Source organism: Atopobium sp. oral taxon 199 str. F0494 (assembly GCF_000411555.1).
In the GTDB taxonomy this organism is placed as follows: Bacteria; Actinomycetota; Coriobacteriia; order Coriobacteriales; family Atopobiaceae; genus Lancefieldella.
The window spans coordinates 692,058-922,743 of record NZ_KE150486.1 but is presented as its reverse complement, the minus strand read 5'-3'; the positions used below and the strand labels follow the sequence as shown (position 1 = coordinate 922,743).

Annotated in this window: 210 protein-coding genes, 3 tRNA genes, 1 pseudogene and 1 riboswitch (2 of these 215 only partly in view); of the genes and pseudogenes, 158 read left to right on the top strand and 56 right to left on the bottom strand. The window is 51.8% G+C overall.

What is annotated here, in order from left to right:
* Positions 1-1,107, top strand: partial view of an acyltransferase family protein gene (locus tag HMPREF1527_RS04160; protein ID WP_016477453.1) — the 3' portion only. Its footprint begins 702 nt before the window's first position; only the last 1,107 of its 1,809 coding nucleotides appear in the window; its start codon lies off the left edge, out of view; the stop codon is at positions 1,105-1,107.
* Between the two features lie 32 nt (positions 1,108-1,139).
* Positions 1,140-2,306, top strand: a complete 1,167-nt coding sequence (locus tag HMPREF1527_RS04155; protein WP_016477452.1) for a glycerate kinase — start codon at positions 1,140-1,142, stop codon at positions 2,304-2,306.
* Between the two features lie 85 nt (positions 2,307-2,391).
* Here HMPREF1527_RS04155 and HMPREF1527_RS04150 read toward each other — a convergent pair whose 3' ends face one another.
* The 5 genes from HMPREF1527_RS04150 to HMPREF1527_RS04130 are packed head-to-tail and all read right to left on the bottom strand — an operon-like array spanning position 2,392 to position 9,107.
* The gene (locus HMPREF1527_RS04150; RefSeq protein ID WP_016477451.1) at positions 2,392-2,580 is read right to left on the bottom strand and encodes a hypothetical protein; all 189 of its coding nucleotides are present in this window, start codon (positions 2,578-2,580) and stop codon (positions 2,392-2,394) included.
* Entirely contained in the window at positions 2,573-4,408 is a 1,836-nt protein-coding gene (locus HMPREF1527_RS04145) for an ABC transporter ATP-binding protein (protein ID WP_016477450.1), read from the bottom strand. The genes HMPREF1527_RS04150 and HMPREF1527_RS04145 overlap by 8 nt, the downstream gene beginning before the upstream one ends.
* Entirely contained in the window at positions 4,402-7,740 is a 3,339-nt protein-coding gene (locus HMPREF1527_RS04140) for an energy-coupling factor transporter ATPase (protein WP_016477449.1), read from the bottom strand. The genes HMPREF1527_RS04145 and HMPREF1527_RS04140 overlap by 7 nt, the downstream gene beginning before the upstream one ends.
* Complete coding sequence (locus tag HMPREF1527_RS04135; RefSeq protein WP_016477448.1) at positions 7,737-8,489, bottom strand: energy-coupling factor transporter transmembrane component T; 753 nt, start codon at positions 8,487-8,489, stop codon at positions 7,737-7,739. The genes HMPREF1527_RS04140 and HMPREF1527_RS04135 overlap by 4 nt, the downstream gene beginning before the upstream one ends.
* The gene (locus HMPREF1527_RS04130; protein ID WP_016477447.1) at positions 8,490-9,107 is read right to left on the bottom strand and encodes an MptD family putative ECF transporter S component; all 618 of its coding nucleotides are present in this window, start codon (positions 9,105-9,107) and stop codon (positions 8,490-8,492) included.
* A gap of 246 nt (positions 9,108-9,353) precedes the next feature.
* On the opposite strand from HMPREF1527_RS04130, the gene HMPREF1527_RS04125 reads away from it, so the two are divergent.
* The 16 genes from HMPREF1527_RS04125 (at position 9,354) to HMPREF1527_RS04050 (ending at position 24,441) form a co-directional block, all read left to right on the top strand.
* A complete protein-coding gene (locus HMPREF1527_RS04125; RefSeq protein ID WP_016477446.1) occupies positions 9,354-11,294 on the top strand; it encodes a transcription antiterminator in 1,941 nt (646 codons plus the stop codon).
* Between the two features lie 6 nt (positions 11,295-11,300).
* Entirely contained in the window at positions 11,301-11,666 is a 366-nt protein-coding gene (locus HMPREF1527_RS04120) for a PTS lactose/cellobiose transporter subunit IIA (protein ID WP_016477445.1), read from the top strand.
* Positions 11,667-11,681: 15 nt separating this feature from the next.
* Positions 11,682-12,017, top strand: coding sequence for a PTS sugar transporter subunit IIB (locus HMPREF1527_RS04115; protein WP_016477444.1), 336 nt, complete (start codon positions 11,682-11,684; stop codon positions 12,015-12,017).
* Between the two features lie 66 nt (positions 12,018-12,083).
* Positions 12,084-13,454 (top strand): PTS sugar transporter subunit IIC, encoded by a 1,371-nt coding sequence (locus HMPREF1527_RS04110; RefSeq protein WP_035433681.1) that lies wholly within the window; start codon positions 12,084-12,086, stop codon positions 13,452-13,454.
* 109 nt (positions 13,455-13,563) lie between these two features.
* Positions 13,564-14,652: a DUF871 domain-containing protein gene (locus tag HMPREF1527_RS04105; RefSeq protein WP_016477442.1), complete on the top strand. Its 1,089-nt coding sequence runs from the start codon at positions 13,564-13,566 to the stop codon at positions 14,650-14,652.
* Between the two features lie 164 nt (positions 14,653-14,816).
* Positions 14,817-15,878 (top strand): iron ABC transporter permease, encoded by a 1,062-nt coding sequence (locus HMPREF1527_RS04100; protein WP_016477441.1) that lies wholly within the window; start codon positions 14,817-14,819, stop codon positions 15,876-15,878.
* Positions 15,878-16,693, top strand: a complete 816-nt coding sequence (locus HMPREF1527_RS04095) for an ABC transporter ATP-binding protein (protein ID WP_016477440.1) — start codon at positions 15,878-15,880, stop codon at positions 16,691-16,693. The genes HMPREF1527_RS04100 and HMPREF1527_RS04095 overlap by 1 nt, the downstream gene beginning before the upstream one ends.
* Positions 16,694-16,748: 55 nt before the next feature.
* Entirely contained in the window at positions 16,749-17,888 is a 1,140-nt protein-coding gene (locus tag HMPREF1527_RS04090; protein ID WP_016477439.1) for an ABC transporter substrate-binding protein, read from the top strand.
* 68 nt (positions 17,889-17,956) lie between these two features.
* Complete coding sequence (locus HMPREF1527_RS04085; protein WP_016477438.1) at positions 17,957-18,382, top strand: molybdopterin-binding protein; 426 nt, start codon at positions 17,957-17,959, stop codon at positions 18,380-18,382.
* 162 nt (positions 18,383-18,544) lie between these two features.
* Positions 18,545-19,039: an S-ribosylhomocysteine lyase gene (locus HMPREF1527_RS04080; protein WP_016477437.1), complete on the top strand. Its 495-nt coding sequence runs from the start codon at positions 18,545-18,547 to the stop codon at positions 19,037-19,039.
* Between the two features lie 12 nt (positions 19,040-19,051).
* Positions 19,052-19,309 (top strand): hypothetical protein, encoded by a 258-nt coding sequence (locus tag HMPREF1527_RS04075; RefSeq protein ID WP_016477436.1) that lies wholly within the window; start codon positions 19,052-19,054, stop codon positions 19,307-19,309.
* A gap of 42 nt (positions 19,310-19,351) precedes the next feature.
* Positions 19,352-20,500 (top strand): fosmidomycin resistance protein, encoded by a 1,149-nt coding sequence (locus HMPREF1527_RS04070; protein WP_232209526.1) that lies wholly within the window; start codon positions 19,352-19,354, stop codon positions 20,498-20,500.
* Positions 20,469-20,867 carry a hypothetical protein gene (locus tag HMPREF1527_RS04065; RefSeq protein WP_016477434.1) on the top strand — a complete coding sequence of 133 codons (399 nt, stop codon included), beginning with the start codon at positions 20,469-20,471 and terminating at the stop codon, positions 20,865-20,867. Before HMPREF1527_RS04070 ends, HMPREF1527_RS04065 begins: the two co-directional genes overlap by 32 nt.
* Positions 20,868-20,877: 10 nt before the next feature.
* A complete protein-coding gene (locus HMPREF1527_RS04060; RefSeq protein WP_016477433.1) occupies positions 20,878-21,696 on the top strand; it encodes an oxidoreductase in 819 nt (272 codons plus the stop codon).
* A gap of 157 nt (positions 21,697-21,853) precedes the next feature.
* Positions 21,854-23,101 (top strand): amidohydrolase family protein, encoded by a 1,248-nt coding sequence (locus HMPREF1527_RS04055; RefSeq protein ID WP_016477432.1) that lies wholly within the window; start codon positions 21,854-21,856, stop codon positions 23,099-23,101.
* A 203-nt stretch (positions 23,102-23,304) separates the two neighbouring features.
* Positions 23,305-24,441 carry a GTP-binding protein gene (locus tag HMPREF1527_RS04050; RefSeq protein WP_016477431.1) on the top strand — a complete coding sequence of 379 codons (1,137 nt, stop codon included), beginning with the start codon at positions 23,305-23,307 and terminating at the stop codon, positions 24,439-24,441.
* Positions 24,442-24,468: 27 nt separating this feature from the next.
* Here HMPREF1527_RS04050 and HMPREF1527_RS04045 read toward each other — a convergent pair whose 3' ends face one another.
* From HMPREF1527_RS04045 to HMPREF1527_RS04025, 5 genes are all read right to left on the bottom strand, one after another.
* Positions 24,469-25,227 carry an ABC transporter ATP-binding protein gene (locus HMPREF1527_RS04045; protein ID WP_016477430.1) on the bottom strand — a complete coding sequence of 253 codons (759 nt, stop codon included), beginning with the start codon at positions 25,225-25,227 and terminating at the stop codon, positions 24,469-24,471.
* A gap of 12 nt (positions 25,228-25,239) precedes the next feature.
* Positions 25,240-26,775, bottom strand: a complete 1,536-nt coding sequence (locus HMPREF1527_RS04040) for a glycine betaine ABC transporter substrate-binding protein (RefSeq protein ID WP_035433963.1) — start codon at positions 26,773-26,775, stop codon at positions 25,240-25,242.
* Between the two features lie 97 nt (positions 26,776-26,872).
* Entirely contained in the window at positions 26,873-27,691 is an 819-nt protein-coding gene (locus HMPREF1527_RS04035; RefSeq protein WP_016477428.1) for a metal ABC transporter permease, read from the bottom strand.
* Positions 27,684-28,436, bottom strand: a complete 753-nt coding sequence (locus tag HMPREF1527_RS04030; protein ID WP_016477427.1) for a metal ABC transporter ATP-binding protein — start codon at positions 28,434-28,436, stop codon at positions 27,684-27,686. Before HMPREF1527_RS04030 ends, HMPREF1527_RS04035 begins: the two co-directional genes overlap by 8 nt.
* 1 nt (position 28,437) lies before the next feature.
* Positions 28,438-29,403, bottom strand: a complete 966-nt coding sequence (locus HMPREF1527_RS04025; RefSeq protein ID WP_016477426.1) for a metal ABC transporter substrate-binding protein — start codon at positions 29,401-29,403, stop codon at positions 28,438-28,440.
* Between the two features lie 159 nt (positions 29,404-29,562).
* Here HMPREF1527_RS04025 and HMPREF1527_RS04020 point away from each other — a divergent pair, with 159 nt between their 5' ends.
* The 14 genes and pseudogenes from HMPREF1527_RS04020 to HMPREF1527_RS03955 all read left to right on the top strand — a co-directional run bounded on the left by HMPREF1527_RS04020 (position 29,563) and on the right by HMPREF1527_RS03955 (position 44,659).
* On the top strand, positions 29,563-30,513 hold the full coding sequence (locus HMPREF1527_RS04020) for an NAD-dependent deacylase (RefSeq protein ID WP_016477425.1): 951 nt from the start codon (positions 29,563-29,565) through the stop codon (positions 30,511-30,513).
* A gap of 201 nt (positions 30,514-30,714) precedes the next feature.
* Positions 30,715-31,467 (top strand): SDR family NAD(P)-dependent oxidoreductase, encoded by a 753-nt coding sequence (locus HMPREF1527_RS04015; RefSeq protein WP_016477424.1) that lies wholly within the window; start codon positions 30,715-30,717, stop codon positions 31,465-31,467.
* 30 nt (positions 31,468-31,497) lie between these two features.
* On the top strand, positions 31,498-32,472 hold the full coding sequence (locus HMPREF1527_RS04010) for a 2-keto-3-deoxygluconate permease (protein ID WP_016477423.1): 975 nt from the start codon (positions 31,498-31,500) through the stop codon (positions 32,470-32,472).
* A 145-nt stretch (positions 32,473-32,617) separates the two neighbouring features.
* The gene (locus HMPREF1527_RS04005) at positions 32,618-33,544 is read left to right on the top strand and encodes a transketolase (RefSeq protein WP_016477422.1); all 927 of its coding nucleotides are present in this window, start codon (positions 32,618-32,620) and stop codon (positions 33,542-33,544) included.
* Positions 33,537-34,463: a transketolase family protein gene (locus HMPREF1527_RS04000; protein ID WP_016477421.1), complete on the top strand. Its 927-nt coding sequence runs from the start codon at positions 33,537-33,539 to the stop codon at positions 34,461-34,463. Before HMPREF1527_RS04005 ends, HMPREF1527_RS04000 begins: the two co-directional genes overlap by 8 nt.
* Positions 34,464-34,658: 195 nt before the next feature.
* A complete protein-coding gene (locus tag HMPREF1527_RS03995) occupies positions 34,659-36,080 on the top strand; it encodes a uracil-xanthine permease family protein (protein ID WP_016477420.1) in 1,422 nt (473 codons plus the stop codon).
* Between the two features lie 137 nt (positions 36,081-36,217).
* On the top strand, positions 36,218-37,444 hold the full coding sequence (gene dpaL / locus HMPREF1527_RS03990; protein WP_016477419.1) for a diaminopropionate ammonia-lyase: 1,227 nt from the start codon (positions 36,218-36,220) through the stop codon (positions 37,442-37,444).
* A 243-nt stretch (positions 37,445-37,687) separates the two neighbouring features.
* On the top strand, positions 37,688-39,070 hold the full coding sequence (locus HMPREF1527_RS03985; protein WP_016477418.1) for a YgeY family selenium metabolism-linked hydrolase: 1,383 nt from the start codon (positions 37,688-37,690) through the stop codon (positions 39,068-39,070).
* A 171-nt stretch (positions 39,071-39,241) separates the two neighbouring features.
* Positions 39,242-40,444: a knotted carbamoyltransferase YgeW gene (ygeW, locus tag HMPREF1527_RS03980; RefSeq protein WP_016477417.1), complete on the top strand. Its 1,203-nt coding sequence runs from the start codon at positions 39,242-39,244 to the stop codon at positions 40,442-40,444.
* Between the two features lie 168 nt (positions 40,445-40,612).
* Positions 40,613-41,554, top strand: a complete 942-nt coding sequence (gene arcC, locus HMPREF1527_RS03975) for a carbamate kinase (protein WP_016477416.1) — start codon at positions 40,613-40,615, stop codon at positions 41,552-41,554.
* 118 nt (positions 41,555-41,672) lie between these two features.
* Positions 41,673-42,338, top strand: a complete 666-nt coding sequence (locus HMPREF1527_RS03970) for an NTP transferase domain-containing protein (RefSeq protein ID WP_016477415.1) — start codon at positions 41,673-41,675, stop codon at positions 42,336-42,338.
* The gene (gene hydA / locus HMPREF1527_RS03965; protein WP_016477414.1) at positions 42,338-43,693 is read left to right on the top strand and encodes a dihydropyrimidinase; all 1,356 of its coding nucleotides are present in this window, start codon (positions 42,338-42,340) and stop codon (positions 43,691-43,693) included. Before HMPREF1527_RS03970 ends, hydA begins: the two co-directional genes overlap by 1 nt.
* Before the next feature lie 15 nt (positions 43,694-43,708).
* Positions 43,709-44,149, top strand: a pseudogene (locus HMPREF1527_RS08010) (GNAT family N-acetyltransferase).
* A gap of 129 nt (positions 44,150-44,278) precedes the next feature.
* Positions 44,279-44,659 (top strand): RidA family protein, encoded by a 381-nt coding sequence (locus tag HMPREF1527_RS03955; protein WP_016477411.1) that lies wholly within the window; start codon positions 44,279-44,281, stop codon positions 44,657-44,659.
* Positions 44,660-45,134: 475 nt separating this feature from the next.
* Here the strand turns inward: HMPREF1527_RS03955 and HMPREF1527_RS03950 are convergent, their stop codons facing one another.
* Both HMPREF1527_RS03950 and HMPREF1527_RS03945 read right to left on the bottom strand, forming a co-directional pair.
* Complete coding sequence (locus tag HMPREF1527_RS03950; RefSeq protein WP_016477410.1) at positions 45,135-45,503, bottom strand: hypothetical protein; 369 nt, start codon at positions 45,501-45,503, stop codon at positions 45,135-45,137.
* A gap of 63 nt (positions 45,504-45,566) precedes the next feature.
* Entirely contained in the window at positions 45,567-46,109 is a 543-nt protein-coding gene (locus HMPREF1527_RS03945; protein ID WP_016477409.1) for a GNAT family N-acetyltransferase, read from the bottom strand.
* A gap of 231 nt (positions 46,110-46,340) precedes the next feature.
* On the opposite strand from HMPREF1527_RS03945, the gene HMPREF1527_RS03940 reads away from it, so the two are divergent.
* The 3 genes from HMPREF1527_RS03940 (at position 46,341) to HMPREF1527_RS03925 (ending at position 49,734) form a co-directional block, all read left to right on the top strand.
* A complete protein-coding gene (locus tag HMPREF1527_RS03940; protein ID WP_016477408.1) occupies positions 46,341-47,021 on the top strand; it encodes a hypothetical protein in 681 nt (226 codons plus the stop codon).
* A gap of 785 nt (positions 47,022-47,806) precedes the next feature.
* The gene (locus HMPREF1527_RS07560) at positions 47,807-49,093 is read left to right on the top strand and encodes an N-acetylmuramoyl-L-alanine amidase family protein (protein WP_016477406.1); all 1,287 of its coding nucleotides are present in this window, start codon (positions 47,807-47,809) and stop codon (positions 49,091-49,093) included.
* On the top strand, positions 49,093-49,734 hold the full coding sequence (locus HMPREF1527_RS03925; RefSeq protein WP_016477405.1) for a hypothetical protein: 642 nt from the start codon (positions 49,093-49,095) through the stop codon (positions 49,732-49,734). The genes HMPREF1527_RS07560 and HMPREF1527_RS03925 overlap by 1 nt, the downstream gene beginning before the upstream one ends.
* A gap of 106 nt (positions 49,735-49,840) precedes the next feature.
* On the opposite strand, the gene HMPREF1527_RS03920 is transcribed toward HMPREF1527_RS03925, so the two are convergent.
* Together HMPREF1527_RS03920 and HMPREF1527_RS03915 are read right to left on the bottom strand one after the other, a co-directional pair.
* A complete protein-coding gene (locus tag HMPREF1527_RS03920; protein ID WP_016477404.1) occupies positions 49,841-50,671 on the bottom strand; it encodes a DUF1700 domain-containing protein in 831 nt (276 codons plus the stop codon).
* A complete protein-coding gene (locus HMPREF1527_RS03915) occupies positions 50,668-50,982 on the bottom strand; it encodes a PadR family transcriptional regulator (protein ID WP_016477403.1) in 315 nt (104 codons plus the stop codon). Before HMPREF1527_RS03915 ends, HMPREF1527_RS03920 begins: the two co-directional genes overlap by 4 nt.
* A gap of 188 nt (positions 50,983-51,170) precedes the next feature.
* Between HMPREF1527_RS03915 and HMPREF1527_RS03910 the strand changes: the two genes are divergently transcribed.
* Positions 51,171-51,803: a hypothetical protein gene (locus HMPREF1527_RS03910; RefSeq protein ID WP_016477402.1), complete on the top strand. Its 633-nt coding sequence runs from the start codon at positions 51,171-51,173 to the stop codon at positions 51,801-51,803.
* Here HMPREF1527_RS03910 and yqeC read toward each other — a convergent pair.
* Entirely contained in the window at positions 51,769-52,473 is a 705-nt protein-coding gene (yqeC, locus tag HMPREF1527_RS03905) for a selenium cofactor biosynthesis protein YqeC (protein WP_016477401.1), read from the bottom strand. The genes HMPREF1527_RS03910 and yqeC overlap by 35 nt on opposite strands.
* A gap of 112 nt (positions 52,474-52,585) precedes the next feature.
* On the opposite strand from yqeC, the gene yedF reads away from it, so the two are divergent.
* The 14 genes from yedF (at position 52,586) to HMPREF1527_RS03835 (ending at position 64,016) form a co-directional block, all read left to right on the top strand.
* Positions 52,586-53,197 carry a sulfurtransferase-like selenium metabolism protein YedF gene (gene yedF / locus HMPREF1527_RS03900; protein ID WP_016477400.1) on the top strand — a complete coding sequence of 204 codons (612 nt, stop codon included), beginning with the start codon at positions 52,586-52,588 and terminating at the stop codon, positions 53,195-53,197.
* A gap of 12 nt (positions 53,198-53,209) precedes the next feature.
* Positions 53,210-54,403 (top strand): aminotransferase class V-fold PLP-dependent enzyme, encoded by a 1,194-nt coding sequence (locus HMPREF1527_RS03895; RefSeq protein WP_016477399.1) that lies wholly within the window; start codon positions 53,210-53,212, stop codon positions 54,401-54,403.
* Entirely contained in the window at positions 54,390-54,629 is a 240-nt protein-coding gene (locus tag HMPREF1527_RS03890) for a DUF3343 domain-containing protein (protein ID WP_016477398.1), read from the top strand. The genes HMPREF1527_RS03895 and HMPREF1527_RS03890 overlap by 14 nt, the downstream gene beginning before the upstream one ends.
* A gap of 21 nt (positions 54,630-54,650) precedes the next feature.
* Complete coding sequence (gene yqeB, locus HMPREF1527_RS03885; RefSeq protein WP_232209524.1) at positions 54,651-55,484, top strand: selenium-dependent molybdenum cofactor biosynthesis protein YqeB; 834 nt, start codon at positions 54,651-54,653, stop codon at positions 55,482-55,484.
* A 6-nt stretch (positions 55,485-55,490) separates the two neighbouring features.
* The gene (gene selD, locus HMPREF1527_RS03880; protein WP_255344828.1) at positions 55,491-56,567 is read left to right on the top strand and encodes a selenide, water dikinase SelD; all 1,077 of its coding nucleotides are present in this window, start codon (positions 55,491-55,493) and stop codon (positions 56,565-56,567) included.
* Positions 56,568-56,626: 59 nt separating this feature from the next.
* Entirely contained in the window at positions 56,627-57,661 is a 1,035-nt protein-coding gene (locus HMPREF1527_RS03875) for an XdhC family protein (RefSeq protein WP_016477395.1), read from the top strand.
* Positions 57,662-57,831: 170 nt separating this feature from the next.
* Positions 57,832-58,704, top strand: coding sequence for a molybdate ABC transporter substrate-binding protein (gene modA / locus HMPREF1527_RS03870; protein ID WP_016477394.1), 873 nt, complete (start codon positions 57,832-57,834; stop codon positions 58,702-58,704).
* A 33-nt stretch (positions 58,705-58,737) separates the two neighbouring features.
* Positions 58,738-59,433 carry a molybdate ABC transporter permease subunit gene (modB, locus tag HMPREF1527_RS03865; RefSeq protein WP_016477393.1) on the top strand — a complete coding sequence of 232 codons (696 nt, stop codon included), beginning with the start codon at positions 58,738-58,740 and terminating at the stop codon, positions 59,431-59,433.
* Positions 59,433-60,518, top strand: coding sequence for a sulfate/molybdate ABC transporter ATP-binding protein (locus HMPREF1527_RS03860; RefSeq protein WP_016477392.1), 1,086 nt, complete (start codon positions 59,433-59,435; stop codon positions 60,516-60,518). The genes modB and HMPREF1527_RS03860 overlap by 1 nt, the downstream gene beginning before the upstream one ends.
* Positions 60,466-61,458, top strand: a complete 993-nt coding sequence (gene moaA / locus HMPREF1527_RS03855; protein ID WP_369745252.1) for a GTP 3',8-cyclase MoaA — start codon at positions 60,466-60,468, stop codon at positions 61,456-61,458. Before HMPREF1527_RS03860 ends, moaA begins: the two co-directional genes overlap by 53 nt.
* Position 61,459: 1 nt before the next feature.
* Positions 61,460-61,951, top strand: a complete 492-nt coding sequence (gene moaC / locus HMPREF1527_RS03850) for a cyclic pyranopterin monophosphate synthase MoaC (protein ID WP_016477390.1) — start codon at positions 61,460-61,462, stop codon at positions 61,949-61,951.
* Positions 61,948-62,421: an MOSC domain-containing protein gene (locus HMPREF1527_RS03845; RefSeq protein WP_016477389.1), complete on the top strand. Its 474-nt coding sequence runs from the start codon at positions 61,948-61,950 to the stop codon at positions 62,419-62,421. Before moaC ends, HMPREF1527_RS03845 begins: the two co-directional genes overlap by 4 nt.
* Positions 62,422-63,456 (top strand): molybdopterin-binding protein, encoded by a 1,035-nt coding sequence (locus tag HMPREF1527_RS03840; protein WP_016477388.1) that lies wholly within the window; start codon positions 62,422-62,424, stop codon positions 63,454-63,456.
* Between the two features lie 2 nt (positions 63,457-63,458).
* The gene (locus tag HMPREF1527_RS03835) at positions 63,459-64,016 is read left to right on the top strand and encodes a molybdenum cofactor biosynthesis protein B (protein ID WP_016477387.1); all 558 of its coding nucleotides are present in this window, start codon (positions 63,459-63,461) and stop codon (positions 64,014-64,016) included.
* An 8-nt stretch (positions 64,017-64,024) separates the two neighbouring features.
* Here the strand turns inward: HMPREF1527_RS03835 and HMPREF1527_RS03830 are convergent, their stop codons facing one another.
* Both HMPREF1527_RS03830 and HMPREF1527_RS03825 read right to left on the bottom strand, forming a co-directional pair.
* Positions 64,025-64,951, bottom strand: coding sequence for a DMT family transporter (locus tag HMPREF1527_RS03830; RefSeq protein ID WP_016477386.1), 927 nt, complete (start codon positions 64,949-64,951; stop codon positions 64,025-64,027).
* On the bottom strand, positions 64,948-66,015 hold the full coding sequence (locus HMPREF1527_RS03825; protein ID WP_016477385.1) for an asparaginase: 1,068 nt from the start codon (positions 66,013-66,015) through the stop codon (positions 64,948-64,950). The genes HMPREF1527_RS03830 and HMPREF1527_RS03825 overlap by 4 nt, the downstream gene beginning before the upstream one ends.
* Positions 66,016-66,219: 204 nt before the next feature.
* On the opposite strand from HMPREF1527_RS03825, the gene HMPREF1527_RS03820 reads away from it, so the two are divergent.
* Positions 66,220-66,684: a hypothetical protein gene (locus HMPREF1527_RS03820; RefSeq protein ID WP_016477384.1), complete on the top strand. Its 465-nt coding sequence runs from the start codon at positions 66,220-66,222 to the stop codon at positions 66,682-66,684.
* A gap of 24 nt (positions 66,685-66,708) precedes the next feature.
* On the opposite strand, the gene HMPREF1527_RS03815 is transcribed toward HMPREF1527_RS03820, so the two are convergent.
* Both HMPREF1527_RS03815 and HMPREF1527_RS03810 read right to left on the bottom strand, forming a co-directional pair.
* The gene (locus HMPREF1527_RS03815) at positions 66,709-67,593 is read right to left on the bottom strand and encodes a glycoside hydrolase family 25 protein (protein WP_016477383.1); all 885 of its coding nucleotides are present in this window, start codon (positions 67,591-67,593) and stop codon (positions 66,709-66,711) included.
* The gene (locus HMPREF1527_RS03810; RefSeq protein ID WP_016477382.1) at positions 67,590-69,071 is read right to left on the bottom strand and encodes a DUF1846 domain-containing protein; all 1,482 of its coding nucleotides are present in this window, start codon (positions 69,069-69,071) and stop codon (positions 67,590-67,592) included. Before HMPREF1527_RS03810 ends, HMPREF1527_RS03815 begins: the two co-directional genes overlap by 4 nt.
* A gap of 126 nt (positions 69,072-69,197) precedes the next feature.
* Between HMPREF1527_RS03810 and HMPREF1527_RS03805 the strand changes: the two genes are divergently transcribed.
* The gene (locus tag HMPREF1527_RS03805; RefSeq protein ID WP_016477381.1) at positions 69,198-69,650 is read left to right on the top strand and encodes a hypothetical protein; all 453 of its coding nucleotides are present in this window, start codon (positions 69,198-69,200) and stop codon (positions 69,648-69,650) included.
* A gap of 10 nt (positions 69,651-69,660) precedes the next feature.
* Here HMPREF1527_RS03805 and pth2 read toward each other — a convergent pair whose 3' ends face one another.
* On the bottom strand, positions 69,661-70,101 hold the full coding sequence (gene pth2 / locus HMPREF1527_RS03800) for an aminoacyl-tRNA hydrolase (RefSeq protein ID WP_016477380.1): 441 nt from the start codon (positions 70,099-70,101) through the stop codon (positions 69,661-69,663).
* A 363-nt stretch (positions 70,102-70,464) separates the two neighbouring features.
* On the opposite strand from pth2, the gene HMPREF1527_RS03795 reads away from it, so the two are divergent.
* Complete coding sequence (locus HMPREF1527_RS03795; RefSeq protein WP_016477379.1) at positions 70,465-71,010, top strand: A24 family peptidase; 546 nt, start codon at positions 70,465-70,467, stop codon at positions 71,008-71,010.
* Between the two features lie 359 nt (positions 71,011-71,369).
* On the opposite strand, the gene glpK is transcribed toward HMPREF1527_RS03795, so the two are convergent.
* Together glpK and HMPREF1527_RS03785 are read right to left on the bottom strand one after the other, a co-directional pair.
* Positions 71,370-72,878, bottom strand: a complete 1,509-nt coding sequence (gene glpK, locus HMPREF1527_RS03790; protein ID WP_016477378.1) for a glycerol kinase GlpK — start codon at positions 72,876-72,878, stop codon at positions 71,370-71,372.
* Positions 72,853-73,815: an alpha/beta fold hydrolase gene (locus HMPREF1527_RS03785; RefSeq protein ID WP_016477377.1), complete on the bottom strand. Its 963-nt coding sequence runs from the start codon at positions 73,813-73,815 to the stop codon at positions 72,853-72,855. Before HMPREF1527_RS03785 ends, glpK begins: the two co-directional genes overlap by 26 nt.
* A gap of 379 nt (positions 73,816-74,194) precedes the next feature.
* Here HMPREF1527_RS03785 and HMPREF1527_RS03780 point away from each other — a divergent pair, with 379 nt between their 5' ends.
* From HMPREF1527_RS03780 to HMPREF1527_RS03750, 7 genes are all read left to right on the top strand, one after another.
* On the top strand, positions 74,195-74,602 hold the full coding sequence (locus HMPREF1527_RS03780) for a helix-turn-helix transcriptional regulator (protein WP_016477376.1): 408 nt from the start codon (positions 74,195-74,197) through the stop codon (positions 74,600-74,602).
* Positions 74,603-74,700: 98 nt separating this feature from the next.
* On the top strand, positions 74,701-74,952 hold the full coding sequence (locus HMPREF1527_RS03775) for a hypothetical protein (RefSeq protein WP_016477375.1): 252 nt from the start codon (positions 74,701-74,703) through the stop codon (positions 74,950-74,952).
* Positions 74,953-75,152: 200 nt separating this feature from the next.
* The gene (locus tag HMPREF1527_RS03770) at positions 75,153-75,776 is read left to right on the top strand and encodes a TetR/AcrR family transcriptional regulator (protein WP_016477374.1); all 624 of its coding nucleotides are present in this window, start codon (positions 75,153-75,155) and stop codon (positions 75,774-75,776) included.
* 92 nt (positions 75,777-75,868) lie between these two features.
* Positions 75,869-76,348 (top strand): hypothetical protein, encoded by a 480-nt coding sequence (locus HMPREF1527_RS03765; protein ID WP_016477373.1) that lies wholly within the window; start codon positions 75,869-75,871, stop codon positions 76,346-76,348.
* A gap of 102 nt (positions 76,349-76,450) precedes the next feature.
* The gene (locus HMPREF1527_RS03760) at positions 76,451-77,008 is read left to right on the top strand and encodes a hypothetical protein (RefSeq protein WP_016477372.1); all 558 of its coding nucleotides are present in this window, start codon (positions 76,451-76,453) and stop codon (positions 77,006-77,008) included.
* Positions 76,989-77,639 (top strand): lipocalin family protein, encoded by a 651-nt coding sequence (locus HMPREF1527_RS03755; RefSeq protein WP_016477371.1) that lies wholly within the window; start codon positions 76,989-76,991, stop codon positions 77,637-77,639. The genes HMPREF1527_RS03760 and HMPREF1527_RS03755 overlap by 20 nt, the downstream gene beginning before the upstream one ends.
* A 9-nt stretch (positions 77,640-77,648) precedes the next feature.
* Complete coding sequence (locus HMPREF1527_RS03750; protein WP_016477370.1) at positions 77,649-78,641, top strand: type I phosphomannose isomerase catalytic subunit; 993 nt, start codon at positions 77,649-77,651, stop codon at positions 78,639-78,641.
* Positions 78,642-78,797: 156 nt separating this feature from the next.
* Here the strand turns inward: HMPREF1527_RS03750 and mscL are convergent, their stop codons facing one another.
* Complete coding sequence (mscL, locus tag HMPREF1527_RS03745) at positions 78,798-79,226, bottom strand: large conductance mechanosensitive channel protein MscL (protein WP_016477369.1); 429 nt, start codon at positions 79,224-79,226, stop codon at positions 78,798-78,800.
* Between the two features lie 102 nt (positions 79,227-79,328).
* Positions 79,329-80,882, bottom strand: a complete 1,554-nt coding sequence (locus HMPREF1527_RS03740) for a carboxypeptidase M32 (protein WP_016477368.1) — start codon at positions 80,880-80,882, stop codon at positions 79,329-79,331.
* Positions 80,883-81,103: 221 nt separating this feature from the next.
* On the opposite strand from HMPREF1527_RS03740, the gene HMPREF1527_RS03735 reads away from it, so the two are divergent.
* The 6 genes from HMPREF1527_RS03735 (at position 81,104) to HMPREF1527_RS03710 (ending at position 88,247) form a co-directional block, all read left to right on the top strand.
* A complete protein-coding gene (locus HMPREF1527_RS03735; protein ID WP_016477367.1) occupies positions 81,104-82,435 on the top strand; it encodes a PLP-dependent aminotransferase family protein in 1,332 nt (443 codons plus the stop codon).
* A gap of 2 nt (positions 82,436-82,437) precedes the next feature.
* Complete coding sequence (locus HMPREF1527_RS03730) at positions 82,438-83,439, top strand: D-alanine--D-alanine ligase (RefSeq protein WP_016477366.1); 1,002 nt, start codon at positions 82,438-82,440, stop codon at positions 83,437-83,439.
* A 14-nt stretch (positions 83,440-83,453) separates the two neighbouring features.
* On the top strand, positions 83,454-84,428 hold the full coding sequence (locus tag HMPREF1527_RS03725) for an ROK family protein (RefSeq protein WP_051113114.1): 975 nt from the start codon (positions 83,454-83,456) through the stop codon (positions 84,426-84,428).
* Between the two features lie 287 nt (positions 84,429-84,715).
* Positions 84,716-86,248 carry a PTS fructose transporter subunit IIC gene (locus tag HMPREF1527_RS03720; RefSeq protein WP_016477364.1) on the top strand — a complete coding sequence of 511 codons (1,533 nt, stop codon included), beginning with the start codon at positions 84,716-84,718 and terminating at the stop codon, positions 86,246-86,248.
* Between the two features lie 149 nt (positions 86,249-86,397).
* A complete protein-coding gene (locus HMPREF1527_RS03715; protein WP_016477363.1) occupies positions 86,398-87,315 on the top strand; it encodes a 1-phosphofructokinase family hexose kinase in 918 nt (305 codons plus the stop codon).
* 131 nt (positions 87,316-87,446) lie between these two features.
* Complete coding sequence (locus HMPREF1527_RS03710) at positions 87,447-88,247, top strand: YebC/PmpR family DNA-binding transcriptional regulator (protein WP_016477362.1); 801 nt, start codon at positions 87,447-87,449, stop codon at positions 88,245-88,247.
* Between the two features lie 583 nt (positions 88,248-88,830).
* Here HMPREF1527_RS03710 and HMPREF1527_RS03705 read toward each other — a convergent pair.
* Entirely contained in the window at positions 88,831-90,390 is a 1,560-nt protein-coding gene (locus tag HMPREF1527_RS03705; protein ID WP_016477360.1) for a Mur ligase family protein, read from the bottom strand.
* A gap of 160 nt (positions 90,391-90,550) precedes the next feature.
* Between HMPREF1527_RS03705 and HMPREF1527_RS03700 the strand changes: the two genes are divergently transcribed.
* The 10 genes from HMPREF1527_RS03700 to HMPREF1527_RS03655 all read left to right on the top strand — a co-directional run bounded on the left by HMPREF1527_RS03700 (position 90,551) and on the right by HMPREF1527_RS03655 (position 99,400).
* Positions 90,551-90,626: transfer RNA gene (locus HMPREF1527_RS03700), tRNA-Val, on the top strand.
* Between the two features lie 73 nt (positions 90,627-90,699).
* On the top strand, positions 90,700-91,428 hold the full coding sequence (rph, locus tag HMPREF1527_RS03695; protein WP_016477359.1) for a ribonuclease PH: 729 nt from the start codon (positions 90,700-90,702) through the stop codon (positions 91,426-91,428).
* Between the two features lie 121 nt (positions 91,429-91,549).
* Positions 91,550-92,212, top strand: coding sequence for an RdgB/HAM1 family non-canonical purine NTP pyrophosphatase (rdgB, locus tag HMPREF1527_RS03690; RefSeq protein ID WP_016477358.1), 663 nt, complete (start codon positions 91,550-91,552; stop codon positions 92,210-92,212).
* Positions 92,213-92,271: 59 nt separating this feature from the next.
* Positions 92,272-93,006, top strand: a complete 735-nt coding sequence (gene nagB / locus HMPREF1527_RS03685) for a glucosamine-6-phosphate deaminase (RefSeq protein ID WP_016477357.1) — start codon at positions 92,272-92,274, stop codon at positions 93,004-93,006.
* Between the two features lie 159 nt (positions 93,007-93,165).
* Positions 93,166-93,456, top strand: a complete 291-nt coding sequence (locus HMPREF1527_RS03680) for a Veg family protein (protein ID WP_016477356.1) — start codon at positions 93,166-93,168, stop codon at positions 93,454-93,456.
* 17 nt (positions 93,457-93,473) lie between these two features.
* Positions 93,474-94,367 (top strand): 4-(cytidine 5'-diphospho)-2-C-methyl-D-erythritol kinase, encoded by an 894-nt coding sequence (locus tag HMPREF1527_RS03675; protein WP_016477355.1) that lies wholly within the window; start codon positions 93,474-93,476, stop codon positions 94,365-94,367.
* Between the two features lie 24 nt (positions 94,368-94,391).
* Positions 94,392-94,468 (top strand) — tRNA-Pro (locus tag HMPREF1527_RS03670).
* Between the two features lie 498 nt (positions 94,469-94,966).
* Positions 94,967-96,727 (top strand): ABC transporter ATP-binding protein, encoded by a 1,761-nt coding sequence (locus tag HMPREF1527_RS03665; protein WP_051113113.1) that lies wholly within the window; start codon positions 94,967-94,969, stop codon positions 96,725-96,727.
* Positions 96,728-98,656 (top strand): ABC transporter ATP-binding protein, encoded by a 1,929-nt coding sequence (locus tag HMPREF1527_RS07915; RefSeq protein ID WP_016477353.1) that lies wholly within the window; start codon positions 96,728-96,730, stop codon positions 98,654-98,656.
* A gap of 423 nt (positions 98,657-99,079) precedes the next feature.
* Entirely contained in the window at positions 99,080-99,400 is a 321-nt protein-coding gene (locus HMPREF1527_RS03655; RefSeq protein ID WP_016477352.1) for a rhodanese-like domain-containing protein, read from the top strand.
* An 8-nt stretch (positions 99,401-99,408) separates the two neighbouring features.
* On the opposite strand, the gene HMPREF1527_RS03650 is transcribed toward HMPREF1527_RS03655, so the two are convergent.
* From HMPREF1527_RS03650 to HMPREF1527_RS03635, 4 genes are all read right to left on the bottom strand, one after another.
* Positions 99,409-103,230, bottom strand: a complete 3,822-nt coding sequence (locus tag HMPREF1527_RS03650; RefSeq protein ID WP_016477351.1) for a phosphoribosylformylglycinamidine synthase — start codon at positions 103,228-103,230, stop codon at positions 99,409-99,411.
* A 153-nt stretch (positions 103,231-103,383) separates the two neighbouring features.
* On the bottom strand, positions 103,384-104,184 hold the full coding sequence (locus HMPREF1527_RS03645) for an energy-coupling factor transporter transmembrane protein EcfT (protein ID WP_016477350.1): 801 nt from the start codon (positions 104,182-104,184) through the stop codon (positions 103,384-103,386).
* Complete coding sequence (locus HMPREF1527_RS03640) at positions 104,184-106,166, bottom strand: ABC transporter ATP-binding protein (protein WP_016477349.1); 1,983 nt, start codon at positions 106,164-106,166, stop codon at positions 104,184-104,186. The genes HMPREF1527_RS03645 and HMPREF1527_RS03640 overlap by 1 nt, the downstream gene beginning before the upstream one ends.
* An 11-nt stretch (positions 106,167-106,177) precedes the next feature.
* A complete protein-coding gene (locus HMPREF1527_RS03635) occupies positions 106,178-106,825 on the bottom strand; it encodes an ECF transporter S component (RefSeq protein WP_016477348.1) in 648 nt (215 codons plus the stop codon).
* Between the two features lie 5 nt (positions 106,826-106,830).
* Positions 106,831-106,984, bottom strand: a riboswitch (FMN riboswitch).
* A 239-nt stretch (positions 106,985-107,223) separates the two neighbouring features.
* Between HMPREF1527_RS03635 and HMPREF1527_RS03630 the strand changes: the two genes are divergently transcribed.
* The 3 genes from HMPREF1527_RS03630 (at position 107,224) to murB (ending at position 111,224) form a co-directional block, all read left to right on the top strand.
* Positions 107,224-107,664, top strand: a complete 441-nt coding sequence (locus tag HMPREF1527_RS03630; RefSeq protein WP_016477347.1) for a hypothetical protein — start codon at positions 107,224-107,226, stop codon at positions 107,662-107,664.
* Between the two features lie 286 nt (positions 107,665-107,950).
* Positions 107,951-110,140 carry a Cna B-type domain-containing protein gene (locus HMPREF1527_RS03625; RefSeq protein WP_016477346.1) on the top strand — a complete coding sequence of 730 codons (2,190 nt, stop codon included), beginning with the start codon at positions 107,951-107,953 and terminating at the stop codon, positions 110,138-110,140.
* A 157-nt stretch (positions 110,141-110,297) separates the two neighbouring features.
* The gene (gene murB, locus HMPREF1527_RS03620) at positions 110,298-111,224 is read left to right on the top strand and encodes a UDP-N-acetylmuramate dehydrogenase (RefSeq protein WP_016477345.1); all 927 of its coding nucleotides are present in this window, start codon (positions 110,298-110,300) and stop codon (positions 111,222-111,224) included.
* Positions 111,225-111,504: 280 nt separating this feature from the next.
* Here murB and HMPREF1527_RS03615 read toward each other — a convergent pair whose 3' ends face one another.
* From HMPREF1527_RS03615 to pyrE, 8 genes are all read right to left on the bottom strand, one after another.
* Positions 111,505-112,776: a diphosphate--fructose-6-phosphate 1-phosphotransferase gene (locus tag HMPREF1527_RS03615; RefSeq protein WP_016477344.1), complete on the bottom strand. Its 1,272-nt coding sequence runs from the start codon at positions 112,774-112,776 to the stop codon at positions 111,505-111,507.
* 474 nt (positions 112,777-113,250) lie between these two features.
* Positions 113,251-114,495: a 6-phosphofructokinase gene (locus HMPREF1527_RS03610; RefSeq protein ID WP_016477343.1), complete on the bottom strand. Its 1,245-nt coding sequence runs from the start codon at positions 114,493-114,495 to the stop codon at positions 113,251-113,253.
* A gap of 91 nt (positions 114,496-114,586) precedes the next feature.
* The gene (locus tag HMPREF1527_RS03605; protein ID WP_016477342.1) at positions 114,587-115,057 is read right to left on the bottom strand and encodes a GNAT family N-acetyltransferase; all 471 of its coding nucleotides are present in this window, start codon (positions 115,055-115,057) and stop codon (positions 114,587-114,589) included.
* A gap of 131 nt (positions 115,058-115,188) precedes the next feature.
* On the bottom strand, positions 115,189-116,478 hold the full coding sequence (gene eno, locus HMPREF1527_RS03600; protein ID WP_016477341.1) for a phosphopyruvate hydratase: 1,290 nt from the start codon (positions 116,476-116,478) through the stop codon (positions 115,189-115,191).
* Between the two features lie 124 nt (positions 116,479-116,602).
* Positions 116,603-116,977: a cupin domain-containing protein gene (locus tag HMPREF1527_RS03595; RefSeq protein WP_016477340.1), complete on the bottom strand. Its 375-nt coding sequence runs from the start codon at positions 116,975-116,977 to the stop codon at positions 116,603-116,605.
* 207 nt (positions 116,978-117,184) lie between these two features.
* Positions 117,185-119,464 carry an ATP-binding domain-containing protein gene (locus tag HMPREF1527_RS03590; RefSeq protein ID WP_016477339.1) on the bottom strand — a complete coding sequence of 760 codons (2,280 nt, stop codon included), beginning with the start codon at positions 119,462-119,464 and terminating at the stop codon, positions 117,185-117,187.
* Between the two features lie 110 nt (positions 119,465-119,574).
* On the bottom strand, positions 119,575-120,159 hold the full coding sequence (gene yihA, locus HMPREF1527_RS03585; RefSeq protein WP_016477338.1) for a ribosome biogenesis GTP-binding protein YihA/YsxC: 585 nt from the start codon (positions 120,157-120,159) through the stop codon (positions 119,575-119,577).
* Between the two features lie 50 nt (positions 120,160-120,209).
* Positions 120,210-120,890 (bottom strand): orotate phosphoribosyltransferase, encoded by a 681-nt coding sequence (gene pyrE / locus HMPREF1527_RS03580; protein WP_016477337.1) that lies wholly within the window; start codon positions 120,888-120,890, stop codon positions 120,210-120,212.
* Positions 120,891-121,139: 249 nt separating this feature from the next.
* Here pyrE and asnS point away from each other — a divergent pair, with 249 nt between their 5' ends.
* Both asnS and HMPREF1527_RS03570 read left to right on the top strand, forming a co-directional pair.
* Positions 121,140-122,543 (top strand): asparagine--tRNA ligase, encoded by a 1,404-nt coding sequence (gene asnS / locus HMPREF1527_RS03575; protein ID WP_016477336.1) that lies wholly within the window; start codon positions 121,140-121,142, stop codon positions 122,541-122,543.
* Positions 122,544-122,556: 13 nt separating this feature from the next.
* Positions 122,557-123,837: an O-acetylhomoserine aminocarboxypropyltransferase/cysteine synthase family protein gene (locus HMPREF1527_RS03570; protein ID WP_016477335.1), complete on the top strand. Its 1,281-nt coding sequence runs from the start codon at positions 122,557-122,559 to the stop codon at positions 123,835-123,837.
* 69 nt (positions 123,838-123,906) lie between these two features.
* On the opposite strand, the gene HMPREF1527_RS03565 is transcribed toward HMPREF1527_RS03570, so the two are convergent.
* The gene (locus HMPREF1527_RS03565) at positions 123,907-125,121 is read right to left on the bottom strand and encodes an ATP-binding protein (protein ID WP_016477334.1); all 1,215 of its coding nucleotides are present in this window, start codon (positions 125,119-125,121) and stop codon (positions 123,907-123,909) included.
* Between the two features lie 319 nt (positions 125,122-125,440).
* On the opposite strand from HMPREF1527_RS03565, the gene HMPREF1527_RS03560 reads away from it, so the two are divergent.
* The 6 genes from HMPREF1527_RS03560 (at position 125,441) to HMPREF1527_RS07980 (ending at position 131,090) form a co-directional block, all read left to right on the top strand.
* Positions 125,441-126,421: a hypothetical protein gene (locus HMPREF1527_RS03560; protein WP_016477333.1), complete on the top strand. Its 981-nt coding sequence runs from the start codon at positions 125,441-125,443 to the stop codon at positions 126,419-126,421.
* A 124-nt stretch (positions 126,422-126,545) separates the two neighbouring features.
* Positions 126,546-127,478, top strand: coding sequence for a PTS mannose/fructose/sorbose transporter subunit IIAB (locus HMPREF1527_RS07610; RefSeq protein ID WP_016477332.1), 933 nt, complete (start codon positions 126,546-126,548; stop codon positions 127,476-127,478).
* Positions 127,479-127,505: 27 nt separating this feature from the next.
* A complete protein-coding gene (locus HMPREF1527_RS03550) occupies positions 127,506-128,303 on the top strand; it encodes a PTS sugar transporter subunit IIC (RefSeq protein WP_016477331.1) in 798 nt (265 codons plus the stop codon).
* Positions 128,304-128,311: 8 nt separating this feature from the next.
* Positions 128,312-129,139, top strand: a complete 828-nt coding sequence (locus HMPREF1527_RS03545) for a PTS system mannose/fructose/sorbose family transporter subunit IID (protein ID WP_016477330.1) — start codon at positions 128,312-128,314, stop codon at positions 129,137-129,139.
* A gap of 43 nt (positions 129,140-129,182) precedes the next feature.
* The gene (locus tag HMPREF1527_RS03540; RefSeq protein WP_016477329.1) at positions 129,183-130,166 is read left to right on the top strand and encodes an SIS domain-containing protein; all 984 of its coding nucleotides are present in this window, start codon (positions 129,183-129,185) and stop codon (positions 130,164-130,166) included.
* A 201-nt stretch (positions 130,167-130,367) separates the two neighbouring features.
* Entirely contained in the window at positions 130,368-131,090 is a 723-nt protein-coding gene (locus tag HMPREF1527_RS07980) for a GntR family transcriptional regulator (RefSeq protein ID WP_016477328.1), read from the top strand.
* Positions 131,091-131,142: 52 nt separating this feature from the next.
* Here the strand turns inward: HMPREF1527_RS07980 and HMPREF1527_RS03530 are convergent, their stop codons facing one another.
* Positions 131,143-131,571, bottom strand: a complete 429-nt coding sequence (locus HMPREF1527_RS03530; protein ID WP_016477327.1) for a peptidylprolyl isomerase — start codon at positions 131,569-131,571, stop codon at positions 131,143-131,145.
* 200 nt (positions 131,572-131,771) lie between these two features.
* Here HMPREF1527_RS03530 and murI point away from each other — a divergent pair, with 200 nt between their 5' ends.
* Complete coding sequence (gene murI / locus HMPREF1527_RS03525; RefSeq protein ID WP_016477326.1) at positions 131,772-132,617, top strand: glutamate racemase; 846 nt, start codon at positions 131,772-131,774, stop codon at positions 132,615-132,617.
* Between the two features lie 15 nt (positions 132,618-132,632).
* Here the strand turns inward: murI and HMPREF1527_RS03520 are convergent, their stop codons facing one another.
* Positions 132,633-132,992: a DUF488 domain-containing protein gene (locus HMPREF1527_RS03520; protein ID WP_016477325.1), complete on the bottom strand. Its 360-nt coding sequence runs from the start codon at positions 132,990-132,992 to the stop codon at positions 132,633-132,635.
* Positions 132,993-133,246: 254 nt separating this feature from the next.
* Here HMPREF1527_RS03520 and HMPREF1527_RS03515 point away from each other — a divergent pair, with 254 nt between their 5' ends.
* A complete protein-coding gene (locus HMPREF1527_RS03515; protein ID WP_016477324.1) occupies positions 133,247-134,314 on the top strand; it encodes a branched-chain amino acid aminotransferase in 1,068 nt (355 codons plus the stop codon).
* Positions 134,315-134,410: 96 nt separating this feature from the next.
* Here the strand turns inward: HMPREF1527_RS03515 and HMPREF1527_RS03510 are convergent, their stop codons facing one another.
* Together HMPREF1527_RS03510 and HMPREF1527_RS03505 are read right to left on the bottom strand one after the other, a co-directional pair.
* A complete protein-coding gene (locus HMPREF1527_RS03510) occupies positions 134,411-135,262 on the bottom strand; it encodes a class II fructose-bisphosphate aldolase (RefSeq protein WP_016477323.1) in 852 nt (283 codons plus the stop codon).
* 69 nt (positions 135,263-135,331) lie between these two features.
* A complete protein-coding gene (locus HMPREF1527_RS03505) occupies positions 135,332-136,267 on the bottom strand; it encodes a 1-phosphofructokinase family hexose kinase (protein ID WP_016477322.1) in 936 nt (311 codons plus the stop codon).
* 349 nt (positions 136,268-136,616) lie between these two features.
* On the opposite strand from HMPREF1527_RS03505, the gene HMPREF1527_RS03500 reads away from it, so the two are divergent.
* The 10 genes from HMPREF1527_RS03500 (at position 136,617) to HMPREF1527_RS03455 (ending at position 144,395) form a co-directional block, all read left to right on the top strand.
* Entirely contained in the window at positions 136,617-137,141 is a 525-nt protein-coding gene (locus HMPREF1527_RS03500) for a PTS sugar transporter subunit IIA (protein ID WP_016477321.1), read from the top strand.
* A gap of 9 nt (positions 137,142-137,150) precedes the next feature.
* Entirely contained in the window at positions 137,151-137,432 is a 282-nt protein-coding gene (gene yajC / locus HMPREF1527_RS03495; RefSeq protein WP_016477320.1) for a preprotein translocase subunit YajC, read from the top strand.
* A gap of 97 nt (positions 137,433-137,529) precedes the next feature.
* Positions 137,530-138,012 carry a PTS N-acetylgalactosamine transporter subunit IIB gene (agaV, locus tag HMPREF1527_RS03490; RefSeq protein WP_016477319.1) on the top strand — a complete coding sequence of 161 codons (483 nt, stop codon included), beginning with the start codon at positions 137,530-137,532 and terminating at the stop codon, positions 138,010-138,012.
* A gap of 78 nt (positions 138,013-138,090) precedes the next feature.
* A complete protein-coding gene (locus tag HMPREF1527_RS03485; protein WP_016477318.1) occupies positions 138,091-138,894 on the top strand; it encodes a PTS sugar transporter subunit IIC in 804 nt (267 codons plus the stop codon).
* Complete coding sequence (locus HMPREF1527_RS03480; RefSeq protein ID WP_016477317.1) at positions 138,884-139,957, top strand: PTS system mannose/fructose/sorbose family transporter subunit IID; 1,074 nt, start codon at positions 138,884-138,886, stop codon at positions 139,955-139,957. Before HMPREF1527_RS03485 ends, HMPREF1527_RS03480 begins: the two co-directional genes overlap by 11 nt.
* A 100-nt stretch (positions 139,958-140,057) precedes the next feature.
* On the top strand, positions 140,058-140,786 hold the full coding sequence (locus tag HMPREF1527_RS03475; protein WP_016477316.1) for a GntR family transcriptional regulator: 729 nt from the start codon (positions 140,058-140,060) through the stop codon (positions 140,784-140,786).
* Between the two features lie 15 nt (positions 140,787-140,801).
* The gene (locus HMPREF1527_RS03470; protein WP_016477315.1) at positions 140,802-141,974 is read left to right on the top strand and encodes an SIS domain-containing protein; all 1,173 of its coding nucleotides are present in this window, start codon (positions 140,802-140,804) and stop codon (positions 141,972-141,974) included.
* A 31-nt stretch (positions 141,975-142,005) separates the two neighbouring features.
* Positions 142,006-143,178 (top strand): N-acetylglucosamine-6-phosphate deacetylase, encoded by a 1,173-nt coding sequence (nagA, locus tag HMPREF1527_RS03465; RefSeq protein WP_016477314.1) that lies wholly within the window; start codon positions 142,006-142,008, stop codon positions 143,176-143,178.
* Positions 143,179-143,317: 139 nt separating this feature from the next.
* Positions 143,318-143,761 carry a DUF3290 family protein gene (locus HMPREF1527_RS03460; RefSeq protein WP_016477313.1) on the top strand — a complete coding sequence of 148 codons (444 nt, stop codon included), beginning with the start codon at positions 143,318-143,320 and terminating at the stop codon, positions 143,759-143,761.
* A 4-nt stretch (positions 143,762-143,765) separates the two neighbouring features.
* Positions 143,766-144,395, top strand: a complete 630-nt coding sequence (locus tag HMPREF1527_RS03455) for a DUF421 domain-containing protein (protein ID WP_016477312.1) — start codon at positions 143,766-143,768, stop codon at positions 144,393-144,395.
* A gap of 70 nt (positions 144,396-144,465) precedes the next feature.
* On the opposite strand, the gene HMPREF1527_RS03450 is transcribed toward HMPREF1527_RS03455, so the two are convergent.
* Entirely contained in the window at positions 144,466-145,326 is an 861-nt protein-coding gene (locus HMPREF1527_RS03450) for a DegV family protein (protein WP_016477311.1), read from the bottom strand.
* A 214-nt stretch (positions 145,327-145,540) separates the two neighbouring features.
* On the opposite strand from HMPREF1527_RS03450, the gene nhaA reads away from it, so the two are divergent.
* Positions 145,541-146,917: a Na+/H+ antiporter NhaA gene (gene nhaA, locus HMPREF1527_RS03445; RefSeq protein ID WP_016477310.1), complete on the top strand. Its 1,377-nt coding sequence runs from the start codon at positions 145,541-145,543 to the stop codon at positions 146,915-146,917.
* A gap of 2 nt (positions 146,918-146,919) precedes the next feature.
* On the opposite strand, the gene HMPREF1527_RS03440 is transcribed toward nhaA, so the two are convergent.
* On the bottom strand, positions 146,920-147,180 hold the full coding sequence (locus HMPREF1527_RS03440) for a hypothetical protein (RefSeq protein ID WP_016477309.1): 261 nt from the start codon (positions 147,178-147,180) through the stop codon (positions 146,920-146,922).
* Between the two features lie 111 nt (positions 147,181-147,291).
* Between HMPREF1527_RS03440 and HMPREF1527_RS03435 the strand changes: the two genes are divergently transcribed.
* The 17 genes from HMPREF1527_RS03435 to HMPREF1527_RS03355 all read left to right on the top strand — a co-directional run bounded on the left by HMPREF1527_RS03435 (position 147,292) and on the right by HMPREF1527_RS03355 (position 165,500).
* The gene (locus HMPREF1527_RS03435) at positions 147,292-148,686 is read left to right on the top strand and encodes an aminotransferase class I/II-fold pyridoxal phosphate-dependent enzyme (protein WP_016477308.1); all 1,395 of its coding nucleotides are present in this window, start codon (positions 147,292-147,294) and stop codon (positions 148,684-148,686) included.
* Positions 148,687-148,814: 128 nt separating this feature from the next.
* Positions 148,815-149,582, top strand: coding sequence for a lipopolysaccharide assembly protein LapB (locus tag HMPREF1527_RS03430; RefSeq protein WP_016477307.1), 768 nt, complete (start codon positions 148,815-148,817; stop codon positions 149,580-149,582).
* Positions 149,583-149,676: 94 nt separating this feature from the next.
* Positions 149,677-150,003 (top strand): STAS domain-containing protein, encoded by a 327-nt coding sequence (locus HMPREF1527_RS03425; RefSeq protein ID WP_016477306.1) that lies wholly within the window; start codon positions 149,677-149,679, stop codon positions 150,001-150,003.
* An 18-nt stretch (positions 150,004-150,021) separates the two neighbouring features.
* Positions 150,022-150,684: a twin-arginine translocase TatA/TatE family subunit gene (locus tag HMPREF1527_RS03420; protein WP_016477305.1), complete on the top strand. Its 663-nt coding sequence runs from the start codon at positions 150,022-150,024 to the stop codon at positions 150,682-150,684.
* A gap of 17 nt (positions 150,685-150,701) precedes the next feature.
* A complete protein-coding gene (gene tatC, locus HMPREF1527_RS03415; RefSeq protein WP_016477304.1) occupies positions 150,702-151,478 on the top strand; it encodes a twin-arginine translocase subunit TatC in 777 nt (258 codons plus the stop codon).
* Between the two features lie 74 nt (positions 151,479-151,552).
* Complete coding sequence (locus tag HMPREF1527_RS03410; protein ID WP_016477303.1) at positions 151,553-154,090, top strand: DNA topoisomerase I; 2,538 nt, start codon at positions 151,553-151,555, stop codon at positions 154,088-154,090.
* A gap of 161 nt (positions 154,091-154,251) precedes the next feature.
* Positions 154,252-154,908: a dTMP kinase gene (tmk, locus tag HMPREF1527_RS03405; RefSeq protein WP_016477302.1), complete on the top strand. Its 657-nt coding sequence runs from the start codon at positions 154,252-154,254 to the stop codon at positions 154,906-154,908.
* A complete protein-coding gene (locus HMPREF1527_RS03400) occupies positions 154,898-156,052 on the top strand; it encodes a DNA polymerase III subunit delta' C-terminal domain-containing protein (protein ID WP_016477301.1) in 1,155 nt (384 codons plus the stop codon). Before tmk ends, HMPREF1527_RS03400 begins: the two co-directional genes overlap by 11 nt.
* Complete coding sequence (gene ricT, locus HMPREF1527_RS03395) at positions 156,031-157,515, top strand: regulatory iron-sulfur-containing complex subunit RicT (RefSeq protein WP_016477300.1); 1,485 nt, start codon at positions 156,031-156,033, stop codon at positions 157,513-157,515. Before HMPREF1527_RS03400 ends, ricT begins: the two co-directional genes overlap by 22 nt.
* A complete protein-coding gene (locus tag HMPREF1527_RS03390; RefSeq protein ID WP_016477299.1) occupies positions 157,508-157,927 on the top strand; it encodes a 6-carboxytetrahydropterin synthase in 420 nt (139 codons plus the stop codon). The genes ricT and HMPREF1527_RS03390 overlap by 8 nt, the downstream gene beginning before the upstream one ends.
* A gap of 111 nt (positions 157,928-158,038) precedes the next feature.
* Entirely contained in the window at positions 158,039-159,085 is a 1,047-nt protein-coding gene (locus HMPREF1527_RS03385) for a glycoside hydrolase family 5 protein (protein ID WP_016477298.1), read from the top strand.
* The gene (gene rsmI / locus HMPREF1527_RS03380; RefSeq protein ID WP_016477297.1) at positions 159,085-159,990 is read left to right on the top strand and encodes a 16S rRNA (cytidine(1402)-2'-O)-methyltransferase; all 906 of its coding nucleotides are present in this window, start codon (positions 159,085-159,087) and stop codon (positions 159,988-159,990) included. The genes HMPREF1527_RS03385 and rsmI overlap by 1 nt, the downstream gene beginning before the upstream one ends.
* Before the next feature lie 76 nt (positions 159,991-160,066).
* Positions 160,067-161,680, top strand: coding sequence for a methionine--tRNA ligase (metG, locus tag HMPREF1527_RS03375; protein WP_016477296.1), 1,614 nt, complete (start codon positions 160,067-160,069; stop codon positions 161,678-161,680).
* A gap of 10 nt (positions 161,681-161,690) precedes the next feature.
* Positions 161,691-162,713, top strand: coding sequence for a 16S rRNA (adenine(1518)-N(6)/adenine(1519)-N(6))-dimethyltransferase RsmA (rsmA, locus tag HMPREF1527_RS03370; RefSeq protein ID WP_016477295.1), 1,023 nt, complete (start codon positions 161,691-161,693; stop codon positions 162,711-162,713).
* Positions 162,706-163,746, top strand: coding sequence for a TatD family hydrolase (locus HMPREF1527_RS03365; RefSeq protein WP_016477294.1), 1,041 nt, complete (start codon positions 162,706-162,708; stop codon positions 163,744-163,746). The genes rsmA and HMPREF1527_RS03365 overlap by 8 nt, the downstream gene beginning before the upstream one ends.
* On the top strand, positions 163,746-164,414 hold the full coding sequence (locus HMPREF1527_RS03360) for a response regulator transcription factor (RefSeq protein ID WP_035433668.1): 669 nt from the start codon (positions 163,746-163,748) through the stop codon (positions 164,412-164,414). Before HMPREF1527_RS03365 ends, HMPREF1527_RS03360 begins: the two co-directional genes overlap by 1 nt.
* Positions 164,415-164,453: 39 nt before the next feature.
* Positions 164,454-165,500 (top strand): HAMP domain-containing sensor histidine kinase, encoded by a 1,047-nt coding sequence (locus tag HMPREF1527_RS03355; protein WP_016477292.1) that lies wholly within the window; start codon positions 164,454-164,456, stop codon positions 165,498-165,500.
* Positions 165,501-165,542: 42 nt separating this feature from the next.
* Here the strand turns inward: HMPREF1527_RS03355 and HMPREF1527_RS07555 are convergent, their stop codons facing one another.
* Entirely contained in the window at positions 165,543-166,598 is a 1,056-nt protein-coding gene (locus tag HMPREF1527_RS07555) for a GNAT family N-acetyltransferase (protein ID WP_016477291.1), read from the bottom strand.
* 335 nt (positions 166,599-166,933) lie between these two features.
* Here HMPREF1527_RS07555 and HMPREF1527_RS03345 point away from each other — a divergent pair, with 335 nt between their 5' ends.
* The 12 genes from HMPREF1527_RS03345 (at position 166,934) to HMPREF1527_RS03290 (ending at position 181,965) form a co-directional block, all read left to right on the top strand.
* Positions 166,934-167,737: an ABC transporter ATP-binding protein gene (locus tag HMPREF1527_RS03345; protein ID WP_051113110.1), complete on the top strand. Its 804-nt coding sequence runs from the start codon at positions 166,934-166,936 to the stop codon at positions 167,735-167,737.
* On the top strand, positions 167,727-169,826 hold the full coding sequence (locus HMPREF1527_RS03340) for an FtsX-like permease family protein (RefSeq protein ID WP_016477289.1): 2,100 nt from the start codon (positions 167,727-167,729) through the stop codon (positions 169,824-169,826). The genes HMPREF1527_RS03345 and HMPREF1527_RS03340 overlap by 11 nt, the downstream gene beginning before the upstream one ends.
* Positions 169,827-169,973: 147 nt before the next feature.
* Entirely contained in the window at positions 169,974-170,537 is a 564-nt protein-coding gene (locus HMPREF1527_RS03335) for a PTS glucose transporter subunit IIA (protein WP_016477288.1), read from the top strand.
* Positions 170,538-170,571: 34 nt separating this feature from the next.
* Complete coding sequence (locus HMPREF1527_RS03330; RefSeq protein WP_016477287.1) at positions 170,572-171,666, top strand: nucleoid-associated protein; 1,095 nt, start codon at positions 170,572-170,574, stop codon at positions 171,664-171,666.
* A 151-nt stretch (positions 171,667-171,817) separates the two neighbouring features.
* Entirely contained in the window at positions 171,818-173,077 is a 1,260-nt protein-coding gene (locus HMPREF1527_RS03325; RefSeq protein WP_016477286.1) for a CHAP domain-containing protein, read from the top strand.
* 166 nt (positions 173,078-173,243) lie between these two features.
* Positions 173,244-174,332 (top strand): metal ABC transporter substrate-binding protein, encoded by a 1,089-nt coding sequence (locus tag HMPREF1527_RS03320; RefSeq protein ID WP_016477285.1) that lies wholly within the window; start codon positions 173,244-173,246, stop codon positions 174,330-174,332.
* Positions 174,333-174,339: 7 nt separating this feature from the next.
* Positions 174,340-175,170: a metal ABC transporter ATP-binding protein gene (locus tag HMPREF1527_RS03315; RefSeq protein ID WP_156825451.1), complete on the top strand. Its 831-nt coding sequence runs from the start codon at positions 174,340-174,342 to the stop codon at positions 175,168-175,170.
* Complete coding sequence (locus tag HMPREF1527_RS03310; RefSeq protein WP_016477283.1) at positions 175,163-175,975, top strand: metal ABC transporter permease; 813 nt, start codon at positions 175,163-175,165, stop codon at positions 175,973-175,975. Before HMPREF1527_RS03315 ends, HMPREF1527_RS03310 begins: the two co-directional genes overlap by 8 nt.
* Positions 175,976-176,320: 345 nt before the next feature.
* A complete protein-coding gene (gene pheS / locus HMPREF1527_RS03305; RefSeq protein WP_016477282.1) occupies positions 176,321-177,388 on the top strand; it encodes a phenylalanine--tRNA ligase subunit alpha in 1,068 nt (355 codons plus the stop codon).
* Positions 177,389-177,476: 88 nt separating this feature from the next.
* Positions 177,477-179,954 carry a phenylalanine--tRNA ligase subunit beta gene (gene pheT / locus HMPREF1527_RS03300; protein ID WP_016477281.1) on the top strand — a complete coding sequence of 826 codons (2,478 nt, stop codon included), beginning with the start codon at positions 177,477-177,479 and terminating at the stop codon, positions 179,952-179,954.
* The gene (locus tag HMPREF1527_RS03295; RefSeq protein ID WP_016477280.1) at positions 179,955-180,623 is read left to right on the top strand and encodes a hypothetical protein; all 669 of its coding nucleotides are present in this window, start codon (positions 179,955-179,957) and stop codon (positions 180,621-180,623) included.
* Positions 180,624-180,738: 115 nt separating this feature from the next.
* A complete protein-coding gene (locus HMPREF1527_RS03290) occupies positions 180,739-181,965 on the top strand; it encodes an iron-containing alcohol dehydrogenase family protein (protein WP_016477279.1) in 1,227 nt (408 codons plus the stop codon).
* A gap of 137 nt (positions 181,966-182,102) precedes the next feature.
* Here the strand turns inward: HMPREF1527_RS03290 and pyk are convergent, their stop codons facing one another.
* Complete coding sequence (gene pyk / locus HMPREF1527_RS03285; RefSeq protein WP_016477278.1) at positions 182,103-183,548, bottom strand: pyruvate kinase; 1,446 nt, start codon at positions 183,546-183,548, stop codon at positions 182,103-182,105.
* Between the two features lie 62 nt (positions 183,549-183,610).
* Positions 183,611-184,615, bottom strand: coding sequence for a 2-hydroxyacid dehydrogenase (locus HMPREF1527_RS03280; protein ID WP_016477277.1), 1,005 nt, complete (start codon positions 184,613-184,615; stop codon positions 183,611-183,613).
* Positions 184,616-184,925: 310 nt separating this feature from the next.
* On the opposite strand from HMPREF1527_RS03280, the gene HMPREF1527_RS03275 reads away from it, so the two are divergent.
* The 14 genes from HMPREF1527_RS03275 to HMPREF1527_RS03200 all read left to right on the top strand — a co-directional run bounded on the left by HMPREF1527_RS03275 (position 184,926) and on the right by HMPREF1527_RS03200 (position 201,213).
* Positions 184,926-187,601 carry a cation-translocating P-type ATPase gene (locus HMPREF1527_RS03275; RefSeq protein WP_016477276.1) on the top strand — a complete coding sequence of 892 codons (2,676 nt, stop codon included), beginning with the start codon at positions 184,926-184,928 and terminating at the stop codon, positions 187,599-187,601.
* A 29-nt stretch (positions 187,602-187,630) separates the two neighbouring features.
* Positions 187,631-188,815 (top strand): ribosome small subunit-dependent GTPase A, encoded by a 1,185-nt coding sequence (locus HMPREF1527_RS03270; protein WP_016477275.1) that lies wholly within the window; start codon positions 187,631-187,633, stop codon positions 188,813-188,815.
* Between the two features lie 240 nt (positions 188,816-189,055).
* Positions 189,056-189,874: a Flp pilus assembly protein CpaB gene (locus HMPREF1527_RS03265; RefSeq protein ID WP_016477274.1), complete on the top strand. Its 819-nt coding sequence runs from the start codon at positions 189,056-189,058 to the stop codon at positions 189,872-189,874.
* Positions 189,874-191,178: a P-loop NTPase gene (locus tag HMPREF1527_RS03260; protein ID WP_016477273.1), complete on the top strand. Its 1,305-nt coding sequence runs from the start codon at positions 189,874-189,876 to the stop codon at positions 191,176-191,178. The genes HMPREF1527_RS03265 and HMPREF1527_RS03260 overlap by 1 nt, the downstream gene beginning before the upstream one ends.
* Positions 191,178-192,515: a CpaF family protein gene (locus HMPREF1527_RS03255; protein ID WP_016477272.1), complete on the top strand. Its 1,338-nt coding sequence runs from the start codon at positions 191,178-191,180 to the stop codon at positions 192,513-192,515. Before HMPREF1527_RS03260 ends, HMPREF1527_RS03255 begins: the two co-directional genes overlap by 1 nt.
* A complete protein-coding gene (locus HMPREF1527_RS03250; RefSeq protein WP_016477271.1) occupies positions 192,479-193,414 on the top strand; it encodes a type II secretion system F family protein in 936 nt (311 codons plus the stop codon). Before HMPREF1527_RS03255 ends, HMPREF1527_RS03250 begins: the two co-directional genes overlap by 37 nt.
* A complete protein-coding gene (locus tag HMPREF1527_RS03245; RefSeq protein ID WP_156825450.1) occupies positions 193,414-194,079 on the top strand; it encodes a type II secretion system F family protein in 666 nt (221 codons plus the stop codon). The genes HMPREF1527_RS03250 and HMPREF1527_RS03245 overlap by 1 nt, the downstream gene beginning before the upstream one ends.
* A gap of 22 nt (positions 194,080-194,101) precedes the next feature.
* A complete protein-coding gene (locus HMPREF1527_RS03240; protein ID WP_016477269.1) occupies positions 194,102-194,299 on the top strand; it encodes a class III signal peptide-containing protein in 198 nt (65 codons plus the stop codon).
* Between the two features lie 433 nt (positions 194,300-194,732).
* Positions 194,733-194,975 (top strand): TadE/TadG family type IV pilus assembly protein, encoded by a 243-nt coding sequence (locus HMPREF1527_RS03230; protein WP_016477267.1) that lies wholly within the window; start codon positions 194,733-194,735, stop codon positions 194,973-194,975.
* On the top strand, positions 194,959-195,507 hold the full coding sequence (locus tag HMPREF1527_RS03225; RefSeq protein ID WP_016477266.1) for a TadE/TadG family type IV pilus assembly protein: 549 nt from the start codon (positions 194,959-194,961) through the stop codon (positions 195,505-195,507). Before HMPREF1527_RS03230 ends, HMPREF1527_RS03225 begins: the two co-directional genes overlap by 17 nt.
* On the top strand, positions 195,479-197,539 hold the full coding sequence (locus HMPREF1527_RS03220; RefSeq protein WP_016477265.1) for a hypothetical protein: 2,061 nt from the start codon (positions 195,479-195,481) through the stop codon (positions 197,537-197,539). Before HMPREF1527_RS03225 ends, HMPREF1527_RS03220 begins: the two co-directional genes overlap by 29 nt.
* The gene (locus HMPREF1527_RS03215; protein WP_016477264.1) at positions 197,536-198,000 is read left to right on the top strand and encodes a hypothetical protein; all 465 of its coding nucleotides are present in this window, start codon (positions 197,536-197,538) and stop codon (positions 197,998-198,000) included. Before HMPREF1527_RS03220 ends, HMPREF1527_RS03215 begins: the two co-directional genes overlap by 4 nt.
* Positions 198,001-198,786: 786 nt before the next feature.
* Positions 198,787-200,793 carry a DUF2207 domain-containing protein gene (locus HMPREF1527_RS03205; RefSeq protein WP_016477262.1) on the top strand — a complete coding sequence of 669 codons (2,007 nt, stop codon included), beginning with the start codon at positions 198,787-198,789 and terminating at the stop codon, positions 200,791-200,793.
* A gap of 174 nt (positions 200,794-200,967) precedes the next feature.
* Positions 200,968-201,213, top strand: a complete 246-nt coding sequence (locus HMPREF1527_RS03200) for a helix-turn-helix domain-containing protein (protein WP_016477261.1) — start codon at positions 200,968-200,970, stop codon at positions 201,211-201,213.
* A 178-nt stretch (positions 201,214-201,391) separates the two neighbouring features.
* On the opposite strand, the gene HMPREF1527_RS03195 is transcribed toward HMPREF1527_RS03200, so the two are convergent.
* Both HMPREF1527_RS03195 and HMPREF1527_RS03190 read right to left on the bottom strand, forming a co-directional pair.
* A tRNA-Phe gene (locus HMPREF1527_RS03195) sits at positions 201,392-201,467 on the bottom strand.
* A 212-nt stretch (positions 201,468-201,679) separates the two neighbouring features.
* On the bottom strand, positions 201,680-201,928 hold the full coding sequence (locus HMPREF1527_RS03190) for a hypothetical protein (RefSeq protein WP_016477260.1): 249 nt from the start codon (positions 201,926-201,928) through the stop codon (positions 201,680-201,682).
* A 253-nt stretch (positions 201,929-202,181) separates the two neighbouring features.
* Here HMPREF1527_RS03190 and HMPREF1527_RS03185 point away from each other — a divergent pair, with 253 nt between their 5' ends.
* The 5 genes from HMPREF1527_RS03185 to HMPREF1527_RS03165 all read left to right on the top strand — a co-directional run bounded on the left by HMPREF1527_RS03185 (position 202,182) and on the right by HMPREF1527_RS03165 (position 206,889).
* The gene (locus tag HMPREF1527_RS03185; protein WP_016477259.1) at positions 202,182-204,134 is read left to right on the top strand and encodes a subtype A tannase; all 1,953 of its coding nucleotides are present in this window, start codon (positions 202,182-202,184) and stop codon (positions 204,132-204,134) included.
* A 91-nt stretch (positions 204,135-204,225) separates the two neighbouring features.
* The gene (locus tag HMPREF1527_RS03180) at positions 204,226-204,927 is read left to right on the top strand and encodes a peptidylprolyl isomerase (protein WP_016477258.1); all 702 of its coding nucleotides are present in this window, start codon (positions 204,226-204,228) and stop codon (positions 204,925-204,927) included.
* A gap of 93 nt (positions 204,928-205,020) precedes the next feature.
* Positions 205,021-205,521 (top strand): CarD family transcriptional regulator, encoded by a 501-nt coding sequence (locus tag HMPREF1527_RS03175; protein WP_016477257.1) that lies wholly within the window; start codon positions 205,021-205,023, stop codon positions 205,519-205,521.
* A gap of 161 nt (positions 205,522-205,682) precedes the next feature.
* Entirely contained in the window at positions 205,683-205,976 is a 294-nt protein-coding gene (locus tag HMPREF1527_RS03170; RefSeq protein WP_016477256.1) for an ACT domain-containing protein, read from the top strand.
* Positions 205,977-205,995: 19 nt separating this feature from the next.
* Positions 205,996-206,889: a Cof-type HAD-IIB family hydrolase gene (locus HMPREF1527_RS03165; protein ID WP_016477255.1), complete on the top strand. Its 894-nt coding sequence runs from the start codon at positions 205,996-205,998 to the stop codon at positions 206,887-206,889.
* Between the two features lie 24 nt (positions 206,890-206,913).
* Here the strand turns inward: HMPREF1527_RS03165 and HMPREF1527_RS03160 are convergent, their stop codons facing one another.
* Complete coding sequence (locus HMPREF1527_RS03160; RefSeq protein ID WP_016477254.1) at positions 206,914-209,211, bottom strand: KUP/HAK/KT family potassium transporter; 2,298 nt, start codon at positions 209,209-209,211, stop codon at positions 206,914-206,916.
* A 134-nt stretch (positions 209,212-209,345) separates the two neighbouring features.
* A complete protein-coding gene (locus HMPREF1527_RS03155) occupies positions 209,346-211,541 on the bottom strand; it encodes a class I SAM-dependent methyltransferase (RefSeq protein WP_016477253.1) in 2,196 nt (731 codons plus the stop codon).
* Between the two features lie 246 nt (positions 211,542-211,787).
* On the opposite strand from HMPREF1527_RS03155, the gene HMPREF1527_RS03150 reads away from it, so the two are divergent.
* Positions 211,788-213,509, top strand: a complete 1,722-nt coding sequence (locus HMPREF1527_RS03150) for a phospho-sugar mutase (protein WP_016477252.1) — start codon at positions 211,788-211,790, stop codon at positions 213,507-213,509.
* Between the two features lie 21 nt (positions 213,510-213,530).
* Here the strand turns inward: HMPREF1527_RS03150 and HMPREF1527_RS03145 are convergent, their stop codons facing one another.
* Positions 213,531-214,586: a hypothetical protein gene (locus HMPREF1527_RS03145; RefSeq protein WP_016477251.1), complete on the bottom strand. Its 1,056-nt coding sequence runs from the start codon at positions 214,584-214,586 to the stop codon at positions 213,531-213,533.
* Between the two features lie 240 nt (positions 214,587-214,826).
* Between HMPREF1527_RS03145 and HMPREF1527_RS03140 the strand changes: the two genes are divergently transcribed.
* Positions 214,827-215,261 carry an arginine repressor gene (locus HMPREF1527_RS03140; protein WP_016477250.1) on the top strand — a complete coding sequence of 145 codons (435 nt, stop codon included), beginning with the start codon at positions 214,827-214,829 and terminating at the stop codon, positions 215,259-215,261.
* Positions 215,262-215,436: 175 nt separating this feature from the next.
* Here HMPREF1527_RS03140 and HMPREF1527_RS03135 read toward each other — a convergent pair whose 3' ends face one another.
* Positions 215,437-217,596, bottom strand: coding sequence for a transglycosylase domain-containing protein (locus HMPREF1527_RS03135; RefSeq protein WP_016477249.1), 2,160 nt, complete (start codon positions 217,594-217,596; stop codon positions 215,437-215,439).
* Between the two features lie 163 nt (positions 217,597-217,759).
* Here HMPREF1527_RS03135 and tyrS point away from each other — a divergent pair, with 163 nt between their 5' ends.
* From tyrS to HMPREF1527_RS03095, 8 genes are all read left to right on the top strand, one after another.
* The gene (gene tyrS / locus HMPREF1527_RS03130; protein ID WP_016477248.1) at positions 217,760-218,971 is read left to right on the top strand and encodes a tyrosine--tRNA ligase; all 1,212 of its coding nucleotides are present in this window, start codon (positions 217,760-217,762) and stop codon (positions 218,969-218,971) included.
* Positions 218,972-218,980: 9 nt separating this feature from the next.
* Positions 218,981-221,149 (top strand): DUF6541 family protein, encoded by a 2,169-nt coding sequence (locus HMPREF1527_RS03125; protein WP_016477247.1) that lies wholly within the window; start codon positions 218,981-218,983, stop codon positions 221,147-221,149.
* Between the two features lie 39 nt (positions 221,150-221,188).
* A complete protein-coding gene (gene rfbA, locus HMPREF1527_RS03120) occupies positions 221,189-222,091 on the top strand; it encodes a glucose-1-phosphate thymidylyltransferase RfbA (RefSeq protein ID WP_016477246.1) in 903 nt (300 codons plus the stop codon).
* Between the two features lies 1 nt (position 222,092).
* Positions 222,093-222,992: a dTDP-4-dehydrorhamnose reductase gene (rfbD, locus tag HMPREF1527_RS03115; RefSeq protein WP_016477245.1), complete on the top strand. Its 900-nt coding sequence runs from the start codon at positions 222,093-222,095 to the stop codon at positions 222,990-222,992.
* Between the two features lies 1 nt (position 222,993).
* On the top strand, positions 222,994-224,061 hold the full coding sequence (gene rfbB / locus HMPREF1527_RS03110) for a dTDP-glucose 4,6-dehydratase (protein ID WP_016477244.1): 1,068 nt from the start codon (positions 222,994-222,996) through the stop codon (positions 224,059-224,061).
* Positions 224,061-224,906, top strand: a complete 846-nt coding sequence (locus HMPREF1527_RS03105) for a phosphorylcholine transferase LicD (RefSeq protein WP_016477243.1) — start codon at positions 224,061-224,063, stop codon at positions 224,904-224,906. Before rfbB ends, HMPREF1527_RS03105 begins: the two co-directional genes overlap by 1 nt.
* Positions 224,907-225,084: 178 nt before the next feature.
* Positions 225,085-226,875 carry an NTP transferase domain-containing protein gene (locus HMPREF1527_RS03100; protein ID WP_016477242.1) on the top strand — a complete coding sequence of 597 codons (1,791 nt, stop codon included), beginning with the start codon at positions 225,085-225,087 and terminating at the stop codon, positions 226,873-226,875.
* Positions 226,876-226,904: 29 nt separating this feature from the next.
* Positions 226,905-227,852, top strand: coding sequence for a DMT family transporter (locus HMPREF1527_RS03095; RefSeq protein WP_016477241.1), 948 nt, complete (start codon positions 226,905-226,907; stop codon positions 227,850-227,852).
* Positions 227,853-227,869: 17 nt separating this feature from the next.
* Here HMPREF1527_RS03095 and HMPREF1527_RS03090 read toward each other — a convergent pair whose 3' ends face one another.
* The 3 genes from HMPREF1527_RS03090 to HMPREF1527_RS03080 all read right to left on the bottom strand — a co-directional run.
* Positions 227,870-229,213 (bottom strand): Gfo/Idh/MocA family oxidoreductase, encoded by a 1,344-nt coding sequence (locus tag HMPREF1527_RS03090; RefSeq protein ID WP_016477240.1) that lies wholly within the window; start codon positions 229,211-229,213, stop codon positions 227,870-227,872.
* 3 nt (positions 229,214-229,216) lie between these two features.
* On the bottom strand, positions 229,217-230,302 hold the full coding sequence (locus HMPREF1527_RS03085; RefSeq protein ID WP_016477239.1) for an alanine--glyoxylate aminotransferase family protein: 1,086 nt from the start codon (positions 230,300-230,302) through the stop codon (positions 229,217-229,219).
* A 148-nt stretch (positions 230,303-230,450) separates the two neighbouring features.
* On the bottom strand, positions 230,451-230,686 hold the end of the coding sequence (locus tag HMPREF1527_RS03080) for a glycosyltransferase (protein WP_016477238.1). The gene runs 556 nt beyond the window's last position; 236 of the gene's 792 nt are visible here — the last part of the coding sequence; its start codon lies beyond the right edge, outside the window; the stop codon is at positions 230,451-230,453.

Below are 230,686 nucleotides of genomic sequence, written 5' to 3'. Positions count from 1 at the left end.
AAACAGGCACTTCTCGCCGCAGCTATCAGCGCGGTAGTACTGTTTGTTCTGGGAGTATTGCTTACGTTTGATGACATCCATACCTACCGATTCGGTTTTCTGCTGGCGTCTTTGGCGGCCGCGACAATGGTCTTGGCAACGCGTGTGCTGCATGAAAAAACCCCTCAAGTTAAAGAGCCAAAGATTGTCTCGTATTTTGCGGATACCAGCTATGGCGTATATCTGTTTCACTGGCCACTCTTTAACTTGCTATCAGAGAAGTTTGACCCCGGCACGTCCGCAGCTATAACTGTGGCGTTGTCGCTGGCGCTTGCGAGCCTGTCGTTTTATGTCATTGAACCGCTTCTGGCCGGTCGCACGTCGTGCGTTTTGGGTCGTACCATCACACTTAAACAGGCCTTGAAACCGCTGAGCGCTGTTGGCGGCCTCTTGTTGGCGGCGACGCTCTATACCTCGGTGACGGCTCCGACAATCAGTTCGTTTCAGCTGAGCAATCTGAGCAATGGCGCTATTCAGGCGGACAACCACATGTCTGTGACGAGAAAGATGGCCGACAGTGCTCAGGCCAGCAACTATAACGTGACTCCCGGTGTGACGTATATTGGCGACTCGGTATCTCTGCGCGCCATTTCATATCTGCAAAAGGCGTTTCCGGAAGCTCAGATTGACGCGACGGTCAGCCGCAATGTGAGCATGGGCGCCGATGTGCTTGAGACCGATATCGCCAACAACGCCGTTATGCAGGATATCGTTGTCGCGTTGGGCACCAACCCTGTCGGCGGGACGGAAGCTATTGACCGTATCGTTGAGATGCTGCCAAAAGGGCACCGCCTCATTTTCGTAACGCCGCACGACGGTCGCCATAACGATCCTTCCTCGGGCGCGGCGGCCATTCGCGCCTATGAGCTGCAGCTCGCCGAGAAGTACGACTATATCTACATCGCTGACTGGCATCAAACGGCCGTTGATCACCCGGAGCTCTGGCCTGGTACTGATAATGTTCACTTTGGCAGCGATTCAGACACCATCAACGCGGGCGGTGAACTTTTTGCCACAACCGTTGCTGACGCGATTGCCAAAGCGGATCAGGGTCCTGTGAAACCGTAGCGGCTTTCGCAGCGGTTTCTTGCGAGGTTTCTATGAGAACGCCTTTCAAAAGACAACTCTCCATTCTTTTAGCCGCTGATTCCTTCAAAGGTGCGGCTTCAAGCGCTGAAATTGAAGACTATCTTGAAGTGGGCATCCTGCGCGCTTTTCCCGATGCGCGTATACGAAAGGTTCCTATTGCCGATGGTGGTGAGGGTACGCTCGATGCCTTTATCGCACAAGGCGGCGGACGGCGTGAAACCATATATGTGGAGAATCCCTTTGGCAAACGCATAGCCGCGCGCTTCGGAGTGCTTTCAGATGACTCCGCTGTGATTGAAATGGCTGAAGCCGCAGGTATCGGGTTTTCTGATCGCAGCTGTGAGGCTGCGCTGCGGGCATCGACATATGGGGTAGGACAACTGCTTCATGCCGTACTTGAACAGGGAATACGTCGTGTGTATATAGGCCTTGGTGGAAGTGCGACTACTGACGGTGGAGCTGGTCTGGCAGAAGCGCTCGGGATACAGCTTCTGGATTCCCACGGCAAGACGGTTTCCCGTGGTCTTCAGGGCTTACGGGAAGTTGTCTCTGTTGATAAAAGTCTTTTGGATCAGCGCCTGCAAGAGAGTGAAATTATTGCTCTCAGCGACGTTGACACTCCGCTTACCGGTACCTGCGGAGCTGTGTATGTCTTTGGACCTCAAAAGGGTCTTTTGGACGCCCGCCTATGCGAATTTGACGCCTGGATGCAGCGCTATGCCAATGTTGTTTTTGCAGATACGGGATATGACGCAAGTCTTGTGGCAGGTGCAGGAGCGGCAGGCGGTCTTGGTTTTGGGCTTCTTTCATTTTGCGGAGCAACGATAACGTCTGGGGTTGAAGCGCTTCTCGACAGGGTTCACTTTAATGAATTGCTCCGTGAGACCGATCTGGTCATTACGGGAGAGGGCCGCATGGATAACCAAACGGCGCATGGAAAGGCTCCTGTGGGGATTGCGCGGCGGGCGGCTTTACAAGGCGTGCCGACCTATGCCGTTGTTGGATCTTGCACGGAAGATCTGTCAGAAGTACATAGAGCCGGCATCCAGCGGGTCTTTGCGTCAGCCCCTTCTGATCTCTCGCTGGAAGAGTGCATGCGCCGTACATCGGAAGACGTTGCCGCCGCTGCCGAACGTGCCGTGCGATTTTTTATACAAGATCAGCAGAGTTTCAAATAAATTGCACGCGTAGAGCATGGTGTGTAGAGCACGGTTACGGGCGGATACGCTGTCGTGCGAGTATGCGTGCGGTTAGTCCTTGTCGCTAGTCCTTGTCGTGGGCAAACGACATAATGATATTACCGCCGATTAAAAGCACCAGACCAAGGGAAGTCAGCGCTGTTCGCAGCGGATCTGCGATGAAATCGGAAGGCAGATAGAGGCCGCCTATCAGCAAAAAGATGCTGAAGAGAGCCGCAAGCAGGCCGAACATTTTTTGAGTGGCCTCATTCATCTGCCGTCTCCTGTGCTACCTGGCCCTTTATAGGTTTTTCTGCAGGTTCCCACGTTTCATACATTTGTGTTGAGGACGTATGCCATTCGTGCGATTGAATGTCCACCTGCACCATATGGCAATACGCGCCATTTCGCGCCATCAGCTCATCGTGAGATCCACATTCGATGATTCTGCCGTCGTCGATGACCGCAATCTTGTCGGCGTTGCGAATAGTAGGGAGTTTATGGGCAATTACCAGAGTCGTTTTATTGCGGCACAGCTCTGTCATGGCCTGTTGGATATAGCGCTCATTGTCGGCATCGATGCTGGCAGTCGCTTCATCGAGCACAATAATGGGCGCGTCCTTGAGAATTGCGCGTGCAAGAGAGATACGCTGCGCCTCGCCGCCCGAGAGCGTGGCACCGCCTTCGCCAATCATGGTGTCAAAACCGTACGGCATGCGCATAATAAACTCGTAGCAGCAGGCTTTACGTGCTGCTTCAAACACCTCTTCGCGGGTTGCATTCGGCTTTCCCATGGCAATATTGTTGTATACCGTGTCCTGGAACAAATAGACATGTTGAAACACCATGCTGATATGATCCATGAGCACCGCCATCGGCAGCTGACGAACATCAATACCTCGCAGCAGCACACTTCCTTTGGAGATGTCCCAGAAACGGGCTAAAAGATTGACGATAGTGGTTTTGCCGCTTCCTGATTGTCCCACCAAAGCAATCATTTGCCCGCGGTCAGCAGAGAAAGAGATATCGGTAAGCACGACCTTCTCGCCGTAGGCAAAAGAAACATGGGAAAATTCGATTTCGTGTTTGATAGCACCTTCGACATCGTCTGCCTGGGGAACACAGCTGGTGCCTGTGTCGCTCAACTCTTCCTGGGAAAACAGGGCTTCAATGCGGTCGAGAGCGCTTTCCATAATGATAAGGCGTGTACTCTGCTGGTAAAGGTCTCTGAGCGGTCCAAAGAGCTGGAACAAAAAGAGGGTAATGCCGACAAAGGTACCAAGTGCCAAGGTGCCTTGTTCGAATTGCCAGACAGCGAGCGCGAGCGCCGCTGCGGAACCCAGACCATATACTATGAGGAGCGCTATTTCAAAAGGAGATTGCTCGTAAGCAAATTGCAGGCTGGTGTCGCGCATATCGGAGAAACTTTTACGCAAGTCGCACGCGCTTTCTCCGGTCAAATTGTAGCTCTTGACAACGGCAAGACCCTCCGTATATTCCAGCACAGCATCAGTTACCTGCTCGATAGTCTGCTGGCGGACATTTGAGTTCCGTCTCGCTTGCGCGAGCATTGGCTGTGCAATCAGGATGGCGAGAAGTTCAACCGCCAGTACGGCGATTCCTATCAGGGGGTTCATCGCTAAAAGAAATGCGGTCAGGATAACCTGAGCAAAAACGTCGCTGACAACGTTTGCAACAATTGACATGCTCTGCTCTTCGATGTAGACCATATCGGCCGAAAGAATCGAGCTGATGCGTCCGATGTTGCCGGCGGTGAAAAATCCCATAGGGAGGCGCCGCAGATGATAACCGAGCTCTACGCGTTTCTCGGCAAAAATCTCATAACCTGTTCCTGATTGCATGCGATCAGACAGGTAGTGGAAGATAGATTGAAGTGCCAGAAGCACCAGCATTCCCGCTGCTAAAAAACAACAGGTCAAAGGGGTTGCTCTGTCGTCAAGCAGCAGGTTTAGTGAAATGATCGCCAGCATGAGTGGCATATTTGCGCAAAACGATTTCAGAAATGTGAAGCCATACGCGAGTCTGATGCGTCGCGCATACGAGCCTGAAAAAACAAGAATGCGGTGGACAAGCCTTAGCATGACGCCTCCTTGGTGCCTTTGACTATCTCTTGCGGCATTTCTCGGAGCGTCCAGCCAGAAGTTTCTTCGGCGGCATTCCATAGCGTGCGGTATTCCGGGCAGGATGAAATGAGTTCATCCTGCGTTCCCTCTGCGAGAACATGTCCATGATGCAGCATGATGATCTTATCGGCATGCGCTATAGAGCGAAGTTTATGAGCAATGACGATTACTGTTTTGCCGACAATGATTTCACTGATAGCACGGTTCATCTTTCGTTCGTTTTCAGGGTCGATAAAGGCGGTGGCTTCGTCGAGCACTACGATGGGAGCGTCTTTTAGAATGGCTCGTGCAAATGAGATACGCTGGCGCTGGCCGCCCGACAGCTTCAGGCCGGCTGTGCCAACGTTGGTATCATAGCCATCTTCAAGCGTTCTGATGAACTCATCGCACTGCGCTTTTCGAGCGGCTTCATATACCTCTTCATCGGTTGCTTCGGGTCGGCCAACACGAATGTTTTCCAAGATGCTTCTATTAAACAGGAACAAATCTTGGGAGACGTAGGATATCTGATTGTTAAGCGTCTGTTGCGACAGACTCTCAAGGCGTTGTCCTCCTATAGAGATGCTGCCGCTTGCAACGTCATAATGGTGAGCCAAAAGACGGGCAACAGTACTTTTGCCACTGCCGCTTTCTCCCACCAAAGCAGTCATCTGATTTTCTCTGGCGGTAAATGAAACTCCCTTGAGTACTTCGCTGTCGCTGTAGGCAAAGTGCACATTCTCAAATGAGACATCATAGCTATAACCTGTGAAATTCTCGTTTCCCGTTTTGAGCGGGGTCTGATCTAAGGCCTTTTCAAGCGCCTGAATCTTAAAGCCCACCTGAGGAATTGCTCCGATAAATGTCATACAATGCAGCAGAAGTGGTCCTATGCCAAAGCTGAGGCAAAGAACCAGTATGCATTTTGAGAGTGTTATATGGCCGAGAAGTACCATCAGTACTCCAAACGGCAGCGTGTACAGCACGATATTTGAAAACAGACTGCCGTACAGAGCCATCCAAGGCCAACAAATCTTATACCAGCCCAAGGCTTGATCGCGATAAGACGCCACGGAACGTTCGAATCTCTCACCCGAATCTTTTTGGCGATTAAATATGCGTACAACTTCCATGCCGTGTACGTATTCAATGATGGTATTGTTGAGACGTTTGGCAGCGGAAAAATAGCTGCCCATTTTATCGATACCCACGTTGTACATCTGTTGGGAGACAATGACACCGAACATCACCACGAGAACGGTGAGAAGGGCCATCTGCCAGTCGATGGCGCAAATTGTCAGGAGCACGACCGCAACAACGGAGATATTTGCCGCTCCTTCGGGAATTATATGCGCCAGAAGAAGCTCAATCGATTCAACGTCATCGGTGAACAGCTTTTTGATAGCGCCGGCTCCCATGTCCTGCACTGTGCCGATAGATTGCGTTTCCAATCGCTCTTGCAGGAATTCTCTGAGATTTTTTAGGGTATTGAATGCAGCCTTATGCGAGAAGATCAGGCCTGTTGTATAAAGTATCGCATGTATACACTCGCATAGGGCAACGGCTGCGATAGCAGGAACGGCTGTTGCAACAGTAATGCTTTCACCGGCAAGAGCTGAGGCAATAAGGTTGTAGATGAACAGATAGGGAACAACGCTTGTTACCGCACCGATGACCATAAAAAGGGCCGCTAGGGCGATACCTTTTTTCTGCTCTCCCGCATACTGCAGGATTTTGCCTATAGCTCTGGTATGACTCCGTCTTTTGCTGGTGCTTTTGCTGCTGGGGGAGAGAAAATAACTGCGCACACGCACGACGCCTTCATGGTCAAGCGGATAGAACGCTATAGCGCGTCCATCGCGTATGTGCAGCACATGTGTGCAGCATTGCAAAATCAGTTCGGGATCATGCGTGATGATAACTGAGCATTGGACTTGACCGTGCATGTCTCGTAGAAGGTCTCCGAAACGTTCCATACCGCGGCGATCGAGGCCGCTTGTAGGCTCATCATAGAACAGAATGTCTTTGCCTGCGCAAAGCGCTGACGCGATAGCTACACGTTGCTTTTGTCCTCCGGAAAGTGATGCGGGGTGACGGTTTTTGTAGGCAAGCACACCCAGGCTGTCAAGAATGCGGTCGGCCTCTTCTTCTGAGACGTGCGCGTTGAGACTGACTTCTTCGGTCACGTCTTCTGCAAATAGTTGGCGGTTGACATCCTGCATGACCATAAAGCTTCTCTTGGAGCGAGCCTTTGCTGTTTCAAAAATGCCGTTAAAGGCAACCGTTCCGCTGGAGGGAGTGACGCCGCAAAGTGATTCTGCCAAGGTGCTTTTGCCGCAGCCATTGTCGCCAATCACGGCAACTACGCTATGCAGAGGGAATGAAATGCGGTTGATATCTAGGATACGTGCGCCGCCGCGGTTGCAGGTAAGGTCAATCGCTTCAAGAGCCGGGCGCTTCTCGGCAGCCTCGTCGGCGGTTGTTGTGGCAGTTGATATGCCCGCAGTCGTCTCGGTGCGTGCTATGGCAAACTGGCGTTCATTGGCTTGCGCCTTGGTGAGTCGACGCAAATCGGTGCAGCGCAGACCCAGTTCTGAGAGTTGATCATCATCAAGCAAGCGCATTTCGTGCGCCGAGAAGGTCTTTTCAATACGCCCGTTTTTGACATAGATAAACTGATCTGCCAGATCCATGAGGTAGTGCAGGCGATGTTCGGACAAGACGATAGTCTTTCCCTCTTCTTTCATCTTTGCCAAGATGTCGTGCAAGCGATGTATAGCCTTTTTGTCAAGGTTTGATGACGGTTCGTCCATGACGTATATGCGTGGATCAGAAGCATAGACTGAACCGCAGGCAATCTGCTGTTTTTCTCCTCCAGAGAGCTCAAAGATGTTGCGGTTCATGAGAGCATCAAGTTGCATGTCGGCGCATGTCTTGGCGAGCCTGCGTCGTATTTCATCACGAGGCAGCGCTTGGTTTTCACAGCCGAATACCAATTCACCGGTAGTATCTACATTAAAGAACTGACTTTTAGGATTCTGAAAGACGCTGCCGATATAGGCGGCAGTATCGTGAAGCTCTGCGGTAGTGACGCAGATATCGTCTACAGAGACGGTGCCCTCCATCTCTCCTTCATAGAAATTGGGGGCGAGGCCATTGATAAGACGCGTAAGAGTGGTTTTTCCGCATCCGGATTCGCCGACGAATACCGTGAACGTTCCGTCACCAATGGTCAAATTGATATGATTGACGCCGTCACCGGTACCGTTTTCACCACCGTAATGGAAACTGACATCTTCAAAGCGAATCATAGGACACTCATTCCTGATATTCGGGAATAGAGTATCCAGGCCGCGGTGGTACAGAAAATAATAATGGCAATAACATCGGCAAGGTGAAGTTGTACTTTTTCAAATGAGGTGCGCTCGCGTTTGCTGTCCATGCCCCGAGCCAGCGAAGCTGCGGCTAGTTCTTCCATGACACCGACGGAAGAAAAAAGCAGCGGAACGAGAATATATTCGATGGTTTGAAACGGTCGACGGAAGATGGTTCCCGGGGTCATCGAGATGCCGCGGAATGCCATTGCTTTGCGGACGCCGCTCCATTCATTCTGTACGGTTGGAATAAAGCGAAACATGACTGCCAAAGGAATAACAATGGTCATAGGCAGGTGCATGGCCTGGAATGCCGAGAGAAACTGGCTTATGCGTGTGGTGCGCACAAGCAGGAGGAAAGAGACAAGGATAGGGAAGAAGAATATAAAAAGCGATATAAATCCCAGGCACAACGAAGTTATCGCTTCAGCACCCTGTTGTTCCGGCGCCTCGACACAATAACGGATAAACAAAATGACAAGAAGGCTTGCAAAACACTTGAGTGCCAATGCTCGCTTTCCGTTCAAAGCCAGCATAGCGCATTGCAGAAAACCGATTACCAAGATGGGAACAGTGCCGTGTACCGAGAGACTTAACAGACAGCTGACAAAAAAGACCAGCAGCTTTGTACGCGGATCAAATCGAACGATCGCTTCTGAGTCATCGCCGTAAAGTTCAAAGTCCACTTAGATAATCCCGGCTTTGTCAAAATGCTTTTTTACGAGCTTGCTTGCGATGAGCGCGCCAATAGCTCCACCGGCAAGCGCAAGAGCGATGGTGAACACAAAGAAGCCAGGTCCAAAAAGACTGGCGTATACTTGCGCGCGAGCTTCACCGTAATAGCTCTTTGTGACTTCAAGAGAATCCTGAAGATTAAAGACAAAGCTCAAAAACGGTGCGGCCATAGTGAGGTTAAAGAATACGTACGAGAGCATGTACATTTTTTTCGAGGTGTATTTTCCGAGATAGATGATAAGTTCAGCGAGGAGTGAGGCACCGATGACTACTGCCAGTGAATACCACGTTAGGTGCCCGGTTGCCAGAAGAAAAAGAATTCCTAGGATAAGTGCAGCACCAAATTTGCGAATCTTCATGACATAGAGCATATAGACTGTGCCGGCGACGGCGCCAACGGTGAGTGGTGCTATAAAGTACAGAATGGGAAGAATCATACCGGAACCCATGACAACTATGAGCATAACCATGATGTAGAGAGCGCAGAATGCACCTGCATAGATGAGATCTTTTGTATTGAGCTTTTTACTGCTTTTACCGGCGCTCTGAACATGAACCTTATTTTCCACGACAGCTCCTTTTTTGCTGTAAACACCTACCCTGCACTTTGCTGAGTAAGAGTTTACATTAGCTAACTAATATAATTAAACAATAGATATTCAACGGAGACCTGTCAACGTTCAAAATGCAGCCTATTGTCATGGCGCATGATTGTATAGTTTTCCGAGAAGTATGCTTCCTTATCCCGCTGGCAGTTTTGGAAATGGAATCTGCTCTCTCTCATTTCTATACTGAGAGAAAAAGGAGGATATGCCGTGGACGATAAGGTCGCACGACTTATAAGGTATATGGAAAAGCATGGCAGCGCCGCTGCTCTACAGCTATCCGAACATCTTGGTGTGAGCAAACGCACCGTTCGCTCCTATATCAAACGTGCAAATTCTTCGATGAACGGTAGTGCCTGCATTGTGACGGATCGTTGCCAGGGATATCGTTTTGTTGTTAATAATACCCAGGCATTTTCTCGCTTTGTAGATGACTGTACGGCTCATGCAGGCGCAACTATGCCGCAAACGTCTAACGAGCGCGTAGCGTATCTCGTCAACGATTTACTTAACCGCAGTGAATGGATTACAGTCGATGAACTTGCAGCTCTCCTCTTCGTTTCAAGAAAAACTATCTCATCCGATCTTAAGCGAGTTGAGAAGGTCTTCGAAAGGTTTCACCTATCTTTAGAAAGGCGCTCTCATTACGGTATACATGCTGAAGGAGCGGAGATGGACCGCCGCCTGTGTCTTGCAAGTCTTGCTGTTGATGATGAAGAGGGGCATCTTCATCTTGGAAGCGATGAAGATGATAGGATGATTGCTGAAATCTCTTCTTGCGTAGCGAAAATTATAGAAGAAAGGCAGCTCCGACTTACTGCTTTTGCCCAGCAAAATCTTGTCATTCATATTGTGATTGCCATCAAGCGAATCCGCCAAAAGTGCTATGTGCCTATGGGTACCGATTCTATGAAAGAAATTTATTCAACCTATGAGTTTGCTGCTGCTCAGTATCTAATTGATTGTTTATCGGAGATTTTCGATGTTGCTTTTCCTCGACAAGAAGTTGCTTACATCGCAATCCATTTGGCGTCAAAGAAAACGCTTGCGCGGATTGCAGAGACTGGCAATCTTGTTGTTTCGGATGACATTTGGTCGGCTATTACCGAAATGCTGGAGCTTATTTGGGAAAATTTCCGTTTTGACTTTCGGAATGATTTGGAGTTGCGTATAAATTTAGCGCGCCATATCGTACCGCTTGCTGTTCGTCTCCGCTATCGTATGCCGGTGGAAAACCCGCTGTTAGTGGATATCAAGAGACGTATGCCGCTTGCATACCTTATGGCAGTTGAGTCATCGGGTGTCCTTGCTAAAAAATTCAAGGCCCCTCTTTCTGAAGAGGAAATAGGTTATATTGCCCTTGCCTTTGCTCTTGCGCTTGAACGTCAAAAGACAGAACTTCCCAAAAAGAGCGTCCTTACTGTCTGTGCTTCTGGAATGGGGACTTCCCGGCTGCTTGCCATACGTGTGAGGGAAGAATTCGGACCCTATATCGGGTCAGTTGAGTCGTGCGATCTTGCTGGTCTCAGCAAAGTCGATTTTTCGAAGGTTGACTACGTTTTTTCAACGGTTCCCATTGTGCAAAAACTTCCTGTGCCAGTCTGTCAGTCAGGGTTTCTTCTTGACGATATTGATATGAGCAGCGTGCGCCGTATGTTGAGGAATCAGAGTGATTATTGGGGATTGACGAATTGTTTTTTCGAAGATCTATTCTTTCCGCACCTTACGTTTACCACAAAAGACAAGATTATTGAATTTCTCTGTCGAGAGATTGAGAAGCACGAAGAGTTTGCAAAGAAAGATTCTAGGAAGAGCTTTGCGGAACTAGTCCGTGAACGAGAACGCCTTGCAAGGACTGCATTCGGTAACAATGTGGCTCTTCCACATCCGGTCCGCCCGGTGGGAGAGCGGACTGTTGTGGCGATAGGACTTCTTGAAAAAGCTATCGACTGGAGTGGTACGTCAGTAAGGGCGGTGTTTCTCATTTCTATCTCACGTCATGATGATGAAGCGGCGAGGGAGTTCAATCAGGGAATGGCATCATTGCTTATGAATGAAGAAGTAATCGCGTCATTGCTTGAAAAACAGAATTTCTCGGACTTTATCAGGCAGATAGTACCATCCACAACAGTTTTGGAAAAGGAGGACTAGCGGCTTATGAACGAAAAGGATGTTGAGGCAATTGTATCGAACCTTGTAGTACACGGCGGCGATGCAAAGAGTTTGGCGATTGAAGCTATTAAAGCTGCTCGTCAAGGTGATTTCGAGCACGCTGATAGTTTGATGCAGCAGAGTACTGATGCCCTTAACAGTGCGCATGAGTTTCAGATGAGACAGATTCAGCAGGAAGTAGTCGGTGAAAAGAACGAAATGGTTTCGCTTTTGATGGTGCACGGGCAAGACCATCTGATGAATGCGATTACCGTTCACGATCTGGCCGACCAAACCATTGCTCTGTGTAAACAACTTGCCGCTGGTGGTTTTCTTAACAGCTCAGGATCTGCAAATAGCGTTTTAGCCTAGAAGAAAGGACAAAGCATGAAGAAGGTTGATTTGTTTTGCAGCGCAGGTATGTCAACGAGCATGCTTGCAAAAAAGATGCAGGAGGTAGCCGATGCTCACAATATCCCGGTAAAAGTTGAAGCGTTTTCATCGGGTTCGATCGACAACCTTGTGGAGCAAGATACTCCCGACTGCATTTTGTTGGGGCCACAAGTGCGGTTCATCTTTGACGCAGTCAACGAGAAATATGGCTCCCGTATTCCTGTGGGTGTCATTGATTCTGCCGATTATGGTTCTCTCAATGGAGAGCGTGTGCTCAAAATGGCAATTGCTCTTCTTAAAAGTGGCAGTACAATACCGAAAAAAGAGTGACCGTAAAACAATTAACCGATTTCATTGTTGATATATAGCAGATGGGAGTTGATTGTTGTGACAAGTATGGAAAAGTTTGAAAAGAAATTGATGCCTTTGGCAGAAGTAGTTAGCAAAAACAAGTACCTTTTAACCATGCGTGACTCATTTGCGATGATTATGCCACTTCTCATTATCGGCTCGATATTCACGCTTATTGCCAATTTCCCGATTGCTCCTTGGATGGAGTTCCTTAAAAATACAACGATTGGCGATAAAACCTTAGCCTCCCTTATTTCCATTCCGGCAGGCTGTACAGTTTCGTTTCTTGCACTCTTCTTAGCCTTTGCTATTGGATATAACTTTGCACCTCATATAGGAATTACAGACCGAGCTTCTGCAGGTTTTGTTTCCTTAGTTAGCTGGCTTATTTTGATGCCCCAATTCACCGAGTTCACTCCTGAGGGAGCAACTGAAGCCATCAAAGTGGCAAGTGTTCCGCTTGGTTGGGTTGGAGCAAAAGGTGTCTTTATTGCCATTGTCGTTGCTTTCTGTTCAGTTAAGATTTTTGGTTTTGCCTTAAATAAGAATTGGACCATTAAGATGCCGGAGGGCGTACCCCCGACGGTAGCTCGTGCATTTTCAGCTCTCATTCCCATGACACTGTCTTTTACGATTATTTGGGCAGTAGCTGTTCTTTTTGTTCTGACTCCTTTTGATAATGCGTTCAATTTTGTATACAAAATTCTGCAGATGCCACTTCAGACACTCGGTGGGACTGTGATTGCGCAGACAGTTGTGTATATATTTGCTCATATTCTTTGGTTCTTTGGCATTCACGGTACAAACGTTACCGACTCTGTGTATGCGCCTATTCTCACAGCACTTTCTGCTGAAAACCAAGCTGCTCTTGCGGTGGGTCAGGCTCTTCCGAATATTATTAACCTGCAATTTCAAAATCTGTTTGCAACATTTGGAGGAGGTGGCTCAACACTGTCGCTCCTCATCATCGCTATCCTTACAGCTCGTTCTGAGCGCATAAAGAAACTTTCAAATCTATCGATTCTTCCGGGTATCTTTGGCATTAATGAACCGGTTATTTTTGGGCTTCCTATTATCCTGAACCCAATTCTTTTTATCCCATTCCTATTAGTGCCTACGGTCAATATCATTTCAACATGGGCGGTCATGAAGATCGGTTTGGTGCCGCTCTGTAATGGCGTTATGCTGCCGTGGACTACTCCTCCGGTCATCTCTGGATTCCTGGTAAGTGGATGGCAGGGCGCTGTGTGGCAGATAGTTCTCATTGTCATTGGTTGTCTTATTTACTTCCCCTTTGTCAAAGCACTTGACGACCAGTATTTGAAGGAAGATGCCGAAGCTAAAGCCAAGCAAGAGAACGCTAATTTTACCTCTATGGATCTTGATTCCATTGATCTTGATGCGATTGAATTGTAGTCCGTTGTCCTGTAGTGATCTTGTCGTCGGCAGGAATGTTTCTGCCGACGACCTTATATCTGGTAACCTCAGTACGATATCTTTTATTGCAAGATGAAGGAGCAATTAGATGCATCGTCTTGGAATCTCAGTTTATCCTGAGCACTCAACTCCTGAAGCTGATGAAGCGTATATGAAGCTTGCTGCCGAGTATGGTTTCTCGCGTATTTTTACCTGTCTGCTCTCAGTCAAAAAAACGCGTGAAGAAACGCTCGAAGAATTTAGCGCATTTATGAGAAAAGCGCATGAATATGGATTTAAGGTTGCCGTTGATACCAATCCTCTTGTCTTTGAGCATCTTGGGGCCTCAGCAATGGAGATAAAACCCTTTGCTGATATGGGTGTAGATATCATCCGACTCGACGGACATTTGGGAGATAGAGAGGATATTGCCCTGACTCGAAATCCGTATGGAATATCAATTGAGTTCAACGCAAGTTCCACGCTTGCTTTGGACGTTCTTATCGAGCGCGGTGCTTCTCGTCACAATATGTGCGTATGCCATAATTTCTATCCTGAGAGATATACTGGCCTCAGTGAGCAACGCTTCATCGAATTCTCAAAGCGATATTTTGATTTGGGACTTCCGTCTGCAGCCTTTGTTTCAAGTAGACACACAGAGACGTTTGGACCATGGCCTGTCTATAACGGTCTTCCTACCTGTGAAGCTGATCGCATCCGTCCCATTGACCTGCAGGCCCGTCACCTCATAGCTACCGGGATGATCGACGACGTAATCATCGGTAACTGTTTTGCTTCTCTTGAAGAGATTAAAGCGCTCGCTGCAATGGACGTTACAAAAACGACGTTTCATATCAAATTCAATGAAGGCACAACAGATGTCGAAAAGAATCTCCTCTGGCAGTTTGTCCATGTGACACGCGGCGATGCATCGGAGTATTTTCTCCGCTCATCGGTTCCCAGAATGTATGGATATTCCACTCCCATTCCGCCGCGTCAGATAAGAGGTGGTATTCACAGGGGAGATGTTCTTGTCGTTAACAGTAACCTTGAACATTATCTTGGCGAGATCGAAGTTGCCTTGCGAGACTTTGAAGATGACGGCACGCGTAACATTGTGGCCCGGATACCTTTGGAAGAGCAATTCCTTCTCGATTACGTTAAGCCCGAATATCCGTTCGGATTTATTCGAGAATAACTTTGTTCGGAAAGATGCGCTGTTTGAGCTTCTTAGAGATAATCGGTGTCTCTTTATGTGCATGCGTATTTTGCGAACCTACGTTAGGGGCGTTTAAGCTAAAATAACAAGCAGACTAGGCGTTACAGTCACAAGGATAGGTTCTGTCAACAGGAGAAAAAGCGATGGCTGCTCTGAAAAACGTGCAGCAGAAGCATGGCTATGAAGCTCATCATGTTCGAAATATCATTTTGAGCATAGGCTGTGTTGCGCTTCTGTGCATGTTATTTATTCTGGGTTTGTCCGTGGGACGTATGAGCATTGCCCCGGGAGACGTAGCGGGCATTTTGTCTCAGAAGTTTTTTGGAACCGGGGGCTCATGGTCTCAGGCAGCAACTAATGTAGTTATAGATATTCGGCTTCCACGCGTGGTTGCTGCGCTTTTAGTGGGAGCGGCGCTTTCTATTTCCGGTGCGTCATATCAGGGACTTTTTAAGAACCCCATGGTATCACCTGATATTCTTGGTGCCAGTGCGGGAGCTTCATTTGGTGCGGCGCTGGCGCTGCTTTTCAATGGTTCAAATAGGGTGGTGCAACTTTGCGCCTTTGGTATGGGATTTATCGCGGTGATGTTGACCTACCTGAGCGCGCGTCGCATTGGACGGGGTTCCAATCAGATTTTGCTGCTTGTGCTCTGTGGTCTCATCGTAGGTACTCTTTTTCAGGCCTTTGTTTCCGTTATCAAGTACACCGCCGATCCCATGTCAAAGCTGCCGGAAATTACCTATTGGCTGATGGGCAGCATCGCCAAAGTGACATGGAATGACCTTGCAATCTATATGATTCCCTTTGTGGTGGGCGCGCTGCCAATTCTGGCGTTGCGCTGGAGACTCAATATCTTGTCCTTCGGCGATACGGAAGCCGAGTCCCTTGGCATCAATGTCAGCCTTATGCGCGGTATCTATATTTTCTGCGCGACGCTTCTAACTTCAGCGGTCGTTTCAATTGCAGGAGTTGTGGGCTGGGTTGGTCTTATCATTCCTCATCTCGTCCGCTTTATCTTTGGTCCTGATAACCGTGTGGTGCTTCCACTGTCGTTAGTTGTTGGGGCCGCTTTTATGATTCTTGTGGATATGGCGTGTCGTACGCTTTTGGCTTCTGAAATTCCCTTAGGCATTCTGACGTCTATCATCGGTGCCCCATTCTTCTTTGCAATCCTCCTTCAGACGCAAAGGGGGCAACGCTGATGAGCGAGAAGAACGTGTTGTTGCAAGCAACCAATATCACCTGCGGATACGATGGCAAATCTATACTTGAGGCGGTAAATCTTGATGTTTCCGCAGGAGATATTACATGTTTGCTGGGACCGAACGGTGTCGGGAAGACCACACTGTTCAAAGCGCTTCTTGGTTTTTTGCCCTTGATGAGCGGAAAAGTCGAAATTGCCGGCCGCAATCGAGTGGAACTAAATCGCCGCAAGCAGGCAAAGCTTCTCGCGTATGCCCCGCAGATTCATGTGCCGCCGTTTTCGTTTTCTGTGCTTGATGTGGTGTTGACGGGTCGAGCGCCTCATTTGGGCGTATTTGCGTCTCCCACCAAGGATGACTACACATTGGCTGATCGCGTGTTGGAGGAGCTTGAGATTACAAAACTCCGGGACCGTATTTATACCGAACTTTCAGGCGGAGAAGCGCAGATGGTACTTATCGCCCGCGCTTTGATGCAGGATACTTCGCTGCTCATTCTTGATGAGCCGACTGCCGCGCTCGACTTTGGCAATCAGGTGCATGTGCTGCGCCGTATAAAAGCTTTGGCGGAAGATGGTCGCGGTATTGTTATGACGACACACAATCCCGATCATGCCTTTCTTGTGGGCACGAAAGCGGTGTTGCTTTCTCATGCAAAGGAAGTGAAGTCAGGAACGGTTGAGGACGTGGTTACCGAGAAGAACCTTGAGGCGGCGTATGGCATTGACGTGCATGTCGTTGAGGCTCAAGACGAGACGGGAATGACGATTAAAACATGTGTCCCATCGCTGGCAGAGCATGCCGACGTGGTATAGCGCTCAGGTGCAGAAAAGCGGGCAGACAGGTTAGGTTCAAATGAAAGGAAAACACATGGAATCCAGAGAGCACAACGAGAACATTGACTACAACAAGGGTGCAAATCTTTCGTCAGTAAGCAGACGTGATTTCCTCAAGTATGCGGGTATGGCAAGTATGCTTGGTCTTACCGGCAGCGGCCTTGCTGCTTGCAGTGGCACCAAGACCGAGGATACGAGCAAGAAGGAAGAGTCTCAGCAACCGAGTACACAGACGGTTACCGACATGAATGGCACTGAGGTTGAAGTGCCCGTGAATCCCACCAAGTATGCTGACAGCTGGTATGCGCACAATGAGATTACCATCATGCTTACCGGAGCTGAGGGTCTTGTAGCGACTCATTGTGATAAGAAAAGCTTCCCGTGGATGTATAAGGTTTGTCCGAATATGGAGAAGGCTACGGTTACCTTTGGAAAAGACTTTAACTTCGAAGAACTTGCAAAGCTTGAGCCGCAAGTCATCTTTGATTCCAATGAGAATCTTCGAGACAAGGCAAAAGAGCTTGGTATTCCTTTGGTCAACTGCTCCTTTAATACGTACGACACCATGCAGAAATCTATCGAACTGACCGGTAAGGTTTACGGTGGCAAGGCTGTTGATATTGCCAAGAAATACAATGAGGAACTTTCCTCTACGGTTGCATTCGTTAAAGAGAAAACTGACAACCTTGGCGAGAATGACCGTCCGAGCGTCATGCACGGCACTTCCGTGTACACGTTTACCCTCGACGGCAAAGATACCATCATTGATACCTGGATTGAGACGGCCGGTGGCAAGAATGCCGTTACCGAAAGCACCAAAGGTAATGCGCAGCAGAAATTCTCGCTTGAGCAGATTATTGCCTGGAACCCTGAGGTTATCATTACCGGTAAGGCTGAAGAAGTCGACCAGATTTTGGCTGATCCCGCTTGGGCTTCCATTTCAGCAGTTAAGGATAAGAAAGTCTATGTAAACCCCAAGGGCGTCTTTGGCTGGGATCGCTATGGCGTTGAGGAACTGCTGCAGATTCAGTGGGTCTCCGCATTGCTGCATCCGGACCTCTTCCCCGATCTTGATATCCGCGCTAAGGTCAACGATTTCTATAAGACCTACCTGAATTATGAACTTACAGAAAACGAAATCGACCTTATCCTTGCCGCCAAGAATCCTGAATAAGGATGGGTAGGATGCGATTACTTGGGTATAGTAATACGGTCTGTAAACGTTTGATGTAAGGACAGGATATGCGTATTTCCGCACGTAATCAATTTAAAGGTACTATTGTTAAAGTTATCGAAGGTGCTGTCAACGGCGTTGTCGTAATCTCTTTGGGCAACGAAGAGGTCAAGGCCGACATTACCAGAGAATCTATCAAGGAGCTTAGCCTGACTGAAGGTAAGGCCGCATATGCCATTATCAAAGCTACCAATGTTATGTTCGCTTCGGGCTCTGAACGTATTGCCAACATTTCCGCTCGCAATCAGTTTCCCGGCACTATCATCAAGGTGACCGAAGGTGCTGTTAATGGTCATGTCTCCCTTGAGACAGCCGATGGTATTGTGATTTCCGGCTCCATTACCAATGAGGCCATTGAATCGCTTGGTCTTAAGGTGGGAGATCCTGCTCTTGCTGTTATCAAGGCAACCGATGTAATGGTTGGTATTGAGTAGTAATTGCTCTCGCGAACGTTGTATCTGCCGAGAAGTGCCTCCATTCAGGTGCTTCTCGGCAGAGTCTTTTTAGATTGTGTGTCGGTCTTATATGGTCGGTCTGAGTTCGTTTATGATTATAGGAAGCAGCGCGCGATTAATGAGAGGCGCGAAGGAGGTCGCATGGAACGTATTGCAAGCTTTTCCGTTGATCATAGGGTTCTTGAGCCAGGCGTATACGTGTCACGTCGTGATGTTGACGAGAAGAGCGGCGCGGTAGTAACTACCTTTGATTTGCGCCTTACGGCTCCGAACCGTGAGCCTGTCATGGATACCGCTGCGGTGCATGCTCTTGAGCATCTTGGAGCGACGTTTTTGCGCAATGACCCCGCGTGGTCTTCTCGCGTTATTTATTTTGGACCCATGGGATGCCGTACAGGTTTTTACCTCGTCGTATTCGGTGAGGCAGAACCGGCTGATATAGCCGACCTGGTCAAGCGCCTCTTTGAGTTTGCCCGTGATTATGAGGGTGAGATTCCCGGTGCACGTCCTGAAGAATGCGGGAATTGGCATGATGCCGACCTTGTGCAGGCACAGTGGTGGGCGCGTCGGTATCTGGATAAAACGCTGTATTGTCTCGATGACGCCCATACGCATTATCCGACGTTGTTGAGTTGAGTGGAGGCTGATATGTCCCGGCGTAAGATTTTTTCAACATCGGTATTACTTTCAACATCACTGTTACTTATGGCATGTCTTATGCTCTTTCCCCTTACTGTTTATGCGGATGCGATACCCGCGCCCAAGTTGGAGTCTCCTACCCATAGGGTTATCGAGACGATTGCGCAAACAAACGGCACTGGTAACGCACTTGCCGTTATAGTGCCGGTGCTTATTCTCGCATTTGCAATCATTGCGGTTATTGCCATCATAAAAAGTAAAAAATAGCGCGCGTATGTGTTGGGGGTGATACGGATGAGTGCAGCGGACGTGGCACACACGATGTCTTATACGACGCATGAAGGAGAGGTTTCTGTTCCCGAACCGTCGGCAGTAGGGTCGATGGTTTTTACCTATGCCATCTGCCATTTTGTTGTGGATCTTGCCTGTGTATCCACGATGCTCGGAGCAGTGAGTTCAACGCTGGATCTTGCCGGCACATCCAATCAGCCAAGTCCGTTTGCGGTGTTTTTCGCAATTCTCTTATACGACATGTTTGCCTTTGCACTGCAGCTTCCCATAGGTGCGCTTCTTGACCGTGTCGACAAGAACCAGCGCGCAGCATTGGTTTCTTTTGCTCTTATTGCGTTTGGTATCGTTGTCTCTCTGGTTCCTTTAGGAGTTTGTGCCTGGATTGCGGTATGTTTCTTGTCCATAGGGAATGCGGCATTTCACTGCGCCGGCGGCATTGACGTACTGAATGTTTCCGAGAAGCGCACGGCGCCGTCCGGTATTTTCATTTCAACCGGAGCGGCAGGAGTTTTTCTGTCAACACTCTTGTTCCAAAGAAACAAACTCCTGGTTGCGTTTACATTATTGACGTTACTTTTGATTTGCGCCGCTCTGGTTTTTGCCCTATGGCGTATGAACGTAAAGCATTGGCAAAAGCACAATTTGCCTTTTATGATGCCAACATTTACGCGCGCTCGGACGATGGCGGTAGTTCTTTTGGCAACAACCGTACTTCTCCGTAGTTATGCAGGTATGGTGATGACGTTTCCGTGGAAGGCAGATCCACTTCTTGCGGCCTTTGCGGTAGGGGGCGTTGTCGTTGGAAAAGCCTGCGGTGGTGTGGTCGCCGACAAATACGGACTGCGTTTGACGTCTGCCGTCTCTCTTGCAACTTCGATGCTCTTGTTTTTGTTTGCGTGGGAATATCCGGTAGCGGGGCTTCTCGCGGTGTTTTTATTTAACTTTACGATGCCGATTACGCTGTCCGTCCTTGCCCGACTTTTACCTTGCGCCAGGGGTACGGCCTTTGGCATTGCTTCGTTTTCGTTGGCGGTAGGCTCACTGCCGGCGCTTTTGGGGTTTGCCCCGTCAAGTCCGTTTGTGCTTGTAGCGCTGGCAGCCGTATCGCTCGCGTTACTTCTTGGAGGGCTTTACTGTGCCAATCAGGCTGATGCTTGTGGAGTGTAGCGTCGGCCTCATCCAAGAGATGCTTTTTGTTTTTGTCCGGAGCTTGACGGTAACGATTGCCGTCGAGCTTATTGTTGCTGCGTTTCTGTTTCATATCCGGGACGTGCGGCGCCTGTTGGTTGTGACTCTTGCTCAAGTGGCAACGAATCCGCTTGTGGTGTACCTGTCCCTTCTTGCGGCAGATCTTACGCAAGATTTTGTGCTTTATTATATTGCGGTGGGTTTCTTGGAGTTGAGCGCAATCGTTGTCGAGAGTATTCTCTATCGGATAACATACCGCTTTGAACATCCGGTAGAACTTTCGCTGGTGGCCAACACGTGCTCCTTTGCCAGTGGTTTTTTGTTGCATACGGTTTTTAGTCTTTAAGGTGATACGCATGGATCCAAAAGTCATTCTCATAACGGGGGCCAGCGGCGGCATGGGCTACAGAGCTGCGGAAGCTCTTGCCAAGCAGGGACATATTGTTTATGGCGCCGCTCGACGTGTCGAGAAAATCGCGCCGTTGATTTCATGTGGCGTTCACCCGCTGCACCTGGATATCACCGATGCGCATTCCTGCACTGCCACGGTTAAGCGGATAGTCAGTGAGCAGGGACGTATTGACGTATTGATAAACAATGCAGGCTATGGGTCGTTTGGAGCCATTGAAGATGTGACTTCTGACGAAGCGCACCACCAATTTGAGGTTAATGTCTTCGGCTTGGCTGAGCTTACCAAAAGGGTTCTTCCGTATATGCGCATGAAGGGACGTGGTCGGATCATCAATATCGGCTCGGTGGGAGGCCGCCTGGTGAGCTATCTTGGTGGCTGGTACCATGCGACAAAATACTCCGTAGAGGCGCTTTCTGATGCCCTACGTATGGAGCTGAGTGATTTTGGTATTGACGTGGTTCTTATTGAGCCGGGTTTCATAAAAACCAACTGGCCCTATATCGCGGCCGACCACCTGGAGGCATCTTCTCGCGGTAGCGTATATGAACACCGGGCCATCGAAACTGCTCGCAGCATTCGGGGAATTTATAACGGACCGATTGCGAGCAGACCGAGTGTGGTGGTAAAGGCCATCCTTAAAGCGGTAAACGTGCGCAGACCGAAAACTCGCTATCTTGCGGGAGCAGGAGCGCATGCCGGGGTTTTCTGGCATGCGGTGCTTCCTACGCGCGCATTCGATTTCATCATCAAACGCACGATGTAGCATCTCTCGCGCATCCGTTTGTAGACGGTTTTGCTCCATTTACCGCTTACTTAAGAAGGATTCTTGTCTATAAGTTTACCTAGTCTTACTATCCAGATAAGTCTATGGTTTCTGCGCAAAAGTTGAGCAGACAAAGTGGAAAAAGGATGTGAGACGTATGAGTAAGCACGCTTTTGTGGGTGGTAAGCTTATTGACGGAACCGGTGCTGCTCCTGTTGAAGATTCCGTTGTCCTTGTCGATGACAAAACGATTGCCTACGCGGGTACTCGCACTGAAGTTCCTGAGGGCTATGAAATCTATGACGCAACCGGTCATACGGTTATGCCGGGTTTAATCGATTCTCACCTGCACTTTTCAGGTAACCTTACCGACAATGATAATGACTGGGTTATTGAGTCTGTGGCTCAGAAGCAGGCATGCGCGGTGAAGCAGGCATATGATGCTCTCACGCATGGCTTGACTACCGTTGTTGAGATTGGCCGTAACGGTATTGCTATCCGTGATTTGGTCAACATGGGCGTTATGACAGGTCCGCGCATCTTTGCAACCGGTCTTGGCTTCTGCCGCGTTGCCGGTCACGGCGACTCTCACCATCTGCCGCTGCAGATTTCCAAAGACGGTCATCCGTGGGGCGACCAGGTCGATGGCCCGTGGGAGCTTCGGAAGGCAATCCGTCGTCGTCTGCGCGAGAATCCCGATGGTATCAAAATCTGGGCTACCGGTGGCGGTATCTGGCGTTGGGACTCTGATCGTCTGCAGCTCTTCTCGACAGAAGAAATCAAGGCCATTGCCGATGAGTGCAAGCTGGTAGGAATTCCTCTGTATGCACACTCATACAATAACTTTGACGCCGCATACGATTGCGTGCGCTTTGGCTGCACGCAGCTTATCCACGGCTTTGAGCTTGACGAGCGCACTATGAAACTCATGGCTGAACAGGGGACATTCTTTACGCCTACCATCGGCTTCTTGCCCACATGGTATTCCACCTATCCGCCTGACTGGACTCCTGAGCTTGACGCATTCCCGGGCGAGACGGTTGTCGAGAAGGGCCTCGCGCGCACCTACGAGAACCTTCGTAAGGCGTATGAGCTGGGCATTACCATCACCATCGGCTCCGACTCCTTCAGCTTTGTGACGCCGTACGGCTATGTCACCATTGATGAGATGTATGACTTTGTCGACAAGGTTGGCGTTTCCATTCTTGATACCATTTCCGCTGCAACCTACAACGGCGCCAAGATGCTCGGTAAAGAGAACGAGTTCGGTGCTGTTAAGGAAGGTCTCTCTGCTGACCTTCTGGTTGTTAAGGGCGATGTCGTCTCTAACATTCATGACCTTACGCCTGAAAACATGGATGTGATTATGAAGGAAGGCACCATTATTGAGCGTGGCAGCTTCTAGGAGTTATGCGAGAAAACGCGAGAAGCACGAGAAGCAGCGCGAGAAACGCTGTGAGAAGCGCTGTGAGGTGCTGCGAAGAACGTGGAGGTGCTGTGAGAAGCGCTGTGAAAAGCGCCAGGTGTCAGACATGGTATTGTGATGTGTACGCGAGGACCCCGACTTTCGGGTCGGGGTCCTCTGTATGACAGTGACGGGAGTTTGTGATGGTCGAGCCCAAGGAAGTCAAAATCGCCTTGCTTACCGGATATCTCGGTGCAGGGAAAACAACCATTTTGAACCAGATCCTCTCCAATACGCAGGATATTCGCGCTGCCGTTATTGTGAATGACATCGGTGAAATTAATGTGGACGCGGGTTTGATTCGAGATGGCGGATATGCAAAAGAGGGCGATGTCATTCCTCTGACAAATGGCTGTCTTTGCTGCACGCTTTCAAATGATCTTGCCTTGCAGCTTGGCGATTTGGCTGATACTGGGGAGTTCGATTACATCATTATCGAGGCGTCGGGTATTTGCGAACCCATTCCCATTACCTATACCATCTCGGCATTTTGCAATCAGAGCCAGCATACGGCTAAGCACTCCCATCTGAGTCTTGATAATATCGTTGCCGTAGTCGACTGTGCTCGCATGTATGATGAGTTCAACGGTGGAAAAGCTCTTCTCGCCGATGACATAGAAGAGGACGATATTGAGAATCTTTTGATTCAACAGATTGAGTTTTGCTCGACACTCATCCTGAACAAGACTGATCTTGTGACCAAGGGACAGTTGTCGGAACTCAGGGCTTTGGTGCGAGGTTTGCAGAGAGATGCTGTCATTGTTGAAGTTCAAAACGGCGACATCGCTATGAGCGAACTTATCAATACCAGTCGCTTTGATTTTGATAAAGCGTATGCCTCAGCAACATGGATGGACGCGATGGAACATCCGGAAGAGCATGAAGATCCAGAGGTGCTTGAATACGAGATTACAACCTTTGTATACAAGCGCCGCAAGCCCTTTGACTTGGATAAGCTCAACAAGTTTGTATCCGAATGGCCCAAGAGCATCATTCGCGTGAAGGGGTCGCTTTGGGCGGCGCAAGATCCCGATATGAGTTACGTCTTTGAGCAGGCCGGCAAGCAGGTGCAATTCTACGAGAACGGCCTTTTCTACGACTCTATGCCGCCTGAGGCGCGTGAAACATTGCTTGACGAGAAGCCCGAGCTGCGTGAAGAATGGGACCCCGAACTAGGGGATCGCCAAACAAAGCTCTGCTTTATTGGACGACACATGGATCATGAAGCGCTGAAAGTTGGCCTCGATGCCTGCTTGACTGAATATATGCCTGATGTATAAACGGTGCTCCAGCGTAGTCGAATACAATCAATCGTTTTCAAGAGACAGATCCTGGTAGACGCCGCGTTTTACCAATTGCCTGACAAAGTCTGTCGCAGGGTTGTGGAAGATCTCGTGAGGCGTTCCATATTGCTGAATTTTTCCTGCATCCATAACCAATACCTTTGTACCCAGCTTGAGCGCTTCGGAAATATCATGGGTGACAAAGAGAACGGTGATATGCGTTTCATTGTGGATACGCTTAATTTCCTCCTGGAGTTGATCACGAGTAATTTCATCAACCGCGCCAAAAGGCTCGTCCATAAGTAGGATGCTGGGCGATGCTGCAAGAGAACGGGCAATACCTACGCGCTGCGCCTGACCACCGGAGAGTTCGGCAGGATAATGGTTCTTAAATTCTTCGTCAAGACCTACGATTTGCATCCATTTGGCGACGGCATCTTTGGTTCGCTTGGTATCTTTTTTATTCAGGAGATTCGGTACATAGGCAATATTTTGTTCAACGGTCATATGGGGGAACAAAACGCTGCCTTGAATGGCGTAGCCAATATTTCTCCTGAGTTCAATGAGGTTTTTCTCGTGAATGTCTTCTCCGTTAACAAGGACGTTTCCGCTGGTAGGCATAGTAAGGCCATTGACCATTTTGAGAAGCGTTGTCTTGCCACAACCTGAAGATCCGATGAACGTGACGAATTCCCCTTGCCCGATTGTGAGGGAAAGATTGTTGATGATGATTTTTTCACCATAGGTCTTATGGATGTTTTTGAATTCAATTGCGGCTATCATGGGTGTCACCTCCTAAATGAGACCTTTGGATATCAGGTATTCATGAGCTACGTCTTTGGGTTCTTTGCCATTGGTTTCAACTTCGTAATTCATGCGAGCCATATCCTCGTTGGTGATGGTATTGGTAAGGCTATCGAGAAGAGCCTTGAGCTCAGGATATTTTTGCAAAACCTCATCTCTGACCACATTGCCCGCCTGGTATGAGGCGAAGAAGTGACGGTCATCTTTCAAGAGGACAATATTTGCAGTATTGAGCTTGCCGTCAGTGGTAAAGACTATCATGGCGTCGATTTTTCCCTGGCTCATGGCTTCATACTTAAGACCGATGTCTAAATCAACGGTATTTTTGAAAGTCATTCCGTATGTCGAGCAAAGGGCGGCATATCCGTCTTCACGTTCAAAGAAATCATATTCTCCGCCAAAGGTCAGTTGGTTGGAGATGCGTGCAAGATCAGAGTAGGTTTGCAGATTATACTTTTCTGCGATGTCTTTTCTGACTGCAAGGCCAAAGGTATTTTCAAATCCATACATGCCCAGCCAGTGCATATTGTATTTCTGTTGGTATTCGCTTTGAAGTTGTGAGAACTTGTCGTTGGAATAGAAATCAGTGTTTTTCAAGACTAGGTTCCATCCGGTGCCCGTGTATTCCGGATAAATGTCAAACGAACCTTTCTCCATGCCAGGATGAATGTTTGAGGTGCCGCCGCCAACTCCCTGCGTGAGGTTGACTTTGAGGTCTGTTTTGCTTTCAATGAGTTCCTTGAGAGCCTCGCCAAGTATGTATTGCTCGGTCATCGGTTTGGTTGCAATATTGATAGTTTCTTTCTGACCAAAAGGCAAAAATAGCGCTATAGCAGCGAGGGCAGTAAGAATAACGCCTATAATACCGGCAATTTTATTGCGTTGACGCGCTCGAGCGCTTCTAAGTCTCATGCGCTTCTCGATACATCCCAGTAAGAAATCAACAATTAAGGCGAGAAAAGCAATAAGGAGACTTCCATCCATGGTCATAGCTGAGTTATTAGTGGTAATGCCTCTATAAATGGCAACACCTAAGCCTCCCGCGCCGATAAAGGATGCAATGCCACCCAGTGCAATGGTCATGACAGTCATGCTGCGAATACCTGACATGATGATAGGAAGCGCCAGAGGGATTTTGACCTTGACAAGTGTCTGCAACGTAGTGCTGCCCATGCCCTCGGCGGCTTCAATGAGTAACGGATCAATGTTGGTAAGTCCGGTGTGCGTGTTGATAACCATGGGGAGCAGTGCATATACGGTCAGGGCAATAATGGCGGTTGCATTGCCAATCCCTGAAAACGGAATTAAAAAACCAAGCATAGAGATGGATGGAATGGTATAGAGAAAGTTGATGACAGCAAGTGTAAGCTTTGCGGTTCTTTGAAAGCGGCTTATAAGAATACCGGTCACACCACCGACGATGATGGCAATGACGACTGCTGTGAAGGAGATCTGAATGTGCTCGAGGAGTAGTCGGCTGAAAAAATCCCAGCGAGAGACAAGAAGTGCCCACATGTCTTGTAGCATGTTCACATCAGTCTCCAAATCAAAGAACCTGGTTTACAAACGATGTAAACCAGGTTGAAGTTTTATCGTGGTATGTCCTTACCCGGATCGGAACTTTCTAAACACGGTCCAAAGAAGGCAGACTTCTGATAACAAAAATAATGCAGAAGATAATTCCAAGAGTAAGACCAATCATGCCGCCGGACGAAGCGTCAAAATAATAGCTGCCAGTAATGCCAATAAGCACGCTCACGATAGCGATGAGCGGGGAGATCCAAAGCATGTGGCGCATACGATTCGTAAGAAGCCGAGCACACGCCCCCGGAACAATTAAAAGCGAAACGGACAGAATGACGCCTACCGCCTGCAGTGATATGACGATAGCCAAGGCAAGGGCAATAAGCAAAAGTGACGTCAGCCATCGTACGGAAAGGCCAATTGCCTGCGCATGGGTAGGATCGAATGCGAGGAGCGTGAGGTCTCTGTTTTTAAGCACAAGGATAAGCGCGATCGGGAGACCAATGAGAAGTACCTGCAGCATGTCGGGAACAGTGACTCCCAGCAAGTTGCCAAAGAGAATATGCGAAAGGTTGATTTGACTGGGTACTTTGGATATCAAGACAGTACCAAGGGCGAAAAATGTGGTGAACACGATGCCGATGGCTGTATCGGGTTTGACAATCTGACTCTTTTTGACCTGTCCAACGAGTACTACCGTAATGAGTGCGAACACCAGTGCGCCCACGAGATACGGCAGCCCTACAAGATGGGAGATAACGACGCCGGGAAGGATGGAGTGTGAGATGGCGTCGCCCATAAGCGACCAGCCCATATGCGTAATCCAACAACTCAAAAGGCCGCATACGAGTGCGGTAGCAAGGCCTGTTACCAAGGCACGCTGCATAAACGCGTATTTGAGAATCTCGATCTCAGGCATGGGGCACCTCCTCAATGTGTCCGTGTTCGCTGAGCCCTAAGCTGGCGAGAAGCTCAGTGCTGCTCAAAACATCTGCCGCGAGGCCCTGGGCGGTTATCGTCTTGTTGATAACTAAGCAATCCTGAAAATTCTCTCGGGCCGAATGGATGTCGTGAATGGAGACGAGCAGTGTGCGTCCCTCCTCTGCAAGAACGCGGAGCTGCTGAGTGATGATTGCTTCAGACTTTGCATCGACTCCGGCGAACGGTTCGTCCAGCAGGAGCAACTCAGCTTTTTGGGCAATACCACGCGCTACAAAAACACGCTTGCGCTGGCCGCCGGAAAGCTGTGAAAGTGGTCTGTCTATCAATTCCAAAAGTCCTACTCGATCCAAAGCTTGGGCTACAAGCTTGCGATCTTCTTGCGAGGGAACGCGGAACCAGCCCTGATGGCAGTACCGCCCCTGCATGACGACATCTTCTACCAGCAGCGGGAAGGAACCGTCAATGGCCTCTGTCTGCGGAACGTAACCTATGAGTCCCTGGCGTCTTGCCTCACGAAAGGGCTGCCCCTTCCACGTGATGGATCCGTTGAACGGAATGAGTTCCATCAAGGCTTTGAACAACGTTGATTTGCCGGCTCCGTTGACGCCCACAAGAGCACAGAGTCTGCCGCTTTTGAGGGTGAAGGTAATATCGTGGATGACGGGCGTTTTATCTTGAGTCCCTTCATACCAGGCGGATACGCCCGAAACATTGAGTGACATGTTAATTCGCGCTCTTTCCTGTAAGTCCTTCGACAATAACGTCTGCATCGTGCTTAAGAAGATCAAGATAGGTGGGTACGGGTCCCGTTGTCTCGGAAAGCGAGTCTACATAGAGCATGTGAGCTTCGTCCGTCTTGAGGATAGCTCCTGTTTCGTCAGCGACTTGCTGCATGGCTTTAGGACTGACGGTCGATTCGCAGAAGACAGCACGAACCTGCTGCTTCTTTACCTCTTCAACCACCTTTGCAATCTGCTGTGGAGTACCTTCTTCGGAAGCGTTGACCGGCCAAAGGTAAATCTCGTTTAACCCGGTGTCACGGCAGAGATAGGAAAAGGCGCCTTCGCACGTTACCAACGTCCGCTGATTTTGGGGTAGGGAAGAGAGCTCTTCTGTGAGATCCGAGGAAATCTTCTGAAGCTTGTCTTTATACGTTTCGCCGTTTTTTGTAAAGTCGTCCGCATGATCAGGCACTAAAGCACTAAGGCCTTTCACGATGTTGTCGACGTAAATCTGTCCATTTGCAGGAGACATCCATGCGTGTGGATTTGCTTCTCCCGCGTACTCTCCCTCAGCGATGTTCATAGGAGTAATCCCCTGGCTCAAATCTACGCGTTCTGCGTTTGAATCGGCGACAAAGCGCTCAAACCAGCGTTCAAGTCCAAGACCGTTATTGAGAATCAGATTGGCTTTCTGTGCGAGCTTCAGGTCTTCAGGAGTCGGTTCGTAATCGTGGATTTCCGCTCCCGCCTTCGTGATGGACTGTACGTCGCAAACGTCTCCGGCAATATTTGCGGCAATGTCCTGGATGACCGTAAACGTGGTCAGTACAAGTGGCTTTTCAGTCTCTTTCGGGTCGGAAGAGGAAGGGTTCTTGCCCGTACAGCCTGCAAGAGACGTAACAGCTAAGGTGCCGAGAAGGGCCATGGCTTGGCGTCTCGTAAAGGATGGCGTTGAAAAACGGTACATGTAAAACCTCTTTTCGATGTGTGTTCTAATCAGCGTCATTCTAATCCATAGAGTTAGCCTTGTCTAACTATTTCTTATTCAAAATAAAAAATGCCTGAATGAAGGGCATATTGGTATATGCTTGATTGCAGAGACAGGCATGAGAGTTCGGGAGCCATCATGGGCGCTAGAGCCGAAGGATATGGTATGGGCGATACAACGAATATACCTGGTACAGCTGAACAGCAAGGCGTAACCGATGCTATACGGCAGCTTAAACAATGGATCGATGGGTCATCTCACCTTGTCTTTTTCGGAGGAGCTGGCGTTTCCACAGAAAGCGGCATTCCCGATTTCAGGGGGAAAGACGGTTTGTATAGCCGAGGCGGTATTAAAGTTGGTTCCATGACTGTCGGCTGCAACGCTTCAAGCGAAGATGCCTCTCATGATGTCGGTAATAACATCGGCAACGATGTCGGTAGCAACGCCGGTAACGATGCTCTTGTTGACCCGGAATTTGAGTCTTGGGGACGTATGGAAACGGAGTCTGACATTACACTTGAAGAGATTTTCTCGCTTGATATTTTTGAAGACTTCCCCGAAGCGTATTACACCTATTTCAGAAATTCTCACCACCTTGGCGAGGCAAAGCCCAATGTTACCCATCGTAAGCTGGCCCAATGGGAGCGCGAAGGCAAGCTGAAAGCAGTAATAACGCAAAATATTGATGGACTGCACCAGGCTGCTGGCAGCGAGAATGTATTTGAGTTACATGGCAATGAAACGCGCTTTTATTGTTCTGATTGCGGACACGCCTATACGCTCGATGAGATAGAGGCGTCAGCTTCAATGGTTCCGCTGTGCGCGTGCGGAGGAACTATCAGGCCGGATATTGTGTTTTACGGTGAGGGCTTGAACATGGATGTTTTTTATAGAGCTCTTGCCGCTCTTGCGGCCGCTGACGTGCTGATCGTTGCGGGAAGTTCGTTGGTGGTGTATCCGGCTGCCGGACTTTTAGACTACTATACGGGCCACAAGATGGTCATCATCAACGACATGCCAACTCCCTATGATGGGCGAGCTGACCTCGTGATCCATAGCCGCATCGGAGAAGTTTTTTCGCAACTATAGCAATGTCAGAGATTCAAAAAAATAAGTATTTGTGCTTTTATACCTCAGTAGTTTCAACTAATATAGGTGCCGTCATTGTAGCGGTTCTTTAGGCTTCTAATCACTTCTTAACGCAAGTTAAAAAATGACTGAAAGGTTGCGGGATCGCACAGGTTCTGTGACCGTATATCAGTCACAGTCAAAAGTTAAGGAGTGGGACATATGGCGTTTGATTTCACAGGCAAAATTGCTTTGGTTACCGGCGGATCCGCGGGGATTGGTGCGGAAATTTCGAAGGGTATCGTCGCAGGTGGAGGCCACGTCGTAGTATGCGCACGCAATGAAGAAGTGGGCAAGCAGTTTGTTCAGGAGCTTGGCGAGGGAAACTACTTCTACAAGATGGACATCTCTGATGCCGAGGGCGTTAAAGCTGCTATCGCAAAGATTCTTGAAGAGGTCGGCGACGTTTCTATTCTTATCAACAACGCGGGTCGGATCAGTTCTGTTCAGTTTGATCAGGTCGATGATACGGAATGGAACAACACTATCAACACGAACCTTACCGGCACCTATAATGTGACGCATGCGCTTTGGCAGCACTTTAAGAATCGTGGCGGCGCTCGTATCGTCAACGTTTCCTCTGTTGCGGGCAAAATCGGCGGCGGGTTGCTTGGTACAGTTGCCTACGCTTCTTCTAAAGCGGGAGTGAATGGCTTTACCAAGGCGATTGCCAAAGAGGGCGGCAAGTTTGGTATTTCTTGCAATGCCGTCTGCCCTTCCTTTACTATTACCGAGATGACAGATGCGCTTTCAAACGATCCCGAGAAGTACAAAAAAGTCGTTGGCATTATTCCTTTAGGGCGTCCCGCTCAGGCATCTGAGCCGGCGCAGATGGTTCTTTTCTTCGCATCCGACCTTGCGAGCTTCGTCAACGGAGAAGTTGGCGACTGCGATGGCGGAATCGTGATGGACTAGGTGAGATTTGTGACCACTAAGGAATCAACTATGAAAGAACCGATTTCTATTCAGCACCCTTTTAAAGCTCTTGGCAGGCTTCCGGGCGCAAATATTCTTGTCCCCTTGCTGCTGGGCTGTTTTATTAATACTGTGTTTCCTGAGGTGCTTCCCACGTTAGGGAGCTTTACTAAAGCTATGAGCGTTTCGGGAACAGGAGCGCTGGTTGGCGCCTTCATGCTGTGCGTTGGCACAACTATTTCTTTCAAGAGTGCGCCGAAAGCGGCTCTGCGTGGCGCCATCATTATTATTTCAAAGGTTATTTTCTGCGTCGCCCTTGCGATGGCTGTTCTGTTCCTTATGGGCGACAATCTTTTCGGTCTGTCAGCCATGGTTATTCTCGCGGCATGCTCCGGTGCCAACAACGCGATGTATTCAGGTTTGATGGCCGACTACGGCAATGAGTATGAGCAGGGAGCCGTTGCAATCACCACGTTGATTGTTGGTCCTCCCGTTACCATGATCGCCCTTGGCGCCGCCGGTCAGGCTCCTATTGGCTGGTCGCTTTTGGGCGCCGTGCTTCCAATTATCGTCGGCATTATCTTCGGTAACTGTTTCCCGAGCTTGAAGAAGATGTTTTCTTCCGCGCTTCCAGGAATCATCGTGATGACGTTTTTCGCTATGGGTACTACGATGAAGTTCGATCAGCTGATCGCTGCCGGACCGTCCGGAATTCTTTTGGGCATTATTTGCTCCTGCCTCGGCGGGTTTATTAACTTCTTTGTTGATCGCGCGACCGGAGGAACAGGGGTTGCCGGCGTTGGCATTTCAAGCTGCGCGGGTGCGAATGCCTTGACTCCCGCGGCAATGGCTGAAGCCAACCCGGCTGTTTATGGCGGCGCCGTTCTTGCGGCGGCAACGGCTCAGGTTGCGGCAGCCGTTATCGTGACTGCGATTTTGACTCCGCTCATTACGGCGTACGTGTTCGATCATTACGCCAACAGCAACGAGAAAAAGGTGAAGTAACCACAAAGGTTGAGTAACCACCGGCGCCGCATAAGAGTTTTCTTATGCGGCGCATCTTTAAGCGCTGAAACGCAATGTATGTGTCGCATCTAGACGGTATGCTTGTTACAATACACTCGTTTATGGATACCGTCAGGAGGTAAGGATGCCAACACCAGGCCTTCCAGAGCGCGATCTCACCGATTTGGAGATTCAGCTTGCGGCTAATTCGATGCGACGCAATATCATCACGATGCTTGAAAAAAGCAAATCGGGTCATCCCGGCGGTTCGCTTAGTTCGACAGACATGGTGGCTACGTTATTCTTTTCAGGTGCTATGAAATACAATCACAACAATTCCGAAGACCATACTCAGGACCGGTTCTTCCTCTCCAAAGGACACGCCGCGCCGGTTATTTATGCGGCATACTACCTGCTTGGATGGCTGCATGACGATGATATGATGACGCTTCGTCAGTTAGGCAGCCGCTTGCAGGGACATCCCGATAGCCACGCGTGCCCCGGTTTTGAGGTGTGTTCTGGCTCGCTTGGACAGGGGCTTTCGGTGGCTTCCGGCTGCGCTTTGGGCTTGCAACTTGCCTCGCTTGAGAGTGGTGAGCGTGCGCCCAAGGTATTTGTGCTGCTTGGTGATGGCGAACTTCAGGAAGGCTCCAACTGGGAGTCGATCATGTTCGCGGCGCACCATAAGCTTGACAACCTCATTGCTCTTATCGATTTCAATAACCTGCAGATAGACGGCCATGTGACTGAGGTTTGTTCTTTAGGTGACCTTGGCGAGAAGTTCCGCGCGTTCGGGTGGAATGTTATCCGCGTCAATGGCCATGACGTCTTGGAAGTTCGCAAAGCGCTTCTCGCCGCGCGAGACGGCAGGGAAGCGGGAAACACCGCGCCTACGGCTATTATTTGCACAACTGTCAAAGGCAAGGGCGTCTCATTTATGGAGGATAAGGTCAACTGGCATGGCAACGCTCCCAGCGAGGCGCAGGCTGAGCAGGCGCGAGAAGAGCTTGACGCCGCGAGAGAGCTGCTGTTGATTCAGGCTGAAGACACAAAGGAGGATGCCGATGTCTAGGGCAACTCGTGAAGCATATGGCGAGACGCTGGTTGAGCTGGTCCGCGAAGGACACAATATTATGGCGGTTGACGCTGACCTTGCCGGTTCTACGAAGCTCGCTGACTTTCAAAAGGCGTTTCCCAAGCGTTTTGTCGACGTTGGCATCGCCGAACAAGATATGGTCGGTGTAGCGGCCGGTCTTTCGCTGACAGGGCATACAGTATTTACCGGCTCGTTTGCAATGTTTGCTACCGGACGAGCCTATGATCAGATTCGCAATACCGTGTGCGATTCCGGTCTTAACGTCAAGATTTGTCCCACACATGCGGGCATTACCGTAGGAGAGGATGGTGCCACCCATCAATCGCTTGAGGACATTGGCATGATGCGTGCCCTTCCTCAAATGCGCGTACTGGTCCCTGCGGATTATTGGTCCGCGAAGGCCGCGCTGCGTTTGGCGGCTGAAGCTGACGGTCCATTTTACGTACGTATGGGTCGCCATAAGGTGCCCGAGGTATATGACGAGACATTCAAAGGCGGCGTGCCGTACGCCACTGTGTTGCGAGAAGGAACGGATGTTACCCTGGCGGCATGCGGCGTTGAAGTAGCGCAGTCGCTGGCTGCGGCGGAAATTTTGGCCCAGGAGGGTATTTCTGCTGAGATTATCGATGTGTTTTCAATCAAACCACTGGACGAAGAGGCCATTCTCGCTTCTGCCGCAAAGACGCGCCGTGTGGTGAGCGTTGAGGAGCATAGCGTGGCAACGGGTTTGGGAGCCGCGGTGGCGCAGTTGCTTTCCGAAAAACTTCCAACGCCGATGCGCTTTGCCGGTATGCGGACGTTTGGCACATCGGCGCCGGGAGACGTGCTGCTTTCGCATTTCCACCTTGACGCAGAAGGCATTGCGGGGCGTGTGAGGGAGTTTGTACTCGCGTAAGCAGGCACACAAGTCGTAGCAGAAAACAGATAGAACGCAGGCCTCGTATGGAATACCGCTCATACGTTGATTGCTACCGTTTACAGAATTCCGTAGATTTTTTCTCATTTCAAACTATTTGTAAGGTTTTCTAACTATTATTTTGAATAGAGAAGGAATTGCGATACGGTGCGCAATTCCAAGGAGGGGAACGGTATGAGTACGTCAGAAGCTACGGCAGAAACGGCTTCGCCGGAGTCTGTCGAACACGATTTGTCAGCAGTACTTTTTAAGCGAAACGGCTTTCCGCCGATACAAGATCTCATACCGACGTCGCTGCAACATGTATTAGCGTCGTTTGCCGGCGTTATTACCCCGGCAATGATGATTGCGACCGCATGCGGCTTTACGCCTGATCAGGAAACGGCCATTATCCAAGTGGCTCTTGTTCTTTCCGGCATTGACATCCTCTTGCAGCAGTTCCCGCTTTTTGGGCGTATCGGCGCGGGGCTGCCTATTTTGACCGGTGTTTCATTTGCTTTTTTGCCGGCGTTTCAGGCGGTTGGTCTCCAGTTTGATTTTCCGACACTTCTTGGCGCCGAGCTGGTGGGCGGTATTGTCGCCATACTCTTTGGCATGTTCTACTCCAAGGTAAAGAGGCTGTTTCCGCCGCTGGTAACCGGTACTGTTATCTTTACTATCGGCGTTTCGCTCTATCCGACGGCCATTAAGTACATGGCAGGCGGCGCCGGTTCGGCGAATTTCGGCGGCATCAGCAACTGGACCGTTGGCCTGCTTACCTTCGCGGTGGTCTTTGCGTTGGCGAACTTCGGTAAGGGCGTCCTTAAACTTGGCTCAATTTTCTTCAGCATCATTATTGGCGTTATCGTGTCTATTCCTTTTGGCATGGTGGACACCTCTGAAGTTGCTGCAGCCTCGTGGTTCTCGCTGCCGCAGTTTATGCCGTACCACATCACCTTTAACCCGGCTGCCTGCATTACGCTGGGCGTAGTATACGTTATGGTCAACGTGCAGCTGATTGGCGACCTTTCTGCGGCATCCGCAGGCAGCATGGACCGCATGCCGACTGAGCGCGAAATTGGCGGCGCCATCAAGGCGCAGGGTGTGGTCAGCATCATATCGTCATTTTTCGGAGGTCTTCCGACGTCAGCTTTTGGACAAAACGTCGGTATCATCGTTTCAAATCGCGTTATCAATCGCTGGGTCTTCGGCGGAGCCGCTTTTGTATTTCTCGCAGCCGGTCTCTGTCCAAAACTCTCAGCGACGCTTCTTATGATTCCGCAGCCGGTCATCGGCGGCGCAACCATCAGCGTTTTCGGAACCATCACCTTAAACGGTATTCGAATCCTCGTTAAAGACGGTCTGACTCCACGCGCCTGCACGGTTTTTGGCATCTCGGTGGCGTTCGGCCTCGGCATTGCGCAGGTTGCAGGGTCTCTGACCGGTCCCGGTATGCCCGCGTGGGTAAATACTATTTTCGGAACCTCAGCCATTACACCCTGCGCCATTATGGCCATTATTCTGAACAGCGTATTGCCGCCTGAGGATAAGGAAGCTCCTGACGAGAAGAACCTCCGTCCGCTTGCGTACAATGATACGGAGGATGAACAGGCGTGACAGGGTTTCTCGCCTCAGTGTTTCAGCGTGTTGTTCGTTGCATTTTAGCAGGTAAAAGATGATTATCAGATAGTCGAAAGCAGACTGCAAGAGCGATAGTACAAACAGATGTGAGAACGTAGAAAGGGGTCAGTGCAATGCAGCCGGAGATGAAGTGGGTACTCAATACGATGCCTCAGAGCGAGGACAAAAACCTCAAGGTGATGTCCCTTGAAAACGTTAAAAAAGCTCGGGCGTTTCACAAGAGTTTTCCGCAGTATTCTGTGACGCCGCTTGCCGATCTTGAGGGCATGGCCGCCGACCTTGGGCTTGGGGGTTTGTTTATTAAGGACGAGTCGTATCGCTTTGGGCTTAATGCCTTCAAAGTGCTTGGTGGCTCCTTTGCTATGGCTCGCTATATCGCCGATGAAACGGGCAAAGATGTCGCGGATTGCGATTTTGAGTATCTGACGTCTGAGCAGCTTCAGAAAGATTTCGGTCAGGCAACCTTCTTTACAGCGACTGATGGTAACCATGGACGCGGCGTTGCCTGGGCTGCTCATCGCTTGGGTCAGAAAGCCGTGGTGCACATGCCCAAGGGTTCCACCAAGACTCGCTTTGACAACATCGCCAAAGAAGGTGCTCAGGTCACTATTGAGGAGCTTAACTACGACGACTGCGTTCGTCTTGCCGCAAAGGAAGCGGACGAAACCGAGCATGCGGTTATCGTGCAAGATACTGCTTGGGAAGGTTACGAGAAGATTCCGTCTTGGATTATGCAGGGATACGGCACTATGGCGAACGAGGCGGCGGAGCAGCTGCGCGAGCTTGAAGTAAACCGCCCAACGCACGTTTTTGTACAGGCAGGCGTAGGATCTCTCGCAAGTGCTATGGTCGGTTACTTTACCAACCTCTTTCCTTCAAATCCGCCCAAGTTCATCATTATGGAAGCTGGCGCGGCTGACTGTCTCTATCGAGGAGCGCTTGCAGGTGATGGCGATCCTCGCATTGTTGGAGGCGATCTTCAGACTATCATGGCAGGCCTCGCCTGCGGTGAGCCTAATACTATTGGCTGGGATATTCTGCGCAACCATGCTTCTGCATTCATTTCATGTCCGGACTGGGTGTCCGCCAAAGGCATGCGTATGCTCGCGGCGCCCGTAAAAGGTGACCCTGCGGTGGTATCCGGCGAGTCTGGTGCTGTGGGTATGGGCGTTATCTCTACGCTTATGACCGACCCGGCATACGCAAAGCTTCGTGATGCCCTTGACCTTGGCAACGATTCAAAAGTCCTCCTGTTTTCCACCGAAGGCGATACCGATCCCATTCGTTATCGCGAGATTGTTTGGGACGGCGCCTGGCAGTCTATCGATGACGTGCAATAACCTTTGTCAAAATCCTGTTCCACTTGCCGCTTAAAAAAGACCCGTTTGCCGAGAAAATAAAAAGATCGACGGCAACTCTTGCAATGTCTGCTGCGAGTGGTTTAATAGGAGTATCAAACAAAAAGTTTGGTAATCAGAAAAAAGGTTTGACTGAGTTTGTCTGACAGGTTCGATTTTGAAACTGATGTGGGTATTGAGGCGAGTGAATATTTCCGGCTTCACTCCAACGATAAGGAGGATCTGATGAAAGAGTTGGATTACGGTGCAATCAAGGCGGCAGCAAACGATTACTCCAAGGATATGACGGCCTTTTTGCGCGCTATGATTTCTCATCCAAGCGAATCCTGCGAAGAAGGCGAAGTTGTTGCCTGCATTAAGGCGGAGATGGAGAAGCTCGGCTTTGACGAGGTCAAGGTTGATGGCCTTGGCAACGTTATGGGCTTTATGGGCGAGGGCGACAAAATCATCTGCATCGATGGCCATATTGACACGGTTGGTATTGGCAATCGTGACAACTGGAACTTCGATCCCTATGAGGGCTTTGAGGACGATCAGCTCATTGGTGGCCGCGGTGGCTCTGACCAAGAGGGTGGCGTGTGCGCAGGAGTGTACGCTGCAAAAATCATGAAGGATATGAACCTCATTCCTGAGGGCTATAAGGTTATGGTTGTCGGCACCGTCCAGGAAGAGGACTGCGACGGCATGTGCTGGCAGTACATCTACAATGTCGACAAGATTAAGCCTGAGTTTGTTATTTCAACCGAGCCCACCGACGGTGGTATTTATCGTGGTCATCGTGGCCGCATGGAGATCCGCGTTGACGTTAAGGGTATTTCTTGCCACGGTTCTGCACCTGAGCGTGGTGACAATGCCATCTACAAGATGGCCGACATCATTAACGACGTTCGTGCACTTAACAACAACGGTGCCGAGGAATCCACTGCCATTCGCGGTCTTGCAAAGATGCTTGATCCTAAGTACAACCCAGATCACTACGAGGATGCTCGTTTCCTCGGTCGCGGCACCTGCACCGTTTCCCAGATCTACTTCACCAGCCCTTCTCGCTGCGCCGTTGCAGACTCCTGCGCCATCTCCATTGATCGCCGCATGACTGCTGGTGAGACCTACAAGAGCTGCCTCAAGGAGATTGAGGAGCTTCCTTCCGTTAAGAAGTATGGCGACGACGTCAAGGTCTCTATGTACATGTATGACCGTCCTTCTTGGACCGGCGAGGTCTATGAGACAGAGGCATACTTCCCAACGTGGATTAACAAAGAGTCTGCGCCACACGTCAAAGCACTTGTTGACGCGCACAAGGCACTCTTTGGTGATGAGCGTATTGGTTGCGAGAAGTCCATGGCAACCCGCACCGGTCGTCCTCTGTGCGACAAGTGGACGTTCTCCACAAACTGCGTTTCCATCCAGGGTCGCTATGGCATTCCGTGTGTTGGCTTTGGACCGGGCGCTGAGTCTCAGGCACACGCTCCCAACGAGATTACGTTCAAGCAGGATCTTCCTACCTGCGCGGCTCTCTATGTTGCAGCTCTGAATCTCTACGATGGTTCTGCCGTTACCGGCGATGCCACTGAGTTCCGCGCCAGTTTGACCGACAACGATATCAAGTAAGCTACCCCCTCATACACATCGGCGGCTCCGACCCACTCCTCACATATATAGGGGCCGCCCGATGTAGAGTTTTCCGGCGAGAAGGACTCGGATTTCAAAGCACGTACTTCTCGCCGTTTGTTCAGGTAGACGTCCCTTATGGGACTGGTAATTTCAACGAGAGGATTGACTATGGCCGACACCATCCAGCCGTATCTTGATGAGCTTGCAAAGCTTGACTTTTCCAAGATGTACAACGAGGACTTCCTTTTGACGTGGGAGAAGTCAACCGATGAGCTGAGGGCACTCTATGCAGTTGCCGATGCACTGCGCAATCTTCGCGAGCGCAATATTTCCACCCGCCTCTTTGAGTCCGGTCTTGCCGTTTCGCTCTTCCGCGACAATTCAACCCGCACACGTTTTTCCTATGCGTCGGGCTCTAACCTTCTTGGTCTCCAGCTGATGGATTTGGATGAGGGCAAGTCTCAGATTGCTCACGGTGAGACCGTCCGCGAGACTGCGACGATGATTTCCTTCATGGCCGATGTTATTGGCATCCGTGACGATAAGTTCATCGGCAAGGGCGACGCCTATATGCGCGAGGTATCTGCCTCCGTCAAGCAGGCTTTTGAAGATGGCGTTTTGGATCACCGTCCAACGCTGGTATCCCTTCAGTCCGATATGGACCACCCCACTCAGTCCACGGCTGATATCCTCTACCTCATCAACGAGTTTGGCGGCCTTGAGAATCTTCGTGGTAAGAAAGTTGCCGTTACGTGGGCATATTCGCCTTCCTACGGCAAGCCGCTCTCTTGCCCGCAGTCTCTCATCACCCTTCTTCCTCGCTTTGGTATGGACGTTACCTTGGCACACCCCGAGGGTTACGACCTCATGCCAGAGCTTGTGGATGTGGCCGGTAAGTTTGCTGCCGAGTCCGGGGCAACCTTTACAAAGACGTACAACATGGCAGAGGCCTTTGAGGGCGCTGACATTGTCATTCCTAAGAGCTGGGCTCCGTATGCCGCCATGGAGAAGCGTACCAATCTCTACGCCGCCGGCGATGACGCGGGTATTGATGCTCTGGAGAAGGAGCTTCTCGCTGAAAATGCCACTCACAAGGATTGGTGCTGCACGGCCGATCTTATGGCAAAGACGGCTCATGGTATGGATACCATCTATATGCACCCGCTGCCTGCAGACATCAACGGTGTTTCTTGTGAGCACGGCGAAGTGGAAAATGAGGTCTTTGATTACCACCGCGATGGTCTTTATAAAGAGGCTTCTTACAAGCCATACGCTATTGCCGCAATGATTTTCTTGCAGAAGGCAAAGGATCCCATTGCTACACTTAAAGCACTTGAGCAGGGCAATACCCCTCGCTGGTTCCAGGCGTAAAGTTTGAAACTTTCAGGGACCTGTGTTGAGACCTCTGGCTTCAGAACAGGTCCCTTTTGTTTTTACCGGGCGAGAAGAGCGTCCTCCCGAGTCGTTTCTCGCCACAAACCGACAGGGTTCTGCAGCGTCAGCTGCATACAGATGGACAGGTACCTTTTGGAGGGGACTATGGGAAAGCGTATTGTGATTGCTCTGGGCGGCAATGCTCTGGGCAAAAATCTGCCCGAGCAGATGATCGCGGTGAAGCATACGGCTAAGGCAATCGTTGACTTGATTGAACAGGGCAATGAGGTCGTCATTGCTCATGGCAACGGTCCTCAGGTCGGCATGATCCAGGAGGCCATGACGCAGCTGACGCGTTTTGATCCCGAGAAGTACATTCCGTGTCCACTTTCCGTGTGCGTTGCCATGAGCCAGGGCTATATTGGCTACGACCTCCAGAACGCCCTTCGTGAAGAGATGCTTAACCGCGGTATCAATAAGAGCGCTGCTACCGTACTGACTCAGGTTGAGGTCGATGGCAATGACCCGGCGTTTAAGAATCCCACCAAACCTATCGGATCGTTCATGACCAAGGAAGAGGCCGACAAGATGGTCGCTGAGCGTGGCTATGACGTCGTCGAAGACGCGGGGCGCGGATACCGTCGCGTAGTAGCGTCGCCTCAACCTGTTTCAATCGTTGAACTGGATACCATTCGTTCCCTCATTGAGACCGGCAACGTTGTCATCGCGTGTGGGGGCGGTGGCATCCCCGTCTTTAAGACCGAGGGCAATCACCTTAAAGGCGCTGCTGCCGTTATCGACAAGGACTTTGCTGCCGCGCGCCTTGCCGAGCAGATGAACGCCGATGCTCTGATTATCCTGACGGCCGTTGAGAAGGTCGCTATCCACTTTGGCACGCCCAAGCAGGAGGATCTTTCCGAGCTTACCGCAGAGACTGCCAAGGCCTACATTGAGGCGGGGGAATTTGCTCCCGGTTCCATGTTGCCAAAAGTTGAGGCGGCTTTACAGTTCGCGCAGTCCGGCGAGGGTCGTACATCTCTTATTACGCTGCTTGATAAAGCCGCTGACGGCATTGCCGGCAAGACCGGCACCGTGGTCCGCGGATAACGGGTAGCATAGGAGTTAGCTTGCGTTAATTTTTGCGTGAAGGTTTTAATGGCACGGAGCGATTTGTCTTATAGCTGACGTCTCTTTGCGCCTCATAGGAATGAAAGGAGGTCATACTGTGACACGTATCGGGTGCATAGTCATGGCCTCCGGTGCGTCTCGGCGCTTTGGCTCGAACAAGCTTATGGCAGAGCTGGACGGTAAACCCCTTATCCGGCACGTCATTGAAACGGCTTTGGCTGCGGGTTTGGAGCCTATTGTAGTTACCGTTGACGACGCGTTTCACGCACCGGTAATCGCGCTCTGCCGGCAGCTGCGCGTGCGTGTTGCTACACATGACGGTATGTTGCAAAGCGATACTGTCCGTCGCGGGATGCAGGAGGCAGACGTTGATGCGGCAGCTGGAAAACCGTGGTCGGGAGCGGTGTTTCTTCAGGGCGACCAGCCGCTTGTGAGCACTGCAAGTCTGAAGGCACTTCTCGCCAGCTTTGAGGCGCGCCCGGATATGGTTTCGCGTCTGGCATGGCACAAGACACCAGGAAGCCCCGTGGTATTTCCCGCTGTCTTGTTCGATGCCTTGCGCAAGGTCGCAGGAAATGCGGGAGGCTCGGGCGTGTTTGCAGAACATCCGGAGTATAAGGCGTCAGCCGTGCTTGTTGAGGCGGCGTGCGCTGAAGAGCTCATGGACGTTGATACTCCTCTGGAGCTCGAGCGCCTTGCGCGGGCGATACGAATATCGGCATCTATAAGCGGTTTAACGACCGAGAGATTGGGAGTTGACTGATGAACGTAATAAAGAACGGCTTTCTTGTGTTGCCCGAAGGCGTCTTTTGTGGAGACTTGGTACTGGATGGCGAGAAGATCGTCCAGGTGGGAGGTGCGTACGAGGCGAGCGCAGATGACACTGTTATTGATGTCACTGGCAAATACGTATTTCCGGGCTTCATCGATGCCCACACGCATATGCAGTGTTGGACGGGTATGGACTGGACAGCGGACAGCTTTGAGACGGGGACGCGCGCCGCTGCCTGCGGTGGGACCACCACGATTGTGGACTATGCCACGCAGGACAAGGGTATGACGCTGACCGAAGCGCTTGATGAGTGGCACCGGCGCGCCGACGGCACCTGCACCGCCAACTATGCGTTCCACATGGCCATTGCCGATTGGAACGATCAGGCCAAGGTTGATATGCAGGTTATGCGTGATGCCGGCGTTATGTCATTTAAGACCTACTTTGCCTACGATCATCTGCGCCTGGATGACGCCCAGACGCTTGAGGTGCTTGAGCGCATCCGCGATGTTGACGGTGTTTTGTGCGTCCATTGTGAAAACGGTACCCTTGTCAACGAGATGCAGCGGCGGATGCTTGCGGCAGGCATTACCGGCCCCGAAGGTCATCCTATGAGCCGTCCGGCGGCCTGTGAGGCAGAGGCTATTTCTCGTCTGTGCTATCTTGCGGAGCTTGCCGATGCCCGTATCAACATCGTGCATCTGTCCAGTGCGCTTGGACTTGAAGCGGTTCGTGCGGCCAAGGCGCGCGGCAAGGTGAAGATGGACGTTGAGACCTGTCCGCAGTATCTGTTGCTGGATGATTCGCGCTATCTTGAGAGTGACTTTGAGGGCGCCAAGTACGTTATGAGCCCGCCTTTGCGCAAGCCGCACGATATTGAGGCTCTGCGCCATGCCGTATGTGACGGCGAGATTGATACCATTGCTACCGATCACTGCAGCTTCAATCTTCACGGTCAAAAAGATCGCGGCATCGGCGACTTCACCCGCATTCCCAATGGCGGTCCCGGTGTAGAGCATCGGCCTGGGCTTATCATGACCTCGTTTGAGAACTGCTTGGGCGCTCAAGACTTTGCCCGTCTCATGAGTGAGGGACCCGCACGCGTCTTTGGCATGTATCCGCGCAAGGGTGTCCTGCGTGTTAGCTCCGATGCCGACGTGACGGTATGGGATCCAAACGTAGTGTGGACCATCAGCGAGAAGAACCAGCATCAAAACGTTGACTATACGCCATACGAGGGCTTTGAGATTCACGGACGTCCGGCATACGTTTTTGTCAACGGTGAGCTTGCGGTGGTCGACGGTGAGCCAACGGGCGCGAAGCCAGGCGCGTATGTCAAAAGGTAAAGGGCGGCATGACGCATGATGATTCGCACGATGAGCATAGATGACTATGACGCAGTATATGACCTTTGGATGTCTTGTAAAAACATGGGCTTCAATAACCTAGACGACTCCCGGGAGGGGATAGAGCGCTTTTTGCTCCGGAATCCGACCACCGTTTTTGTAGCGGAAGAGACTGGGGTTCTTAAAGGCGTTGTCCTTGCAGGTCATGATGGGCGAAGAGGCTACATTTATCATATGGCCGTTGCCGAAGCATGCCGGCGGTAGGGGATTGCAGCGGAGTTATTGGAACATACGCTCAAGGCTCTGGAGAAGGAAGGTATATATAAAGTGGCTCTGCTCGTCTTTAACCGCAACGAGGTTGGCAATGCCTTCTGGGAAAAGCAGGGATTTACTGTCAGGGAAGATATCACCTACAGAAACAAGGCTCTTGCGGAGTTCATTAGGACTGATACTTGAGACAAGAGCAGAGGATAACAATCCAAGGCGGCAATCCGAGGTAGCAATGTGAATCGCCGCACGGGATACAGTAGAGTTTGTGCGTTGCCTAGACGCAAAGCGCGTTTGGGCTGAGAGAAGGAGAGTTTTATGACAAAGAAAGCAATCGTTACCGACAAGGCACCTGCAGCAGTTGGACCTTATTCTGCAGCCGTTTCTGCAAACGGATCCATTAACGTATCCGGTCAGCTTCCGGTTGACCCCGCAACTGGTGAGTTCGCCGGTGAGGACATTAAGGTCCAGACTCGCCAGAGCCTTACCAACATTCAAAACATCCTTGAGGCAGCCGGTGCTTCCATGGCTGACGTTGTTGAGACTACGGTTTTGCTTTCCGACATCAACGAGTTTGGCGCCATGAACGAGGTCTATGCCGAGTTCTTTGCTGAGCCCTATCCTGCACGCGCAGCATTCCAGGTAGTTGCTCTTCCAAAGGGCGCTAAAGTCGAGATCAAGGCCGTTGCCCGTATTTAGGTTTGCGTTTCTATATCCGAACAATAGGGGATTTTGGAGCGGGTTTCAGTGAGAAATTCCGCTCCAAAGCTTATTCAAGGTTTTAGCCTGTTGAGCTCGAGCAACGCACGAAACATAAAGCCACCCGCTGGAACAGTGCTGCCAGAAATGCGCCAAGTTGGTGTCCGAGTTACCATACTTGGCGCATTTCCGGCAGCTCTAGGCGGTATAATCGTGCTCGTAAGGTCTTCTCGCTTTACTTGCCGTGATCGTTGAAATTGCGTATCAACAGCTGTCTGCAAATCCGCAGGCAGTTTTTTGCTTTCGTGGTGGTTTTCTCGTAGCGTAGACAATTGGTACCAAATTGGATGTTTAGTGGTGATTTGATTCACCACTAAACGCTCAAATTCCGGAAAAACCACCACTAAACCCGTCAAATGGGTCGTGTCCCGAAAAATGGTGTAAGAGAAGCACCCCAGTTTTGGCAAGTCCTTGTCTAGCTATCTCTTTCTTGGTGTTGTATGTATTTGCGTGCTTCAGAGCGGATCCATTTCTTACCAAATATGAATGCGATTAAGACCGGAAAAACCAAAAGAGGTAGCACCAGGATAGAACCGACCAGAGCCAGTCCTTTGTAGGTATGATTGCCTTCTGCAAATCCGCTGACCGTATCCGCCAGCCAGAGAAACAGCGCTCCATCATTAATCTGAAATAGCGCAACGCACTCAATGAACAGTAAAAGGAAAAATATCAATGCTATTCGCAAGGATGCTTTCTTGGATATTTCTACTTTCTTTTCAAGATCAATCGTTTTTGATTCCGGAACACCGCAGAACCATTTCTCTGCTCTTTCTTCTGGTGTCATGTGCTGCTCCTGTTAATTTGCAGTACCTTTTATCGACTCGATTATAGAGTATATAGTCAGGTTTTAGTGCGATCTTTCCCATTCTTGCCTTGTTATGCAGGTAATATGTTCTGTTCTCAGTAACCCTTCGATTGCACATGAAACGTTATTTGCTGTGTGATGATAGGTAAAACCACATTTTTCCTGAACACGTTTTGACTTGATATTTCCGTCAAAATATCCGCACCAGAGTCGTTGGAGTCCCAAGTCTTCAAATCCGTGTTGCATTATTTTGCGAGAAGCTTCGGGAATGAGCCCTTGTCCCCAGAAGGGTGCTCCTATCCAATAGCCAATTTCTCCCTCGGTATCAGGGATTCCTTTGTTGCTGGCAGATCCAATCTTAAGTCCAATGCTCCCGACCGGATGGCTGAGTTCTTTTAAAACTACCGCATACGTTTCTGGTGCAGAGAGTATGTTTTCGATTATCTCGCGACTGTTTTTGACACTGGTATGAGGACTCCATCCTGCAATGGGACCCACGGCTGGATGACTGGCATATTGGAATAGGTATTCTGCATCAGTCAATTCCCATGGACGAAGTATAAGCCGTTCTGTTTCAAGAATCACGCTACATCCTTAATTTTTTTCAGGCGTCTCACCTTATCTGATTTCTGACTATAACATTTTTGCTAGGGAGATAGTGATGGGTATTCAATACAGCGCAAACTTCTTAAATAATTTAATGACCGCTAGCTGATATTTTTAAGCTATTGACAGAATTTTCTGGTAATTGAAAATCAAATCGTGGAATAATCTAAATAGCTATCCTTTTGTAATTTTGGGTTATGGGAGGTTAGTATGGGAAAGCGAGTCCGCAGGCTGTCCGTCTTCCTTTTGGTGGCGGTGGCCGCCCTGTCCGTCCAAGTGGGCCTCCTCTGCCGCGTCTGCAAGGCCTCCGAGCCGAGCGAGGAGGTGGTCGCACGTATAAAGAAATTCTTTTCGATAATAGATGACGACGGGAAGGAGTTCCTGTTCCCTGAGGACGCTGCAAACCTCGACCTCAGCGACATCACTGTCGGCAATGGGTACAAGAGGTACCGACTTGAGGGCGAGAGGCTTGAGGACTCCAACCTTGTCAACTACCCTATCTTCTCCGGAGGAAGGCCCTTTGCCATCTGTATCACCAAGTACAACGATAGCGGGGTGGAGGAGGTCGTCCAGGCAGGCTCGATCAGAAGCGAGCCCTACTACGGCGAGGACATCGACTACTCGGACGTGACCATCGTCGTCGAGATGCGCAAAAGGCGCAGCTTCTACCTCATCTCGGGCCCGTACATCTGGCACTACGAGGGTGGGGCCCTCGTGTCAAAGGGGGAGACGGGCAGGGTCGGGCACGAGGACAGCAGGGAGGAGGTGCTGGCCCTGCTGGCCTCGCAGGGGGCCGAGATACGCCCCGACACGCTCACCGAGCGCCTCCACGAGTTTGCCAGAGCTTGTTACTTTGAGCTTACAGAGGAGGACTGCGGGTCTTGTATATGAGATGACATCAAACCTTCTATCTTTGTCCAAGTCTTGGGAGGGGTTGTCATGTTTAGAAAACTATCCAAAATTGCTTTCATCCTCATAGTAATAATTGTGATTTTTTCTGGTAAACAAGTTAAGACAGCCAATGCCTTGGAACTGCAGTCATATCCAAGCAAGAAGACGGTAGAGCATATATCCAAGTTGTTCTCCCTGATCGACGATGATGGAATGGAGTTTCTCTTCCATAAGCAAAAGGTAGATATTTCCGATGTCAGTGAGGTACAGGTCGGAAGAAGTTATAGGTTCCTCAGACTTGAGAATGATCATCTTTCCGACGTTGGAATTGTCAAGTACCCCCCCTCTACCTCAACGGAAATGTTTTCGCCGTCTACACGGAATATTACGATGGGGAGACTCGGGGGTCTACCGCAATCTCGTCGATCATCGATGAGTATTACTACGATGACGACCTTGACTACGCTGATATAGCCGTTGTTGCTGATGGTAAGGACAGCTATGTCGTCTCAGGAATCTTCGTTTGGCATTACGAAAATGGAACACTCGTGTCGAAGATAAGGCGAGATGGGATTACCGACGCGAGGGAACGACAAATCGTCTCGTTGGTCGAGGAGGAGAGTGGACAGTATAGCTATGCTGGGAAGTCAAGTCCAGTCTCGCTCAATAACGTTACATCGAAAAACGTAAGAAGTCGTGTGATTAAGACGATCGACGTGTCGGTCGTTCCACAATACCAGTCTCCAACATGTTGGGCTGCTGCCATTTGTGCGGTAGGAAACTATATGACTGGACCATCAAACTGGACGCCCGATTCCCTTTCGATACAGGTTAAGGGGGAGATTACTGGAGGGTTTACAGAGGATTATATCAAGGGGCTGTTACTGTTTACATATCCTGGTTCTAATCAACAAATCTCCTCTACTAGCCTAGAGTATTCTCCAAGTGATGAAGAAATTGTAAACTGGATCGATCACAACACCCCTTTTATCCTAAGGCTGAAGGGTGGTTCAGAAGGGCATGCGATAACAGCATGTGGGTATGTCTTCGAGACGGGTGTGTCAGCTGTTTATGCACAGGATTCAGCAAGTGGAAAACGTGAGATATTGCATAAAGATGATGAAGGAAGATTTGGATACACATTTTGTGATAATGAAACTTATTTCTATTGGGAAAGAACAATTGTTCTTACGGGATGGCAAAAACCAGGCAACGGTGACAAATGGGTGTACTTCGACCGACATGGAAACTATGCGACAGGGTGGTTCGGTTTCGAAGATGAAACATACTACTTTTCCGAGTCAGGAGAGATGCAGACCGGTTGGGTTAAAATCAACGGTCTTTGGTTTTACTTCTCCATATCAGGAAAAATGCAGACAGGATGGGTTTCCGTCGATGGATATTGGTATTACCTCGACGATTCAGGCCGCCTCCTTCATTCCCAGTGGCTTTCATATAAGGGGGATTATTACTACCTGGACAGTAGTGGCAAGATGCGGACAGGGTGGCTTGTCTACAACGGTACATACTATTACTTGGGTTCGGACGGGGTCATGCGGACGGGTTGGGTCAAGGATGGGGGTAATTGGTATTACATGAACTCCGACGGCTCTATACGGGTCGGATGGCTTGTAAAAGACGGCAGTTATTATTACCTTGACAGTAACGGAAGAATGATAACAGGATGGTATCGCATTTCAGGAGACTGGTATTTCTTTAACTCCGATGGAACAATGGCTACCGGTTGGCTGGAGCGGGGAGGCTCTTGGTATTACTTAAGCTCAAGCGGAATAATGCAAACGGGATGGCTCAATAGTTCCGGTCATACCTTCTACCTTAACCAAGATGGCTCAATGCGCACCGGATGGCTTTACTATGGCGGGAATAACTACTACCTGCGTTATGACAATAATAGGCCAGTCTCGGGTGGCCCTACCGGCTCTATGATCTACTCACGAAAGGCTCGGATTGGAGGGGTCACCTACGAGTTTAATGCAAGAGGTGAGGCGTATAAGGCACTTCCGGGAAACATTGTTCCTAAAGCATATAAGCCAATAGTTGAGGCTGCGTGATGATTATGAACAAGAAATGTAAATGGCTACCTCTAAAGATTATCCCCATAGTTCTGCTCCTTATAGCCACTGTCTTCCTCTTGTGGAATGCATTTGCTACGCCCTACCCATGGGCAATTGACTCGCTTCAGCAAAAAGCGGTAGAGCAGGCCACACAAGAAGCTATCAATACCGCCAGGCAAGAAGGAGACGGCGGAAAGCCTTACCTCAAAGACATCGACTATATGAAGCTCACGCTTGGCAGTTGCTATATAGGAGTAAAACCAGAAACCCGGAACAACCTTATTTGGGAGATTCGATATAGAGATAAACCTGTGGGATATGTCATGCAAGATCTCGGAACTTTAAGGTTCTCCGCTCTTGCCGGCAATTACGAGTCCTTCAAACTCGTGGATTTAGAAGAAGTTTCTCTTGACGACTACAAGGAAGTAAGAGACGGCTCTGTAGAACTTGGACCTTTTGAATGGAAACTTCCCTTCGGTTGGGTAACGGTCGATGGATGTAAAGCGTACCGACAAATCAACGGCTACCTTTTTTCACATGGGCTAGCAATAGTTGATGACTACTATTATGAGTTCGATGAGAATGGATATCTCATAAAAGCGATAGGCCCGGCACTGGATTCAGAAACCGAAAATTAAGTGATCCCGCAACAGTTCTATATGTTGTTCACAATCATTCCGGATACGTAACGTAGAATCTGGATACTTTCGGATATCCGTGTGTGGATGAGTTGCGTCAATTGAGTTACATAAACGCAATAGTATGCGGACTCACATAAAGCGAGCAAGAAGAAATCTGTAGTGCAGGAAGCTCAGGTAAACGTGCAGGGTTACATCCTGACCCCACATACGCAATAAGAATCAACACAAGGCCAATTGCGATAAAAATGCCACCGAACAGCGAGAGCAGTCTTTTCGAATGTCCTTCTGACCATGGCGTTGTATTTGTTCGCCCCATGGAGACATCGTTCTTCTCGGCAGGAGCTTGTGCAAAGAAATGAGCAATCCACTTTGCATAGTCTCGTGCGCCTTGTACGAGAGAATGCATTATGCGAGCTACTATCGGTATTACCAGTATTGAAATACCTCCTATGAGCAGAAACACACCGGCAGAAAGTGCACCGGAAAGGAACATGTCGTGCAGAAATCCCACTACAAGTGCCGGGATGCTCATTACTCCGCAGAAAAGACCACAGGCAACTGCAAAGCATAATGAAATAACAAGTGCCCAAATCACAAAATAAATACTCAATGCCGTAAGTGCGAGGGCAAACGTAAGGGGTATCCAGACAATGGCGCCTATCACGAGAAGCACGATAGTTATGGACATAAGTACCGAATCAGAGCGGATACGCTGAGTTGCACGTAGAAACACAGGCATACTCTCCAGTGCCGATTGAACCGCATCATCAATGCTTCCCATGGCTGCTACGGCTTTTTCCTCGGACATACCGTCTTCCATGCGGTCGCGTATTGCCTCATCGTAATAGGCAAGAGCATCATCAATGCTGATTTTGGGAACATGCTTTTTCTTAAGGTTTGCGCGAAGTTCGGCAAGAAACTCATCCTTTTTCATGACGATGCTCCTTCTTTAATGTAGGAGAGAATGTCTGTAATGGAGGCCTCATCGGCGATAAATCGTGAGAGCTCTAAGCGTCCCGTGTCAGTAATCGAATAATATTTGCGGAGACGACCGTTGTGCTCACGTGTGTATTCGGAAAGGAAATGTTGCTTAGCAAGACGTTTCAAAATGGGATAGAGCGTTGACTCGGAAAGCTCAAGTGACGCAGGGGCATCCCGGATGATTTGATACCCGTAGGAATCTTTGCGGGCTATGGCTGCGAGGACGCAGATATCAAGAAATCCACGCTTCAGCTGTGCATCCACAATACGTCTCCTTCAATATACTATGCGATACATAGTATATAGTACTCAGGCATACTATGCAATACACAGTATGAAAAAATACAGTATGAACTTGTCATCTTTGCAGGTGTTGTAATATTTCTATAGCGCTATGTGTGTGAAAATAGATGTACGAAAGACGGTCCGGTGGTGGACAAAGGAGACATAAGTTGAACTTCCATGAAGACGATGCCGGCGCACAGAACAACACCGACGTGCAAAAAGCAATGGACTCGCTTGATCACGATTTGCTGACCGGCGAGACGCTGGACGTTGGGGATAAAGTTACGCGTCGGCTCTCACAAGAGCAAGCCACCCTGCCTCATTCCGCTGCAAAATCGTCAGGACCCATACAGAGCAAGCAAGAAATCGCAGCGGAAGCGGTCAAAAAAACTACTAATAACCAACTGTTTATTGTTGCAGTAACCGCAATCGTTGCGCTTGTGGTGTGTGTGATACTCATAGCGTTTCATCCGTGGACATCAAACCAACAGGCGCAATCCGCACAGCCCACTCAGACCGAGACTGTCAAAAAAGAGCCGGTGAAGGTAGAGGTTCCTCTCGCCAGCAAGGACGTCTCTGAGTATGACTATGAGGAAGCTCAAAAGAAGTTTGAGCATGCGGGCTTTACAAACATTACAACCAAAAAGGACGAGGACCTCAAGATTGGCCTGCTCAATCACGAGAATCAGGTCAAAGAGATCACCATTGACGGTGATAAAAAGTTTTCGGTAGGCGAGAAGTACAACGAAGATGCGCCGGTAGTTATCACCTATCACGCATTTCCGCAAAAGTCGAATTAAAAAGCGAGCCCGCAACAACGGGCGTGTTGTCGCCCCGCAAACGGAGCTCCTTTGTAAAGTCTCTTGCCAGAGCGAGGTCTTTCTCGCTTTTGGCTTGATTGGCGAGAATAACGTCCGCTTGTACGGCTCCTGAAGCGTGTTCTGCTGCAATGACCATAGCAATGCGTTCCGGTGTAGCGAGATTGTCCGGCGAGCAGCCTGCGCGGTCGCAGAAAATCTCACTGCGGTGAACGGTTTGGTTGACGGGCAGCCCAAAGCCGGAAAGTCCGACGACTTGGATGGTGTGCCGGCTACCTTCGGGAATAACGGGCTCATGCGGGGCGTGAGCCTTCAGGGGTAGCCGTTTGGATCCGTCAGCTTCCACAAATACATAGTCGGCAACCGACGCCAGCTCTTGGGCGCAAAGTGCTGAGGGTCCCAATTTGTGCTTCTCGCCTGAAAAGGCTCCGACACAGATGACGCGGTGTGTTGTCAGCGCGTCTGCCACCTCAGAGAGCGTGGGGTTTTCCAAAAGAGGCATATTTGGGAACGGAAGGATGTGCGTTGACGTGGTCAAAACGACCGTTCCCCGAACTTCTTGGGAAAGTTTTGAGAGCAGTGTGGTCTTGCCTCCACTGCCGACAACTGAGGTAACTCCTGGTAAAACACCCAGCACTCCATAACAGTTCATGTGATTGCCTAACTAAAAGTTTTTTATTAGCGATATACTTATTTTATTGCAAAAACATTCACATTGCCCGTTATACGTGGGTAGGATGTGCAATTTTAAGAGGGGGATTGCAATGAAAATTGATGCGCGCAACCTAACGTGTCCCAAGCCGGTTATTCTGACGCTTGAAGCGTTGCCAAAACTGGCGCAGGGAGAAGCGCTTGAAGTGGTCATAAACGATGCCGTTGCTCTCGGTAACCTTACGCGCTTGGCTGACGAGAAGAACTGTGAGCTTACTACGACAAAAGACGGCGAAGATACTGTCATGACCTTCACCCCTCGCGAAGCAGTTGCGGCAAGTGCGTCCGTGGCGACCGAAGCGTCTCTCTTTTGCAATATTCCCAATCGTTCTGCTACGGTCGTTGCAGTTGATGCTGAGTTTATGGGTCGCGGTGATGATGAGCTTGGGCATATTTTAATGAAAGGCCTCATCTACGCTCTTGCGCACCAAGAGAGCGTTCCTGAGACCATGCTGTTTTACAACGGCGGTGCTCATCTGACGTGCGAGGGCTCGGAGTCGCTTGAGGATATCAAAGAGCTTGAATCGCGCGGCACCAAGATTTTGACCTGTGGTACCTGCCTTGATTTTTATGGCATTAAAGACAAGCTGGCGGTGGGCGGGGTTACCAACCTCTACGCCATTGCCGAGATTATCTCAAAGCAGCCGGGTGCAATGGTGCTGTAAGCTGCGATTTTTATGATATACCTCAACTGCGCTGCCACATCTTATAAGCGTCCCGCATGTGTGATTGACGCTGTTACCTGCGCTCTCAGCTCATTGGGAAGCACCGGTCGCGGCACTGCGTCTGCCGAGCTTGACGCGGCTCGCACGGTCACAGTGGCGCGCGAACGCCTTGCTGCGCTTCTGGGGTTCTCTCATCCTGAGCGTGTGGTGTTTGCTGCAAATGCGACTGACGCGCTGAACAAGGCTCTTCTCGGCATTGTGCAGCCAAGAGATCATGTGGTTGCAACCGACTGGGATCACAACTCCGTTCTGCGTCCACTCTATCGTCTTCGCGAGAAGAGCGGCGTGCAAGTTGACTTTGTTCCCGCCGATGCGCAAGGACGCCTTGACTGGGATGCTTTTGAGCGGCTGGTAACTCCCGGTACAAAACTTGTGGTGGTAACACATGCTTCCAACCTTACCGGCAACGTCTGCGATCTTACGCGAGCGGCTGCCATTGCGCATGCAGCCGGCGCGTTGCTACTGGTAGACGCTGCGCAGACGGCAGGATCTTTCCGGATTGATTTCGATGACCTTGGTCTTGATTTGTTAGCATTTACCGGGCACAAAGCGCTGATGGGGCCGCAGGGGACAGGCGGCCTTTTGGTGGCTCCGTCCGTTGAGGTGGAAGCCGTCTTCCAGGGCGGCACCGGGGTACTTTCTTTCAAGGAGGGCATGCCGGATGGCTATCCCGAACATCTTGAAGCTGGTACGCTTAACGGGCACGGCATAGCCGGTCTGTCTGCGGCAGCCGCCTTCGTAGCCGAGCTGGGAATAGACGCCATCCACACGCATGATGTGGCGCTGACTAAGCGGTTTGTGACAGGGGTTCGTACGATTTCCGGCGCAACGCTTTATGGTAGCTATCCTGATGACCTTGCAGATCTTGACGGCTCTGAGCCAGACCGTGATCACGCTCCGGTTGTCACGCTTAATCTGGCCGGATGGACGTCATCAGAGCTTACGGGAATTTTAGACATGAAGTACGGCATTGCGGTTCGCGCGGGCGGACACTGCGCCCCGCGTATGCATCGGGCGCTTGGTACGCACGAGACAGGCGCCGTGCGCTTCTCGTTTGGCTGGTATACCAAAAACGACGAAGTAGACGCAGCGCTTTTCGCCCTGAGTGAGCTTGCAAAGGAGGGGGCGTGCCATGGCGGGGCATAAGCGACACCTTCAGGCAGTAGTGGCGTTTGATTCCACATATGAGGCGCTTGAGTGCGAACGTGTCTGCAAGGAACGAAGCATACCCGGCCGTCTGATTCCAACGCCTGTTGCTATTAAGGCGGATTGTGGTCTGGCGTGGGCTATGCCTCCGGAGGTACGTTCGGCACTTGAGAAAGCGGCGGCTGGTAATTTTCTGCCGTCGGGTATATATGAACTTGAATTGTAATCGAACACATGCGGATGACGAATGCGCGTCCGGTTGGAGGGGACAGACATGCTGGTAGTTATCAGGGGTGCAGGTGATCTTGCATCGGGTATCGCGCTCAGGCTGCGCCGCGCGGGCTGTGATATCGTGATGCTGGACGTTTCGATCCCGACGGCCGTCCGCCGCTCTGTTGCGTTTTCTGAAGCTATCCGCCTGGGAGAAGCAACGGTCGAGGGCGTTAAGGCTGTCCGCGCGGCTGATGTGTCTGACGCGCTGCGTATTGTGAGCGAGAAGAACATTGCAGTGCTGGTAGACCCTGAAGGCGCAGGCATTTCAGAGTTTGCGCCTGATGTGCTGGTAGACGCCATTCTCGCGAAACGCAACTTGGGGACAACCAAAGCCATGGCTCCCGTCGTAATCGGAGTGGGACCGGGGTTTAAGGCCGGCACCGATTCAAGTGCGGACTGTCATGCGGTGATTGAAACGAAGCGCGGACATTACCTGGGAAAAGTTATTTACGATGGCACGCCCATCCCGAATACCGGCGTTCCGGGCAACATCGGTGGCTTTACCAAGGAGCGTGTGCTGTGGTCGCCGGCTGAAGGCGTCTTTGAGCCGGTGGCAAAAATCGGCGATGTCGTCAAGCGGGGAGACATCGTGGCAACGGTTTCAGGCATTCCGGTCAAAGCGACCATTGACGGTGTTCTGCGAGGTCTTTTGCAAGAAGGCGTGCCGGTAACCAAGGGTATGAAATCGGGCGACATTGATCCTCGTTGTAAGGTAGGACATTGTTTTTCCGCATCCGATAAGGCTCGTGCGATAGGCGGAGGCGTACTTGAGGCCCTCTGTCACTTTACGGAAAGGCTGGTGGGGTAAGTGGCTGTGGAAAACGTCAAACTAACGAAGCTTGCCGAATGCGCTGGATGCGGTGCGAAAGTTGGAGCAGGTGAGCTTGCAAAGCTCCTCTCGGATATCAAGGTGCGTCAAGATCCCAACTTGCTGGTTGGTTTTGACAAGGCGGACGATGCGGCAGTTTATAAGGTTACCGATGATGTCGCGCTGGTGGAAACTATTGATTTCTTTCCGCCCATCGCCGATGACCCCTATGTGTACGGGGCTATTGCGGCGACAAACGCTCTCTCCGACGTATACGCTATGGGTGGTGAGCCCAAGGTAGCACTCAACGTTATGGCGGTTCCGGAAGATATGTCTTCTGAGGTGGTTCACGAGATTTTGCGCGGCGGCTATGACAAGGTGTATGAAGCCGGTGCGCTCATTGTGGGCGGTCATAGCATTTATGACAATGAGCCCAAATACGGTCTTGCTGTCTCAGGTTTTGTGAATCCAGCCAAGATGTATACCAATTCGGGAGCGCATGCGGGCGATGTACTCATTCTTACCAAGGCGCTTGGCGTAGGCGTGATTACCACAGCAGTAAAAGCCAATATGGCAACCGCAGAAGAGATTGATACCGCCGAGCGCTCCATGATGACGCTCAACCGGTATGCGCGCGACATTATGGTGAACTTTGACGTTCATGCCGTAACGGACGTGACGGGCTTCTCGCTTATGGGACATCTGCTTGAGATGTGTCAGGGAGCGGATTTGAGCGCGGTGATTGACGTTGATGGCCCCGAGTTTATCTCGCCCCATGTGTTTGAGCTGGCTCGTCTAGGTATTCTGCCTGCAGGTATGTATCGCAATCGCCGGTATGCCGAGAAGTACGTGGAAGCTGAAGGAGTTTCCCGTGAAAAAGCCGATGTGCTCTTCTGTCCGGAAACCTCGGGTGGCCTGCTTATTGCCGTGGCGCCTGAGGACGCCGAGGCGCTTCTCGCCGCGCTTCGCGCGGACGGGCGCGTGCCTTCCGCCCGCGTAGTTGGACACATGACGGAAAACGAAGGCGCCGATGCTTCACACGGCCACACGCGCATCAGGCTGATGCACGGACGGGGATGCTGAGATACGGCTTTTAAGCGCGGGTTTTCACAGAATTTTCGTAGATAAGGATAGGTAGTACCATGGCTGATTCACATGAGACGCTCTGCGATGAGCATTTTGTGCGTCGTCTTCTTGCAGAGCTGGAGGCAGATCGGAGCTTTGTGCTTTCAACGCTTGTAACCACAAAGGGCTCGATGCCGCGTCATGCTGGCGCTCGCATGGTGCTTCTGCAGGACGGAACGTTTTTAGGGACCGTTGGCGGCGGTTCCATTGAACTTATGGCGCAGGAGCGCTCACGCGCCATGCTTGCCGGCGCACAGCGAAATTATATTGAGTGGATGACACATGCCAAAACAGGTATGGCCTGTGGAGGAGATGCACTTGTTGCTTCATGTGTAGTCACTCCGGATCAAAAGGACTTCTTTGCAGACCGGCTGCTTAGTCTGATTGGCGAAGGAAAACCGTTTGTCATTACGGAACAGTGGTCGAATCCCGATCATGTGATAGTTGAAGCGTTGGCCATCGATGAACTTCCGGCGGATGACCCGCGAGCTCTTTTTGATATGCCCTTGTGGGATGAGGCAACGGCGACGTATACAGAGCCGTTGGGTCCCGATCCTGTGGCGTATATTTTTGGAGGTGGACACGTAGGACACGCATTGACGCCCGTGCTTGCCAGTGTTGGTTTTAGAGTGGTGGTCTTTGACGATCGCGAAGGAGTGGCGGTGAAGGAAGCCTTCCCCGCTGCGGAGGCGGTCTTTCTCGGTGACTTCAAGCACATTTCAGAGCATGTGCATGTGACGCGCCGCGATTACGCGGTGGTAACAACTCACGGCCACGCGTTTGACATTGACGTGCTCGAACAACTCTACCTGTGCAAACCGGCGTATGTGGGCTGTATTGGCAGCCAAAGAAAATCGGCGTTTGCCCGTAAGACGTTGGAAGAACGTGGTGTTTCTAAGGAGTGGTCCGACGCTATTTATATGCCCATCGGGGATGATATCATGGCGGTCACTCCGTCAGAGATTGCTATCTCCATTGCCGCGGAGATGATTCGCTGCCGCGCTGACCTCCGTCCGGAAAAGCCGCATCAGAAAAAACCCGCTTCGGCGTAAAGAGAGGGGCGCGTGCTTGCGCGTCTTTCAGTGTGGTTTACAAGGTGGTTTACGAGGCTCTTTGCGCGGAGCGCTCTGCAAAAACATTGGCGTTACCGGGTCTTTTGGCAATAGGAGCGTAGTACAAAAGATTCGTTATATAAGGTTAGGTTCGTTCAAAGGAGTACGGTATGAAGTTCGAAAGCAGTGTTACCCGTCGTTCGTTTATCGTTGGCGCGGCAGGAGCCGCTGCGTTTGGTCTTGCGGCTTGTAATGGCGGTAAGGCAAAGGAGGAGCCCGCAGCTAGCGAGAAGCCCGCTGAGACCCAAAAGCTCATCGTGTTTGCCGCCGCATCGCTGACCGAAAGCCTGACAGAGGCCGGTGAGCTCTTCAAAAATGCGAATGAGGGCGTCGATATTAGTTTCAACTTTGATTCTTCGGGCACCCTGAAGACGCAGATTGAAGAGGGCTCCGACTGCGATGTCTTCATTTCCGCCGGTCAGAAGCAGATGAATCAGCTTGATGCAAACGCCAAGAAGGATCACGACAAAGATCTTGATCTCATTGCGTCCGATACTCGCTTTGACATTCTTGAGAACAAGGTTACCTTGTGCGTGCCCCAAGATAACCCCAAAGCCGTTCAGAGCTTTGACGATATGGCGAAAAAACTCAATGCCGGAGAGGTTCTGCTCGGTATGGGCAACTCTGACGTTCCTGTCGGCCAGTATACACAGAAGATTCTCAAGTATTACAGCCTTGATGAAGAGACGCTTGCCAAAGACGGACACATTTCCTACGGCACTAATGTCAAGGAAGTTACCACGCAGGTCAAAGAGGCTTCCGTTGACTGCGGCGTTATTTACAAAACTGACGCTACCTCCGCCAAGCTGCAGATGGTTGATGAGGCGACTGAGGAAATGTGCGGGCGCGTTGTCTATCCCGCGGCTGCGACCAAGAACGCGAAGCAGGCTGACCTGGCGAAGAAATTCCTTGAATTCCTGAAGACGTCCGATGCGAGCGCGTGCTTTGAGAAGGTCGGGTTTACTCCGCTTTCAAAGGCGTAGTGGATACATGAGTGCAATCAGATTGGTGCTTGTATGGATTGGTATCCGCTCTATAACTCGCTGAGGATTGCCGCAGCGTCAACGGCGCTCGTCTTTTTGCTAGGCATCGCTCTGGCGAACGTTATAGCAAAGACACCAAGGGCTATCAAAGGCCTTTTGGACGTTATATTGACGCTGCCGCTGGTATTGCCTCCGACGGTCGTGGGCTATCTGCTGCTCTTGCTTTTGGGCCCGCGCCGTCCCATAGGCCTGTGGGTATTGCGTATTTTTGGCATGAAACTCACGATGGTTTGGTATGCGGCGATCTTCGCGACGGTTGTCGTGAGTTTGCCGCTCATGTATCGCACGGTTCGCGGCGCCTTTGAGAGCTTTGATGAAACGCTTGCCGACGCTGCCCGTACGCTGGGCAAATCGAACACATGGATATTCTGGCGGGTAAAGATGCCCTGCTGCATGAAGGGCGTCGTAGCGGGTACTGTTCTGGCGTTTGCCCGTGCGCTCGGTGAGTACGGAGCTACATCGATGATCTGCGGGTATACGCCCGGCAAGACAGCAACCGTGTCAACAACGGTATACCAGCTGTGGCGTACAGGAGATGACGCGGCCGCGATGCAGTGGGTGCTGGTGAACCTTGCCATCTCTGCCGTGGTGCTTCTCGCGCTTAACTTTTTCGAGAAGGGAAGCCGGCGTACGCACGGGTCGGCTTCCTTGGCGGGAGGTGTGCACTAGTGGCGCTTTCCGTTGATATTACTAAGCATCTTGATGGGTTTGACCTGCACGTTTCGTTTGATGTCGACAAGAGCAACGAGGTTCTGGCGCTTTTGGGACCTTCAGGCTGCGGTAAGTCGATGACGCTCAAGTGCATAGCTGGTGTCGTGCAGCCTGACCGCGGGCGTATCGTGCTTAACAATCGCGTGCTGTTTGATTCTGAGACGCACCTTAATCTTCCTCCGCAAGAGCGCCATGTGGGATATCTGTTTCAGAACTACGCGCTCTTTCCTCATATGACGGTGATGCAAAACGTACTGGTGGGCGCCGTGGGACAGACGCGCTCAGAGCGTGAGGCGTCTGCACGCAAACAGCTGGAAAAGGTGCAGCTTGAGGGACTTTTTGATCGCCGCCCCTCCGAGCTTTCCGGCGGGCAGCAGCAGCGTTGCGCGATGGCGCGCATCCTGGTCAGCGAGCCTGAGTTGATCTTGCTTGATGAACCGTTTTCCGCCTTGGACGGCTACCTTCGTTGGCAGCTTGAATTGGAATTAAACGATACGCTGCGCGCTTTTCCCGGTGGCGCGGTATACGTATCGCACAATCGCGATGAGGTATACCGTCTGTGCAATTCCGTATGCGTTATTGATCGAGGCATGTCTGATAAAAAAGTGCCCGTCAAAGAGCTCTTCTCGGCTCCCGCAACGCTGGCAGCGGCGCTCATTTCCGGCTGTAAGAACGTGTCGCGGGCTCATGCGACAGGTGAGAAGACCCTTGCATGCAGCGATTGGGGTATAGAGCTGCAAACAGCATTGCCGATACGCGGCGAGGTGCAGTACGTGGGCCTGCGAGCTCACTACTTTACGGTTCTTGACGGTGTTTCTGAGTCTGAGAATGTCATTCCCTGTGAGGTTGATCGCGTAATCGATAATACGTTTTCGACCATCGTAATGGCTCGGACGCCCAAAGGAGCGCTGCTTCGCTATGAGTGTTCAAAAGAATCCTGGGCGGCGCGCGGCGATTCAAAGCGGATCTTGTTGCATATTGCTCCTGAGCATGTCATGCCTCTCGTTGAGAGTACGGCGAAAGAAGAGATTTCTCATGCGTGATAATTTGGGGAGAAATATTCGCTATCTGAGACTTTCAGTTACGGACCGCTGCAATTGCCGTTGTCTGTATTGCATGCCGGCTCACGGCGTCCCTATGCTTCGTCATAAAGACGTGCTTTCGTTTGAAGAGATGCGCGCAATTGTTGAGGCTGCGGCTCGGCTGGGTGTGAAAAAGGTCCGCCTTACCGGCGGCGAGCCGTTGGTGCGCCGAGGCATAGTAGACCTGACGCGTATGATTGCTGCAGTGGACGACATCGATGAAGTGGTTATGACTACTAATGCCACGCTTCTGGCTCCTGTGGCAGCCGACCTCAAGGCAGCTGGTCTTTCTCGTCTCAACATCTCACTCGATACGCTCAACTCCGAACGGTACGCGAAGCTGAGTCGCATCGGAACGCTTGCTGACGCGCTTGCCGGTATTGAGGCGGCACGGGAAGTGGGATTTACCCATACGAAATTCAATGCCGTCCTGTTGGGAGGCTTGAATGAGGATGAAATTCGCCCTCTTGCCGAAATGGCACAAAATGAGCCGGTTGACGTGCGCTTTATTGAACTTATGCGCATGGGAGAATGCGCCTGCTGGCCTGATGAGCGCTTTATCAGTGCTGATCGCGTGCTGGAGGTGCTGCCTGAGCTTGAAGCTGTGGGTTCCAGCGGTGTTACGGAGCTGTTCTGTGCGCCGGGCTGGCAGGGGAGAGTGGGACTCATTCGTCCTATGACGCATAAGTTTTGCAGCGATTGCGACAGAATCCGCGTGACTGCTGACGGCATGCTGAAGCCTTGCCTGCATTCGGCCTCTGAGATAGCGCTGCGAGGACTTTCAAGCGAGGAACTTCTGGATGTTTTGAGCAAGGGGATTGCCCAAAAGCCTAAGAGTCATACGATTGATTTGAAGCATGCAAGCAAGGCGCTTCGGGCGATGAATGAAATTGGAGGTTAGGGTGGCGTTTACCCATTTTAATGAGCAGGGACGAGCCCGTATGGTGGACGTTTCCGCTAAGGCTAAAACGGCGCGTATGGCGCGTGCGAGCGGAAAGATCTTCATGCGCCCCGATACGCTTGAACTGGTGCGTTCCGGCGGCATTAAAAAAGGCGATGTTCTGGCTGTGGCGCAGGTGGCGGGCATTATGGCGGCTAAGCGCACCTGGGAGATTATTCCGATGTGTCATCCGCTTCAGCTTACCGGTATAGACATTACATTTGCGTTTGAAGGCGACGGTATCACGGCGGAAGTTCTTTGCCGCTGCACGGGGGAGACGGGCGTTGAGATGGAGGCTCTGACAGCGGCCTCTGCGGCCTGCCTGACTATCTACGATATGTGTAAGGCTCATCAGCGTGATATGGTTATCGACCAGGTCCGTTTGCTTGAGAAAGACGGCGGAGCGTCCGGTCATTTTATGCGAGAGGATATACGAGAGGATGGGCGCGCATGAGTTGTGAAGAGGCGCAATCCGCTGTAGAAGGTACGGTGCTCAGCTGCTGTATCAGTCGTAAGAAAGGTACGCGCAAGCAATCTGTCGCTTCCATCGATCTTCGTGTGGGCGAGGGTATTGCAGGCGACGCACATGCCGGAAATTGGCACCGTCAGGTCAGTTTGTTGGGCAACGAATCTGTTGACATCATGCGCGAGAAGGGCGCGGAGCTGAATCCCGGAGACTTTGCTGAAAATATTCTTACCTCCGGCATTGACCTGCGCACACTTCCGGTTGGTACCGTACTTGCCATAGGCGAGGTTCTTCTCGCGGTAACGCAGATTGGCAAGACCTGTCACCATGACTGTGAAATCAGAAAACTCATCGGCACCTGTGTCATGCCCACTGACGGTATTTTTACGGTCGTACTGCGTGGGGGTACCGTCAAGCCCGGTGACGTTATTCGCGTTCTGAGCGCTAAGGAGCTGTAAATGAAACAAATCAAGACCGAAGAAGCGGTGGGACACGTCCTGTGCCATGACATGACCCAAATCATTCCCGGTACCGGAGCCAGTGACAAGACGCGCTTCAAGGGTGTGCGCTTTCAAAAGGGTCATGTAGTGGAGGAAGCTGATATTCCCGTGCTGCTGAGCATGGGTAAAGAACACCTTTTTGTGTGGGAGCTTAAAGAGGGTCAGCTCCACGAAAACGACGCGGCGTATCGCATGGCGGCGCTTTGCCACGGCGAGAATTGCGTGGTGTCCGCAGAGCCGCATGAGGGAAAGCTCAACATTTCGGCCGGCACCGATGGCGTTTTTGTACTTGATACGAACCGACTCAATGCTGTGAACTCTGTGGATGAAGTGATGATAGCTACGCGCCGCGGCAACAGCGCGGTGAAAAAGGACGCGCCGCTCGCAGGTACTCGCGTCATTCCTCTTGTGGTTGACGAGGCGGTTGTGAAAGCCGCTGAAGCCGCCGCTGATATTGATCATCACGGGGCGCTCATGCGCGTAGCACCCTTCTGTCTAAAGACCGCGGCAATTATCGCTACGGGTTCCGAAGTTCAAAAAGGTCTTATCGAGGACAAGTTTACGCCCGTCGTCAAAGATAAGCTGAACGCTGTGGGTATCGAAGTAGTGCGTTACGCTAAACCGGGCGATGATATGGATGCGTTGGTTGTCGCTATTCGCGAAGCACTTGACGCCGGGGTTGATGTGATCCTGTGCACGGGCGGCATGAGCGTGGATCCTGACGATAACACTCCTGGCGCCATTAAGCGCTCCGGCGCGCGTATTGTCACCTATGGTGCTCCGGTACTTCCGGGAGCAATGATGTGTCTAGGCTATCTCAACGCTCAGGGCAAAGAGGCTCCCGGCGTTCCTGTACTAGGGCTTCCTGGCTGTGTTATGTATAGCAGCACGACCGTCTTTGATTTGGTGCTGCCCAGAATCGCCGCAGGTATTGAGCTTTTCAAGCGTGATTTTGTAGCGTTAGGTGAGGGTGGCCTTATCGTAAAGGAGTAGCCGTGGAGCAGCAAAAAACAGCCAGTGAAAAGCGGGAAGCATTGGCGCGACAAGAAGCGGCTGGAGTGTTGCGGAAGGCGTACACCGCGCGCGTCATTACGGTGAGTGATCGTTCTTCACGCGGTGAGCGAGCTGATGCGAGTGGCCCGGCCCTTGTCGCCTTTCTCAGCGAGAAGGGCTTGGCAGTTGAGCCTCAGGTGGCACTGGTGCCCGATGAGCGTGAGCGTATCGTCTCAGCCTTGCGCGCCGCCGTGGCTGACGGTATTGCGCTAGTGGTAACTACGGGAGGCACGGGCTTCTCGCCGCGTGATGTGACGCCCGAGGCAACCGGTGAGGTGTGTGAGCGCATGGCACCCGGCATTGCTGAGGCCATGCGGGCTGCATCGATGCGCATCACGTCCAAGGCCTGTCTTTCGCGTGGAGTCGCCGGAATTGCGGAGCGTACGCTCATCGTAAATCTGCCAGGCAGTCCTAAAGCTGCCGTTGAAAACATCTCATCAGTGATTGAGCCTGTTTTTCACGGGCTGGATATTCTTCGCGGAACGGTCACTGACGGGTAGTGCGGCGCTTATGATGTGCGCGCAATTTCGCTGCGTGCGGTTTCAGCGAAAAGCGCGCCGCCGATAATGCAGAACGCTCCCGCTATCTTGAGAATCCCAAGAGGTTCTCCTAAGAGCAGAGACGAGAACAGAACGGCGGAGAGCGGCTCAAGATACCCGAAAACCGCGACGCGCTGTACCGGAATCTTTGTGAGCTGCGGGAAGTAAAGACCGCTGCCAACGCCGGTGTTAAACAATCCCAGTATCAAAAGGGCGCCCCAGTTGACCGCGTGAATATCGGCGGGAATCTCAATACCATGAACGAGCAGCGTAATGATGCCGACTGCTCCCGCACCGACGGCAAGCTGCATAGCGGTGCCTTCGAGACCCTCAATATCGGGAGCGTAGCGGTTCAAAACAATCATAGCAGCGTACAGTACCGCCGCGAGCGCTCCGTATATAAGCCCTGTAATCGAGAGATTCTCGCCAACGCCATAGCTGACGATAAGTACCATACCGGCCAGCACGATCAAAAATCCAATAACTTTTCGCCGAGTGAGCGTTTCATGAAAGAGAAAAGGTGAGAGCGCCATAACTATGACCGGACCGCAGTAGTATTCAAGGGTGGCGACGCCGATTCCGACATGCCGATAGGCCGCGAAAAGGAGCGCCCATTGGAATCCGAGTGCGATACCTGCGCCGGCAAGGTACTTGAGCTGCTCGGGATGGCGTTTGCATGACAGGCGAGTGCGAGTTATTCCCAAAAGTCCAAAAAGAAACAGCATGCCCAAGATCATGCGGAAAAAAACTATCTGATAACTGGGCAGATTGACACAACTTGCAACTATTCCGTTTGACCCGCAAATCAAGAGCGCGACAAGGTACGCGATTGTGGGCCGAACAGTTGGATTGCCTGCACTTTTGTTGTTAGCGCTTTTGTTGTCGGCAGTCGTCATGCTGGCCGCTGTCCGGGTACACGATCGTGGAAAACGACGCGATAAAAAAGCTTTGAGATTTCATCTTGGTCATTCGTCTGACCGAGCACCCACATGGTTTTAGCGACAAGCGCCTCAGTGCTCATGTCATCCCCGCTCAAAACGCCGCGCTTTTGCGCGTAGGTGTGGCCGACCTGATAAACGCCAAGGTCAAGACCTTCCTCAGGTACCTGCGTCGTAACAACGATGCTGCGACCGGATGCGATCCAATCATCGATGGCCTTCTCATATTCGCCGTCGTGATCGGGAATGCCGCCGATGCCGAAGGTTTCCAAAACAATGGCGTCGTAATCGCGCTTCAGCAGATAGAAAATGCTCGGGTTTAATTCCGGCGTCAGCTTCAGGACAATGACGCGCTCGTTGAGACGGTCGTATGTTTGCAATTTCGGGGAGTCTGGTTTGACTAAGGCATCGTGCGGCTTTGTGGGCATAGTGCAGAGTTCGCTGTTGCCGGCGCCCATCCCCGCGTAGCTGCGAATGATTTTATTTCCCCTAATGTGAGCGAGGGCTGGAAAGTTCATACTGGTAAACGCATTGAAACTAAGTGTGCGCTGCTTGTGAGCGCGGGTTCCCGCAATGACTTCATTGCCAAAGACCACAACGACGCCGCAGCTGAAATCATCGATAGCATAGAGAACCGAATGGTACAGATTAAGTTTGGCATCGGTAAACGGATTTGCCATTGGCTGCTGGGAGCCGGTAAGTACAATCGGTTTTTGGCTGTTTTGAATCAGATATGAAAGAGCCGCCGCGGTATATGCCATGGTATCAGTGCCGTGCAAAATGACAAAAGCATCGTAGTCGTCGTACTTCTCGACAATGCACGCGCGTATACGCATCCAATCACGGGGGCGCATATTTGTGCTGTCGATATTCATGAGCTGCAAGAAGTCAAACTCGCACATCTCGTTAATGAGCGGAACGCTTTTAACCAGGTCTTTTCCGGAAATATTCGGAACAAGCCCAGCGTCGGTAGAAACGGACGCAATCGTTCCGCCCGTTGCCAAAATCAGAAGCTTTTTCATCTTGTTGTGGCCCTCTCCCGCAATCCTTTCCGCGCAAAACAGCCGGCCGAATCATTGTACCTGCCTTATGCGAAAAAATGTCTCTCAATGCGCAATACGTAACCTTGTTGCGGTTTTTTGGCGAGAAGAGTCTGAAATTGCAGTATATTCATAGCTGTTTGAAACGCTGCATCAGTGTTTTTTGGTTGAGAAGATTGGCGGGCAATGGCACAAAGGAACTTATTCGGACGTCCGCGCCGGGTGGCGCAGGTGCCTCCTACGGTGTCTCGTGACGGCTCTACGGCGCCGCGCAAGGAAGGTTCACCGTCTCGACGGTCGGCAGCCGGCGGCCATGTCGCCGCTCATATGCGCAGCCAAAACGAGCACCGCAGCGACCCTGTGCGTCATGCACGTGCGGACGCTGCGCGTGCGCGGGGAAGCCGAGCGTCACGATACGGGCGGCGGTACGGAACGCTCAATCCACGCGATGAAGCTCAGGCGGTCTATGCCGACAAGCGCCGCCGTTCTTCCCGCATGCGAGCAGGCCGGGTCATTGCAGGTATCGTGATTATTCTCATTGTGGTATGGCTTGCGGTGACGCTGATTGGTTCTTGTTCGCGAGGCGCCGCGTCAAATTCATCGCCCGCTGACGCGCAGACGATGGTTACGGGGACCATGTCGGTCAATTAGCCGCTGCTGATGCCACTGGAGCTGCTACTGATGTTGCTGCGACTCAGACGCGAGTTGTGCGACGTCAGACAAGTCAAGCGTAATGTCTACGGGTCTTGAGATGCCGTTGACCTCGCCTTTTGAGGTGTATTGCCACATAACAAATGATATCGATCCGTCAGGTACACCGTCATATTGAGCGAGCCAGATGTTTTCCGAGAGCGTTGAGAGATCGTATCTGCTTAGGTCATAGGCATTGCCGTATACGATGGCGCGATAGCCTCCTCGTCTGATTTCATCGCAAAATGCCTTGGCAAGAGCCGTTGCTTGCTCTTGGCTCAAATTGTCCGCGCGACCGCCGCCGTCAGGCGAGGGTTCCAAATCATACGCTACGGGATAGTCAAGAGTCTGCCCGTTGAGCTGTTGCAAAACAAACCGAGCTTCTTCGCGAGCCTCGTCCTCAGTGATGGCCTGCGAGTAAAAATACACGCCCACGTCAAGTCCCGCGGCCTTAGCTCCGGCGATATTTTGCTCGTAGAAACTATCTGCGCTCAGAGATCCCTCTGATGTGCCGCGAAAGCCGATGCGGATATACGCGAATGAAATACTGTCCTGGGCGACGCCACCCCAGTCGATTGTCTGCTGGTGAGAAGAAACATCGATGCCCGTGCGTGAAAGGGTTTTGCCGTCACGAATATAGCTCAGGCGCCCTTTGTTATCTCGCTGCAGATTGCTCCAGTCATACGGCGTCTGATTGACGGATGGAGGCGTTTTTGGGAAAGGAAAGAGACGAGAATGGGTGCAGGACTCTATAAGGGCAACGGCAAAGACGATGCCCATAAGCAGCAGTCCGAGCCCGATGACACGACGGTTCATCAGATGGCGCGCGGCTGTCTTTTTTGAGCGGTTCTTTGTTGATCGCGTGCTCACTGGTGATAAAACGATCCCTGCTCAAATAGAGGCTCGCAGCATACGTTGATGCCCAGTTTTCGAAAAACGTCTTCATCGTCTCGAGGAATAATGGACGAGAAGTACACGTCGCAGCCTCTGAGCAGATCTGCGGAAGCGACCGCTTGCTTTGCGAGGTCGTTTGAGATGGAGCTGATGGAAAGCGCGATGAGCATTTCGCCGGCGGTGAGCGCGTGCTGTTTTTCTTTCAGGGTTGCCGACTTCAGGCTGCAAATAGGCTCCAGGGCTTCGTTGGAAACGATAAAAGCCTTCTTATCTACATGCGCAACGTATTTGAGTGACTTGAGAAGCACCGAGGCGCTTGCGTCAAGAAGCTCCGAGGCCTTGCCGGTAATGACGGTGCCATCAGGTGTTACTAGAGCGCCGGCTTGCTTTCCGGTAACTTCGGCCTTTAGTAGGGCAGTTGCGTGCGCGGGGGAGTAATTCTGGTCAACTCTGACTTCCTTCATAAGAAGATTGATCTTGTCGAGTTCGCGCTCTCCCATGCCGGTGCGCTCAAAGCGTTCCGCCGTTCTGAACCAGCGGCGGACAATTTCGTTGCGGCTTGCGTCCTGGCAGGCATCATCATCAGTGATGCACTTTCCTACCATGTTGACGCCCATATCAGTGGGGGATTGATAGGGGCTTTCGCCGGCAATCTTTTCCATAATCGCCTTCAGCACGGGAAATGCTTCAACATCGCGGTTGTAGTTGACGGTGATTACGCCGTGAGCCTCCAGGTGATACGGATCGATGACGTTATTATCGTCAAGGTCTGCCGTCGCCGCTTCATAGGCGACGTTTACCGGATGCTTGAGGGGCAGGTTCCAAACGGGGAACGTCTCAAACTTTGCGTATCCTGCCTTCACGCCGCGAGAGTTTTCGTTGTACAGCTGGGAAAGACAGACCGCGAGCTTGCCCGATCCGGGACCCGGAGCCGTTACGACCACCAGCGGATGCGTCGTCTTGACGTATTCATTTTTACCGTAACCGTCTTCCGAAACGATGAGGTCGATATTTGCGGGATATCCTTTGATGGGATAGTGACGATAGACCGGTATACCCATGTTTTCCAGGCGCGTTTGATAGGCCTCGGCTTTTGGCTGTCCTGAAAAGCGTGTAATGACTACGCCGCCGATAGCAAGTCCCCGCCCGCGGAACACATCCATAAGGCGCAAGACGTCATCGGCATAGGTTACGCCGATGTCGCTGCGACGTTTGCCCGATTCAATGTCTGCGGCGCTGATGGCAAAGACAACCTCCGCCTCTTCTGCAAGCTGTTGCAGCATGCGAGCTTTTGAATCCGGTTCGAATCCCGGAAGTACGCGGGAAGCATGGTTGTCGTCCAACAGTTTTCCGCCAAACTCCAGGTAGAGCTTTCCTCCGAATTCGCCGATGCGCTGGCGAATCCTTTCCGCCTGCATGCTGATATAGGTATCGTTGTCAAATCCAATGCGCATAGACGTCTCCCTTGAGCTATGTATTGCAGTGATTGTATCATCGAGGGCGGACAATAATTGAGTGAGCGCTTGCGGCTCTGCAAAAGAGTAGCAAGCGAGAAGCCCCAGGGCCGCGAAAGGATAAGCATGACTATAAAAACCGACCGGCCGAGAAGTTCTTCTCGCGTACAGGTTGTTGCAAAGAGCGCGGCTGTGGCCTTTGGCTACGGTATGATCGCGGCCGTTGGACTAGGCATTTTCGTCTTTCTTTTTGCTACTCTGACCTCGGGCGGCAATATTGAGATTGGATCTGACTGGACGCGCCGCGTGCTGTATGTGGTTTCTTCCTTGGGAATCATTGCGTCCGGTGTGGGCATGTTATTCTCCGGGCGCGAATATGCGGAAAAGCAGCGCGGCTTTACGAAAGACATTACCGCGCTGGAAACGCATATTGACGATGACGGGAAACTGGACTCCCGAATCAAACATCTTGCGCCGGCCGGTATTGAATGGGCTACGGCAATCTTGATAGCGGCTGCCGGTTCGTTTTTGGTAGCGGTCATATACGACGAGGTTATGGGCAGGTGCTTTCTGCTCTAAAAGAGACGTCCTAGAAGAGCGGCAGTTCGCCCGTGAGGGGATCGATGAGATCTGCTGTAAGGGGCTCGAAAGCAAGGCAGGTAAACGTTGGTTCGCCGTGAAACTCCGTAAACCCCGCATCTCGTACGAGAGCGACGGCAAAACCGAGCTCGCGTCCGCGTTCATAGAGGTCAAGTAAGGCATCCTCTGAGTCTACATAGACGCATACCTTTGCGACGCCTGCGTCAAACCAGTCTGAGAGCGGCGTTGCGTCACCTTGTTGATGGTCGAGATACACCCAGCTTTCAGCGGCGTTGACGCGTACCTGTGAGAGGCGGTGCTCGCGCGCAAGTGCCATAAGCGTTGCTTCAACACAAGCGTGTCCCGCCTGCGCGGCAATTTTACCTTTGCGCATCTTAAGATCACGCCTCATAACGATCATTTGTTTTGCCTTGTAGCCTGAATCAGCCATGGAGTTCCTTCGCTCAATTACCTGTACGGTGCACTGACATGAGTGTAGCGGAGTTGCCTGCGCTCGGTGACGGTACAAAAAAGTCGCACAACGGCGTTGCAAAGGGCACAGCGGCAATACGAAAAATGCGCACGGTGGCAGTACAAAATTCGAATCTGACCGATAGTTGACGAAACCGGTGAAGGCATACAAATATCGCGCTCTCCAAAGCGCTTCTGCATCGGTCTTTTTCGGTAGCGCACTGGTAGTATCCAGCTCTTTTTCGTGAGAAATACCCGCTTTTGTGAAGCAGTAATTTGTGTTGTTCAGCTACGCTGTGCATAAGGATATAAGAGACGGATCCGGAGGGGAGGTGGCGGGCATATGAGAGGCGACGCTTTGACTCGGCCGTCGCCGCTTGCTGTGGCGCTTGTACTGATAGTGATAGCAATCGCATCGGTTATTGACGTTAAAACAAGAAAAGTTCCCAATCAAATACCTCTCTGCATCGCTGTCATAGGAATACTTGATGCAGTGGCAGGCTCACACCCTGAAGGAAATGCAGCAGGTGAAAGAGCAATGTGGTTTCTGGTGAGTCTTTTTTACACTCTGACAGTGCTTCTCGTCACCTCAAGAATAGCGAGGTTCATATGCGGGCGTGCAGGCATCGGAGGGGGCGATATAAAGCTGCTTTCTGCGCTTGCGGGAATTTTTGGCGTTGAGAGTATGATGCTGGTGATGTTTATCGCATGCGTCACAAGTGTTATGTTCTTGTATGGATGGCGGATAGCCAATCTCAAAAGAAAACAAAAAGAGGCACAAAGTTCTCAAAAGAGCAGTTCATTCCTTATATATAACGCAACTTTTCCCTTTGTGCCCTTTATAGCGACGGGCGTGATTGTCTGTTTGAAACTTGCCAATTATTTGTAGGTGTTATATTCTTTTACAAGAAATTTGCACTTCTCGCTTATATAAAAAGTTTTTTCTGCTAACAATAGTGATACGTTGAGAAAGAGACGAGCATCCCCCAATACTCGTTTTTTGTTGGCGGCTTTTGGTTTGCACCAATTGCGGTTTCTCGATTCTCGAGACAACGTGGCCATAGGACGGGGCGTGATTTACCTCGTGGTCGCACACTTGTTGCAGCTCCGTCCTATGGCAGGCTCCGAGAAGTCCTCCTGCTTTAGTCTGCCCTAAACTCGCTCTGTCCTCACAATTCGGCAGCGCTCTGTGAAGACGTTGCTATAGTTGCGTTGGCCTGTCCGCACAATGACATGTTCGCAAGACCGTCATTGCATCGTTCGTCTGACAGCTACATGCCAGCCGTCAAAAAGACGCTCCATCGTTTTCTCAGACGCTTTTCTCACAAAAATCTCGTCAGATTGACGCAGCGCCTTCAGTTCTTCCGTGCTGCTCCAATAGCCCGTTGAAAGACCCGCCAGATACGCGGCGCCCAGTGAGGTTGTTTCAGTGTTTTGCGGTCTTCTCAGCGTACAACCTAACAAATCCGCCTGAAATTGCATGAGGAAATTGTTTGCCGATGCGCCGCCGTCAACATTCAGCGCGGCAAGCTCATGGCCACAATCAGAACTCATGGCGTCCGCCAGATCTTTAATCTGGTACGCGAGCGCTTCAAGAGCGGCTCGTACCAAGTGAGCTCGGGTGGTTCCGCGGGTGAGGCCAGTAATCTCGCCTCGCGCGTCAGGCTGCCACCACGGGGCTCCAAGTCCTGTGAAGGCGGGGACTATGTACACTCCGCCTGTGTCGGAAACGCTCTTTGCCAGATACGATGTCTCGGCTGCCGTCTGAATTAACCCAAGCTCATCGCGAAGCCATTGAATCAGCGCGCCGGCGACAAATACGGAGCCTTCGAGCGCGTATTCGGTCTTTGGTTGATTTGGCGGTGAGGCGACAATGGTGGTGACTAGGTTATTTTTGCTCATATGGGCGTTTGTTCCAGTGTGTAGCAGCATAAAGCAGCCGGTTCCGTAAGTGTTTTTCGCCTGCCCCGGCTCAAAACAGCATTGACCAAAAAGGGCGGCCTGCTGGTCGCCGGCCACGCCCGTGATAGGAATACCAGCGGGAAGACCCGGATAGCTTGTTTCGCCGAAGAAACCCGATGAGCGCCGCACTTCCGGAAGCATGCACTCGGGGATGTCGAAGAGGGCGAGCAGCTCTTTATCCCAGCAGTTCTCGTGAATGTTGTAGAGCATCGTACGGCTTGCGTTGGAAACATCGGTTGCATGTACAAGACCGCCTGTCAGCACCCAAATGAGCCAGGTATCAACGGTGCCAAAGAGCAGATCGCCGGCTTCGGTGCGCTCGCGCGCTCCGGCTACGGTGTCAAGAATCCAGCGAATTTTACTGGCTGAAAAATAGGCGTCGGGGAGCAGACCGCACTTCTTGCGAATCAGTTCTTTCACGCGAGAAGAACCGCAAATCTCCTCGACAAGTTCAGAGGTGCGGCGGCATTGCCACACGATTGCGTTGCATACAGGAGCGCCGGTGGCAGGATCCCACACCAGTGTAGTTTCACGCTGGTTGTCGATGCCAATCGAGTCGACGGTATCGGCGGTGAGGCCGTGTTTGGTTATAAGCTCAGTAAGGGCGCCAATTTGAGAGAAAAGGATATCTTGCGGGTTGTGCTCAACCCAGCCCGGCTGCGGATAAATTTGCGCAAAGGGGCGCTGTACCAGGTCGACCACGCGGCCTTCGTGATTGATGAGCACTGCTCGGGAGGAAGTGGTCCCTTGGTCGAGGGCGATGACATACTTATCGTGTTGAGGTATTGTTGCCATGGTGACTCCCTAGCCAGCTGATGACATCGTTAAAGACCGTTTCGCGCGCATCCTCGTTGAGAATTTCATGGCGCATATGGGGATACAGAATTGTCGTAACGTCGGTGACGCCCGCGTCTTTGGTAAGCTGCGCCGCTTTGCGTACGCCTTTGCCGTTTGCTCCGACTGGATCTTCCGCGCCGGCGATAAAAAGGAACGGAAGCGTTGACGGGATATGAGAGGCTGACGTTTTTGAACAAGCTTCTTTGGTGAGTTTCGCAAGCGCGGCATATCCCCCTGCGGAAAACATGTATCCGCAAGCGGGATCCGCCATGTATGAGCTTATATTTTCTTGGTTATAGGAAAGCCATTCATAGTTGGTTGGCCCCGGAACCGCTTTTGCGTAGGCGCCGATGCCGAGATTATCCACGAAGGCAGAGCGGTACTCGATGCTTTTTGTTTTGCACAGATGATGAGCAACGGCAAATCCTATATCTGACAGAAGCGGAGAAACAGTACCGGTTCCACAGGCGATAACGCCGGCTAAGTCTTCGTTGTATCTGCCGGCATAGGCTCGGACGATAAAACTTCCCATTGAGTGTCCAAAAAGAACATAGGGAAGCGATGTGCCAAATTGTTCGGTCATATGGTGCCGAAGGGTATCGGTGTCTTTGATAAGGATGTCTGAACCTTTGAGAGGATTGAGTACACCTCGTGCTTCAGGAGCGCTTGAGCGGCCATGTCCAATGTGATCATTACCTGCTACTATATATCCAGCGTTACAGAGAGCATACGCAAACGCCTCATAGCGCATAATGTGCTCAACCATGCCGTGGCTGATCTGGACGATACCTTTCAAGGAGACGTCAGAAGGTGGCAGCCACAGGGTTGCAACTACTGTTGAGACGCCGTCTGCTGATGGATAGGTGATTGTTTTTTGCGCGATATGATCACTCACGAGCCCTCCCTCGAATGACATAATCTTTATTATCGTGAACATTGCCGCTTCGTCATGGTTCACTCGGATTAACGGTTTTCGGTTTTCTGTAGATGGTAATGGCGAAAACGAGTTGCGGCTGAACTGCGGAAAGAAAAACTCTTATCTGAAGGAAGGTAAAGTATTTTTGCCAAAGATGAATATTCTCATATAAAAATGTATTGTTTATGAATACAACAAATGAAAGTAGTGTTATGTTCATTCATAACGTGTTAGTACATCAATAAAAATGAGCATTTTATCTGCAAACATAACAATAGATATATCAAGATTTTTTTGTAGTATCATTACAGATAATGACAGATACATGTCATTAAAGTTTGCAGATGGGGGTCCTGAGATGAGCAGAACAGGAGTAGAGACAAAGACGGAACTCGGCCTTGGTAGAACTGTTGCACGGCTTCTTGGTGAATCCGGTAAGCGTCAGGTTGATCTTTGTGATTTTTCCCACTGGTCACGAGCATATGTCTCATATATCTGCACTGAGCGCCGTAAATGGCCATCCTTTGACAAGGCAAAGATTATCGCTGATTTCTTTGGTTTGACTATGGATCAGCTTTGGGCTGAGCATCTGCTTGATCTGCAAGAATCGGGTATTGAGTTGAGCGATGACGACAGAGCGGCATTGGAGCGGCATCGCGTCCCTTTTCGGTTTGTTGAAAAAGAGCCGTTTTTGCAGGAGTCTTTAGTGCCTGTAGCTGCTGAGACTGTCTCTTTGAAGCAGGTTTCCGGCGAAACGACGTGCTAAGGCAACAGGATTGAACAGGACATACTCTAGGAGTATAGTGGCATGTCTGAATGACGGCGAAAGATAGCTGCCGTGTCTACCGTGAAAGAGGAGAGTCAATGCCGGGGCTTCACTGTGCCGATTGTGAATTTAGCAGCTTCAAGTTGAATAAAGAAGTGGGATTGTATCAGGCGTCCTGTGCGCGTGGGTATACGCTTGCCGATCCGCGTAACCATCATGAGATTACGCAGCATTTTGCAGATACGATTGATAAGTTTGTTCCCATTATCGATCCTTTTGGAAACGAGTACCTCCGTAAAACAAACGTGTGCGATGAATTTACGCGCAGAATACAGAAGGCGGACCGGTAGACTGAGCTGTGTCTTGCTTGAATACTTTTGTTGACAGAGTATGCTCGCAATTCCATAAAAACAGAAAATAAAAACATTAGTTATCGTTATGTTTTAATTCGTGAAAATACGTGAAATAGTTCATTTCTTGTTATAAAACCTTCAGAAGTTAGGTACTATTTCTCTAGGGGGATTTTTACGACTTTTGGAGGAGACGACAAATGTCGAGGCGACCACAGGTAGATAGCCGCGATACGCGGCGGAGGCTCATTGCCTCTGCGGAGGAAGAATTTGCCCAGCAGGGATATGAAAAAGCTTCTCTTAGAAGAATTTGCTCACGTGTCGGAGTAACCACTGGTGCGCTTTACTTCTTCTTTAACAATAAGGAAGATTTGTTCAAACACGTTCTTCAGCCGGTAACCAGACAGGCTATTAAAATCCTGGATGAGTATCGTGAGCGCATCGAAGAAGAAGGCGTGCGAAATGAACTTGGTTCACCGATGGGAGACGCAGAGACTCTTAGTGAGTTTTTTGACCTTATGTACGCCCATCGGCATGTGGTGACAATTATCCTCAACAACGAGGAAAATCCTTCCGTTATTGCGTTTTTGAAGGCGTTCAAAAACGTTATTTCAGCGACCATCCGTTTGATTTTGTACCCCGATTTAACGCTTGTTGAGCCCTATGACGAATTTATCATTGACTGGCTTGCCCAGACAGAAATGACCACCATTACCGACATCTTGCGCAATGACAAGACCAGAAAAGAGGCCGAAAAGCACGTTGCCTCTGCGCTTGTTTTTACGCAAGGAGGGTTGAAAGCTCTGGCGAACGAGCAATTTTAAAACTATTTCTACAGATTTTATGTTATTTGATATGATATGAGCAGTTGTTCAGGAAAAGCGCTTTTACAAAGCGCGGTTATGAAGGGATTTGTATGAAGACAAAGAAAGTCGGACTGCTCGTATTGACTGCGGTATTAGCATTTGTCCTTGCGGGGTGCAGCGGCCTTGTTAGCGGTGGCGCAGATAAGGGTAAGGCGCTTGTGGGCACCTATGAGCTTGAAAGCATGGAGCTTAAAAACGGTTCGCAAACCCAGTCTATTAGCAAAGAACAGTATAAGCAGTTGTCTGAACAGGGCAATATTCACATAACGTTAGAGCTTTCAGAAGACGGTTCAGCTGTTTTGACGGGGATTACCGCAACGGGTGATACTCAAAAAGCCGATTTGAAATGGAAATCGGATGACGGCAAGACCATCACATTTACAAGCGATTCTGAAAGCGGGAAAGTCTCCGCTACGGTAGGGGATAATGGTGAAATTACTCTAGAGGAGTCTCAAGATGACACCTCGGTCAAGATGGTTTTTTCCAAGATAAGCGATAAGCCGGGCTATTATTCGGATTCGTCCAAATAAGCGCTGTTTCATTGCTACAATAATGGGGCGAGAAGTATTTCTCGCCCCATTTTTTATTTTTTATGTATCTATCCGATGAACGGCTACCTTTGGAGGAGAAAAATGAAACTCAACAAACTGGTAACAGCTCTGATTGGTGTCACTCTGGCGTTTTCACTGTCTGCATGCAGCTGGCTCGCTCCTCAGATTACCGATGATTCCAAGTCCGGTTCTCAGGAAACCAAGACGACGGAGACAAAAAAAGAAGAAAAATCTGCTGATTACACCGCTAGCCTGGTCGGGACCTATGAGCTTGATCATGAAGACTTTACCGAGAATGGAGAGACTCAGACACTTACCAAGGAAGAGTATCAAGATTTCATAGGTGATAGTGGGCTGCACTTTACGCTCGAGTTCTCAGGTGATGGAAACGGCAAGATGACTACTCCCGATCCTGATAGCAATACAAGCGAGTCAGCCTATTTCAAGTGGAAGACTACTGACGGAAAATCTCTTGTTATGTATGGCTCTTCCGATGACGACAAGATTGAAGCGACAGTCGGCGAGAACGGTGAGATTACCCTTGAAATTGAAGACGATGATGATGGCAGTACGATGACCATGGTGTTTACTAAGGTAAGCGATAAGACCGGATACTATGATGACAGCTCCAACAAATAACTTCCGCTTGTCAGAGTCCTCTTATAGAGGCGCCAAAAAAGGTCTTACCACGCGTGTTGGTCTCCTTGTTGTTTGCATGCTTATCGGAGCAGCGCTGGCCTTGTCGGCCTGCTCCGGCGGCGTGCAAAAACCTCAAGATGGCGCTGGGCGGACTCAGCAGGAAGAAACAGGAAAAGATCAGAAGACGCCTGATACGCAAAAAGAGCCGGATGCCCAAAAGGAAGACGATTCTCAAAAGGAGCAGTCTTTTGACAAACAAATCGTAGGTACCTGGCAGGCGACCTATCTTGATTGGAAAGATCCCGACCGTGCGGATATGGATGAAAAAGCGCTGGAGGATCGCCAGAAGGAATCTCAGATGGGATTCTATATCACGTTTAAGTCGGATGGTACGGGAACCTTTTACGCCGAGGATTTGATGTATGAGGTCAACTGGACCGTGCAGGGCAACTCCATTGTATTTCCGTTGCAGACTGAAGAACGGAAAGAGACTGTTACCGTTACAAGAAATGCGTCTTCGGGTGAAATTACCATTGATTTTCCCGCCTATACCCTGACAATGAAGCAACTCTCAGCAAAGCCCGATGATTTTGCTTCCGTTGTGTATGCGCCGCCAGCGTTTAAGCAGTAAGGAAGAACCATGAGCACTACTACGACACATGATTGTTCGCATGACATCATTGTGCTGACTCCCATTTTTCACGAGAAAATCTGGGGAGGTCGTCGCCTTGCGGATGATTTTGGCTATGACATTCCTGACGGCGACATAGGTGAGTGCTGGGCTATCAGTGCGCATCCCAACGGTGACTGTACTGTTGCTTCAGGTGTCTTTGCGGGCAAAACGCTCAGCGAGCTCTGGGATGAGCATCGTGAGCTCTTTGGTGCCGCTCAAGGCGACCGTTTCCCTCTTCTCATTAAGATTTTAGACGCTCGCGAAGATCTGTCCGTGCAAGTTCACCCTGACGATGCGTATGCCGCTGAACATGAAAATGGATCGTTTGGCAAGCGGGAATGCTGGTATGTGCTTGACGCGGAACCTAATACCACCATCATCATCGGTCAGCGCGCTCATAATCGCAAAGAGCTGGCGTGCATGATTGACGAGGGCCGGTGGAATGATATGCTCAACTTCATCCCCGTGCACAAAGGTGATTTCTTCCGCATTGATCCTGGTACCGTTCATGCCATCAAAGGTGGCACGCTTATTCTGGAGACACAGCAGAGTTCTGACGTTACCTATCGTGTGTACGACTATGACCGCCTTGGAGTTGACGGGAAGCCCCGTGAGCTGCATATTCAACAGAGCCTTGATGTGGTTGACTATGATTTGGTACCGCCCGTTTCCGGTAAGGTGGCCGCTCCGGAGATTGATGGTATTACCAATCTGATGACCTGCGACAACTTTGTCGTTGACCGTGTGGTGGTTTCTGGTGAGAGGATGTTGAAGCAGCCTCATCCCTATCCCTTCTTGTGCGTCAGCGTGATTGAGGGCGACGGCACCGTTGCAACGTCCGCTGCGGGAAAACCCCACACGCTTACGCGGGGAAGCCACTTCATCGCGCCTGCCAGTTCGGGAGATTTGACTCTAACTGGCACGATGACGCTTATTACCTCGTATGTGCCTGAAGGGTAACGCGCGCAGCTCAACACACGCAGGCAAGCGCATATAGCGCAATTACCTTCTTCAATGACATGCCCTTCTCGCCAATTGATTTGACGAGAAGGGCATAGTGTTGAACTGCCAAACACGCTCATCATGCAGGTGGTTGTGCGTTGTTGCAGGCAGCCTTTATGCTACATGAGCTCCTCCAGAGATCTCTCCGGCGCAGTGCGGGCAGCGGGTGGCGCCATCTTTAACCTCTTCAAGACAGTGGGGGCAGACGGGAGTGGCAACTGCTTCGGTTTCTTTATTGCGGTTCATAAATTTGTTGACAGCCTTGACGAGGAGGAAAACGATCAAAGCGATAATCAAAAAGTTGATAATTGCGGAAATAAACGCTCCAAAGTCAATGCCGTTTTCCGTACCCGGAACGGGGATAGAGAGACCCGATACCTCAGTGCCTCCGCCGCTTATCAGCTTGATAAACGGGTTGATGATGTCGTTGACAAGGGAAGTAACAATTGCTGTGAAAGCGCCGCCAATGATGATGCCGATGGCCATATCCATGACATTACCGCGTGCAATGAACTCCTTGAATTCGGTCATAAACTTTTTCATACAGACTCCTTTACTACATTGAGCCGAATTGCCGCATTGGGTAAAACATTTCATGCCGGCCGAAAGACCAGCATGAAAATCATATCGGACAACGTTGAAAGCCTACGATGACAATCCATAAATTCGCGAGAACTTTGTAACTAAATAGTCGGTAAAGTAGGCCACATCGAAGGGCTCGCCGGTAGCTGACAGGATAAGCTCGTCGGAGTCCTTGGCCCGTCCCCACGTCCAGATCTTCTCGCCCAGCCACGTGCGAATCGGCGTAAGATCACCGGAAGCGCATACGGCGGCAAAGTCCATACCGTCTTCAATCATGGCGTGCTTGAACTGCGCTCCGAACGCGCTGCCCAAAGCGTAGGTGGGGAAGTAACCGAACTCTCCCCAGCTCCAATGGACGTCTTGAAGCGCTCCGTGCGTATTGTCGGGAACGGTGACGCCCAGATACGTTTGGTGCTTTTCCGCCCACAGCGCCGGGACATCGGCGGCTTTTACCTCGCCGGACATGAGAGCCTGCTCAATCTCATAGCGCACCAGGATGTGCAGAGGATAGGTAAGCTCGTCGGCTTCGGTGCGGATGAGATCTGGCTGTACCTTATTGGCTGCGGAGAAGAGCTGGAAGGCGGTCACGCGGCCAAGCTGGCCTGGGAAGTGCTTGCGCATGAGGTTTATGAGCGGCTCGGCGAATTCTTCAGAATGCCCCACGTAGTTTTCAAAGAAGCGCGATTGCGACTCATGCATGCCCATTGAGGTGCCGCCTTTAAGGGACGTAAAGCGATAGTCCCAATTGACGCCCTGTTCATAGAGGGCATGACCGTTTTCATGCAGCATGGAATAGACATTGGAAAGGACGTCGTCTTCGTAGGCATGTGAGGCTACCATGACAAAACCGATGCCGGGACCTGCGGTATAGGGATGTTCGGTCGCGCCGAGCCAAAAAGCCTTTTCATCAATGCCCTGCAGCGTAACGATGTCACGTGCGAGGTTCCATTGGCGGGTGGCGTCAAAGGTTCCCTCAAGCGGTTTTTTGCTGGGCTGGTGCTTGGACGCCATGCAATCGGCCACTAAAGGCACTACCACATCTTTGATTTTCGCGAAAAACGGATCGTAAAACGCCCGGTTTGTTCCGAACTCAAAATCGTTTAGCAGTACATCGTAGGGAGCTTTTTCGGCATCGCGATACTGCGCGATTTTGATCTGACTTTCTACCAAGCGATCAAGATACGGAGCGAACAAATCCCAGTCATTGGTCGCCTTCGCCTTTTCCCATACATCGTTGGCTTCGGTTGTAAGGCGCACAAAATCGCTCTTCACTTCAGGCGGTACATCCACCAACTGCGCGCGGTCACGGCGCAGAATTTTTACCTGCGCTCGCTGTGTTTCGTCAAGCAAAGCGCGATTTTCATGAAGTCGGTCAAGCAGCGCTCCTACCTGAGGGTCTGCTAAAAGCGCTTGTATTTGTTCACCCAGAATCGCCAGGGCTTCTCCGCGCTCTTCTGTTGCCTTCTCAGGATCGAGGCACGGACCAAACGACGTTAATTCACTGGTGCTGTACCGAAGCGCGAAGAGTTTCTTTTCAAGTCTATCCAGCTCAGCGATATCTTCTCGCGGGTTGGAAAGCGCCGCGTTCAACGGGGTGGTGCCGTTTTCGTCAGCCATATACCCTCCTCAACATGCGTTGACATACCTTTTACATATAATCAAGTATTTTACGCGACCGGAGCGCTCTTTTGAGCGATACTTAACGAGATGGATAAATGCGCGGCGGCTCGATCGTACTTCTCGCCTTGTGCACAACGTCTTGCGTAAAAGGTGACTGGCGAGAATGACTGGCGAGAAGGGCTGCGTTGTTGGCGTGCGTTTTATAAGGGGAGTCTTTCATGAACGATAGCAGGATCTCGTTTGACGCGTGGGACGGACTCTATGCCGACCGTATCCTACATATGCGCAGAAGTGCCGTGCGCGATTTGTTTGCCGCTATTTCTCGCCCGGATGTTATCGGACTTTCGGGCGGCATGCCGGATATTTCATCGTTGCCGCTTGACGAAGTCGCCGAATGCGCTAAGCGCTGCGTTACCGTTGAGGGTCTGCGAGCGCTGCAATACGGCAGCTCAGACGGGCGTGTGGAATGCAGGCAGGCCGTCTGCAAGATCCTTGCGGTTCAAGGCGTTGAAGCTAAGCCTGAAGATATGGTTCTGACATCCGGCTCTCAGCAGGCGCTGGATTTTCTTGGCCGCGTCTTTCTCAACCCGGGTGACGACGTCATCTGCGAAGGTCCCAGCTACCTCGGAGCGCTTCAGGCATTTTCGGCATATCAGCCCCGCGTACATTGTATAGAGATGGACGCGGAGGGCATGCGAATGGATATGCTTGAGGCCAAGCTCGAAGAGCTGAGCGCCGTCGGCAGAAAGCCCAAGTTCATCTATGTTATCCCCAACTTCAACAATCCCACAGGAACCACCATGTCCATGGAGCGTCGCCACCGCCTGCTTGAGCTGGCGCACCGTTTTGTCATTCCGGTAGTTGAAGATGATCCTTACGGACTGATACGCTATGAGGGTCAGGATCTGACCCGCCTCAAGGCGCTTGACGAGAGTGTCATCTATCTGGGAACCACCTCAAAGATATTCGCTCCGGGTCTGCGTCTTGCATGGATTGTGGCGCCGCACCATTTTCTTGAACGGATCAACTTGTCCAAGCAGGGAGCGGACTTGTGTACAAGCCCCTTTAACATGGTATTGGCGGAGCACTATTTCAATGAGGTGGACTGGCAGGCGGCGCTTGAAGTTTCTAAGAGGCGCTATCGTGAGCGTAAGAACGCTATGCTTGCGGCTCTTGAAGAGTGCTTCCCAGAGGATGTGCAGTGGACGCATCCCGAAGGGGGACTGTTCCTCTGGGTTACCTTTCCGCCTTACTTTGATACGAGCCAGCTGCTTCCGGCGGCGCTCGAAAAGGGCGTGGCGTATGTGCCTGGAACAAATTGTTATCCCGACGGTCGCGGAGCCTCAAGCATGCGCCTGTGCTATTCCTTTGAGACGCCCGACCATATTCATGAGGCAATCTGCCGTCTGTCGTCCTGCGTTCAGGATCGCATGGAACTGTACCGCGCGTTTCGTGCGGCGGGCGCCTTGCCTGAGACCGTTTCAACGTATTCGACCGAGTATTCAACTGAGCATTCGGCCAAGTATTCGACCAATCAAAACAGGAGGTAGTTGTGGCTGCCAAAGTTGCTGTCATTATGGGCGGAACCTCGTTTGAGAGGAACTTCTCGCTTCTTTCCGGCCGTCTGGTATCTGAAGCGCTTGCCGAGTCGGGCTTTGACGTATTGACGCTTGATGCGGATGCCAACCTTGTACAGACGCTTCGGGCGGAAAAGCCCGCGGTTGCCTTCATTTGCATGCACGGGGCAGGCGGAGAGGACGGCGCGGTACCGGCGCTGCTTGAGTTTTTGCGTATCCCATATGTGGGGTCAAGACCCGCGTCCTGCCGAGCCGCCTGGAATAAAGCGGACATGCCGTTTTTAATGCGCCGTGTGTACGATAAGGGAGAATCGCTGGTGGTGTGGCCGCCTCAGCTGGTGCTTCCTGCAAGCGCGTTCAAAGACTTGGGAGCGGCTCAGGCGCTGGACATTATTCCCGAGCGCCTTGGGGGAGGTACGGGATTTCCTCTGGCGGTCAAGCCTGTGCACGGCGGTTCCGCTATGGGCCTCTCGCGCGTCGACAGTCCGGACGATTTGGGCAGCGCTCTTATGGCGGCCTTTGCCTACGACGATTCCGTCATCATCCAGCGTTGGATTGAAGGTGTTGAGGTTAGCCTTACCGTCTTGGGTACGCCGGGTGCCGAGAAGGTCCTTCCGCCCGTGGAGATTGAGGTTCTTGAAGGTATCTACGACACGGATGCTCGTCTTGAGACCTCCCGCGTCAACCATTTCTGTCCGGCTCGTGATGAGTCGCTGGCGGCGCTTGGCGGCAATGTGGAAAACGCCCGCATTGCTCTTGAACAGGCGGCTCGTGAAGTGTATCGCGCCTATGATTGTCGCGACTTCGCGCGTGTTGATTTTATTTGGGACGGCCACAAGGCCATGGTTATGGGACTTAAAACATTCCCGGGACTTACTGAGACGTCCTTGGTTCCTATGGCGGTTGAGGCGGCAGGATTTGAACTTCGTGAAGTCCTTGCTGACCTGGTGAACGGTGCGCTTGCGCGCGGAAACTGATGATGGGGGAGACTATGCAGTACGTATTCGGCATTGACATCGGTGGCACCAGCATCAAAATCGGTCTGTTTACGCCTGACGGAGAGTTGCTGACGGAAGAGAAGGTTCCAACGCCTGCGCTTATCTCGCGGGAGGCGTACCGCACCGTTTGCCACGCGCTTGAAGAGGTTGTCGCGTCCCGAGACGGCAGGCCGGAAGACGTTATCGCCTGCGGATTGGATATTCCCGGCCCGGTTGCCGATGACGGCACCGTCGGTTTTCTCGCCAACGTGCAGCTGAATCCCGAAGAATTGGTGCAGGCCATCAGTGCGGCTCTGCCTAACGCCACGGTGGCCTTTGTCAACGACGCCAATGCCGCCGCTCTTGGTGAGGCGTGGGCGGGCGTTGCCGTGGGTGCGCCCTCCTTCGTACTCATTGCTATTGGCACGGGCGTCGGCGCGGGGGTAGTTTGTAACGGCAAGCTGGTGGCAGGCGCGTTTGGAGCGGGCGGCGAGATTGGTCACATTACGGTTGAACCCGAAGAGCCTAAAACGTGCGGCTGTGGTCGTCATGGTTGCCTTGAGCAGTACGCGTCTGCGAAGGGCATTGTTCGCCTGTACCTCGAGGAGTGCGAGAGGCGCGGCGTGACGCCTGTGAGTGTTGAGCACGAGACAGATACTCTTTCGGTGTTCCGTGCGCATGCCGCGGGTGATGAGTGCGCGACGCTTGCTATCGATAAGATGTGCTCGTATCTGGCGCGCGCCATGGCGCAGGTTTCATGTGTGGTCGACCCGTCCATGTATCTGATTGGCGGAGGAGTCGCCGGTTCATTTGCAACCTTTGCTACCGAGCTGCGCGCCCGCTTTGAGGAGTACGCGCTGCGCGTCAGCCGCCCCGTGCGTATCGAAGCGGCAAGTCTTGGCAATCAGGCGGCAATGTATGGCTGCGCATATGAGGCGCTTCGCCTGCGCAAAGAACGCTTTGGTGAAGAAGTGCTCGCCGCGGAGTGAGAGACCCCGCTGCAGAGTGAGAGAAAGAGCCCGCTGCGGGGTGAGAGAAAGAGCCCGCTGCGGGGTGAGAAGCTTCGTTGCAGAGCGAGAAGTCCCGTGCAGAGTGAGAGAAAGAGCCCGCTGCGGGGTGAGAAGCTTCGTTGCAGAGTGAGAAGTCCCGCGCAGAGTGAAGCTTGTTTCAAGGGGTGTTCGGGCTTAGTATGAGGACAGGTTAAATCGTACCGGTCGGGTGAGGGTCTGAAGTTGCTTTTAGCTATCCGGTACCTGTTATGAGAGGAGTGCAAAACATGGCAGACGTGTCAACGTATGACATTGTGGCAGCAACGGGCTGTCCGACTGGTATTGCGCACACCTTTATGGCCAAGGAGGCATTAGAGAAAGCCGCCAAAGCAAAGGGACTCACCATTAAGGTTGAGACACACGGGCAGGTTGGCATCGAAAACGAACTGACGCCTGCAGAGATTAGAGCCGCGAAGGCGGTAGTGGTGGCTGCCGACAAGGACGTTCAGGCTGAGCGTTTTGCCGGCAAGCCGATGGTAAATGTCGGCGTCACCGCGGCCATTAAGGATGCGGGCGGTCTCATTGACCGTGCACTTGCGGCGCAACCGACGGGTTCTCTCGCTGAAGACCTTAACGAAGCCGACGTCGTAAACGGCGCCAATGCTGCTGAGGTTGCCACAACTGAAAAAGAGTCCGTGGGTCATATCATCTACAAGCATCTTATGAACGGCGTTTCTCACATGCTGGTCTTTGTGGTGGCCGGCGGTGTGCTGACAGCCGTTTCATTCTTGTGGGGCATCTATTCGTTTGACTCTACCAGTGCTCAGTACAACAGCTTCGCCGCCATGCTTAAGATTATCGGCGGCATTGCTATGAACCTTATGGTTCCTGTTTTGGCAGCCTACATTGCAGAGTCCATCGGTAAGAGACCGGCACTCGTACCGGGTTTTGTAGCCGGCATGATTGCCATTCAAGGATTGCCAATCAATCCCACTACAAACATGATTGATCCGGCCGGCGCTGGTGTCGGCTTTGGATTTTTGGGCGGCATCGTCGGTGGCTTTGTAGCCGGCTATGTCATTGTGGGACTTGAGAAGGCGCTGGCGTTTCTTCCGAAGAACCTTGACGGTCTGAAAGCAATCTTCCTGTATCCGTTGCTTTCGACTCTTGTTGTTGGCCTCATCATGCTGGGCATTTCCGGTCCTATGGCAAGCATCAATACCGGTATGATGAACTTCCTGCGTGGCCTTGCCAATTCCGGCCCCATTGTGCTCGGCTTGGCCATTGGCTGCATGTGCGCCTTTGACATGGGTGGCCCTGTCAATAAGGCGGCATATGTGACCGGCACTGCGCTTCTGACCGAAGCTTTGACCGCGGGTGTTGGTACGCCGACCTATAACTTTGGCACCAACTTTATGGCCGCCGTTTCCGCCGCTTGCATCGTTCCGCCGCTGATTACTACGTTTGCGGTTATCGTGGGCAAAAAGTACTTTACGGAATCTGACCGCAACGCCGGCCTGGTCAACTTCATTTTGGGCTGCACGCACATTACAGAGGGAGCCATTCCCTTCATGACCAAAAATATTTGGCCCGTGATGCCCATCATGATGCTGGGATCTTCCATCGCCGCCATCCTCACCATCTTCTTTGGCGTGCACGATCCCGCGCCTCATGGTGGCTTCCTCGTGCTTCCTGTTGTCGACGGCGGGCTTATGTGGGTGCTCGCTATCCTTATCGGCGCCGTTGTCGGCGGCATTCTCTTTGTAGCGTTCAAAGCTGCGGAGTACAAAAAAAACGACAATAAGGTTGTGGAGGGGTAGTTCTTCTCGCCCGATAATTCAGTCTTGTCGTGATGCGTAAAACATCGTACGATACGCATCGATACGAACGGGCCCGGCGCGTGTCGTCGGGCCTTTTCTTTAGGGAAAGCGCTTCGCATGCGTGCGCTAAGCTGGCGAGAAGGACCACGATGATTTATACGCTTACGACAAACCCTGCCATTGACATGAACGTCAATGCCAGCGAGCTCTCATATGACCGTGTCAACCGCACGACCAATGCGGTCTATACGCCCAACGGCAAAGGCCTGAACGTTTCGTTTACGCTGAAACACTATGGCGTTGCCAGTGTAATCATGGGATTCTTTGGTGGATTTTCGGGAGAGTACATCGTAGGGGAAGCGTCTAAAATCTGTCCGGTCAAACCGGTGATGATTGAAGGAATCACGCGCGTGAACGTTTTTGTGACCACGCCAAAAGGCGAGCTTAAGTTCCCCAATGCGGGTGCTCCCGTGAATCGTGCTCGCCAGGAGGAAATGCTTGAACTGCTGCGTGCCGCCGATGACCTTGAGGTGCTTTCGGTGTCAGGGTCGCTTTCGCCTGAGATGGACGCGAGTTTTTATGACGAGCTCGTGGACGTATGTGCGCAAAAGGGCGCTGAGTTTATTCTGGATATTTCCCATCCTCATCTGGCTGAGCTGGTTGAGCGCCGGCCGCTTTTGATTAAGCCCAACGATGAAGAGGTTGCCGCCATCTTTGGAGTTAACGTCTGCAATCAAGCTGACGTGGTGAGGGCGCTGCGCGAGATTCATCAAAGAGGCGCGCAAAATATCCTGTTGACGCTTGGTGGCGAGGGCGCGTACTTCTCGGACGGGAGGCATATCTGGCATGCCAATGCCGCTCAGGTACAGGTGCTCTCGACGGCCTGCGCTGGCGACGCGACTTTGGCAAGCTTTCTTTCCGTGTGGCTTGCTGACCGCCGCAATGTTGAGGGCGCTTTGACACGCGCCATGGCTACCGGCGGAAACGTTGCCATGAGCGCCGGCCTTGGAGACTTTGCGCTCGTAGATGAAATTGCTCGGCAGATTCATGTTTCCGTGGTCGCGTAAGTGTGCGAGCAGAGCTGCGGGCGGCTGTGCAGAAAATGTTATGTTTCCCGCGCCGAGGGTTTTCTCGCAACGTGATTTAGGGTAATGTATAAAGGCTATTGACTCTATATGTAAACAAAAGGAGAGTGCAAATGTCTGGACACTCTAAATGGGCAACAACGAAGCATAAAAAGGCAGCTATCGATGCCAAGCGTTCGTCGCTGTTCTCCAAGCTTTCCCGCAATATCACCGTCGCCGCGAAGATGGGCGGCGATCCCAACCCGGACAACAACGCCACTCTTTCCGCTGCTGTCGCTCGCGCCCGCATGGTTTCCATGCCAAACGCAAAGATCAAAGCTGCTATCGACAAGGCGTTTGGCGCCGGCGCCGACGCGGCCGTTTACGAGGAGATTGTCTACGAGGGCTATGGTCCCGCGGGTATCGCAGTGTATGTTGATTGCCTGACCGACAATAAGAATCGTACTGCTGCCGATGTCCGTTCCGCTTTTACACACTCGGGCGGCAATCTGGGTACGGCGGGTTCCGTGGCCTTTCAGTTTGAGCGTCGCGGCTCGCTTGCAGTGGACAAGGTTATCGTGTCCGATGATAAAAAAGTTGCCGATCGCGATAACGCTACCGATGAGGACGAGTTCATGATGGCCGTTGCTGAGGCCGGTGGCGAGGATTACGAAGACGCCGGCGAGCAGTGGATTGTCTGGACTGCCTATGACAAGATGCAGGATGTCCAGAAGGGTCTCGAGGCTCAGGGCATTGAGGTCAAGGGCTCCGAGCTCACTATGGTTCCCACTACCCCCACCGACGTGTCCGTTTCTGATGCCAAGAAGGTTCAGCGCCTGCTGGACAAGCTTGACGAGCTTGATGACGTTCAGAACGTTTACAGCACCATGAACGTTACCGATGAGATTGCCGCCGCTCTGGAAGAGGACGAGTAAGGCAAGGCCCGTGCTGTGAAAGCAAGGCTTACGGGACGAAGGCAATGCCGGTAGCGCAAAAGCAAGGCTTGTGGTACAAAAGCAAGGCCTACAACATAAAAGCGAGTTCTGGCGAGAAGTTCGCTTTCTTTAGGCGTCTTGACTTCGTGTATAAAGCCCGAGAAGTTCTCTGTACTTCTCGGGCTTTACTTTTTTGTTATGCACGGCTATGTCTCCAAAACATGCGTGAACGCGTTTCTTAGAGTACGCGCGGACGGTAATTCCAAAAAAGTGCCACAGTTGTGATAAAAATACTTCATAACTCATGGCATTTTTAGGGGATTTATCACAACTGATGCCTTTTTTAGGAGTTTTCATATCACAACTCATGCACTTTTTTGGAATCGTGCGGAGGGAGATGACACGCCTTGAGGAAAGGCACAGCTTCGGAAGAGGTGCACCTTCGGAAGAGACCGCCGTTGGAGAGGCTACCTTTGGAAAAGGCCACCTCGTGAAAAGGCCGCCGTTGGAAGAGGCACGAGAGACACAAGAAGCGCGGCACGTTCAGCGAGGAATTCTCCAGCTGGTAGGTAGTGAGGTGACCTTACAGCCTGCCCGCCTCATAGTCGCGCACGGCGTCTTTGAACGCTGCAGCATCGGTTTTCCAGGGGACGTCTCTGCCCCTTACATGCTGGAAGTCCTCATCGCCTTTAGCGAGAAGATACACGATGCTCGGACGCTTATCCGCATAAGCGAGGCGAACGGCCTGACGAATGGCTTCTTCTCGGTCAGGGATAATCTCGTATGAGGCGCCCTTTGGCGTAGCTGCGGCCATTTCCGCGCAGATATCCGCCGGATCCTCAAAGGCGGGATCCTCGGCCGTGTAAATGAGGTGGTCAGCCCACTTGGCACCCTCTTCCGGAAGGTCCCGGCGCCGCTCCTGCGCTTTGCCGCCGGGAGTCCCCGTAACGATATAGCGGCTGTAATTGGGAAACTCTTTTGACGATGACGAGAAAAGCTTCTGATAGGAAAGGCGGTTGTGCGCGTAGTCAACGAGTGCCATAACCTTGCGGTCTTTGGTGGGGATGAGCTCCATGCGACCTGGCACATGCGTATTGAGTAAGGGATACTGGAGCTTCTCGCCGGAAAATCCGAGCAGGCTCGCAACGGCGATGGCCGCAAGCGCGTTATCAACGTTGAAGAGGCCGGGCATGGGAATGGAAAGATAGCCGGTCCACTCAGGCGTGTGAGCGCGGAAGGAAACGACGCCGTACTCGGACGAAATGTCGTCTGCCCAAACGTCCGCCTGAGGATTGGTGGCGGAAAACGTGCATATGCGCTGGCAGTGCTGGGGATTGCGCGCGTGAGCGGCGCGGACGGAAGCGATAACATCCTCGTAATGGTCGGTATCCATATTGACAACAGCGGTTTGCGCCATGTCGAATATCTTCATCTTGCTCTCGAAGTAGTCTTCAAAGGTGGGATGCTCAACAGGGGAGATATGGTCGCGGCCGATGTTGAGAAAGACGGCAATATCCAAGCTCAGGCCATAGGTTCGATCATATTTAAGCGCCTGGCTGGAGACTTCCATATCCATGTAGGCGAGGCCTGAGCGCTTTGCGTTGGCAAGGTGCCTCCAGAGTTCAGGAGCTTCCGGCGTGGTGTTGTTTGGCATACCGCGCTCAATGCCGTCAAAGACTTCAATGGAGCCCATAATGGCGGTCTTTTCATAAGGAGTATCGCCGTCAAGAATGGCGCGCAGCATGTAGGCGGTGGTTGACTTGCCCTTCGTTCCTGTGATGCCAATCATAGTGAGGTCGCGGTCGGGATGTCCGGTGACGTATGCCGCAGCTTCGGCCATTGCACGGCGCAAATTAGCATCGGTCGCGATAAGGGCCGGTACATGAGGCTCTTTTTGAGCGAGCTCAGCGGCATGAGACTCTGCACAAAGATACGCTACAGCGCCAGTTTCAAGGGCGGATGTCAGAAATGTCGGTTTGAACGAGACCCCTTTGCATACAAATAAGTGCCCCGGCTCAACAATACGGGAATCGTGATCAACGCCGTTTACGTCTATCGCCTCGGCGTTTTCGCAGCAATAGGTTCGAGCGAGAAGGTTCTTCTCGGTTAAGTATGAAATAAGTCCCGCCAAGTGAAGTGCCATGTGAGATAGACTCCCGTCAGTTGAGGGTCGACCATCAGTTGAAGGTCGATTGTTGGTTGCAGGTGAGGGCGTGCAAAAATTTGTTTTCGATGAAAGTATACCGCCCGTTTGATAATGACGCGCGCGCAAGCGTGAACCTGTGATAAACTGCACAGGTCATGGGCGATTGGCGCAGTGGCTAGCGCAGGTGCTTTACACGCACAAGGTCGGGGGTTCAAATCCCTCATCGCCCACCAGGAAATCATCGCGGTTCTCGGGTGCTCGGCAGCTCGGGTGCCGCGTTTTTTTGACCCCTTAGGAGGAGCTTCAATGGCGGACGTGCAGGTAGACCGCTCGTATGGACGCGCATGGGATGCGATGCGCCCGGTGATGCTTGAGCGCGATGTAATGAAGCATGCCGATGGTTCGTGTCTGGTGAAGTTTGGAGACACACAGGTACTCTGCTCGGCAACGGTTGAAGAAGGGGTACCCCTGTGGCGGTGCAGCTCACATGCGGGTTGGGTGACTGCCGAGTATGCCATGCTTCCCGCTTCCACGAATCGCCGTACAAAGCGGGAGCGCACTGCGCGTAAAGGTCGCTCGATGGAGATTGAACGACTTATCGGCCGCTCACTGCGTGCGGTGTGTGACCTGAAGCGTCTGGGCGAATATACCGTTACGCTTGACTGCGATGTGCTTCAGGCCGATGGCGGTACGCGTACGGCAAGTATTACGGGAGCCTGGGTGGCGCTCCATGATGCTCTGATGGGCCTGGTTGAGCGTGACGTGCTGCCGCGGCTTCCTCTTTCAGGTCGGGTAGCGGCGGTTTCAATGGGCGTGGTGGACGGTCGCGTTTTGCTTGATCTTGATTATCCAGAAGACAGTCACGCCGACGTAGACATGAACCTCGTGGGAACGGATGGCGGTCGTATTATTGAGGTGCAAGGAACAGGCGAGGGAGGTCCGTTTGAGCGCGACCAGCTTGATCAACTGCTTGATCTCGGCTTAAAGGGTGTTGCGCACTTACTGGACTTGCAACATGAGATAACGGGATTTTGAGGCAATCGGAACAATTGTGACAATGAAGATTTCGGATAATTGTGACAATGAAGACCGTAGGTGTCAGCGTCCGATGCCGTGTCCGCGTACTTCTCGCAATACATCTCAGATGGGAGATAATATGACTCATGCAAAGATTGGCAGCGTAGCACTTGGCTCCGAGGGCGGTACTGCACTTGACCCCGAGCATACCGTAGTGGTCGCGACGGGCAATGCGCACAAGCTGACGGAGATTGAGGCAATTCTTTCCAAAGTCATGCCTGAGATGCGCTTTGTTGCCCTTGGCGATCTCGGCGACTTCCCCGAGCCTGAGGAAACGGGCGCCAATTTTCGCGATAACGCACTTATCAAAGCGCTTGCCGCGTTGGACGAGACGCCTTTTCCGGCGGCTATTGCTGACGATTCAGGATTGTGCGTCGATGCGCTCGAAGGCGCTCCGGGCATCTACTCCGCCCGATATGCCGGCGAGCACGGAAACGACGCCAAGAACAATGCCAAGCTGTTGGATGAGCTCAAGGAGGTGCCCAAGGAGGAGCGCACGGCTCGGTTCCACTCTTCAGTTGCGCTTGTGTACCGAGACGGAGGCGTGCTCATTGGCGAGGGAGATTGCGAGGGCTCCATTGGCTTTGAACCGCGTGGCGAGAATGGCTTTGGATACGACCCGCTTTTCTGGCCAATAGATTCGCCAGGTATGACTATGGCTGAGCTGACGCCCGCCCAAAAAAATGCTATCTCTCACCGGTTCCATGCGCTTGAGGCGCTTTCCGAGCAAATCAAAGGTTAAAATATTGCCGGTAGAAAAGGTAGTTTTAACAGCAAATCGTGTAATATCTGGAGGTTTTGATGAGGATCGTCCGCACGCGTGATTACGATGATATGAGCCGCAAGGCTGCAAACGTCATTTCCGCGAAGATTATTTTGAAACCCGAGTCAGTACTCGGTTTGGCTACAGGCTCGACTCCTATCGGAACGTATCGGCAGCTTGCCGAGTGGAACAAAAAGGGCGATTTGGATTTTTCCCAGGTGAGCACCTATAATCTGGACGAATATCGCGGCCTTTCGCATGACGACCCTCAAAGCTATCACTACTTCATGAAGACAAATCTCTTTGACTTGGTGAATATCGATATCGCCCATACACATGTGCCTGACGGCTCAAACCCAGACGCTGACGCGGCGTGCCGTGAATATGACGAGATGGTCGCCGAGGCAGGCTATCCTGATCTGCAGCTTTTGGGTATCGGACATAACGGCCACATCGGTTTCAACGAGCCTTCCGAGTATTTCTCCAAGGGCACGCACTGCGTCGATTTGACCGAAAGTACCATCAAAGCTAACAGCCGCCTTTTTGAGCACGAAAAAGACGTTCCGCGCCAGGCGTATACCATGGGTGTCCAAACCATTATGTTTGCTCGCTCAATCCTTATTTTGGCGTCGGGCGTTGATAAGGCTCAAGCGGTGTACGACATGTGCTATGGGCATGTGACGCCGCAGTGTCCCGCCTCCATTTTGCAGCTGCATCCCAACTGCACGGTTATTGCCGACGAAGCCGCGCTTTCGCTTTGTCCCGCGGAGTAGGACTCTGTCAAACTCTGCCACCACGACATGATTTTCTGGCACGATGTTATGCGGCTCTTGAGATTCACCTCCAAAGTCCGTATGATAGTGTCTTGATGAATTGTCTAGGATATGTGCGCGGACGCCCTGTGTACTGGTAGTTCGCGCGTTGGAGGCCAGATGGAAAACGAGATTCCACCAGTTAATCGTGTGGACGAGATTCACGAGAAGCTGAGTGCTCTCCAAGGTCAAAAGGTCAAAGTCAAGGCTAATATGGGCCGCTCGCGTATTATTGAGCGCACGGGCACGCTGATTCAGGTGCACCCGAGCCTGTTTATTGTTGAGGTCGGCGAGAGACGTGGTCGTACTGCTCGCCAATCGTATCAATATGTAGACGTGCTGACAGGTACCGTTGAGCTGTTTGACATCGAATCCGGCGAACGTCTTTTTGACTTCGCGTTCGAGGAATAGGCAAGACGGGCGCGCCCATGCAGGAACAAGGACGCCGATCGGTAAAAACTCCTTGCAAAATCAATCTTCATCTGGGAATTCATGCGGAGAAAGATAAACGCGGTTACCATCGCGTTGATTCTGTCATGGTTCCCGTGGGACTGTACAATACTATTACGGTTTGCGATGCATCTGAGCTTGTGATTGAGCACGCTCCGGCCCTTGATATCGCTGGCGAGAAGACCGCGGTGTGGAAGGCTGCCACTATGCTGGCCGCAGAACTCGGTTGCGAACCGAATGTCTCTATCAAGGTTGAAAATACCATTCCTGACCAAGCGGGACTGGGAGGATCGTCAGCAGATGCTGCGGCTACGTTGAGGGCGCTGGCTGAGCGGTGGGGTATTGACGCGTTGGACTCCAGAGTGGTAGCCGTGGCGCGCCGCGTGGGTGCTGACGTGTCGTTCTTTTTACACCCCGTACCATCACTTTTTCTGAATGCGGGAGATGTGTTGGAAGAAGCCTTTCCCAAAATTGTGGGGATGCCACTTGTACTGGTACTTCCCAAGACAGATGGCGTATCGACTACAGATGCGTACGATGCCTTTGACGTTGCGCCAACGCAGCCGAAGGAGTATCGCAGACTGTGCGATCTTTTACGTGCGGGCGTTACGGAAGCTGAATACCAGCAGGTCGCAGATCTTCTGTACAACAATCTCGCACCTTCGGCAAAGGCGCTTTGCCCTGAGGTGGCAGAAATTGAGAGGTGGCTTTCCGCGCGGTCAGATGTTGTAGGCGCGATGGTCTCTGGTTCGGGTAGCTGCTCATTTGCTATTTGTACGTCGCATGAATCAGCAAAAAAGATTGCCCAGGAGGCGCAAAGCTTGCACGGTTGGCGTGCTTTTGCAACAATGACCGTTGGTTTTGACGGCTAAATCTGCTAGAGTTTTCTCTTGCAACGGGTTGTGGCTCAGCTTGGTAGAGCGCTCGGTTCGGGACCGAGAGGTCGCTGGTTCAAATCCAGTCAACCCGACCATGAAAAGACAAGCCAGAGGTTAGCGCCTCTGGCTTTTTTTAGGCGTAGATTCGCGTCCAGCGCCGCACTCTATGAAGGACAAACGAAGAAAGCTCTGCATACCCAGGGATCATTTCTTCGTTCGCGGGCTGTTCTTTTGGCAGGGACCATCCCTTCGCCCGCAGGCTACTCTTTTGTCAGTGAGCATCCCTTTTGCTGCAAGCATTCCTTCGTCGGAGAGTCTTCAATTGTAAGCGTTATCTTACTTTTTAGATGAAACTCGTCTACTATTACAATATGTGTTATGTGGAACTACGCTGCCGCGATAAAGCGGCATCACCAAAAACAGTTTGTATAGAGAGCGGTCACGCCCACAGGTCACGCCGATAATGAATTACGATGGAACGTAATTGCAAGGCACTACAAAACTAGGGTTGTGAATCGCAACGAGGAAAAAGAAAGAAGGTTCTTGTGGCGCAGGAAAAAAGTCAAAAGAAACGCGGAACGATATCCCGCATCATGGACTTTGCGGGGACAAGACGCTCACTTACCATCGTTGGCTGCGTGCTGGTAGCGGTTTCCATGATATTCACCATGATGCCCTATGTGTTTATCTGGCTTGTCGTTCGCAACCTTGTTGCAGTTGCTCCCAGATGGGAAGAAGCCAGTACTATTGCCAGTTACGGTTGGGCGGCATTTTGGTTTGCCGTCTGGGGTATCATCATTTATTTCTGCGGCCTCATGTGCACACACCTGGCAGCGTTTCGCATTGAGACAAATATGCGCAAGGCATGTGCAAGGCGCTTGATGGCAGCTCCGCTTGGCTACTACGACAACCATGCTTCGGGCATCCTTCGCCGTCGTATGGATTCGGCGACCCTCAACATTGAGCAGCTCTTTGCCCATAATCTTGCAGACATTGCTGGTACCATTTCCATGTTCGTCTCAATGGTAATTTTGCTTTTTGTCTTTGATTGGCGTATGGGTCTGGCGTGCTTTGCAGTGGCAATCATTTCTGTAGCCTGCATAATGCATATGGTATCCGGCAAAGGCAAGGACTTTATGGCCGAATATCAGACGGCGCTCGATAAGATGAGCAAAGCCAGTACTGAATACGTGCGAGGCATTCCTGTGGTTAAGATGTTCCAGCAGACGGTGCACACCTTTACGATATTTAAAAAGACTATTGACGAGTACAGTGCTAAATCCGAACAGTATCAAGGAGAGGTCTGCGAGACTCCTCAAAGCATTAACCTGAGCTTTACCGAAGCCGCTTTTGTCTTTTTGATTCCGGTAACCATTCTTCTGCTTCCGGGGTCGATTGCGTCGGGCAATCTTGCAGAGCTCATAACCGACTTTGCGTTCTACGCGATTTTCTCGGCAATTATGTCTACATCGCTGGCAAAGATCATGTTCGCTGCGGGCGGTATGATGCAGGCAAGTGACGCTTTGCGGCGTGTGGAAGAAATCCTTACGGCTCCGCAGGTGAGCGAGGCGCAGACCTTTGAGATTCCCGCCGACAACGGCATTGAGTTCCAAAACGTGAGCTTTACCTATGAAGGTGCCGAGAAGAAAGCCTTGGACGAGGTAACGTTTACGGTTCCCGCCGGTTCGACCGTTGCGCTTGTGGGACCTTCGGGCGGCGGCAAAACTACAGCCGCAAGTCTTATCCCTCGCTTTTGGGACAGTGACACGGGCTCCGTGTTAGTCGGCGGTGCCGATGTGCGCTCTATTGCTCCTAAGGTCTTGATGGATCAGGTTGCTTTCGTGTTCCAGAACAACCATCTGTTCAAAACTACAATCTTGGAGAACGTCCGTGCTTCTCGACCACAAGCCTCGCGCGAGGAGGCGCTGGAAGCTCTTGCGGCTGCGCAGTGCGAGGACATTATCGAGAAGATGTCTGAGGGCGTGGATACGGTTATCGGAACGCATGGCACATATCTTTCCGGTGGCGAGCAGCAGCGCATTGCTCTTGCACGCGCTATTTTGAAGGACGCTCCTATCGTGGTGCTCGACGAGGCCACCGCGTTCGCCGATCCTGAAAACGAAGTGCTCATTCAGAAGGCTTTCGCGCGGCTGACCCAGGGCCGCACCGTTGTAATGATTGCCCACAGACTCTCGACCGTCGTTAATGCCGATAAGATCGTGGTGCTTGACGAGGGCCGCGTGGTTGAACAGGGAACTCACGCTGAGCTGGTAGAAAAAGACGGTCTGTACGCGCGTATGTGGGCCGACTATCAGAAGGCCGTTTCGTGGAAGATCTCAAAGGAGGTGGCCTAAATGTTTGAAGAAAAGGTAAAGATGTTCAACGAGAAGTTCAAACGCAGTTTTGCCCTGACCGACGAAGGCATCGCCAACGTCAAGAAAGGTACGCTGTGGACTGTTGTCGTCAATTTTGTGGACTTTGCGGGCATCGGCTTATTGTTCGTGCTTATGCAGCAGTTGATGGCGATGATGCTTACAGGCGCCTCTGCACCGGATCCGGTCTATAGCGTTGGTAGTGTCGCAATATTTTTGGTTATATCGTTCGCCGCTCATAAGATGCAATATAGAAATACCTACGGTACGGTATATACGGAGGTTGGCAAGCTTCGCATAGGTATCGCCGAGCGTCTCCGTAAGCTTCCACTTTCCTTCTTCGGCGGTCGTGATCTGGCTGACCTCGCTGAAACTATCATGAGTGACGTTGACCGTTTGGAGCACGTCTGGTCGCATGTGCTGGGCTATCTATACGGATCGTATATTTCAACGGCTGTTGTGGCTATTGCGCTTATCGCTTTTAACTGGCGCATGGGAATCGCGGTCATGTGGAGCGTTCCTGTAGCGTTTGGCCTGCTTTTTGGCTTGCGTAAGGTCTGTTCAAAGAGCGCGGAGGAGTCTCGCGCGGATGCGCTGGTTGTGTCCGACGGTATCCAAGAGATGTTGGATACCGCACGTGAGATTCGTGCCACCAACCAGGTTGAACATTACCTTGATGAGCTTGATAACAAGATTGATGCCTCGGAGCGAAGCACCTCCATTGCCGAGCTGAAAGTCGGGCTTATTGTCAATGCGGCGGCGGTTATTATGCGTCTTGGCGTGGCAACTACCATCATTACCGGCGTCCATCTCATACTGACCGGGCAGATCGACTTCATGGTCTTTTTCATGTACCTTTTGACGGTAACTCGCATCTATGCCCCCTTTGATCAGGCGCTGGCTCTCATTGCGGAGCTGTTTATCTCGGAGGTTGCCGCCGAGCGCTTGCAGGCAATCTATGACGAGCCTATTGCCGAAGGAGCAGCCGAATTTAACCCTGCTGGGCACGATATAGTGTTCGACAATGTTTCCTTTGCGTACAAAACCACTTACAGCGAGAAGGACCTTCCGGCTGGCGGGGACGCTGTGACTGATGCTACGGCTGGCGCTGCTACCAACGCCGTGACCGATGTTGCGACTGGCACTGAGCCCAACGCTGAGCTTAAAGCTGCGCCCAATGTTGTGCTCAACGCTGAGCTTAAAGCTGCGCCCAACGTTGTGCTCAACGGCGTGAGTTTTACAGCAAAGGAAGGCGAGGTTACCGCCCTTGTCGGACCATCAGGTTCCGGTAAGTCAACCTGCGCGCGCCTTGCGGCTCGGCTGTGGGACGCTTCTTCCGGATCCGTCCTTGTGGGCGGCGTGGATGTTGCAAGCATTGATCCCGAGATACTTCTCACGGACTACTCGATGGTTTTCCAAGACGTCACACTCTTTGACGATACAGTAATGGCGAATATTCGCATCGGGCGCAAGGATGCTACTGATGAGGAAGTTCTTACTGCCGCTAGAGCGGCCAACTGCGATGAATTCGTAGACAAGATGGCCGACGGCTACAAGACCATGATTGGTGAGAACGGAAGCAGGCTGTCAGGTGGTGAACGCCAGAGGATATCGATTGCTCGCGCGCTGTTGAAAGACGCGCCGATTGTACTTATGGATGAAGCGACCGCCTCACTTGACGTGGAAAACGAGACCAAGGTGCAAGAAGCCCTGACGCGCCTGCTGGTGGGCAAGACTGTTCTGGTGATTGCACACCGCATGCGCACGGTTGAGGCTGCCGATAAGATTGTGGTGTTGGCAGACGGCAAGGTCGTTGAGGAGGGCATGCCTGCCGAGCTGTGCGAGAAAGAAGATGGAGTCTTCCGTCACATGACTGAGCTGCAGCAACAGTCTGGCGGATGGGCACTTTAACGTAAGAGTTTTGTGGGTGTGTGTCTTGGCGGAACAGTCTGGCGGGTGGAGTGAGTGCCTTGCCGCAAGTGATGTCCACACTAGGCTAATAGGTTTGCCTACGCCTGCAGGAATCATGCTTGTTAACTGGGCCTTGGTTTGTGAATTATGAGCTAATGAATTGTACAGGCTAATGAGTCTTGTATAGGCTAATGAATTTTGTTTTTGTGTCTGTTGGCGATGTACCATAATTATGGTACATCGCCAACAAGCCTCATTTTATAATTGTGTAGCTAGAAAGGCTGCACATAGCTGCGTGTAATGGCACATAGCTGCGCATAACTGCACATAGTCGGCATAGCCGCTAGTAGCTGTATGTGGCTGCTTGTAGTCTGCAATCTTCGCTATTATCGATATGGGTATGTTTTAAAAACAAGGAACACTATGAGTATCTTTTCTTTCTTTGGCGGTGGAGCAAATATCAACGAAGGCGTTGCTGAAGCTCGTGAGACTTCAGGCGCCATTCTGGTGGACGTTCGCGAGGCAGATGAATATGCGTCAGGCCATATAAAAGGTGCAGTGAACGTGCCTCTTTCCAGCATTGGAAAGATTTCCTCCACTGTTTCCGATATTGCGGTTCCGCTCTTTCTATACTGCGCAAGTGGGGCTCGTAGCGCACGCGCTATGAAAGCCCTGAAGCAGATGGGCTATACAAGCGTACGCAATATCGGAGGTATCAGAGGCTATACCGGTCCTGTTGAGTAGTGTTTCCTTTACGCAAAGTAGTCAACGCCACCTTCGATGAGCGGTTGGAACTGATCGCCTGGCGTAAGTTCCGGAATGTTGCGGTAGAGACCAAAGCCCGCACGTTCAGTGTGGCCCATCTTGCCAAGCACACGACCGTCAGGACTGGTGATACCTTCGATGGCCCAAACGGATCCGTTAGGATTGACCGAGATATCCATGCTGGGATTACCTCCCGCGTCAACATACTGTGTGGCAATTTGACCTGCGTCTTTAAGACGGGTAAGAAGGTCCTCAGAGGCCACAAAGCGACCCTCGCCATGACTGATGGCAATGGTGTGGATGTCACCGGGCGTGCAGCGTGAGAGCCAGGGCGATAGGTTTGATGCCACGCGCGTGCGAACAAGCTTGCTCTGATGGTGGCCGATGGTATTGAAGGTAAGCGTGGGGCAGGTATCGTCCATGGGGCGGATATCGCCATACGGAACGAGCCCCAGCTTAATTAGTGCTTGGAAGCCATTACAAATGCCTAGCATAAGGCCATCGCGGTCATTCAGAAGCCGGCGGACAGCCTCTGTGACCTGGGGTGCTCGAAACAGAGCGCAGATGAATTTGGCGGAACCGTCAGGTTCGTCGCCGCCCGAAAATCCGCCAGGAATCATAACAATCTGGCTACGGTCAATCTCTGCAGCAAGCGCGTTTGCGGATTCGGTAATGTCAGCGGCTGTGAGGTTGTTGATAATGAGTGTAGTGGGTTTTGCGCCGGCTCGCTCAAAGGCGCGAGAAACATCGTATTCGCAGTTATTTCCCGGGAAGACGGGAATCACTACACGTGGACAAGTAGAGCTAGCAGTCCGGACAGGGCCAATGGGGCTAGCGGGGCTTGCAGGGCGTACAAGCGCGGGTCCGGTGTAGGTGTGTCGTGCCTGGCTGCCGTCAAACGTGACGGCATCGACGCCCTCGCGTGCGTTCCCGCTGCGATAAGGGAATACCCCCTCCAGCGGCCGCTCCCACGCTTCCTGTAGCCAGGCGAGGTCGATCTTCTCGCCACATGCGGAAAGCGTGTAGTCGGAGACGGTGGTTCCAAGGGGAGCTACTGTAACGCCCGCAACATCGTCAAGGGATACGCCGGGCTTGAGCTCCACAATAAAGGAGCCGTACGCCGGCGCAAAGAGCGCGTCAGTAGTAAATTCCGGTTCAAGTTCAACGCCTATGCCGTTGCCCAGACAGCTCTTGAAAAGCGCTTCAGCGACTCCGCCGTAGCCAGGTGTGGTAACGGCAAGGGCGGATCCAGACTGCGCAAGGCCATAGACCAGCTCAAAAGCGGTGGTGAGAGAGTCGGCCTTGGGCACCAGACCGGTTTCATCGTAGGTGGGCACGATAGCAATGAGACGGTGCCCGGTGCCTTTGAACTCCGGGGAAATGATGTCCGATACGCTCGCAAGACCTGTTGCAAAAGAAACAAGCGTGGGCGGGACGTCCAGCTGCTCAAAACTGCCGGACATAGAATCCTTGCCGCCGACAGCCGCCAGTCCAAGATCGATCTGTGCCATCAGAGCGCCGAGCAGAGCCGCCGCGGGTTTGCCCCAACGGGCAGGATCGTCGCGCAGCTTCTCAAAATACTCCTGGAAGGTCAGGTAGAGCTTTGTATGATTAAAGCCCGTTGCTACCAGGCGTGAAACAGACTCAACAACGGAGAGGTAAGCGCCGCGGAACTGATCGGCCTCCATAAGGTAGGGGTTGAAGCCCCATGCCATGCCAGAAACCGTGGTTGTCTCGCCATAAACCGGCAGCTTTGCCACCATAGCGAGCGCGGGGGTCAGCTGATGTGTGCCGCCAAAGGGCATCAGCACGGTAGCCGCTCCGATGGTGGAATCAAAGCGTTCGGCAAGCCCTTTGTTGGAAGCAACGTTCAAGTCGCTTACCAGCGCGTGGAGCCGTTCGCGCAGCGTTGTGCCGGTCCAGGCGGACTGGTAGCGCGTATAGGGTTCAGGCTTTTTCAGCCGCATCGTTGTCGACTTGGGAGCGCCGTTTGAGGCGAGAAACGCGCGGCTGATGTTGACGATTTTCTCGCCACGCCAGCGCATGACGAGGCGCGGATCTTCGGTTACGCGGGCAACAACAGTAGATTCAAGGTTTTCCTCACGGGCATAGCGCCGGAAGGTTTCCACATCGGCAGGGTCCAGCGCTACCGCCATGCGCTCCTGCGACTCTGAGATAGCCAGCTCTGTGCCATCGAGGCCGTCGTATTTCTTTGGCACGGCGTCCAAGTTGATGTCCAAGCCGTCGGCGAGCTCTCCGATGGCAACGGAGACGCCGCCGGCGCCGAAATCATTGCAGCGCTTAATTAGGCGGCACGCGTCACCACGGCGAAAGAGGCGCTGAAGCTTGCGCTCAACAGGTGCGTTGCCCTTTTGAACTTCCGCACCGTCACGTTCAATGGAGCCGGAGTCGTGCGCTTTGGATGAGCCTGTAGCGCCGCCGATGCCGTCGCGACCGGTGCGACCCCCTAAGAGCACGATGGCGTCACCGTCCGCAGGGCGTTCGCGGCGGACGTGATTGGCAGGCGTAGCGCCGACAACGGCACCGATTTCCATGCGTTTGGCCATATATCCCGGGTGATAGAGCTCCGAGACCTGACCCGTTGCAAGACCGATTTGGTTGCCATAAGAAGAGTACCCGGCTGCCGCCGTGCGGACGATGGTGCGCTGGGGAAGTTTGCCGGGAAGCGTTTTTGCGATGGGAACTGTGGGGTCTGCTGCGCCGGTTACGCGCATAGCCTGATAGACGTAGCTGCGTCCGGAAAGCGGATCGCGGATAGCGCCGCCGATGCACGTTGCCGCGCCGCCGAAGGGTTCGATCTCGGTGGGGTGATTGTGGGTCTCGTTTTTGAACAGGAAGAGCCAGTCTTCGTCATGACCATTGACGTCGACTTTGACCTTGACCGTGCAGGCGTTAATCTCTTCAGACTCGTCCAAAGTGGTGAGAATACCACGCTTACGCAGATACTTCGCGCCGATGGTAGCCATATCCCAGAGTGAGACCGCGCGATCTTCTTGCCCAAGCTCATGGCGCAGGTGAAGGTAGCGCTCAAAGGCCGCTTGTACCACGGAATCATCTATCTGAACACCGGTGATGCCGGTGTTGAATGTCGTGTGGCGGCAGTGGTCGGACCAGTACGTATCGATGACGCGAATCTCGGTGATGGTGGGGTCGCGGTGCTCGTCGGTGAAATAGCGCTGGCAGAATGTGAGATCGGCGAGGTCCATGGCAAGGCCGCGTGTGACGAGAAACTCTTTCAGCCCCGCTTCGTCTAGTTCCCGAAAGCCACGAAGCACTTCGACATCGGCAGGTTCGGGAGCGGCAGACCTCAGCGTAGCGGGCAGGTCGAGCGACGCTTCGCGAGCCTCAATGGGGTTGATGACAAAACGTTTGATGGAGGCGATGTCGGCCGCGTTCAGCTTGCCGCCCAGAACGTAGATGCGAGCAGAGCGCACCATCGGGCGCTCGCCCTGGCTGATAAGCTGTACGCATTCAGCGGCGGACTCGGCACGCTGGTCAAACTGACCCGGGAGAAATTCAACGGCAAAGGTGTGGACGGGGAGGTTCTTCTCGCTTGCAAAGCGAGGCTCAGGCATAGTGCGAAAAGCGCAATCCGATTGCGGCTCGGAGAAAACCGTAGGAATGCAGGATTCAAAAAGCTCTTCGGAGATGCCTTCGACGTCATAGCGGTTGATAAGGTCTACCTCTTGCAGCGCGGTGATACCAAGCGAATCTCGGATCTCTTTCAGGAGGGCGGTTGCTTCGCCTTCGAAACCGGTTCTTCTCTGGACATAGACACGCAAGACCATAGGTTCACCTTTCCCGTGCACGAGCGCTTTCGTCGAGTGTCTCTATTCTACGGTACGTTTGCGGTATGACGGCGGTGTTTGGCGAGAAGTGCCTGTTTTGTAACAAGTTTTGTCCGATGGATGCGAGTGGTTTATCAGTCAAGGAGCAATCCCTCAAACCAACGCAAGTACAAAGATACCAGCAATAACCGCGGCTGTAACAAGCAGGGACGCAGCCTCTCGGAAGGTAAAGCGAGTCTGGCGCCATGAGGTGCGCGGGGCTGCGGCAACATAGTTGCGAGCATCAAGGGCTCGCGCAAGGTTCTCCGCATGTCGCAAGGAGCTGGCGATAAGCGCCACCGTAATCGACTGCAACGCCCGACAGCGCTGGATAAGTGAGCCATGACGAGCGCTTCCGCCTCGCGCTTCTTGAGCCTCGGTAATGGAGGTCGCGTCCGCAGAGAGCGTTGGGATAAAACGCAGCATAAGCGAGAAAACCATGGCAAGCTCGTGACCGGGCAACCCGATACGCGAGAGCGGCGAGAGTGCCGTATCGAACGCTTTGCCGAGGTCGTTAGGCGTGGTGGTGAGCATGAGCAGCATGCCGATAAGGATGGCGGCAAAAACGCGTATGGGATAGAGAATAGCCGCCCAGACGCCAGCGGAGGTAATGACTACGAACTCCGCAGCAACCAGGGTGTCTCCACCCCGCACCAGAAGGAGGTTACAAAGGGCGAGTACCGTCAAAACCCAGGCTACCGGAACAGCAGAGCGCAGGACGTGACGGACAGGTATGTGCGCCAGAGCGAGAAGCGCTAGGGCAATTACGCAGAAAAAAGCCAGCTGCAGCGGTGTTTTTACAAAGAACGACGCAAGTATGAGCAGCAGCGCGCAAACGCTTTTTACCGTGGGATTCAGCCGATGGACGATGGACGATGCATGGTAGTACCGGCCGATAGTGAGCTTACATGACATTAAGCATCACCGTTCAAAGCGTCAAAAAGCGCGCCGGTCAGTTCGTCAAGAGTAAGTGGTCGGCCAAGGTTTGTGCCGGTGGCTTCCGCGAGAGCGTCTGCCCATATAAGCGCTTTGGGTACGCTCAGGCCTATCTGGCGGAGGTACTTCTCGCCAAGCGTTGTGAACACCTTGAGAGGCGTATCATTGCCGACGATAGAGCCTTGGGACAGCACGATAAGCCGGTCCGCCAGCGCGGCGTCGTCCATGGAGTGCGTGACCTCAATCAGCGTGGCGCCTGATGATTTGACCTGATCGAGCAGGGCGCGGAGCTTGGCTCTGGCATGAGGATCAAGCCCGGCGGTCGGCTCATCCAAAACAAGAATGCGCGGCTGCATGGCAAGCACGCCGGCGACAGCGCAGAGTCGCTGCTGGCCGCCGGAAAGCTCGAATGGCGAAACATCGGCTTTGTTCTGGAGTCCGGCAAGCTCAAGTGCATGAACCACACGGGCATTGACGTCTTGCGGGGAAAGTCCCAAATTTTCGGGACCGAAGGCGACGTCTTTGAATACGCTCTCAGCAAAAAGCTGCCGCTCAGGCCGTTGCATGACAAAGCCGACAATACCATGGAGCAGTTTTCGGTGACGTCTGTTGGAAGTGTTGTAGCCGTTGATCACAATGGTTCCCGAGTCGGGAGTGCTCAGCGCGCAGAGCAGGCGGGCAAGGGTCGATTTGCCCGATCCGGTTGCGCCGATAATAGCAGTTGAGGAGCACTCCTGTAGCGTAAAGCTTACGTCGTCCAAGGCGCGGATACTGTTACTGCGGTGCGTTTGTGCACGTGTCGAGAAGAGCTTGTGCTTGCGGCCGGTCTCTACGCCGAAGGTCTGAGTGACGTGGGAGACGGCAACAAGGTCTTCTTTGACGCTTTCGGCTGCGATACTGGTTGCAGCCGTGGTGGCGGTGCCGGTTGCGGCATCGCCGGTGGCCGTGGTGGCGGTGCCGCCTGCGGTCGTACCTGCGGTAGGTTTTGTTTTCGAGTCCGAGCGTAGGACAGCAAGCAACTCCATTATCGAGTCTTTGAGCTGCTCCGAGTCGAGAGTCCAAGGGACTTCAAAGCCCTTCTCGCGAAGGCGATCCTGAAGCTGCACCTCAAAGGGTTCTTCAAGTTCCAACGAGGCGACAAGATTTTGTTGTATAAAGAAATCGGCCGGTGGTCCCGCGAAGGCTACGTGTCCGTGATCCAAGGCAATGACCTGGTCGGCGTTCACAACTTCATCCATGAAATGCGTGATATGGGCAATCGTGCACCCATCTTGGCAGAGCTTTTTAACGAGCTTCATAACGCCGCGTCGCCCGATGGCATCCAGTGAGGCGGAAGGCTCGTCAAGTACCAGTAGCTTTGGATCCATCGCCAGAGCGCCTGCAATAGCAACACGCTGCAGCTGGCCGCCGGAGAGCGTTGAGGGATCTCTTTGGGCAAAGTCTGTCATGGCAACGCGCTTGAGCTCACGCCGGACAAGGCTGTCAATCTTTGCGCTTGGTACCTGGAGATTTTCGGGGCCAAAGGCGATATCTTCATCTACCAGACTCGTAACAATTTGGTCTTCGGGATTTTGAAACACCAGACCCAACTGTCGGCATGCATGGGCATAGGCGGTAAAGTCTGCCTTTCCATCTGCGAAGACCTTCTCGCCTGCAAGCATAACAGAGCCTGAGTCGGGAGCAGAAAGCCCGCAGAGAATTGAGGCGAGCGTCGATTTGCCACTGCCATTAGCTCCTACGATACAGGTCCTCTGACCTGCTGGAATCTCAAGAGAGATGCCATCGAGGGCAATAGTGCCGTTCTCGTAGATGTAGGTAACGTCACTGAGGTGTGCAATAGTTCGGGGCGTTTCACGCTGTGCCGTCTCGGATTGTGTCGCTTCGGGCTGTATCGCTGTGCCTCGCGTCTCTTTGGGTTGCGGCGCCTCAGACCCTCTGAGCTGTGCGGAAGAAGTACTCACGGGAGTTCCGCTTAGGAAGCGTCGATGGCGTGCATCTTCCACAGGCGCGTGGTCGACCGCAGTAAGAGAGTGGTTACGATGCCGTTGATGACAACTTTAAGCACGTTGAAGGGGAGGAGCGTCGGAATGATAAGCCCGATGACGGCATCGATGCTCATGCCAGTGTAGAGCGGCGTTACCGCAAGGTTTCCAAGGATGCACGTGGCAACGCTGACGACGCCCCCTACGACGAGTCCCGGAATGGCCCCTTTGACACTTGTGGCGTGTCCGTGGATTATGAGGCTCGCAGGGAGCACCATGCTCAGCGTGGCTAGGATTGCCATGACAGTGCCATATATGCCGGACTCAGTTGCAAGATGTACCAGGTAGGGAAGAATCGAAACGACGGCTCCCGCGGCCGGTCCATAGGCGATGCCCGCAATGAGCGCGATGATGCCCGAGGGATCATACTTGAGAAACGTAATGCCCGGCAGGATAGGAAACTGCAGTACCAGCGTACAGATTGCCGCCGCCGCGCAGAGCACGGCGAGAAGAGCAATGCGCCTGGTGCTCCACCCTCCGCTTGAGAGGCTGGTGGCGTGTGAGGCGCTCCGGGTGCCGGCGGTTGCGTTGTGCGAGACGCCTTGAGGTTCGGCTGTTGTGTCATGAGTTGTAGGCATGGGTTTCTCCGCTTCTCCCATCCGGACTATACCGTTGGTCTTGGAATCTCACCAAGTCAACCGCTTGCGCGGGTCGCGGACTTCGTTTGATCGAGCAGGCTTTTATCTGTCTCAAACGTCACCACCAGTAGGGAATCTCACCCTTTCCTGAAACTGTCATGAGGAACTATAGCACGTTTGAGCGAAAGCAGAAATTGTATTTTTCTTTGAGCTGTCGGATTGACGACTACACGCCCCTTGACATCAGCAGGTGCCTGCTGCAAGGAGATACCCATCATAAAAAGTTAACTATCGTGAGGAGAAGTTTATTTTGTGAACTGAATAATGCTTCGAGACATGCGTTCTTGTCGCCGTACTATGCTTCCATAGAGACAGGTTGATACGAAAAGGAGGCTGAGATGTGCGAGGAATGCTACGTTGACGATAGAAGGATTACCCCGCTCATCAATCCTTTGGAATGTCTGGAGCATCACACGCAGTATATATGCGGTACCTGCGGCCGCTGCATCTGTATTGAGCGAGATCCAAAGAGAGGCTTGCAGAGGTGGAATTTCCCCTTTAAGTCGCTTGAAATTGCCAAGCTTTACTTACGCGCCGCTGACTATACGGTAAAAACTGCATGTGGTATTTACGAGTTGCAAGATGCGAACAAGAGACTCTCGTATAAAATTTTTCCAACTGTTACCGATTTAGAGGAATTCCTCAAAAAGCACAGGGATAAAAAGTGCTCCCAGATGGCGCCTCTGTTCTCGGCAGCGGCGTATAAAGAGTTTCCCTATACAAGTGTGAGAAAGCTCAAAAAAGAGGAAATTACTCAGTATTTAAGTGAGCGCTCTTAAGAGTATATAACTATAGTTTTACCAGCAAAGAGAGGTTTTTTGAAGTAAAAAGTTCCTGGAAAAGACACCTAATTAATCTCATATTGACAAGTTGTGAATTTAGAGTGTAGACATAAGGACTTAGATAGGTTTTGGTTGCTTTGTGATCGGGGGGGGTAGACTTTTTAATATGTATTTAGTCCTCTGCCACTTACGGTAATGCAAGCTATGGTCAGTGATATAGAAAGGTTATCTGTAGGTGTGTTAATTTTTGTTATGTAGTCAAAAAGAAAGGATAAGATGCACCATGAAAAAGAAGTTTTGTAACTTCTTGGGAGTACTGCTTGCTGTGAGCCTTATGGTTCCGGGAGGTGCTTTTGCCGCTTTTGCTGATGAAATTACGTCTACGCGTGATACCCCTCAGCTAACCACCGAGCAAACTCAAAGTAGCTCTAAGGCAAAAGATCAAGAGGCTCAAGAAGAGCAAGCCGAAGCTGCTACTGAAGACGAGCAGACCATTCCTTCAGAGCAGCAAGTATCTGATGAGAATGAAGAACAAAAGACCAATGGTACAAGGGCAGGTCCTTTATCTGAAGTAAGCGCTAGTGATACCTCCTTAGATAATCCTATTGCCCCTGTATCACTTCTGCGTGCTCCTACAGCTCCTCAAGTCGTTGATGTTGATATCACGCGTTTTCAGATTGAGGCGCCAAAGGGAAATCCTGTTACAGAGCTGGACAAAAACTGGTCGTTTTATTTGGCAATGGACTGGAAGGTTAAAGATAGCTCTACGGTGTTGCATAAAGGTGATTACTTCGATATTACCCTTCCTGACAACCTGAAGTTTCCCCCTAATTACTCCGCTCCTGAATTTGATCTAACGGATTCTGACGGAAATGTGATTGCACGCGCAAAAGTTACACCCGGACCTGATAATGCAGGGGGCAGTGTAAGAGTTACGTTTAATGATAAGATTGAGAATAAATATAATGTGCACGGCACACTGTACATGTCCGCCCTGTTCAATAAGCAAAAAATACAAGACAATAAGCCAAATACTTTTACTGTGACTGTTAATGGGAAGGCCATATCGACGGATCTTACGCCGACTAAAAAGGGTATTCCAAGCGATGAACTCCTTGGAAAATGGGGAGAACGCATTAATGGTGCTGACCAGGTAATATGGTACGCACGGTTCAATTACAAAAAGGCAAACCTCCATAATGCAGTCGTTACAGACTCACTAAGCGGTGATGAAACCTATATACCGGGCTCCTTTAGGCTTAATAAGGTTGTCTTGAACGATGAAGGTCAAGCTACGCAGGTTCTTGAAAATATAGACATAAGCGGAAAGCTTACCTTAAGTCCTGACAAAAAATCCTTTACACTCAATTTGGGAGATGTTGCCGGTTCACAGTATGAGCTTGCCTATACCACAACATATAAGCCGGGTACAACGATTCGCAATAAAATAAAGCTTACATCTCGTGAAGAATCAAAAGAAATAACGGCTTCATATGCTACTCAGGACAATGGAGGAACAGCTGGTGGTGACCTTGCCAGCAAGATTAAACTTACCAAAGTTGACGAAGATGGCGTCACACCCTTGAAAAATGCCGTATTTACGGTAACCGCTCCTGACGGTTCTACCTTTGAGCTGACGACAGGAGCAGACGGAACAGTAACTTCAGGTGTTCTTGTGCAAGGTACCTACAAGGTCAAGGAGAAGAAGGCTCCCTTGGGCTATGAGCTTGGAAGCGATGAGTACACCCTTGAGGTAACTCCTGCAGGAGGTGCTCTTAAGACCATTACCAACAAGCCCATTAAAATTTCGGTTTGCGTTAAGAAGACCTGGGTCGGACCTAAGGCAGGACCTGTAACAGTGCATCTGCTCGCAGACGGTACCGATACCGGCAAAACGCTCACTCTTGATGAGTCCAACGGTTGGAAGGGACAGTTCGACAATCTTCGCAAGTACAAGGCTGATGGAACAGAGATTGTCTACACCGTCAAAGAAGACGATGTTCCCAACTACACTGCAGAAGTGACAGGTGATGCTGCCACAGGCTTTACCATCACCAATACCAACACTGAGAAAGTCAATGTCCCTGTCAAGAAAGAGTGGGTCGGACCTAAGGCAGGACCTGTAACAGTGCATCTGCTCGCAGACGATACCGATACCGGAAAGACCGTAACGCTTGATGAAGCAGGCAACTGGCAAGGTAGCTTCTCTGGTCTTGACAAGTACGCTGCAGACGGACATGAGATTGTCTACACCGTCAAAGAAGACGATGTTCCCAACTACACTGCAGAAGTGACAGGTGATGCTGCCACAGGCTTTACCATCACCAATACGGAGACACCTAAGCCTAAAAAGCCTTCTAAGAAGGTCCCTTATACAGGAGACGCTGGTGTCTTGGGTACAGTAGTGCCTTTAAGCGCAGGAGCTATTGCTCTTCTTGGTACAGGTATCTACCTTAGAAAGAGGAACAAGTAAGCAAGATTCACTGATACTCTCAGAGAGGTAAACTAAAACAGGACTGCATCTTATGATGCAGTCCTGTTTCAGGATATAAGCTCTTCTCGCCCGCGATGCCTTAGCGCGAGCATTGAAGTAGAATGGATATGTTGGCCTTTGGTAAGGAGTGTATTGTATGTCTGAAAGCGGCTATGACTTAGAAAGCCTGGCCTGGAGACTTCGTTCGATTGTTGGAGAGGAAAATGTCCGTACGGACGAGCCAATGAGCGAACATACTACCTTTAAAGTTGGTGGACCTGCGGATATATACGTCATTCCCGATGACGCTGACGAGGTTCATGAGGTGCTGGAGGAATGCAAAAGCGCCGGCATCCCGTATTTCATCTTGGGATACGGATCGGATCTTCTGGTGTCTGACGCCGGGTATCGCGGGGCCATTGTCGCCATCGCGGACGGCATGTCGGGCGTTACGGTTGAGGACAATGAGATTACCTGTCAGGCAGGTGTCGGTCTTAAAGAAGCTTCTGAGATGGCGTGCGAGCTGGACCTCACCGGCCTTGAGTTTGCCTGTGGCATTCCGGGTTCTATCGGCGGCGCGTGCTACATGAACGCTGGCGCCTATGACGGTTGCATCGCCGACGTGCTTAAAAACGTTCGTGTGCTGCTTGCCGACGGTACACAGGCAACTATTGACGCTGGCGATTTGGATCTAGGCTACCGTCACAGTCGCATTGCCGATGAGGGTATGGTTGTACTTTCGGCTACATTTTCGCTCCGCCGTGCTGATGGTGAGAAAATCCGCGAAAAAATGGATGAGTATACGCATCGCCGCGAGGAAAAACAGCCACTTGAGCTGCCTTCTGCCGGCTCGACATTCAAGCGGCCGGAAGGTTATTTCGTAGGCAAGCTTGTAACCGATGCGGGGCTTAAAGGCTATCGTTTTGGTGGAGCCGGCGTGTCCGATAAGCACGCGGGCTTTGTGGTCAATTACGATCATGCGACTGCCGCCGATGTTCATGCCGTTATTGAACATGTGCAAGCAGAGGTCAAACGTCAGTTTGGCGTTGAGCTTCATCCTGAGGTGCGATTCCTTGGCGAGTAACGTGCGTCTGTCTGGATTTCCAGAAATGGATTTCCAAAAAAGTGCCACAGTTGTGATAAAAATACTTCACAACTCATGGCATTTTTAGGGGATTTATCACAACTGATGCCTTTTTTAGGAGTTTTCATATCACAACTCACGCACTTTTTTGGAATCGCATGCGCTTTTGGAAGCGAAAACAGCCAAGACCTTCTCGCTCGGAACTAAATCGGAACTAAGTCGGAACCGAATCGGAACCGAGCGGGAGCCAAATCGGAATCGAATTTAAAGGGTTTCACCCTCAAAACCCATTGTTTTGGCTCAGCTTTGGAATGAAGACAGGCAGCCCATCTTCTTGAGACTCTGCTTCATGGTTCCCGTTAGAAATCAGGGGCCGCAGATATGTAAGCGCTTTTTCAGTTACCCAACAACCATCGTTTGAAATCATATCTGCAGGTACATGCTTGACTTTGTTGGCAATTTCAGCAACAGCGACACAATGAATCTCCGTTTGGTAGGGGGTATCGCTGACCCTTTGTAACCCCACCATACAGGCGGTTTTGCCGGCGAGAAGTGCGTCCACTCCTGCGGCTCCCAGCTGCCATGCCTCGCGCAAATCGGTTTCGCTTGCTGCATGAATGGCGCAACGCTGTAAAGAGTTCAAATTGATGCCGCGGATCTTACAGTCAAAATGTTTCTGGCAAAGTTCTGCAAGGTACAGCGCATTGCCTGACTGGTCTGCAAGATGTCCGAAGGCGTCCATTCTGACTTTGCTTTTGGCTAAAAGTGTCGAGCCGTTAGGCCTCCGCACGCCTTCGCTTGCCACTATGATGATGCTCTTTTTGCATTCAAAAAGCGCTCCGATTTTGCTGATAAGCCTTTCTTCGTCAAATGCCACCTCGGGGAGCAGGATGATGTCCGGAGCCTGTTCGTTCTTCTCGCGAGCAAGGGCGGAAGCGGCGCCCAGCCAGCCTGCGTCACGACCCATTGTTTCGATGATGGTGATACTTGGTTTACCGTAAACTTCAGCGTCTCGAGCTAGTTCCTGCACAACGGTGGCAATGTATCTTGCGGCGCTTCCGAATCCGGGCGTGTGGTCAGTGCCTTCAAGGTCATTGTCGATGGTTTTAGGAATGCCGATAACAGGAATGTCGGTGTGATTCGCTGCAAAATACGCTGAAATCTTCTCGACGGTATCCATTGAGTCATTGCCGCCGATGTACAAAATGCCGTCAATGTCCAGTGAGGCAAGGCTGTGTGCTAGGTGTTGATAGAAAGGCAGGTCTTTCTCATAATCGGGGAGTTTGTAGCGACAGCTTCCGAGAAAGCTTGAAGGAGTTCGGGCGAGAAGTTCAACGGCTTGTTTGCCATAGGTGTGGTGGTTGCGTGCGGGGTGAAACAGGTCGGTCAAGTTGGCAGTGCGGCCTTCCAGAAAGCCTTCGATACCGTTTCGCATTCCGATGATCTCAAGGCCGTGCTCATGTGCCTGTCTGATAACACCTGCGAGTGAAGCATTAATCACTGCCGTTGGTCCGCCTGATTGGCCTACAAGCACTTTCTTAATTGTGCACATGGAACTCCCTGTGTTTGGAAACTGACAGTTGAAAACAGAAATGTGGAGCGCCGAACGAAAAACAATGGTCGAAATGACACACGAGAAATAACTATACGGAAGACACGTGGCACATGAATCCTTATTCTAAATGAGTACGTAGCCATACCGTTCACAATAGGTAATTCCAGCCGAGCGGTAGATACTGTTGGTCTAACCAAGGGCGTTACTATACGAGAGTACTGCTATACAAGGTCGTCATCCTATGAGGTCGCTACTACAATGTACCTTTGGATGCTTGACTACACGTTTCCAAAGAGTGCGCGTTTCCAAAAAAGTGCATCAGTTGTGATAAAAAATGTCACAACTCATGAAGTTTTTGGGGGATTTATCACAACTGATGCCTAAATTAGGAGCTTTTATATCACAACTCACGCACTTTTTTGGAGTTCCACGTGCTTTTGGAAATGAAAGCGCCACTTTGTGAGACTGCCATTACAGCGCGTCAAGAAACCGAGGAAGTCCGTCCCCAAGAATTGGCTCCTCTGCTGCGGCTACCAAGGGGCGCAGGTAGCGGAGCGCTTCATCGGTTACGTTAAAGCCGTCATCTGAAATCATTATTGCAGGTATAAGTTTTACTTTATTTGCTACGTTAGCAACCGGAACAGTGCGAATCTCTGTGGCGTAAGGCTTGCTGGAGAGGCGATGAATGCCCACCATAACACCTGTTTCTTCCTGGAGAGAAGCGACAACCCCGGCGGTTCCCAACGCTTCAGCCTCGTCCAGATCAACTTTGCTCGCCGCATGCGACGCACAGCGCTGCAGCGTGTTGAGCTCAATGCCACGGGATTTTACGCCCAGTCGCGCCTTAGCAAGCTGTGCCAGATATGCTGCCGTTCCGGACTGTGCTGCAAGGTGTCCGAAAGTGTCGGTTGCAATAGAGCCCGCGTCAAACAGGAAACTTCCGTCTGCACGATGTACACCTTCGCTGACCACAATCACTACGTTGTTCTTCTCGGCAAGGCGTGCTTTGATGCGGGCGAGAAGAACTTCTTCATCAAGGGGGACTTCCGGTAAAAGTACAAAGTCCGGGGCGGTTCCGCAGATATCGCCTGCAAGTGCTCCGGCAGCGGTGAGCCAGCCGGCTTCTCGGCCCATGGCTTCAATGAAGGTAACGTTTTTTATGTCGTAAACACCACCGTCGCAGGTAAGCTCTGCGGTCACGGTTGCTACAAAGCGTGCAGCACTTCCGAAACCAGGTGTGTGGTCGGTACCTTCAAGGTCGTTATCGATGGTTTTGGGAATGCCAACAACCGGCACGTCAATGCCTGTATTTGCAAAGTAGCGAGAAAGCTTATCGGTGGTGTCCATGGAGTCATTGCCACCGATGTAGAGAATGGCGTCTATTCCAAGCTCATTCATGCGCATGGTAATGCGCTGGTAGAAGGAAGGGTTTTCATCAGGTTTAGGCAACTTAAAACGACAGCTTCCAAGCCAACTTGAAGGTGTTTTTCTCAACAGCCTGAAGTTTTGCTCGGCTGTATTGGGGGAGGAAGCAAGGTTAAGGGCTTGGGTAAGATCAGCCACACGGCCTTCAAGAAAACCTTGGATGCCGTTGCGCATGCCAAGAATACGAAGATTATGACTATATGCAGTGCGTATGACACCCGCAAGCGATGCGTTGATGGCAGCAGTTGGGCCGCCGGATTGTCCTACCAAGATGGTTTTGATTTTACGCATGGTTTTTCGTCATAGCTCCTTGGTCTCTTATACATGCGCGGTGTTTTCGAGTGAAATATCTCACCGCATTTCTTCAACAATGTAGAGAATACTACTTCCCAATATACTTAATATAGATTTGGCAAGGATTCCACTCATCCCATAAGGTAGGGAAACACTCCAGCTCTTTATAGCCCATGGCGATATAGAAGCGATTGGTTGTGTCATATTCTTTATACTGTCCCATCTTGACAGTCTTTACTTGTGAATAGGTATACCCGAGCTTTCTTGCCATCGCCTCATAGACTGCATTCAGTTTTGTTCCTATCCCCATACGATGATATTTTTTCTTAATGCCCATTACAAAAATATCCGCACAGTCTTTGCTTGTGGCGTTCAACACGATAAAACCCGCCACTTCGTCATGAATGAAACAGGCGAGAAGAGGCTTGTCCTGGGAATCTACAACATATTCTTCCGTGCTTTCCGGCATCCCAAACCACTCCGGAAGATCATTGAGGATTTCCCTTGAGATGGCCTCTTTTTCTTTTTTGTCGGAGATCTCTTTTATTGTGAGCTCCACGCATCCTCCTACAAATGAGGTTGATAAATAAAAGTTCAGCTGCAGTAATCGGTTGTAATAAAAAGCCGCACCCGTTGAGGTGCGGCTTTGTTGTACATACTACGCAACTTGCTTTAGGGTTACGCAATAGCTTAGCGAAGATTATAGAAAGCGTCGAGACCAAGATACTCAGCACCCTCACCGAGGTCATCCTCAATGCGGAGAAGCTGGTTGTACTTAGCAACACGCTCGGTACGAGCAGGAGCACCGGTCTTAATCTGGCCGGCATTGGTTGCGACAACAAGATCGGCAATGGTGGTGTCTTCAGTTTCACCGGAACGGTGGGAGACAACTGCGGTGTAGCCGGCGCGCTTAGCCATCTCGATAGCCTCAAGGGACTCAGTCAAGGTACCAATCTGGTTAACCTTAATGAGGATGGAGTTACCGGCATGAAGCTCGATGCCCTTCTTCAGACGCTGAGTGTTGGTGACAAAGAGGTCATCGCCAACAAGCTGAATCTTCTTGCCAAGGCGCTCGGTAAGAATCTTCCAGCCATCCCAGTCTTCCTCTGCAAGGCCGTCCTCAATGGAAATGATGGGGAACTTCTCGACCATTTCCTCATAGTAGGCAACCATTTCCTCAGCGGTAAGGGAACGACCCTCGCCCTTGAGCTCATACTTGCCGGTTTCCTTGTTGTAGAACTCAGAGGAAGCAGGATCCATGGCAAAGCGGAAGTCTTTGCCAAGCTCAAAACCGGCCTCAGTAACTGCTTTAGCGAGATACTCAAGAGGCTCCTCATTGGAGTTGAGGTCTGGTGCAAAGCCGCCCTCATCACCGACACCGGTGGAAAGACCGGCGGACTTGAGGGTATTCTTGAGGGTGTGGTAGACCTGTGCGCACCAACGAAGTGCGGTTGTAAAGTCAGGAGCACCCACAGGCATAATCATGAACTCCTGGAAGTCAACGTTGTTGTCAGCGTGGACGCCACCGTTCAGGACGTTCATCATAGGAACAGGGAGTGTGTGGCCGTTTGCGCCACCAAGATATGCATACAGAGGAAGCTCTGCGGAAGCGGCTGCCGCATGAGCAACTGCCAAGGAAACACCAAGAATGGCGTTTGCACCAAGGCGACCCTTGTTGGGAGTACCGTCAAGCTTAATCATTGCGAGGTCAAGACCGCGCTGGTCCTCTGCGTCCATGCCGATAACGAGATCACGAATCTCAGTATTGACATGCTCAACTGCCTTCAGGACGCCCTTGCCAAGGTAGCGGCTCTTGTCGCCATCGCGAAGCTCAACAGCCTCAAACTCGCCGGTGGAAGCACCGGAAGGAACGATTGCACGGCCAAAGGAGCCGTCATCGAGAACAACTTCAACCTCAACGGTTGGGTTGCCGCGGGAATCGAGGACTTCACGTGCGTGGACATCATAAATCTGGCTCATAGCTCACCTTTCTATTGGTAACAGCTTTTCTGCCTTCACAGACAATATAATTATACCCGTTATGCCTTACGAGATAACGATGTTGAAAGTAATTTCGTAACAAAATAACTGTTATATATCCTTATTATTTTTTAGGATCTTCCGGATACACAATAACGAGCAGCATTTTGAAGTCTTCAAGAGCCTTTAAGGCATGCGGGTGGCCAAGCGGCATGACAATGGAATTGCCTGCTTCGAGGATAAAGGTATCGCTGTCAATAGTGATTTCAACCTTGCCTTCAAGCGTTGTGACAAAAGCGTCGCCGCCGGCGCGGTGGCTCGCGATTTCTTCTCCGGTGCTCATGGCAAACAGCGTGACGCTGACATGATCGTTCTGCGCAAGCGTCTTACTGATGACCTGACCGTTCAGGCATGCTACCTGATCTTTTAGTACCATCACTTCCTTAGCGTTAATATTTTTCATAACGCCGGGCTGCGTGTGTTCTGATAGTTCTGACATGGTTTCCTCCTCCATGCGAATGAGGCGAGAAGTACGGCGCAACAACGTGAGTCGCCCTTGAGAAAACCCGCGACAGATGCCTCTTCTCGCCGATATAACAAGTACATGAGCGAGAGCCGGTTGAAATCCGCTCTATGGTTACCGGATACCCTAAAAGTCAGTGACTATCCCTGAGACCGGCGGTAAGATTTCCGTCTTGCACGCCAACTACATGTCAACGTGATGCTCTCTCAGATAGGAGGTCAAAAGGGGCGTCATGGGACCTTGCGAGATTATAGTCACGCGGTGCATAGCGCGCGAAATCGCCGTGTAAAGTCTGCGCCTGGAAAGCTCGTCGTCTCCATATACTTCCGCCTGCGCGTCAGCGATAATAACCTGGTCAAACTCAAGGCCTTTCGCGAGGGCAAGATCAAGAAGAATGACTCCTTTTGCAGGCAGCGCGTCTTGCGATGTTATGACGTGTGCGAGCGCCGTATCGTCAGATTGCATGCCGCCCTTGCGTGCGGGTTCACCGTTGTTCTCGCTGGAGAGCTGCGCGCCGTTAAGCTGCTTGGCAAGCCAGCTGACACGTTGTTTGTCCTGGACAATAACGGCTGTCAGGCCGTCTGTGCCGAAGGCTTGAACAAGCGCTGAGCGCAGCGTCTCAAGATAGCGTTCACGCACATCTTCCGCGCCGTTCGTGGCGGTTCCTGCGTTGCCGTCGAAAACAGCCTCCGCACCGCCGGCAGCGTCTTTCGTGCCGTTGGCAACCACTTCATAGAAAACAGGGAGCGTTCCTTCCCGATGAACGGAAGTGGTTTGCCTGCGCTCGTGTTTTGGGAGCAATGAGGTAAAGAGTTCGGTGATTTCAGGCGAGGAGCGGTAGCTGGTCATAAGCAGACACTCTTCGACGTTGCCGTGAGTTGCAGCAAAGATATCGCGGATCTGATCGAAGGTCACCGAGCCCTTATGGATGGCCTGATGCGCGTCGCCGAGGAGCAAAAAATGCGCGCGCGAGAAGTACCGCGTCAGCACCGTCAGTTGTGTGGTGGAATAATCCTGCACTTCGTCAATCATGACAAAGCGCGTATCGGAGGTACTTGGTCCTGCTATCAGAAGACGCAGATAGACCCATTCGGCGCCGCTCAAAGCTTGGGTGTCTAAGATGCGCATGCCGATGCGGTCAATCCGCAGCCATGTCGCGGATTCAATCTTATCGTGAGCGCCGGCAAAACGGTAATCAAGATACGCGCGCGTAGCGGCAAGGACCTCGTCTTCACTTGAGGGATTGACGGAGTGTCCGAATATGCGTACCTGATCCTCGATGTCAAGTTCAAGCATTTCTTCCTGCAGGCTGTCATTGCGAGCCATCTGTCCCAGGCGGCGCTCAAGGCGCGTGTGAAGTTCATCTTTGACAAGGGCAATGAGGCGCGGGCCGACAGGGAATTTTGAAAACTTTCTTACAGCGCTTGCTACCTGTGCCGCTTTAATGAGTTGCTGCTCATTGACGGATATGCCTCGAAAATCACTCTCCTCAAGCGTAAGATCCTTGACGCCTTTCTCAAGCTGTGTAAGTAGAGCAGGGTCGTCATGTGCGCCCGACGCGTGATCTGCAAGGCCAAGGCTGCTGAGAAATTCATCCCAGGTAGTAACCTGTGGGTTCGACTCTCCCATGCTTGGCAGCACCGTGTCTATGTAGCGGCCGAAGACGTCATTGGGAGTAAAAAGACGTACCTGGTCGGCGCGAAGAGTTTTTCGTTCCCGGTATAGAAGGTAGGCAATACGCTGCAGAAGGACTGATGTTTTTCCGGAGCCCGCGATGCCGTTGACAAGCAGTACCGGCACATCGGCGTGGCGGACCACCGTGTTTTGTTCGCGCTGGATAGTTGCCGTGATAGCCTGCAACTTCTCCGTATGATGACGGCGGAGCGCGGACAGAAGCAGCGAGTCCTCGATAGCTACGGTGGTATCAAAATACATGTTGAGCTTATCGCGCGTAATATCAAACTGGCGACGTAGCTCCAGCTCAACGGTGCGCTTTTTGCCGTTGACTTCGTAGGAAGTCTGACCGGTTTCCTGGCTGTAATACGTTTCGGCTACAGGGCTTCGCCAGTCCACGATTAAGGGATTTCGCTCTTCATCGGTCATGCCTGCGGCGCCGATATATACGTCGCGAGAAGGACGACCGCTCCGCATCTTAAGACGGACTTTTGCAAAGTAAGGCTGCCTGAGCAGCAATTCAACACGGCCGAGTTTCTCGACAGTGAAATCGTGGTACTGGTTATAGGTGTCGATAACACTGTTAAGCGTTTCAATAGCGGCAAGGGTTTCGATGGTCTCATCGGCGCCGCCAAAGTCAGGACGGATCTCCTCGCTCATTTGACGCAAGTCGCGTGCCGCGTCTTTTTGTGTGGTGTTGAGGGTGGCCTCAAGGTTCGTGCGTATCTCAAGCAGCGTGGCGTAGATTTTGGAAAGATGCGCCTGTTCTTGCTGGTGAATTTCATCCATAGGGTGCCTTACATAGTGTGTCGTGTATAGCGTTGCAGGGTCGTGTGGTTCATGCCAAAGGTGCGCTTTGTCGCAGGGCCGTGTTGCGTGCGGTGTGTTGGCGTGCCTTATTACAAAGTCGCGTCTTCAATGCGCCGCCGCAGTTCGTCGATGCCAAGACCGGTTTCTGACGAGGTAACAACAAGCTGTTCCTGGGCAAGACCAAAGGATGAGCGCAATGCGGCCGCGGATTGATGTTGCTTGTTTCGAGTGATTTTATCCGCTTTGGTGAGAGCGACCACAAAGGGAAGCTCAGCCTCTTGCAAAAAATCAATCATCTGCAGGTCAAACTTTTGTGCCTCATGGCGGATGTCAACTAGAGAAATAACCAGGTTAAAGCTGCGTTCCTGCTCAAAATAGCCGCCGATAAGATCTGCCCAGCGCTGCTTTTCGGCACGCGACACCTTGGCGTAGCCGTATCCCGGAAGGTCAACAAACTTTACACCGTCAACATCAAAGAAGTTGATAGTGGCCGTTTTGCCGGGGACGCTTGAAACGCGCGCGAGCTGCTTGCGACCCAAAAGGCGGTTCAAGAGCGACGACTTACCGACGTTGGAGCGGCCGACAAAGGAGACTTCGGGGGCCGTCGGCTTGGGAAGCTGGTCGATTGTGCCGTAAGAGGCTTCATATCGGGCAGTTTCGTAGATGAGAGCCATGTATCCTCCGTGTTACTCAATCTTATCAACAAAAGTTACTTTACGCCGTACTACTTCACGCCGTACTGCGCGTAGTAGGCGTCAAGAGCAGCTTTCAGCGTGTCGTCAATCACGACGCGACCATCAACGGTATGAAGATAGAGCGCTTCGGTCACCTCAGCCATATTCACGATAGCGGCGGTGGGAAATCCGTAGCGCTCGGAAACCTCTCGGAGCGCGGCAACAGTACCGCTCTTGCCGACTTCCATGCGGTCAAGTGACACCATCAGTCCTATGACCTCGACGTTTGCAATGGATGTAATCAGCGGATAGGTCTCTTCGATAGACTTGCCGGAAGTGGTGACGTCTTCCACCATGACGACCTTATCGCCATCGTGAAGTTCGGCGCCCAAAAGCATGCCCGCATCGGCGCCGTGGTCTTTGAGCTCCTTGCGGTTTGAGCAGTAGCGAACCTCTTTGCCGTAGAGTTCCTGCAGACCCATGGCGGTGATGACGGCTAAAGGAATGCCCTTGTAGGCCGGTCCGAAAACGACGTCAAAATCTAGGCCGAAGTTGTCGTGGATGGCGCGAGCGTAATAAAGCCCCAGCTTGTGGAGCTGATTGCCCGTAACATAAGCGCCTGCATTCATGAAAAAGGGAGACGTACGTCCGCTCTTAAGCGTAAACTCACCAAACTTAAGTACGTCGCTCTTAACCATGAACTCAATGAACTCTTGCTTGTAGTCTTCCATGGCGTCTCCCTTGTAGACGAATCGCGTGCATTTCCCTTGCGAACGAATCGCGTGCGCCAATTGTAGCCGTGCGTGAGTCGTTGCGTTTGTGGCGAGAAGAACCTCTGTTTCAGGGGGTTCTCGCGCACGATGTTTAATTTTAACCCGACAGCGTCAATTGCGGTGCAATAAGCTTTGCAAATGAGCTACTCTAATAAAGTTACCTGACCTGCTTGCCAGAGAGCATGCAAGGTTCAAGAGGAGGTTTTTGTGGAACGCACCAAAATTGCAACGCTGTATGCCGACGCGCAGCAGCTTGGCGGCTCGCACGTTACTGTCGCCGGCTGGGTCCGCTCGGTACGGGATATGAAGAACTTCGGCTTTGTTACGCTTAATGATGGAAGCTGCTTCAAAGACTTGCAGGTTGTTATGAATCGCGAGACGTGCGCCAATTATGATGATGTAGCGTCATGCGGTGTTGGCGCGGCGTTAATCATTGATGGCGTCTTAGAATTGACCCCCGAGCGTCCTCAGCCTATTGAGCTGCAAGCTCACACCATAGAGATTGAGGGAGCATCAAGTCCTGAGTATCCTATGCAGAAAAAGCGCCAGTCGCTTGAGTATCTGCGTACCCAGCAGCATCTTCGTCCGCGCACTAACCTTTTCCGCGCGGTATTTCGCGTGCGTTCGGTGGCGGCGTATGCCATTCACAAGTTCTTTCAGGACCGCGGTTTTGTCTACGTTAATACGCCCATCATTACGACCTCCGATGCTGAGGGTGCGGGCGAGATGTTTCAGGTGACTACGCTTGACCTCGCGAATGTCCCGCATACCGACGCCGGGCAGGTCGACTACGGACAGGATTTCTTTAACACCTCAGCCCACCTGACGGTTTCCGGCCAGTTGCAGGCTGAAAACTTCGCTATGGCCTTTGGTGATGTTTATACTTTTGGTCCTACGTTTCGCGCTGAGAATTCCAACACGCGTCGTCACGCGGCGGAGTTTTGGATGATTGAGCCCGAGATGGCCTTCTGCGATTTGGCGCAGGATATGGATGTGGCGGAGGCCATGCTTCAATACGTAATCTCGTATGTGCTTGAGCACTGCGCCGATGAGCTTGATATGCTCAACAAGTTCGTGGACAAGGGGCTGCTTGAGCGCCTGCGCCATGTGGCTACCTCAGAGTTTGCTCGTGTGTCGTATACCAACGCTATTTCCATTCTTGAAGACGCACTTTCGCAGGGCGAGAAGTTCGACTATCCCGTCAAGTGGGGCATTGACCTGCAAACTGAGCATGAACGCTATCTGACGGAAAAGCATTTCAAAAAGCCAATCTTTGTAACGGATTATCCGGCTGAGATTAAAGCGTTTTATATGCGCACAAACGATGACGGTAAGACGGTCGCCGCTGCCGATTGTTTGGTTCCCGGCATCGGCGAGATTATCGGTGGCTCTCAGCGTGAAGAGCGTTTAGACGTGCTTGAGCAGCGCATCAAGGACTTGGGTATGGATCCTGAACAGTACAAGTACTATCTTGATTTGCGCCGTTACGGTTCCTGCACGCATGCCGGTTTTGGCTTGGGCTTTGAGCGCTTGGTCATGTATCTTACGGGTGTCGACAATATCCGAGATGTTATTCCGCATCCGCGCACTGTTGGTAATGCGGAGTTTTAGGAAGAAGGAACGTATGTCTGAGCATATTGAGACTTGCTGTGTGCAGGGGGGTTATCAACCTAAGAACGGTGAGCCGCGAGAAGTACCCATTGTTCAATCAACTACCTTTGCCTATGATCGCTCTTCGCAGATGGGAGATTTGTTTGACCTGAAAGCATCAGGTTATTTCTATTCTCGTTTGCAAAATCCAACGCTTGATAGTGTTGCGGCAAAGATTTGTGAGCTTGAGGGTGGAAGTGCTGCAATGCTTACGGCATCCGGCATGGCTGCAGCGTTCTTCTCGATCTTTAACATCGCTGAGGCAGGAAGCCATGTCGTGGCTGTTTCTACTATTTATGGTGGTACGTTTAACCTGCTCTCCACAACGCTTCCTAAGATGGGTGCGGAGTGCACGTTTGTCTCGCCCGATGCCTCCGATGAAGAAATTGCTGCGGCATTTAGGCCCACGACTAAGTGCGTCTTTGGTGAAACTATTGCTAATCCGGCACTGGTGGTACTTGACATTGAGCGTTGGGCAAAGGCTGCACATGCGCACGGTGTACCCCTGATTGTTGATAATACGTTTGCGACACCTGTAAATTGTCGTCCGATTGAGTGGGGAGCCGATATTGTCATTCACTCCACCACAAAGTATATGGACGGTCATGGAGCGGCTGTTGGCGGTGCCATTGTTGATGGCGGAACGTTTGATTGGATGGCACATAAGGACAAGTTCCCTGGCCTGACGGAGCCCGATCCTTCGTATCATGGGCTTGTATATGCTCAGGCGTTTGGTCAAGGTGGAGCTTACATCACAAAAGCAACTGTGCAGCTTATGCGCGATCTTGGCGCAATTCAGTCGCCGCAAAACGCATTCTATCTCAACTTGGGCTTGGAGTCGTTGCATGTTCGTATGGCGCAACATTGTAAAAATGGTCAAGCAGTTGCCGAGGCTCTTGCGGCGAACGAGCGTGTTGAATGGGTGCGCTATCCGGGTCTTCCCACCGATCCGTATTTTGAGTTGGGGAAGAAATATCTGCCTCAGGGCTCATGCGGTGTTGTTTCGGTTGGCATTGCGGGCGGCCGTGAAGCTGCCGAGAAGTTCTTGGGTAATTTGAAGATTTTCAGAATAGAAACCCATGTGGCAGACGCTCGTTCCTGTGTACTGCATCCGGCAAGCTCAACGCATCGTCAGCTCTCCGATGAAGAATTAATCGGCGCCGGGATTACTCCTAATACGGTACGTATTTCCTGTGGAATTGAGGGAACTCAAGATTTGATTGCTGATGTGGAACAGGCCTTAGCAGCGCTGTAAATGTAAGAATTACCGAAAGTAAGTACCATTCCCGTTACAGCTTTCAAAACTGTGACGGGCATTGTGTTTTTAGTTCCACTCTTCGGCTAAGAGGAAATCACAGATATTTTGGTGCTTAATACCATTTCTGCTCATGTCGAATTCGTCGAGAGAAACAACATACTTTGGGAAATTGTCACGGATGGAATCATATACGTCGAACTCACGGCTGATTGTTTCTTCCGATGCAAGAAGATACGCAACTTGAACATACAGCTTTTCGCCATGTCTATTGCATACAAAATCAATTTCCTTATCGCCCGCTCTGCCAACAGTTATTTCATAACCTCGGCGCAGCAATTCTAAGTAGACGATATTTTCTAAAACGAGATTGATATCACGCGTGTTGCCGCCGAAAACAGCTTCACGGATACCGTGATCAGCAATGTAGTACTTCTCGTTGGAAGCAAGGACCTGTTTACCTTGTATGTCTTCTCGTTTTACCTGATAGAACAGGTAAGCCTCACAACAGTATTTAATGTAGTTGAGGATTGTTTCTGGAGCAGTGGTGCGATGCTCGTTTTTAAGGAACTTTGCAAGAGAGTTTGCTGAGAAGGTCGTGCCCATATTGGCCATCACATAAGAGATGATTCGCTCAAGCAGGTCAACATCTCTGATTTTATTTCGCTTGACGATATCCTTCAGCTGGACAGAGTTGAATAAATCTTGAAGGTATTGCTTGGATGGAGCATCGGTGTAGCGGAGGTTTGCAAGGTAAGGCATACCTCCGAGAAGCAAATACTTCTGGAAGCACTTCTGGATTGATGCATTGGGAGCATCAGGGCGATATAGCTCTATGAACTCTCTGAATGAAAATGGATAAATTATAAACTCCACATAACGTCCACCCAAGTAGGTTGCAAGTTCGCCGGACAACAGTTTTGCATTCGATCCGGTGATATAGATGTCACAATCTAGGGAAACACGAAAAGAGTTGATGCACTTTTCCCAGTCGGTGACCTCCTGTATTTCATCAAAGAATAAATAGGCCTTGCCTTCAATCTCTGCGGATCTCTTGGTAATCTCATCGTGCAGAGCCTGAGCGGTTTGTAGATGGGAGTAGTTCATATCTTCAAAATTGATGGAAATTAACTGTGCTGGATCGACGCCTGACTCTATGAGCTCTTGCTTAATCAGTTCTAACATGACTGACTTTCCACAGCGACGAATACCGGTCATGACCTTTATAAGATCTGACCCGATAAACGGGCGTATGCGACCCATATATAGTTCACGTTTAATCATAAGTTTCGCAGCCTTCCTCTTGGCTGAGAGTAGTATATATCACTTATATCTTAAAGTTTATGATTAAATCATTATTTTATAAGTTATAACTGATGAAATTTGTAACCTTAGTTCGCTATAAGAAGTATTTGTAATGCTTTTGGAGAGTCAAGATATACAGCTACCAAAATGTAAATTTCTCTCTAACGAGCAGTTTTGTATCTTTCGCATCTTTTTGAAGAATAATATTGAAAGAGAAGGAGATTCACTCTTGCTATAGTGTTTTTATAATATATACTATACGTTATATACATCTAGTATATATTATGAAGGGACTGAAATGGACGTTCAAAAAGAAATCTCAGATCTCGTCAGACACATTGTTTTAGAACGGGCAATCCATCAGGTATATTGGATTGCAGCAGGAGGCTCCTATGGTGGCTTCTATCCAGCTAATTATTTTATGCAATGCGAATCGAAGACAATTTCAACATATATGATTACCAGCAAAGAGTTTGCTCTAGCAACTCCTGCCAAGGTGGGCGAGGATGCTCTTTGTGTGGTATGTTCAATGAGAGGAACGAAAGAGACGTGCGACGCGGCTCAAGTGGCGCGTGAACGAGGAGCTTATGTTCTTGCCCTTTATGTAGATGAATCTGATCTTACGAAAAACTGCGATGCAAAGATTAAGTATGAATCCATTGCCTTAGATTCAAGCAAAACAGAGAGAGTCAATTCCAGTATAGGACTCTGCATCGCGATGACCCTGGTTTATGAAGTTGAAGGTTACGATTATTACCAAACAGCTATGGATGTGTTTGGTAAGGTTGATGCGCTCTATAGAAAAGCCGTAGAGCATACAACACCATTGGCAAAAAAGTGGGCAGATACTGTTGCGAAAGAGCCAACGATATACGTAATGGGTTCAGGTCCGGCATTTGGATCAGCCTATATTTTTTCAATCTGCAATATAGAAGAGATGCTCCAGATTGATTCTCCTACGGTCAATTCATGTGAGTTTTTTCATGGACCATTTGAGGTGCTTGATATGAATAAGCCATTTTTTATGTTGGTGTCTGTTGGGCGCTGCAGGCCGGCTGATGAGAGGGCAGTTACATTTCTCAAGTGGCATGGGGGAGAAAAGATTTATCTTTTGGACGGGAAAGAGATTGGTTTAGATGCTATTCCAGATGAGGTATCAGAATACTTCAATCACATTCTGTTCTCACCCATTCTTAACAATGTCTATATGCGTGCCTTGTCGCAGGCTATTCCAAAGGATTATATGACGAGAAGATATATGTGGAAAGTTGCGTATTAGTCCGTTTGCCCCTTGTAAATGACCGTTGACCGAAGTATAGAGCACCATCAAAACAAGATGAGTATTTATCTGTATAGGACGTATATGATGTCTGATATGTTATAGCGTGAAAGGAGTGTCAAATATGAAGCAAATCATTTTGGCATCGCACGGCAACTTAGCTGAAGGTGCAGTTGATACTGTCAGGATGATTGTCGGAGACGTGAGCAATATCCATGCGGTTACTTTGCAGCGTGATGATACGGATTCGATAAAAACCAAGTTAAATGATTTGATTGCTACGTTTGATCCGGCAGATGCTGTATTTATTCTTACCGATGTACTGGGAAGTAGCGTTAATAATTCTGCGGTAGAGTTTCTTTCCGATCATCCCCATATATCTGTTATTTCAGGAATGAATTTACCTTTGATTTTGACCTTGGTTCTGGAGGATGAAAAAGAGGATTCAGATAAAGTAATAAAGAACGTAATCATGGAAGGGCGACGGGGTATTTTAGACTGCTCAAATCCTGAGGACTCCGTTAATGATGTTCCTGCGGCAATAGCACCTAAAATTCACAAGGGAGTTATTGGCGAAAAGACAAAAACCGCTTTAGTGCGTCTTGATTACCGGCTTCTTCATGGACAAATCGTATTTTCCTGGGTTAATACCGTTGGAGCTAACAGAATCATTGTTGTTGATAATGAGGCTGCAACCGATGAGGTTAAAAAGGGAGCTTTGAAGCTTGCAAAGCCGGCGGGAGTCTATCTTAATGTCTTTACGGTAGAAAAAGCTCTGTCAAAACTTGAAAAACTTTCAACATTAGGTGATACGGTCATGTTTGTGTTTGGTAACACAAAAGAATTACTTGAATTTTCCAAGAGCCATCAATTTAAAGAAATAAATTATGGAGCAACGGCGAATAAGGACGGTGCCGAGCAGGTCGGCGGATCAGGCAGTTCTGTGTTTCTCAATGAGTTTGAGAAACAGGACACTAAGGAATTACTTGCGCTTGGCTCAAAGATTTATATCCAGCAGACCCCTTCTCATCAGCGGGTTGAATTGAATTCTATTTAGAAAACTATAATGTGAAAGGAGACGTGTATGAATTCCCTCATAAGTGCATTTTTAGTAGGACTTGTTGGTGTTTTTTGTATGCTCGATTCACGCCTTTTGGGACGTTTGAATTTTGAGCAGCCACTTGTAGGAGCTACGCTTGTAGGAGTTGTCCTTGGCAATGTGCCCATGGGTCTTGCGGTTGGTGCGGCAACCGAACTTGTAAGCATGGGTCTCGTTTCCGTCGGTGCTGCCGTTCCTCCTGATATGGTTCTTGGTAGTATTGTGGCATCTGCTTTTGCCTGCCTGACCGGCGCAAGTGTTGAAACCGCTATGACCATTGCTATCCCTATCGCAGTTCTTGGACAGCTTTTTGGTATTGTGTTTCGTTCGCTTATTGCTGTCTTGACACATAGCGCAGACGCAGCAATCGAAAACGGAAACTTTAAGCGTGCAACTCACATGCATATTATCGTGGGTACCGTACTGTACTCGTTGATGTACTTTATTCCAATATTCTTTGCAGTATATCTTGGAACCGATGCCGTTCAAGCTGTTGTGGATTTAATTCCTGCATGGTTGAGCACAGGCTTAAATGTTTCCGCACAGATTCTAACGGCATATGGCTTGGCTTTGCTGCTATCGATGATGCTTTCAAAGGGAATGGCGGCCTTTCTGTTCTTGGGATTTTTACTATCAGCTTACTTAGGCTTGTCAATTACCTCTGTTTCTCTGTTTGCCGTTGTTTTTGCCTTTATTCTTTCTGGACTTCGATTTGGAAAGAGTTCTCTTGCAATTTCCGGAAATGCAGCGTCGGATTATGATCCGCTCGAGGAAGATGAGTAGGTGGAAAAATGTCAGTTAAGGAAGTATCTCTTACCAAGAAAATCAGCCAATTCTTTTGGCGCTCATGGGCTATTCAGGATTCTTGGAATTACGAACGACAGATGAACATGGGCTTTTTGTATGGTATTGCTCCGACGATCGATCGCTGTTATCCGGATGAGTCAGATCCAAAACAGCTTGAGCTGAAAAAGGAAGCATATAAGCGTCACATGGCGTTCTATAACTGCACACCTCAAACAAGCGCCTTTGTCTTAGGTCTTGCCGCCTCTATGGAAGAAGAGTATGCAAAAGATCAGACAAGCGTAAATCCGGATGCAATCAACGCTATGAAGACGTCGCTTATGGGCCCTCTTTCTGGAATTGGAGATTCGTTTTTCCAGGGGACGATTCGCGTTATTGCTTTTGGGCTTGGTGTTGCTTTAGCACAGCAAGGTTCTATCTTAGGTCCCATTGTTGCAATGCTTATCTCCATTATTCCTTCTGTCTTTGTGACGTGGTTTGGAGCAAAGCTTGGCTATCAAGGTGGTCATCAATACTTAAAAAAGCTACAAGATGGCAAGACCATGGAACGAGTGATGTACATCTGCGGTGTTGTGGGATTAATGGCAGTAGGAAGCATGATTGCTTCTCTTATAGGAACAACGACGCCTTTGGTCTTTGCAGACGGAACATTGGTTTTGCAGACGGTGCTTGACAGCGTTATGCCAAAGATGATCCCACTCATCTTAACCGGCTGCATGTACACGCTCATTAAGCGGGGTATCAAAACAGAATGGCTTTTGGTTGTAGCAATTGTTGGTGGAATCGTCTTGTCTGCGCTGGGAATTCTGGCATAAAGTTTGGCGTTTTATACACACATGGTATTTGAAGGAGCGTGTCATGTTTGAAATTGATCTGGATCAGCCAAAGCGTATTGTTTCCGAGGTGCTAAAGACGCATCAAATTACTCATGTTGCTTTTGTGGGCTGTGGTGCGTCGATGTCGGAGCTCTATCCTGCAAAGTACTTTCTTGCCAATAATACGAAAACGCTTAATGTACAAATATTTACGGCAAATGAATTCAATTACGACACACCTGCTTGGCTTGGTGAGCATACCTTTGTGATAACCTGCTCTTTAGGTGGAGGAACGCCTGAAACTATCCATGCAAATGAAGTTGCAAAAGCCGCAGGAGCACCAGTAGTGGCCATTACTCATTCCGGAGATTCAGCCCTTACTCGTGATGCCGACTATGTGGTGGTACACGGCTTTGAAGCCAACTATGCCGCAAAGGTTGAAAAAATGGGCTATGCCCTAGACTTTGCAGTAGAGATCCTTCAGCAAGTTGAAAAAACAGATCTCTACGAAGATGTTGTTGCAGGTCTTACCAACATATATGAATTGGCAGAAAAATCTGCTGAGAGTGCGAAAAAGTCTGCTCAGAAGTTTGCTGATGATTTCAAAGACGATCAGCTGATTTATCTTATGGGCTCTGGGTCATCTGCGAAGGTAGCCTATTCAACCTCCATGTTCCTTTTTTCAGAAATGCAATGGATTGATTCAGCTGCTTATAACACAGGCGAATATTTTCATGGTCCGTTTGAGCTGACAGAGAGAGATAAGCCTTACCTATTGTTTATGTCAGAAGGAAATACCCGTGAGATGGATGCTCGTGCTCTTACGTTTATGCAGAGATTTGATGCAAAAATAGCTGTTATTGATACCAAAGACTACGGATTGTCCGGAGCAGTTCCAAAGAGTGTTGTGAGTTATTTCAATCCATTCATCCACACGGCTGTCATGAGGGTTTATGCCGAGAAACTCGCTGAAGCACGCGAGCATCCGCTTACAATGCGTCGTTATATGTGGAAGCTAACTTATTAACAAGCAAGTCCGCTTGCTTGTTATGTTTGAGCTTCTAGCTTCTGTGCTTTATACGATATTTGAAAAGCTGCATTGGGAGTAATCCTGATGCAGCTTTTTTGTGAGGTTGCTTTATTCTGTCAATTTGGCAGGAAGAAATGTCTAAGATGTTATACTGTCTGTATTTTGTATGATATCTATGATGTTGACTTGGAGTAATACGTGTCAGTAACTACAGTTCATCCTCTTTACCAGCAAATTTATGATGATCTTAAACAATCCATTAAAGATGGGGAATATAAGGTTAATCAAAAGATTCCTTCAGAGACAGAATTGAGTCAGCAATATTCAGTAAGTAGAATTACTGTTAGAAGAGCAATCGAGGATTTGTGCTCCGACGGTTATTTAACCAAAATGCAGGGGCGCGGTACATTTGTTGGCTCTCGTCATATTCAGAGAAGACTTGAACAGTCCCTTGCATCACGAAGTTTTACTGACATGTGTACAGCGAGCGGAGCAGTTCCTGGTGCACGTGTCGTTGATAAACAAATCGTTCCTGCAAAGAAGGATGAAGCGGAGTTCTTTAGCTTGTCCAAGAATAGCCTTATGGTATTTATTAGAAGGATAAGGACTGCTGATGAGCTGCCTATTGCAGACGAAAGAGTCGTCATTCCATATGATTGGGCGAGTGAATTACTCACGTATCCCTTGAAGAATTCCTCAATTTTTGAAGCAATAGAAATACTTACGGGAAGAAAGCCCGTGAGTAGTAAAACTTGGACCATTAATGCGGTAAAAGCAACAACCGAACAGGCAAGACTTTTAGAAGTAGCAACAGCTTCACCGCTTATTTTAAGTCAGTCATTCTTTGTAGATAAAGAAGAAAAACCAATATGCCTTAGTCGGGATTACTTTGTAGGAGGCAGATACGAACTGAGTCTCTAAACCGTTGTTTTAAGTAAGAAGCTCTTCTCAGATGAGAAGAGCTTCTCGTTAGCTAGTCTTCAACCTCAAGAAGTTCAATATTGAAGTTCAAATCTTTACCTGCCATGGGGTGGTTGGTGTCAAGGGTAATAGTGGTTCCGTCATTTTCAACGACCGTTGCTCTGATGGGGTAGCCGTTGGGCGTACCAAGTGTTACCTGTTGGCCGGAGACGAGCTTTTCTGACCCGGGAAGCTGTGCTACCGGAATGCTCTGGATTGCTTCTTCACGACGCTCGCCGTAAGCTTCGACTGCAGGAATATGAACGTCGATAACGTCACCTACGTTCATGTCTTTGACGGCATTATCAAAACCCGCAATCATCTGTCCGGCCATGCAGGTGAACGCGAGCGGTTCGTTGCGGTCGCGTGAAGAATCAAACTTTGTACCATCGTCCAGCGTGCCAACGTAGTGGACTTTAACCTTTTTACCAGCGTTGCTCATAAAACTCCTTACAGAGAGAACCCTCGACAGAAAGAACTTGTTTGGGGCGCGGCCGATGAAAGCCTCAGTCAATCCCACAGTCAATCATCAAAAACGCACAACGCTGCTAGTCTACCCATCACATCCGCGCGGCAACGCGATAATCAAGAACGGGTAAAATAGCAACGGTGTGCTTGGACGGTCAGCAGAAAGGAGGGCGCATGACAAGCAGCAGCTTTATTGGTGTTTTTGACTCGGGCCTTGGCGGCATCAGCGTCCTCAAACATCTGACGGCTGAGCTTCCTTATGAGAATTTCGTCTTTTACGGCGATTCCGCACATGCTCCCTATGGCACTAAGACTCCCGAGCAAATCAATCAGCGCTCGCATGAGATCGCGCATGGTCTCATTCAGGAAGGCGCAAAGGCTCTAGTTATCGCCTGCAACACAGCGACGGCCGCGGCGGCTCAGACGTTGCGAAAGACCTATCCCAAACTGCCAATCGTTGGTGTTGAACCTGCGCTCAAACCAGCGGCGCTTGCGCATCCGCACGGTCGGATTATTGTGATGGCGACGGCGGGAACCCTGTCGCTCCCAAAGTTTCACACGCTCGAAGTCACATGGGGAGCAACTTCCGAAGTCATTCCTATTGCAGGCGCGGGCATCGTGGAGCTTATTGAAGCCGATAAGGCCGACTCTCCCGAGATGTACGACTTGCTTGAGAACCTAATTGGCCGATATGCAGGGTCAACTGACGCGGTGGTGCTTGGCTGCACACATTACCCCTTCATCACGCGGCAGATTCGAGTCGTCCTCGGCGATGTCGACTTTTATGACGGAGGCGCCGGAGCGGCGCATCAGCTGCACCGTCTGCTGAAACGTGGTGGTCTGCTTGCCAGAGCGCCCGTCGCCGCAAGCGCTGTAGCCGATTCTGTCGGCAATGCCAGCGCAGCCCATCCCATCGCCGACAATGCCTCGACTCATGTTGAGTTTCGCTCCAGCATTCCCGGTGCAGAGGAGCTCAAGCTCTACCAGAGGCTCTTCTCGACACCGATTGAAACTTGCTAGTCAGGTCGAAACCAGCTAATCCAGATTCTTTGTGAGCCAGCTCTTGAGCACAACGGCGTTGTTGTAGCGCGTATCCTTGTCGGAATAGAGAAGCGTTACGCGAGAAGCCCCCGTTTTCTTGAGGTTTTCTATAAACGTCGCCGCATCGGGATTGTTGTCAAGCTCATCGGTGTACTGCTTGACAAAAGAATCAAAACGCGCCGGATCATGATTGAACGCCTTGCGGCATTCGGTTGAGGGGGCAATCGTCTTTGCCCACAGGTCCATATAAAGGTTTTCTTTCTTGATGCCGCGCGGCCAGAGACGATCCACCAATACGCGATAGCCATCCGTTGCTTCAGGAGCCTCATACGTCCGCTTAATTTGAATATCCATGCTGCCTTCTTTTGACAAAATCGATAGGTGTCAAATGGCTTATACCCATCGTTTGGCGTATATCCATCGTTTCATATGACGAAAAGATGGAGACAAAAATAAATATCACGTTAACAGATGCGCTTCTCGCCACATGCGCAATCAAATCATGTTTGTATAGGAAGCGGTACACAGACCGGCATTGAGCTAAAGGCATTCTGGCTCCGGCTTGGCGCGGGTGGTTTCAGTGGATGGTTTCATGAGGAAGGGACAGCATGACGGACTTTGATAACGACCAGTTTACCAATACGGTTGATAAGGTTGATCTTGACTGGTCAAACATTGGGTTTAAGTATCGCAAGACTGACTACAGCTATGTGTCGCACTATGCTGACGGCGCATGGGACAAGGGTGGTCTGACGCGTGACCACACGCTGCGGCTTTCCGAGTGCGCCAATATCCTTCACTATTGCCAAGAGGTTTTTGAAGGCCTGAAGGCGTATACCACTAAAGATGGCGACATCGTGTGCTTTCGGCCCGACCTCAACGCCGCTCGTATGGCTACGTCGGCAAAGCGCATTGTCATGCCGGCTTTTCCTGAGGAGCGATTCCTCGATGCCGTTAAGCAGGTCGTGATGGCAAACGCCGCATGGGTTCCGCCGTTTGGAACCGGATCTACGCTCTATGTTCGCCCGTTTATGGTCGGCACAGGCGATACTATTGGCGTTCAGCCTTCGTCTACCTATGAGTTCCGCATTATGGTTACTCCCGTGGGCGCTTATTATTCCAGCGGTGTGAAGCCCGTCGCGCTGACCGTTTCCCACTATGACCGCGCCGCTCCCCATGGCACAGGCAACATCAAAGCCGGCTTGAACTATGCCATGTCGCTTTTGCCGACAACCGAGGCGCATCAAGCGGGTTTCGCGGACAGCATGTATTTGGATTCGCAGTCGCGCACCTACGTTGAAGAGTCGTCCGGCGCAAACTTCCTGTTTGTGGATGAGGCCGGCACGCTTGTAGTTCCTCAGTCCTTTACTGATTCGATTCTGCCGTCTATTACGCGCCGCTCGCTGGTCCATGTTGCCAAGGAGTATCTGCACATGGAAGTTGAAGAGCGGCCGGTGCGCTTTGACGAAATCGACCGGTTTGTTGAGTGCGGCATGTGCGGCACGGCTGCTGTTATTTCACCTGTCGGCAAGGTTGTCGATGGCGAGAAAGAAATTATCTTTGGTTCTGGCATGAGCGAGGTTGGCCCTGTGATGACCAACCTCCGCAGCACGCTCACAGCCATCCAATCCGGCGAGATTGAGGCTCCCGAAGGTTGGCTCTTTAAGATTTGCTAAAGCCGGACTAAGGCCGGACTCTCAGATTTGCTGAGACCCAAAACGTGGGTAAATCGAAAAGAGCCAGGTAACCGGAAGCCAGGTTCTTCTCGCCGCCTAGGCTTTGCGAGAAGAACCAAGGTTGTCCATGTGGCTGGCGACAACATCGGTAATGGCCTGCATGCCGGGGATGGACGGCTTCTTTGGATCAAAGTTGTCGGGATGCTCGGCCATGTAGTGCATGAAGGCGCCGGTAAACGCCTGGCGGAGTTCGGTGGCGTAGTTGACCTTGCAGATGCCGTTTTGGATTGCTTCGGCAACTTGGTCGTCGGGAACGCCGGAGGTGCCGTGCAGTACCAAAGGAATGTCCAAACGCGAACGAATCTCCTTCAGGACGCCCTGCTCGATATGGGGAATGCCTTTATAGACGCCGTGCGCCGTACCGACGCCGACAGCCAGCGAGGTGCACCGGGTGCGCTCGACAAATTCGACCGCTTCATCAGGGTCGGTATAGGGGTTTTCACCCTCAACCGCAGGGCCGTCATCCTCTTTGCCGCCAACCTTACCAAGCTCAGCCTCAACGGGAAGATCGATAGGACCGGCGAACTGAGTGACAGATGCGGTAAGAGCGATATTGTCCTCAAAAGGCACATGAGAGCCGTCAATCATGACGGAAGTGTAGCCCGCGCGCGCCGCTTGAATGCAGCGGTCAAAGCCATCGCCATGATCGAGGTGCAAAGCTACAGGCACTGTGGCTTGCTCAGCGGCTTCGCGAACCATCGCGGTAAACAGACCAAGATTGGCATACTTTACGGTGCCTGGCGTAGTCTGCAAAATGACAGGGGAGCGGCGCTCTTCGGCCGCTTTAATGACGGCCATCACAAACTCAAGGTTTTCGATGTTGAAGGCGCCGACGGCATAGTGTCCTGCTTGTGCGTCCAACAGCATCTGTTTAGTAGAAACAAACATAGTGTCTCCTTTCCCTCTTGCGAGGCGAGTAAGTACCCTTTCCCTTTTGCGGGATGAGTGTATAACCAGCTATAGAGTAATACGTTTGACCTCTGTTTGTGCTGCGAGTTTTGAAGCGATTTCAGGATTAAAACGGCCGGTGCCCTCCATAAGGCAGCTGGCGCTTGCACATGACAGAGCGAAGCGAAGCCGCTCCGGCGCGTCATATCCTCGAGAAAGTCCTACTGCAAAGGCGCCGACCAGCGTATCTCCTGCTCCGACAGGGTTCAAAGCATCGATTTTTGGAGCATACCCGCGGAAGACGCCCTCGGAGCACGCCATGCACGCCCCTTTTGCACCAAGCGAAACTACTACGTTTTCTATGCCCGCTTCATGCAACTCAAGCGCTGCGCTGAGTACGTCTGTGTCGTCTGTAATCGTGCGTCCCAGCAGCTGCCCGATTTCGTCCGCATTGGGCTTGATCATAGCGGGGCGAGCGCTCACTCCGCGCTTAAGAAGTTCTCCAGAGGTGTCAAGAATGCAGGGCGTTCCGTACGACTGCACCAGCTCTATGAGGTCAGCGTATGCGTCGGGGGTCATGCCCGCGGGAACGCTTCCGTTGATAGTAACGACGTCTGCCTGAGGGGTGTGCGCGCGGATTTTTTGATGCAGCGCCTCAACATCTGCATCCGTTACAGGACGTCCCGGCTCTAAAAACTCCGTTGAGCGCCTGTTTGCCTCAAGTACATTGACGCAGCAGCGCGTTTCTTGGGATACGCGTACAAAATCCTCGCGGAGACCGTCTTTTGCGGCGAGCTCGCAGAGATACCTGCCGTTATTTCCGCCGACAAATCCGGTGGCGAGAAGGTCTTCTCCGCAGGTAACGATTGCGCGAGACGCGTTCAGCCCCTTACCGCCCGCACTGTCATCGCAGGTGACAACGCGGTGAACGGTGCCGTCTGTCAAGGGACCTGCAAGACGATAGGCTTTGTCGATAGAGGCGTTTGCCGTAACGGTCAGAATCACGTTTGATCCTTTCTGTACTACCGGTATGAGCCTTCTGTAATACCAGTAGAGCTGACAGGGTAGTTGAGGTCTCCATAGATTGTGCTACCGGTTGCTGAAAATGTCGAGAGAAAATAATGGTTTAAGCATCTCTGTTAGCAGGTATTTTATAGGCATAGTATCGGTAAACGGTCGAGTTTTATCGCCAAGCGTAAAGAGTGTTAACGTACCCAGACCGTGAAGGTAAAGAGGGATATACTGCATAAGTGGATAGGTGGTATCAACCAGTTGAGCGTGAGAGCCGAACTATCGATTTCAAGCGATGAGTCAGGCGTTTTAGCGCGCGGCTGGGCATGAAAGGGAGAAACCAATGATTGGTTGCGTTCTTACCGGACACGGCACCTTTGCAAACGGCCTTGCAGATGCCCTTTCTATGATTGCCGGAGAGCAAAAATACTTTGTTCCTGTTCCCTTTATCGAAGCCGGCGCCGCATCATATCCTGAGACGCTTGCTTCTGTTATCTCGGATTTGCTTGATCATACCGATGGCGTTCTCGTGTTCTGCGATCTTCTCGGCGGCACACCTTTTAATCAGGCGATGATTATTTCTCAAAATGACGCAAATGTTGAGGTAGTTACAGGCGCTAATCTCCCTATGCTGCTTGAGACATTGTCGCTGTGTCTGGATACGACAACGCTTCGAGATCTTGTGCAGACCGCGGTGGAGTCGGGAGCCGCGGGCGTCGCGCATAAAACGTTGAAGATTGAAACCAAAGATGAGGGCGCGGCTGAGGCTGAGAGCGCGGCTGATGGCGCGGCTGAGGGCGCGTCGGCGAAAAATCTCTTTGATGCTCACTCCTGTGATGAAGATCCTTTTGACGGCGAGGGAATTTAGGAGTCTGATATGGAACATTTGGCAGAATACATCCTGGCGTCATCCATTGTTCTTCTCGTCTTTTTAATGATTATCGGTCTTATGGCATACCTTTTTGCCGTTCGAGCCAATAAGAAAAAAGTGGGCGGGGCTGAAGATATTCAGAAGAATCTCGCTGTCGGCCAGCGCGTGGTGCTTGCCGATGGCATCTATGGCAACGTTGTTCGCGTAGGCAAAGAAACCGTTGATCTTGAGCTTAAAAGCGGTACGGCGGAAGTCGCGCGTTACGCCATAGCTCGCGTCGTCGCATAGTCGCATAAAGGAAAAAGGCGGCAACAATATCTGTAGTAGTTTGCGAGAAAACCGTGCCAATCACGGCGACAAGCGCAAAGAAACGAAAGGAAGAAAAATGGGTGAGCCAGACATTAAACTCGCACGAATCGACAACCGTTTGATTCATGGCCAGGTGGCTACGCAGTGGAACGGCTCGTTGGGCACCAATCTCATTCTGGTGGCAAATGATGAGGTTGCAGGCAATAAGATGCGTCAGGGTCTTATGGACATGGCCGCTCCCTCAGGAGTCGCTACCCGCTATTTCACCCTGCAGAAGACCATTGACATCATCCATAAGGCGTCCGCGTCCCAGCATATCTTCTTGATCGCCGAAAATCCCGAGGACATCCTTACCCTGGTCAAGGGCGGTGTTCCCATACAGAAAGTCAATATCGGCAACATGCATATGGCCGAAGGCAAGCGGCAGGTCGCCACATCAGTGGCGGTAGACGACCGTGATGTCGCCGCTTTCCGCGAGCTTCAGGATTTGGGGGTGACGCTAGAGATCAGGCGTGTTCCTACGACTCCGGTCGAGGATATCAACAAGCTGTTTGAGTAAGTTTTGGTTGTAACGCTCAAACATGTTTGCCGGCCGTTGTCTCCGGCATTGTCAGCAGGTTTGAAAGGAGGAGTTAAGATGGATGTAAGCCCGCTTCAGGTGCTTCTTATCTTCATTGTCGCATTTATCGCCGGCATTGATCAGTTCAGCTTCCTCGAGTCTCTTTACCAGCCAATCGTTACCGGCTTTCTGGTTGGATTGATTCTCGGCGATGTTCAGACCGGTCTTATCGTTGGCGGTACCTACCAGCTCATGACCATCGGTAACATGCCTGTCGGTGGCGCTCAGCCGCCCAACCCCGTTATCGGCGGTATCATGGCGGCTGTCTTTGCCATTACCACCAAGCTTGAACCGATGGCTGCTGTCGCTGCGGCTATCCCGTTTTCGCTTCTTGGCCAGTATGCCGTCACCATTATCTTTACCGTGATGTCTCCTGTCATGGCAAAGGCTGACGGTTACGCGGCGGAAGCGGATCCCAAAGGCATCACCCGCATCAACTACGGCGCCATGGCAGCTCTCGGCCTTTTCTTCGGCGTTATCGTGACGCTGTTCTTCCTCGGCGGAGCGGCCTTTGGCAAGCAGTTGACCGAAGCCATTCCAAAGTGGCTCATGAACGGACTCTCCGTTGCCGGCGGTATGATGCGCTTTGTCGGCTTTGCCATCCTTTTGAAAGTTATGGCCTCTCGCGAGCTGTGGGGATTCTTCCTTATGGGATTTGCGGCCGCAATCGTATTCGTCAGCATTCCCGAGCTTTCCGGTCCCGCGCTCTTGCTGCTGGCCCTTATCGGCTTTGGCATCGCGTTCTGGGATTATCAGGTTCAGACCAAGGTAAAGCATGCAGCTCCTGCTGTTATGGGAGGTGACGTTGAAGATGGCATTTAATATTCCTGATACCTATCAAAATACCGCGCCTGCTGATCAGCTTGATCAAAAGACCCTCAACAAGATGGTGTGGCGCTCTCTTTTCCTCCAGGCATCATTTAACTACGAGAGAATGCAGGCTGCCGGCTGGCTGTACGGTATTCTTCCGGGCCTCGAGAAGATCCACGGAGACAACAAGGACGACCTGGCCGCGTCTATGAGCCACAACCTTGAGTTCTTCAACACCCACCCCTTCCTCGTGACGTTTGTCATGGGCATCGTGCTCTCCCTTGAGCAGAACAAGGTGGACATTCCCACCATCCGCGCCGTCCGCGTTTCTGCCATGGGACCGCTCGGCGGCATCGGTGACGCTCTGTTCTGGTTTACGCTTGTGCCCATTACAGCTGGCATCACTTCAAACATGGCCATTACCGGCAATGTGTTCGCGCCCTTCCTGTTCCTTATCATCTTCAATCTTGCGCAGTTTGCTATTCGCTACTGGCTGATGAACCTGTCGTATAAGATGGGCACCGACGCCATCACGCTCTTGACGGAGAACGCCAAAGAGTTTACCCGCGCCGCGTCTATCCTGGGCGTCTTTGTTGTCGGCTGCCTGGTTGTCTGCTACGGCGGCACTAAGCTCGGCTACAAGATTCCTAACGGTGAGACGCACAGCACCGCGCTGTCTCAGGCGACGCTTACCGACGAACAGCTGGCAACAGGTAAGTACGATGAGCAGATTTTTGCCGAGGGTTCGTATGCGGCGTATAAGGAAGACCCGACAAAGGTGACCTTCATCGGCGGCAAGACGGCTGACGGTAACGATGGTATGACCGGCATCAATCCGATTGGCAACGGCGCCAATGTTGTGACCGTTGCTCAAGATGTTACCAGTCCCGTTACCATTGATCTGCAGAAGATTCTTGACGGCGTTTGCCCGAAGCTTATTCCGCTGGCGCTGACCATGCTTCTGTACTTCCTGATGGCTAAGCGAAACTGGACTCCCATCAAGTGCATTGTACTGCTTTTGGTTATCGCTCTTCTCGGTTCAGGCTTTGGTATCTGGCCCTACATTTGGGGTTAAACTAAAGTCAATCAAACGGCTGTCCGAAGCGCTCGGGCAGCCGTTTGGTGGCCGCTATGAGGTATGAGCTACGGACATATGTTGCTGATTGAAGGATTTCATGACCCTACTTACAGGAAAACAACCCCTTTACAGCCAGCTGGCTAACACGCTGCGCGAACATATCGAAAATGATCTTGGTCCCGATGATATGATTCCCTCAGAGCGCGATCTCTCCGAGCGTTATGGCCTTTCCCGTACTACCGTGCGCTTAGCCCTGCGAGAGCTTGAGCGCATTGGTCTTATTTATCGGCAGCACGGTCGCGGTACCTTTGTGGCGGATCAGTCCGGCCGCGTGACTGACCTTGCCGCCGGCTACAGTTTCACGGACCAGCAGCGCGAGCTTGGACGTGTCCCGAAAACGGTTATTTTGGAATTTGAGATTGTTGAGGCGAACAAGTATCTCGCGCAGCATATGCGTTTGTCTCTTGGCGATAAGGCCTACCGCATTAAACGCCTTCGTTTGGCTGATGATGTGCCTATGATGCTTGAGACTACCTACGTTCCCGTTTCGCAGTTCTTATCGCTTACGAGAAAAAATCTGGAGCATAACTCGCTCTATCACATTATGGAAACCGAATATGACGTTGCTATCCGCTATGCGGAGGAGGAGTTTAAGGCCTCTATCGCAAAACAGAGCGATGCGGAGCAGCTGGATATACCTGAGGGCGCGCCGGTGCTTAACTTGGAGCGCACTACCTATAATGACCACAATACAATCGTTGAGTTTACGCTCTCCGTGGCGCGGGCAGACCAGTTCCACTACAAAGTGGTGCATGTCCGCAGTTAAACAAAGGGGATATTGATGTTTGACACAACAACCGCCGAGCTTGAGGCTCTTGGTGCGGAAATTACCACGAGCGAGATTAAGCAGCAGCCTGACCTCTGGGAAGGCACGCTTGATATCTACTTGAACAATCGCGAGAAAATCGATGAGTTTCTCGCGTCTGCCCGTGACCTCGGAGGCGCGCGCCGTACCCGAGTTGTCTTTACGGGCGCCGGCACATCTCAGTATGTTGGCGATACCATTACGCCGTACCTGCGGCGCTTTGGCGATACTGACGCGTTTGAGTTTGCATCGGTAGCAACGACCGATATCGTTTCTGATCCGTACGGTTCGCTTGACGCGGACGACCCTACGGTGCTGGTGTCGTTTGCTCGTTCCGGCAACAGCCCAGAGAGCCTTGCGGCTGTGAACATAGCAAAAACTCTCGTAAAGAAGCTGCTACTCATTAACATCACGTGCGCGCCTGAGGGTAAGCTCGCCGTTGAGGCTGAGAGAGACTCCAACGCGCTGACGCTTTTGATTCCGGATGCAAACGATCAGGGCTTTGCCATGACAGGATCTTTCAGCTGCATGGCGCTTCTCGCTACGCTTATATTCGACCAATCAGACGTTGCGAGGAAGGCGGTGTGGGTGGCTGATGCGTCGGCGCTTGGACGTAACGTCATCGCGCGCGAAGATGAGATAGCCGCCTGGCTCAAGACGGATTTTGACCGTATTACATATCTGGGGTCCGGCCCCTTCATGGGTCTTGCACGCGAAGCGCAGCTCAAGGTGCTGGAGCTGGCCGCGGGAAAAGACGCCACATCATTTGATTCTTCGATGGGATACCGTCACGGGCCGAAGTCCTTTGTAGACGCCCGAACGCTCGTGTTTGTTTTTGTGGCAAACGATCCCTATACGCGTCAGTATGACGTTGACATTTTGAATGAGATCTCCGGCGATGGGATTGCCGCGCTTACCGTGGGCATTCAGCAAGAGGGGGCAGGCTCGTTTACTGGCGCGTCCTTCACGCTTCCGATGGGAGCAGAGGGTCTGCCCGCGGCCTATCTGGCGTTGCCGTTTGTCCTTGTCGCCCAGACGATTGCCCTGTTGAATTCCGTTCGTGTAGGGAATACTCCTGATACCCCTTCGCCGTCCGGCACTGTGAATCGTGTGGTCAAAGGGGTTACGATTCATCCGTTTGAGGTGTAAGCCTACCTCTGAACGTCCAAAGGAGACGATTATGAGTACGTATGCTCTTAAGGCGGATATGTTTTTCCTTCCCGGCGCTCCGATCGGTCCCGGATATCTTATGGTTGAAGATGGCGTTTTTGGCCAATTTACTGTCGAGGAACCCGGCTGCGAAATTTTGGACTACACCGGCAGCTGGGTGGCTCCCGGACTGGTTGACACGCATATTCACGGCTACCTTGACCACGACGTGATGGATTGTGATCCTGATGGCGTTATTGAGATTGCCAAGGGACTGCTTTCCAACGGCGTTACTTCATGGCTGCCTACGACGCTTACCGCGTCCATCGAGCAGACCGGAAACGCTTGCGAATCCGTTGCCGATGCTGTAGACGGTATCGACGCCAATGGCATTGACGCCGCTCGCATCCAAGGTATCTTTTTGGAGGGGCCGTTTTTTACCGAGAAGTACAAGGGCGCTCAAAACCCCGCGTATTTCCTTGATCCCGATGCCGATATTTTTGATGAATGGCAAGAGCGTGCTCGCGGGTGGATTTCAAAGATTGCTATTGCTCCCGAGCGTGAGGGCGCGCCGGAGTTCTGTGAAGAGATGGCTGACCGCGGTATTCATGTGGCGCTGGGCCATTCTGACGCGACCTATGATCAGGCGCTTGCTTGTATGAACGCGGGTGCTGACATTTTCGTTCATACTTATAACGGCATGAGAGGCCTGCACCATCGCGAACCCGGCATGGTCGGTGCCGCTATGACGACGCACGGTACGTATGCTGAGGTCATATGCGATGGTCATCATGTCACTCCTGTGGCGGTTCGAGCTTTGATCAATGCCAAGGGCGCTGATCACACTGTGCTCATTACCGACTGTATGCGTGCGGGAGGCATGCCTGACGGCGATTATACCTTGGGTGATTTTCCTGTTATCGTAAAAGATGGCACGGCTCGTCTGACAGACGCCTCGCATAGTCTTGCCGGCTCTATTCTCCGGCTTTTCCAAGGGCTTAAAAATGTATATGACTGGGGCATCGTAACGGCGGAAGAAGCCATTCGCATGGCTTCCGAACAGCCCGCTTGCTCTTGTGGTATTGATGACGTTTGCGGATATATCCGTCCGGGATATGATGCGGACTTTATTATTTTAGGTAAGGATCTCACCCTTGAGGAAACTTTCCTGGGAGGCAAGAGCGTTTATCGGGTAGCGTTTTAGCGTTTAATTGTCTGTCGTGTTGTTATTGTTGTTGATGGTGGTCGTATAGCCACTCGCCTTTTTGCGTTCCGGCTTTCCGACAACCTATCATCATGTTGAATTCTTGTGCTGAGGAGAGCGTTGTAAGAAAGCGGGGAATATGGAGTTCTACTCCCATGATTATCTGGTTCATCGAGCAAGTACGCTTGATTGGACTCAGGCGATTCTTTTTGCGCTTGTTGCGCTTCTGCTGGTGTTTGCGCTCGTACATTATTTTCGGGACCGTCAAAATTCAAAGTATCGAGAGCTCGCCCTTATCGCCCTCTTTTCGCTGATTTTTCTGGGTCTACTGCAACTCGATCGCGTTATGGAAGTTGATCGGGTGAACAAACACTATTCAGCGGTTGTATCGTCGCAGGAGAGTATCGCCCGTACTATGAACGTTGATACCGGCAAGGTTTATGTGGCTCTTGATGAGAAGGGCAATCAGTCATATATAGAGGTAGACGGCAAATATTATCGCATCTTGAAGAATGGCGAGAGGGGCTATGTGCTTGAACGCGTTGATTTAGTAGGCACCGATATTCGCCACGTTGAGGAGTAGTTGCATGAACTTTTATCTGGAAGTTGCCATTAAGCTCATCATCGGCTTATTTTCACTCGTCCTTGCCATCAATGTAAGTGGCAAGGGAAATCTTGCCCCTACAGCCGCCATTGATCAGGTTCAGAACTTTGTTCTCGGCGGTATTGTTGGCGGCATGATTTATAACAGCTCTATTACTATTTTGCAGTATACGCTGGTACTTCTCATCTGGCTTATCCTTGTGATGACGCTTCGCTGGCTGCGCACCAATAACATGCTGGTGAAGCATGTTATTGACGGTAAGCCCATCATTGTTATCGACAGAGGCAATCTGTTGGTAGAAAATTGCCGCAAGGCGGGTCTGACCGCCTATGACATCTCGCTTAAACTGCGTCAAGCTGGAGTAAACTACACCTCCGATGTCAAGCGCGCTATTCTTGAGCAGAACGGTCAGCTTATTATTGTGCAGCATGGTGAGCAAAGCCCACGTTTTCCGCTTATTACTGACGGACAGGTACAGGAGAATATTCTTGACGCGTTGGATTTAGCGGAGGACTGGCTTGAAAACGAACTCAAGCGTCAAGGTATTCTGTCGCCTGCCGAAGTGTATTTAGCTGAGTACAATGACGGAAAGCTCGACATCACAAAGTACTAGCTATAGATAACGTTCTATGGAGCGACGTTTTACCCGTGGGTGTACAAGCGCCTGCCAGCCAAATGATCTGCTAGTCAACGCCTTGTACGCCAATGCCCACGAGGCCGGGGCCGGTGTGAACCAAGAGATCCGGTCCTATGTCGGCGGTTATGAAGTCGATGATATTGGGAATTTCTTGCCGCAAGCGTTCTTTCATTTCAGCGTACATGAGGCTGGGCGCTGAACATGAAATGGCCAGGTGTACCTGCGCGTGCTTTTTGGCCTCATCTGCTACGAGCGCAACTTCGCCCTTGAGGGATTTTTCCCAGCCGCGGGTGCGTTTGGCAATGCCGTATTTGCCATTTGGCTCGCATGTAAGAACGGGCTTAATGTTAAGTACGGATCCGATGCGATAGACCGCTTCGCTGATGCGTCCTCCTTTGCGCAGGAAGTCTAGGGCCGGAACAGAAAAGAATACATGCGTCTTTCGGGAAGCTTCTTCAAGTTTTTCGCCGATTTGCTCGTAAGGGACGCCCGCCTCTATCAGTCGAACCGCTTCAATGACAATCAATCCGGCCGCGACGCCGATGTTTTTAGTATCAACGACCGTAATAGGAAAGTCTGAGATGTCATCAGCAATCATGCGGACAGTATCGCATGTTGCCGAGAGTCCTGAAGAGATGCACACGAAAATCGCGGCGTCGTAGCCTGCGGCCTTGGCATCTTCAAAAAGTGAGCGAATCGTTTCCGGCGAGGGCAGGGAAGTGCTGGGGATTTCTTCATCAAAGCGGGCGGCCAGCTGTTCTGGGGTAATGTCGACCATTGACTCATAGGAGCTGCCGTCAGAATAATTGATACGGAGGGGAGCTACGCGGATGTCGTGCGCGGCTATAAACTCCGCCGGCGTATTGGTGCCCGAATCGGTAAGAATGGCAATTCTTTTCTCGGCCATAGATCGCTCCAACCCGTCAACTATGAAAGTTTCATAAAAAATGAAACCGTAAGATGTTGATGCAACTCAATATAACGGTAAAACACCGATATATCTTATGACAACTCTACCCAATATGTCCCGGTACAAAAAGAGGAAAACGGCGGGTATCCGTAAACGCATGGTAAACTGAATGCCGAGCGTTTTTACATTTCCCAGGCCAGATAGGTTGGACATGTCAAGTATTTACGGCGAGCCGGCTGTTGTTAAAAGAATCGAATACCGCACGGAGGTGCGTAAATTCACGTCAAATGGAACGATTGCCGCGGCTGTCATGGTTATGGCTGCGCTCGTTGCGCTTGTGGTAGCCAACTCACCCGCTCATGAGGCTGTTGAGAAGTTCTTTGAGTGGGAGCTCTCTGTTCAGGTAGGCGTATTTGCGGCTCATATGTCGTTTGAAACGTTTGTCAATGATTTCTTGATGGCCATCTTTTTCCTGCTTGTTGGTATCGAGCTCAAGTATGAAGTTACGGTAGGACAACTTCGCCGCCCTCGTCAGGCGATGCTTCCGATGCTGGCGGCCGCCGGCGGCGTGGTAGTTCCCGCCTGCGTGTACCTGCTTTGCAACTATGGCGGCGCCATGCACGGATGGGCTACGCCCATTGCTACCGACATCGCCTTTGCCCTTGGCGTTATGAGTTTGCTTGGAAATCGCATTTCTTCTCAAACTAAGGTATTTTTTCAGACCTTGGCCATTGCCGACGACATCCTTGCTATTGTGGTTATCGCTTTGTTTTACGGTCAGACACCCAGTATCGCGTGGTGCGCGGCGGCGCTTGGAGTCATATTGATTCTATGGGGCATGAGCCGCATGAAGCTGTACACATCGGCGCCGTATCTCGTTGCCGGACTGGTTCTTTGGGTCTGTATGTATCACTCAGGTATCCACGCGACACTTGCTGGCGTTATTCTGGCGTTTTTCCTGCCAAGCCGCTCTGACGTTCGGCTGAATAATCTGGGCGGCTGGCTTGAAAGCCGTGCCCGCGACCTTAACGCCAACTATGACGATGAGCATCACATTTTGGGTCAGCATGACTTTACGCGCGGGGCTCTTCGTGTCGAGCAGGTCATGCATCATGTGACGCCGCCTCTGCAGCGAGTTGAGCGCTATATTTCTGTGCCGGTCAACTTTCTTATCCTGCCATTGTTTGCCTTCGCAAATGCTCAGGTGACGCTTATGGGTTCTGATTTCGGCGCCATCATCGCTAATCCCGTAGCCTATGGTACGTTTTTCGGCGCTATCTTTGGCAAGCCCGCAGGCATCATTCTTACCACGCTGGTTCTAGTTAAGCTTGGCGTCTGCAAGCTTCCGAAGCGCGTGAGCTGGACGCAGGTCATAGCCGTTGGTCTTATGGGTGGCCTTGGCTTTACCATGTCGATTCTTATCTCCGGTCTTGCATTCAACAATCCTCAGGATATCCTCGCCGCCAAATGCGCCATTCTCGCCGGATCGTTCGTTGCTGGCCTGTTGGGAATTGTCTTTATTCGCATTGTTGACGCCGTTCATGTACATAAGACTTTAGGCGAGAAAAGCAAGTCGTCAAAAAAGTAAGCTTATTCTACGGTGCCGTATGTGTAGCCCCAGCCGTGAGCGGTCACAATGGAGTTTATCTGGTCGCAGAGCGTAGCGCGCTTGTATCTGCCTGATGGGATAAGGTTAATGACTTCGAGAAGGTCAGCGTTAAGGTCGTCAATTTCCGCCCGAACTAAGACATCGATGTTTGAAACGAAGCCTGAAGGAGAGCGTTTGTATACGTTATCGACCAATCGCTGCAGATCGCCATACGCGTCCGCGCGAACACCCGGTTTAGCCATAGCTCCTCCAATCACAATCCTTGCGTGACAGTCTACCAGCTTTTTGAGACTGAGCTGATTGTTGTCCTATCTCCCCTCTATACTTCTGTATATGGTTCAAAGGGGGATACTATGCCAGTCAAGCTAGATCAAGAACTTTTTCAGCACATGCTTCCGCAGCAAGCGAACGCCTATCAGCTGATGAGTGATGCCGAACTCAACGCGGCGCTTGAAGCAATCGGAAAAGAAGCACAGGAGGTTTCAGAGAAGCATCTGGCGCTTGATATGGCGCGCGGCAAGCCGAGTCCTGAGCAGACGGCGCTGTCACGTCCCTTGCTCGATTTGCTAACTTCTGCGTCTGACCTTACGGATGGAGCTTCGTTTGCGGACAATTACGGAGACCCCGATGGCCTGCCGTCTGCCCGCGCGCTCGCGGCTGAGCTGTTGGGCGTTGATCCTGCGCAGGTCATTGTCGCCGGTTCTTCAAGCCTGAATCTTATGCATGACGTGCTTGATATGGCATATACGCACGGTATTGCCGGCCAAAAGCCATGGGCGCAGCAGGCGTCTGAGCTTGCAGCTGCGCATCCCGGCGAGAAGCTCAAGTTCCTTTGTCCGGTTCCGGGATATGACCGTCATTTTCGTATTACCGAGTATTATGGCTTCGAAAACGTTCCGGTGCCCATGACTGAGCACGGCCCCGATATGAAGTACGTGCGCATGCTTGTGGAGGGCGATTCTACCGTTAAAGGCGTGTGGTGCGTGCCGCGCTTTGCGAACCCTTCGGGCGTCAGTTACTCCGATGAGGTTGTGCGCGCCTTTGCCTCGCTTCGCCCTGCGGCGCCGGACTTTCGCGTTATGTGGGACAACGCGTACGCGTATCATACATTTGCGCGGCCCGGTGAGACCTGCGCGCCCTTGATGAATATCTTTGACGCCCTTGCTCAGGCGGGCAGAGATGATCTTATCATTGAGTTCGCCTCCACCGCTAAAGTGACGTTCCCATCGTCGGGTATGGCTTGGATGTGTGCTTCCGAGAAGGACATTCAGGAGATACGCGCGTCCTTCTCGGTGCGGCGCGTGTCGCCGGAAAAGCTGTTGCAGCTTGCGCATGTGCGCTTTCTCAAGGACAGGGCGGGCCTTGAGGCGCATATGGAGCGTCATGCGGAACTTTTACGCCCTCGCTTTGAGCTGGTAGAACGTAAGCTGACGGACGGTTTGGGTAAGCTCGCCGTGGCTGCATGGTCGCATCCAAAGGGTGGCTATTTTGTATCGTTTAACGGGCCTGTCGGCTCTGCTCGCGCTATTGTGTCCCGGACGCGTGAGATGGGCGTGAAGCTGACGTCTGCAGGAGCTACCTGGCCGTCAGGCAACGATCCTTTTGACTCCAATATTCGTATTGCCCCAAGTTATCCCAGCCTGAAAGAGCTTTCCCAAGCGCTTGACGTATTTGTCATCGCGGTCAAGCAGGTGGCCGCGCGATTGGCGAAAGTTGACAGGGGGCAGTACGCTTTTGGAGACCGTTGAGTTCTGTAGAATTTTCTACAGAGGTTTTGCGGGCTTTCGCGAATGCGCAATCTGTCGTACTCTGAACAGTCAGTGTACAGCCGGCGTCATTCGCCCGAGGTGTTTTGAAACCATGAGAGGTGTTATTCATGCCAAAAAAGGCATCAGGACATACGAGAAATACGCGCAGCTCCAAAGCCCGTACGGAGGCCGATGAAATTCAAGCTGCGAAAGATAGCGCGAACGAAAAGGCAAAACGCGACGGCGGTGGTTCGCGCCGCATGTCGATGGGAAAAAAGATTGCGGTCGGTATATTCTCGCTCTTTATCGCCCTTTCAATGATGATTCCCTCACTGGCGATGATTTTTGGCAGGAGCAATTCTCAGACAACCGTGACCAAGACAAGCTCGTCTAAATCTGGACAAGAGGCGTCTACGCCGGACGCGGTCAATGCGAAGTATTCCGCTCAGGTTCAGGAGCTCAGCGATGAGATTACCGATAACCCCGACAATCTTGCGGCAGTGCTGAAGCTTGCGCAAACGCATTTGAATTGGGGAGTTGAGCTCCGCAAGATTGCCTCAGACGATACCGTAAAGCAGCAGGCTGATGAGTATATTACCAAGTCGCTCAGCGAGTATGATACCTATCTTGCAAAAAGCGATTCAGATGAAGTCCGTGCAGATCGCGCCATCGCACAATTTCAGTCTGGCGATGAGAACGGCGCCGTTGAAGCTCTTAAGGCGCTGACCGGGAAGTCTCCCGACTGCGCGCTGGCATGGCTTAACCTTGGCATGATTTATCTGAAGATGGGAAATGCGGACGATGCTGACGCTGCGCTTCAAAAGGCGGTTGAGGCCGATGCTGACGGATCGCAAAACGTCCGACCCATAGCGCAAAAGCTGCTCGACGCCAAGTAAGGATGACACTAAGGGGTACACTACAACTCTTATACGTTCTCGAAAAATATGTTCTCGAAGAATCTTTGAGGATATCGCCACAGAAGGGGGAACAATGGCTCTCGATATTACAACTACGCAGGAAGCGGAACATATGCTCATTCAGGTTGCGGGAGAAGTTGACGTCTCAAATGCCGCTGAACTCCGCACGGCGCTTGAAAGCGCGCTGGCCGACAGATCCGCGAAAGTTGAGATAGACTTTACGGATGTTTCGTATATTGACTCAACGGGTATTGGTGTTTTAGTGGGAGCCGCGCATCGTGCCCACGAGACTGGGGCAACCTTTACAGTTGCTCATCCTCAAAAAAATGTGGCGCGTGTGTTTGATCTTCTTGGGGTTTCGGAAGATTTGCATGTTTGCGCTGACGATGAAAGACGATGATCCGAAAGGGTTAAAGACGTGTTTGGTATTGGTGAGACAGAGCTCGTTTTAATCTTGCTCTTTTCGTTTTTAGTTTTCGGGCCTGACAAACTGCCTGGCATGGGTCGCACGCTTGGACGAGCGCTGCGCCAGTTCAGAAATGCCCAGGAAGGGTTCAATAAAGTAGTCCAATCCGATCTTTTGGATCCGGCGGCTGACGCTTTGAACGAAAAACCAAAGCGTTCCGAAAAACTCCGTTCCGCCGCGTCCGATGATTCTGATCTTGATTCAGACGCGCCAAAGCAAGAAACGTTTGCTGAGCGTCGTGCCCGCCTTAAGGCGGAGCGTGAAGCTGCCGAGAAGAACCAGGAAGCAGAAGCGACGCAAGCTCCCGCAGCGGACGTTGCACCCGACAATGTCCCCGCCGCGGAGCCGGATACCGAATCGCGCTCTGAAGCGGTGCCCGAAGTGGCACCTGAAGCGAAACCTAAAGCGGCTTCTGAAGCCTCGTCTGAGCCTGCAAAAAAGGAAAACACCGCGCGCGATCTCTACAATTTGGGAGATAGACGTTCTTCTCGTGCGCAAAACGACGCCAAAAAGAAAGCCCGTCCCGCCTCAGAAGACACGTCAGAGGCGCCCGCGGACGCAAACGCTTCCGCCAAATCCGCTACATCTGGGGAGGAGGGTGAAGATCAGGAGTAATCCTGTCTTCGATCAGTATGCCTATTACTCCGGCTCGCATGCCTTTGATGGACCACCTTGGCGAACTCCGCCGTCGCTTGACTATTGTGGTGGTGTCTGTATTTGTGACCGCTATTGTGGTGTATTTCGCGACGCCCGCGTTGATTGAGGTTCTCACCAATCCTATCCGCGAATTTTTAACGGGCGGAACGCTGACTGTCCTTTCGGTCTTGGGTGGCTTCTCGATTCGTTTCAAAGTAGCGTTTTTCTTCGCGTTTATTATCTGTACGCCCATTATTATCTGGGAAGTTATGGCGTTTTTCCTTCCGGCTCTTAACGAGAAGGAAAGGCGCTGGGTGGTTCCTACCGTTGCTGCCATGGTATTTTTGTTCTTCTTCGGCATGATTTTCTGCTATTTCATTATCCTCAACACCGCTTTTGGCTGGCTCATTCAGCAATCCACCGAATTTGCCTCTACGCTCAACGAGGCGGAGGACTATCTCAGCATTATCATCATGTTTGAGATTGGATTTGGCATTGCGTTTCAGCTGCCGCTGGTCATTTTCTACCTCGCTATCCTTCACCTTGTGCCGTACAAAACACTTCGCGAACAGTGGCGCTATGTATATGTGGGACTTCTTGTCCTGTCGGCGGTTGTGACGCCTGACGCCTCGCCTGTTACCATGGCGCTTATGTTTGCGGCTCTCATTTTGCTGTATGAGGTAGCGCTTGGTGTGGCGCGTTCTGTCATCATTGCGCGAGACGGCAAAGCGGCCTTAAAGTGGACGCGTGAAGAATATGCGAATCGTGACTAATCAGACGCCTATGGGCTGCTTTGATGGAGCCAATCTGCCAAGATGTATGACAAGGCGTTGAGAAAGGCATTTCCTTGATTGTAATAGTTACCGAGAAAAACGACGCGGCCCAGCAAATCGCCCGTCTTCTGTCTGAATCTGGCAAACCCGAGGCTGATAAGATCTACAACACTCCCGTTTACCGTTTCAGAAAAGGTGGAGAGGAGTATGTAGCCATCGGTTTGCGCGGCCACATTTTGCAACCCGATTTTCCCGCGCAGCTCCTTTTTGACAAAGACGAGGGTTGGTATGGCGCAACCGATAAGGGCGCGCACATTCCTGTTGACGTGCCTGACGGCCTGGCTCGCCCTCCGTATACGGAAAAGCGCAAGCCCTATCTTAAGAACGGCATCGACCTCAAAGGCTGGAAGATTCCAAGCCTTCCATATCTTATTTGGGCTCCGGTGGAAAAGCAGCCGGCGGAAAAAGAGATTATCCGCGCCCTGAAAAATCTGGCGAAAAAATCAGACGCCGTTATTATCGCTACGGACTTTGACCGCGAGGGAGAGCTTATTGGCTCCGACGCCCTCGCGCAGGTGCTTTCCGTCAATCCGGATGTGCCCATATCTCGCGCGAGGTACTCAGCGTTTACCAAATATGAAATTGATACCGCCTTCGACAACCTCGTTGACCTTGACTACGACCTTGCCGCCGCAGGTGAATCCCGTCAGTTTATCGATCTTATCTGGGGCGCTGTACTGACGCGTTATCTGACATGCGCTCGTTTCGGAGGTCTGGGCAATACGCGCTCTGCTGGTCGCGTGCAGACACCAACATTAGCGTTGGTTGTTGAGCGCGAGCGTGAGCGTCTTGCTTTTAAGCCGGAAGACTACTGGGTCATTTCTGGCGAGGCGCACCCTTCCGATGGCGACAAGGACGAGAGCTTCAAAATTACTCACGCCACGTTACGCTTTTGGAACAAAAAAGAGGCAGCGGCTGCTTTTGACGCAGTGGATGGACAGCGTTCGGCCACTGTGGTGCGCGTTGAGTCAAAGTCTCGCAAGCAGCAGCCTCCGGCGCCGTTCAATACAACGTCCTTGCAGGCCGCGGCGGCGTCCGAAGGTCTTTCACCCGCGCGGACTATGCGCCTTGCGGAATCACTGTATATGGACGGCCTGATTTCGTATCCGCGTGTTGATAACACGGTCTATCCGGCCTCGCTCGATTTGCGAGGCTGTGTCCGCGCGCTTTCGGCGGTGCCTCAGTATGCCGGGGTGTGCAAAACACTTCTCGCTCAAGGAACGCTTCATGCCACCCGTGGCAAGCAGGAATCCACGGACCATCCGCCCATCTATCCGACGGCCGCGGCCGATCCAAACAAACTGCAGCCTGCCGCGTGGAAACTATACAACCTCATTGCCCGCCGCTTTCTGGCGACGCTGATGGGACCTGCTACCATTGCGGGCACTAAGGTCACGCTTGATATTGCCGGTCAGCCGTTTGTGGCAAATGGAACGGTCCTTGCCGAGAAGGGCTTTCGCGCGATATATCCCTTTGGACTTAAAAAGGACGATCAGCTTCCTGAATTGGCTCAAGGTGAGACTGTTGAGGTAACAAATCTTGCTCTTGACGCGAAGCAGACTGAACCGCCCGCTCGCTACAGCCAAGGCAGGCTCATTCAAGAGATGGAAAGGCGCGGCCTCGGCACCAAGGCGACGCGCGCTTCAATTATTGATACGCTGTACCAGCGTAAATATCTCAAAAACGATCCCGTTGAGCCAAGTCAGCTTGGCATAGCGATCATTGACGCTCTTATGCGGTTCGCGCCGCGTATCACCACGCCAGATATGACAGCTGAGCTGGAAGAAGACATGACAAAGGTCTCCGAAGGCAAGGATACGCGCGACGGCGTAGTAACTCACTCCCGAGCGCTTTTAGCTGATATGATCGACGCGCTGATTGACCATAAGGATGACCTTTCCGAAGCCATCGCGGACGCTGTGACGGCGGACGCGAAAATTGGCGTATGTCCTCAGTGTGGAAAGGACCTGGTGGTTAAAACTTCAGTCAAGACCCGGGGCAGTTTTGTCGGCTGCATGGGTTGGCCTGAATGCGAGGTTACCTATCCGCTGCCGCAAGGGCGCATTGAGCCTCTTGAGGGAGACGCGGGGGTGTGTCCTGAGTGTGGCGCTCCGCGCATTAAGGTACAACCATTCCGTCAGCGCGCGTACGAAATGTGCGTTAATCCGGCATGTCCCACAAACGCGGAACCCGATCTTCTGGTAGGAGAATGTCCCGTCTGTAAGGCATTGGGCAAACAGGGGGATTTGGTGGCGCATAAGTCCGAGCGCACGGGTAAGCGTTTTATCCGCTGTACCAACTATGAGGAGTGCGGCACCAGCTATCCGCTGCCGGCGCGTGGCAAGCTTGAGCGTACGGATGAGACGTGTCCTGATTGCGGCGCGCCTATGGTTATTGTCAATACGCAGAGAGGACCTTGGAAACTCTGTCCCAACTATGATTGCCCCGGCAAGGAGAAAAAAGCTTCCGCACGCGGACGCAAGTCCGGAGCAAAACGTACTTCTCGCAAAAAAACCGGCGGCAAGTCTGCTCGCGGCGGAAAGACGGGTTAGAAACGTTGAACGGACGTCCCTCTCCAACGTCCGCTCTTCTCCATTGATACCCCAAATGAAGCAGGTATGATAGAAAAGCTCAAAATCTTCTCATCATCACGGTTTTAGCACAATTGTGAGAAGTGCGGCCGCAGGCACGAAATGCAGAAAGGGGAAGCGGCGTGCGATTGCAAAACGGTCTTTTCATAACGCTTGAGGGCGCGGACGGCTCCGGCAAGTCGACTCAGGCCGACCTTCTCGCCAACGCGCTTGCCGCGACGGGGTATGAGCTCGTGCGCCTCCGCGAACCCGGCGGCACGAGGATTTCAGAAAAGATTCGTTCGCTTCTGCTTGATCCGTCCAATGCCGAGATGGCCGATGAGTGCGAGCTCTTCCTCTACGAGGCATCCCGTGCGCAACTTGTGCGCCAAGTTATTGAGCCGGCCCTTGCCAGGGGAGCCATTGTCCTTTGCGATAGGTTCTTCGATTCCACCTACGCGTATCAGGCGGGCGGGCGTGGCCTTGACGAGAAGAGCGTGCATCTTGCCAACACGCTTGGAAGCTGCGGTGTAACGCCAAGTCGGACGCTCGTTTTTGATTTGGATCCCGCCTCGGCGCTCAAGCGCGCTACCAAAGGTGGAGCCGATCGCCTTGAAGCGGAAGGGGTGTCCTTACAGACGCGCGTTCGAGAGGCGTATCTCAGACTTGCCAATGAGGAACCTCATCGCGTGCGGCTGATTGACGCCGCCGCCGACATCGCAACGGTTCATGCGCGCGTTATTGCCGCGCTCAGCGATTTGATTCCCGAACTGTCTCAGGAGGCTGCTCATGTCCTTTGAGGCTGCAACGGCCGAGGCCATGCCCGCGCTGGCAACCCTTCAGGAACAGCCGCGCGTGCGAGAGTTTTTGCAGCGCGCCTTTGCGCAAAAGCGCCTTTCTCATGCCTATCTCTTCGTTGGGGCGCCGGGATCCGGCAAGATTGCTGCCGCTGAGGCTGTCGCGAAGGGTATCGTATGCCCGCATGGGGGAGACAATACCTGCGAAGACTGCATTCGCGTTTCTCGCCATACCCATCCTGACGTGCACTGGTATAAGCCGGAAAGCGTCACGGGATATCTCATAGGGCAGGTCAGAGAGCTTATCGCTGACGCCAACCTCGCACCCGTTAAGGCTCAAAGCAAAGTTTACATCCTGGATCGCGCTGATCTTCTTCGCACGGAGGCGGCCAACGCGCTTCTCAAAACCATCGAAGAACCGCCGCGTGACGCCGTGTTTATTCTCTGCGCCCGCAGTACCTCAACAGTGCTGCCCACCATTGTTTCGCGTTGCCAGATAGTGCCCTTCCGTGTTGTTTCCGATAAGGATGCGCTTGCGGCGGTGCTGCGCGCTACGGCGGCGAGCCGCACTGAGGCTCGCATAGCGCTGTCCGTGACGCATGCTCCCTCACGAGCCCTCGATTTTCTCGCCTCACCGTCGCGCGAAGACGTGCGCCGTCTTGTAGTGGAAGCTGTAGGTGATACCGTTCGCAACGATTCGTGGGACGTCCTTGGAAACGCCAAAGAAATTGTCGCGGCGGTAAAAATCCCGTTAGGCGTTCTTCAGCGCGTTCAGGAAGAGGCGCTTGAGGCTCATAAGGACTTTCTGGAGAACAAAACTCTTAAAGAAGTTGAGAAGGCTAATAAGCGAGAGCTTACTACTCGCGAGCGTTCAGGTATGATGGAAGCTCTTGCGGCGGCGGAATCGCTTTTGCGAGACGTTCTTGTCCGCTGCGAGAATATAGCTGAACCAATCGTGAACGAGGATGTCGCCGATGTGGTCGACCGACTCGCCTCACGAACAACTACGCGCGGGGTACTCAGGTCGCTTGCGGCAGTGCAGGCGGCTTCCGATAACCTCGAGCATAACGTAACTCCTCAGCTCGTTATGGAGACGATGCTGCTTGCTATCAAGGAGGCACTTACATGCCCACCGTTGTCCCGGTGAAATTTTCATATGCCGCCCGCGAACTTTGGTTCGACTGGTCAGGCTCAGGCGCGCAGGAGGGAGATCACGTTATCTGCCAGACTGAGCGCGGGCAGGAGATTGGCCTTGCCATAGCCGATGCTCGTAAAGTTACGGCAGATGAGCTGACCGACAGGATTGGCGAAGCGGAGCTTAAATGCGTACTTCGCGTAGCAACGCCGGAAGACCTCGACCGCGCCGAAAGGCTCGCGCAGCTGAGCGACGACGCTCTTCCTGTTTTTCGCCGCTTTGCCGCCGAGGAAAATCTTGAGATGAAGCCTGTCGGCGTTGAGTACCTCTTTGATGGCGAGAAGGTCGTGTGTTACTTCTCGGCTGACGAGCGTGTTGACTTTCGCCAGCTGGTCAGAGATCTTTCTCATGAGCTTCATCAACGTATTGATATGCGACAGATTGGCGTGCGTGAGGTTGCCGCTGTTATCGGCGGCTACGGTCACTGCGGACAGGAGCTGTGCTGCAGGCGGTTTGGCCTTTCGTTTGAGCCCGTGTCCATCCGTATGGCAAAAGAGCAAGACTTGCCGCTCAACTCCACCAAGATATCGGGCGCGTGCGGACGTCTGATGTGCTGCCTTCGCTATGAATTTGAGGCCTACAAGGACTTCAAGGGCCGCGCTCCTAAGCGTAACGCCGTTATTGAGACGCCTTTGGGCACCGGCAAAATCGTCGAGTACAATACGCCAAAAGAAGAGGTCTCCATTCGTCTGGAAAACGGCAAAATCGTCCGCATTCCTCTGTGTGATATGACCGCGTCCGACGCCGCGCGGAAAAAGTCGGAGGAGTTTAACTGCGCCTGCCGTCCGGATTCCGTAACGCGAGAAGTACTCGAGAGGCTTGACTCTCCTGATGTCCAGATGGCGCTTGCCGAGCTTGACCGTGAGAATGGTCTTATTGAGAACGACGAGCCGGAGATAAACCCGGATCTCTTTGTCAAAACGCCGCGCACGCGCCGCATACGTGCTTCCCGCGTTTCTGAGCGCGCTCAAGACGATGCGGCAGAGACACCTTCAGCAACGACAACGTCGCGCCGCCGTCGCCGTCATCAGGCAGAAGACAATGAGACGCTCCAGGATGATTTTTCGCGTACCCCCCACCCGACTGACACTCAAAAACCCAAGGCAGACAGGCGAGAAAAACAGCGGCCTGCGGGAAAGCGCTTCAAAAAGGAGGCTGTTGTTGAAGAAGTGCCTCAAGAGGAAGGTACCCGTCGCGTCAAGCGGACACGCCGTCCGGGAGACCGTGGCGGTATACGGCAGCAGTCTATACAAAGCGAGAGCCAGGAGAAGCGCGTCCGCCGTCCGCGCCGTCAACATGTAGCGCAAGAGAGCTCGCCATCAGAAGAGCAGCAAAACGGTACTTCTCGCCGCCGCCATCACCGCGGTGACCGCAATCTTCGTAAAGCGGAAGGTGAGAACGACAGCAATGTATAGTCTGAAGATCGAGAGTTCCTTTGACGCCGCGCATTTTCTTACCGACTACTACGGCAAATGCGAGAACCTGCACGGCCACCGCTGGCGCGTGGTGGCATATCTTTCGCAAGACGAGCTTCAGCATGAAGGCACAAACAAAGACATGGTTGTAGACTTTGGCGTCTTCAAAAAGGGTTTGCGAGAGCTTACCGCTGAGCTTGATCATACCTTTTTGGTGGAGGAGGGCTCGCTGATGGAGAAGACCGTTGAGTGCCTCCGAGAAGAGGGATTTTCCCTGTCTATGCTTCCGTTTCGTACGACAGCGGAAAACCTCGCGAAGTACTTCTTTGACCGGCTTGCCTCCCAGGGAATGTCCGTTTCGCGCGTGGAAGTATACGAAACACCGCTCAACTGTGCTATTTACGCTGCATAAACGTCAGTTTGACTGTTCGCCGGTTTGGCTTCGCCGCGCCGACAAGGCATGCGCGCGGCGGGTATACTTGCGGTAAGAAACAAATGTCGCGTGGTACAGAAGGGAGCAGAGATGCCTGTCGTCACATCTCTCAAAGGGGTAAACCTTACCGGTTGGCTCACCCTTGAACCGTGGGTGACTCCCGAGCCCTTTGCCCGCACGTCATCTGTCGATGAGGCGTCTTTGGCTCAAGTTCTGGGCGGCGAGAAGTACGCAGAGTTGGTACGCGCTCATCGCGATACCTTTATGAAGCCGGATGATTTCACCAAGATTGCCGCGCGTGGCTTTAACGCGGTTCGCCTGCCTGTTCCGTGGTATGTCTTTGGAGAAGGCTTGTCGGCTGATGTGCCGTATGTGCCCTGTATCGACTCTGTTGACAAAGCGCTTGAGTGGGCTGAAGAAATCGGAATTAACGTACTGTTTGTGCTGGCTATCAATCCGGGGCTTCCTGACGGTGAGGACGCGGCTCCCGGAGGCTCTCCGCGCACGCGTATTTCACGCGCGAAATCGCTGGAGGTGCTGGGGGAGCTTGCAAGGCGCTACGCGCATCGCGCGGGGTTCTTTGGAATTGAAGTCGCCGATGAGGTGCGGCCACGCGTTCGCAGAGGCCTGCGGGTTATTGAAGGCATACCCAGTCATTCACTGCGCAACTATTACCGGCAGGCATATGAAGAAGTGCGTGCCGCTGCCGGTGAGGATCCTGTGGTCGTACTTCCTGACGGCGGTTGGCCATCCGGGTGGCGGCGTTTTATGAGTCAACAAGCATACCAAGGGGTATGGCTTGATTGTCATCTGGACAAGATGCCTAATGCGGCGGATTGTTCGGGTCCCTACGGCGTCCAGCGGCTGATTGACGCAAAATCCGCATATATCGAGCAGGCATCGGCGGGAGATCTTCCCGTCATGGTAGGAAAGTGGTCCTCATCGTTGCCTGCGATTGAAGGCGCGATGACCGCCGAAGGTCGCATCGCTCTTGAGCGGATTTATACCGCAGGACAGCTTGCGGCGTATCGTGCATGTCCGGCATGGTTTTTCCAGACATGGAAAACAAGCGCGCTTCTGGCGGGATGGGACGCGCGTGTGGCGCTTGCCTCCTTTGAGAGAGGAATGCTTGACTGATGGGAATACAGGCATCACCGGGCATACTTTCTGTTGTAGGTACTCCCATTGGTAACCTTGCAGACGCTTCGCCGCGCGTCATTGATACGCTTACCGCGGCAGACGTTGTGCTGTGTGAAGATACACGTGTGACCGCAAAGCTTCTTTCGGCGTTTGGCGTGCGCGCGTCTTTGCAGCGCTGTGACGAACATGTTATCGCGTTTCAGGTCGGTTCCGTGCTTGAACGCCTTGCGCAGGGGCAGCGCGTTGCCTTTGTTTCTGACGCTGGTATGCCGGGAATTTCCGACCCGGGCCAGCGTTTGGTTGACGCTGCGCTTGACGCCGGCTTTACCACAGAAGTGATCCCGGGGCCTTCGGCGGTGACCTGCGCGCTTGTGGCATCGGGCCTCGCCTGTGACCATTTCTTTTTTGAAGGATTTTTGCCGCGCAAGCATGGAGCCCAGACGGAGCGCCTTACTTGGCTTGCGGCAATCCCGGGCGCGCTGGTCATATACGAGTCTCCGCGCCGAGTTGCCGCGACGCTTGCCCGCATTGCCGAGGTCATGCCTTCGCGTCGGGTGGCGCTTGTACGGGAGCTGACCAAACTGCATGAAGAAGTGGTACGCGATACGGCCGTGGCATTGGCTGCGATTATCGCTGCGCGCGAGAGCCTCAAGGGCGAGTGTGTACTCATAATCGCGCCTCCCACCGATGAGGAGCGCGCCGCAATCGACAGAAAGCGTGCTTCGGTCGCCTCGCCTTCAGACGGCGCTCAGCTGACCGGCACTACGCTGGAAGACGCCATACGAGAAGGACTTTTGGCGCATGAGCGCAAATCCACGCTCGCGCGTAAACTTTCCAAGGTCTTCTCGCTTGATCGTGAAGTTGTGTATGCCGCTATTCTTACAGCAGCGCAAAATCAATGAGGTTGTGACTGTCGGCTTCGATGCTGTTTTCCTGCGGTACAATTACAAAGTTATTGAAGTTTGTTGAGGGAGAGTCATGTCCGAAGATAAGCGGCCGTATTTCATCACCACGCCCATTTACTATGTCAACGCAAAACCGCATCTTGGCACCGCGTACTGCTCGCTTCTTTGCGACGTGCAGGCGCGCTTTCGCCGTGCGGCTGGCTACGATGTTTTCTTTCTTACCGGCATGGACGAGCATGGCGAGAAGGTCGCGCAGGCCGCGGCCGACCATGGTATGGAACCGCAGGAATGGTGTGATTCGCAAGTTCCGTATTTTAAGGATTTGTGGCGCGAACTTGGCGTCTCCTACGACGACTTTATCCGCACTACCGAGCCCCGTCAGCGCCGTGCCGTGCAGTACCTTTGGGAGCGTATGCGCGAGACCGGCTTTATCTACAAGGGTTCCTATGACGGCTGGTATTGCGTGCATGAGGAAACCTACTTTACCGAGACGCAGGTGGACAAGGCTGATGAAGAGCACGAAACGCCCGGTCAGCACCTGTGTCCTGACTGCCATCGTCCGCTTGAGCGTGTGACGGAGGAGTCGTGGTTCTTTAAGCTCTCCGCATTTCAAGACCGTCTGCTTGCGCTGTATGAAGAGCACCCCGAATTTGTTGAGCCTGATTTTCGTCTCAACGAGGTCCGCTCTTTTGTAGCCTCGGGTCTTCAGGACGTGTCTGTGTCCCGTACGAGCTTTGACTGGGGTATTCCGGTTCCCTTTGATGAGGGGCACGTTACCTATGTCTGGTTTGACGCGCTGCTCAACTACTATACGGCTATAGGATATGGCGACAGCTCTCCTGAAGCGGCGGCTTTACGCAAGCGTTTCTGGCCGGCGCAGATGCACGTGGTGGGTAAAGATATCATCCGTTTCCATTGCGTTATCTGGCCCGCCATGCTCATGGCTCTGGGCGAGAGCGTGCCTGAGCGCGTGTTTGCCCACGGCTTTTTGAACGTGCGCAATTCCGAAACCGGCACCTTGGAAAAGATGTCCAAATCGCGTGGGAATGCCATCGCGCCTGAGGATGTCATTGAGCTTTTAGGCGTTGAAGGCTATCGCTACTACTTCATGACTGACGTTACGCCCGGCGAGGACTCCGGCATTTCCTTTGACCGCATGGAGCAGGTCTATAACGCTGACCTCGCAAACAGCTGGGGCAATCTGGTTTCCCGTTCGCTTAACATGAGCGACAAGTATTTTGAGGGAGCGACGCCTGACGTCAATGGAGCGGACGTTCCTCTCGACAACCCTCTGCGCGCCCGTGCCGAAGGTATCTATGAGCGTTACTTCGCTTGCATGGACCGTATGGATTACGTGGGCGCCAAGGACGTGGTCATGGAGCTCGTTCACGCAGCCAATCACTATATCGAAGATTCCGCACCATGGGTCGTGGCAAAGGATCCCGCGCGTGCAGGCGAACTCAAAGAAATCATCTACGCGTTGCTTGAGGCCATCCGTATCAGTGCCCATCTGCTCATGCCGTTCATGCCGCAAACCTCTGCCGAGGTGCTTCATCGGATGAGTCTTGGCGATGATGAAATCGCTTCCGACAACCTTGCAAGAGATTGCGCGTGGGGCGGGCTTGCCGGCGGCTTGCCGGTGAGCAAGGGAGACGCACTCTTTCCTCGCCTGACGTCCAAAAAATAAGGGACAAGACGTGTCATCCGCTCCAAAAAACGTGGCGCGCGAGGAAATGTGCCACAGCGGGTCTTGTTCTGGGGCCGGCGCCGTCTCATGGCTTGCCGACGTTCGTGCGACGCGTGAGACGCTGGAAGCCTTCGGCCTTGCCACAAAATATCGCCTTGGTCAAAACTTTCTCATAAACGAGCAGGTTATTCGCAAGATTATCAACTTGGCTGAGCTTTCGCCTGATGATGTGGTTTTGGAAGTCGGTCCCGGCCTCGGGACGCTGACGGTGGCCCTTTTGGACCGGGCACGCGCCGTCTGTTCCGTTGAGGCTGATCGTGAGCTTGAGCGCGTATTGGACGCAACGTGCAAAAAGGATCATCAGGATTCCTTTGCTCTGATTATGGGAGATGCTCTTGCGATAACGCCTGAGAGGGTAGGCTCTACCTGCGCTTCATTGAAGGTCTTTGCGGACGAGAAGGACGCGCTTGCGTCCGCGCGTGCGAAAGATGTCTACATTGGTCCTACCAAGTTCGTCTCGAATTTACCCTATCAGGTGGCGGCAACCCTTATTCTTCAGTATTTTCAGGAGTTTTCTTCTCTTAAGAGGGCTGTGGTCATGGTGCAGGCTGAGGTCGCTGACCGCATTGCCGCGCAGCCGGGAACCAAGGCCTATGGCGCGTATACGGCGAAGCTTGCGTTGTGCGCGCGTGTTACCAGCCGCTTTGAGGTAAGTCCGGGCAACTTTATGCCGCCTCCGCGTGTGAACTCCGCCGTGGTTCGCCTTGAGCGAACGCAGGCGACAGATCCACAAACGGGAGAGGCGCTTGACGCGGGCCGGCTTGCTCAGACGGCGCAAGTCATTGACGTCGCTTTTGCGCAGCGCAGGAAAACCATTCGCAATTCTATGAGCGCTTCAGCCTTCAAAAAAGATACACTTGAAGAAGGGCTTCTCGCCGCAGGCATAGACCCTGGTGTTCGCGCGGAAACGCTCTATCCCGAGGATTTTGTGCGCCTTGCCGCAGCGCTTGCAGAAGGAGGTTCGCATGAGTAGAAAGAAACCGCACCTGTCCATGGCTGAAGTGGACGCCTTGACATTTGAGGACGGCCAGCTTTTTCATGACGCTCGCGGACGTGCTTTTTCTGCGCCTTCTCCGCTGGCGCCACTGGCCGATACCCATGGACATCTTGGATCTTTGGAAGAACATGATCCGGGAATGGCGCTTGCCCGCGCGGCTCTTGCCGGCGTGCGGCTTTTGGTATGCCCCATTGACCCCGCGTTTGCGCATGAGTTTCCCGATACTTGGAACGATCCCGTCGCTCTTGAAGCGTGGTTTGAGAAGAGCATTGACGCGGCCCGCCGTCATCTTGCGCGCTTTGCAGAGCTCGGTCTTGAGCCTCCGACATACACGGGAGCCTTTGAAGACGTTCCGGAGCTTTTGGAGAATGTGCATCTTATCGCAGGCGCGCACCCGTATTCCGCCGGTGAGTTTGACGATGTTGCAAGGAATCGCCTCGAGCAGCTCCTTGCAAGCAAGCGCGCCGTTGGTGTCGGTGAGATAGGCCTTGATTTTGGGCCGTATTGCGAGGTTCCTGAAGACGTGCAGGTGCATGCCTTCCGTGAGCAGCTGCGCATTGCGCACACACATGGACTTCCGGTTGAGCTGCATCTTCGTGACGGCGAGGGCAATACGCACGCTCATGACGTGGCGCTTGCGGTGCTTACGCAGGAGGGCGTTCCCGAGGCCGGTTGTGACTTGCATTGCTTTACCGATGACTTCACGGTCATGGAGCCTTTCGTGAGCCTCGGCTGTTATGTGGCGTTTGGCGGCGCCGCTACCTTCAAGCGCTCGGAAGCCATTCGCGCCGCGGCGCTCGCGTGTCCGGATTCGCGTATCCTTTCGGAAACGGACGCGCCGTACATGGCGCCCGAGCCGTTGCGCGGAGGCGAGTGTGAACCTGCGATGGTGGCGTTTTCCGCGGAACTTCTCGCCACTATACGAGCCGAGGTCGGCATGGCTTCAAAGCAGGAAACGTACGAGGCGTTCTGGGTCAACGCCGTGCGTTTGTGCGGACTGGATCAATGATGCAAAAACTTCTGGTAGTCGAAGACGACCAACATATCAGAGATGAACTGGTAACCCTGCTTCAGCGTAACGGCTACGAAGCGCAGGCGCTCACCTCCTTTGTAGACGTATCCGAACAGATTGCGCAATCCAGCGCGGATCTGGTGCTTTTAGACCTTAATTTGCCCGGCGTTGACGGACAACAGGTGTGCCGAGAAGTGCGTCGGAAAAGCAACATCGCCATCATCGTGGTTACCAGCAGAAATTCCGACCTCGATGAACTCATGACGCTTTCACTTGGTGCTGACGACTTTGTGCCAAAACCGTATAACGCCCAGATTTTGCTGATGCACATCGCAACCGTGCTTCGCCGGACGGGCGCTAAAGCGGCGTCGGCGGAACTTACGCACAGGGGAGTGACGCTTGACACGGCGGCGTGCCGCGTCACCGCTTCAGGATGCAGCGCCGAGCTTACCAAAAATGAGCTGCGGATACTTGCGGTTTTGATGCGGAACGCCGGCAGCGTGGTTTCACGTCAGCGTATCCAGGAAGAGCTGTGGCAGTCAGATGAGTTTGTCGATGACAACACCCTGACGGTAAACATCAGCCACCTGCGTCAAACGCTTGCGAGCATTGGCGTTCATGAGTATGTGGTGACGCGCCGCGGCCTTGGTTATATAGTCATGTAAGCCCTCAGGAAGAGCTGAAGAGTCTATGGAACGCGGCGTATGAATTTCTTCATATACATCAAGAATCGAACGATTGCCGTTCTGGCCGTTTTCGCTATGTCTGTGGCGCTCTACGCTACGCTGTATGTGGCTGGTGTTGATACGTTTGTTATTTGGTACTGCATCTGTCTGATTGTCATCGTAGCGCTGGTAGGGCTTATCGCCGATTATATTCACCGCCGCGCTTTTTATCGTGAGCTTTCCCAAAACCTTACGGCGATGAGCGAGCACGCGTTTCTAGCGCCTTCGATGTCGGCTATTCCCGCCACCTATGAAGAGCGCCTTTTTCATGAAGCGCTTGTCGCCATGTCAAAGTCCATGATGGATAGACTCGCGGAAAGCAAAACGGCCTCGCGAGAATACCGCGAATACATTGAAATGTGGGTACATGAAATCAAAACGCCCATCTCCGCGGCGCATCTGATAGCGCAGAATAATCCAGACGCTGCTACGGACGCTATGGACGTTCAGTTGTCCAAAGTTGAATCCCTTGTTGAGCAGGCTCTTTTTTATGCCCGTGGAACCGCGCTTGACCGCGACTTTTCTATCCGCCCCGTAAGCTTGGAGAAGGTAGTACGCGTCTCCCTTCGGACTAACGCGCGCGCCTTGATTGACGCGCATGTGACGCCGCGCCTTGAGCATCTCGCCTGTTCTGTCAGGACTGATCCGAAGTGGCTTTCATTTATCGTAAGCCAGCTGCTTATCAACGCAGCAAAATACAGGCGAGAAGATTTGCCCCTCGGAACGTCATTCGTGACGGTGTCAGCCGTTCAAAAAGAAGTTTCTACCGGTACGCGCGTGACCGAACTGATTGTGGCGGATAACGGCATAGGCATTCCTGAACAAGATCTTTCCCGAGTTTTTGACAAGGCGTTTACCGGCGAGAATGGACGCCGATATGCCAAGTCTACCGGTATCGGCTTGTACCTGGTGCATCAGCTCTGCACGAAGATGGGACTTTCCATTTCTGTGACGTCTCAGGTGGGAGCAGGTACCACGTTTACGATTACCTTCAGGGAGAGCATGCTCGACTTGCTTGACGCTTGAGCGTGACGTGCCGGCGCGTGGGCGAGAAGGGCTTCTCGCCAGCTAGACGTCTCGTTCCCAGAGTTCGTCTGTTTGCGGGTCCAATCCTATGACGAAGGTGTGGTGACCGAATGGCTTAAAGTCGAACTTGGCGTAGAGAGCTTTCGCGGGTTCGTTGTGTCCCCATACGCCAAGCCAGGCGCGCGTCTTGCCCAGCAGGCGCGCCTGTTGGAGGACAAAAGCCATAAGCTGAGATCCCAGGCCCCGGCTTTTGTATGCGGGCAGCAGGTAGATGCGCTGAACTTCCAGAGAATCCGCCCGCTGCGCCTCGGTTTGAGCATAGCCAACGCTGAGCTTCAGATAGCCCGCAACCCTTCCGTCCACCTCGATAAAGTAAAAGATGCCTTCGGGGTCGGCCAATTCCTTTTTAAGCACGTCGAGATCGTAAGCCTTCTGAACATAATCGGCCAGATCATCGGCTGTTTTGAACGGAAGAAACGTATCAATAAATGTAGTGATGCTTACGCGCCGCAAAAGCGGCAGCTCATCTGTGTACACAGGGCGGATGACAACGCGCGAAGCGTCGATTTTGACGGGAACGTCGTCGATGCCGAGGGCTCTGCGTGCTTGATCCAGGTTGAGCGTCATGAGGTGATGCTCAATGCCATAGTGCGTGATGGTTTCAGAGGGCTGAGCGGCAGCTTCAAAGCCCTCGCGTGCGTAGACGACTTCGGAGGTAGCCTGAGCTTCGACAAAGAGGGTTGAAGCGTCGTAGTTTTCCGCCACATACGCAATGGTGTCACGCAAAAGCTTGCCACCGATGCCATATCCTTTGCGGCGCGAACATACGCGGCCAATGGTCGGGCCGGGGTATGCGACGCCGTCATGAGTGACGCCGGAGTCAATAACTCTCAGGTATGCGGCCACGTTTTTCTCGCCGTGCGCGTCTTCATCGCGCGGAGTGTCCAGATAGAAGAGATGCGTGGCAACACGGTCAAGACCGTCCAGGTCATTGTAGACAATACCTTGCTGCGCAATGAAGGTTTCCGCACGCAGCGAAAGGATTTCATAGAGTTCCTCCGCGTTGAGCTCACAAAACCGTTTGACTACTAACTCCACAACGATCCCTCTCTCACCATTGGACGCGACGTGCCAACTTTATTATTGCTCAAGCAATGTGGCTCAGGCAATGTGATAAAACCGTAAGGTTTTTGTAAGGTGTATCGATGGCTCTACAGGCGCGTTTGCGTGACCATAGAGTCAAGCACAGTGGCGAGAAGCGCGGTACGGTTCGGTAAAAGCCGTGCATCTCGACAAAAGCCATGTACCTCGGCAAAAGCCGTGCGACTCGTATTCGTATCGCGCAGGTTGCGTCCGCGTTTTCATGCGTGGCGTAAGACGTTCAAAGGAGAAATTCCATGTCCAACGGCCCTATTGCTCCTTCCGGCACACACATGCAGCAGACAGTTCAACCAACCTCCAGTTCCGTTTTACCAAAGTTTGTGCTGGTGTGTCAGAATCTTGAAAAGTATTACGGGACCAGAAACAACATTACCAAGGCGCTTGACGGCATCAATCTATCCGTTCAGCACGGCGAATTTATCGCCATCATGGGTCCGTCAGGATCCGGCAAGACGACGCTTTTGAATTGCATTTCCACTATCGATCAACCAACTGCGGGTCATATCTTCATTGATGATCAGGAGATTACCAGTCTGCACGGACGTGACCTCGCGACGTTTCGACGCGACCGGCTGGGCTTCATCTTTCAAGACGCCAACTTGCTGGATACGCTGACGGCTCGAGAGAACATTGCGCTGTCGCTGACTATCGGCCATGTGGGTGCCAAAGAGACATTGGAGCGTGTCGAGAAGGTTACCCAGCGTTTAGAAATTTCAGGGGTTCTGGACAAGTTTCCTCATGAGATGTCCGGCGGTCAGCGTCAGCGCGTTGCCGCGGCTCGCGCTATCGTCACCAATCCTTCTTTGGTGCTGGCGGATGAGCCGACGGGTTCTCTTGACTCAAAGAACGCCCGCTCCCTGCTTGAGAGTTTTGAAGGCATGAACCGCGCGGGCGCTACTATCGCGATGGTCACCCACGATTCTTTCGCGGCTTCTTATGCTCATCGCGTAGTCTTTATCAAAGATGGTCGCGTCTTCAATGAGATTGTCCGTGGCGAGAAGAGCCGCAAACAGTTCTTCGATGAGATTATGGACGTCGTTTCCTTCCTGGGAGGGGAGGGCGCTGATGTACGCTAAGATTGCTCTTGGTAATGTGCGCAAGTCCCTACGGGACTTTGGTGTGTACTTTCTGACGCTGACGGTGGGCGTCGCGCTCTTCTACACGTTTAATTCTCTCACGCAGCAGGCTGTGGTTTTAGATTTGAGCTCAGATAATCGCTCCCTCGTAGAACTACTTTCAAACGTCATCTCTGGCGTATCGGTATTTCTCGCCGTAGTGCTGGGTTTTTTGGTGGTCTACGCCAATCGCTTTTTGATCCGTCGCCGCAAGCATGAGTTTGGCGTCTACTTCATACTTGGCATGACCAAACAGGGCGTCTCGAAAATTATTGTTTTAGAAACTCTGTTTGTAGGAGTATTTGCCCTTGCGGCTGGTCTCATCTTAGGAATTTTTGCTTCCCAACTTATGACGTACGCAACCGCGCGTCTCTTTGACGTGAAAATCGACCGCTTTACCTTTGTCTTTTCGTTGCAGTCGCTCATATCCACTGTTGTCTACTTTGCCGTCATGTTCGGCGTGTCACTTCTTTTTAACGTAGTAACGGTTTCGCGCTATCAGCTTATCGACCTTATCAATGCTGATAAGGTCAGCGAGCATGTAAAGGTTAGAAATCTTGCCGTATCTGTTGTCCTCTTTATTGTCTCGCTTGTGATCATCGGCGTTTCGTATCGTCTTTTACAGCATAACGGCATGAAACAATTCGATGGGGAATTCCTGAGCGCAACTGCTTTGGTCTCTGTGGGAACGCTGCTCTTTTTCTTCTCGATGTCAGGTTTTTTGCTCCGCTTCATTCAGACACGAAAGAGCTTCTATTTTCAGGGTTTGAATCCATTTACGCTGCGTCAGTTTAACAGCAGAGTTAACACGGCCTGGCTGTCCATTTCTCTCGTCTGCGCCATGCTCTTTATCGCCATCTGCGGTTTTTGTTCGGGCTTCTCGCTTGTTGAGGCAATGAATGCTCAGTATCGCTCTATCACCTCAGTAGACGCGCAGCTCTCTATGAGGGTGAACTATAATATGGATCCCCAGAGTATCACAACGATGGATCTGAACAAGATCATGCGATCTCGCTCTGCGAAGTGGGACGATCTGGTCGGAAGCTCCACCCAGATTGATGCCTATACCGTCAAAAATCCCGACGGCACTGTCAGGTTGATGTTCAACCTGTTTGCAGGGCTTGCCGGCGTTGACCCGGATTCCGTCTTTGCCGGATATACCAACGGCTCGGCTGGTTCCATCCCTATGCCAATCATTTCAGCCTCTCAGTACAATCGCTTGAGACAGCTGCAGGGCCTTCCGACCATCGATTTCGGTACTGACGGCTATCTCGTCTTGTCTACATCCGGTTCAGACATAAAAAAATTCTGGGAAACCTTCTCAAGGGGACGCTCGTCACTTGATTTGTACGGTACTACCTATCGTCCTGTTTCAGGCGGTTATGACACTGAACTAAAGATGTCCGGAAATGCCGATTTTTCCATGGTAGGAACTTTGGTCGTTGCTGACGGGGCTTTACCAAAAGGAGCGTCTCTTGAGCAATCAGTGCTCTTCATCAACTATGCGCAGCCGGGAGACGCCGGTGAGAAGATCTTCCGAGAAATACGAGATACCGCTTTTAAGGATGGCATCGCTCTTGGCGATGAAAACGACAGCTGGGGTGTGCTTCAGATTTCTTCAAGTAAAGAATTAGCCGCCCAAGCCGGTGGTACTACGGCAGTCGTGACCTATCTTGCTCTGTATATCGGCTTCGTGTTGCTCATTGCCTGCGCTTCAGTATTCGCGCTTCAGCAACTCTCAGAGGCAACGGATAACGTCCGCGCCTATCGGGTTTTAGCGGAGCTCGGCGCGCAGAGAAGCATGGTGAACCGGGCGCTCTTTATCCAGATTGGCGTCTATTTCTTGCTGCCGCTTATCGTCGCATGCTCCCACGCGTTCGTAGCGCTTTCGATAGTCACAAAGATTGCATCTCTTGCGGGCGGCATTGATATCGCGTCCACGATAGCTACGACCATAGCGCTGGTGCTTGCAATTTACGGTGGCTACTTTTTGCTCACTTATTTCACGGCAAGAAGCATCATTTTCAGAGGCAATCGCCGTATCAGTTAAGCTGACTGACAAGAGCGCCTTATAAGCACACGAGCGGATATTCGAGTTTGAATATCCGCTCATTCCGTTTGATCCTCTCCTTAGGTAGAATAAGCCTGATGTGTTGATGTTCTTCTCGCCACATACGATGAAGGTACTGGAGGAATCATGAGTCTTTGGTCTAAGGTCAAAAACGTATTCGTGTCCGTCAATGATGACGAGACGCCGCAAAAGGCTACGTTCGCTACGCGTGAAGATACCGTATACGCTCCTTGTTCTGGCGTGCTGATGAGCGTGCAAGAGGTTCATGACGAGGTAATTTCCAGCGGTCTTTTTGGCGAGGGGTACGGCATTTTACCTGTGGGTCTTGACTGCATTTACGCTCCCTGTGATGCTCGCGTGACGGCTACTAACGTAACAAACCACTCAATTGGCTTGACCACCGAGGGTGGCATTGAAATTCTGATTCACATCGGCGTTGACACCGTCAAAATGAACGGCAAGGGTTTCAGGCGTTTTGTGCATGTGAATGACGATGTTAAAGCGGGCGCGCCACTCATCGCGTTTGATTCGCTTGGTATTGAGTCCGCCGGATACGAGAATGTGGTAGTCATTACGATTACCAATGCGGACGAGTTTAGCCGTATTGATCTGGTGGGAGAGTCGGGTACGTTGGTGGGCGGCCGTCCGTTGGTCAAGCTCGGCGATCCGATTCTGCACGTTTCACGCTAAGGTTTGGCGTTTTTTTCGTTAGGGGTTTTCTTACATGCTTCGCGTTTCCAAGGCTATCCTGCACGTCTTTGATTTTGAGACGGGTGCAAAGTACTTTTCCGACACCGCTTTGGATCTGGAAGACCGTCAGACGCGCTCATACGTGCAGCGGCGCCTTCGCAAGATTACGTCTAATCCGGAATCTCGCCACGGTGCGTTTGCCGAGAAGAGCAACTTTGCGGGAGGACTTCAGGAGTACACCGCAGGCGATTTTGGATTCGTGGAGTTTTCGGTGCAGATTGCTCAGTGGTTCTGGGAAAATTTGCGTAAGGCGGATGAAACCGAACAGTGCGATCTTTTGGTGGCGGACTATCTCGATACCGATGCCAAGGCATCGTTAGCGGACGCTTCAGATACAGCGGGCGAGGACGGCGGTGTTTCCAACGCGTCTGGCGCGCGTGCCGCTGATGAAGCCTTTGAGGGCAATGGCAGACGGCTTTTTGCGATTGTTGTGCTTCCGCGCAGACAGTCTTTTATTCACGATGTTTTGAGCGGCTCCAACGAGATTTTGAAGCAGGACGCGACGCTGCCAAGTCCAACGCAAAAAGTTGATACCTACGCGGTTATTGATTTGGATACCGGCGCCATTGACTTTCATGATCGGGAGCGGTCGATGGCCGGTCAGAGCAAGCTCGTTATGCCCGAACTCTTTTTGCAGTGTTCCTCTGAGGCGTCCAGCCACGAGGTCATCAGTGAAGTCACCGAAATTGTTCAGGATTTGGCTGAAGAGTACGGCCTTGAACCTGCGGTGGAAGTTTCCCGCGCGAAGGCTGCGGTTGCCGCGGCCGTTGAGGTGGATGAAACTGTCGATCCCGTGAAGGTTGGCCGCCGGGTTTTTGAGGACAGACCGGAGATTCAGGAGCGCTATGAGGCGCAGGCTGTCGAAAAACGCTTGCCGGAGGAAATTTCAGTCAAGAGAGGTCCTGCCGGCCGCATCGCGCGCAACCACAAGATTCGCACGGACACCGGTATTGAGATTACCTTTCCTTCCGAAATGACCAATCACCCCGGGCTTCTTGAATTTATCCGCGAATCGGACGGAAGAATGACAATCTCTATTAAAAATGTGGCGCACATTGAGAACCGATAAAAGCGCTAGTTACCAGTGGTTCTTCTCGCCAGAGACAGAGCTTTTCTTCGAAAAATTCACAATCGTGTGGCCAAAAATTTGGCGCAGAGCATAAAAAGCGGGTAGAATAGCGGGATAGGTCCCACGTTCCCTATATGCACAAGGAGACCCGATGACGTTAAGACGAAATGCTCATACGAGCAAAGATGATAGGTACGACCAAGCGATTTCCCGTCGCGACGCATGCAAATTATTCTTGGGAGCAGGAGTCGCCGCGGCTGCGATAACGGCGTCTTTCGGTTTGCGCCCGCGCGCCGCGCTTGCAATTACCCAAAGTGATATTGATTCCGCGCAGAGCCAGTATGACGTGGCGCAAGCAAAGCTCAAGGAACTCTCAGAGCAGGTTTCTTCCATGCAAAGCGCCATGAACGACACGAACAACAAGGTCGAAGACGTTCAGAAGCAGATTGACAGCACGCAGAGCGATATTGAGGCGAAGCAGGACGAGATCAAGCAGAAGGAAGCTGAGATTGCCGAGAAGCGCAAGCAGCTTGGTGCTCGCATGTCCAGCAATTACAAGGCCGGTCCTCAGGGCGCGCTTGAGGTTCTTCTCTCCTCCGCCTCCTTTGAGGAGCTAACCAGCAACATCTATTATCTGGATAAGATTTCCGAATCTGATAAGAAGATGATTGCCGAGGTTAAGGCCCTGCGTGACGCCCTTGATCAAGAACGCCAGGCACTTGAGAACAAGAAGGCCGACCTTGAAAATCAGAAGGCAAGTCTTCAGACGCTTCAGGCTGACCAGCGCGCGCAGCTCGATAAGATTACCGCTAAGCAAAACGAAGCCGTTGAATATGTAAATAGCTTGGATGATCAGGTGAAGCAGCTTATCGCCCAGCGTGACGCGGAACTTCTTGAGGCTCAGCAGGCAGCTGCCATCGCGGCGCAGCAAAATTCCAATAGCAGTTCGTATTCCGGCGGAGGCTCGTCCGGTGGCGGCTCCTCATATAATGGAGGCTCCAATTCAGGCGGAAGCTCTTCCGGAGGTTCCGGCTCCGCGGCAGCGGTCGTAAGCGCCGCCAACTATACTGGCTCTACCGGCGCTGGCATGTGCGCCGCTTGGGTTTCCAACGTTTTCTCAAATGCCGGTATTGGTCATTTCTACGGAAACGCCTGCGACATGTACTACTCGTGGTGCCATTCGTCTGACAGAAACACCATTCAAACAGGCATGATTATCGCTGTCGCGTCTCTTGGAGGTTCCGCTGCGGCGCTCATTTACGGGCACGTCGGAATCTACATCGGCGGCGGTATGGTTCGCCATAACATCTCGGGCAATGTCGTCACGCAAAGCCTGTCATCTTGGATTTCCAACCTCGGCGGTCTCTCCACGCCTCGCTGGGGCTGGCTTGGCGGCGTAGCGCTTTCATAGGTTTGCTTCATACGCTTGCTTGTAATTTTTTGCTGGCAATAAAAGTTATATGAGGTATACTCCTTACAGCACATTGCGAAAGCGGGTCACCTTGAGGTGGCTCGCTTTCGTGCATTTTAGGGTCCTATGAAGAAATGCTCACGTTTGAGTTAGAAGGAGTTTGGATATGTCAGAGCGTTTTGATTACACTGTGGATACAGGCGTTTCTCGTTTTGGTACCGCCTCTCGTTGCGGCGGTTACGGCGTTATCTCTCGCCGGAGCGCGCTTGGCGTGCTTGGCTTGGGTTCGATAGCCCTTCTCGCCGGATGCAAGTCCAAGGGTGTGACTGATTCAAAAACAAAGAAGCTGAATATCGTGGCCAGCTTCTATCCCATGTATGACTTCGCAAAGAAGGTCGCGGGAGATTACGCCGATATCACCTGCCTGGTGCCTGCAGGTACAGAGCCCCATGATTGGGAGCCATCAACCAAAGATATGAAAACCATTCAAGAAGCTGATCTTCTGGTGTACAACGGCGCTGGCATGGAGCACTGGGTTCAGGATGTGCTTGACGGGCTTGGTAAGGATACCACGCTTGTCGCGGTCGAGGCTTCTCAGGGCATTGAGCTCAGAAAACTCGATGAGGATGAAGACGAGCATGACCATGAGCACGACCACGAGGACGAGCATAAGGACGAGGACGATCACGACCACGAGGACGATCACGAACACGGCTACGGTCATGACCACGGAGACACCGATCCGCATGTGTGGCTGAGCCCGGTCAACGCCATAGCCGAGATGAAAAACATCTGTGACGCTCTTGTGAAGGCGGATTCTGCTCACAAAGATTTGTATGAGGACAACTTCAAGAAGGCTCAGGCAGACTTCGAGACGCTTGACGGCAAGTATCGCAAGCAGCTCGACCCCCTTCCCAACAAGACCATTGTCGTTTCGCATGAGGCCTTTGGGTATATGTGCGATGCCTATGGCCTTGAGCAGATGCCCATTGAAGGCGTTGAGGCTGATGCGGAGCCAAATGCGCAGCAGATGAAAGAGATTGCTGACTTTGTGAAGGAGCACAACGTCAAGACCATCTTCTCTGAGGAGCTGGTAAGTCCCAAAGTCGCGCAGGCTATTGCTGACGCGACAGGTGCTACGGTAAGAGAGCTCAATCCGCTTGAGGGTCTGACAGATGAGCAACTCAAAAATGGCGAGGATTACATCTCCGTCATGAATGCCAACCTGAAAGAGCTGGTTGACGCTTTGTCGTAAGGAGGACGTGTTGCAGAAATGCGCAAACGTCATATCACTTAAGAACGTAAGTTTTTCGTATCGAGAAGCCCCTGTTCTTGAAAACGTTACGCTCACAGTGCCGCGCGGAGAGATTTGCGCACTTATCGGCGACAACGGGGCGGGCAAGTCAACGCTTGCCCGCCTTGTCATCGGCGAGTTCACACCGTCTTCGGGTACGGCTGAGCTCTTTGGTACTCCGGCGACAAAATTTAAGGATTGGGAGCTTGTCGGTTATGTACCGCAGATTCCAGCCGAGGCGACAAATCGTTTTCCGGCAAGCGTTTTGGAGCTTGTCGACGCCAGCCAGTATGCGCGCGCCAAAAAAGAGAGGCTGAGTGGCAAAGAGCGCCGGAGCCGGAGCCTTGAAGCCTTAGAGCTTGTAGGCATGAGTACATTTACAACGCGCATTATCCGCGAGCTTTCCGGTGGCCAGCTTCAGCGCGTGCGCCTTGCCTGCGCGCTAGTCAGCAATCCCGAGCTGCTTATTTTGGACGAACCTACGACAGGCCTCGATAAAGAGAGTCGTGACCATTTCTATTCGCTTGTTCGCGAAGCTCATGTGAGCCGCGACCTTGCGGTGCTTCTCGTCACCCATGATATGGCGGCGCTTGATGTACTCGCCTGTCGGGTAATCGAGGTTGCTGACCATGGCGCGCATGAGATGGCCGGGCGCGGTCACGGCGAGAGTCACTGCGCCGAACATGGCAGCCATTGCTGCGGCGGGCACGCGCAAGACAGAGGTTCACTTGATGATTTTGATGAGGCCTACGCGCTTCCGGAAGACCATGAAGACGAGGGGAGCGGACAGCATGTTTGAGTACGTATTCATGCAGCGAGGCGTTATGGTCGGCGTATTGCTGGGAGCAGTCATTCCTCTGGTGGGCGTCACGGTGGTACTTAAGCGTCTTTCGATGATTGGAGACGCGCTTTCCCATACATCGCTTGCCGGTGTGGCCGGCGGTCTTATCGCAGGCGTCAATCCCGTGATAGGTGCCGTGGTAGCGTGTTTTACCGGAGCGCTGTGTGTTGAGGGAGTGCGCCGCCGTTTCAAAGATCAGTCCGAGCTGGCCGTTGCGGTCGTCATGGCCGCGGGCATTGGCCTTGCGGGTGTGCTTTCAGGGTTTGTGCCCAACTCGTCAAGTTTTAACAGTTTCATGTTCGGCAGCATCCTGACCGTAAGCGAGCAAGAAACGCATATCATCGTAATCATCAGCGTGCTGGCGGTGGCGTATGTGTTTTGTATGCGCCGCGAACTTTTTCTAATGTCCTTTGACGAGCGACACGCTCGCGCGGTTGGTGTTCCTGTAAGCCTTACCAACTTTGGCTTTGTTATTGCGGTTGCGCTGGTGGTTGCCGTGGCGGCACGCACGGTAGGTTCGCTCATTGTTTCAAGCATGATGGTGGTACCGGTAGCTTGCGCTCTGCAGCTTTCGCGCTCATGGAAGCAATGCTGTTTGATTTCTTCAGGTATTGGCGTGCTGACGTCTTTGAGTGGCCTGGTAGTCTCCTACGAGCTGGGGCTGAAGCCCGGTGGCACCATCGTTCTTCTCGCCGTAGCAACGCTTCTTGTCGTATTTGCGGTGAAACGCGTGATTTTCGCCGTCAAACGCGTGCGTGTGTGATACGCTAGGCAGGCGCGTTGACGGAGAGGTTTGGTCGCAGACGCCGCGGACAGAGAGGGAACCTGCAGCTGAGAGGTTCCTGCGCGGTAGCGTTCAAAGTTCACTCCCGAGCTATGACCTGAACGGCGCCAAGAAGGAGAAAAACTCCTGAGGTACGTACCTTACGAGGGCGAGCAGTACCTCTTTTGGAGGCTCAGTAGGGAAGTCGGCCGCTTCACGAAACGAAGCTCACAAGAGGGCTGGTGGGAGAAAAAACCCGCTGGTCAACCGAGGTGGTACCGCGGAGCTTATCCGTCCTTGGACACAGAAGTGTTCGGGGCGGTTTTTTACAAAAGGAGTACGTACATGGGAATGTCCGAAGAACTGCAGCAGATTCGCGGGCAGGTGTTGAAGGGCGTCGCCGAGGCGGCCAGCTTAAGCGCGCTTGATGAGGTGCGCGTGAGGTCGTTGGGCAAAAAAGGATCGCTGACAGCTATCATGCGCATGATGGGATCGGTTCCTGCGGACCAGCGTCCCGCTATGGGGCAGCTTGCCAATACGGTGCGAGCCAACGTGGAGACGGCTATTCGCGAGCGTCAGGTGGCGCTGAAGCGCGCTGAGCTTGAGCGGCGCATGAGGGCCGAAGCTACCGATGTCACCTTGCCCGGCCGTCGTGTTTCTCCCGGTACACAGCACCTTATTGAGCAGGTGCGAGAAGAGATGGAAGACATCTTTGTCAGCCTGGGGTACACCGTTGAGAGCGGCCCCTACGTTGAAACAACGTACTACAATTTTACCGCGCTCAACGCGCCTGAGGACCATCCCAGCCGTTCAAGCAAAGATACCTTTTATGTGGAAGATAGAGCTCCGGAGGGCAAGAAGAGCCATGTGCTCGGCGAGTCTGATGTGCTGCTGCGCACGCAAACCTCAGGTGTTCAGGTACATACGATGGAAACAAAAAAGCCTCCCATCTACATGATTTGTCCCGGTACCGTCTTTCGTCCCGATACGGCAGACGCTAACCATCTGCCGCAGTTTACGCAGATGGAAGGTCTGGTGGTTGACGAGGGTATTACGTTCGGCGATCTCAAAGGGACGCTTGACCACTTTACCCGTGAGATTTTTGGTAAAGACCGCGCGACCAGGTACCGCCCTCACTTCTTCCCGTTTACAGAGCCAAGCTGCGAGGTGGATGTGTCTTGTGGCGTGTGTCACGGCGAAGGCTGCCGTTTCTGCAAGTATACGGGTTGGCTTGAGATTCTTGGCTGCGGCATGGTGGACCCCAACGTCTTTGAGTACTGCGGCATCGATTCGGAAGTGTATACCGGCTTTGCCTTCGGCATCGGCGTTGAGCGTGTAGCCGCGCTTCGCTATGACCTCCCTGACCTGCGCATGCTTATCTCCGGTGATGAGCGCGTGCTCCGCCAGTTCTAATCGTTGTATCTTCGTCGCGCTGTGGTAGCCCGCTGACGGTGACTGAAGTGACAACATCTGCAGCAGTGCTTGCGAGAAAGGTTTTTTCATGCGCATATCTTATGAGTGGCTCAAGACGATGGTTGACCTGCCGGAAGACCCGCTTGACCTTGAAAAAGAGTTCGTCCGTACCGGTACCGAGGTTGAGGCGGTCGAGCGCGTGGGCGCGAATCTTGACCATGTGGTGACGGCGCAAGTTGTCAAAAAGACGCCTCATCCCGATTCTGACCATATGTTCGTTACCCTGGTGGATGTGGGGAAGAACAACGTTGACGCTGAAGGTAACCCCGAGCCGCTTCAGATTGTTTGCGGCGCTCAGAACTTCAACGAAGGGGATCACATTGTGACCGCCATGATTGGCGCGGTGCTGCCGGGGGATTTCAAGATTAAGAAGTCCAAGCTGCGCGGCGTTGATTCATGCGGCATGAACTGCTCCTCTCGCGAGCTCGCTCTTGGCGATGACTGCGGCGGCATCATGATTCTTCCCGATGACGCTCCAATCGGCATGCCGATAACCGATTACCTGGGCATGTCCGATACCGTGCTTGACTGCGAGATGACGCCCAACCGTCCTGACTGCCTGTCCATGACGGGTGTGGCCGTTGAGGTTTCCGCGATGTATGACGAGGACACCCATATTGCGCTGCCTACGATTCAGATGGAGCAAGGTTCTGACGCGTCCGACCTTGTAGATGTCGCCATAGATGACGCTTCGTTATGCTCTCGCTATACTGCTCGTGTGGTGCGCAACGTCAAGATTGGAGCGAGCCCCGAGTGGCTTGCGCGCCGCGTCACTGCGGCGGGAGGCCGGCCTATCAACAATGTGGTTGACGTTACCAACTATGTAATGTATCTGACAGGGCAGCCTCTGCACGCGTTTGACCTCGGTAAACTTATCGAGCGTGACGGTAAACGCCATATTGTGGTGCGTGCGGCCGCGGACGGCGAGCACATTACCACCCTTGACGGTCAGGATCGCGTTCTGACCCCCGATATGGCTCTCATTACCGATGACGGCGCAACGCCGGTTGCTCTTGCAGGCGTTATGGGCGGCCTTGATTCAGAGATTGACGAGGCTACGGTTGACGTGCTTCTTGAATCCGCCGTCTTTGACCATGGACATATTAGCCGTACCAGCAGAAATCTTGATCTCATGAGCGAGGCTTCAATCCGTTTTGAGCGCGGAGTCGATCCGAATGCCTGCGCCGATGTGGCCGATATCGCGGCCGCCCTCTTTGAGGAGTGCTGTGGCGCCGAGGTCTGCCCCGGTATCGTGGACGTGTATCCGCAGCCGCTTGAAGCTCCCGCTATCAGCTTCCGTCCTTCTCGCGCCCGCGCTCTTGCGGGAGCTCCCATTGATGACGACTTCATGCTTTGCCGCCTTGCTCGTCTTGGCTGTGCGTTTGGCGAGAAGACCTGCGCGACTGACGGCTCCCTTGCGTCCGTTGCCGTGACGGCTCCGACCAACCGTCCTGACTTGGCGCGCGAGGTTGACCTTATCGAGGAAGTTATGCGCCTCTGGGGTGAAGGTGATATTGAAGCAACGCTGCCGGCGGCTCGAAATCATGCGGGCGGTCTGACTGCAGAGCAGCTTCGCGCGCGCAAGATTGGACGCACGCTGCGGGCGCTCGGTCTGAATGAGACGAAGTCGTATCTGTTCGCAAGCTCTGAGGATCTCACCAAACTCGGTATGGGAGAAGAAAGCCGCGGCCTTCCGGTAAAAGTCATCAATCCGCTGGTGTCAGATCAGTCTGAGATGCGCCGCTCTTTGCTGCCCGGTCTGCTGCGGTCGGTTGCCTATAACCTCGACCACGGCGTGGAGAACATCGCGCTCTATGAGATGGGTCGCGTACTCTTTGGGCGTGAGGGTAAGAGTCAGCCCGATGAGCCGAGTTATGTCGCGGGCGTGCTCTGCGGTCGACCTGCGGATGACGCGTGGAATATGAAGTGGCCCGCGTATGACTTCTTTGACGCCAAGGGCGTTGTCGAGGGTCTGCTTGAAGAGTTGCGCATTCCAAAGGTGCGCTTCCGCGCGGTCGATTCCGAAGCGTATGGCTGGCTGCAGCCTGGCTGTGCCGCTGAGGTTCTTGCCGAAGGCGAAGTCATTGGCTGGGTGGGCAACATTCACCCGCTTGCGCTTCAGAACTTTGACGTTGAGGCTCCCGTGGTTGCTTTTGAGCTTTCCGTGGCGGCGCTGCAGCGTCTTGCCCGTAAAGACTTGCCTATTGTTGAACCTCCAATGTATCCCGGCATCGCTATCGATCTTGCCATTGTAGTCGATGAAAAAGTTACCTGTGAGCAACTTACGCAGCGCCTCCGCTCTGCCGGTGGTAAGCTTTTAGCAGACGTTCGTCTCTTTGACGTCTATCGCGACCGCGTGCGCGTGGGAGAAGGCAAAAAGTCCATGGCCTTCTCGCTTACGTATCGCGCGGATGACCGCACGCTGACCTCGGAGGAAGTCGAAAAGACCCACACTAAGCTGGTTGAGAAGGTCATGCGTTCAACAGGAGGAGAGATTCGTTCATAAATGCCCAGTTGGAACGTACATATCGCTCATGCGGACCGGCTTCTCAGAGAGGCGGGAGCCGGTCCTTTGGGTGTGCGTGATGTGGACGCGTTTCTTTTTGGCAATGTTTTGCCTGACGTATATGTGGGCTACATGGTGAGCGAACCCACCAAAATACTGCGGTACTGCCTGACGCATCAGTCCTATCCCGGCGGGATTCCAATCCCAAGCTACAAGCGGTACTGGCGCAATTTCATTGCCCCGTATGACTGCGGCGAGAAGGACGGCGGCGTCAGCGATATGATGCTCGGCGTGTGGTGTCATATCGTATGCGACCATATCTACAACACCTATACGCGGCGCTTCATTCGAAGCCACGGTATTCCTGTGGGAGAAAAGACGCGCATTCGCAAGCAGACCGACTTTGATTTGTACGGGCGATCGCTCAGTATGAGCCGCCTGCCCCGCCTGACGCCCGAACTGCTGCGACAGGGAATGGCCTATCCGCAATACCGCATACAAGAGGAGGACATCCATGCCGCTCTTGAGGTTGTCGATGAGATTGCGCAGACTAATCTTGCCGCGCATGAAGACAATCCGCACTACACCATGCTCACAACAAAGTTCTTCTCAATTGCCGCTGATGAGGCTCATTGGGTGATGCTGCGCGGACTTACGGGGCGAATATGAAATTGTTACAACCCGGTTATTACTCTGTGAGCGAGCGCTCTTCTTGCCGTCTGTCCCGCTAGACTGACTCTCACATGTCAGCCGTACAAAAGTGCGGGCGCGAAAGGGGAAAGTCATGGACAAGATGGAATCTCGCGGAACGTTTACGGAGTATCTGCCGTCCTATACGGTCGGTGTTGACGCATATCAGGCTGTTCCCCATATTACCAGGCGTTTTGGTAAGCACGCGGTAGTCATCGGCGGCGCGACCGCTATGGAAAAGGCCAAGCCGCGGCTGCTTAGCGCGCTTCAGGGTTCTGACGTGCTTATTGACAGCTGGGTGGTGTATGGCTCCAATGCTACACACGCAAACGCTCGCTCGATTGCTGAGCGGGAGGATGTTCGCGCTGCCGACATGCTCTTTTTAATGGGAGGTGGCCGCGCTATCGATGAGGGCAAAGAAATCGCGACCATCCTTGATAAACCGTACTTTACCTTTCCCACGCTTGCTTCCAACTGCGCGCCTATTACACGTATCGCGGTGTTTTATAAAGAGGACGGCTCATCAGACACATACTTCATTCCGGCCGAACTTCCGGTGCACACCTTCATTGATACGCAGGTTATCGTTGAGTCTCCCGATGAGTATTTCTGGGCCGGCATCGGCGACGCTTTCTCCAAAGGCCCCGAAGTCGAACTTTCTTCTCGCGATGTCGATTTGGTCCACAGCCCGCTCATGGGTCGCTCTCTTGCGGGAGGAGCGTGCGTTGAGCCGCTCTTCGACTATGCCGAACAAGCGCTTGCCGATAAGCGCGCCGGTATCCCATCCGACGCGTTTGAGCGCGTTGTGCTGAACATTATTGTCACCGCCGGCGTCGTTTCCAACATGACCACCAACCTGGCGGCCGAGCGAGGCGCCTATTACTTCAATTCCTCTGCGGCGCATGCCTTCTATAACGGCTTTACCATTCTTGGCGAGCGTGCCGAGAAGCACCTTCACGGCGAGGTGGTCTCCTTTGGTACCTGCGTGCTGTACTCCTTCGACAACAACGTTGAGGGCTTGAAGGCGCAGGTTGCCTTGAACGAGAAACTCGGGCTTCCTACAACGCTGGCCTCTTTGGACATTACGGAGCTTTCTCAAGACGCTGATCTTGACGCTCTTCTTGCGGTGGCGCAAAAGACTAACGAGTGGGGTCGCGCTCCGTACGGATACACACCCGAGCGTTTCCGTCAGGCGATTCTTGACGCTGACGCGTATGGCCGCGCGCGTAAGGCCGGCGATACGGCCGCCGAAGCTGAGGCTCTCGCGGCTGTGACCGCACACGCCGTGACACCTGCGACTGCGGCGCCGCGAAGGCTCTAGGGTTTCAGCGCACCTGTACAGAAAACGAAAGCAGTCTAAAAAAGACGCGCCCGGTTAAATCCGGGCGCGTCTGTTGTATACCACTCAGGTGCAGGTATATGAGCTATATGCTAGTGATCCTAGCCTATTGAACCTCGTTACTGAACCTGGCAAATCATGGCGACGTTGGTAGATGTGGTGTAGTCGCCAAGACGCGGGCTGGTCTGAGGATCGCCTGCGGTCAGAACGACCAAATCGCCGGCTTCAGCGACGCCGACTTCCTTGGCAACCTGCAGAGCGTTGTACATGGTGTTGGCAAGAGAACCCTGCTCGGTTGTCTTGTACGCGTAGACGCCCCAGTAGAAGCATGTGCGGCGGATAGCCTCATCGCTTGGAGACATAGCGTAGAGCGGACGCTTCGGGCGGAAGTTGGACACCAGACGGGCGGTGCGGCCGGAGTGCGTCGGGCAAATGATGCATTTCGCGTCAACGGTCAGCGCCATGTTGACGGCTGCAAAGCCGGTTGCCCCGTTGATGTTCTTGAGGCCTTTGCGCTGATGATAGGTATCTTTCACAGAGAGGTACTTCTCGGTCTCCTTGCAGATGGCGGCCATGGTTTTAACCGCCTCAATAGGATACTTACCAGCCGCGGACTCGCCGGAGAGCATAACGCAGTCGGTGCCGTCATAAATGGCGTTTGCGACGTCAGTAACTTCCGCACGAGTAGGACGGGGATTGCGGATCATGGAGTCGAGCATCTGCGTAGCGGTGATAACGGGTTTATACGCCGCGTTGCACTTCTTGATGATGGTCTTCTGGATGTGGGGGACCTCAGCTGCAGGTACTTCAACACCCAAATCGCCACGGGCGACCATGATGCCGTCAGAAGCGGAAAGAATTTCGTCAAAATTCTTGACTCCCAGAACAGACTCAATCTTGGGGAAAATCTGGACGTTCGGGGTGCCCATCTCGCGGCAGATGTCGCGAATCTCGCTGACAGCCTCGCCATCGCGGATGAAGGAAGCGGCAATGGCGTCAATGCCAAGCTCGCAGCCGAACATGATGTCGGCCCGGTCCTGCTCGGTAACGGAAGGCAGGCCGATGTTGACGTTGGGAACATTGACGCCCTTTTTCTCGCCAAGCTCGCCTCCATTGATAACCTTGCAGTACATATCGGTGCCATCGACATGGTCGACCTCAAGGCCAATAAGGCCATCATCAATCAAGATGATGGAACCCTTTTCGACTTCATTAGGAAGGTTTTTGTAATCAAGCGAGAAGCGCTTTGCGGTGCCGATGACGTCATCGTCGGTGGTGATAACAACCTCATCGCCGGTATTGAGCATGACCTTCTTGCCGTCCTTCAGAACGCCGGTGCGAACCTCGGGACCTTTGGTGTCAAGCATGATAGCGACAGGAATACCCAGCTCGGCGGAGATATTGCGAACGCGGGCGATCATGTTGCGGTGGTAGTCATGGCTGCCATGAGAGAAGTTGAATCGAGCAACATTCATGCCCGATTTAATGAGCTCCGTAAGGACCTCGTCACTTTCTGTTGCAGGTCCCATGGTGCATACAATCTTCGTTTTCTTCTTCTGTGCCATGTTTCTCCTTTTCATAGTCGAGATGTACTCAAGCGGGGCTTGAGCGATTAAACCAAATATCCTTAGCAGACAACGCTCTTTTCGATAAACTCATTGCCTGTTGCGAACGCCTGCGCATTTTCAAGCGTAACGCGCGCAATTTGAGCGAGAGCCTCATGGGTAAAGAACGCCTGGTGGCTGGTCATAACAACGTTGGGGAAGGAGCAGAGCTCGGCGGTTATCGAGCTGAATACCTCATCACCGCGGTCGCGGTAAACGTTGGGATTTTCCTCCTCGTAGACGTCAAGTCCGCAGGCGCCAATCTTTCCGGAAAGAATGCCGCGGATAAGCGCCTGGGTGTCGACAAGTCCGCCGCGTCCCGTGTTGACCAAAATGACGCCATCTTTCATCTCGCCGATGGTCTTGTCGTTGATCATGTGGTAGCTTTCCTCATTCAAAAACGCGTGCAAAGAGATGAAATCTGAACGTTTCCAAAGCTCGTCATAGTCGACGTATTCATCGACAACGTGCTCCTCATCAACGAGCTTCTGGTTGGGATAGAGGTCAGCGCCAAGGACGGTCATGCCAAAGCCCTTGCAGATGCGGCAAAGCGCCGCGCCAATGCGACCGGTGCCAACGATACCCGCGGTCTTGCCGTGCAGCGTCTCGCCGACAAGGCCAACAAGCGAGAAGTCATTCTCGCGAATACGGTTGTATCCACGATGAATACGGCGGTTAGCGCAGAGTCCAAGGCCCATAGCGTGCTCGGCGATTGCCTCAGGAGAGTAGGCAGGAACGCGTGTAACTCTGATGCCAAGATCCTTTGCGGCCTCAACGTTGACGGCATCGAAGCCCGCGCAGCGCATGAGTACCAACTTGACACCAAAACCCGCGAGGATTTCCAAGGTCATAATACCGGCGTCGGCGTTGACAAAAGCGCAGACAGCGTCATAGCCTTGGGCAAGAGACGCGGTTAGCGGCGTGAGGTTAATCTCGGTATAGTCAATAGAGACATCGGGATAATCTTTGAGCTCCTTGTTAAAGGAGTTTCGATCGTAGCTTTGAGCGCCGTAAAACAGGATTTTCATAATTCCTCCGTTTGTAGCTCACTCGTACTTCCAATAACTAACGTTTTCTATTTTACCGCTCATTAAGGGTAATGGCATAGGTTTTTGAGAGAACTTACAAAGGATTCGTCAAGTATTCATCGATGACAGGATGTATATATTCCACAGACGGATACTTTGGCGAGAAGTTCTATGTATATGAGAGCGTTCTACGGTAGAATGATAACGTCCGTAAGGCACCCGATATGGCAGCCTTGGTGAGCCCTTGCCCCTCCTGGGGAATTATGATCGGGCATCAATCTATCGGGAAATCAACCCAGGAGAGGAAATCGTGAAAGAGTATCTTTCAGATGCTGCTGACGTCTTGAGCAGCTACGACACACATGGCGAGAGCGGTCTTTCAGCCGCTGAGGTCGCGAGCCGTCTTGAGAGAGACGGTCTCAACAAGTTCAAAGAGCCGAAAAAAGACCCCCTTATCAAGCGATTTTTTGCGCAGATGGCAGACCCTATGGTCATCATGCTGCTTATCGCAGCGGTCATTTCCGCTGTCGCTGGCATCTATACCGGTGAGGGCGGCATAGCAGACGTCGCTATTATTTTGTTCGTTGTTGTGGTCAATTCAATTCTCGGCGTGGTTCAGGAAGGCAAGGCTGAAGAGGCGCTTGCCGCTTTGCAAAAGATGAGTGCGGCAACGTCAAAGGTTGTGCGCGATGGTCGCCTTGATGACGTTCCTTCCGTTGAGCTTGTGGTGGGCGATATTATTTTGCTTGAAGCGGGAGATTCCGTTCCCGCTGATTGCCGCGTGCTGGAAAGCGCTTCTATGAAAGTTGAAGAGTCGGCGCTTACCGGAGAATCGCTGCCGGTTGAAAAAACCGCAGATGCTTTACGGCTTTGCGGTGGCGCTGATGACGTGCCACTGGGAGATCGCAAAAACATGTGTTATTCAGGCTCCATCGTAGTCTATGGCCGTGGGCGCGCCGTTGTGGTTGCTACCGGCATGGACACTGAGATGGGCAAGATTGCTGACGCTATCTCTCAGGCTGAGGACGGGCAGACTCCTCTGCAGATTTCACTTGATCAGCTTTCTCATACGCTTACCAAGCTCGTAGTTGCTATCTGCGTGCTCATTTTCTTTACCGGTTTTATCAAGCACGGCTCTGAGATGCTCCAGAATTTCGATTTGGTGCTCAATACCTTTATGGTTGCGGTTTCTTTGGCGGTTGCGGCAATTCCGGAAGGTCTTGTCGCCGTCGTGACCATTGTGCTTTCAATGGGCGTTACGCGTATGTCTGAGCGTCATGCCATTGTTCGCCGCCTGACCGCTGTCGAGACCCTCGGCTGTACGCAGGTTATTTGTTCCGACAAGACCGGCACGCTTACGCAAAACAAGATGACAGTTGTCCGCCACGAAACGGAAAATCTTGACGCGCACGTGCGTACGATGGCGCTCTGCTCCGATGCGAAGTGGGATGACGCTGAGCAGATTGCCAAGGGCGAACCCACGGAGGCGGCGCTCGTTGCAGACGCTGCAAAGCACGGCTATACCACCAGTGACCTCGCTTCTTCTCGCCCGCGTATTGGTGAGGCTCCCTTTGACTCCAAGCGTAAGATGATGTCGGTGGTGGTTCGTACGCGCTCTGGCGAGGTGGTACAGCACACCAAGGGCGCTCCAGATGAGATACTTGCCCGCTGCACCAAGATTATGACGAGCGACGGTGTTGTCGATTTGACCGACAAAGCCCGCGCGGATATTTTGAGCCAGAATAAATCCATGGCTGACCAGGCGCTTCGCGTGATGGCGTCTGCTCGCCGTGATTGGGGAGATACGGCTCCCGAGAGTTTTGATGCGTCTGATCTCGAAAAGGACATGACGTTTGTAGGTCTTTCCGGCATGATTGATCCTGTGCGTCCTGAAGTGAAGGCTGCTATCGAGGAAGCTCACAATGCGGGTATGCGGGTAGTCATGATTACCGGCGATCACGTGGATACCGCTATCGCCATCGCATCCGAGCTGGGTATTATTGACAACCGTGATCAGGCCATTACCGGCGCTCAGCTTGACAAGATTTCGGATGAAGACTTTGAACAAAAGATTGAGTCTTTAGGTGTGTACGCGCGCGTACAGCCTGAACACAAGGTACGCATTGTTGATACCTGGCGCAAAAAGGGCATGGTTACCGCGATGACCGGAGATGGCGTCAACGACGCGCCGTCAATCAAGCGCGCGGACATCGGCATTGGCATGGGTATCACCGGCACCGATGTTACCAAGGGCGTTGCTGATATGGTTTTGGCTGACGACAACTTCGCTACCATTATTGCGGCGTGCGAGGAAGGTCGCCGCATTTACGACAATATCCGCAAGTGCATCCAGTTCCTGTTGAGCTCCAATCTGGCCGAAGTTATCGCTGTTTTTGTCGCGTCGCTTGTGGGCTTTACCATCCTGCAACCTACGCACTTGCTGTGGATTAATCTCATTACTGACTCGCTGCCTGCGCTTGCCATGGCAACTGAGAAGGCTGAACCGGGGATTATGAACCGCAAACCGCGCGACTCTCGCGCCGGCATCTTCTCTGATGGCCTTGGTCTTGACTGTATCGTGCAGGGTGTCATTATTTCCGTTTTGACGCTGGCGAGCTACTTTATCGGCCACTATGTTGAATACGGTACGTTTGACATCTCTCAGGTCATTACGAACCCCTCTGCCGGTATCGACGGCATGACCATGGCGTTCTTGACGCTTTCGATGGTTGAGATGTTCCATTCGTTTAATATGCGCAGCCGTCGCGAGTCCATATTCAAGCTCAATAATCAAAATATCTGGCTGTGGGGGTCATTTGTGGTTTCGCTGATTCTCACCTACATTGCTATTGAGACGCCGCTCTCTCAGGCGTTTGGCTTCGCAGAGATTGGCATCAAAGAGTATGCGATTGCCATGGGTCTGGCCTTCGCAATCATTCCGCTTATGGAACTCTATAAAGCCATTATGCGCGCCGTTGAAAAGTAACCTTTAGGCCGCATCGGAGGAGCAGATTTTTGACCAAGCGGGCGCACATATCACGTTCATCAAGAGCCGATAGGAAACAGCCATTCCTGCCGGCTCTTTCAGCGCTGACAGAGGTGCCAGACTTTGACAAGCTGCTGCCAACGGCGACGCAGCGTGAGGCTTATGAAACCTGCGTTGCTAATCTCATCGCAACCGGCGCTGCTACGCGCGAGCAGTTTGAACTTGCTTGCGTTGTCCGCCTGGACCGAGGTTTTCCCGCAGTAGCAGCAAGATCTGGGGTGTTTCGTGCGGAATTTGCGGCGCGCGTGACCAAGGGAGCAGGCTCGCGCGTTGCAGTGGGAGATTGGGTCTGTGCACGGATTCCCGGTGAGCATGACATGGGCATTATCGCTGAGATCCTTCCTCGCAAAAGCGAGATTGCTCGTTGGCGAGGCTCAGCACGTGGCGAGAAGCAAACGCTTGCAGCAAATATCGATACCGTTTTTGTGGTGCAGGCCCTCGATAAAAGGGAGATTTCCATTGACCGCATCGTGCGCAGCACCGTCATAGCGCTCGACAGCGGTATCCGTGTGGTTGTTGTACTGACCAAAGCTGACGCTTTGGATGCGGCGTTGCTCAAACGCAGCCTCACCGCAATCCGAGAGGTGCTGGACGAGACGGTTTCTGTGCTAGTCACCTCATCAAAGTTTGAAGTTTTTGATGATGCGGATTGCACGGAAATGCAGCGGGCCGCTCATGATTTTGGTGCACAGTGGGGTATTGACGCGGTACGTGGAGAAGTTCCGCAAGGCAGCGTTGCGATGGTGCTTGGCGAGTCCGGAGCGGGGAAATCTACGCTGCTCAATGCCCTTCTCGGTCATGACGCGCTTGAAACGGGCGAAGTGCGGGTCTCTGACAGGGAAGGTCGGCATACGACGGTAGCGCGGCGTATGGTATCGCTTCCGGGGGCCGGCGTCATTGTGGACGAGCCGGGTCTTCGAAGTTTGCCTGTCGTAGGCCATGAGTGCGGCCTTGCGCGGGTGTTTCCTAAGATTTTGTCAGCCGCGCAGAGATGCAAATTCCGTGATTGCACTCATACGCATGAGCCCGGCTGCGCCGTTCAGGCTGCACTGCAGGCAGGGGAGTTTCCTTCAGCGCGCCTTGAGGCGTATCTCTTGCTTGCGCGCGAGATGCGCTCAAGCGCTCAGCAGCTTGATCCGGATGTGGTGCTGTAGGTGTGCCTTTGTACTCGTTTTTGTGCGGTATATGGAAAACTAAAATATTTTATATATTAGTCTCTATCAAAATTACAACTATAGGTAAGTCAGTATAACTTATAGAACTTTGATAATGATTACTTCGTCAGATTCACGTCATATTCGCGTCAGATTGCGGAAGGACTTCTTTAAAAGGTTACAAAGAAACGTTGTCGTCTTAGGCACAATCTCCTTACCAAAACAGTTTGGAGGCTTTCGATGTCACGACGTTTTCGGTTCATCCTTTCAGGAGCATGCGCGCTTCTCGCGGTACTCTGCTGCATTGTGTACGGCAATCAGATCAGAGCGGAAGCTGAACAGTCTCGTGCCGAGGTAATTGAACGCTATGGCGGTGAGGTGGTAAATCTTGTGGTCGCCACGCGGCCAATCGAGGCAGGAGACACTGTTTCAAGTTCCAACACGCAAGTGAAGAGTTGGGTGTCCGACCTTGCTCCGGAGGGTTCGTTTACTAATGCTGACGATATTATGGGAAAACAGGTAACGATTCCTGTAAGCGCAGGTACTCCGCTTACCCAACTAAACTTCCGCTCTGAGAAAACGGCGGTAAGCATCCCTAAAGGCCTCGTAGGGCTTTCGATTTCACATGGCGAGAAAACCGGTCTTGTGGGGAGAGTTTCTGCAGGAACTACGCTGGCCGCGTATGAGATGACAGAGCATGGCATACGCCTGCTTTCGACTGACGTAACACTTTTATCTGATACAGGCGAAGGCGCTTCTCTTTCTGGCACGCCTTTGGTGCTCGGCGTTTTGCCGAAGGATATGACAAGCATTTTATCGGCTGAGGCAAAAGGGACACTTCGACTGGTAGTTCCCGGCGATGAAGTGGACATGTCTGAAATAACAACTCAAAACGCGCCGACTGAAGTACGTCCTGACAAAGCGGACGTTTCTACATCCTCTGAAAATGCTGCTGCCTCTGATAACACTGTAGCTTCCGATGGTACCGCCGCCGATGGCGAGCAGGCCGATGTGGCGGAAGGTTCTGACGACGCGGAATATTATTTTGAGGAGGAATAATGAAGGAGAAATGGCTTGCCTTTTCTGACATTGCCTATCGCATTGAGCTCAATCTTGTCCTTTCTTCTTTGGGAGCCTTAGGTAACTGTGTATTCGCAAACAGCGCGGCGGACCTTCGGCAGCTTGCGTTGGAAGCTCAGCCTGATGAGTATTCGATTGTTATCGGCGGCACAAAAGATGATGTTTCAGATATCAATTTAGCGGCGGCGCTGGTGCATGATGGCAATGCCCGTGCAGTGGTGTTGGTACGCCGCAATGCGTCGGGATCTTTGAGGTCGCGTGCCGCGCGAGCGGGGATTGATTTGGTGCTTGATCCGGCTGAGATTGCGGAGCTTGCTAAAGCCGGAAGGATTCAAATGGTAGACGGGGGTCTCACTGTCCTTCCGGCCGTATCAGAGTGCGACTCAGAAAAAACACTCGACCTCGCTCCCTCCGCATGTCCAACGTTGGAAAATCTCGTTCCTCCCGCAGAAATTTCGCGGGCTCCCATCATAACGATGGTTTCTGGACGAGGAGGAGCAGGAAAAACAACCATAGCGGCTTCGTTTGCGCTTACAGCCGCTTCCTGGGGTATGAAGGTTGGCCTTATTGATCTCGATCTTACCTGTGGCAATCTCTACTCCTGCTTTGCGGACGGCAAAATGAATGACCTGGCCAAGTTTACGGTGCATGAGCCGGGTGACGCGGCGGCACTGAAGATATCTGGAACTCAAGTGGCAAAGAATATTTCGCTTTGGGGGCCTTGTCTTAAACCGGAGATGGCCGAGACAGTAGCTCCTTTCGCGGGCAATCTGATCCAGGCGGTTTCAGGCATTGTTGATGTGGTCATTGTTGATACGTCAACCTCTCTTACTGATGTCGTGGCGCAGGCCGCCCAGTTGAGTGACAGGTTTGTAATTGTTACCGGCAAGCCGACCTTCTCGCTTACCGCTATGTCAAGAATAAGCGGTCTTGCAGTGCGGTTGGGAGTTGCAAGAACCAGGATTGTACGGATTGAGAACAAGGCAAATCCCCATACAAAACAGGATATTTCAACAGGGCGTGCGGAAATTGGGCTTGAAGCAGCTCGCCAGTATCGAGTTTTTGACGGGGGAGCCGATATTTTACCGTTGGTGGCGTCGGGACAATTGCCTTTGCTGCTTCAAGAACAGTCTCCCTTTGCAAAATCTCTCGCGTCCACGCTCGCTCAGCTCTTTTTGGGTCTGGGAAGCCTGCCGCAATGCGATGAAGCTCTGAAAGCTTCAAAGTGGTCGCCTGAGCACCGTCTTTTTGGTTTGTTTACCAGGCAGAAAGAGGTGGGATGATGAGCGTTTTAGAGCGCGTTCACGCCGCGCAAGAATATGTGTTGCATGAGCAGAAGCAAGAAAGCGGGTCGCAGTATTTTCGGGCGGTCTTAAAGAAGAAGCTCATAGATCATCTGGGGCTTTCTACAATCTCTCAGCTTATGAAGCAAGGAGACATCCAATACGTCCGCAAGGAATTGAGCGTTGCCTGTCAATCGATTCTCAACGAAGATTCGTCTGAAAGTTCAAAGCGCGAAAGTTCGGCACAAATAATTCGACAAGTAGTTGACGAGATTTGTGGACTTGGTCCCATTCAGCCGCTTCTGGAAGACCTCGAAGTTACCGAGATTATGATTAACGGCTGCGGAGCGCTCTTTTACGAGAAGAACGGCGAGATTCACGAAGCGGACGCGGTCTTTGACTCTCCGGAACAGATTCTCATTGTGATGGACCGTATTTTGGCACCTTTAGGCAGGCGTCTTGACCAAGTGAGCCCTATCGTGGACGCCCGTCTAGCCAATGGGGACAGAGTAAACGCGGTGGCAGACCCTATTGCCATCAATGGCCCTGCGGTAACTATCCGTCGGTTTACCGGCAAAATCACCTCTCTCGCAAGATTGATTGAGATGAAGTCACTGCCTTCGTGGATGGCGCAATTGCTTTCGTGGGCGGTAAAAACAAGAAGAGGCATTGCGGTCGTAGGTGGTACCGGTTCAGGAAAGACAACGCTTTTAAATGCACTTTCTTGTGAGATTAATCCAGCGGAGCGCATTGTGACCATTGAGGATTCAGCGGAGCTGCGCTTCGATTCGCATCCCAATGTCGTGCGGCTTGAAGCTCGTGCGGCATCCATCGAGGGTACTGGTGAAATTACCATCAGGCGCCTGGTGAGAAATGCGCTGCGTATGCGGCCGGACAGAATCATTGTAGGTGAGGTTCGGGGAGAAGAATGCATTGACATGCTCCAGGCTATGAATACCGGCCACGATGGTTCCCTTACAACGCTTCATGCTGGAACAGCAAAAGAGGCAATCTTGCGACTGGTGCTTATGGCTCGCTTTGGAATGGATTTACCTACGGACATTATCGAGGAGCAGATAGCCTCTGCTATTGATCTGATTGTAATGGCGCAACGACTACCTGACGGAAGACGGTATGTCACTTCAATTTCGGAGGTGTTTTGGGGAGAAGATCGAACGGTTCATACCAAGGAATGCGTCTCGTTCGATGTGCCTACACGACAATGGCGACTTAATTGGGTTCCATCATTTGTTGAAACAGCGGCCAAAGAAGGGCGAATCTCAAGAGGGGAGGTGGAAACATGGGAAAAGCGAGTGTCCTTTGCTTCGGCATCTTAATCGGAATTTTTGTATATGTTCTTTCCGGAATCACTCAAACCTTACGAGAATCGTTCAAGTACGGCGGCGTTTTACAGACCCTGGCTGTCGATATTTTGAGTCCCCTTTCTCAAACAGCGCTTGTTGCGAATTTGTATGAGGTGACTTGTTGGAGACACATGGCAGCGCTGGTGCAACAGCAGGTAAAAAGCGAGAGCGTTCAAATCTCCTCCGAAGAGTCCTGCGCCGCGGTTCTTATCGGTATAAGTGCCCTGTCACTATTTACAGGACTTCTCTTTCGGTCTTTTGCCGGTGGGATTTTCGCTGCGGTAGGATGTGTTGTCTTTATACCAATGAAGTATGAAAACGATTGCCGTAAGCGTAAGCTTGAGGTAGCTCACGGTATGCCTGGAATCTATCGGACACTCTCCATTGCGCTTGGCTCAGGGCAGACGCTGTCTCAGGCTATAGAATATGTCGGAAATCATTCTCACGGGACCGTGTCTCAGTATTTTGTGCGCGCGTCTCTCAAGCTGCGGTGTGGCATGCCGGTTGAGACGGTTGTTGAAGAATTGGCGTCGGATCTGTCTGTTCCCGGATCAAGTTTGCTTGCGACAGCTCTTGTTATTTCGCATAGAACAGGAAGTCCTCTCCGGAATCTCTTTTTGAGGACAGCGGCGCTCGTAGAACACCAGGCAGAGTTCGAGAGACTTCTCTCAGTAAAAACGGCTCAAGTACGTCTTTCGGCTCGCATTGTCTGTTTATTGCCGCTTTTGCTTATCGGAACGCTCTCACTCATTTCTCCCGATTTTCAGCAAGGACTTGCAACGACATCAGGGCTGCTTTGTGTTGCGGTCGCGTTGGGAATGGACGCATGCGCGCTCATTATCATCAAAAGACTTATGAAAAAGGTGCTCTGATGTCACTCGTAAAGGCTTTGGTGCTTGAATGTAGTGTGGGAGCTGCATTTGGTTCGATTTGGCTTGTAACAAGTACGCGAATGCAAAAAGACAGTGCTTCTATATATGGCCATGTGTCAGATTGGATGCCCGCAGGGCTTCGCAAAGTACTGGACGGCATAGGTACCTCGAAACTGGTGCGAGAGATAACAAGGCGAGAGAAGATACATCATCAGCGGAGCGCCATTATTCGTGAAATGCCGCTTATGCTTGACGTTTTGACACTCGGACTTTCTTCGGGGCTTTCGTTCGACTCGGCTCTTGAACTGTATTGCCATCGCTGCGAGGGTATTCTCTCAAAAAAGATGAATACCGCGTTGCTCTCATGGCAGATTGGAATTACGTCCAGGTCAGACGCGCTTGAAGGACTCGCGTCAGAATACGGCATCACGTCACTTCTGAGTTTTGCTTCGGTTGTGAGTGAGTCTCTTGCCTTCGGCTCTCCTCTTGCAGACTCTCTTGAAAGGCAGGCAAGCACTATTCGAGATGATCAAAGAGCCGCTCTTGAAGCTGAAATCGAGAAGGTTCCCGTAAAGATGCTCATTCCGCTTGGGACACTCATTGTGCCGGCAATGCTCATAGCTATTCTTGGCCCGCTGCTTGGTCCGGCCCTTTCAGCATGGTAGATCATCACATAAGGAGGAAAAAATGTTTGTACAGGATTATCTGGAAAAGATTGTTTCTTTGATTAAGGGATTTTACGACGACAAGAACGGACAGGGTACGACAGAATATGCCATTCTTGTCGGCGTGCTGGTTGTCATTGCTATCGTCGCCATTATTGCGTTCAAGGGAAAAATCACCGAACTTTGGAATGCAATTACAACAGGCATCAACTCGCTGTAACTCTCATGAAAAAGAGGATCGTAACGTGCTGCATTATTGCGCTCTGTCTCATATTCGCAGTGGTTGGATTTGTTTGTCTTCCACGTAAGAACACCGCACCCCCTGTCGCGTCGGGGCAGACAACATACAAGAGTACCGAGCAATCTGATGCAAAGAGAAGCAAAACCCCTGACACGTCAGAGAACAGGCGACTTGTTGACTACCTGCATAACATGCTGATGGGAGAACCACAGCAAACGTGGGAGACCAAAAAGTCGTTACAGCAAGCAGGGGAAGAGCTGTTGGATTTATATAAAGAAAAAGAGCATTCGGTTCCGGTATTTTCAGGATACCTTGATGTGCTGGGCAAAACCTGGGGGTGCATCTTTCAGGGCAATGGATGGACTGATATCTGCCTAGTAACCGATACGGATGCCGTTCGAAAGGTGGCCATATGTCATATGACTACGCAAGAGATGCAAGACGTTATTGCGCAGGGGTGATTGAAAATGAATGTGGCCAGTCAACCCTTGAATACGCCATCGTACTTTTCGCGTTTTTATCGATGGTCATTGCGCTTATTACGCTGTGGCATGCAGCGCGTTCAGGACTTTGGATACAAGCGGCGGTTGATGCGGCATCTCATGCGCTTCGGTCAGGATTTGCCACAACGCTCAAAGATGTTCTTTTGTACTGATGTTATGCACGGCACTGGAGCAATAAGCAGTGCTAACGGCTCGTACAGCAATGACAATCGGTATGACGATGACGTGGCGTGTGGTATATCTGGCCAGTCTTCCGTTGAGGCGGCGCTGCTGCTTCCTATCATCTTGATACTTGTTGCCCTACTTTTGCAGCCGGTATGCATTTTGTATACCAAGACCATCATGAGCGGGGCCGCTTCGGAAGCGGCACGTCTATATGGAACTTCAACGGATAGCGATCAATGCAAGGAGTATGTACTTCGGCGTCTTGCTGCCATACCCGAGATACCTCTCTTTCACACCGGGGGGAAGGAGGATTGGCTCATCGAACTGCAGAAAGACTCGCATGAGGTGCATATCAACATAACGGGTCATCTACGCCCGGTTCCACCTGTCGGGTGGCTTTTGTCGCTGACAGGTCAAAACGGAGCAAGTGGATATGTCGTTTCGGCACAGGTTCAGGAAAAGGTTCGACCTCAGTGGCTTGGAGGCTCTTATGCAGAATGGATTCACATGTGGAGTTGAGCAGACACAGTCCTGCTCGCCACTGATGAGCATCTTTCTTAACGATGAGGGAGGCTTTACAACGATTGCCGCCGCAACAACGCTGCTTGTCGTCCTTGCGCTGCTTTTTGGGTTGGTAGCTGTTGGGCAGACCATGTCTGATGCCTATGAGGTTCAGTCGATTGCTGATGCAGGCGCGCTCGCCGGAGAAAATGTTGTTGCGAAATATACGACGGTGGCCACTGTTTTGGATGCCTGTGTTTTAAGTATGGGTCTTACAGGAATCGTAACGCTTGGCGCTGGTCTGATAGTCTCATGCATCCCTGGTTTTCAGGCGGCAGGAGGGAAACTGACTGAGGCGGGTAGAGAGGTTCTGAAGTCTCGCCGAGAGTTTGCAAAGAGTGTTGCCAAAGGGCTCAAATCTTTCGAGAAGGTAATGCCAGCTCTTATCGCTGCGCAGTCCTACGCATGTATACAATCAAATTCGAAGGGATCACTGCACTATACAGGAGCTGCTATACCGTTTCCGTTGGAATCCAAATCTGACTTTGAATCGCTCGATGCCGACATAAACGATGAAGACATGGTTAAAAAGAGCGAAGAAATCCAAAAGAAGACAGAGCAAAAAGAGAAGGCGCAGAAGAAGGCAGACGAAGCTAAGGAAAAGGCATGGAAGGCCGATTGCGGCAACTCTCCTTCTTACTGCATGTATGAACGCGCGAGCGTGCTCGCTTCGTTGTCTGGTCAGGATAACCCGTTATACGCCTCGGTTGACGAGTGGACTTTTGGCGTTCCTCTCAAAAGAGCTCGGGCCTACTACAAAACGCGAGAATCCCATGAGAGTATTGGCGGCGCCACTGGTGAAGAAAGAAACGATTCTGCATGTCGAAAAGCTTTTTATCGCTACGCGTACCAGGAGGTTTGCAAAGGCTTTTACCAGGAAAACGAAGACGGGACGGTAGAATGTTCGTTTCCAAACCTGCCCCGCAATATGCAGGAGACAAAAGATACAACGCTGTATACGGACAAATCCTGGCCTTGTTCTGAGGAAGAAGGAAAAACGGTCCTTCATAGCGATGCGGACTGTCCCGGAAGAAAGGGGGCAATAACAGGCTACGCTTCATTTTCTGATCTCGATAGAGGGAAGGTGGAAACATGTCCATACTGCAAGCTTAGCTTTGATGATATGGGTAAGGTGGCTTCCGCATCAACGTCTATTGAAAATGGATTTGAGCATCATTGGAAAATAGTGGCTGATGAGGCAAAGATTTATCAGGGCGCCCGAGAAGAAATCGCTAAAACCGATGAAGAGGTAAAAGAACTCGCGCGACAATCAAAAGATCTTTTTGCCAAGGCGTTAGAAGAACTTTCAGTCATTCGACCAACGCTTTGCCCGCCTGGAGCATGGGGATGCGTAGGCGTCGCAACAAGAGGGGAAACCGAACTGCCCGCAAGTTCTATCTCGGCAGTGTTTTCGGCACATTCGAGGTTGCCTCGGGGTGTGGCAATTTCAGGTGCCGTTCTTGCCCCGGACGAGGCGACTAAGGAAAACAATGTGCTTGCGGACTTTTTTGACTCTCTGTCAGAGCGAGCAGGTTTTGTAGGCACTACTGCGGACAATATTTTTGAACTTTGGGGCAGCCTCCTTGTTTCTTATGGCTCTACCTATAAAGCGATAGGTTCAAAGGCAACAGGATTTTTGGATAAGTTTGATGGAGTTTTTGCTGGTGCAGGTAAATGGCTCAAGAACAAGATAGCTGAACTGCTTGAAGGAGCTGGTCTTCAGCCAGTGGACATGAGACTGAAACGTCCCGTTCTTACAAACAGTGAAAATATACTGTCTCAAGCGGGGTGTTCGAAAGAAGCGACTATACGCGAAGCGATTTTAAATATGCCGGAGCAAGGTAGCTTTATGGACTATGCCAAGGTGATTGGCAAGGTGGCGATAAAAGACCTTCCGCCTGAAATAACCCTGGCTGAGCTTTCCATCCCCATTACAGGAGGCACTATTCCCATAACAATCAATATCAGGAAACTCTTGGGGGTGACATGAAAGCTATACGAGATACTAAAGGGCAGATGACCGTTGAGCTTGCAGTTCTCATTCCTATTGTGATTGTAGTAGCGCTTATTGTTATCAATCTGATGGAGTTTATCGACGCCTGCGCTGTCTTTGACGTGGTGAGCTCGGACACCGTTATTGCTCAAGCGGCGTCTCCTGCGCAAAATATAAGCGCCAGCGCAATGTGTTCTGAGCTTGAGAGCGCGATAGCAACAGCGCTGCGGCGAGAAAATACCTGCTCCGTTTCCGTCTGCTGTGAAGACAGGGGAGTGGCTGAAAAATCGATAACGTCCAGCTTTCTTCCTCATTATGCGAAGTATATTTGTACACTGAAGTTTCGGCCGTGGCCGCGGGCTCTTAATCTGCCCATTGTTTCCTACAGTGCTCCCATTGAGCTTACTCATGAAAAAACGATTGTTATCGACAGGTTCAAGTCAGGTGTAGTGGTTTAGATGGTAAACGTAACCTTTAGTTCCGATACGTTGTGCAAAAGTTTGACATTTCGTCTTTTGAAAACACATAGGGAGCGGCTGGTTGGACTTTTGCACGAGAGGCATAAAGGCGCGTGCGTTGTCTTTATGCGGTGCCGCTCAATTCATACATTTGGAATGAGAAACCCTATTGATGTGGCGTTTCTGTCTCAATATGGAGAAGTGCTCGCATCGTTTAGAGAGGTTCCATTGGGAAAGATACGCTCCTGTCCAAAAGCGTATTGCGCTCTGGAACGTTTTTCAAATGCTGGCAGTTGGCTTGAGATAGGGGAAATCTATTTTGTTTCAGATATCTCCACTATGACAGCGGATACTCGGCAAAGCTCTCGGAGAAAGGGGCATCTATATGATGTGCAATGTGAAAGTCTGTCCAAGATGCGGAGAAAAACTCTTCCAGGATATGGGGGTTTGTTACGGATGTCTTTACGATTTCCGCGGAAGAGAATCGCGAACAAGCAGAAATATTAACAGCGTGCCTTTTGTTGAAGAAGAAACAAGCTCTCGTACTGTGACCATAGCTTCGGATGCTTACTGTCTTGAAGACGAAATAGGTGACGAATGGGACAAAGGGTTGCCGCCCGTAGACTATGAGGAAGTACTTGGCTGTGTATAGAAATCAGATATCCAGGTATGTTCGTGCACGATTTCTCAATCGCATAAAAACTACTGATGAATCTGCCATTGACGCGCGCGGGTGGTATCCTTGAGAGGTCAGCGATCATAGAAACACCTATTCAAGGAGTCACTATGTCACACAAAATGACTGCAGGAACGTGCAAAAAGGCGCTTCTCGCCCTTGCTGTTACCGTGGCCTTCGTCTTTGTTGCCGGCATCATGTCGGTTCGACCAGCGTATGCCAAATCTTTAGCTGTCTCTAGGGTACACATCGACGCAACAGTCAATTCAGACGGTACGATAGATGTAGTAGAGACGCGCACATTTAATTTCAGCGGTAGCTACAACGGAGTCTATTGGAAAATTCCATACGGATATAACAAAGCCAATGGGCAGACGGTTGATGTCAGTTTTACAGGCGTAACGGTCAAGGATACTTATGGCACAAAAACACTTGACGAGGGTCATGAATCAGGCTTTGGTGAGCGCTATGAAGTGCAGAATTCAGATTCAGTAAAGGAGCTGAAGATTTATTCCGCTCATAGCGATGAAACTGCGGATATCACGATTTCCTATACGCTTACCAATGTTGCTACAAAGTGGGACGATACTTCCGAAATTTACTGGAAGCTTGTTTCAGATGGCTGGGAGACCGGTTCAGATAACGTTACCTGCACAATTAACCTTCCGGTTCCGGCCGGACAAAATCCGACCACAGGAGACGGTACCGTTAGAGCATGGGCTCATGGTCCGCTTGATGGTAACGTTTCGATTTCAGGTGGAACTATTACCTATACGTTCCCAGGAATTGGCGAATCGGAGTTTGCTGAGGCCCGTGTCGTATTTCCCACTGATTGGCTGCCGGGAGCTCAAACGGTATCAGGTACCAAATTGAGCTCCATTCTTGCCGAAGAACAGAGTTTTGCTGACAAGGCGAATCAAAAGAGGACTGTTGCCCGAATCGTGATATACGGCCTCTATGTACTTGCCGCTGTATTTGTAATAGGAGGCATTTTCCTTATTGTTCGTATGCGGTCTAAGTATCGCAAGGTGATGGCTCCCAATTTTACTGACGAGTATTTCAGGGATATGCCGTCAGAAGATCACCCTGCAGTGCTTGGTATGCTCTATAGGGGAGAAGAAATCGATTCATCAGCGCTGACCGCAACACTCATGCGTTTGAGTGACGAAAAGTCAATTCGTCTTGACAAAGCAAAAGTAAAGGGAGCTTTTGGGCGTACAAAAGATGACTTCTGTCTTACTAAGCTTAAGGATGTGCCGGTCAGTCGAGGATACGGCTCTGCAGAGGGCGTAACTGCATACGCGCAAAAGATTGATGCAAGGGCTCTTGATCTTTTCTTCAAAACGATAGCGCCAAAGACTGACCATACATTCTCTGATGGTGATGATTCAGGTAGCAAACTTATTCTGGGTGATATTAAAAAGGTGGCAAAAGAGCATCCCGAGAGCTTTTCCGAAGCTTATGACAAGTGGGAAGATGCCGTAAGAGATGGCTATACGTCCCGATTTAGTGAAGACTCCATTTCCTTTAACGGTGTCGGCGTAATGGTATTCGTTGCCGTTTTAGAGTTCGGCTTCGCTATCCTTGGAGGTATTGCGGGAATTGCGACAGGACTTAGTTTGCTTAATGTAGTGCTCATTGCTGTACCTGCTATCTTAGTGGGTGTTTTTGCCGTTTTGGCTATTACAGGATTTGACAAGATAAATCGTGAGGGAATAGAGATACTTGCCAAGACAAAAGCTTTAAGAAACTGGCTTTTGAACTTTACGCATCTTAACGAAGCAATTCCTCAGGATGTCATCCTTTGGAACAAGCTCCTTGTTATGGCTGTTGCACTGGGCGTCTCTGAAAAAGTAATCGAGCAGCTCAAGGTAGCATGTCCTGAGATTTTGGAAGATCCTCGCATTATGCCAACGTACGGGTGGTATTACTATGGCGATTCATTCGGGCGTGACAGCGCTATTGCCGCTGTCGGAAATACGGTAGCAGCTTCTCACGCAGTATCCACAGCTTCGCTTGCCGGCTCCAGCAATAGTTCCGGAAGCGGCTTCGGCGGCGGTGCGTCCTTCGGCGGCGGCGGCGGCTTCGGAGGCGGCGGCGGAGGCGGCGGTTTTTAAGCTCAGTCTTGGTAAGCTGCGCAAAAGCAAGGAACTTGTGAAAGAAACAAAGGTATCAATTCACATCCCATACCCCTCGTCTTACTCAAAAGACCAGGGGTATGTTTTTGTCTGTGAAAACCTCTGAATATCCTGATTTGGGTTATTAAGGCTATCAGCTTTAACGTGCATAATATGTATGAGATTTCAAACAGACTCGTAGGGCAATCACTCCGCAGGCTTCGCCGCAATGCGGGGCTGACTCAGGTTGTCGTTGCAAAAAGACTTAAGGTTCCGCAGTCGTTTATATCAAAGTTAGAAAGCGGGGAGCGAGGACTTAAGTTTGGCGAGATTTACTCGTATGCCGAGGCGCTTGATATGGATGTATTTCAGTTAGTAGAGGCTGTTCGCACAAGCACCAAGGGTCATCATCTTCGTTAAGGTTAGAGTCTCGTATTTCAGTTTAAAGATGCAAAGCATTGATGTATTAGTTTCATGTCACGGGCATAGTAAGCGGGTATTTCCTCATAGAGTTTTGGAGTGAGAAGGACTCGGAGACAATACATAACTTTAACTAAAAGGGATGCCTTCGAATTAAAAGGCATCCCTTAAAGATTCCTGGTGGCGGGGAAGGGAATCGAACCCCTGACACGGGGATTTTCAGTCCCCTGCTCTACCAACTGAGCTACCCAGCCATAGGTGCTTTGAAAAGCTTATTTACTATACCAGACTCATGAGCACCGTCAATGACTAATTTTAAACTTGGAAAGAGACTCCAGGGGAAAATTTCTTAGAAGAAGAGTCGTAGAAGAAAAAGTCTCAGCATAAAAAGCCTTAGAGAGAAGAAAAAAGAAGGAGAAGAAAAAAGGGAAGAGGAGGAACTCAAAAGACTCCAAAAGATACCGGTCTAGAATTGTTTGATCCAAAAGTTAATTCCCTTTGCAATGTCAAACTCAATGGGCTTGCCCTTACCGGCAAAGTAAGAAATTGCAACGTCCTGCGCGCGGGAAAGGGTATCTTCTTCCACGTCTTTTAGCTCGAACCAAAGGGTCTGTCTGCCGCAAGCGTCCCTCAGGTGAACTTCGGCGGCAATATGCTTATCAGCAAGCTTTTTATTCAGATGTATGATGTCAAAAAGATTTGCAACTTGAGCCATATGCGCGCATCCTCCTTACTCTTTTCTCAATACCCGCTAAACTTCCTGACGAGAGTTCCATACAAAACAGCTCTGTATGGGCGTCTGTACCAAACATTCGCCCGTTCTGCTTGCCCTTATTCCCACGAAGAGATTTTATTGCAACGTGTGGGCAAAGGTATGTAAGGTCAAATATAATAGATAAGTTATGGGAACATACAACGGGTCACGTGTCATGCAAGACGGTATCCTCAGCTGACCTCAGGAGGAAATGATGGGTTTCACCAGAAGGCAGTTTTTTACACTGGCAGCTACGACTACGGCGGCCGCGATGGCGGGATGTACGCCGCAGCAGAAAAAAAGCAGTGATTCCGATGACAAGCCGTCATCTTCGGTAGATCTTGAAGAATTTAAGTCTTTGACGCTTGATATGGGCGCCTGGAATTATGACGAGGATAATGACGTTTACTATCAGCTTGGCCTGCAGTATTGCTTGAAGCCGGCGTCAAAAATATATAACTCGCTTTCAATCTATGTGCCGGGAAAGTATTTTACTGCCGAGAAAAACGGCAAGAAGTATACGTGCAAAGTACAAGAAAAGGCTGTTGTCGGCAGCTTTACAGCTTCTACGGCTCCCATTGCCATGCCAATCAATACGGGAACCTTAAGCCCGCAGGCCTGTCCTACCGAGTACAGCTATGAGGGGCTTTCCACATACCTGGAGGCAGGGTGCATCTATGTGTACACGGGTTTTCGCGGGCGAAGCGCGGGATACGATTCGGCAAGCGGTTCCGATGATTTGTATGATGGAGGCTCGCCCTGGCCTGCTGTTGATTTTAAGGCCGCCATTCGCTACCTCCGCTATAACGCCAGCTCATTGCCAGGAGACGCAACAAAGGTATTTGCCTATGGGTTCAGTTCGGGCGGCGGTTTGAGCGCTGTCTTGGGGTCAACGGGAGATTGCGAGTCCTTCTCGCCCTACCTTGCTATAATCGGCGCCGCAATGCATGACATACAAGGAAACGAACTCTCGGACGCGCTCTATGGCAGCGCTTCCTGGTGTCCTTCAACGTCGTTTGATGTGGCCGATGCGGCCTATGAGTGGTCTGCCGGTCAGTATGTCACCAGCGATTCTCGCGCTGAAGGACTGTGGACAAAAGCGCTTTCTTCGGATCTCGCAACAGCCTACGGTAAATGGATTAACGCCATGGATCTTCTTGATGCTGACGGGAATAAGCTTGGGCTTGACCAAACAAATAACGGTATTTATGGTACGGGAACCTACGCGAAGATTATTCAAACGGAGCTGGAGCGCTCTGCTGACAACTTTGCCCGTGATACGTCTTTTCCTTATACGGCAACGCCTCAGTATTTTGATGATCCTCTTTTCCCGGGTGATCCAAACCTCGCAAAATCGCGAGGTGTAGAAACTCCTTCTGCGGCGCTTCCAAACGACGCGTCAAAGAGTGCCGACTCTCAGAACCAGCAGGGGCAGTCGGAAGATCAAAAGCAAGATCAGACTCAGTTGCAGACGCAAAGCCAGCAGCAGTCTGCTGCCGCATCGGTTACAGGTGCCATGCAGGTGCAGTCCACCATTTTTGACACCGCTGACCACTACTTTAATTCTTTCAACGAGAAGAGCGCGTGGTTGACGTATAACTTGAATCGCCAGACGGTAAGCATTTCAAGCCTCAAGGATTTCTCTGCCGCCATGCGTCCCGCATCGCTGGGCGTGGGCGCCTTTGATTCCGTCGACCGGAGTTCTCGCGCGAATCAGCTTTTTGGCATTGGTGAAAAGAGCACTCTGCACTTTGATGTGATTATGGGCGATTTGGTCGCATCCAATACCGATTCTTACACGCAGCTTACGGGATGGAATAAAGACTATGAAGAGGCGTGGAAGATAGATCTTGCTCTCAAAGATACGCTCGAAAATGATATTGCCACGCGCGTGAACCTCTTTAATCCGTTGTACTTTTTGAGTGGAACGGCTGATGGTTTTGCTACAACTCGTGTAGCTCCGTACTGGCGTATCAACGAAGGCGTCCAGAACTCTGAAACGTCTATCTGCACGTCGCTAAATATGAGGCTGGCGCTTGCTCATTACAAGGATGTCAAAGATGTGGCTTTCACCTTAGTGTGGGACAAGGGCCATGTGCTTGCCGAACGCACGGGTAATGTGGCAACAAATTTGGTCAATTGGATTATTACGTGCGCAACGCAGTAAGAAAAACTCACGTCTGTAGTGCGTCTGTAGCATGCTTGCAGTATGTTTGCAGCAGTGCGCTGGATAGGAACGGATAGAAGAAGGAGCGCTCATGAATAGTTTGGCGAGAAAAGCAGCGAACGCTGTTCGTGCTGCTATAACGGCATGTGCAGTGGCGCTTCTCGTGATAACACTAACCGCCTGCACGGCAGCGCCGAACAAGAAGAGCGATTCACCGGCCGCGTCGACATCGGAAACGCAACAAGAGACAAAGAAGTCATATCGCGATTTTGTTGAGAAGGATGACCCATACGCTACCGGCAAGCATCATGCGACCATTGAGGTTAAAGGATACGGCACGATTACCGTGGAACTCAATGCTGGTGTAGCGCCTATTACCGTATCGAATTTTGCCCACCTTGCCGAGAAGGGCTTTTATGACGGTTTGACGTTTCACCGGATTATCAGCGGTTTTATGATTCAGGGCGGCGACCCAAACGGTAATGGTACGGGTGGGTCAGACATGCCTATCAAAGGCGAGTTCAGTTCAAACGGCGTGAACAATACCATTTCGCATACGCGTGGCGTCATCTCCATGGCGCGCTCGCAAGCGCCTAACTCTGCGAGCTCGCAGTTTTTCATCATGCATCAGGACAATCCCTCGCTTGACGGGCAATATGCGGCGTTTGGCCAGGTTACCGATGGTATGGATGTTGTTGACGCCATCTGCAGAGATACCCAAGTTGAAGACCGTAACGGAACGGTGGCACAAGAGCACCAGCCTGTTATCACATCGGTAAAAATGATCGATTAGTTCAAAGAATATCGCCATTCATAAAACAGCAGGTAAAACAGTTAGTTAAAGAATTTTTTGCTATACTGAGCGTAATCCGAAGGGAGCCGCGCAATGTATGCTGTTGGTGACTATGTAGTGCATCCGGGTCAGGGCGTGTGTCAGGTTTCAGCAGTTGCTCAAGGAAGTGACGGGTGGTATACACTTGTGCCCATCAGCAGCAAGCACCCGATTCAGATAACGTTTCCTCGCACGCAGGAGGGCCGCTTGCGCACGGTTATGTCGTTTGATGAAGCGGAAGAGTTGATTGACAAGTACCCTCTCATCTCCCTTGACACCTTTCATGTGCATAATAGCTCTCTTGAAGAATCGCATTTCAAGCGGGTCATTCGGGAGGGGTCATGCGAAGACGCCGTAAGCATTGCCAAGACGTTTCGCAGCCGCATATACAACGCCCGTGCGCAAAACAAGCGGCCGCCCGTTTCTCATGAACGTATTTTTAAGATGGCCAGCACTCGTTCTCTGTATGAGCTGGCAGTCGCTTTGCATACGTCGACTGACAAGGTGAAGTCTGAGTTTTCGTCCCGGTTTGGCATCGTGTACTGCGAAGCATAGCACCTCTCTGCGGCCCAAAACCGCACCTGCGGACTCGCTGCTCCAAATTTCGTCTTTCTATCAGTGTCAAAGTGCGCCTGCGCGCTTCGCGATGCGCGCCGCTGCCGTACAATACTCTATGTTGTAGCTATGCTGTAGTGAACTAGTATCAAGGAGACTTTGTGGCTGACGCTCAGGAAACATCAAAGAACCGTGCGATCGTAACGGTGTTGGGAAAGGACGCTCCGGGCATCGTCGCGGCCGTGGCATCGACGTTGGCTCGCCAAAACGTCAATATTTTGGATATCACCCAGACAATTCTTTCGGGCATTTTTACCATGACCATGTTCGTGGAGCTTTCTGACGGCGCGAACTTCTCGTCAGTCAAAACGGACCTGGAAGAGCTGGCCGGTCAGCTGAACGTGCAGGTCAATATGGAGCGTGAAGAGGTTTTCACGTATATGTACAGAATCTGACGGGAGGCATTGAATACCTATGACTCCGCTTTCAGAAGTCGTTGCCAAAAAGACCCAGTGGATGAAGAGCGAATCTTCGGGACTTTATGTAAACATTGTTTTTTCCGATATGGACGATACGCTTCTCTCATGTGATAAGTCGATCAGCGAGAAGAACCTTGAAATCCTTGATCGTCTTGCTAAGCAGGGGATTCCCTTCGTGCCGGCAAGCGGCCGCGCGCTTTCTTTGCTCCCGCATGAGGTGCTTGCGCATCCCGCGTCCCGCTATGCTATTACCGCTGACGGCGCTACCGTGACTGACTTGAGAACGGAAGAAGCGCTCTATACGTCTCACATCAAAAAAGAAGACGCGCTGGCTCTTTTTGAGCTTATGAAAGACTTGCCGGTAACGTTTGACGTGTTTACGGGAGGAAGGGCGTATACCGATAATGCTCGCAGGGAGAAGATGAAACTCTTCCGGCTTCCGGGACATCATAAGGAGTTTATGCTCAGATCCCGTACGCCCTATGAGGGTTCCCCGAAAGACTTCATCGCTTCTATCGATGATATAGAGCGCCTGGGGTCTTATTGGAGTGAAGATGCTGACGCGTATGTTCGTCCGCTGGTAGAGGCGGCTTTTGCTGAAGTAGGGGCATTTGATGTCACATCATCGATGGGCGTGGGCGCGGAGATTCTCGCTCACGGAACGTCCAAGGGAACGGCGCTTACATGGCTCTGCGATTACCTGGGCATTTCGAGTGACACTGCCGCCGCTTTTGGTGACGCCGACAATGACACTGAAATGCTCCAATCTGCCGGCATCGGAGTGGCCATGGGCAATGGAAACGAAAGCGTCTTGCGAGCGGCGCGTTTTGTGACGTATACCAATGAGGAATCGGGCGAGGGACGCTTTTTGGAGTGGGCGCTCTCGTAGACTCGTCAAGCAGGCAAAAGTCGGTTACTCGTCTTTGCCTGAGAGAATTTCCTCTGAACCGGATTCCTCATCATCGAGTTCTTCGTCCTCATCGTCAAGCTGAAGTGGCTTGAAGCTGGCGGTGTCACCGCCGACAAGGTCGTGAACGGCCGCAGCGTTTTCAATGCGATCCTTATGCATAGCCGCGGAGAAGATATCGTCATCCTCTTCAATTTCCGCAATACGCTCATCCATCTGCGATTCGGCCTTGGATGAGGGATTTGTGCCGACAACCGTATCGAGGGCGATACGCGTGAGCTTGTGTTCCCGCTTGACCTTGGAAAACAGCGGAACGTACTCAAAGAGGACACTGGAGTTTTCCAATCCATACCAACGAGCGGGCGATCCGCAAATCCGGCGAATGAAATACTTCAGCTCAAGGCAGTGCTTGTCAAAGCCTGAAATATCGGTTTCCGGAGCAAGCACCTTGCGCAGCAGGCAGAAACGGAAATCGCCAATCTGGGAATGTTCGCGATAGATTGAGTAGGTGTGATTTTGCGGCGCCAGCTGGCCTCCGGCTATCAGGTCGCCGACAATCTGATAGAGATAGGTGTTGATGCGCTGATTTTCCTTGAAGCCCAAGCGAAGCGTGACCTTGAAAAGGAAGTCGGTGCCAAAATCGTTGATGACAAACTCGCGCGTGTTGGGTTTGTCTGTAACGGAGATGTTGATGAAGTAGTACGCCTTGGCTCGCTTGGGACGCTTGTCCAAAATGGAATAGAGAATGTCGCGGTCAAGCTTGTCAAATGACGAATCGTTCGTCAAAAAGACCAGGTTGTCAGCGAGCGGGTAGTAGGCGTTGTCTTGCGAAAGGCTGTGCAGCTGATCGATATATTTATTGACGGGCAGGTAGACGCTTTGCGTACGCTCGACAGCGGTGCCTCGGCGCCATACAAACATGACGATGAAAATAGCCGTGGCGAGAAGTACGGTGACGTAGCCTCCATGGAAGAACTTGGTGAGGCTTGAGAAGAAAAACATCGCTTCAATAGCGCCGAAGAATATCAGAAAAACGACGGCGACGATGGGTTTTCTGCGAATACGCGCAAGATAGGTGTAGAGCAAAATAGTGGTCATGAGCATGGTAACGGTAATGGCAAGTCCGTATGCCGCTTCCATATGCTCGGAGCTTTGGAAGAGAAGCACTACGCCTATGCAGCCAATCCACATCATCGTATTGACAAGCGGAATGTAGATTTGACCTTTGGTCTCTGACGGATAATTGATTTTCATGTGAGGCATGAGATCCAGACGAACCGCTTCCGAAACGATGGAATACGAGCCTGTGATGAGCGCCTGTGAAGCGATGATTGCCGCAAGTGTGGAGAGCACTACCGCGAAAGGCCTGACCGCGTCGGGAAGCATCTGGAAGAAGGGATTCAGGTCATTGATGGTATTAAGCCCGGCGTCAGTATGGTTGGCAATAATCCAGGCGCCCTGACCAAGATAATTAAGAATCAGGCATACCTTTACAAAAGGCCAGGATACGTAGATATTATCTTTCCCTACATGGCCCATGTCGGAATAGAGCGCTTCGGCGCCGGTGGTACAGAGAAAGACGCTGCCCAAAACCATCAATCCGGCGGCGTTCAGATTGCCGTTAAAGAGGAAGGTAATGCCTCGGATAGGGTTCAGCGCTCTGAGCACGGAAAAATCGGCTCCCATGTTAATCAAGCCGGCAATGCCTAAGAACAAAAACCACAGAGTCATGACGGGGCCGAACGCCTTGCCGATCCTTGAGGTGCCTGCCTGCTGCATGGCAAAGAGCGAGCAGAGAATGATGATGGTAATTACAACGACAATCTGCTGTCCGTCACCGATAAACGAGTGTACGGCAGGAATGGTGCGCAAGCCCTCGATGGCGGTAGTTACTGTGACTGCCGGAGTGAGGATGCCGTCAGCGAGAAGTGCCGCTCCTCCAATCATAGCCGGAATAATCAACCACTTGGCGCAGCGTTTGACCAAGCTATAAAGGGCGAAAATGCCGCCCTCGTTGTGATTGTCCGCCTTCATGGCAATGAGGACGTATTTAACTGTGGTAATCAGCGTGAGCGTCCAGATAATGAGCGAGAGGGCGCCAAGGATAACGTTGGTATCCATGGTGAAAAAGCCACCGTTGCCCGCAATGATGGCTTTGAGGGTATACATCGGGCTGGTGCCGATATCGCCGTATACAATGCCGAGGGTTACCAGCAGCATACCGGCGCTTAAGGGAACACCTGTGGACTTGCGTACTTTCTTGTGTTTGGTAAGAACAGGTGCGGCCGACTTTTCGTCACTCATGAATTTTCCCTCTCAACGGCCAGAAACAACAGTCTAGATTATGTAGATAGAATAGCCCAACGGGCATGAGAAGACTAGCCTTCAAACGCTGGCGATAGGTTGCCCGGGCATATCGACAAAATCATATGCGCAGATTAACGGACGCGTTTCACGCGATAACAGTGGTGAATTTTTTGGTTTCGCTTGAAATCCTCGGGTATGGTTTCTTGGGTGCAGTCTTCAATTGATACCCCAGCTCGCTCGATTTTCTCGGCGTCAAGCTTAAAGGAGCGCAGATTACACGAGAAGAGTGCTTCGCCTCCGCGTGTGAGTAATCGTGAGATGCCAATGATGAGCTCGGCGTGGTCGCGTTGTACATCGAAGGAATTTTTGCGCATGCGAGCGGAATTTGAGAAGGTGGGGACGTCGCAGAAAATGACGTTCCAGCGGTTCTTTGAGTGCCGTTGTTCACGTATCCAGGCAAGGACATCTGCCTGCACAAATTCGTGTTCGGAGCCATCAAATCCATTGCGTGCCATATTTCGCTTGGCCCATTCTAGTGAGGGGCGTGAAAGATCAACCGTGGTGGTATGGAGTGCGCCACCGTCAGCTGCGTAGCAGGTTGCGGTGCCTGTGTACGCAAAAAGATTCAAAAAGCTCTTGGCGGTGCCCGCCGTCTTCATCATCTCCCGAATCATGCTGCGCGTCTGGCGATGGTCGAGGAATATGCCGCAGTCAAGGCGCTGGGAAAAGTTGACCTCAAACGTCAGACCGCCCTCATCGATAAGGAGTGATTGTGCGCGCGTCGTATCTGCAGCAGATCTCGCGTCGGAGTACTGCGACCCGCCCTTGGCGCGCGTACGAACGCGCAAAGAAACATGGGAGGCGGGGATATCAAGGGCAGCTGGAGCAATGGCAAGCACGTCAAGCAGGCGGCTCTTTGCCAACGACGCATCGATGGTGCGCGGCGCCGCGTATTCCGAGATTTGCAGCCATCTGTCGGGGGAGGTGCAGCTTTGATACAAGTCAATGCTGACGGCGTAATCAGGAAGATCGGCATCGTAGAGGCGATAGCAGCTGATATCTTCTCGCTTAGCCCACTTGGCTCTGAGTTTGACTACTTTCGCGAGCCGTGCGGCAAATTGATCCGAGGCATCTACCAGCACAGGAACGCGTTTTTCGCATACGCTTACCTCAGCGGCCGGCTCAAGCTTATCTGACGCGGCGTAGGTACGAATGCACGCGTCGGTTCTGCCGATGATGACTGGTGTTACAGCGGCGCTCTGTTGCCGAAGAGCGCTGTCGCAGGTGGCGTCAAGCGCAAGAACCGTGACCTTTTTACCTGCTAGGTAGGCGAGTGCGGAGAGAGCTTCACTCTGGACGGCAGGTTCTGAACCTGTCCACGAGATATCCGCAATAACACCGGTGTCCCCGGTGCGCTGGGCGAGCTCAGTGGGAGAAAAGAACGAGGGCTCGACGGAAAGTCCGATGGAGCGGAGCAGGTGACAGGCGGTCGTGCGTGCGCCGCCGCGCGTGTCAGAAATCTCAAGTCGGATGGGCTTCTCGCCAGCCGCCTCTGAGCGTGCGTGCGCCTCGCTCAGTACGTCTTTCCAGGAGGAGGCGTCGTGGCCTCCCCAGCGCGACATGCCCCACGCGCTGCGCAGAAGTCCTGGAGCTCTGTCGTAAGCGATGCCGGCAAGCTCTCCTACGAGAGAGCCCGCGCCCGAAAAGACAAGCTGAGGGAGGTCTGACAGGGCCTGTCCGCTGTAGATGCCGTGCGCGGCGAGAAGGGCGGCGGCATAGTCAGGGCGCAGCGGCGCAAGATTGTGCGTGGAACGTCCCGAGACGGCATTGCGCCTGAAGAGAGGCTCACCGGTAAGGTCGATGCCAATGGTTGCGCGCCCCTTGGAAATACGGACCGCAATGATAACGTCCGCAAGGCGCGTATTGACCAGGGGTCGACTTCCTCGCCGCGCCGCGAGCTGATCGACAATGGCGTCTTTGGTGCGCACGGCGGTGAAATGCGTGTTGCGAAGCTGTTCGTTTGAGCCGTGGGCTTCAACGGCGATAGTCGCTCCAAGGGGTATGTGTTCGCTCCAGTCGATGTGGGAGATGCCCTCGTAGAGCTCATCGGCGTTTTGCGCCGAAACGCGGTTAATCACGAGAATAATCCGCGAAGCGAGCCGGCTCCACAGGCAGGCGCGATACGCGTCAGCAAGTTCGCCATAAAAGGAAACCTGTCCACTGAGTGGTCGTACCTGAGCAATGTTGAGCTGGGCAAGTTCGTGTCCCAGCATCGGTTCAAAGCCCTTAGGACAGGTTGCAAAAAATTCCTGCGATTGTTTTTTCATCGGGACACCTTTCGCCCGTTGGTGTGTGGTTCTTCTCGCATATGCAAAAGCCTACGAAGCTTTTTGTACCCTGTTATTTTTACACGAAACGTCTGACACGGCCGCAAGGAATTTGGATACGGCATAAGGAAGAGAGACGTGAAGAAAATACTTGCAACAGACCTGCCACGGCGCGGCAGTTTAGCATAAAATACTGCTATAGGGGGATGCGTCGAAAAACGATGCGCTACATAAAAGGAGAAGCAAATGGATGCAAGAATTCAGGCTGCCGTTAATCTTTGGAATGCACATGTTCAGGATGCTGATTTGCGGTCTGAGTTTGATGGACTGCTTGCTCCCGAGAAGGTGGACGCTCTCTATGATGCTTTCTACCGCAACCTTGCCTTTGGCACGGCTGGCTTGCGCGGCGTGTTAGGTGTCGGAACTAATCGCATGAACGTATATGTTGTTGCTCAGGCAACGCAGGGCGTCGCCGATTACCTGAACGCTCACTACGACCATCCAACGCTGGCGCTGGCTCGTGATTCACGCAACAAAGGCGAAGACTTCCAGCGTGTAGTTGCCGGCGTTTTGGCCGCCAATGGCATCAAGGTCTTTGTGTATCCGCGCATCGAGCCGGTGCCAACGCTTTCGTTTGCCGTACGGTATCTGCATACATCAGCAGGCATTGTGCTTACCGCGTCTCATAATCCCGCGGTCTATAACGGCTATAAGGTATACAACGATAACGGCGGACAGATTACCGATGAAGCTGCCGTGGAGATTTCCGCCAACATTGAGCGCGTCGACCCCTTTGAGGTCAACGTGATGGACTTTGATGAGGGTTTGAAGCAGGGTCTGATTGAGTGGACTTCCGAAGAAGTGCTCGACAGCTTCATTGCGGCAATCAAGCGTGTGTCTGTTCCCGGCTTTAAGGCTGCTGATGGATACAAGGTTGTGTACACGCCGCTTAACGGCACAGGTATGGAGCTTGTGACGCGCATTTTGAAGGAGATTGGCGTCAATGACGTCAGCGTAGTTCCCGAACAAGCTATGCCTGACGGGAATTTCCCAACGTGCACCTATCCGAACCCGGAGTTCCGCGAGGCTCTTGAGCTGGCCTTGCGTCTGGCTGATGAAGTCAAACCGAATCTTCTTGTTGCAACCGATCCCGATGCCGACCGTATGGGCACCGCGATCCCGCATGCAGGAGATTATGTGCTGCTCTCAGGAAACGAGATGGGCGTGCTCTTGCTGAACTGGCTGCTTACGATGGCAGAGGAGCGCGGCGAGAAGCTCAATGAGAAAGTAGCTGTATCCACGATCGTCTCATCGGCTATGCCTGACGCGTTGGCGCGCGCTCGCGGCTTTGAGATGCGTCGCGTGCTTACCGGCTTTAAGTATATTGGCGACCAAATCGACCAGCTTAAGGCTGAGGGCGAAGAGAGTCGCTTCCTTATGGGCTTTGAGGAGTCCTATGGATACCTGGTAGGTACGCATGCGCGCGATAAGGACGCCATCGTTGCCACCATGCTCTGCGTTGAAATGGCCTCTTACTATGCCGCGAAGGGCATGGATCTCTATGAGGCGATGGACGCTCTCTATCAGCGCTACGGATACTATCTCAATGGCGTTGTAAACGCGGCTTTCCCGGGCGCGGCGGGAGCAGAGCGCATGGGAGAGATTATGAGCAATCTGCGTGAGACGCCTCTTGAGGAACTCGGCGGATATAAGGTTGTTGGCGTAACGGACTATGCTGCAGGCGCTCAGATGCCACGCGTTTCCGGTCTTCAAAAAGAAGCTCCGCAAACGCTTCCGGCATCAAATGTCATCGAATACCGCCTTGCGGGCGACCATAAGGTTATTTTCCGTCCTTCCGGCACAGAGCCAAAGGTCAAAGCATATCTCTTTACCCTTGGAAAGACTCGCGAGGAAGCTGAATCTCATCTCAGAGTTCTTGGAGACGCCGCTGAAAAGCTCCTGAAATAGGAGCTTTTCCCAGCACTTTTATTATTCCGAAGATTCGGCGACACTGACCATGTAGAGAGTTTCTGTGGAGGCAGCCACGGTGACGGAATCCCAGGGATGACTGGAGACTTCAGGCGAGGTTGGGTCATATACCATGACTGACCCATCGGCATTCTCGCTTGCAATCAATACCCAGTGCGCGGGGGCTCCGTCGCCGAAGGCGTTGGCTTTGACTTCCGCCAGAAGGTAGGTGCCCTGATCAAGCAGGGCATTGATATTTGCCGCGGAGGAGTCATAGCTCTGCGCGCGCAGTCCCAGCTTGTCAAGGTGATTTTCAATGAAGTCGCTGTGCATACCGGATTCTCCGGTTGCGTCATTGGCGGCGGTTACGAGCTCAGCGACATCAGAAGGCGTCTTGTCACCTTTGCCGACAAGACCCATATAGGCCATAGAGACGGCGGTGGGTCCTGAACCATTGACCGCAAGGATTGACGAACCATACGTCGTAGCGCCCCAACGGGTGTCCCAGGTATAGAGTTTGGGCGCTGTGCCCTTCTCGACGGTATCGCTGTACGACTTTGCTTGCCCGTCAGATGAAGGGTAGTTTGCTACAAAATCAATGGCCTCGGGATGTTTGAGGGCAAGTTCGGGAATTTTAGGGTCTTTGTAGTCGGCCGCATGCGCAGCTATCCACTTGAGGTTTTCTCCCTGGTCGAGCGCGGTGGTGAATTCTTTGGTGAGCTCTTCGCTTACGCCTGCGGCAACGCGGGAGTCAACGGGATTGGTTTGCGTTGTGGTCGCGGGCTTTCGGGAACATCCACGGACACAGCTTGAAATGAGGAAAATAATAAGAATCAAAGCGATAAGAGCGAGAATGCTCACTATCAATATGCGCTGACGGCTATTGAGGCGGCGGGAGAATGAAAAGTTAGCGAAACTGAATCCGCGAAGTGAAAATTGAGAGGGACGGCGCTTTCTGGACGAAGTCCGATGATGCCCCTGTTGTGTACGTCTTCTTTGTCCCTGGCGGTGGCGCTCAGAGCCGACGTCGTGCCGTGTATGGGTGAAATGGCGAGTCTCCTGATTGTCGTACGGCATGATTCCTCCACGCATACCTGCAAAATGTTTGAAAATGTACCTAGAACTTAGTGTACCTGGAACTCAGCTCTAATGTATCTGAATGATACGTCTCTACACGATACAAAAGAGAAAAAATGCGGCGAGTGCGGCCAATTGGCCTTTGAGCGTAGCATTTTTCGCTGTAAAAGGCGGAAGAGCAACGAAAGATTTATTTGAGAGTATGATTTTAGTTTAAAAGATGATAGGGAGGATTGATTCGTGAAACACTATACGACGCGACAGAATGCCATACGCGAGCTTATTCGAAGCAATCCTATCCGTACGCAGCGTGAATTGGTCGCGCTTCTCAGAGAGCGTGGATTTTCCTGTACGCAGGCAACGGTGTCTCGCGATACGGCGGAAATGTGCCTTAGGAAACTCTCCGAGGGTACCTATGTGCTGTCTGAGGATATGCACCTTCAGCATATGCTGTCCGAGTTCGTAATCAGCGTTACTGCGGCCGGCAATCTGGTTGTCGTTCGTTGTCACCCCGGTACGGCTTCTGCTGTAGCCTTCGCAGTTGACGAGGTTAAACTTAATTTTTGCGTAGGGACTATCGCCGGCGCCGATACGGTATTTCTCGCAATCGACGAGCCCGCTCACGCTCAACAAGTATGCGAAGTCATTGAACAGTTGGGCAGTATAGACGTGTAGGTAGTACCCCTGTCCGTAGCCTTTGGCGAGAAGCCCCTCTTTTGGCTGATTTGCTGATACCACTATCTGGGACATAGTCGTACAAAAGAAAGCCTCCACAAAGGAGGCTTTCTTTAGACTGCCGGTACAACTGAGCGCTGCCGGTAAAGGCAACGTATTACTCCCTTTCTTACTCTTACGGCGTGGAAGGAGTGGAAGGCGTAGATGGCGTAGACGGTGTTGAGGGCGTAGATGGCGTAGACGGTGTTGAGGGGGTAGATGGCGTTGAAGGCGTATCCTCGTCATCGGTATCTTCTTCCTCTTCCTCCTCTTCATCGTCCGATTGGCTGGTATTGGTTTGTGTTTGTTGAGTCTGCTGCGTCTGCTGTGTCTGATTAGTTTTATTCGTAGTGTTCGAGCTGACATTGCCAGCAACAAACTTCCATGAACTGTTTGGTTTGTAGTCAATAGTCGTTGTGGTTGTGGGGAATTCTTTTCTCGGAACGCCCTGCAGCGCCACGTTCATGTAATACGCCCAGACATATTGCGATGTGGTAAATGTGGAACCTTCAGCACCATGGAAAAGAACCGCTTCGTGTGCGTCGGGATATCCCATCCATACAACGGTCGCAAGCTGCGGGGTATAGCCACAGAACCAAAGGTCTTCAGCGTTGTCGGAGGTACCGGTTTTACCGGCGATTGGCTGGTTGAAGGTGGAAAGGCTTCGAGCATACGTTCCTGTGCCGCTGGAAATAACTCCCTTGAGCACTTCGGTGGTTGCCTGAGCAACTTCGGGGCGAAGGGCCTGCACGGCGTTGTCTTTATGCTCATAGACGACATTGCCGTTACGGTCTTCAATCTTGGTAATCGCAACGGGGTCGTGGCGCACGCCGCCGGAGGCAAGCGTTGCAAATGCCGTACAGTGCTCGACAGCGGTGACGCCTTGAGAGCCGAGGGTAGTAGAAAGATATGGAGAGAGATTCGTGCGAATGCCCATGGCATAGCAGGTATTCAGGATCTTCTCGATACCGAGCGCCTCAGCGACCTGGGCGTAAGCGGTGTTAGAGGAAACCGCGGTTGCTCTTCTGAGTGTCATATTGCCGTAGCTGTATCCGCCAAAGTTACGGACACGCCAGGTGGGAGTAACCTGAAGGGGAGAATTGCAGTTTAAGACAATGTCCGGGTTCATGCCGGAGTCAATGGCCGCGACAAGGGTGTACATCTTAAATGACGAGCCCATCTGGCGGTAGGTAGTGGTTGCAAGGTTGTATTGGCTCTTGCTGTAGTCCTGTCCGCCAACCATGGCTTTAATGTAGCCGTTTGACGGATCGATAGACACAAGCGCCGCGCCCAGGCGGGAATTGCCCAGCTCCTGAAGGCGTCTGTTGCAAGCGTCCTCAGCGGCTTTCTGCAGGTCTGGATCGAGTGTGGTGTAGACCTTGAGACCGCCCTGCATGATGGTGTCGGAATCAAAGTCCTCCTGAAGCAGATTTTTTACATAGTCAGTAAAGTATGGATACTTGCCAATTGATTCCGTGAGCTTGCCGGGATTGAGCACAAGGTCTTCATTGATGGCACTCTCGTATTCTTCATCTGAGATGTCGCCTTGCCGATGCATGCGCTCAAGGACGGTGTTGCGGCGGTCCTTTGCGGCTTCGGGATTGACTGTGGGATCGTAGGAAGAAGGAGCCTGGGGAAGGCCGGCAAGGGTGGCCGCTTCAGCGAGGGTGAGCTCATTGGCGTGCTTGTTGAAGTAGATAATCGAGGCGGCTTCAATGCCATAGGCGCCGTTGCCGTAGTAGATGGTATTCAGATACATGTTGAGGATTTGATCCTTGGAGAATTTTTTCTCCATCTGAATGGAAATATACGCCTCGCGCACCTTGCGCTTGGCGGAACGCTCGAACTGCTCGTTTGAAAGAACCGTGTTGCGGACCAGCTGCTGCGTGATGGTGGACGCTCCTTCGCCGCCGCCGGTCAAAGCGCCGACAGCCGCGCGGGTGATACCCCAGGCGTCAATACCGCTATGCTGATAAAAACGGCGATCCTCAGTATCGATTGTCGCTTGTATGACGTATGGGGAAATCTGATCAAGCGTCACTGAGCGGCGCTGTTGAAGGTAATAGTCGACAATGTCATTGCCTTTTGCGTCATAGACCCGTGTAGGTTCTGCGACAAGATATGCGTCTGCAGAGTTGTAATCGGGCAAATCATCCAACCATGTGGAAATAACCGCGCCCATGGAAAGGGCAAAAGCGAGGGCGAGAAGAGCAAGAAACCCAAAAAATCCTGCTATACCAAACCCTACTACGTGCGTATTTGCGTGCTTATGTGCTCGACGGGTCCTGATACCCATTGCGCCTCCTTGTCATAGTCCTGACAATTATATAGCGCAATTGTCATTTTCCATGAAAAAAGACAGCTTTATATTGATGTAGACTGTTAGAGGTAGTTTATGCCGCGAAAAACGTGTGCTTCATAACAGTATTGAACGTCGCCGTATGCGAAAGGGTAGATTCGTGCTTCCAATTGAAGATCAGCTTAAAGTCATTACGTCAGGTACGATGCAAATCGTTCCGTTTGAAGGATTGAAAGAAAAACTCGCAAAGGGCGAACCTCTCAACATTAAGCTTGGCGTCGATCCAACCAGCCCCGATTTGCATCTTGGACATGCGGTTCCGCTGCGCAAAATGAGACAGTTTCAAGACCTCGGACATAAGGTCACGCTTATCATTGGCAACGGCACGGCCCTTATCGGTGATCCGTCCGGAAGGGATTCCACAAGGCCTTCTCTGACGTCGGAGCAGGTTGAAGCTAATGCGCAGACGTATGTCGAACAGGCTATGAAGATTCTCGATCCCGAGCGCACGGTCGTTGTCCATAACGGCGACTGGATTAAGCCGATGAACCTTGAGACGATGCTCAGTCTCATGAGCAAATTTACGGTTGCGCGCATCCTGGAGCGTGAGGATTTTTCCAAGCGTTACCACAACCAGCAGTCCATTGCGCTGCATGAGTTTATCTATCCGGTGCTGCAGGCATACGATTCGGTCATGATTAAGGCTGATGTTGAAATGGGCGGAAACGACCAGATTTTCAACCTGCTTGCCGGTCGTGACCTCATGCGTGATGAAGGTATGGAGCCTCAAATCGCGCTCACGATGCCACTGCTTGAGGGCACCGATGGCGTCAAAAAGATGTCAAAATCCTACGGCAACTACATTGGCCTCACTGATGAACCTGCCGATATGTACGGCAAGATTATGTCCATCCCTGATAAGCTGGTGCCTCGCTATTATCGTCTTTGCTCAACGCTTACGATCGATGAGGTTGACGCTATCGACAAGAGCTTTGAAGACAACACAGCTGATCCATATACGCTCAAACGCGCTCTCGGCCGCAATATCGTTGAGCTCTATCATGGAGCGTCCGCCGCGCTTGCCGCGGAGGCCGCTTTTGATACGCTCTTTAAGAAGCATGAGATTCCAGAAGATGTCCCCGAGTTTGCCATCGAACTGACGCTGAATGACCAGGGTCTCGTATATCTGCCCAAATTGATGGTTGAAACCAAGCTTTCAGCTTCAGCGGGAGACGCGCGCCGTCTGATTGACGGGGGCGGCGTCAAGATCAACGGAAAGGCTTTGGTGCCAAAGTCATATAATGTTGAGCCGGCGCTTCTCGCCCATGCGGTGTTGCAAGCCGGAAAGCGGCGTTTCGCAAAATTGGTATAGGTGACGGCCATGTGGAGACAGTTTGCGCTCGTCCTGCTTATTACCGTACTGTTCGTATACCTTCCCGGGTTTCTGGTTGTTCTTTCGCTTAAGAGCAAGCCGGTAACTTCACTGGTGGTTGCGCCTGCGATATCCGGAGCGCTCTTTTCAATCTCAGGCATCGTGATATATCCGCTCGGTTTTAAGGGGATTATTCCTCTTTTGGTGGGCGTGTGTGTGCTCTGTGCGCTTATTTTTGGCGTGGCGGAGTTTTGCAGAAGGCGTTTCAAGTGGAAATCTGAGATACCCGAGCAGCTTGACTGGAAGTTTTTTCTCATAACCGCCGGCATAACGTCAGTGCTTTTTGCGGTCATATTTCACAAGGCCATCAGAAATCCCGCGTGGTTTTTACAGAGCGCCGATAACTATGCTCATCTCGACTACATTGCACGTAGTATGAACTCAGGCGTGTACTCCATGTTCCATGCGTCGTTCTACAGCGGTTCTCTTCCAGCTCAGCAGCTTCCTTTTGTTGATGAAAGCTTTTATCCGTACGCCTTCCATATTTTTGCTGTGGTGGTTGCACGCGTCATGGATGTTCGAGCGACTGTAGCGGAAAATGCGGTGTGGTTCGTATTTGTCGCCATCGTATATCCGGTGGGTATAGCTGCGCTGTTTCAAGGCATATTCAGAAAGCAAAAGCTTATTGGTTCTATCGCGGTTGCCGCGGCGGTGTTTGCGAACATTGCCTTCCCGATTCGTGCGGTTACGGTACATGGCATCTATCCTAATGTGATTGCCTTCTGCTGCGTTCCTGCCTGCGTTTACCTTTTTGTGGCGTCCACAGGAGGCTTCGATGAAAGGGCTCGAAAAGCCACGGTTGGGAAGGGAACTCATTTCAAGGCTCTGAGCGAGGCTGAGCATAAAGGTGGCGAGAAGATCTTCTCTGCCTGTGGCCTTGTTCTGCTTGTGATTGCGTTGCTTGGTATGCTGTGCATGCAGCCGAACGCTGATTTCTTCTGGGCGGTGCTGGTATTTCCTTACATTTTGGTATCGCTTATTCCTCGGATTGTCAGAAGCTTTGGGTTTGATCGCTCGGTTGAGCCAAAAGTGCTTAGTGCGTCAATTCCCGGGTTCTTCCTTATTGCGGTACTTGCCTGGATTGCGGTGCTTAACGCTCCTTTTATGCGGCCGACAGTTAACTTCCTTTGGGATCTTTCGTCCAGTCCTGATAAGGTGCTCTCCAATATTTTGAACTTCGGCCTGCTGATGGGTATGCCAGTGTTCTTCTACTCGGTATTCTTCTGGATAGGTTTCGCGCATTGCTGCTGTAAACGCAGTTACCGCTGGCTCACACTCTCCTTTATCTTTGTTGCGATTCAGTTTGTCGCAAGTTTGTCTGAAAATATCGCCGTGAAGCGCTTTTTGACGGGCTTTTGGTATACCGATCCGGAGCGAACGGCTGCCATGGTTGTTATAACCGCCGCTCCCATAGTTGCGCTAGGTGTCTATGACGCATCGGCAGGTCTCGTATCGCTTATCGCGAGCGGTATTCGCCGCCTTGCGTTCGGGAAAAACGCCGGAGAAAAAGATACCGCACTTGGAATGGACGCCTCAGAACACATACGTCCTTCTTGCGGTGCGATGGTGGTAAAGGCGGGGATAAGCTCAATTTTGGCCGTGGTATGGCTTTGCTGCCTTATGAGTCCCTGGGATTTATTCAAGCTGCCCGCTCACGAAAAGAGTGAGATTCGATGGGGCATCCAGTATATGCACGAAGCTTACGCTCCAGAAGGATGGATGCCCTATTCGGTGTATGAGCAGGATTTTGTTACTAAGGCAAAAGAGATTACAGGCGATGAGGTAGTGCTCAACAATCCCTTCGACGGCTCAATGATGGCCTATGCCGTCAATGGCATGAACGTCTATTACCGCAACAAGATTGAGGAGAGAGAAACCCCGGAAAGCAGACTTATCCGAACCAGAATTACTAAGGTGGCAAGTGACCCTGAGGTGCAAAAGGCCATAAAGAAAGTGGGTGCTCACTACGTACTGGTGCTTGATTATGAGAACCCAATCCAGCTTGGCCATGAGCAATATGACTTACCTGACTTTAAGATATCCGATGATACGCCTGGCTTTGAGACAGTGCTTTCAGGGGGACCGTATCGCCTGTACCGTATAACGGCAATCGATTAAGATGTGATGGGACTTGAGACGATGACGGCGGGAGGAAGCATGAAAGGCATTATTCTTGCGGGTGGAAGCGGCACAAGACTCTATCCGCTGACAACAGTGACATCTAAGCAGCTGCTTCCGGTATATGACAAGCCCATGATTTATTACCCACTGGCAACGCTTATGCTTGCGGGCATTCGCGACGTGCTGGTTATCTCAACGCCACGCGATTTGCCCAACTTTGAGAGCTTGCTGGGTGACGGATCAGATTTTGGCATCTCCATCAGCTATGCCGAGCAGCCGTCTCCTGACGGTTTAGCGCAGGCGTTTGTGATTGGCAAGGATTTTATCGGTGCTGATCCCTGTGCGCTTATCCTAGGCGACAATATTTTTTATGGAAATGGACTTTCCAAGCTTGTCCGGGACGCGGCTGCTAAAGCCGAGAAGTGCGGCCGAGCAACGGTGTTTGGCTACCATGTAGATGATCCCGAGCGCTTTGGCGTGGTTGAGTTTGATGCGGACTACAATGCCGTTTCTATTGAAGAGAAGCCTGAGCACCCCAAATCAAATTACGCGGTAACAGGCCTCTATTTCTATGACGCTCGCGTAACCGAAATGGTGAAGCAGGTCAAGCCGAGCGCGCGCGGTGAGTATGAAATCACCGACCTCAACAGGCTCTACCTTGAAGACGGGGCGCTTGACGTGGTGACACTGGGACGAGGTTTTGCCTGGCTTGATACCGGCACTATGGAGTCGCTTTTTGAGGCCTCTACCTTCGTGCGAACGGTAGAAACAGCGCAGGGACTGCCCGTCTCCGTTCCGGAAGAAATCGCCTTTGACAACGGTTGGATTGACCGCGAGAAGCTCGTTGAATGCGCAGAGCGTTACGGCAAGTCTGATTATGGCAAACACCTCAGAAGCGTTGCCGAAGGCCGCGTAGTCCCGAGCGGAAGGGGAGAATAGCGTGAGGATTCTTATTACCGGCGCCCATGGACAACTGGGTAATGAACTTAAGCGCCTGCTTGAGACTGGACAGGCTGAGATAGGGCCGATTTCTTCCGCATATAGAGACGCGAATGTTGACTATATTGATATCGATGAGCTTGATATCTCAAAGTATGAGGACGTTGATGCTTGGTTTGCGACTCACGATCCATACGACCTTGTCATCAACGGTGCCGCTCTGACGAATGTTGATGGCTGCGAGCAGCACTTTGATCAAGCCTTTGCCGCCAACGCGCTGGGACCTCTGAACCTGGCCCGTGCCTGTAATCGCATGGGAGTAAAACTTCTTCACGTCTCAACAGATTACGTATTTCCCGGCACTGATCCGCGTCCGCGAACCGAGGTGGACGCGCCTGCGCCAATCTCAGCCTACGGACGCTCAAAGCTTGCCGGTGAGGGACTGGCACTTTCCGCAAATCCCCGCACGTTTGTCGTGCGCGTGGCATGGCTGTATGGATATGTGGGTAAGAACTTTGTCGCGACCATGCGCTCTCTTGGCGAGAAGTACGATGAGATATGCGTGGTAGACGATCAGTTTGGTAACCCCACGAGCGCCAACGATCTCGCCTACGAGCTCTGCGCCCTGGGCGTAACCGAGAACTATGGAATCTATCACTGCACCAATGAGGGTACCTGTTCCTGGGCTGATTTTGCGGAAGCGATTATGCAAGGAAGCGGACTTGACTGTCGTATCAAGCGTGTAAGCTCGGCAGAATGGAAAGAGATGCACCCTGAAAGCGCTTCTCGCCCCGCATACTCCTCTTTGGAAAATGCGCACCTGATTGCTACTATTGGAAATGAAATGCGTACTTGGCAAGAAGCCCTTGCCGCCTATCTTACAACGGTTGGAAGAGGATAGTGTGAACACATATTTGGTGACCGGAGGCGCCGGTTTTATCGGATCGAATTTCATCCACTATCTGCTGCGCACGCGCGAGGATGTTCGCGTGGTTAATGTGGATATACTGACCTACGCGGGCAATCTTGAGAATTTAAGCGCTTACGAGGGAGATGCCCGTCTTGTCTTTGAGCAGGTAGACATACGCGATCGAGTGTCTCTCGCACGTCTTTTTGAGCAGTATGATCCTCAGTATGTGGTAAATTTCGCTGCTGAGAGTCACGTTGACCGCTCCATAGAAGATCCGGGGGCTTTTGCAGATACCAATGTGATGGGAACGGTGGCGCTCCTGAGTGTCGCGAGAGCAGCATGGGATGATGGGTGCGGTGGTTTTGGTGACCATACGTACCTGCAGGTTTCAACCGATGAGGTATACGGGTCACTGCCTTTGGACGATCCTGAGGCGTTTTTCCGTGAGGATACGCCGCTGTCTCCGCACAGTCCGTACTCCGCTTCAAAGGCAAGCGCGGACATGTTTGTGCAGGCGTGGTTTGATACCTATAGGTTCCCGGCGATTATCACACGTTGTTCCAACAACTACGGGCCTTATCAGTTCCCTGAGAAGCTCATTCCGCTCATGATTCAGAATTGCCTAGATCATCGCGAGTTACCCGTGTATGGAGACGGACTCAATGTGCGCGACTGGCTGTATGTGGATGACCACTGCAAGGCTATTGCTCTGGCGCTTGAAAAGGGGCGCCTGGGACAGGTATACAATGTCGGCGGTCACAATGAGCGAAATAACCTTTACATTGTGAAGCGAATTATTTCCGAGGTAGCTCGTGCGACCGGCGATGCCGCAATCAATGAGAGCCTTATCAAGCATGTGACAGACCGTAAAGGTCATGACCGCCGCTATGGCATAGCGCCCGATAAAATCCGAGAAGAACTTGGCTGGTATCCGGAAACTCCATTTGAAGAGGGGATCGTCAAAACGATTGCGTGGTACCTTGAGAACCGTACGTGGGTCGAGCATGTGATAAACGGGTCCTATCAGGAGTATTACAAGAAAATGTACGAGGGGCGATAATGCGCGAATACGATGAAGAAACCCTGCACCATCTGCAGCGCGTTGAACGCATGATTTTCAAGGATTTTATTGGTACATGTGAGCAGCATAACCTTCGCTATTTTGGTATTGCGGGAACAGGTATCGGCGCCTTGCGCCATAAGGGTTTTATACCTTGGGATGACGATATCGACGTTGCGCTTCCGGCTGAGGATTTCCACAAGCTGCTTGAGATATACGATCGCGAATGGGCTGACAAGTACACCATTATCAATACGGAGCGCGACAGCAACTATCCGTTTCCCACGACGCGTATCATGCTCAAGGAAACGCAGTTCTGCGAAGAGGCGCTTGCAACGCTTCCGCTTGATTTGGGCATCTTCTTAGACGTGTACTGCTTTGACAATGTTTCGGATGATGAAAAAGCTTACAAAAAGCAAGCGAATGACACATGGTTCTGGTCGCACATGCGCATTCTTGTCGAGGTGCCGCATCCCGTCATTATTGCTGACGGCATCAAGGGCAAGCTATTGCGCGCCGGCGTGGTAATCGGCAGAAGCGTCTGTAAGCTTTTTCACGTCTCGACACGCAACATGTATAAACGTGAACAAGAGGCTCGTAACCGCTATGCGCAGGTAAAGACCAAGCGTATTGCCTATATGAACGACACCAATAAATGGACGCAGACGTATTATCTTGATGATATTTTTCCAGTAAAGAAACTTGAGTACGAAGGTATGATGGTCGCCTTCCCGCGTGATCTCGAACACCAGCTTGAACTTATGTATGGTGATTACATGCAGCTTCCGCCTGTCGAGAAACGCAAGAACCATTATCCCGCCCGTTTGGATTTCGGGCCGTACTGAGACGCTCTGAATATCTGACGTGTGCTAAAGCGCTACCTGTCGTATATGCAGGTAGCGTTTTTTCTTGCGTCTGTGTTCAAATTATTGTTATAATGCTAATAAATTGAACACGTTAGTAGTACTATGGCGTTATACCGACAGTTACGATGCTGCACAGGTATGAACGCAGGGAGGTTGTATGGCACTGACAAAGAATGTTTTTACTGTTCTGAAGATGTTTGCGAGTACAAATGAAAAGCTCAGCCAGCGTCAGCTTTCTGAGGCAACGGAGCTTTCGCTTGGAACGGTCAACGCTGCTGTCAAAAGTCTTGAGGATCAAGGACTCATTGAAGACCGCATGATCACTCGAAAGGGCCTGGAAGCGCTTAAACCGTATGCCGTCGACAATGCCATTATTATGGCGGCGGGACTTTCTTCTCGCTTTGCTCCCATCTCATACGAAAAGCCGAAAGGCGTATTGAGAGTGCGTGGAGAAGTTTTGATTGAACGTCAGATTCTCCAGCTTATGGAGGCAGGCATCACTGATATCACCGTGGTTGTGGGATACAAGAAGGAGTACTTCTTTTACCTTGCGGGCAAATACGGCGTTACCATTGTGGTCAACCCCGACTATGCGACGCGCAATAACAACTCGACGCTCTGGCACGTCAGAAATCAACTGGGCAATACCTATGTCTGTTCATCAGACGACTACTTTACCGTCAATCCCTTTGAACATTACGTGTATGGCGCGTATTACTCGGCTGCTTATGTCGCGGGACCTACGAAAGAGTGGTGCCTGAAAGAGGGGTCGGGAGGTCGTATCACTGGCGTTGAGATCGGTGGTTTTGACGCGTGGGTCATGCTTGGACATGTGTATTTTGACCGTGCTTTCTCAAAACGATTCGTTGAGATTCTCGAGGCGGTTTACGACAGGCCGGAGACTGCCGATAAACTGTGGGAAGATATCTACGCTGACCATATCAAGCAGCTTCCTATGGCTATTCGCAAATACCCCGATGGGGTTATCAATGAGTTTGACTCCCTTGATGAACTGCGTGAATTTGATCCGACCTTTATTGAAAACATTGATTCCGAGATATTTGACAACATCGTTTCTGTACTGCACTGCGAGAAATCCGACATTCATGACTTTTATCCACTCAAGCAGGGACTTACCAATCTTTCCGCCCATTTTACGGTTGGCTATGGCGAGCATGCGCAAGAGTACGTGTATCGCCATCCCGGTGTCGGAACGGAGAAGCTTGTTGACCGAGCAGGCGAAGAGGCAGGTCTTCGCCTTGCTCGAGAGCTGGGCCTTGATAATACGTTTATCTACGAAGATCAAAAAGAGGGATGGAAAATATCTCACTTTGTGAACAACGCAAAGAATCTTGATCCCCATGATCTTGAGCATCTGCGGCGAGCCATGGAGATGGACCGTACGCTTCACGAGAGCGGAGCTGTGCTTCAGCGGCGCTTCAGCTTTGTTGATGAAGGCCTCAGCTATGAGAAGGTCTTAAAGGAGCGCGGTCCCATTGAGGTTCCCGGTTATTTTGAGCTGCGCGAGAAGATCTTGAAACTTAAAGCGTATGCCGATGCTGACCATGCCAAAACAGTCATTTCCCACAATGACTTTTTCTGTCTCAACTTCCTTATTGATGAGAACGATACCTGCAGCCTGATCGATTGGGAATACGCGGGCATGTCTGATGAGGCAAGTGATTTCGGCACTTTTACAGTATGTTGCGAGCTTTCCGATGAGGAAGCCAACAAAGCCATTGACTATTATTTCGGACGCGCTGCAACGTTTGAAGAGCGTCGTCACTTCTGGAGCTATGTGGTTTTCGCAGGATGGTGCTGGTACCTTTGGTCACTTGTTAAAGAGGCTGAAGGCGAAAATGTGGGCGAGTGGTTCTTTATCTATTATCGCTACGCCGCACAGTATGTAGACCGGCTTTTGAGCTGGTATGAAGAAAATCAAGCGTAAGGCATCGGACGGGAAGGCAGGACCTTACTATGCAATACGGATTGGCGAGCGGTATCCTTTGGGCGGTCGATACGGTAATTTTAGGCGTGGCTCTTGGCATGGCGCCGTATCTTGACGCGTCTCAGGCATCAATTGTCAGCGCGTGTGCGCATGATGTTTTTGCAGCATTGATCCTCTTGGTATTCATGGGCGTTCGGGGACGTCTGAAAGATACCGTTTCCGCTCTGAAAACGCGCAGTGGAAAAGTGGTTATGCTTGGCGCGCTGCTTGGTGGCCCTATCGGTATGAGTGGCTATCTTGCGGCCATCAACAATATCGGACCGGGTTATACAGCAGCTATTTCCGCTTTTTATCCTGCGGTTGGTTCGGTTCTGGCCTGGCTTTTGCTGAAGGAACGCATGAATCTCAAACAAGTGCTGGCACTTCTCGCGGCGCTTGTGGGCGTCATGCTTATGGGGCTTACTTCAGCCGATGCTGTTACCGGGAACGGCAACGTAGTCGTTGGCATCATCGGCGTTTGCGCCTGCGTTTTTGGATGGGGTTCTGAGGCGGTCATTTTAGCCTGGGGTATGCAAGATGCCGCCGTTGACAATGAAACTGCGCTTCAGATTCGCGAGACCACTTCAGCTCTTGCCTATGGCATTGTTGTGGTTCCCCTGACGGGTTCGTTTGGCTTTGCCGTTCAGACGGCGGTGTCGCCGGCAAATGTCGTTGTTCTTCTCGCTGCTTTAGCCGGTACCGTATCGTATCTCTTCTACTACAAAGCGATTGACGCTATTGGAGCCTCTCGCGGCATGGCGCTGAACATTTCGTATTCTGCATGGGCTGTTATTTTTGCGGCTCTTGCGGGCGTGCTGCTGCCGGCCATCATGCCTGAGGCGATACCGACGCCGCTAGCCGCAGTGTGTTGTATCGTCATCATTATAGGTACGGTGCTCTCAGCGACGCCCGACTGGCGCGAACTCAAAATCAAGTGAGAATCTTAGGAGAAAACTTAGTCGATTCTGAGGGTGTCAGGGTTGTTGTAGTAGTCGCCCATAATCTGACAGAGTGCGGATGAAATGTCTCGCGTGATGTAAGAATTTTCCCGACCCGTGGATACCGCTTGCACAAAGGTGATGAGTTCGTAGCGAAATCCTTCGCCTTCAAGCTGATAAAAGTAGCGCTTATTGTCGGCAGGGTTCTCGTAGCGGATTTCAAAGTAGTCAGTCTTCCACCAGGGCGCGGGGACATACACGTAGGCATCGGTGCCGGAGACGATCAGTTCGCCTTCAGATTTAACGCCGGTAGCTACCTTCATGGAGGCAACCGCATTCGGGTACACCAAATCAATCTTGGTGAATTCCCCTTCGTGCACATAGCCCTTCTCGCCGCGGGCGACTATCTGCCTAGACGTATAGCCGGTGCCCAAAAGCTGGAAAATGGGAAGCAGCGCGATGGGACCCCATTCGCCCATGCCGCCCCAGTTAGCGCCCGAAACCGCGTTGTCGTCTTTGCTGTAACGGAGTGTGGTGCAAGTTGCGTCGACGGAGACGACCTTACCAATTTTCCCACCCTTGACCAGCAGACAGAGTCGGTGATACGCCGTGGAATAGGCGGTCTTGATGGCGTCTTGGAGCACAAGGTTGTGTTCGCTTGCGTATGACGCCAGCGCCTCGCCTTCATGGGTCGTGAGAGCAAACGGAGACTCGCACAGCACATGCTTGCCCGCCTTGAGCGCATGCTCCACCTGCGCGTGGTGCAACAGCGGGTCGGAAGAGATGATTACCGCATCTACGGCGGCGAGAAGTTCGTCGATGTTGCTTGTAACCAGAGGGAGTGCGGCGAGTCCTTTAGCGAGCGACTCTTTGTGGGAAGTTGCGACCCCTACAATCTCCATGCCGTTGACAAACCGGGCTTGCCGGCGGTACTTGTCCAGCCAAGGAGCGTCACCGATGAGGCCGACTTTGAGACGGTTGTCCTCTGCACGCAGGCTTGTGCTTGAGATACCTTTGGTGCGATCGAGATATACCACCTTGCAATAGTCGGAAAGGTAATCAAACTTGTCTTTCCAATCGGAGCCGATGGCAAAAATGTCAATGCCATAGCGTTTGATATCGTCAATCTTTTGACCTTCGTACTCTTCGACAATAATTTCGTCGGCAAGACCGGTCTCACGTACATTTTCGATGCGTTCGGAAAGCGATTGTGTAACGTTAATCTTTCCGCGGGCCATATCGTAGGCCTCGGCCGTTACGCCGACGATAAGGTAGTCCCCAAGCTCTTTTGCCCGTTTGAGAAGGTTGATATGACCGTAATGAAGCAGGTCAAAAGTACCGTATGTAATTACCTTTGTCATAGATTACTTCCTTGGAGTCAGAAGACCTCGACGCTTGAGATCAAAGAGAGCTGCTACCAGAAGAGCGTTGTCGCTGAGCGGGTGACATCCGATATGACCCACACGGAACGAGGTGTCGGCGTTGGCTCCGCCATTTGGACAGACCCACATACCGTAATCGTCTTTCAGGGTCTGGAAGATGTGCTTTGCGGAATAGGTGCGCGTATGCAAAAACGTTACGGCATTCGAGGGAGAAACAAGGCGCATGTCAAAAGGCAGATCCGCTGCGCGCTCACGGAAGTCTCGCGCGACGGCGGCCGTGCGTGCAACTTCCGCGTCGGCGCCTCCGGTTTCTTCAATCATCTGAAGACGCTTGTTGATCTGAATGAGGGTGCTGACGGCAGGGGTAAAGGGAGTCTGTCCCCGCTGGCCGTTTTCGAGCAGAGCATTAAGGTCCAAGTACATGCACGGCGCTTTAATGTTTGTGATGCGCTCGACAGCATGAGGAGCAAGCACAATTGGAGCTATGCCCGGAGGGCAGGCAAGAGCCTTTTGCGCGCCTGTAATCAGTACGCCTGCTCCTAAGGCTTCCATATCAAAGGGGTCAGCTAAAAACGAACTGATGCCGTCAACAATGAGAAAAAGATTGTTCTTCTCGCAAAAACGGGCGATAAGGTCCGCGTCGTACAGGATGCCTTGAGAGGTCTCACCCAAATTGACAAGAAATGCAGTGTAGCCTTTGCCGTCAAAAGGAGATAAGTCGGCTTCGGTAAGGGGAGTACCGTAGGTAAGTTCAAGAGCGGTATGAGGAATCTCGTGGAGTTCAAGCATCTGGCGGAAGCGATGTCCGAAACTGCCACCGTCAACCACGAGCGCTTTATCGTCGCGGGTTAATGTACCTGTGACTACGGCTTCCATGGCAGAAGTGCCGGAGCCCGTGACAAATACGGCGCGGGAGTCTTTTGGAGCGTGTGCCATCTTGCAGAGGAGCCGCTCGTTTTCGAGCATGACGGCGGAAAACTCCGGGGTTCTGAAATAAGGAACATTTTGTGCGCCCAGCGCGCGAATCTCATCAGCGGATGGTACGGGTCCAACGGCAAAGTTAAGCATGGCTCTCCAATGATTTTTGGTCAGAACGTTTTAAGTATACAAGGCATGGAAGGCGACTGCGCCGCTCGTGAAGGGCAAGAGCTTATACAAGAAACGCAGGAGCGGCCTCAAGAGGTGCAGGGAGGCCTTGACCGCAAGACAGCCTTTCTCACCCATTGCTTTTTTGACCTCTTTTGTAGGCAAGGTTGATAAGTTCCGCTATAGGAGCCGGCCAGAACTTTTTAAGCATTGCAAGGTCTTCTGCCTCGCGGCGGTTATCGCGTATGAGATGGCTGGTTTCGGAATCTTCATGAATCCGATGGAGCATCAAAACATTTGTGTTGTAAAGGAAATCCCCCTCCTTGCGGCTGATTCTCTCCCATGCCTGCCAATCGAGGTTTGAGC

Coding starts and splice junctions, on each gene's coding strand:
- HMPREF1527_RS07915 (WP_016477353.1), top strand. CDS start 96,728: ATGTTTGAAGAAAAGGTAAAGATGTTCAACGAGAAGTTCAAACGCAGT.
- HMPREF1527_RS04090 (WP_016477439.1), top strand. CDS start 16,749: ATGGAATCCAGAGAGCACAACGAGAACATTGACTACAACAAGGGTGCA.
- HMPREF1527_RS03920 (WP_016477404.1), bottom strand. CDS start 50,671: ATGAAAAAGGATGAGTTTCTTGCCGAACTTCGCGCAAACCTTAAGAAA.
- pyk (WP_016477278.1), bottom strand. CDS start 183,548: ATGGCACAGAAGAAGAAAACGAAGATTGTATGCACCATGGGACCTGCA.
- HMPREF1527_RS04120 (WP_016477445.1), top strand. CDS start 11,301: ATGAACGAAAAGGATGTTGAGGCAATTGTATCGAACCTTGTAGTACAC.
- rsmI (WP_016477297.1), top strand. CDS start 159,085: ATGGGAATACAGGCATCACCGGGCATACTTTCTGTTGTAGGTACTCCC.
- HMPREF1527_RS03365 (WP_016477294.1), top strand. CDS start 162,706: ATGAGTAGAAAGAAACCGCACCTGTCCATGGCTGAAGTGGACGCCTTG.
- pth2 (WP_016477380.1), bottom strand. CDS start 70,101: ATGGCTGATTCAGGCTACAAGGCAAAACAAATGATCGTTATGAGGCGT.
- nhaA (WP_016477310.1), top strand. CDS start 145,541: ATGTCAAGTATTTACGGCGAGCCGGCTGTTGTTAAAAGAATCGAATAC.
- HMPREF1527_RS04030 (WP_016477427.1), bottom strand. CDS start 28,436: ATGTCACTCAATGTTTCGGGCGTATCCGCCTGGTATGAAGGGACTCAA.
- HMPREF1527_RS03480 (WP_016477317.1), top strand. CDS start 138,884: ATGGCATTTAATATTCCTGATACCTATCAAAATACCGCGCCTGCTGAT.
- HMPREF1527_RS03320 (WP_016477285.1), top strand. CDS start 173,244: ATGTCAGAGCGTTTTGATTACACTGTGGATACAGGCGTTTCTCGTTTT.
- HMPREF1527_RS03155 (WP_016477253.1), bottom strand. CDS start 211,541: ATGAAAAAACAATCGCAGGAATTTTTTGCAACCTGTCCTAAGGGCTTT.
- HMPREF1527_RS03950 (WP_016477410.1), bottom strand. CDS start 45,503: ATGACACCAGAAGAAAGAGCAGAGAAATGGTTCTGCGGTGTTCCGGAA.
- modA (WP_016477394.1), top strand. CDS start 57,832: ATGAAGTTCGAAAGCAGTGTTACCCGTCGTTCGTTTATCGTTGGCGCG.
- HMPREF1527_RS03255 (WP_016477272.1), top strand. CDS start 191,178: ATGAGCGTTTTAGAGCGCGTTCACGCCGCGCAAGAATATGTGTTGCAT.
- HMPREF1527_RS03610 (WP_016477343.1), bottom strand. CDS start 114,495: ATGCGTAAAATCAAAACCATCTTGGTAGGACAATCCGGCGGCCCAACT.
- HMPREF1527_RS03740 (WP_016477368.1), bottom strand. CDS start 80,882: ATGGCTGACGAAAACGGCACCACCCCGTTGAACGCGGCGCTTTCCAAC.
- HMPREF1527_RS03470 (WP_016477315.1), top strand. CDS start 140,802: ATGTTTGACACAACAACCGCCGAGCTTGAGGCTCTTGGTGCGGAAATT.
- HMPREF1527_RS03625 (WP_016477346.1), top strand. CDS start 107,951: ATGAAAAAGAAGTTTTGTAACTTCTTGGGAGTACTGCTTGCTGTGAGC.
- HMPREF1527_RS03385 (WP_016477298.1), top strand. CDS start 158,039: ATGCCTGTCGTCACATCTCTCAAAGGGGTAAACCTTACCGGTTGGCTC.
- HMPREF1527_RS04020 (WP_016477425.1), top strand. CDS start 29,563: ATGGGCGCTAGAGCCGAAGGATATGGTATGGGCGATACAACGAATATA.
- eno (WP_016477341.1), bottom strand. CDS start 116,478: ATGAGCCAGATTTATGATGTCCACGCACGTGAAGTCCTCGATTCCCGC.
- HMPREF1527_RS03345 (WP_051113110.1), top strand. CDS start 166,934: ATGCAGCAGACAGTTCAACCAACCTCCAGTTCCGTTTTACCAAAGTTT.
- HMPREF1527_RS03205 (WP_016477262.1), top strand. CDS start 198,787: ATGTCACACAAAATGACTGCAGGAACGTGCAAAAAGGCGCTTCTCGCC.
- HMPREF1527_RS03440 (WP_016477309.1), bottom strand. CDS start 147,180: ATGGCTAAACCGGGTGTTCGCGCGGACGCGTATGGCGATCTGCAGCGA.
- HMPREF1527_RS04015 (WP_016477424.1), top strand. CDS start 30,715: ATGGCGTTTGATTTCACAGGCAAAATTGCTTTGGTTACCGGCGGATCC.
- HMPREF1527_RS03435 (WP_016477308.1), top strand. CDS start 147,292: ATGCCAGTCAAGCTAGATCAAGAACTTTTTCAGCACATGCTTCCGCAG.
- HMPREF1527_RS03645 (WP_016477350.1), bottom strand. CDS start 104,184: ATGTCATGTAAGCTCACTATCGGCCGGTACTACCATGCATCGTCCATC.
- HMPREF1527_RS03355 (WP_016477292.1), top strand. CDS start 164,454: ATGAATTTCTTCATATACATCAAGAATCGAACGATTGCCGTTCTGGCC.
- yihA (WP_016477338.1), bottom strand. CDS start 120,159: ATGGCTCTCATCTACGAAACTGCCCGATATGAAGCCTCTTACGGCACA.
- nagA (WP_016477314.1), top strand. CDS start 142,006: ATGAGTACGTATGCTCTTAAGGCGGATATGTTTTTCCTTCCCGGCGCT.
- HMPREF1527_RS04110 (WP_035433681.1), top strand. CDS start 12,084: ATGGAAAAGTTTGAAAAGAAATTGATGCCTTTGGCAGAAGTAGTTAGC.
- HMPREF1527_RS03215 (WP_016477264.1), top strand. CDS start 197,536: ATGAAAGCTATACGAGATACTAAAGGGCAGATGACCGTTGAGCTTGCA.
- HMPREF1527_RS03765 (WP_016477373.1), top strand. CDS start 75,869: ATGAAGACAAAGAAAGTCGGACTGCTCGTATTGACTGCGGTATTAGCA.
- pheS (WP_016477282.1), top strand. CDS start 176,321: ATGGGAATGTCCGAAGAACTGCAGCAGATTCGCGGGCAGGTGTTGAAG.
- HMPREF1527_RS03450 (WP_016477311.1), bottom strand. CDS start 145,326: ATGGCCGAGAAAAGAATTGCCATTCTTACCGATTCGGGCACCAATACG.
- HMPREF1527_RS03125 (WP_016477247.1), top strand. CDS start 218,981: ATGTGGAGACAGTTTGCGCTCGTCCTGCTTATTACCGTACTGTTCGTA.
- HMPREF1527_RS04060 (WP_016477433.1), top strand. CDS start 20,878: ATGGATCCAAAAGTCATTCTCATAACGGGGGCCAGCGGCGGCATGGGC.
- HMPREF1527_RS03295 (WP_016477280.1), top strand. CDS start 179,955: ATGCCCAGTTGGAACGTACATATCGCTCATGCGGACCGGCTTCTCAGA.
- nagB (WP_016477357.1), top strand. CDS start 92,272: ATGAGGATCGTCCGCACGCGTGATTACGATGATATGAGCCGCAAGGCT.
- rdgB (WP_016477358.1), top strand. CDS start 91,550: ATGACTCATGCAAAGATTGGCAGCGTAGCACTTGGCTCCGAGGGCGGT.
- hydA (WP_016477414.1), top strand. CDS start 42,338: ATGAACGTAATAAAGAACGGCTTTCTTGTGTTGCCCGAAGGCGTCTTT.
- HMPREF1527_RS03500 (WP_016477321.1), top strand. CDS start 136,617: ATGATTGGTTGCGTTCTTACCGGACACGGCACCTTTGCAAACGGCCTT.
- HMPREF1527_RS04100 (WP_016477441.1), top strand. CDS start 14,817: ATGGCTGCTCTGAAAAACGTGCAGCAGAAGCATGGCTATGAAGCTCAT.
- HMPREF1527_RS03560 (WP_016477333.1), top strand. CDS start 125,441: ATGGACGTTCAAAAAGAAATCTCAGATCTCGTCAGACACATTGTTTTA.
- HMPREF1527_RS03810 (WP_016477382.1), bottom strand. CDS start 69,071: ATGCGCATTGGATTTGACAACGATACCTATATCAGCATGCAGGCGGAA.
- HMPREF1527_RS03230 (WP_016477267.1), top strand. CDS start 194,733: ATGTCATATGACTACGCAAGAGATGCAAGACGTTATTGCGCAGGGGTG.
- HMPREF1527_RS03085 (WP_016477239.1), bottom strand. CDS start 230,302: ATGCTTAACTTTGCCGTTGGACCCGTACCATCCGCTGATGAGATTCGC.
- HMPREF1527_RS03190 (WP_016477260.1), bottom strand. CDS start 201,928: ATGGCTCAAGTTGCAAATCTTTTTGACATCATACATCTGAATAAAAAG.
- HMPREF1527_RS04155 (WP_016477452.1), top strand. CDS start 1,140: ATGAGAACGCCTTTCAAAAGACAACTCTCCATTCTTTTAGCCGCTGAT.
- HMPREF1527_RS04140 (WP_016477449.1), bottom strand. CDS start 7,740: ATGATTCGCTTTGAAGATGTCAGTTTCCATTACGGTGGTGAAAACGGT.
- HMPREF1527_RS03455 (WP_016477312.1), top strand. CDS start 143,766: ATGAACTTTTATCTGGAAGTTGCCATTAAGCTCATCATCGGCTTATTT.
- tatC (WP_016477304.1), top strand. CDS start 150,702: ATGCCTATTACTCCGGCTCGCATGCCTTTGATGGACCACCTTGGCGAA.
- yajC (WP_016477320.1), top strand. CDS start 137,151: ATGGAACATTTGGCAGAATACATCCTGGCGTCATCCATTGTTCTTCTC.
- HMPREF1527_RS04005 (WP_016477422.1), top strand. CDS start 32,618: ATGCCAACACCAGGCCTTCCAGAGCGCGATCTCACCGATTTGGAGATT.
- HMPREF1527_RS03185 (WP_016477259.1), top strand. CDS start 202,182: ATGGGTTTCACCAGAAGGCAGTTTTTTACACTGGCAGCTACGACTACG.
- HMPREF1527_RS03650 (WP_016477351.1), bottom strand. CDS start 103,230: ATGGTCTTGCGTGTCTATGTCCAGAGAAGAACCGGTTTCGAAGGCGAA.
- HMPREF1527_RS03250 (WP_016477271.1), top strand. CDS start 192,479: ATGGGAAAAGCGAGTGTCCTTTGCTTCGGCATCTTAATCGGAATTTTT.
- HMPREF1527_RS03770 (WP_016477374.1), top strand. CDS start 75,153: ATGTCGAGGCGACCACAGGTAGATAGCCGCGATACGCGGCGGAGGCTC.
- HMPREF1527_RS03180 (WP_016477258.1), top strand. CDS start 204,226: ATGAATAGTTTGGCGAGAAAAGCAGCGAACGCTGTTCGTGCTGCTATA.
- HMPREF1527_RS03310 (WP_016477283.1), top strand. CDS start 175,163: ATGTTTGAGTACGTATTCATGCAGCGAGGCGTTATGGTCGGCGTATTG.
- rph (WP_016477359.1), top strand. CDS start 90,700: ATGGCGGACGTGCAGGTAGACCGCTCGTATGGACGCGCATGGGATGCG.
- agaV (WP_016477319.1), top strand. CDS start 137,530: ATGGGTGAGCCAGACATTAAACTCGCACGAATCGACAACCGTTTGATT.
- HMPREF1527_RS04035 (WP_016477428.1), bottom strand. CDS start 27,691: ATGCCTGAGATCGAGATTCTCAAATACGCGTTTATGCAGCGTGCCTTG.
- HMPREF1527_RS03830 (WP_016477386.1), bottom strand. CDS start 64,951: ATGACGACTGCCGACAACAAAAGCGCTAACAACAAAAGTGCAGGCAAT.
- HMPREF1527_RS03265 (WP_016477274.1), top strand. CDS start 189,056: ATGTCACGACGTTTTCGGTTCATCCTTTCAGGAGCATGCGCGCTTCTC.
- HMPREF1527_RS07560 (WP_016477406.1), top strand. CDS start 47,807: ATGACTGGACCATCAAACTGGACGCCCGATTCCCTTTCGATACAGGTT.
- HMPREF1527_RS04145 (WP_016477450.1), bottom strand. CDS start 4,408: ATGCTAAGGCTTGTCCACCGCATTCTTGTTTTTTCAGGCTCGTATGCG.
- HMPREF1527_RS03160 (WP_016477254.1), bottom strand. CDS start 209,211: ATGAGTGACGAAAAGTCGGCCGCACCTGTTCTTACCAAACACAAGAAA.
- HMPREF1527_RS03940 (WP_016477408.1), top strand. CDS start 46,341: ATGGGAAAGCGAGTCCGCAGGCTGTCCGTCTTCCTTTTGGTGGCGGTG.
- HMPREF1527_RS03845 (WP_016477389.1), top strand. CDS start 61,948: ATGAGTTGTGAAGAGGCGCAATCCGCTGTAGAAGGTACGGTGCTCAGC.
- HMPREF1527_RS03510 (WP_016477323.1), bottom strand. CDS start 135,262: ATGTTTGTTTCTACTAAACAGATGCTGTTGGACGCACAAGCAGGACAC.
- HMPREF1527_RS04000 (WP_016477421.1), top strand. CDS start 33,537: ATGTCTAGGGCAACTCGTGAAGCATATGGCGAGACGCTGGTTGAGCTG.
- HMPREF1527_RS03240 (WP_016477269.1), top strand. CDS start 194,102: ATGTTTGTACAGGATTATCTGGAAAAGATTGTTTCTTTGATTAAGGGA.
- HMPREF1527_RS03985 (WP_016477418.1), top strand. CDS start 37,688: ATGAAAGAGTTGGATTACGGTGCAATCAAGGCGGCAGCAAACGATTAC.
- HMPREF1527_RS03200 (WP_016477261.1), top strand. CDS start 200,968: ATGTATGAGATTTCAAACAGACTCGTAGGGCAATCACTCCGCAGGCTT.
- HMPREF1527_RS03955 (WP_016477411.1), top strand. CDS start 44,279: ATGACAAAGAAAGCAATCGTTACCGACAAGGCACCTGCAGCAGTTGGA.
- HMPREF1527_RS03390 (WP_016477299.1), top strand. CDS start 157,508: ATGTATAGTCTGAAGATCGAGAGTTCCTTTGACGCCGCGCATTTTCTT.
- murI (WP_016477326.1), top strand. CDS start 131,772: ATGACAAGCAGCAGCTTTATTGGTGTTTTTGACTCGGGCCTTGGCGGC.
- HMPREF1527_RS03400 (WP_016477301.1), top strand. CDS start 154,898: ATGTCCTTTGAGGCTGCAACGGCCGAGGCCATGCCCGCGCTGGCAACC.
- rfbA (WP_016477246.1), top strand. CDS start 221,189: ATGAAAGGCATTATTCTTGCGGGTGGAAGCGGCACAAGACTCTATCCG.
- ricT (WP_016477300.1), top strand. CDS start 156,031: ATGCCCACCGTTGTCCCGGTGAAATTTTCATATGCCGCCCGCGAACTT.
- HMPREF1527_RS03795 (WP_016477379.1), top strand. CDS start 70,465: ATGAGAGGCGACGCTTTGACTCGGCCGTCGCCGCTTGCTGTGGCGCTT.
- HMPREF1527_RS03165 (WP_016477255.1), top strand. CDS start 205,996: ATGACTCCGCTTTCAGAAGTCGTTGCCAAAAAGACCCAGTGGATGAAG.
- HMPREF1527_RS04115 (WP_016477444.1), top strand. CDS start 11,682: ATGAAGAAGGTTGATTTGTTTTGCAGCGCAGGTATGTCAACGAGCATG.
- HMPREF1527_RS04025 (WP_016477426.1), bottom strand. CDS start 29,403: ATGTACCGTTTTTCAACGCCATCCTTTACGAGACGCCAAGCCATGGCC.
- HMPREF1527_RS03105 (WP_016477243.1), top strand. CDS start 224,061: ATGCGCGAATACGATGAAGAAACCCTGCACCATCTGCAGCGCGTTGAA.
- HMPREF1527_RS03570 (WP_016477335.1), top strand. CDS start 122,557: ATGTCTGAGCATATTGAGACTTGCTGTGTGCAGGGGGGTTATCAACCT.
- HMPREF1527_RS04085 (WP_016477438.1), top strand. CDS start 17,957: ATGCGTATTTCCGCACGTAATCAATTTAAAGGTACTATTGTTAAAGTT.
- HMPREF1527_RS04010 (WP_016477423.1), top strand. CDS start 31,498: ATGAAAGAACCGATTTCTATTCAGCACCCTTTTAAAGCTCTTGGCAGG.
- HMPREF1527_RS03710 (WP_016477362.1), top strand. CDS start 87,447: ATGTCTGGACACTCTAAATGGGCAACAACGAAGCATAAAAAGGCAGCT.
- HMPREF1527_RS03485 (WP_016477318.1), top strand. CDS start 138,091: ATGGATGTAAGCCCGCTTCAGGTGCTTCTTATCTTCATTGTCGCATTT.
- HMPREF1527_RS03540 (WP_016477329.1), top strand. CDS start 129,183: ATGTTTGAAATTGATCTGGATCAGCCAAAGCGTATTGTTTCCGAGGTG.
- yedF (WP_016477400.1), top strand. CDS start 52,586: ATGAAAATTGATGCGCGCAACCTAACGTGTCCCAAGCCGGTTATTCTG.
- HMPREF1527_RS04075 (WP_016477436.1), top strand. CDS start 19,052: ATGTCCCGGCGTAAGATTTTTTCAACATCGGTATTACTTTCAACATCA.
- HMPREF1527_RS03340 (WP_016477289.1), top strand. CDS start 167,727: ATGTACGCTAAGATTGCTCTTGGTAATGTGCGCAAGTCCCTACGGGAC.
- HMPREF1527_RS03280 (WP_016477277.1), bottom strand. CDS start 184,615: ATGAAAATCCTGTTTTACGGCGCTCAAAGCTACGATCGAAACTCCTTT.
- HMPREF1527_RS03360 (WP_035433668.1), top strand. CDS start 163,746: ATGCAAAAACTTCTGGTAGTCGAAGACGACCAACATATCAGAGATGAA.
- HMPREF1527_RS03735 (WP_016477367.1), top strand. CDS start 81,104: ATGAACGATAGCAGGATCTCGTTTGACGCGTGGGACGGACTCTATGCC.
- HMPREF1527_RS03335 (WP_016477288.1), top strand. CDS start 169,974: ATGAGTCTTTGGTCTAAGGTCAAAAACGTATTCGTGTCCGTCAATGAT.
- murB (WP_016477345.1), top strand. CDS start 110,298: ATGTCTGAAAGCGGCTATGACTTAGAAAGCCTGGCCTGGAGACTTCGT.
- moaA (WP_369745252.1), top strand. CDS start 60,466: ATGTCATGCCTCTCGTTGAGAGTACGGCGAAAGAAGAGATTTCTCATG.
- glpK (WP_016477378.1), bottom strand. CDS start 72,878: ATGGCAACAATACCTCAACACGATAAGTATGTCATCGCCCTCGACCAA.
- pheT (WP_016477281.1), top strand. CDS start 177,477: ATGCGCATATCTTATGAGTGGCTCAAGACGATGGTTGACCTGCCGGAA.
- HMPREF1527_RS03565 (WP_016477334.1), bottom strand. CDS start 125,121: ATGATTAAACGTGAACTATATATGGGTCGCATACGCCCGTTTATCGGG.
- HMPREF1527_RS03840 (WP_016477388.1), top strand. CDS start 62,422: ATGAAACAAATCAAGACCGAAGAAGCGGTGGGACACGTCCTGTGCCAT.
- HMPREF1527_RS03595 (WP_016477340.1), bottom strand. CDS start 116,977: ATGTCAGAACTATCAGAACACACGCAGCCCGGCGTTATGAAAAATATT.
- HMPREF1527_RS03755 (WP_016477371.1), top strand. CDS start 76,989: ATGACAGCTCCAACAAATAACTTCCGCTTGTCAGAGTCCTCTTATAGA.
- arcC (WP_016477416.1), top strand. CDS start 40,613: ATGGGAAAGCGTATTGTGATTGCTCTGGGCGGCAATGCTCTGGGCAAA.
- HMPREF1527_RS03635 (WP_016477348.1), bottom strand. CDS start 106,825: ATGCCTACAACTCATGACACAACAGCCGAACCTCAAGGCGTCTCGCAC.
- metG (WP_016477296.1), top strand. CDS start 160,067: ATGTCCGAAGATAAGCGGCCGTATTTCATCACCACGCCCATTTACTAT.
- HMPREF1527_RS03225 (WP_016477266.1), top strand. CDS start 194,959: ATGTTCTTTTGTACTGATGTTATGCACGGCACTGGAGCAATAAGCAGT.
- HMPREF1527_RS03750 (WP_016477370.1), top strand. CDS start 77,649: ATGAGCACTACTACGACACATGATTGTTCGCATGACATCATTGTGCTG.
- HMPREF1527_RS03775 (WP_016477375.1), top strand. CDS start 74,701: ATGCCGGGGCTTCACTGTGCCGATTGTGAATTTAGCAGCTTCAAGTTG.
- HMPREF1527_RS03325 (WP_016477286.1), top strand. CDS start 171,818: ATGACGTTAAGACGAAATGCTCATACGAGCAAAGATGATAGGTACGAC.
- HMPREF1527_RS03460 (WP_016477313.1), top strand. CDS start 143,318: ATGGAGTTCTACTCCCATGATTATCTGGTTCATCGAGCAAGTACGCTT.
- HMPREF1527_RS04055 (WP_016477432.1), top strand. CDS start 21,854: ATGAGTAAGCACGCTTTTGTGGGTGGTAAGCTTATTGACGGAACCGGT.
- HMPREF1527_RS03705 (WP_016477360.1), bottom strand. CDS start 90,390: ATGGCACTTCACTTGGCGGGACTTATTTCATACTTAACCGAGAAGAAC.
- HMPREF1527_RS03780 (WP_016477376.1), top strand. CDS start 74,195: ATGAGCAGAACAGGAGTAGAGACAAAGACGGAACTCGGCCTTGGTAGA.
- HMPREF1527_RS03545 (WP_016477330.1), top strand. CDS start 128,312: ATGTCAGTTAAGGAAGTATCTCTTACCAAGAAAATCAGCCAATTCTTT.
- HMPREF1527_RS07610 (WP_016477332.1), top strand. CDS start 126,546: ATGAAGCAAATCATTTTGGCATCGCACGGCAACTTAGCTGAAGGTGCA.
- HMPREF1527_RS03825 (WP_016477385.1), bottom strand. CDS start 66,015: ATGAAAAAGCTTCTGATTTTGGCAACGGGCGGAACGATTGCGTCCGTT.
- HMPREF1527_RS04105 (WP_016477442.1), top strand. CDS start 13,564: ATGCATCGTCTTGGAATCTCAGTTTATCCTGAGCACTCAACTCCTGAA.
- HMPREF1527_RS03475 (WP_016477316.1), top strand. CDS start 140,058: ATGACCCTACTTACAGGAAAACAACCCCTTTACAGCCAGCTGGCTAAC.
- yqeB (WP_232209524.1), top strand. CDS start 54,651: ATGCGCGTCCGGTTGGAGGGGACAGACATGCTGGTAGTTATCAGGGGT.
- HMPREF1527_RS03720 (WP_016477364.1), top strand. CDS start 84,716: ATGGCAGACGTGTCAACGTATGACATTGTGGCAGCAACGGGCTGTCCG.
- HMPREF1527_RS03520 (WP_016477325.1), bottom strand. CDS start 132,992: ATGGATATTCAAATTAAGCGGACGTATGAGGCTCCTGAAGCAACGGAT.
- HMPREF1527_RS03615 (WP_016477344.1), bottom strand. CDS start 112,776: ATGTGCACAATTAAGAAAGTGCTTGTAGGCCAATCAGGCGGACCAACG.
- yqeC (WP_016477401.1), bottom strand. CDS start 52,473: ATGAACTGTTATGGAGTGCTGGGTGTTTTACCAGGAGTTACCTCAGTT.
- HMPREF1527_RS03675 (WP_016477355.1), top strand. CDS start 93,474: ATGCAGGAACAAGGACGCCGATCGGTAAAAACTCCTTGCAAAATCAAT.
- HMPREF1527_RS03820 (WP_016477384.1), top strand. CDS start 66,220: ATGGCACAAAGGAACTTATTCGGACGTCCGCGCCGGGTGGCGCAGGTG.
- dpaL (WP_016477419.1), top strand. CDS start 36,218: ATGCAGCCGGAGATGAAGTGGGTACTCAATACGATGCCTCAGAGCGAG.
- HMPREF1527_RS03430 (WP_016477307.1), top strand. CDS start 148,815: ATGCCAAAAAAGGCATCAGGACATACGAGAAATACGCGCAGCTCCAAA.
- HMPREF1527_RS03995 (WP_016477420.1), top strand. CDS start 34,659: ATGAGTACGTCAGAAGCTACGGCAGAAACGGCTTCGCCGGAGTCTGTC.
- HMPREF1527_RS03805 (WP_016477381.1), top strand. CDS start 69,198: ATGACTATAAAAACCGACCGGCCGAGAAGTTCTTCTCGCGTACAGGTT.
- HMPREF1527_RS03090 (WP_016477240.1), bottom strand. CDS start 229,213: ATGACAAAGGTAATTACATACGGTACTTTTGACCTGCTTCATTACGGT.
- HMPREF1527_RS03890 (WP_016477398.1), top strand. CDS start 54,390: ATGGCGGGGCATAAGCGACACCTTCAGGCAGTAGTGGCGTTTGATTCC.
- HMPREF1527_RS03530 (WP_016477327.1), bottom strand. CDS start 131,571: ATGAGCAACGCTGGTAAAAAGGTTAAAGTCCACTACGTTGGCACGCTG.
- mscL (WP_016477369.1), bottom strand. CDS start 79,226: ATGAAAAAGTTTATGACCGAATTCAAGGAGTTCATTGCACGCGGTAAT.
- HMPREF1527_RS04045 (WP_016477430.1), bottom strand. CDS start 25,227: ATGATAGCCGCAATTGAATTCAAAAACATCCATAAGACCTATGGTGAA.
- HMPREF1527_RS03260 (WP_016477273.1), top strand. CDS start 189,874: ATGAAGGAGAAATGGCTTGCCTTTTCTGACATTGCCTATCGCATTGAG.
- ygeW (WP_016477417.1), top strand. CDS start 39,242: ATGGCCGACACCATCCAGCCGTATCTTGATGAGCTTGCAAAGCTTGAC.
- HMPREF1527_RS03655 (WP_016477352.1), top strand. CDS start 99,080: ATGAGTATCTTTTCTTTCTTTGGCGGTGGAGCAAATATCAACGAAGGC.
- HMPREF1527_RS03550 (WP_016477331.1), top strand. CDS start 127,506: ATGAATTCCCTCATAAGTGCATTTTTAGTAGGACTTGTTGGTGTTTTT.
- HMPREF1527_RS03590 (WP_016477339.1), bottom strand. CDS start 119,464: ATGGATGAAATTCACCAGCAAGAACAGGCGCATCTTTCCAAAATCTAC.
- HMPREF1527_RS03715 (WP_016477363.1), top strand. CDS start 86,398: ATGATTTATACGCTTACGACAAACCCTGCCATTGACATGAACGTCAAT.
- HMPREF1527_RS03425 (WP_016477306.1), top strand. CDS start 149,677: ATGGCTCTCGATATTACAACTACGCAGGAAGCGGAACATATGCTCATT.
- HMPREF1527_RS03630 (WP_016477347.1), top strand. CDS start 107,224: ATGTGCGAGGAATGCTACGTTGACGATAGAAGGATTACCCCGCTCATC.
- pyrE (WP_016477337.1), bottom strand. CDS start 120,890: ATGGAAGACTACAAGCAAGAGTTCATTGAGTTCATGGTTAAGAGCGAC.
- HMPREF1527_RS03150 (WP_016477252.1), top strand. CDS start 211,788: ATGGATGCAAGAATTCAGGCTGCCGTTAATCTTTGGAATGCACATGTT.
- HMPREF1527_RS04150 (WP_016477451.1), bottom strand. CDS start 2,580: ATGAATGAGGCCACTCAAAAAATGTTCGGCCTGCTTGCGGCTCTCTTC.
- HMPREF1527_RS03145 (WP_016477251.1), bottom strand. CDS start 214,586: ATGCCGTACGACAATCAGGAGACTCGCCATTTCACCCATACACGGCAC.
- HMPREF1527_RS03925 (WP_016477405.1), top strand. CDS start 49,093: ATGATTATGAACAAGAAATGTAAATGGCTACCTCTAAAGATTATCCCC.
- HMPREF1527_RS03135 (WP_016477249.1), bottom strand. CDS start 217,596: ATGGGTATCAGGACCCGTCGAGCACATAAGCACGCAAATACGCACGTA.
- HMPREF1527_RS04095 (WP_016477440.1), top strand. CDS start 15,878: ATGAGCGAGAAGAACGTGTTGTTGCAAGCAACCAATATCACCTGCGGA.
- HMPREF1527_RS03680 (WP_016477356.1), top strand. CDS start 93,166: ATGGAAAACGAGATTCCACCAGTTAATCGTGTGGACGAGATTCACGAG.
- HMPREF1527_RS03100 (WP_016477242.1), top strand. CDS start 225,085: ATGGCACTGACAAAGAATGTTTTTACTGTTCTGAAGATGTTTGCGAGT.
- HMPREF1527_RS04040 (WP_035433963.1), bottom strand. CDS start 26,775: ATGCTACAAGACATGTGGGCACTTCTTGTCTCTCGCTGGGATTTTTTC.
- HMPREF1527_RS03220 (WP_016477265.1), top strand. CDS start 195,479: ATGCAGAATGGATTCACATGTGGAGTTGAGCAGACACAGTCCTGCTCG.
- HMPREF1527_RS03875 (WP_016477395.1), top strand. CDS start 56,627: ATGGCTGATTCACATGAGACGCTCTGCGATGAGCATTTTGTGCGTCGT.
- HMPREF1527_RS03895 (WP_016477399.1), top strand. CDS start 53,210: ATGATATACCTCAACTGCGCTGCCACATCTTATAAGCGTCCCGCATGT.
- HMPREF1527_RS03665 (WP_051113113.1), top strand. CDS start 94,967: ATGGACTTTGCGGGGACAAGACGCTCACTTACCATCGTTGGCTGCGTG.
- HMPREF1527_RS03095 (WP_016477241.1), top strand. CDS start 226,905: ATGCAATACGGATTGGCGAGCGGTATCCTTTGGGCGGTCGATACGGTA.
- HMPREF1527_RS03290 (WP_016477279.1), top strand. CDS start 180,739: ATGGACAAGATGGAATCTCGCGGAACGTTTACGGAGTATCTGCCGTCC.
- HMPREF1527_RS03725 (WP_051113114.1), top strand. CDS start 83,454: ATGCAGTACGTATTCGGCATTGACATCGGTGGCACCAGCATCAAAATC.
- HMPREF1527_RS03330 (WP_016477287.1), top strand. CDS start 170,572: ATGCTTCGCGTTTCCAAGGCTATCCTGCACGTCTTTGATTTTGAGACG.
- HMPREF1527_RS03245 (WP_156825450.1), top strand. CDS start 193,414: ATGTCACTCGTAAAGGCTTTGGTGCTTGAATGTAGTGTGGGAGCTGCA.
- HMPREF1527_RS03515 (WP_016477324.1), top strand. CDS start 133,247: ATGACGGACTTTGATAACGACCAGTTTACCAATACGGTTGATAAGGTT.
- HMPREF1527_RS04080 (WP_016477437.1), top strand. CDS start 18,545: ATGGAACGTATTGCAAGCTTTTCCGTTGATCATAGGGTTCTTGAGCCA.
- HMPREF1527_RS03760 (WP_016477372.1), top strand. CDS start 76,451: ATGAAACTCAACAAACTGGTAACAGCTCTGATTGGTGTCACTCTGGCG.
- HMPREF1527_RS03175 (WP_016477257.1), top strand. CDS start 205,021: ATGTATGCTGTTGGTGACTATGTAGTGCATCCGGGTCAGGGCGTGTGT.
- HMPREF1527_RS04050 (WP_016477431.1), top strand. CDS start 23,305: ATGGTCGAGCCCAAGGAAGTCAAAATCGCCTTGCTTACCGGATATCTC.
- modB (WP_016477393.1), top strand. CDS start 58,738: ATGGATTGGTATCCGCTCTATAACTCGCTGAGGATTGCCGCAGCGTCA.